This window comes from Mycobacterium shigaense, assembly GCF_002356315.1.
GTDB classification, from domain to species: Bacteria; Actinomycetota; Actinomycetes; order Mycobacteriales; family Mycobacteriaceae; genus Mycobacterium; species Mycobacterium shigaense.
The window spans coordinates 2,985,155-3,215,840 of record NZ_AP018164.1; the positions used below are offsets into that span (position 1 = coordinate 2,985,155).

Below are 230,686 nucleotides of genomic sequence, written 5' to 3' on the forward strand. Positions count from 1 at the left end.
CGCTCTACCCGGGCGGGGTCGGCACCGTCGCCACCATACAGCTGATGACGGACTACGTGACGCGGCTGATGCGCTACGTCGAGTTCATGAAGAAGGTCGTCCCCATGCATGACGACCTGTTCGACTTCTTCTGCGAGGCGCTACCCGGTTACGACAAGGTCGGCCTGCGCCGCACGCTGCTGGGCTGCTGGGGCTCCTTCCAGGACCCCGAGGTGTGCAATTTCGAGTACGAGGACATGGAGCGCTGGGGCAACGCCATGTTCGTCACCCCCGGCGTGGTGATGGACGGCAAGCTGGTCACCCATTCACTGGTCGACATCAACCTCGGCATCCGAATCCTCTTAGGCAGTTCGTACTACGACGACTGGACCGAGCAGGAGATGTTCGTCAAGACCGACCCACTGGGCAACGCCGTGGACCGGCGCCATCCGTGGAATCAGCACACCAACCCGCACCCGCAGAAGCGCGACATGGACGGCGGCAAGTACAGCTGGGTGATGTCACCGCGCTGGTTCGACGGAAAGGACCACCTGGCGCTCGACACCGGCGGCGGGCCGCTGGCCCGGCTGTGGTCGACCGCACTGGCAGGTCTTGTCGATATCGGCTACGTCAAGGCGACCGGAAACAGTGTCAAGATCAACCTGCCTAAGACGGCCCTGAAGGGGCCCGTCGAGTTCGAGTGGCAGATCCCAAAATACGGTAGCAACACGATCGAACGCGACCGGGCACGCACCTACTTCCAAGCCTACGCCGCCGCCTGCGCGCTGCACTTCGCGGAGAAGGCGCTGGAAGAGCTCCGCGCCGGGCGCACCAAGACGTGGGAGAAGTTCGAGGTGCCCGACGAGAGCATCGGATGCGGGTTCACCGAAGCGGTGCGCGGTGTGCTCAGTCACCATTTGGTGATCCGGGACGGCAAGATCGCCAACTACCACCCTTACCCGCCCACTCCGTGGAACGCCAACCCTCGGGACAGCTTTGGCACGCCCGGACCGTACGAGGACGCAGTGCAGGGGCAGCCGATCTTCGAGGAGAACAGCCGGGAGAACTTCAAGGGCATCGACGTGATGCGCACCGTGCGCAGCTTCGATCCGTGTCTGCCGTGCGGGGTGCACATGTATCTGGGGAACGGCAAAACCCTGCAGCGACTGCACACCCCGACGCAATCGCCAGCCGGGGAGTGACACGTGGATCGCCCGGAGACCCAGAACAGTGACACGCAATGGCGCACCGCGGGCGATCGGATCCAGACGCTGCTCGACTCGTGCGCGGCAAGTGGGCCGGCCGCGCATGACCGAGCACAGCAGTTGGTTCGGGAGATAGTCGGGCTGTACGGTGCTGGGCTGCAACGGATCCTCGCACTCTCCGACTCCCCCGGCCTGGCCGAGCGGCTGGCCACCGACGACCTGGTGGCCAGCCTGCTGTTGGTGCACGGGCTGCATCCTCACGACACGCGGCGTCGGGTGGCCGACGCGCTGAACCGGGTCCGGCCCTACCTGGGGTCGCATGGCGGCGATGTCGAGCTGTTGGACGTTGTCTTCCAGGAAGGGGGAGCCACGGTGCGGCTCGCATTCCAGGGAAGTTGCAAGAGCTGCCCGTCCTCGGCCGCGACCCTGGAGCTGGCGGTCGAGGACGCGGTGCGCGCCGCCGCGCCCGAGATCTCCGCCATCGAGGCAGTGGCGGTGCAGGCGGCCGCCGATGTGATACCTGCCGAATCGCTTCTGGCGCACGTGCGTTCGGATGGCCACGGTCGTGCGGACGGCTCAGCCTGGCATCCAATGCCCGAAGTGGCCGAGTTGGAGCCGGGACAGGTCGCGGGCTTCCTGATTTCGGGCGCGGCCCTGCTGGTGTGCCGGGTCGGCGACTTGCCACTGGCCTACCGCGACCACTGTCCGGTGTGTGACGGCTCGCTGGCGGGCGCCCAGCTCCACGAGACATTGTTGGGATGTCCGCGCTGCGGCGCACAGTTCGACATCGTGCACGCCGGCGCGGGCCCGGACGGAGCCCATCTCGATCCCCTCCCCCTGCTGCCGCGCGACGGCGTGCCGTCGATTGCGCTCCCAGAACCGATGGGGGCGAACACATGACGCGCGCCGGCGACGATGCAGAGCGAAGCGATGAGGAGGAGCGGCGCCAATGAACAGCGCCGGCGACGATGCAGAGCGAAGCGATGAGGAGGAGCGGCGCCAATGAATAGCGCTTACGACGTGCTGACCCGCATCACCACCAACCGGGCTCCTGCCCAACCGGCCGGTGAGCGCTGCGAAATGTGCGCCGAGCCGATCGGCGACGAGCATCAGCACGTCGTGAATGTCGCCGGCCGGCAGCTGATGTGTGTGTGCCGCGCGTGCTACCTGCTGTTCACCGACGGCGTCGCCGAGCTGCGTTATCGCGCTGTGCCCGACCGTTACCTGGCGTTCCCTGACTTCGCGCTGGACCGTCGCGCGTGGGAAGCACTGCAAATCCCGGTGGGCGTGGCTTTCTTCTTCACCAATTCCGCGCTGGGCTGCACCGTTGCCTTCTATCCCGGCCCGGCCGGGGCATGCCAATCCGAGCTCGACCTGGACTCCTGGACCGCCATCAGCGGCAATGACCCACGGGTTGCGCTGCTGGCCGACGATGTGGAGGCGCTGCTCGTGCGAGTCCCCGACGACAGTGTCTACGCCGACCCGCTCAGCTACCTCGTGCCGATCGACGCCTGTTATGAGTTCGTCGGACGACTGCGCTTGCTGTGGCGTGGTTTCGACGGGGGCCACGAGGCTCGCCAATTCATCGACAGCTTCTTCGCGCGAATCGCCGCCCGAACCCGGGAAGTGGCCCGATGAACGAGCGCCCGATGCAGCTGACCTTCACCGTTGTCGACCTCGCGCCCGAGCCGTACAGCGTCACTCCGGTGCTGACCGCCCGCGTCAGCGTCGACGTCAACACCGATGACCCGGTGCACGCCATGGCTTTGCGGTGCCAGGTCCGGATCGAGCCGCTGCGCCGCTCCTACTCCGACGACGAGGCGGCCGGGCTGCTCGACCTGTTTGGGCCGCGCGAGCGCTGGGCTACGACCCAGCGCACATTTATCTGGCAGCATTGCACCGCGCTGGTGCCCGGATTCACGGGCACCACGACGGTCCCGCTCGCGCTGGACTGCAGCTACGACTTCGAAGTCGCCGCCGCCAAGTTTCTGCACGCACTGCGCGACGGGACACTGCCGCTTCAATTCCTCTTCAGCGGAACGATATTCGTCAAGTCCGATCGCGGCTTCTCGGTCCAGCAGGTGTCCTGGGACTGCGAGCACCGCTACGACATGCCGGTCGCGGCGTGGCGCGACCTGATCGCGCAGCACTATCCGAACACCGGGTGGGTGCGACTGCGTCATGAAACCATCGGCGCGCTGGCCGGCTACAAATCGGCGCGGGGGCTGCTCGATCTCGACCACGCAATCACCTCACTGCTGGATCCCGAGCGGGAGGTGGCACGATGACGTCGAGCTGGGATCGGGCCCGCCTTGTGGCCGAGGCGGTGCTCTATGAGGGTTACCTGCTGTACCCCTATCGCGCGACGTCGAGCAAGAACCAGTCACGTTGGCAGTTCGGAGTTCTCGGACCGCCAGGTGCGCTCGGTGCGGGATTGGGCGAAGACGACACGCTTGCGACGGACTTCCTGGTCGACGGCGCCGAGGCGATCACCTTGTTCGTGCGGTTTCTGCAATTGCAGCATCGCAGCGCACAACGCGAGGTGGCCGACGGCGAGTTCGTCTCGGTCGCCGAGCTGAGGGCGCCGGAAGGCACCTGGCTGACGTGGGACGAGGCGGTCGATTTCGAGAGGTCCTTCGGCCCAATTCCTCTCGACGGCAAACAGCGCACGCTTGGCTTCGTGGCAAACGCGGCCCTCGACATCAAGTCAATCGACGGCGGCCGTTTGGTCCGCGAACGTCAACCAGTGAACGGCGAAATGACTATCAGCTCCCAACCGGACGGCGGGCTGCGCCGCGTCTCGATACGGATCAGCAACGTCGGCGGCGCGGCGTCCGACAAGGATGACGCGATCGCGCGATCGATGATCGGGACTCACCTTCTTGCCGAAGTCGCTGGCGGCCAGTTCGTCTCGCTGCTCGAACCGCCCCCCGCCGCGGCTGCCGCGGCGTCGAGATGCCGGCACCATCGCTGCTTCCCCGTGCTGGCCGGTCCGCCGGGCAGCGCTGACATGTTGTTGGTGTCGCCGATCATTCTCTACGACCATCCGGAGGTAGCCGAACAGAGCCATGCGGCACTCTACGACTGCACCGAGATCGACGAGATCCTGACCCTGCGCGTGATGACCATGACGGACGAGGAAAAGGCAAAGGCGCGGGCCACCGATCCCCGGGCCGCCCAGATCATCGACCACTGCGATGCCATGTCGCCGGACACGATGGCCCGCCTGCACGGCGTCCTGCGCGATCCGCATGCAGCAGCGGGACTGGTCCCGGAGATCCCTGAGTGCGTCGACTGGTGGGACCCGTTGGCCGACAATGCCGTTCGCCCCGAAAGCGACGCGATATTGGTGAACGGGACGCGCATCGCGCGCGGGAGCCGCGTGCGGTTGCGGCCCGCTCGCAACGCCGACGCGCAGGACATCTTCGTTGCCGGCAAGACCGCTCGGGTCGCGTCGGTGCACGAGGATGTCGAGGGAAACAAACATGTCGGCGTAGTTGTCGACGATGACCCGGCCGCCGATCTGCACCAGTGGTACGGACGTTACCTGTACTTCTCCCCCGACGAGATCGAGCCGCTGCCGGCGGCACAGCCCACGCGTAACGTCTGAAAGGAGTCCGACATGGAAATCATGGGTTGGATATTCATCGCCCTCATCGCGCTGGTGGTCGCGATCGGACTGGTGCTGGGAGTGGGGTCGTTGCCTGACGCCCGCCGGTACCTGAGATTGAGGCGCATGTAGCCGATTCGGACACACCGATGACTGCACGCATTCTGGTGGCCGGGATCGGCAACATCTTCCTCGGCGACGACGGGTTCGGCTCCGAGGTGATTCGAAACGCCGCGATCCCGCCTCACGATTCGAACGTCCGTGTCACCGACTACGGAATCAGCGGCATGCACCTGGCCTACGATCTGCTCGACGAATGGGACGGTCTCGTCCTCGTCGACGCGGTGCCCAGTCGCGGCAGGCCGGGCACGTTGCATGTGTTTCAGGCCGACCACGAGACGAATGAATCAGATTCGGCCGCATGGGTTCTGGATAGCCACAGCATGGACCCCGCCGCGGTGTTCGCCAGCCTGCGCGCGCTGGGGGGCACGCCGCCCTACACCGTGGTCGTCGGATGTGAGGCGGGCTGTGTCGAGGAAGGTATCGGCCTCACCGAGCCGGTGGCACAGGCAGTTCCGAGGGCCGCCCGGGCAGTCGAGGAGATCGTCGCGGCATTACAAACGTCCTGCGCGGCCATGCGCGAGGAGTGCTGACCAATGTGCCTGGGGATACCCGGTCAGGTGGTACGGGTGCTGGATGGTTATGAAGGGCAGCTCGCGCTGGTCGACGTCACCGGCGAGCGGCGCCAAGTCAATATCGGGATGCTGCCCGAAGAGACGTTCGCGCCCGGGGATTGGGTGATCATCCATATGGGCTTCGTCGTCGAGAAGACGGACCGGACCGGGGCCGAGGAGGCCATGGCAGGCCTGCAGCTGATGGGGCGGGGCACCACCGATCCGGCAATCAGTCCGGAGGGCGGCTGACATGACGAAGGCGCCCCAGACGCTCGCCCGGTTTTCGGGGTCGGACTCTCGCTCCGCACAGGTCCGCCAGCGCTGCACCGCGACCGGCACCTGCATGGTGCCCCCCGAGAGGGCCTGCGCCGCGTACTACAACTTTGGCCGCCTGCACCACGACGCCGTCAAGCTGGTGGCGCGCAGTTGACCCACAACGCGGACATCCGCGGGGTCGACATGTTCGCGCGTTACGCGTACGCGCCCAACGCGCTGGGCTACTGCGGTCCGCCGCTGGGTGCCACGCTGCGCGACGGCTCCGTCGAGGAGGTGCGCCACGCGGCCACCAAGTTTTCCGGGGCCTGGCCGTATCTGCGGGTGTTGTCTGCGCTCACCGGCATCGCCGACCCACTGGATCATCGACTAGTCGAATCATATTGGCTGGGCGGCGGTATCGCCGCCGGCATCGATCCGCACGCTTTCTTCGATGCGTTGCTGCAGATCATCGGCCCGCAAGCGGGCCGGTACTGGTCACACCTCACCGCGGACCTGGCCCATGAGGCGGCCGGCAATCACTGCTTTCATGTGTTCGGCGTGTACCCGTGGACGAGGCTTCTGGGCCGGGGCATGGACCAACACCCGCTCGAGGTGCTCGACAATTGCCGGATCGCTTGGGGCACAGTCATTTCCCGAACCGAAGACGGCGTGAAAATCAGGTGCCGTCGGCTGGCGTGGAACGGCCGGGCACTGACGTTGTCGGAGGATTCGGAGCGGCGGCTGCAGGTATGGGCCGACGGCTACAGTGCGGTGCCCGATGTGGCCATCGGTGACCAGGTCGCGGTCCATTGGGGCCGGCTGTGTGGCCGGCTGAGCCCAGACCAGCTTGGCGCGCTTGCCGATAGTACGGACCGCCAACTTCGCGTGACGAGCCGACGCCTGGCCGGCGGCTGATCGCGGCAGACCGTCAAACCGTCCCGCGCACAACCAGCACCGAGCATTCGGGGTGGTGGAACAGCGGATGACCCGAAGGTCCGACAAGCCGCGCGAGCTGGCCGGCCTCGCCGCCACTGATGACCGCAAGCTGTACCCGCGCATCGTTGTCGTTGAGGAAGGTGGCAATCTCACGCTTGGTGGTTATCGGATACACCCGCACCTCGGGATGTCGCTTCCGCCAATCCTCTACGCGGCGCGCGAACATACCGTCTGCTTGTTCGGTGAGTTCCTCCGGCCGGCCTCCCAAGACCAGCATGGGTGCCCTGCGTAACGCCGCTTCCCGTGCAGCGTATTTGATGACGGCGTCGTTATCCGGTGTATCGGTCAGGCGAACCACGATCCAATTGATGTCCGGCGGCGGCCGATCGGATCCGGTGCGGATGACCGCCACCGGACAATACGCCTTTTCGGCTAGTTCGGATGCCGAAGAACCCAGGATCGAGCGTGCATACCGCCCGATCCCGACCGACCCTACGCAGACGATCATGGCATCGCGAGAAGCCTCGACCAGCACCGCGCCGGGCCGCCCGCGGGGAATGTCGGTTTCGATGACGACGGATTTTCGGGTGGCTTCGACCGCCAATTGCGCTTCATGGAGTGACTTCTCGGCATGCGCGAGGTCGCGGGCGTAATCATCGGTGGACGGATGCGTTTGCTTGATGACCGCGATGAGGCGCAGCGGGACCGCGTGGGCCATAGCCTCGTCGGCGCCCCAGAGCGCTGCCGCGATCGCCGCGGGCGAACCGTCGATGCCCACACTGACCGGTTTCATTGTCCGCACCTCTCTCGATTCGAGGTCTACCCAGCAGGGGAATAACTGCCCGCGTCTTGACGTGGTGCGGGCAGGCCCGGTGTTTGCTGGGCAAGCCGGTACACATCAATCAGCCGCACCAGATCGCTCGGCGTGACGATCCCGACCACTCTGCCCTCGTCCATGACGAGGGCGCGGCTGCGGGCGCCGATGGGTGCCATCCGCTGCAGCAGGTCACTCAGTGGTTCCTGCGGTGTCGCGGTCGGCACGCGGTCCAGCGGTAGCGCAATCTCGCGCACGCTGGTCGTGGCGCGCCGCCCAGGTGCAAGATCGCGAAGCTGGCGCAGTGTCACCAGTCCCACGATCGAACCGTCCCGCTCGGCGACGGGGTACGCCGAGTGCCGGTCTCCCAAGACATACTGCTGAATGAAGTCCTCCACGGTGATCCATCCGGGGGCGGTGTGGGGTTGAGCCGTCATCGCGTCCGCAACGTGTACGCCGGTGAAAATTTGCCGATTCGTGGCCTGAGCCTCCTCCTCCCGTGCGGCCGCGAAGATGAACCAGCCGATGAATGCCAACCAGACGCCTCCGACGAGGCCTCCCGCGAGAAACTCGGCGAGTCCCAACGTGATCAAGATGATGGCGACGACCCGCCCGGCATGCGCTGCCCCGACCGCGGCCCGCACGCTGTCGCCGTGTCGGCGCCACAGATAGGCACGCATCACGCGGCCGCCGTCCAACGGAGCACCGGGTAGCAGGTTGAACAGGCCCAGCACCAAATTGATGGTAGCCAACCACCAAGCCACGCTCACGACGATGGCGGCGACCCTCATCTCGGCGAGCGTTATCGCCGCGACGGCGAAGACGGCGGACAGGACAAGGCTGGTGGCCGGTCCGGCAAATGCGATGCGAAAAGCGGCTTTTGGTGTCTTCGCTTCTCCGTCGAGAGTCGTCACACCGCCGAACAACCACAGCGTGACATCCCCCACGTCCACTCCCGTCCGGCGGGCAACGACCGCGTGAGCGAGCTCGTGGGCCAACAGTGACGCCAACAGCACCACGGCGCCGCACGCACCAGCGAGCCAATAGACCGATCGCGAATAACCAGCGACGGCGTGCGGCAATGTAGTCGCCAGGCTCCACGTGAACAACCACAAGATCACTATCACGCTCCAGTGAACTTTCACGACGAACCCGGCAATTCTTCCGAGCGGTATGGCCTCGGGCACCTCACTACCTCCGAATGCTATTCAAGGACAGCGCTTCCGACGCAGTCGATGTCCGGTCTGTCCCCTGACTAGTGACCGAGTGGCGGGGTTCGAGTACCAGACCACGATCCACGGCGTCGCGTGCGGTACCCATTGAGCCCTCCTGAGATACGGTTCGACCTGCACCCAAAAGTAGGGAACGCGCCCCACCCGGTACTAGGGCCGTTAGGCCTTCGCCCCGCAGCCAATGGACCTGTCTGCAGGTGCGCCGGATTTTGCGGCGCTTACCGACCCGGATCGCCAAGCGATTGCGCCACGGGACGTAACGGTGTCGGGCTCGCGTAGTGTGGCCGCTCGGCGTGCCGCTTGATCCCCAGTAACAGTGCTCGCGTCCCCAATGCAATCAGCGGCCTGAGCAGCTCCACCACGAATACTTCACCCGGGTGACGTAGGCCGATTCGAGCACGGACGAGCAGTCGAACCCGGTCCTCCCAATGCGGCTGAAGATGGAATGACCATACGGCGTCGCGGCTCAGATCTGGCCGTGTCGCCGTGAGCACAAGGTACTTTTCGGGCACGATCTCAACGACGTTGAACGTCATGCCGTCGGGTAAACCCATCCAGTCGGCAGCGGCCAGGCTGACGCGATCCCCGACTTCCAGCCGCGTTACCGGCACCGCACCGGAATTGTGGCCGCCGACAGCGGCACGGCCCTCGGCACCCCCATCGCCGTTGACCGCGCCTTTCCTGCGCAAGACTTTCAGCAGTAGCGGCCAGACCTCGGACAGCGTGGCATCGATGTAAACCGCCTCGGTTGACTGAATCGCCGGATCGCCGGCCAAGCTGTCGCCGGGCAGCGCCATCTGACTCTCGGACTTGGTCGAGCCCCAATTTCGGTAGTAGCGCCGCGCGCCAAACAACAGCGCGAGCATTGCCGCTGTCTCACCGACGGTTCGTGTCACGTTCGCCATGCCGCCAGTCTGGGCAAAAGCTGCGGCACCCCACCAGGGTCTATGGTCCTCAGGAGCAACGAATGTCGCAGCCGCGTCAGACGATCACCAAAAGTTCCAACCACCGTCACGGGGCGCGTGCGCTTTGGATATCAGCATCCACAGGCATTCGCGAAACGCCTTGTCATCGAGACGCATCTGATCAGCGATCTGGCCGCCGCCGCTGCCCGTAGCGAGCAGGCGCAAGAGATCGCCTTCCTGTTCGGTCAATGTCAGACCAGTGCCCCAGTACTCCTCATGTACGCGGCCGCCCAGCCACGCAGTGGCAATCCCGGTGTCGAGGAGGAACTCACCAGCGGCCGCACCCTTGATGGCGGCAAGCATCTCAACGCCCTTGGCGTTCCGGACGATCCAACCGCAAGCGCCTGCTTGGACCGCGCTGACCATGAGCTCGGGCGAGCCGAAAGAGGTAAAGATCACGCATCGCAACATCGGCACCTGGGGACGCAGTTGCCAACACAAATCGAACCCATTGCCGTCGGGCAGCCGATCGTCGAGCAGCGCCACGTCGGGCGTGCAGCGCGGTATCTGCGCCATTGCCTGGTTGACCCCCGCGGCCTGCCCGACCAGTTCCAATTCGGCGTCGCTTTCCACCAACTCACGGAGCGAGCGGCGGACGATGTTGTCCTGGACCACGAGAAAGACGCAGAGTCTCCGTGTCACGAACAGGACCTCCCCAACTTTCCGCCAGGCTGAACCGGTGCGCGACGATACAACCAGCTAACCGGGTCCTGGCGTGGTTTCGGTCCTGTCGTATCTATACCGCAAACGTCACCGTAGGTCCGACGAGACACTCCAGATAGGGCCGTTCGGCCCCAACTAAACCGGCTGCGCGCGCCCGCCGGGAGCAAACGGTCACGGTCCCGGTTGCGCCGTCTTTGCTCACCCGCGAGCCTCAAGGTTCGCCGAGCCGGTGGCAAACGCCGCATCCGCAGCTCGCGGTTCGAGCATATCGTCAGGCCACCGTCGTTACGGTTATCCGTAACGATTCACGGCTCGGGAGACCGGATTTTTGATCTAAACCTTAACGGTCGCAACGGAGTAGCATTCGCACTGCGCGGGTTGAATACCCAGCCTGCGGACATCGCTAACGCCGGAATGTCATGCACGGAAACGAGGCGATAGCGGCGCACGAGAGGTGCCGACCGGTGGCCGGTGAGGATAGGGAATCGGCGTTTGCTGATCTAGGCAAACCCGAGCTGGTGGGCCGCCTGCATCGACAACTCGATGAACTGCTGGCCGCCCGTGACCAGATGGAACAGCTACTGCAGGCCATCATCGAGATCGGTTCTCATGTCGATCTGGACGCGACGCTGCGCCGGATCGTCGCAGCGGCGATAGATCTGACCGGGGCAAACTACGGAGCGCTGGCCACCCGCGACGATGATGGCCGGATCGTTACGTTTGTGCACGCCGGAATGGCAGCGGACACCGTGCGAGAGATCGGGCGCCTGCCGGTCGGTAAAGGCGTTCTGGGCCTTGCGCTTCGGCCCGCCGAGGTGCTGCGCCTCGACGATATGAATATGCATCCGGCGGCGGTCGGCTTTCCCGAGCATCATCCCCCCATGCGCGCCTTCCTCGGGGTCCCCATCGCCATCCGCGGGGCAGTCTTCGGCACCTTGTATGTCACCGACGATCGCCCCGGACGAGTCTTCACCGACTCCCATGAGACGGCCGTGAACGCGCTGGCATCAGCGGCGGCCGTGGCAATCGATAACGCGCAACTGTTTGATCGGCTGCGGGCGTCGGCAGCTTGGATTCAGGCCAGCCGAGAGATCACCACCGCGTTGCTGTCGGGCGCCGACCCGGACTCGGGCATACTGCGGTTGATCGCCGAGCGCGCGATGGAGCTGACCGAGGCCGAGCAAGCGATTCTGCTTGTTCCTGCCTTGACGGACGGCGACCCGGACGACACCGACGCGTTGGTGGTGGCCACTGCGGTCGGCGTGCACGCCGACGACGTGATCGGTCAACAGGTACCCATCAGCGATTCCACTAGCGGGACTGTCTTCCGCACTGGAACGCCGGTGATCACGGATTCCTTGCGGCACCCCATCCCGGCGTTCACCGACGTGGGACAGCGCCCAGCGATTGTATTTCCCTTACGCACACGTGACGGCATCACCGGCGTGATCGCGGTCGCGCGCAACATAGATTCGGCTCCCTTCGACCCGAGCTATCTGGACTCGGTCGGCGATTTCGCAGCGCACGCGGCAGTGGCACTGCAGCTGGCCACCAACCGTGACCGCGAACGGGAACTAGGCATCCTGGCGGACCGTGAACGCATTGCGCATGAGCTGCATGACCACGTCATCCAGCGGTTATTCGCCGCGGGTCTGGACCTGCAGGGTGCGCTCGCGCGGTCGCGGTCACCTGAGATGACTGATCGCCTCACCGCCGCGGTCGACAATTTGCAAAGCACCATCGGAGACATCCGCGCGGCCGGCTTCAGGCTCGGCGCCCGCTCCGGACCCAGCAAGACCTTAGCCCATCGCATGCGGCAGCTGGTCGCCGAGCTGACCGCAGGCCAGGATGTCGCCGTCACCGTACAGACAAGCGGGACGCTGGCCTCGGTCGGCAGCGAACTCGCCGAGCACGCCGCAGCAGTCACCGCCCAGGCGATCAGCAATGCAATGCGCGATCCGAGCGCCTCCCGCCTTACCGTAGCGGTCACCGCCGGCGACATGTTCGTCCTCGAGATCATTGACGACGGCGACGGCCAGCGACACGGCGACCTGACCGACCTGCACCACCGCGCTGAACAACTTGGTGGCACCTGCCGAATCGCTGCGCCGCCCGACGGCGGAACCCACGTGACTTGGGCGACGCCGCTCACCAGTTAGGGGTGCCGGCCGTCGGTTGACGGCGGCCAATCATGGCCTATTGAAATGACGCCGCGTGGACAACGGGACCACCCGGAATACCCTGGGGCTCATCGGGTGTCGCCGCCTTGGACTCGCGGGTCAAAAACGTGGTCAACTCTCCGATCGCGTTCATCAATGGAGCCGGAAAGACGATCGTGGTGTTTTTCTCCACCCCGAGTTCCAGCAGCGTCAGCAGGTTTCTCAGCTGCAGGGCCAGCGGGTGCCGCATCATGATGTCCGACGCGTCGCCGAGCGCGGCTGCAGCGCGCGCTTCGCCTTCCGCGGCAATGATTTTGGCGCGCTTTTCGCGCTCGGCCTCGGCTTCGCGTGCCATTGCGCGCTTCATGCTGTCCGGAAGCTGGATGTCCTTGAGCTCGACCAAGGTCACCTCCACGCCCCATTCCACCGTGGTGGTATCGAGGATTTGGCGGATGCTGCCATTGATCTTTTCCGTCTGTGCCAGCACCTCGTCGAGGGAATGTTGCCCGACAACGTTACGCAGGGTGGTCTGCGCGATCTGGTTGATGGCGGTGTTGACGTTTTCGATGACGACGACGGATTTGCGCGCATCGACGACACGGAAGTAAGCAACCGCGGCTATGTCGACGCTCACGTTGTCGCGAGTGATGATGCCCTGCGACTGGATCGGCATGGTCACGATGCGTAGCGAAACCCGCCACAGGCGATCGATAATCGGGATGATCAGTCGCAGCCCGGGCTCGCGCACCCCGATGACTCGCCCGAGGCGAAAGTGCACACCGCGCTGGTATTGCTGCACCACTCTGATCGAGGCGGCTACCACGACGACGACAAAACCGACAACCAACGCGATTCCAGCAGCCTGGCTCACGATGACCACCTCGATCCAACTCGGCGGGCTGCGTTGCGATGACATCACACCGACAGCCCTAACACTAGATCGCTCAAAGTCGCCAGGCACCGGCCATAGGTCCCTACCTACCCGGTCCAACGACCTTGCGGCGGCGCAGAATAGATCACCGTGCGGCACCGTCAGGAAGCAAACCCAGGGCGGATTCAAGCTCGACCAGAGACAGCTCGGTAAGCGGTATCAAGCGGTCGATGTCGGGCACCGCCTTGCGGTCCGCCGCGTAACCGAATCCGACGCGGTCGGAATAGGAGCAGGTCGTGACGTTGAGGGCCATTCCGTCGTACACCGTCGACACCGGGTAAATCTCCTCGATATGCGCACCGTTCCAATACATTTCGCGCTGCGGCCCGGGAACGTGCGAGATGGGCAGATTGAAGCCGGTACGTACTTTCGGGGTGAACGGCAGCAGCGGGGCTACGACGGTCGCGGCGATGCTTCCCGCATTCGTCAGCAGCGACGCCGCCGAGCCACGTTTGGCGACCCAGCGCTTTCCCTCCGACATCGATCGGTGAATCACATCCAGCCGCGCTAGCGGATCGTCCACGTTGGTTCCCAACGGGCACAGCCAAAGACCGAACATGTTGCCCTGTTGGCCATCTCGCGGATCGGATTCCCGATCGCGCAGGGTGATCGGGCAGACACCGACCACCGACTGGCCGGGCAGTTCACCGCGATCGTCCAGCCATCGGCGCATCACCCCGGCGATCATCGCGGTTATTACGTCGTTGCCGCTGACAGCCGCCGCCTGTCCCACGGCCTGGATGCGATCCTTCGCCCAACTTCCCGCGCACACCGCGCGCTCTGCGCTCAGGCGGCCGTTGACCCGCGTATACGGCGCTGCGAAAGGCAGCACGGTCGTGTGCCCGACCAGGCTGTCGATCAGCGTCGACAGCTCGCCCGTGACGACTCGCTGTATCAGGTCGACGCCCGACGCGGTCGTGTCAATCACAGTTCGTATCGGCGCGAACAGATGGGTGAGTAATCCGGTCGTGGCGCTCGACGGCGCGGATTGCTCGCGGCGGTCGGCATAGAAGGGCGGCATCGACCGACGTTTCGGGTCGCTGCTGAGCGCGTCGGCGATCATCCGGAGACCGGCGACACCGTCGATCAGGGTGTGATGCACCTTGATGTAGAAGGCGAACCGGTCGTCGTCGACGCCATCGATCAGATAAGCCATCCACATCGGCCCGGACCGGTCGAGACGCTCGGCATGCAACTCGCCGATCAACCGCCAGAACCCGTCTCGGCCACCAGAGACCGTGCGGCGCGAGAAATGTCGATTCACATCCACATCGACGCTATCCCGCCACACCCAGATCCCACCGGTATCCAATCCGCGATGCGGATATCTGCGCAGCCGGGGATCTATCGATTGATTTCCGGCCAGCGTCTCGCGATACAGTTCATCGACATAGCGCGGGCCGCTGTGCGCGGGGGGCGACAGGATCAGCACGGCGCCGGCATGCATGGGGCTGGACACCATTTCGGCCGCCATCATCGCGGCGTCCAGCGGGTCCATCGGTTTCATTGAGTCCTCGACAACCTACGCGGGCCGGTCCCGCCACGTGCCAGTTCCGTCCAATAATCCCGACTGCTTGAGCGCATCCCAGACGAAGTTCTGCACGGGTTGCGAGCGGAAGAATCCGGTGTGGCCACCCGGATACCACACGATTTCCGGCTTGCCCCAGTGCTCCCACAGCCGAATCACCTGCTCGCGTGGGTGCACCACGCGGTCGGCGATCCCGGCGTAGATGAAGCGACCCGCCATCGGCACGAGCGGTGTCAGCGACAGCGGCGACATCATTCGCCCGATGGATTCGGCCAATATCATCGTGTCACGGCGCGGATCATCGACACCGAGCCCCGAATGACGTCCCAGCAATTCGACCAGGTCGGCCACCGGGACGCCCAGGATCGCGCAGGTCAGACCCTTGTCGAGGCTGGCGACCAACGCCGCGATGTAGCCGCCGAGCGAAAGGCTGTTCAGTCCCATCGGCGACTGGGGCTCCTGCAGCCGGATCCAGGACAAGAGCCGCCGGATATCCCACACGGCCTGCGCGGTGGCATGCACATCGTCGAGGACATCCTCCCCGGGGAACACCGCGCCCTTTGGCAAGTCATGCGACCGCGGACCGTGCATCGGCAGGACCGGCATGACGACATTCAGGCCGAGTTCGTCATGCAGTTTCCAGGCGCGGAACAAAGCGAGATCTAATGCCGCGCGACCCATCTCGGTCCCATGGATGCAGACGAGCCAAGGACGCGGTTGCGGATGGCGGAGCAGCAATGCGTACTCGCGGTTGTTCGCGGTATAACTCCGCCAGCGCTCCGCGCCCGGTTCGCCCGGACGGGGTGCGTACCCGCTGTCGAAAAAAATCCGGTAGAACGACCGTCTGCGCCCCTTGACCTTTCGGACGGTGACATCATGCAGCACGGGTGGTTTGGCGAAGAAGCCTTTGGGCTTGTCCAGCCAACCCCTGTTCCCGTAGAACTCGACTGCGGCACTCACTTCGCGGGTAATGCGTTCGAAGGCATCCGGACGGCTGACCGGGCGGCGGGTTTTCAGGCCCAGCAAGACGATCTCGTCGCGGAAGGCCTGCGCCGCCAGGGCGATGGTGGGTCGGGCGATCGGAAGTTCGTCCGGCGCCTTGCCCAGGTAGTCGCGCCAGGATCGAGCGTAGTACTGGCCCGTATGCACGAAGGGGGTAATCGCATCGGCCAGGCCACCGCCCGGGGCTCGCCGATCAGGAGCGCCCGGTCCCTGGGGGTCTTCGCTGGCATGCGTCGCCATAACGGCACGCTAACAACTGCGCCGAGCCGGAGCGTAGGGACCAAGGGCCCGCCGGTCGCCACGAAAGTCCTTGACTGACAACACCGAACATTACTTCGATCGGGACATATGACCACGGCCGAAAGGACCTTAGTCACTCGTTCGGATAGCCCGCCCGTCGTACGGTCGATGCATCTGCAAATGCCAACGTCGGCTTTGACACCATGAGCTACTGACCAGGAGTGGAACCATGACGGAGGCACCCGAAAAGACTGAGCCGCGCTGGGCCGAACTTTCTGACGACGTACTTGAATCGGTCGAAACCGCCCGCAAGCAGGCGATCGAGGCGGCACGCAAGTTCGTCGACCAGATCAGTCCCGTGTTGCCGGAACAGTCGCGACGTAAGACCGTGGTCGACGCTGCACTGGACCTGGCCGAGGAGTTGGTCACCGCGCGCATCCAGTTTTTCCGCAGCGTGGTGCACAGCACCAGTGAGGTGGCGACCAAGTAAGCCCGTCTCAATGCTCGACTGATTCACCGATGGCCGGGGCAGATGCCGTCACAAGCGCGCTCCGGCCATCGGCCATTCGGTCGAAAGCATCTGCCGCGCAACACTAAATGGAGTTCGTACTCCCGGTGTGCGGGACTTAAGACTCACATCGAGGGGCTAACGGCCCTCGCGGGCCGGCGCCAGATTTCTTAAGTTCGGGTGAACGCGGTACCTGCAGTCATACGCACGGAAAGGGACGGCATGCGATCGGAACGCCTTCGATGGCTGGCAAAAGCAAAGGGTCCCTTCGCGTCGATCTATTTCGACGACACACATGACACCCCGGACGCGGCCGAGCGACTCGAAGCCACCTGGGGCGATATCCGCCGCAATCTCGAGAACCTGGGTGCCGGACCGGAAGTGATCGGCAAGCTCGAGGAAGCTGTCCTGCACCATCGGCCGGCCGTGGGTCGGCGCGGCCGCGCAGTGATCACGACCGACGATGAGGTGCTGGTCAACGAGGAGCTGAGCAGCCCGCCGCCGTCCGCAGTGGTTCGGTTCTCCGATTACCCGTACATCCTGCCGTTGGTGCGACTCGAGATACGCAGACCGACCTACGTGGTGACCACCGTTCACCGCACCGGAGCCGACGTATCGCTGTATCGGGGCCAGACGATCAACTCCACCTGCATCGACGGCGGCGGATTCCCGGTACACAAGCCGGCCAGCGCGGGCTGGAACGGCTACGGCGACCGCCAGCACACGACCGACGAGGCCCTCCGAATGAACTACCGCGCGGTCGCCGACCACCTCACACGGCTGGTCGATGACGCGGATCCCGAGGTGGTCTTCGTGTGTGGTGAGGCGCGTTCTCGCGCCGGCTTATTGGCCGAATTGCCCGAGCGGGTGCACCAGCGGGTGTCACAGCTCCATGTCGGGGCGCGACCGTCCGGAATCGATCCCGAAGAACTCCGGGAAATGACGGCGGCGGAACTCGACCGGCGACAAGGCAGCGAATTGACCACCATCGCCGGTCGATACGAAGCCGAGACCGGACGGAGATCGGGTTTGGCGGCCGAGGGAATGGCTGCGGTATGCGCAGCGCTTCGCGATGGCGACGTCGATACGTTGATCATCGGTGAGCTGGGCGACGCGACCGTCGTCACCGGCGCGACGCGGACCGTGTTCGCGCCCGATGCGGACGCGCTGTCCGAGCTGGGCGAGCCCGTGGACAGGGTGGCCCGGGCCGACGAGGTGCTGCCCTTCGCAGCAATCGCGATCGGTGCCGCAGTCGTTCTGGCCGACGGCCGGATCGCCCCCGCGGATGGGATCGGTGCGCTGCTGCGCTACGCCGCGCCCGACCGCCTTGCGGGCCAGCAATCATAGTTGGGGATCGATCATGGCCACGCACAACATCTTTGACGGGCTACGTCGGTTCATACGGGGCTCGGGGGCTGCGTCGCCGTACCAGTATCGCTGCATCGAACCCTTCGAGGACCGGGTCGACGCGGGCCGGCAGCTGGCGTCGCACATGGAGTTCTTGCAGGGTCAAGACGTGGTCGTGGTCGGCCTGCCGCGCGGTGGGGTGCCGGTAGCCTTCGAGATCGCCAACGCACTGCAGGCACCGCTTGACGTGCTCCTGGTACGCAAACTGGGCGTTCCGTTCCAGCCCGAATTGGCTTTCGGAGCCATCGGCGAGGACGGCGTGCGAGTGCTGAACGACTCGGTCGTGCGTCAGTCACATCTTGACGGCGACGACATGGACGTAGTCGAACGCAAGCAACGGGTCGAGCTGCGCCGCCTTGCGGATCGCTTCCGGCGCGGGCGGGACCCGATCTCGCTGGCAGGGCGGACCGTCGTCATTGTCGACGACGGCATCGCCACCGGCGCGACGGCCAAGGCGGCCTGCCGGGTGGCTCGGGTGCATGGAGCGAGCCGGGTGGTGCTCGCCGTTCCGATCGGACCGCCGGACGTCGCCGCGAGATTTGGCGGCGTGGCCGACGAGGTGGTCTGTTTGGAAACGCCAACGCCATTCGCTGCCGTGGGCCAGGGATACCGCCACTTCGCCCCGACAACCGACAATGACGTCGTCGAGCTGCTCGATCGGGCGCGGACGAACTTCGCCGAGCGGGCAGAGGTCGACGCTGCCGCCGATCCGCCGTTGCGGGACGAAGAGATCCACATACTCACCGGGCGGGTGCCGATCGCAGGGCACCTGGTCATCCCCGAAAACCCCAAAGGCATTGTCGTTTTCGCCCACGGCAGCGGCAGCAGCCGGCATAGTCCCCGGAATCGCTACGTCGCCGACGTCCTGAACCAGGCCGGTGTCGGCACGCTGCTCATCGACCTGCTCGCTCCCGATGAGGAACGAAACCGCAGCAATGTTTTCGATATCAAGTTGCTGGCTGACCGACTCATCGAAGTGACTGATTGGCTCGCCGGACAGCCCGATCTGGCATCGTTTCCAGTTGGGTATTTCGGCGCGAGCACCGGCGCTGGAGCAGCCCTGGTTGCGGCCGCCGATCCGCGGATCGATGTCAAGGCGGTTGTCTCCCGCGGGGGTCGGCCGGATCTCGCGGGGGCCGCCCTGGTGAACGTGAAGGCACCCACTCTGCTGATTGTCGGTGGCCGCGACGAGGTGGTCCTCGACTTGAACCGGCGAGCGCAGCGCGCAATACCCGGACCATGCGAACTAATCGTCGTTCCGGGTGCGACCCACCTGTTCGAGGAACAGGGCGCACTCGAGGAGGTTGCTCGACTCGCGCGTGACTGGTTTGTGGATTACCTGGTGCCACATCACCAGAAACAGGTAAGCGCGAACGGCTAAACGAGGTCGCTGGTGGGCGTTTACGCGGTAACGGGATCGGCGTCCGGCATGGGACAGCAGGTGGCCCGCAAACTTCGCGAAAACGGTCACACCGTGATCGGGGTGGATATCAAGCAGGCGGACATCGTGGCTGACTTGTCGACTCCCCAGGGACGCCGGGCCGCCGCCGACGGTGTGCTGGCGTCGTCAGGATCGAGACTGGACGGTGCCGTGCTGGCCGCGGGTCTTGGTCCCGGGCCGGCCGCCGGTCGGTGTGTATCGATTGCCCAAGTCAATTTCTTCGGCGTGGTGGATCTTCTCGACGCGTGGCGGCCGGCCCTCGCCGCTACAGTCTTCGCGAAAGTTGTCGTCTTTTCCAGCAATTCCACAACTACGACACCCGCCGTTCCGGCGCGAACAGTCCGGGCATTGCTCGGCGGTAACCCCGATCGGGCGGTGCGTTCGGTGCGAGTGTTCGGTACATATGCACCGACGATCCTTTATGCCGCATCCAAAATTGCGGTGAGTCGCTGGGTGCGGCGTGCGGCCGTGCGACCGGAGTGGGCGGGATCGGGCATCCGCCTCAATGCCCTTGCACCTGGGGCGATCATGACACCCTTACTCGAGGAGCAGCTGTCGATCGCAAGTCAGGCGAAGGCTGTTCGCTCCTTTCCGATTCCGGTCGGCGGCTACGGTGATGCGGGACAGCTTGCCGATTGGGCACTGTTCATGCTTTCGGACGCGGCGACATTCCTTTGCGGGAGCGTGATATTCGTCGACGGCGGATCGGATGCCTACTTCCGCGCCGAGGAATGGCCGCGGCCCGTGCCCATACACCGCATGTTGGGCTACCTCAAGCGGTTTGGCGACTGGCGCGGAACGGACTAATCCTCGTCGTCGATGATGTACACCGCGGCCTCCTCGGCGGATGCCGCTCCCCCGTTGATACCGACGTCCTCAGCGACCAGCTCCGATTCCGCGTGCACGCCAAACCCCATGTCCGGTGCTACGAGTCGGCCGGCTCGCTTTCGTCCAACCTCGTGTCGCTCCGGGAACTCGCTTGCGCGCTCGGCCTGGTCAGACCGCTGCTGCTCTTCGGCGTCAAGTGGATTACCGATGCGCGAGAACGGATCTGGCTCTTCCTCCGCCAACTGTTGGTCAAGTGTTTCCGCCGGTCCGAAGGCGCCTGGCCCGTACGGCCGCTCGGGCGGTGAATATCCCTCGTCGAGTATGTCGTCGACACCGCGATCGATCAACGTGTCGGCTGGCTGAAGCTGGTTCTCGTCCTCCGCACCGTACTGGCCGGCGGCGGGCCCCAGACCGAAATTCCGACTACTCATGACTCAACGACTCCTTCGCGATCAGATGGCCGCACTTTAAAGCACATATGCATATTCAGTTTTCGTCTTTCGCCATGTCGGCGTAATGGCACAAAGTCTCCCGCCAGCTGGACCTTGGTCACCGAGTGCGCCGTCTTGCACGATGCCTAGCCCGCCGGGGTGATGACGCCGTAATGCCCGTCGTAGCGGTGATACAACACGTTGGCACGGCCCTGAGCGGCATCGATATAGAACAGGAACGGCAGATTGAGCAGCGACATCCGGTCGGCGGCTTCTTCTTCGGTCAAACAGGGCACCGCGTGCGGGCTGATCGTCACGGGCACGGCGTGCGGACTGAGCTGATCGGCTCCGTCGGGTGACACCAAGGCAAGGCGGTAGCCGGTTTCACCGGCGCGATACAGCACCGCCGCGGCCGCGCTGCCCTGCTCGGTGAACAGGTGGAAGTCGTAATCGAAGAGCTCCATTTCGCGGGCGGCCTCATCGATCGAACACGGTGCCATGGTGTACGACTTGCGGCGGATGACACGACGCTCGGCTGCGGGGCGCTGAAAATAGTCGCGCCGATGCGTCGGCTCAGAACCGTGCCGCCATTCATGGGCGCCGGCTTCGCGGACCCCACCGCGACGCGGCGCTCGGAGTTCGGCAACACGCTCCAGGCGCCGGCGCAGCCGCGCCACGAGGAGATCGACCGCCTCTCGCGCGGTCGTCGCCTCTACTTGAGCGCGGACGGGCACCCCGTCGACGTCGAGATTCGCCTGCGCAACGACGGGTCGTGCAACCGCCGGATCGCCATGTCTGGCCAGTCTGAGCCTGGCGTTGAGCACCGGCCTGCGGATGTACTGGCTCAGCTCGCCGACCTTGTCGCGCGCATAATCGGCCGCTTCGGAAAGCTGACCGTGCGTTGTCACTTCGACATCGAACGTGTGGGAAAGCGGCGCGTTATTGCCCATGATCGAACGCCCTATTGCTTTGCACCGTGGGCAATGGCGGACTGTATGGCCCCGAAGCGATGGCGCGCCCGCTCGTCGGCTTCCGCCTGCGCGGCGGCCGTGACGACGACCGCGTCGACACCAGGGAAAATGGTGGCCTCGTGGTCGGTGGCAAGCCACCGCACCACGTACGGCGGGGCGCCATCCGGCGAGTGAACCTCCGTGATCAATCCCCGCTGGTCCGGCTTGTCGATCGCGGCGCCCTTGATCACCAGCCAATCACCGACCTTGGCCTTCATGCGCTTCTCCTTAATTCCTCGGAGTTCAATCGTGCCCAGGCGCGACGGATCGGCGGCAGGGGTACACGTCACCGAGTTGCATGGCCAAAGGTCCCTCGCCGCCTCGGGACTTCTGCCCCTTTTTCTCCTCGCGTCTAGCCGATCAGATCAATGCGAGAGATGCGGGTATCCACGCTTGGTGAGATGCGACTTGAACGAGCCCCAGCGACACGCATGTCGAACGAATTCCGGGCCGCCGTCGCCGAGGTCACCGCGAAGCTGAGTGCGGCGATCGCCTCGTTGTTGTCCGACGGTCGTTGATCTCAGCGAGCACCAGGCCGACCACCTCGGGCACGGCGTCGGCGACGGCTGCGGTCAGGCCGACACCATGACCGGTATCCACGACCTCGACGGCGAACACCACCATCGCGGTGGGCGCTTGGGCAAGGATCTGGGCCAGCGCATGGGTGCGAGCCAGATCGATGCTGTGCGAGGTCCACCCCTTGGGCATGTTCGTCAGGTCGGCGACCGTCCACCGACGGACCTCGCCCGGCATCGGCGAAGCCCCCCTGGCGGCGTCGATCACCACCGCGACTTCGGCATCGCGCCACGCATCGAGCAGCAGCGTCGAGTCCGAGATGTCGGTTACCACACGAACATGCGGCGACACGAGTTCTCGGATCGCGGCCGCGGCAATCACACCGACTGCGTCGTCCTTGCGGTAGGCGTTGCCAAGCCCGACCACCACCATGTCTGCCGGTATGGTGGGCGCGTCTTTGCTCATGCGCGCTCGACCGTCAACCGCAGGAAGTGCGTCGAGCACGAGATACACGGGTCGTAGCTGCGAATCAATCTTTCACACAGGCCGGTCAGCGCGGCGTCGTCGAGGGCGAGGTTGTCGGCAACAATACGGGCCAAGTCGGCTTCTATCGCGGCTTGATTCTGTGAGGTCGGCGGAATGATGGTCGCCTCGGCGACCAGCCCGTCGTTGTCGATCTGGTATCGGTGATAGAGCAGGCCGCGAGGCGCCTCGCTGACGCCGTGCCCGATGGCGGCGCGCGCGGGGACCTCGACGTATGGCCGCGACGGGCGTTGATATTCGGAGATGATGCGTAACGCTTCTTCGATCGCGTACACGACTTCGACGGCACGGACAACGATGCTGCGAAATGGATTTCGGCATTGCGCCGACAGCCCGGCGCTCGCCGCGGCCTGCGCGGCCAGCGGCGACAGCGTCGCCGAGTTCAGCGAAAATCGCGCCAGCGGCCCGGTCAGATACCGGACGCCATCGAGGGTCGCATGCATCGCCGTGGAGTGCGGCACCTGAGCCTCGACGACGCGGGTGGTGAAATCGGCTATCGGAAAAGAAGGGCCCGCGCTGCGTGCAATGACGCCGTCCTCGATCGGGTAGCGGTCAGGCGCCGTGAGCGCCAAGAACTCATGCTCCACTTCGATATCAGGGAACTCGAAACCGGAAACCCATTCGACGGTCGCCAACGCGTGATCCTGCGCCATGCGCAGCTGCTCGGCAACCGGCCCGAAATCCAATCGGCTTGGCACCGAATAGAATCCGCCCAATCTCACATTGATCGGGTGTATCGCCCGCCCTCCGACGAAGTCCATCAACTGGTTGCCCGCCTTCTTGAGCGCAAGACCGCGCTCTACCACCTCCCGATGGTCGCGGGCCATCGACACGACGTCGGGATGGCCAAGGAAGTCGGGCGCGTGCAGCAGATATATGTGCAGGGCGTGACTGTTGATCCATTCGCCGCAATACAGCAACCGGCGCAGCGCGAGAAGTTCTTCGTCCACCTCGATCCCGCAGGCCTGTTCGATGGCATTGCAGGCGCTGACCTGGTAGGCAACGGGGCAGATTCCGCACACCCGCGCCGTCAGATCGGGCGGCTCGGTGTGAGATCGGCCGCGCAGGAACGCCTCGAAGAACCGCGGCGGCTCATAGATGTTGAGTTGGACGCTGTCCAGCACGCCATCCTTGAGTGAGACGTGCAGCGCCCCCTCGCCTTCGACGCGAGTCAACGTGCCGACACTCAACTTGCGCGTCGCGTGGGTCATTGCCCGCTCCGCTCTGCGGTGAAACTGGCGACGTTGAATGTCGCGAAAACCCGGTCCACGTCGCCATCGGACATTCCGTCGCGACGCAATAACGGAATCAGTGTGGCGGTTTGCGGTGCGGCCGAGGGACCGAAGCAGCCGAAGCAGCCGCGATGATGCCTCGGGCACAGGGCCCCGCAGCCCGCATGGGTGACCGGACCAAGGCACGGAGTTCCTTCGGAAACCACCACACACGTCACTCCGCGAAGTTTGCATTCGATGCACACCGTCTTGGCGGGCAGGCGCGGCTTGCGCCCGATCAACAGCGCCGCCAGGGTGTCGAGCAATTGCCCACGGTCGATCGGGCAACCGGGCAGCTGGTAGTCGACTTTGACATGAGCCGATGCGGGGGTAGAGGTTGCCAGGGTATCGACGTACTCCGGTTTGGCATACACGAGCGAGGTGAACTCCGAGATGTCGGCAAAGTTGCGCAGGGCCTGCACTCCCCCGGCCGTCGCGCATGCGCCGATGGTGACCAGAAGCTTTGATTGCGAACGGATTTCACGGATGCGTTGCTCATCGCGCCGGGTGGTGATCGACCCCTCCACCAGCGACACGTCGTAGGGCCCGGCGACCATGGCGCTGGACGCCTCCGCGAAGTTCGCGATGTCGACGCGCTCGGCCAGGGTGAGCAACTCGTCCTCGCAATCCAACAAGGTCAGCTGGCAGCCATCGCAGGATGCGAATTTCCACACCGCCAGGGTGGACTTGCTCATCTATAGCTCCTTTACGCGCAGCAGCGGACCCGCAATGTCGAAGCCGACCACCGGGCCGTCGCGGCACAGCAGAAGCGGACCGAGCTGACAATGCCCGCACCACCCGATTCCGCATTGCATGTTGCGCTCCAGCGACACGCGGATATCCTGCGCAGCAACCCCTTTCGCGAGCAGGGCCTCCGCTCCGAAGTGCAGCATCGGCTCCGGCCCGCACAGAAAGGCAGTGGTGCGTGCCGTATCCAACGTCAATCGACTCAGCGGCGCGGTCACCAGCCCGACTTCGCCGTGCCAGCCTGGCGTCGGCGCATCGACAACCAGTTGCAATTCGATGCCCGGTTCTTGGGCCCACTTCTCCAGCTGCGCGGCGAATACGAAGTCGGCGCGGGTGCGGGCACCGGCGATCAGCGTCACCTTCCCGTAACGGGACCGCTCGGCGAGTGCGCCAAGCACCGCGGGACGCAGCGGGCACAACCCGACCCCGCCGGCGACCATCACCAGATCCCGGCCGACGGCATCGGCCAGGCCCCAGGTGGTACCAAACGGGCCCCGCACCCCGACAACAGCACCCGGCTGTGCGTCGTGCAGGGCTCGACTGACCGCGCCGACCGCTCGGATCGTGTGGGTGATCGACCCGTCGGTGACGGCGGGGTCGCCGCTGATCGAGATCGCCGCCTCCCCGACGCCGAACGCGTAGAGCATCATGAATTCGCCGGGTTCCGGACGCCGCAGTACTTCGTCGACGGGCTCAAGACACAGCGTGGCCGAATCCGGGCTCTCGACGACACGGCTGCGTACCCGATACGGAACGGGCGCCATGGGGGCGCGAGTCTGCTCCGCAGCCGCCGCGTTGGTCATCGGGTTAGTCATCCTGGGCCGCTTCGGCCATCTTGTTCATCTCCACGGTGATGTCGATACCAGTGGGACACCACGCAATACAGCGTCCACAGCCGACGCAGCCGGACATCCCGAACTGGTCGTGCCAGGTGCTCAGTTTGTGGGTCAACCAATGCCGGTAGCGGGATGCGCCGGACTGGCGAACGCTCCCGCCGCCGTGGATGAAGGTGAAATCCATCTCGAAACACGAAGCCCAGGAACGCCAGCGCTCGGCGTGCTCACCCATGAGATCACTGACGTCTTCGGTGCTGGTGCAAAAGCAGGTCGGGCACACCATCGTGCAGTTGCCGCAGGTCAGACAACGACTGGCCACGTCGTCCCACTGCGCCGATTCGCGTGATCGCACCAGCAGCCGGCGCAGGTCGGTGTCGGGCATCTGACGTCCCATCCGATCGGCCGCGCTGTCGACCTCTTCTCGCGCACAACGGGTTTCCTCGGCGCTGGCGAATTCGTGCGGGATGGCTTCCAGCACCTCGGCGCCTTCTTGACTACCCACGCCGACGAGATAATAAGGCGCATCGCCGTGCAAGCGCTCGGTCAGGGCAAGGTCATAGCCCGGTCCGACGCCCGGCCCGGTTCCCATCGAAGTGCAGAAACACAACCCGCCCGGCTCCGTGCAATTCACCGCCACGACGAAGATCTGCCGGCGGCGACCGACAAACGAGTTGTCCGGATACGCAGAGGTTCCGAGCACCCGATCGAGGGTCCTGATCGCGGCCAGGTCACACCCACGCACACCGAGGAACGCGTATCGGGGGAACTCGTCGGGTGCGGCGGTGCCGGCCCCGTCCCGAGTACCCGCCCACACGCGCTGCCGCGGAGGATGCAGATACTGCTTCCAGGACTGCGGGCCAGCCGAATGCCCGAATGCCGCGTTGTCATCACGCCGGCGCACCCGATAGTGACCCGGGCCTACGTCGACGCCCCAGCCGTACGGCAACTCGTCCCCTGACTCGAGCTCTGCCAGCTCAATTGCGTTGTCCCGCAAGGTCGGGCCGATGACCCGGTAGCCCCGCTCGAGGAGCACCCGGACAAGTCGGTGCAGTGCAGCCGCATCCAACAGGGCGGTACTCGAGGCCTCGCCGTATCCGCTCATCGCCACATCATCCGCCCGGTTCGCCATTGGTGTACAGGGACGTTCGTCCTTTGCGGTTGTCAGCGCTGATTTCGCCGGCCGCCGTCCCCCTGCATGCAGTTGAGCGCGTGCTCCCACTGCGCGTCACGGCTTCGGTCGAGCCACGAACGCACCCCGACCACGAGAGATGTCACCGTGACCGCCAGGAAGAGGAAGGCCGCGCCGCCGATAGCAAGCGCGTCGCCCAGGGCGGGCCAGCACGGGGTCGACGGGGTCGCGGGATGGGCGTAGAGGTGCGCACGGGAGCCATAGGTCATGGCTCCCACTACCGCGACGATCGGAACGCCGATCAGCGACGCAACCACCGCAAGGATCAACACCATTGCTTCGATGCGGTCGGTGCGCCGAATCAGCGGATTGCGATCAAAAAGAATGCCGATGCGCCAGCTATGCGGATCTAGCGTGAATGTGTCCACCACAACTCCCCAGACGACATATCAATTACTCGCCGGCCGTCCACTTGACGAAATCGGCGAGTTCGCGACGCGGTGTCGCGGGCAGTGGGTCGGCGTTGATCGGCGCCCAACCCACGCGCAACAGCATCTGCGGATGACTACCATCGCCGAAGATCTCGGCTCGCACGGCTTCGCGAGTGTCGGGAATCTCCAGTGGTTCGGTGACCGGGCAGCTTGCCAAGCCCATGGACGTGGCGCTGAGCAGCACGACACTGGTGGCTTCGCCCGCGCGCAACTGGGCCAGCCGGTCGTCATCGCGCGTTCCGAGCGCAAGCAACGCGGCATTGTCTTCGGCGGGTGACGCCCCCGTCGGCATGTCCAATACGGGCCCCGCGAAATACCGCCCTGGAAGTTTCGCCTTCTGGTCCGATTTCGGGGTATTACGGGCCGGGACCCCCGCGGCCGCGGCGTAGCGTCCACTCCACTCGGTGAGTTCGACGAGATAATCGTGGGTCATGTGGTCCCATACCGATTGAGCCACGATCTCACGTAGGTGGTCGGTCTCCTCCACTTGGCAGAGCGTCACCCCGTGCCGTGCGGCTCGCGCGGCCATCAATGCGATGTCGCCGACCGGCACCGGCCACGAGTTGTAGTAGCGACGGTCCGTGCGTCGCCGCGGTATTGCTGCGGCGAGCGCGATGTCGACGGGCTCGGCCGAGTATCGGGAGAGTTGGATCGCGGCAAGGTGGTCGGGGTCGGCCGGGTTCGGCAGCCGGGTCACCTTGGCATGCCAACCCACTGCCGCGAAAGCGACAACACAGTGATTCAGCGCCCCACCACAACTCAGGATCAGGTCTCGACCTTCCGGGTCCGCATTGGGCAGTTGCCGGTCCGTATCGGCGTAGAGGTGAAGGCTTTCCGTGCCAACGAGCCACCGCCAGGGCTGCGTGTTATGGACGGAAGGAGCCCGCGATGCCAGCGTCAAGACGGTGCGGATCGTGGCCGCATCTGGAAAGCCCGGGTTCATGGCTGTGGTCCCTTCAGGAAAATCTGCTAATCCAACGGTCCGGCAATGACGTGGGCGGCACGAGAGGACGACGGCCCAAGTGGGCGGGACTTTGTGCCATGATCGAGGTCACGCGGCGGCCGCAACAGCCACATCGACGGACAATTGGTCGCCGAATGCGGAGGCCGCCGCCCAGTCACCGCCACAGGCTGCGCTTGCGAGGTCGTCGACCAGTGGACTGCAGGCTCCCAGCTCGGCCAGCCAACCGGACACGACCGATGCGATCTCGTGGCCGGGCACCTGGACTACGCGGCTCTGGTGCAAGCGATCGCTCACGCGATACATGGTCAACCTTGCGGCATCCCGCCGTTGCCATCGCTTCATCGTGGCCTCCTCAACGAGCCTTGGTTCGATCTGACCACGCCCGTAACCCAGCCAGTAGAGCCGAACGGAACCGATACGGAGTGCCTTCTACCGTGCCACGAGGCGAGCAGAAGTCCTTGCATCAAGGGCCTTTCGCCCCACGCCCTAGGGCCGATGCCCTCGGCGGGGTTCCTGCGCCCGCGGGCGAGTGCTGCCCGTCTTCGAGACCGCCCAACCGACAAGGCCGAACACCACGACGGCTAACGCCTGGGACAGGATCTGGTAGCCAGCCGCGACGGTCATCCACGACGAAAATGCCACGCACGCAACCGATATTGCGCAGTCACGCCCGAACCGCCAGCCATCGACCCGGCGGCGGTGGGATACGACGTAGACGAGCTGCGCGAGGGCTGAGACAAGGTACGGGATCGCCACCGTCACCGCGCTGAGCCCGACCAGATAGGTAAACACCGTCAATCCCGTGCTTGACGTGAACCGCCACAGCATGAGCAGCGATGGCAGGGCCGCGGCGACGACGATGCCAAACCAGGCGTTGCCGTGGCGGTCGTTCCAGGCGAACGGCCGAGGGAACAACCCGTCCTCGGCCATGGGACGAGAGGCCTCGGTCACTATCAGGGTCCATCCGTTCAGCGCGCCTATCCCCGAAACGACTGCCACCGCGGCGATTACACTGCCGGCCCACGCGTGGCCAGGAAAGATCGCCGCGGTGGCGTCGACGAATGGGGAGCCAGAACGCACCAGTACGTCGTGCGGCACCAAGCCCATCACTGCGGCCGTCACCATCACATAGAGCAACGCGCAGGCGGCAACGCCGATCACCGAAGCGCGCCCGACGTTGCGAGCGGGATCTCGCACACGTTTTGACGTGACAGCGGCGGCCTCAACGCCGATGAAAGAGAACAGCGCCACCCCCGCGGCCAACCCGACCGCGCGGTAGATGCTGCCGCCCGAGGCATTGAACGGCATCAGGCGCTCCGTGTCGATGAAAAACCAACCGGCCAGTGCGAAGAACAGCAGCGGAACGAATTTGAGAATGACCGTGATCGTCTGGAACCAGGACATCAGCCGAACACCAACGAGGTTGACGATCGCCGGGACCCAAAGCCCCACCAGCACGATGCCCCAGTTGATCCACACACTCGGCGAGGTCAGCCCCAATAACGCGTCAACATAGAACACCCAGGATGCCACGATTCCGGCGTTGCCGGCCCACGCCGAAACCCAGTAGCTCCACCCGACGAAATAGCCTGCGAGGTCACCGAATTCGTGCCGGGCATAGGCGTATAGGCCACCATCGCTGTCTACGAGCCGCGTGCTGAGCTGACCGAACAGGACCGCCAGCAGCATGGAGCCGAGACCCGCGGCGGCAACGACGACGATTCCGACCGTACCGGCCATGGCGATGACGGCCGGCATGGTGAAAATGCCCGTACCGACGACACTGCCGGCCACCAGGCCGCTGGCCGCAGTCACCCCTAGATCGCGTGGCATGCCGGCTCACTGTGCCGCTGCTGCGGTCGCCTGCCCGCGGGCGGCCCACGCGCCCGCGATCGAGGCGGAGGCGATGGTCAGCAGTGCGCCCAGCATCAGTGCTGACGACTCGCCGGGAGCCAGCAGGTGTTCCTCGGTACCGATCGTGGCCGCGGCGACCGGGACACCGAGCTGCGCGGCCGACAACACGGCCAGCGTCAGCGGCTGACCGAGCAACTTTCCCACGGAGTGGGCCAGCACCGCACCGAGTCCGAGAGCCGCCCCCAACAAGATGAACACCGGGTGCGAACCGAGCTCGCGCACCTGCAACGACGCACCCAGCCAGATGAAGAACAGCGGGCTGAAAAACCCTTCGGTGATACCGAAAAGCTGGCGTGCCAATCGCCGCGGCTCGCCGACGGCGGCGATCACCAAGCCCAACGCGAAGCCCGCCAACATGATCGATACGTGTGTGCTGACGGCGAGCGCCGACAATCCGAAGAGCACGACGAGGTTGGTGCGCAGTTCCAGTGCCATGCGGCGCTTTTCGGAGTACCTATGGATACGCTGGAGCCAGCCACGACGCGCAATGGCGCGCAGAAGCGCGTAGAGCGCCAACGCACAGCCGGCGATCGTCGCGGCACTCAGCGCAGTCGCCGGCGCACGCTTGAGATCGATCACCAAGGGCAGCAACACGATACATCCGGCATCCGCGATCGCGATCTGCGTCGTCACCGATAGCACTGCCGGGCTCTTCAGCCGGAGCGAGTCGATCACCGGCAACGCCAGCGCCGCCGACGACGAGGTCATCAAGACCGCGTAGAGCGCCGCGTGGCCGGTGCCGAATGCCGAAGCCACCGCGACGCCGAGAGCGACCGCCACACCTCCCGTCAGAATCGCCCGGGAAAAGGCCGCCGGCAGTGCCGAGCGCACCTCGCGGCTGCGGATTGGAACATGAGTGCCCACCACGAACATCACCAGCGCGAAGCCGATGTTCGCGAACAACTGAAACGTTGGGTTGGTCACGTCGAGGACACCGAAACCGGTTTTGCCGAAGACGAGCCCGGCGAGCAGCTCGCCGATGATCAGCGGAACCTGCAGGCGCGGCAGCGATGCCAGCAGCGGACCGGCGAAACCCACCCCGGCCAGCAACGCCAACGTCGCGAACCCGAAACCCGGCACGTCAACTGCCTTTCAGCACAAGCGGGCCGAGCACGTCTCCCAGTTGGGTGTGCATCATCGTCGCTGGATTATACGAAAGTTGCGGCCCCGTATTCGGTAGGCAAGCCCCGGCGTCGAACGTATTCAGACGGCCCGGCGCCTCGCGCGATCGAGTCGACTCCCTGCGGCGGGCCTGAGGCCCTTCTCTTTCCGATTGGGGACCAAGGACTCTGCCCGCGGGGTTGCTCCGTCGAGCAATGTCGATAACTAGTCGGCAGATGATTGGGAGACTTAGGTGACGTCAATGACAACGGTCGCAACAGATGTACTGACCGACGCCGTGGCGTTGGCCTGCCGAGCCCCCTCCTACCACAACAGCCAGCCGTGGCGCTGGATCGCCGACGGCGATGGTCTGCACCTGTATCTGGACTCGAGTCACGTTGTGCAGACCGACCCGCACGACCGCCAAGCCCTGATCAGCTGCGGGGCCGCCCTGGATCACCTACGCGTCGCGATGGCTGCCGCGGGATGGGAGTCCCACATCGACCGGTGCCCCGACCCGCAGCAGGTCGATCACCTCGCGTCTATCAGGTTCACCGAATCGATCACCGTCACCGACGAACAACGAAGGCGCGCGGAGGCCATCGCGGTGCGCCGCACCGACCGGCTGCCTTTCGGTCCGGTCTCCGACTGGGCCGCTTTCGAAAGTGGCCTGCGCGGCCGGCTGGACGACAGAGCTGCGCTGGTCGACGTCATCAGCGAAGCGGATCGCAGCGAACTCGCCTGGGCGACGGATTTGACTGACGCCCTGCGGTTCTACGACTCGGCCTACTTCGCGACCCTGCAGCGCTGGACGGCTCCTTTCGAGGCGAGCGAGGGCATTCCGTACGACTCGTTGCTTTCCGCCGCCGAAGCGGGCCGCGTGGACGTGGGCCGGACGTTTCCGGTCAGCCACCACCCAGATCGGCGCGCGGAGGTCCCGGTCGACGTGTCGACGATCGTGGTGATTTCCGCGCATGACGACACCCGGCGCGATCTGCTCGGCTGCGGAGAGACGCTGTCGACGATATTGCTGGAGGCCACGACCGCCGGCCTGGCCACCTGCACACTCACCCATCTCACGGAACTGTCGACCAGTCGCCACCTTGTCGAAGAGCTGACCGGACACCCACGGCCCCAGGTGCTCGTCCGAATCGGGCAGGCACCCGACCATGAACACCTCCCACCGCCGACGCCGCGTCGGCCCGTGGGCGATGTGTTGACCGTGAACCTCTAGCCGCGCAGGCTACTCCGTGCAAGGACCGCTCATGAACTGCGACATCTCTCGGCAACCCGACATCGTCGACGTCACCGTCACCGTCGACGACCATGGTCGCGGACACCGCGCCAAAGCAGAGCTTCGGTGGCGGGGTCGCACGCTGACCGGCTTCGGACTGTCCTACGTGGAGATCGACAATGCCGGCGAGCAACTCGCTATGGCACAAGCCTTTTCGGACCTGAGTAACCAGTTGTCACGGCTCGGCTGAGGTCGGACGCTAGCCGACGACCGCAAAGATCGGCGCGGCCGAGGTGACGGCCTTGTCCGCGTTTCCCTCGTCGTGCAGCAGCATCCGCACGCCGATGCGTCCCGAACGGCCTCTCGAACGGCCACTCGAACGGACAATGTAGGGGGCACCCTCCACCCGGAACGGGCCGACCTTTTCGCGCGACATGAACATCACGTGCCAGCTGACGACCTGCACTCTCCTGGTCCCCGCGACCTCAGCAGCGAGGTCGGTTGCGGCGGCCTCGAGGACGACGTGCTGCGGCCCGATGTGCAGCGCCGCATCGGGTGAGGCAAGTTCGACACTGAGCGGCGGCAACACCCAATTGCCGTCGGCGCGTTTGGCGGCGCCGAAGGCCTGCCATAGCGGCGGCAGGTCGGCCGAATCTTCGATAACCAGCTCGGTGCCCGAAACATCCATCCTGTCAAGGCCTTCCGGTGGGATGCCGATGATCGCTCCCTGGCCCTCGTTGGATGCGATCACCCGGTCCGGGTTGTCGGCGTCGACGATGGTGCACCGCCCGTAACCCATGGTGCGGCCCTGGTGCACAATGCCGGAGCCGACGATTTCCACCCGTTGCACGTCGTATCCGGGGTCGATGATCCGAATCGACGCGATGACGGGGTTCGGTACCGTAACCATGTCGGTCTGGCAACCCTCCGGTGATGAGATCGCCAGCGGCGCAAGGATGGTTCCGCCGGATTCGTTGCGCATGTCCCGGCGGATCGCGACGGTGTTGTCGACCTCGCCGATGTCCATCGACGAGTGCTTGCGGCCGATGTAGCAGTAACTCAACAGTCCGGTCCAGCGTTTGTAGAGCTCGTCGCGGTACGCGTCGGTGTCATTGGCCAGCTCGCGAATGTCCCGCAATTGGTCACTCATTTCGGCCCTTTCCCCCTGGCTTGCGACGCACGTCAGGACGACCTGTTACGCCGCACTTGGTTGAACGGCACGCCGCGGTCGGCGGCGTGCGCTCGGGGAAAATTCAAGACCTGCTCGCCATTCACGCTGTCCGCGGACTCACCCGTCACCGGCAACCTCCCAGGCTTGTGCTGGGCGACCGTACAGCATCGCTGAATGACTGTACAGACCACCATGGTGGGTGGTTCAGCCGATGGTCAGCGCGATCTTGCCGACATGATCGCCGGCCCGCATGACCGCCACCGCATCGTCGATCTCGTCCCAACCGAAGACATGGCTGATGTGCGGCCTGATCTCGGCCCGGGTGATCAGCGCGCACAGCTCGCGGTGGGCGCGCACGCTGCCGACGGTGATCCCGATGATCCGCAGGTTGTTGAGCATCACCTCGGCGACGGACAGGGGGGCGGCGTCGAATCCACTGAGCACACCGATGACCGCTACGGTGCCGCCGACTCGCGCGGAATGAACCGACTGCCCCAACGTGGCGGAGCCGCCGAGCTCGACGACCAGGTCGGCGCCTCGTCCCGCGGTCAACCGCTTGACCTCGACGTCCCATTGCGGGGTCGTCCGGTAATTGATGAGATGCGTTGCGCCCAATTCGGATCCGATTTTCAGCTTGTCGTCGGATGACGACGTCAGTATCACGGTGGCACCCAGCGCCCCGGCCAATTGGACGGTGAACAGCGACACGCCGCCGGTCCCCAGGGTGACGACGACGTCGCCCCCGCCGATACCGGCCTCCTGCAGCGCACTCCACGCCGTCACGGCCGCGCACGGCAAGGTCGCGGCTTCGACGTCGCTGAGGTGGTCGGGCGTGGTCACCAGGGCGGCCGCATTCGCGACGCGGTATTGCTGCAGTCACCCGTCTTCGCTGTCGCCGGGCAACTGGCGCTTGGCTTCCGGTGTCGGCGGCCCGTCGAGCCAGCTGGGATGAAACGCCCCCATCACGCGGTCGCCGACGTGCAGCCCCGCCACGCCAGGGCCGAGACGCACCACTTCGCCGGCGCCGTCACTCATCGGCACCCGCGGCCAGGGCCCGGGAAGCAAGCCCATCAAATTAACGTTGTCGTGGAAATTGAGACTGGAAGCGTTGACCTTGACCAGCACCTGCCCGGGACCGGGCGGGTCGACAGGTCGCTCCACCTTTTCCAGCGGTGCGCCGGGACCTGGCATCACGATGGCTTTCTGAACGACCTGTTGACGGTCCGGAATACTCACCTTCAACAGTCTGCCGCACCGGCCTGCTCGCGGAACGACTATCCGGCGCACCCGCCCACAGCGATGAAGGATCAGATGACCCACGTATTCGATAACGCCATCCAACTCGACTCGATCGATGCTGATACCAGGCGCGGACGAACTCATCCGGAGTGGGGCAACATGATCGGGCCGTTCGGCGGGATCACCGCCGCGGTGCTGATCCGCGCCATCGAGACGCATTCCGATCACATCGGCGAGCCGCTGGCCCTGACGGTGAACTTCGCCGGGCCCATCGCGGACGGCGACTTCGACATCTCGTTGCGGGCCGCACGCACCAACCGCAGCACTCAGCACTGGAACCTCGAACTCAGCCAGGACGGCGACGTCAAGACCACTGCAACGGCGCTGTTCGGGCTCCGCCGCAACAGCTGGGGCGACACCGAGGCGCAGCCACCGGGCGTGCCGCCGCCGGAGCAGATTGCGCCGAACGGCGGTCAAGGGCGAGTCGTGGTGTGGGCGCGCCTTTACGACATGCGGTTCGCTGAAGGCGCTCTTCCGGGCGAGGACCCGCAACCCAGCCCATCGTCGACGACGACACTGTGGATCCGCGATCGCGCCGAACGCCGCGTCGACTATCCGGCACTGGCCGCATTGTGCGACGTCTTCTACCCGCGGGTGTTCCTGCGCCGCGGCGCCGTCCTGCCCGCCGGGACCGTCTCGTTGACGACGTACTTTCACGCCGACCAAAAGCAGCTCGACGGGGTCGGCACCGACTACGTCCTGGGCACCGCCCACGCCAACCGCTTCTCCAGCGGCTACTTCGACCAGAGCGCGCAGCTGTGGAGTCGCGAGGGCATCCTGCTCGCCACCACACATCAGATCGTGTATTTCAAGGGCTGACTACGCTGAGGTGTCCTCAGAACAGAATCGAGCTGCCCTGTAAATCCCGAGTCTGATCCGCGACACGGCCGCCAGGTTCGCCAATCGGCTGCTAGAGAAATAGGAGACCCGTGACTGTCGACACCATCCTGGTCACCGGCGCGTTCGGGCAGATCGGCAAGCGGTGCTCCGCGATCCTGCTCGAGCGGGGCCGAACCGTCGTCGCCGTCGATCTGCGCAACGACAAAACCGTTGCGGTAGAGCAGGAATTGTCCGGCAATGCCGGTCCGGGAACCCTCGTGGCCGCCTATGTCGATCTCACGGATGCCGGGGCGGTGCGTGAGCTGATCGCGACACATCAGCCGGGAGCCATCGTCCACCTGGCGGCGCTGCTCTCACCGGCGTCCTACCGAAACCCCGCAGTGGCCAGGAAGGTCAACGTCGGAGGTACCGAAAACCTCCTCGCGGCAGCCTCGAAACTACCACGGCCACCGTTGTTTCTACTGGGATCAAGCGCCGCCGTGTACGGGTCCCGTAACCCCTTCCGTCATCCGGAGCGGATAACCCCGGACACCCCGGTGAACCCGGTCGACCAGTACGGCCAGGACAAGGTGCTGGCCGAGGCGGCGGTCCGCGCCAGCGGCCTGCGTTTCGCGCTGTTTCGACTCGGCGGGGTTATTTCACCGGATACGCAGTCGACCATCAGCGGTGACCACCTGGTGCTCATGCGCTCGATGCCCGGCGACGGACGCATGCACGCGGTGGACGCGCGAGACGTGGCGCTGGCCTTCGCCAACGGCGTCGACCGCGAGGCGACGATCGCGGGCAAGGCCCTGCTCATCGGCGGCAACGAGTCATATGTGCTGCCGCACCGCGAATTCGAGGACGGCATCATGACGGCCGTGGGTTTGGGCCGCCTCGGCCCGTCCGCCAGCATGCCGGGCGACCCCGAGGACGATCGCGGCTGGAGTTTCACCGGCTGGTTTGACACCAGCGAATCGCAGGCACTGCTCGAATTCCAACAGCACGACTGGCCGCAGACCGTGGCGTGGCTCGCCGACTCACAGGGTTTGCGACGCACTCTCTTGCTCGCGCTCAGTCCGGTGCTGCGGCCGCTACTCGTGCTTGCGTTGAAGCTGCAGCGCCGGCTCGAGAGACGCGGACCCTACGCGGACCCGTGGACGCTGATCGAAAAGGCTTACGGCCCTGAGGCTCTGGCTCATACCGGCGAGCAGGCGGGCTAAAGGTTCGAAGCGGAAAAAAATGTGCGTTCGCCGGCAGGCGCAAACAGGATGAGCAGTCATGACGAACCCCATTGAACACGCCGTCTCGGTCCTCGGGCTGGCGGGTCACCTCGGGCGCGGTGTCAGGCGGGTGACCGCCGACGCCCTAGTGGGAAACCGGGCGGGACTCCCCCGCTCCGTCGGCGATATCGACGCCGCGGTCCTCTCGACGGTCATGGGTCGCACCGTGCGGTCCGTCCGGGTGCTCTCCAGTGACGCGGGGACGTCGTCGCGGGCGCGATTGGTGCTTACGGGCAACGGCGTGCCCGAGTCGGTATTCGTCAAGGTCGGCGCGCGGACGGCCGCTACCCGGTTGATGGGCGAACTCGGTCGGCTGGGCCACACCGAGGTGCGCTTCTACAGTCAGCTCGCCCCCGAAGTCCCCGGCGTCCCGGAGGCTTACGGAACGGCATTCGACCCGTGGACCGGCCGGTACCTGGTGGTTCTGGAGGACCTTCCCGAGTCGTGCGTCTTCCCCGACACGTTGCACCCGCTGTCCACCGATCAGGCCGGCCTCATCGTCGAGCTGCTGGCCACCGTGCACGGCACCTTCTGGGAACGCGTCCGCCAGCATGGGCGCGGGCCGTTGGCATGGCTCTACACGCCCTCGGGCGACGTCACCTCCCTGTTGACCGGCTCGCTGATGAAGGCCTCGATCAAACGTCTGGCCGAGCGGACCAGCATCCCGGTCGAGCACGGCCGCTTCATCGCGGACAACTACCGCGCTGCCGCCGCGCTGATCGACACCTCACCGAACACCGTGATGCATGGTGATGCGCACCCGGGCAACATGTACTTCCGCGACGGCGAGGCGGGACTGCTGGATTGGCAGGCGGTGCGACGCGGCCACCCGTCCCGCGAACTCGCCTACACCCTGATCACCAGCCTGACCCCGGACGACCGCCGGTCGGCCCAACGCGAGCTGCTGGACGTTTACCGGCGCGCACTGGCGGCCAACGGTGGCCCCGACCTGCCGCGCGACGACCTGTGGTTGCGCTACCGCCAAGCGGCGCTGTATGCCTACGTCGCCCCGCTGATCACCGCGGGGATGGGCGGAATGCAGGTCGAAGACATCGCGATGGAAGGGCTACGCCGCGGCGTGGCCGCATTGGAAGATCTGGAAACCGTTGCCGCCCTTGAGGACGGGTTGTCGGCGGGTTAGCGATCGATCCACGCCATCTGTGCTTCGGCATGATGCCCCCCAACGGCCGGGGTGAGCCGGTCAAGTCGGGCCAACTGGTCAGCGCTGAGCTCCACTGCGTCGGCGCCGACGTTTTCCTCAAGGCGCACGACATGTTTGGTGCCCGGAATCGGAACAATGTCGGGCCCCTTCGCCAGCAGCCAGGCCAACGCGACCTGCGCGGGAGTAGCACCGATCTCCGCGCTGATGTCGCGGAGCTCGTCCGCACTGCGCAGATTGTGCTCGAAATTGCCGTCGAAGAAGCGAGGGTTGGACTTGCGGTAATCGCTGTCGGGGAGCTCCGCATTGGAACGAATGCTGCCGGTGAGGAAGCCACGGCCCAGCGGTGAGTACGCGACGAATCCGATGCCCAATTCGCGTAGTAACGGCAAAATTTCGGCCTCCTGGTCGCGCGTCCACAGCGAGTACTCGGATTGCACCGCGGCGATCGGATGCACGGCGTGCGCGCGACGGATGGTGTCGACGCCGACCTCGGACAGCCCGATGTGCCCGATCTTGCCGGCCGTGATCAGCTCGACCAGCGCGCCGACGGTGTCTTCGATCGGTGTGCCGCGGTCGAGGCGGTGTTGATAGTAGAGGTCGATGTGATCGGTCTCGAGCCTTTTCAGGGAACCGTCCACGGCGGCACGGATGCTGGCCGGGCTGCTGTCCAGCCCGTCGCGGCCGGTGTGGGAGATCAGGCCGAACTTTGTTGCCAACACCACTTGGTCTCGGCGCCCGTCCAGGGCGCGAGCGAGAAGCTCTTCGTTGACGAAAGGACCGTAGACCTCGGCGGTGTCGATCAGCGTGACCCCGAGATCGATGGCGCGATGAACCGTGCGGATGGATTCGGCGTAGTCGAAACCGCCGATCGAATAGGCGGCCGACATGCCCATCGCACCGAGTCCGATTCGCCCCACTTGCAGGTCGCCGAGTTGAGCCTGTTTCATCGCAGATCTCCTGTTCTTCTCGGGCAATCCGTCCTCCCGGGCACATCGGCCGACGGGTCGAGTCTTCGGGTTCCGAACTCGACCTTAGACACGAATTCTCCGGCGCCGGCCGGGAGGGTGGCAGCCTGCTCCGACGGCGCTTGGGGCCAATGCCCCTAGGGTCCGGGGGCGCGGTCTCCGTAACCTCGGGCTGGACAGAGGACAGGACACCATCGGAGTCGGCGCTGCCTTTGACTGGCGACGTCGTAGGCGCACCACGGTTGCGGCCGCTCGAGAGCTGACAGTATTCGCCCCCGCTAGCTGCCGTCGCACGCCAGACGCCGAAGCTCGAATTCTTTAGAGCGCAGGTGCCGAACAAGCAGACCGATTTCACGACCACGGGTAGGCAATTGAGCCTGTTGCGCGACGACGCGGACGATCTCCTGTCCCGACTGGCCAGCGCCGAATCGCTGTGGTACCCAGAACCTGTCCAGTGCCCCACGACGATCCCGCGGGATGGCACCGCATGGCCCAGCATGTCCGGCAGGCAACCGAAGCGACGGGCCGAACGTGCTTGGTCGCCATGGACCTTGCAGGGCCAAAACTGCGGACCGGTCCGCTCGAACCCGGTCCGCGTTGCGTGAAGCTCAGGCCACACCGCAACGCACTCGGGCAGACTACCGCCCCCGCGCGGGCCTGGTTGACCGCGGCGGAGGATCCGGTCGAACCGCCCGAAGCCGGTATGGCCGCACTGCCGGTCCCCGGACAATGGCTCCGCCGCCGCCAGGATGACGACATTGTGCTGCTGCACGACACCCGGGGCGCGAAACGCAGGCTAATGCTGCAGGCCTTCATTCAAAACTCCTCCCCACCAATCGGATTCATCGCCACTGCCGACAAGACCACCTACCTCGCCACCGGAACCCAGCTGCACGTGCACGGCGTCGACGATTCGACACACCTCGGGGAACTACCGCAGACCGAACAGAGCCTTGTTCTACATCGCGGCGACATCCTCGAGTTGACCAGCGATTGTTCGCCGGCATTGCTCGCCGCCGGGCCCGTCCCTCGCATTGGTTGCACGATGCCCGAGATCTTCGACCATGCGCGCATCGGTGAGAAGGTGCACTTCGATGACGGGCGGATCAGCGCCGAGGTCGTCGGCGTCGGTCCCGGCACGCTCAGGTTGCGGATCGACCACGCGGCAGACGCGGGATCCCGCCTCCGTGCCGGCAAGGGAGTCAACGTCCCGGACACCATGCTCCCGATCTCCGCCCTGACCGAGAAAGACCTGGCCGATTTGGCAACGGTGGTCGAGCTGGCCGATCTGGTCGAGATGTCGTTCGTGCGCGCCCCTTCCGACGTCGAACGGTTGCTCGGCGAGTTGCGCCGCCTCGGCGGCGAATCCTTGGGAATCGTGCTGAAAATCGAGACCCGGCAAGCGTTCGAAAACCTGCCCCAGTTGCTGCTCGCGGCGATGCGACACCCGCGCGTCGGAGTGATGATCGCGCGAGGCGACCTTGCCGTCGAATGCGGATACGAGCGCCTGGCCGAGTTGCAGGAGGAGATTCTGTGGCTGTGCGAGGCCGCACATCTGCCCGTGATCTGGGCGACCCAAGTACTCGAACAACTCACCAGGACAGGCAATCCCGCGCGTGCAGAGATCAGCGACGCGGCAATGAGTGAACGGGCCGAATGCGCGATGCTCAACAAGGGGCCGTACATCAACGACGCCGTGACCGTCCTCGATAGCATCCTTCGGCGAATGTCAGATCACCACTACAAAAAGAACGCGCTGCTGGGGTCCCTGCACTCCTGGCAACCCGGCGACCAGCGGTGAGAGAATTGCCGCCCTCAGTTCTTAGCCAAGCGACTTACGGCCTCCGTTGAGGGGCCCTAATGCCCTGCTCGGAGCCGGTATCCGGGTAGTAGCGTCCGTACGATTGGGAGCATTCGGGCGCTCGGGTCAACGGATCCAACATCGGCAGAGGAGTACGCAAATGTCCAGCAGCGTAACGGTCGACAACAACCGAGGCCCGCGGCAGCGCGCGCAGGATGCCGAACTGTTAAAGGAATCGGGTGCACACAAACTCGTCGTAGCAGACCGCGACGGCAACTGCTTAGCGTTCGTATTGGCTTGGGACAGCTTCGACTACGACGCCGAGACGGATACGTATGTGTGCATTGCCGACGGCGACGGCAGAGAACTCATGACCGTCTACACCGCCGGAGAAATCCGGCGGGCGCCTGGAGCGAACACGTATGTCGTCACCGCGCCGGACAGATTCAACGGCTCGAGGGCACTGCATTCGCTGTGAGCTGCGGGATGCCCGAGTGACCGCTCGGGTGCTTCGCCGTGGGCCGGACAGCAGACGGTGGCCGCGCCGGTTCGATCGGTAGGAGGATTCTTCGTCCCTCGGAGTTATGATAGACCGTTCGTACGGTTAGCCGAAGGGTTGAAGATGCCCCGTTCGCCTGGTAGACGTGGCGAGATTCTTGACGCGTTTGTGCGCTACGTCGCCGAACGTGGTTACGACAGAACGAATATGGGTGACATCGCCGACGAACTCGGCATGTCCAAGGGCACCATCGTTCATCACTTCGGGACCAAAGCGCAGATGTTGCGCGAGCTCGAAGAGGCTCACCTGGGCCTGCAGCTCGACGTGCTGCGGATGGTCTGGGATCGGTTGGCCGCCCCGCACGAACGCATCGCGGCGATCATTTACGCCTCCGCGCTGCTGCAGGTGATCGCCCGCGACGCGACGGTGGCAAGCCAGCGCGAGGTGGTCCAATTGTCCGATGACCCTGCGATGGAGCAGGTGCGAGCCTTGCGCCATCGGTTGCAATCGCTCGCGATCGACGAGATCCGCAACGGCATCGACAGCGGTGTGTTCCGAACCGTGGACGCCGAGCTGGCGGCCCTGCAGCTGTGGGGGTCGTTGGAGTGGATGTGGGTTTGGTTCGATCCCACCGAATCCCGGACACCCGAACAGGTCGGCGCGGCTTTCGTCGACGTATTCCTCGGCGGACTCCTACTCGACCGCTTGGGGCTGCACAGGTGGGCGGACCCCTCCGCAGACCTCGTTTCGGTGGTGCGCGAATGCCTCGCTGCGATGACGGGTGTCACAACTTGAGTTCGCGGCCAACAGAATGCGTTGCGCCAGAAGCTAACTAACGTTCCAACGATCCCGTTGGAGTTGCCGTACGCGGGGTCGGCCATTTGCTCGGAACCGACCGTGTTCGGGAGGCATCACGCGTCGCGAGCCGGCCAAGGGATTGCACCTGCCCGGCAAACGGCTCTGCGGACCATAGCCAGCCCGAGACACCCGAGGCCAGAGCGAAGACGCGCGTCCCAACTTCTTGACCGACCGTACGGTCTAATGCGATAGTTGCTGCGTGGAGCGAACGTGGGCGAGCTGGAGCGGTGGGGCCGGGCCCGAGATTGCCGAACGCGTGGCCGGGAAACCGGCCATCGCCGTCGCCTGTGCAAATTCTGAAATACTCTGTGGTGAGGTACTTTTCGCGATACTGCCAATTCGCGAGCACCGATGACGACCTCGCACGTGATCGGCGGCAAGATAATCGACAGGATCCGCCCCGGCACCGAGGTAGCCGGGGGGTTCTTCCGGATGTGCGTACTGACCGGCAAAGCGCTGAGACAGCCGTTCGAGTGGCGCGAGTTCATCTGGAATGGCTGGTTCCTGATGCGGGTGTCGCTGCTGCCGACTATCGCGGTGTCGATCCCGGAAACCGTGCTCCTCATCTTCACGCTCAACCTGCTGCTGGCCGAGATCGGCGCTGCGGACGTCTCGGGAGCTGGTGCCGCGATCGGTGCGGTCACCCAGCTCGGCCCGATCGTGACGGTGCTGGTGGTCGCCGGCGCCGGGGGCACCGCCATCTGTGCCGACCTCGGCGCGCGCACGATCCGCGAGGAAATCGATGCACTCGAGGTGCTCGGCATCGATCCGATCCACCGGCTCGTGGTGCCGCGCGTCGTCGCCTCGACGATCGTCGCGGTACTGCTCAATGGCCTGGTAGTCGCCGTCGGCCTCGGGGGTGGCTACCTCTTCAGCGTGTATCTGCAGAACGTCTCGAGTGGTGCCTACCTGTCCACCTTGACGGCGCTCACCGGCCTGCCCGAAGTGGTGATCGCCTTCATCAAGGCCGCTACGTTCGGGCTGATCGCCGGCCTGGTCGGCTGTTATCGCGGCTTGATCGTCCGCGGTGGGTCCAAGGGCCTGGGCACTGCTGTCAACGAGACGGTGGTGCTGTGCTTCATCGCGCTGTTCGCGGTCAACGCAGCGCTGACCACCATCGGCGTCCGGTTCGGAACGGGGCGCTGACATGACCGTGGCCTCATCGGCTGCCGCCCGGCATACTCACTTTCCGTCGGCCACCCTCGGCCGATTCGGACGTGCCCCGGCTCGACTATTGGTCGAGATCGGGCAGATGGTCTGGTTCGCACTCACCGCGATAGCGCAGATCCCCTTCGCCCTGCACCACTACCGCAGAGAGCTCCTGCGGATGGTTGCCCAGATGGGGATGGGCACCGGCGCGATGGCCGTGGTGGGTGGCACCGCCGCCATCGTCGGCTTCATCACTCTGTCCGCAGGCTCGCTGGTCGCCATCCAGGGCTACGCGACGCTGGGCAACATCGGTGTCGAAGCATTCACTGGCTTTTTGGCCGCACTGGTCAATGTGCGGTTCGTGGCGCCGGTTGCCGCCGGGCAGGCGCTGGCCGCCACAGTCGGCGCCGGCGCCACCGCCGAACTGGGCGCCATGCGCATCAGCGAGGAGATCGACGCGCTGGAGGTGATGAGCATCCGGTCGGTCGCCTTCCTGGCGTCGACCCGGGTGGTGGCGGGTCTCGTGGTGATCATTCCGCTCTACGGGTTCGCGATGACCATGGCCTTCCTGTCGCAGCAGGTCACCACGGTTTTGTTCTACGGGCAGTCCATCGGCACGTACAACCACTACTTTCACACCTTCCTGCGCCTCACCGACGTGGGCTGGTCGTTCGCGGAGGTGATCCTGGTTGCCGTGGTCGTGATGACCACGCATTGCTACTACGGCTACACCGCCACCGGCGGACCGGTCGGTGTCGGTGAAGCGGTCGGCCGATCGATGCGACTGTCGTTGATCACGATCGTCGTGGTGGTCGTACTGACTGCCATGGCGGTTTACGGCAAGAGCCCGAACTTCAACCTCACCGTATAGCCCATGACGACCCCGGTGAAACAGCACCCGCCACGTATCCCGCCCTACAAGACCGCGGCCGTAGTGTTCCTGGTGGTCGCCGCGGCGGTACTGGCACTGGTGTGGTTGCAGTTTCGGGGCGAGCTCACGCCGAAGACGACCTTGACAATGGTGGCTCCCCGGGCGGGTCTGGTGATGGATCCGGGGTCGAAGGTCACTTACAACGGCGCGGAAATCGGCCGGGTGGCCAGCATTTCGGAGATCCAGCGTGACGGAATGCCAGCGGCCAAGTTCGCCTTGGACGTGAACCCGAGGTACATCAAGCTGATTCCAGCCAACGTGGACGCCAATATCGCGGCGACGACAATTTTCGGCAACAAGTATGTGTCGCTGACTTCGCCGAAAATACCTACACCACAACGCATCTCACCACAGCAGGTGATTGATGTGAGGTCGGTGACGACCGAGTTCAACACGCTGTTCGAGACGCTTAACTCGATCGCGGGCAAGGTGGATCCGGTCAAACTGAACCTGACGCTGGCCGCGGCCGCTCAGGCATTCACCGGGTTGGGCGACAAGTTCGGGCAGTCGATCGTCAACGCCAACGCCATCCTCGACGACATCAATCCGCGGATGCCGCAGATCCGGCGCAACATCCAACAGCTGGTGGCACTTGGCGACACCTACACCAACGCTGCACCGGAACTGTTCGACGCGCTGAAAAACGCCGTGATCACGGCGCGCACGCTACACGGGCAGGAAGCCGACCTGGATGCCGCCTTGTTGGCCGCGACCGGACTGGGCAACACGGGCGAAGACATCTTTGCCCGCGGCGGGCCCTACCTGCAGCGCGGCGCCGCCGATCTGATGCCCACCGCCCAGCTGCTCGACACCTACAGCCCCGAATTCTTTTGCACCATCCGCAATTACTACGACGAGGAACCCGCGGCCAATGCGACGACCGGCGGCGGCAACGGCTACGCGTTACGCACCATGACTGAGCTGACATCGGGGTTGGGGGGCATCCTCACTCTCCCCGGGTTGACCGGCACAGTGGCCACGATGGGCCTCCTAGGATTGGCCGGCGTGGCGGGCGGAGCGCCGAATCCCTATGTCTATCCGGACAATCTGCCACGGGTGAACGCGCGCGGCGGTCCCGGCGGCGCGCCGGGATGCTGGCAGTCGATCACCCATGATCTGTGGCCGGCGCCGTCTCTGGTGGTGGACACCGGCGCAAGCCTCGCGCCGTACAACCACCTGGACACCGGGTCACCGTACGCAATCGAGTACGTGTGGGGGCGTCAGGTCGGGGACAACACGATCAACCCATGAACACCACCCGCAACGCCATCAAGCTCGGCACCGTCTCGTCGGTGCTGCTGCTGATTACCGTGTCGATCGTCGTGGTGTTCGGTCAGATGCGCTTCAACAGCACCAACAGCTATTCCGCTGAGTTCAGCAATGCCACCGGGCTGAAGGACGGCCAGTTCGTCCGTGCCTCCGGCGTTGAGGTCGGCAAGGTCGAAAGGGTGCACTTGATCGAGGGCGGCACCCGGGTACGGGTGGATTTCGCTGTCGACCGCTCGATACCGCTTTACGAGTCGACCACCGCGCAGATCCGCTACCTCGACCTGTTCGCCGACCGCTATCTGGAACTCAAACGCGGCCAGGGAGAGGGTGCTGACCGCATCCTGCCGCCGGGTGGATTGATCCCCCTGTCCCGGACGTCGCCGGCGCTGGATCTGGACGCGCTGATCGGTGGTTTCAAGCCGTTGTTTCGGGCGCTCGATCCGGAAAAGGTCAACACCATCGCATCGGCCATCGTCAACGTGTTTCAGGGCCAGGGCGGCACGATCAATGACATCCTCGACCAGACCGCACGGCTGACCGCGCACCTGGCAGAACGCGACCAAGCGATCGGTGAGGTGGTCAAGAACCTGAATATCGTGTTGGACACCACGGTTCGGCATCGCAAGGAATTCGACCAAACCGTCGACAACTTCGAAAAGTTGATCACCGGCCTTGCCAATCACGCCGATCCCCTCGCCGCCAGCACCGCCAACATCAGCAACGCCGCCGGCACGCTGGCCGACCTGCTGGCCGAGGACCGCGCACTGCTGCACAAGGAGATCAATTATCTCGAGGCTCTTCAGCAGCCGCTGGTCGATCAAAAAGATCAACTGGGCGACCTGATCCACAAGACGCCGACCGCCCTCAACCTGATCGGCCGCAGCATCGGCCTCTACGGGGACTGGGTGAACTTCTACCTCTGCGACCTGACGATCAAGTGGAACGGACTTCAGCCCGGCGGCCCAGTCCGCACGGTCAGGATCTGGCAGCAGCCCACAGGTAGGTGCACGCCGCAATGAGGACCCTGACGGAATTCAACCGCGGCCGGGCCGGGCTGATGGGCGCCGGCGTGCTGGTGCTCGTCTTGGCCGTCGGCCAGAGCTTCACCAGTGTCCCAATGCTGTTCGCCAGCCCCAGCTACTACGGGCAGTTCTCCGACACGGGTCAATTGAGCAAGAACGACAAGGTACGCATCTCCGGCGTGAATGTCGGCACCGTGCAGGCGCTCGAAATCGACGGCGACCACGTCGTCATCAAGTTCGACATCGGCGCCAACACCATCGGCACCGAAAGCCGGCTCGCGATCAAGACCGACACCATCCTGGGTAAGAAGGTGCTCGAGATCGAGCCGCGGGGCACCCGGACGCTGCGGCCCGGGGGTGTGCTGCCGCTGGGCCAAAGCACCACCCCCTATCAGCTCTACGACGCGGTCTTCGACGTCAACAAGGCCGCCGAGGGCTGGGACATCGACAGCGTCAAACAGTCGCTGAACGTGTTGACGCAGACCATCGATCAGACCTACCCACACCTCAGCCCGGCGCTCGACGGTCTGGCCAAGTTCTCCGACACGATCGGTAAGCGCGACGAAGAGATCAAACACCTACTCGCTCAGGCCAATCAGGTGGCCGGCGTGCTCGGTGATCGCAGCGAACAAATCAACCGGCTGCTTGTCAACGCCAAGGCCCTTCTTGCCGCGTTCAACGACCGCGGCCGGGCCATCGACGCCCTGCTGCACAACATTTCCGCGTTCTCACAGCAGGTGCAGGGATTCATCGACGACAACCCGAACCTGAATCCGGTATTGGATCAATTGCACGCCTTGTCCGACGTGCTGGTGGCCCGCAAGGACGACCTGGCTCAAACTCTCACGTACGTAAGCCAATTCGCCGCATCATTAGGCGAATCCGTCGCGTCCGGACCGTACTTCAAGATAGTCCTGTCCAATCTGCTGCCGTACTGGGCGTTGCAACCGTTTGTCGACGCCGCGTTCAAGAAGCGTGGTATCGATCCCGAGGACTTCTGGCGCAGCGCCGGCCTGCCCGCGTTCCGCTGGCCCGACCCCAACGGAACCCGATTCCCCAATGGCGCGCCGCCGCCCGCACCCCCCGTGCAGGAAGGCACCCCCGATCATCCGGGACCGGCCTTCCCGCCGGGCACGGCGTGTTCCTACGTGCCGGGGCCCGGCGCTTCCCCGCGACCGTGGAACCCGCTGCCGTGCGCGGGCATGGACGTCGGCCCGTTCGGCGGAAATTTCCCGGCACCGATCGACGTGCAAACGTCGCCGCCCAACCCGAATGGGCTGCCGCCGACAGCGGGGATCCCCATCGCCGGGCGGCCAGGCGAGCCGCCACCGGAGGTCCCGGGCACACCGGTGCCGCTGCCACTCAACGCGCCGCCGGGGGCGCGCACCGAAAACCTGCAACCGGCGGGTCCACCCCCTGCACCGTCGACATTCGCGCCGGGGCCCCCCGCGCCCCCGGGACCCGGGCAGCAGCTGCCGGCACCGTTCATCAACCCCGGCGGCACGGGTGGTAGCGGCATCGCGGGAGGTAGCCAGAATTGAGCAGCATCATCGCTAGCCGAAACCTACGCTCCCGCAACGTGATCGCAGCGCTGGTAGTGGTGCTGGCGCTGGCCGCCGGGTTCGTCGGCTGGCACCTCTACCAGAAGTTGACCACCAACACCGTGGTCGCGTACCTTCCCGCGGCGAACGCGCTCTATTCCGGGGACAAGGTCCAGATCATGGGCGTCCGCGTCGGATCGGTCGACAGGATCGAGCCGGCCGGCGGCAGGATGAAGGTGACGTTCCACTACAGCAATAAATACAAGGTGCCCGCCAACGCGTCCGCCGTGGTCCTGAACCCGACCGTGGTGGCGTCCCGGAGCATTCAACTGGAGCCGCCCTACAAAGGCGGCCCGGTGATGGGTGACCACGCGGTGATCCCCATCGAGCGCACCCAGCTGCCGACCGAGTTCGATCAGCTGCGCGAGAGCGTCGCCAACACCATCAACAAACTCGGCCCGACGCCCGAGCAGCCCAAGGGCCCCTTCGGAGGCCTTGTCGAGTCCTACGCAGACGGGCTGGCCGGCAAGGGCAAGGAGATCAACACCACGCTGAACAGCCTGTCGCGGTCGTTGACTGCGCTGAATCAGGGGCGTGGGGACTTCTTCGCGGTGGTACACAGCCTGGCACAGTTCGTCAATGCCCTGCACAAAGACGACCAGCAGCTCGTCGCCCTGAACAACAACCTGGCCCAATTCACCGACAAACTCGCGGGATCGGGCTCAGACCTCTCCGGCGCGATACAGCAGTTCGACCGACTGATCGCTACACTGCGGCCGTTCTTGTCCAAGAACCGCCAGGTGCTCGCGCGCGACATCGACAACCTCGCCAACCTGACCACCACGCTGGTCCAACCCGAGCCGCTGAATGGGTTGGAGACAGCCCTGCACGTCCTGCCGACGTTGGAGACGAACCTCAGTCAGATTTATCACCCCGCGCACGGCGCGGTCATGTCCATCCCGGCAATACCGAACTTCGCGAACCCAATGCAGTTCTTCTGCAGCATGATTCAGGCTGGCAGCCGGCTGGGCTACCAGGAATCCGCCGAACTGTGCGCGCAGTACCTGGCGCCGATTCTCGATGCAATCAAGTTCAACTACTTGCCGTTCGGGCTGAATCTGTTCAGCACAGCCGAGACGCTACCCAAGGAAGTCGCCTACTCCGAGCCCCGGCTACGGCCACCGAACGGGTACAAGGACACCACGGTGCCGGGGATCTGGGTGCCGGACACCCCGTTGTCGCATCGCAACGCCCAGCCCGGCTGGGTTGTCGCGCCGGGCATGCAGGGTACCCAGGTCGGGCCGGTCACGGCGAGCCTGCTGACCCCTGAATCCCTGGCCGAACTGATGGGCGGCGCCGACAGCGCGCCCCCGCCACCCGGGCCGCAGACCCCGCCCGGACCGCCGAATGCGTACGACGAGAACCCGATCGCACCGGTCATCGGACAGATCCCGCCGCAGGTGCCGATCCCGCCACCGGCACCGGCACCCGGTGTGGTCCCGGGACCGGTCGCACCGACTCCGGCTGGACCACCGCCGCCCGCGCAGGTGGCCGCAGCGACGGGCCCAGGTTCGTGACAGTCTCAACGACGTTGTGCGCGTTTAGGTTTCGCGCTCAGCACCGAGCCTGGCAGGGCCTGGCCCTACTGGCGGCGGCCGTGGCGCTGACGTCGTGTGCGAGGTGGCACGGCATCGCGAATGTCCCGATGCCCGGTGGGCCGGGCAGCGGGCCCGGCTCCTACACCGTCTACGTGCAGATGCCCGACACGCTGGCCCTGAACGACAACAGCCGGGTGCGGGTAGCCGACGTCTTTGTCGGCACGGTGCGCGCGATCCGCCTGAAGGACTGGGTTGCCACGCTGACGCTTCGCCTGGACAAGAGCGTCAAATTACCCAAGAACGCCACCGCCAAGATCGGGCAGACGAGCCTGTTGGGCTCGCAGCACATCGAACTGGCAGCGCCGCCCAACCCGTCGCCGGAGCCGCTGCGGGACGGCGACACCATTGCGCTGAAGAATTCGTCCGCCTACCCCACCACTGAGCAGACGCTGGCCAGTCTCGCGCTGATCTTGCGCGGGGGTGGCATCCCGAACCTCGAAGTGTTGCAGAACGAGGTCTTCAACATCGTGAACGGGCGGTCCGACCAGATCCGAACCTTCGTCGGCAAGCTCGACACCTTCACCGCCCGACTCGACGAACAGCGTGAGGACATCACCCGGGCCATCGATTCCACCAACCGGCTGTTGACCTACGTGAGCTCACGCTCCGACGTCTTGGATCGCGTCCTCACCGAATTCCCGCCGCTGATCAAACATTTCGCCGACAAGCAGCAGCTCTTGATCGACGCGGTCGATGCGACGGGACGGCTCAGCGCGGTCGCCGACAAATACCTGTCCGCGTCGCGCGGCGACCTGCACCATGATTTACTGGCGCTGCAGTGCCCGCTGCGGGAACTCGGCCGCGCCTCGCCGTATCTGATTCGCGCCCTCAAGCTGATTCTCGTCCGGCCGTTCGACGTCGACGCCGTACCGAAGGCGTTTCGCGGCGACTACTTCAACTTGTCGCTGACGCTCGACCTGACCCTCAGCTCCGTCGACAACGCGTTCCTCACCGGGACCGGACTCTCCGGGGCGTTGCGCGCGCTCGAGCAGTCGTGGGGCCGCGACCCGGAAACGATGATCCCCGACGTCCGATACACGCCCAACCCCAACGACGCCCCGGGCGGGCCTTTGGTCGAAAGGGCAGATAGGCAATGCTGACCCGATTCATCTGGCGCCAGCTGATCGTCTTCGGCATCCTGAGCGTCATCACCGCGATCGCCTTGGGGTGGTACTACTTGCAGATTCCCACCGCGGCAGGAATCGGCCAGTACACATTGAAGGCGGACCTGCCCAAGTCGGGCGGTCTGTACAAAACGGCCAACGTGACTTATCGCGGTGCCACCATCGGCACGGTCACCGACGTCGAGCCGACCGAGACGGGCGCGCAAGTGACCTTGAGTATCGCCGACAGCTACAAGATCCCGGTCGACGCGTCGGCGAACGTGCATTCGGTGTCGGCCGTCGGGGAGCAGTACCTGGACCTGGTGTCGGTAGGCAATCCGGGCCAATACTTTTCGCCCGGGCAGACGATCACCAAGGGCACCGTGCCCACCGAGATCGGGCCGGCGTTGGATGCCGCCAATCGCGGGCTGGCCGTGCTGCCGACGGAAAAGATTGCCTCGTTGCTCGACGAAACAGCCAAAGCGGTAGGCGGTTTCGGCCCCGCGCTGCAACGACTGGTCGATGCTACGCAGGCGATCGCGGGCGACTTCAAGGCCAACATCGGCGACGTCAATGACATCATCGAAAATTCAAGCCCGGTCGTCGACAGCCAGGTCAACTCCGGTGATTCGATCCGGCGCTGGTCTCACAACCTGGACATCCTGGCCGCGCAAAGCGCGGAAAACGACCAGCACGTGCAAAGTATTCTGGCCCATGCCGCGCCGACCACCGATCAGGTCAACGAGGTGTTCGGCGACGTTCGCGAGTCACTGCCGCAGACACTGGCGAATCTCGAGATCGTGCTGGAGATGCTGAAGCGCTACCACAAGGGCGTCGAACAGCTGCTGGTGGCTTACCCGCAGGGGGCAACGGAAGGCCAGACGGTGACAACGCCTTTCCCGGGCTACGCCGCTCTCGGCACCTCGCTGACCATCAATCAGCCCCCACCGTGCCTGACCGGCTTTCTGCCGGCAGCGCAGTGGCGGTCTCCGGCGGACACGAGCCTGGCGCCGATGCCGTCCGGAACGTATTGCAAGATCCCGCAAGACTTTCCGGCCAACGCCGTGCGGGGGGCACGTAACCTTCCGTGCGTCGACGTCCCCGGTAAGCGCGCCGCGACGCCGCGGGAGTGCCGCGACCCCAAGCCCTACGTCCCGTCGGGCACCAACCCGTGGTACGGCGACCCGAACCAGATCCTGACCTGCCCGGCGCCCGCGGCGCGCTGCGACCAGCCCGTCAAGCCCGGTCAGGTGATGCCCGCGCCATCGATCGATAACGGCGTCAACCCCGCGCCGTCCGACCGGGTGGCTGGAACCCCCCCGCCCATCAGCGATGTACTGCAGCGACCGCGATCTGGGACCGTCGAGTGCAACGGGCAGCAGCCGAATCCGTGCGTCTACCTCCCCAGCGGTCCTCCGCCGGCTGTTTACACTCCGCAAAGCGGTGAACTGGTCGGGCCCGACGGGGTCAGGTACCGGGTCGAGAATTCGAACAAAACGGGCGACGACGGATGGAAGGACATGCTGGCACCGCCCGATTGAGCCACCACACGTGGGACGTCGACGGCCCCGGGCCGCCTCGGCTACGCGCAATCACCTCGGGCTCCATAGCCCGTGATGCATCAATCCCGGACACTCACAGCACCTTTCACCCCCTGGCCGGTAACCCGGGTGAGCTACGTCGCGGAAGTCTGCGAGGTGCCGCGGACCCGAATGGGCTATACTGACCGCACGTACAGTCATATCCCGGTGCAACCCACGGATCGGAGCGAAATGCGGGAAGTGATCGGCCTGGGCCAGCTCCGGAGCAACGCCTGTCGGTACCTTGAGCGGGTTGCCGCCGGAGAAACCATCGATGTCGTCCGTCGCGGCAAGTTGGTGGCACGAATTGTCTCGGTCGGCGACTGGAGGGTGGCTCCGATCCCGGCGCGGTCCGTCGAAGTCGCGACACCGGAGGCTGGCGGCTGGGTAGGACTGCACGAACTGCGAACACGTGCCGGACGGTGCCTCGATCGGGTTGCGGCCGGCGAGACGGTTTGTGTCGTCCGTGGCGGCAGATTACTGGCGCAGATCGTGCCGGCCGGTGCTTCCAGCACGACCCCGAGCCACGCGGACGGTGGCCGGCGGATCGAGCTTGACGAACTGCGAAAGCGTGCGGGGCGTTATTTCGACAAGGTCGCGGCGGGACAGACGATTGAGGTCAGCCGTGGCGGCGAGCTAGTTGCTCGGATCGTGTCGGCCGCTAAGAAGACAACCGCAGGGGCCTGATCGCGGCGCTGCGTCCCCCGGCATGAAAATCGGCTCGCCGTAACCACGCAATCGACCAGCGCGCCATTGACGCGTGGCTCCCATCGCTTGCGCCATGATGCCGACGTCGGCAGTAGAATCGCGAGTCGTTCGACGGCCAGCGCCCTGGGAGTGCACATATGTGGTCATCATGCCCGGCCGTAGTGAACGGCATCGCCGCCCGGTGATCGCGCACGCCGCCGGAGCCAGAAGCTGGCTGACACGCAATGTGTGGGTATTGTCGGCCGTTTCGTTCCTCCAGGACACCGCCAGCGAATTGCTCTACCCGTTGCTGCCCATCTATCTGACCACTGTCCTTGGCGCGCCGCCCGCCGTCGTGGGAGCCGTGGAAGGCGCGGCCGAGGGAACGGCGTCCCTGACGAAACTGGCCGCCGGACCGCTCGGCGATAGATTCGCCCGGCGACCGCTGATCACCGCGGGCTACGGGATGGCCGCGCTCGGCAAGGTCATCGTCGCAGTCGCCGGAGCGTGGCCCGGAGTCCTGACCGGGCGCGTCGTCGATCGAGTCGGCAAGGGCATCCGAGGCGCGCCGCGAGACGCGCTGCTGGTAGACGGCGTCGAGGAAGCCGGCCGCGGCCGCGTGTTCGGGTTTCACCGCGCGATGGACACGCTGGGCGCGGTATTCGGACCGCTGCTCGGGCTCGCCGGGTACGAGTTGCTCGACCACCAGATTCCGCCGTTGCTGTACATCGCGATTGTTCCCGCCGTGCTCAGTGTCGCCCTGGTGCCGTTGGTGCGGGAGCGTCCGGGGCGGGTGGCGCGGGCTCGGCGGCCGCGTATGGCGGACGCGGTGCGTGACCTGCCGGGCCGGTATTGGCGGGCGGTCGCGCTGCTGACGGCCTTCGGACTGGCCAACTTTCCTGATGCCCTAATCCTATTGCGGCTCAAGGAACTCGGATTCTCCGTAGCCGAAGTGATCCTCGCTTACGTGGGATACAACCTGGTATACGCGGTAGGCAGTTACCCGGCCGGAGCCCTTGCCGATCGGATCCCGAGACGCACGGTGTTCGCAATCGGCATGGTCTTCTTCGCGGCCGGCTACATAGGGCTCGGTCTCACCACCGACAAAGTCTCAGCATGGCTGATCCTCGGGGTGTACGGACTGTTCACCGCATGCACTGACGGCGTCGGGAAAGCATGGATTTCGGGACTGGTCCCCGCCGAGTTGCAGTCCAGCGCGCAAGGTATTTTCCAGGGCGCGACCGGCTTCGCGGTGTTGGCGGCGGGTTTGTGGGCCGGCCTGCTGTGGGGAGCGACAGGCCGCCTCCCGCTCCTGATCTCAGGAATTGCCGGTGGCGTCTTTGCGGCAGTTTTGCTCGTCGTCGCCCTCGGCGCGCGGATTCGTGCCTGATCCGCACTGATGTCGACTCGCTGACCCGAAACAAAAAGTCCCCTCGCACCGGCGGGTACCGTGGGGCTGTGCACCGACTCGAGCTTTTCCCGAGCTGATGGACAACGCAGACGCCGCACAGCCGGACCGCAATCTGGCGGCCGATTTCTACCGGGTGTCGGGCGTCGTGCTGATCGTGCTGGGGCACTGGCTGGCCGGCTCGGTGACCTATCACGATGGCCAGTTCGGACGGCAGAACCCGCTCGTGGACCTGCCGTGGACTCAATGGCTGACCTGGCCATTCCAGGCGGTCCCGACGTTCTTCATGGTGGCCGGCTATGCCGGCGCCGTGTCCTGGACACATCGGCACGACAACGCCGGCATCTCCCGCCAGACCTGGCTTCAGCGTCGCCTGGCCCGGGTCCTCGGGCCGACCGCCGTATACGCCGTGCTGGTGGCCCTGGCGGTCATCGTGCTGGGGGTCCGCGGCACCGCCGGGTCCGTGCTCGAATACGCGGGGTGGGCGGTGGCGATGCACCTGTGGTTCCTCGCGGTGTACCTGGCGGTGGTCTCGTTGACGCCGATTGCCATTGCCGCACAACGCCGTTGGGGTCTTCTGACGCCAGCCACACTCGGGATCGGGGTTGCGGTGGTCGACGTCACCAGGCTCGCCGGTCACGTCCAATACCTCGACTGGATCAACTACCTGCTGGCCTGGGGAATGCTATATCAACTCGGAATCGCTTGGCATGGCGGGCTATTGGCTGGCCGCCGGCCCGCGCTGCTGGCGGGCGCTTCGGCCGCTGCGCTCGCGCTGTTGATTTGGTTGAGGGTCTACCCGATCAGCATGATCGGTGTTCCCGGTCAGACGATCGACAACACGACCCCGCCCACCGTGGCGCTGCTGGCGTTCGGATGCGCGCAAACCGGATTAGCGATGGCGCTCGCGCCGGCCATCAACCGCGCGCTGTGCGCCGGTCACGTCCGGCGCGTATTGGCCATCGGCAACAACAACATCATGGCCTTGTACCTGTGGCACATGGTGCCCGTCGTGCTCGTGGCCATCGTCGGGTATCCGGCGGGTCTGTTGCCGCAGCCACCCGAAGGCACCGCGGACTGGTGGCTGGCCCGGCTGGAATGGGTGGTCATTCTCGGCGCGGTGACGATCGTCGAACTGCTGCTGTTGTGGTGGGGCCGGCGCATTTTCGCGACCCCGCTGCCACTGCTGGGTGTCCCCCTCAAGAAACGCTGGGCCGAACCGGTCATCTTGACCGGTGCCGCAATGGCCGCCTACGCCCTGTCCGTCACCGCCGCGCGGGGTTTCGCCCCCGGCGGGCGCCTTTCGTGGCCCACCGCAATCCTTTTCGCTGCCGGGACGCTCCTGGTGGCACTGCGCCCGGTACGGGTCCCCGCACGGCAGTAGCTAGCCCTGGGCCGGCAAAACGTGGTCGGCGACCTTGTCGGTGGACAGGCACAGGGAACAGATCTGCGCGTCATGCGTCTCACACGCCAGCATGTCGGGCCGCTCGAACTCGTGATGGCACACATGGCAGGTGAGGTGCTCCCCCGAGGGGTTGCCGTGTCCGTCGAACATCGGCAGATCGAGGCCGTCATGCGTGCGCCGCAGGTAGTACTTACCCTTGGTCGCGATCGCCAGAATGGGCGGCATCACCAGGGCGATGACGATGGCCACCAACGGCGAGTACGGCCGAAGTTGCGGGCCCAGGCCGCCGAAGAAGGCGACGATCGACAGGCCCGCCGCCAACAGCATCGAGCCGAACCCGACCGGGTTGATGGCATACAGCATGCCCCTGCGGAACTCGGGGCGCTTCGGGGACAGGCCGAGCAGGTATTTGTTGAACACGATGTCGGACGCGACCGCGACCACCCACGCCATGCCGCAGTTGGAGTAGAACCCGAGGATGGTGTTGAGGAAGTCGAACATGTTGGCTTCCATCAGGATCAGTGCGATGGCGAGGTTCACACCCAGGAACACCACGCGGCCGGGATAATGCCTGGTGACCCGGGTAAAGGAGTTCGTCCACGCCAGCGACCCCGAATACGCGTTGGTCACATTGATTTTGATCTGGCTGAGCACGACCAGGATGACGGCGAGAGTTAACGCAAGCCAGTCCGGCATGAAGTTTTGGTAGATCTCGGCGAATTGGTGGACCGGCTGGTTCGCGACGGACGCGGAGCCGGCCAGGTGGGAAATCAGGTACACCGCCAGGAACAGCCCGACGATCTGTTTGACCGCGCCGAACAACACCCAGCCGGGACCTGCCAGCAGCATCCAGGTCCACCAGCTGCGGGAGTTCTGCGGCGTGCGGGGCGGCATGAACCGCAAGTAGTCGATCTGCTCGGCGATCTGCGCGATCAATGCGAGGCACACGCCCGCGGCCAGCAGGACCGAACTCGGGTCGACGCCGCCGCGTCCTTGCTTGCCGGTGTAGTCGAAGAATTCGTTCACCGACTCCGGATGGCTGATCACCAGATAGGCGAACGGGGCGACCATCATGATCAGCCAAAGTGGAGTGGTCCAAAGTTGCAGCTGGGAAAGGACTTTCATCCCGTAGATCACCAGCGGGAAGATGATCAGCGTCGACAGGGCGTATCCGATCCACAGCGGCACGTGCAGACTCAGGTTGAGCCCCTGGGCCATGATCGAGCCCTCCAGGGCAAAGAAGATGAACGTGAAGGTGGCGAAGATGACGTTGGTGACCACCGAGCCGTAGTAGCCGAAACCACTGCCGCGGGTGATCAGGTCCAGGTCGATGTTGTACCGCGCCGCGTAGTAAGCCAGCGGAAGCCCGGTCGCGAAGATCACCACCGCGAAGATGCCGATCCCCCACAGCGCGTTCGCCGTGCCGAAGCTGATGCCCAGGTTGGCACCGATCGCGAAATCGGCCAGGTACGCGATGCCGCCGAGCGCGGAGATTCCCACCACCGTGGTCGACCAGCGGCGATAGCTGCGGGGCGCGAAGCGCAGGGTGTAGTCCTCGAGCGTCTCGCGGGCAGCCGTCAGCGCGTCCTGCCCGCCCGCGGCCACCAAGGCACGATGAACACCGGGCTCGATGTCTTGCGTCATTCAACCTCCGGCTCGACTAGCTGGCGCCACCGGCACGGTAACCCATGCGCGTTGCCGCTTCATGAACCCGGGTGTCAGTCGTGGCACACCTGTGTTACGAAAATAGCTTTGCCGTAACAGCTTTCGCCACGCCCGTCCGGACGGTGCCACGACGTAGACAGGAAACTATCAGCAAATACACAGGGCGGGCATCCCAACCGAGCCGCGGCTCAGGCTTCCGAGAACACGTCGTCGGGCAGCGGACGCCGGCAGACGGCGTGCGCCTCCTCGGCATCGAGCCCAAAGAGGCCTAGCACCCGTTCGGTCACCTCGTCGGCCGCATTCGCGTCGTCGCGACCCGGGTCATTGCGCAGCAGTTGCCCCAGCCCCAGCAGCGCACCACCGGCCATGGCGAGCGCCAGTTCGGGATCGTCCAGGTGAAACCTGCCGGCCTTGATGCCTGCCTTGATGTCGCGCAACGCCCGTGGCGCCAGCCCGCGGTCGGATGACAACAGCGCCAGACCGTTCGCGAGCAGAATCTCGCTCTCCTGCGGGCGCTGCCGGAAGAGCCGCCCAGTGAGCCGAAAGCTGGTCGCGAAGGTCTCGGCCGGGTCCTCGATCGACGCGGTAAGCCGGTCCAGCACCGCCCCCTGGGCGTCGAGCACGTCGGCGACCGCGGCCTCGAACAGCTGCTCCTTGCTGTCGAAGTGGTTGTAGAAGGACCCCATCCCGACGTCGGCGGCCTTGGTGATCTCCAGGACCGGGACGTTCATCTTGCCCTCGGCGATCAACCGCTGCGCCGCCTTGATCAGCGCGGCCCGGGTTCGTTGCTTGCGCCGTTCCAGGCGGGTGGCCGGGCCGGAGTCGTCGGGCATCGCGCACATGTAGACGAGTATGGATCACTTCTGATGATTTCGTCAGCAGGCTTGACGGGGTGCCGGAGGTATGTGACGATTTCGTCAGTTATCTGGGAGATGGTCATGACGCACACCAAAGACCCTCATGGCGACCTGCACAGCGAGCGCGGGGCCGTTCGCGGAGAACATCCCGGCCGGTCGCGCAATCCGGTGGTCAGGGTCATCGACCTCGCCTGGCTGGAAGTCGAGAAGCCGGACCTGACACGCACCGAGCAGTTCGCGCGAGCCTTCGGGTTTCACACCGAGCGACACGGCGCCGACGGCATCCACCTGCGCGGCACCGATGCGGGCAGCCCATGTGTGCACGTGCGTCGCGGGCATCGAACACGGTTCGCCGCGGCGGCGTTTCGCGCGGGCGACGAGTCCGACGTGCTCCGGCTGGCTGAGCACTTCGGCACCCGGGCCCGCCGGCTCCCCGAGGCCCTGGGCGGGCTGTCGGTCGACGTGGCGGACCCCAACGGCATGACGGTGCGCGTGGTCGCCGGCACGCACGAACTACCGGAGCTGGCAAGCCAGCCGGTACATGCGTTCAACTTCGGAAGCAATGTGCGACGCACGAACGCCGGCCAGCGTCCGCCGCGGGTGCCCGCGCGCGTGCAGCGCCTGGGCCATTTGGTATTGCAGTCGACAACCTATCTGGAGACGCTGAATTGGTACCTGGACAAGCTGGGGATGATCGTCAGCGACTTCCTGTTCTTCCCCGGGCAGCGTGACCGCGGGCCGACCATGAGTTTCATTCGGTGCGACCGGGGTTCGACGCCGGCCGATCACCACACGCTGGCGCTGGCGCTGGGTCCGGCCAACCGGTACGTGCATTCGGCCTATCAGGTCAGCGACCTCGACGCCCTGGCCGCCGGGGGCGAATACCTGGCCGACCACGGCTACACCCGTTCCTGGGGAATCGGCAGGCACATCCAGGGCAGCCAGATCTTCGACTACTGGCGCGATCCCGACGGTCTGCTCGTCGAGCACTTCACCGATGGCGACCTGTTCGACAACACCGTCGAACCGGGATGGGCGCCGTTCACCGCATCCGGCCTCGCACAGTGGGGGCCCCGGGCGACCAGCGATTTCCTCGGGACCAACCTGAAATCTGCTCGTCAGGAACTGTTTTCGATGATCTCCGCGCTTCGCAGAGACAACGAATTCGACACCCACCGACTCGTCGGCCTTCTGAAAGTAGCTGCCAAATGACCACTTCCGTATTGCGCACCGCCGACGCCTGGTGGGTGAAGACCTCCCGCGGCGCCGCCAGGATCGACACGGCCGCGGCCACGACCGGGGACTTGCTGTCCGACCGAGCCGCAATCGAGGCCGCCGCAGGCGGTGCCGAGACCGTCGCGGTGGACACGCTGCGCCTGGTGTCGCCGGTGACCAGACCATGCCGGGTGATCGCGCAGATGACCAACTTCACTTCGCATGTCACCGACGCCGGAATGGACCCGGCGACCGTGCCGCTGACGTTCTTCCGCAAGGCGTCGGCCTCGATAGGTGGCCCCTTCGACGACATCGTCAAACCACCGCATGTCACCCTGCTCGACTACGAGGTGGAGATCGGGCTGGTCGTAGGGCGCGCAACCCCGGTCAACACAACGATTTCCGAGGACAATCTCGGCGACATCATCGCGGGACTGGTGGTCACCAACGACGTCTCCGCCCGAGACATCCAGCTTCCGCAGACCCAGTTCTACGAGGCGAAGTCCTACCCGACCTTCACCCCGGTCGGACCCGAGCTGGTGTTGCTGACAGCCGACGAGCTCAAGCGGTTCGGCGACCTGCGGCTGCGCCTGAGCGTGGGCGGCGTCGAGCGGCAGAACGCAATCGTCGACGGCGACATGCTGTATCGCCCCCTCGAGGCCCTGCAGGCACTCACCCGATTCCAGGATCTTGCCCCCGGCGATCTGATTCTCACCGGCACACCGGTCGGGACCGCATTGAGCGCCCCGCCGAAACCGCTGGCTTTCGTGGGCAACCTGTTGCCGGCGTCGCTGAAGTGGAAGCTGTTCTTCAAGGGTCAGGGCCGCAACCCGCGTTACCTGAAACAGGGTGACGTCGTGGAGGCGTCGGTGGCCACCGACGACGGCGCGATCGACCTCGGAACCCAACGCAGCACAGTGAGATTCGCGTGACCGCTGCCGGCGTCCGGCGCGTTCCAGTCGTCATCGTCGGCGCGGGACCGACCGGCGTCACCGCTGCCACGCTGCTCGCACAGTACGGCGTGCCCTGCCTGGTACTGGACCGCTGGCCCGACGTGTATCCGCAGCCTCGCGCCGTGCATTTGGACGACGAGATCTATCGCGTGCTCGCCCGCCTGGGCATCGCCGACGAGTTCGCCGCCATCTCGCGGCCCACGCTGGGCCTGCGACTGCTGGATCGGCGGCTGCGGACGCTCGCCGAATTCACCCGGGACAGCTCGTGCAGCACCAACGGCTTCCCGCAGGCCAACATGTTCGACCAGCCGGAGTTGGAAACCCTGCTGCGGGCCAACCTGACCCGGTACCCCGACGCCCAGCTGCGCGGGAATGCCGAGGTGACGACGATCACCGAACGAGACGGCCGGGTCCGGGTGGCATTTTCGGACCGGTCGACCGGCGAGACGCATGAGGTGGACGCCGACTACCTGCTCGGCTGCGACGGCGCCAACAGCGTCGTGCGGGCCCAAATCGGCTCGGCGATGCGGGATTTGAATTTCGAGCAGCGCTGGCTGGTCGCCGACGTCACCAGTGATGCCGACCTGGGCCAGTGGGACGGCGTGCACCAGGTCTGCAACCCGGTACGCGCGGGAACCTACATGCGGATCGGACCGACCCGCTACCGCTTCGAATTCCAGCTGCGGGGCGGTGAACGCGCCGAGGACTACACGTCACTGGCCGCCCTGCGGCCGCTGATCGGGCCGTGGACCGCGAACATTCCGGACACCGAGCTGACCGTGCAGCGCGTCACCGGTTACACCTTCCGCGCGCAGATCGCCGACCGCTGGCGGCGGCGAAACACGTTCCTGCTCGGCGACGCCGCCCACCTCACTCCCCCCTTCATCGGACAGGGGATGGGGGCGGGAGTCCGCGATGCGATGAACCTCGCATGGAAGATCGCCGGCGTCTACCACGGCAGTCTTGGCCCAGAAGTGCTGGAAAGCTATGAACAGGAACGTAAGCCGCACACCCGATACATGATCGGGCTGGCGCTGAACGTCGGGCGTGCGATGACGTCCGGCGGTCGGGCCGGCGATCTGCTGCGGCGCCTGGTGCTGCCCCGGCTGCGGTTGATTCCGGGCCTGCGCGCCCGGGTGGTCGACTCCGCCACGCCACCGTTGCGGTCGTCGGTACTGGTCGACAAGGCCTCGCGGCTCGGGGGCACGCTGTGCCCGAATCCCGTACTGGCCGAGGGCCAACGGCTGGACGACGTGCTGGGTAATGGGTTCACGCTGATCACCACCGCCCGCCCAGCAGCGGCGGCCGATGATGCCGGCCTGCACCAGCTCGGCGTCATGGTGCTGATCGCCGGCCCCGGCGGCGCGCTGGAGAGCTGGCTGCACCGGGGCCATGCCGCGGCCGCCTTCGTGCGCCCGGACCGAACTGTCATGTGCGCCGGACGCGACGCCGCGGCGGTGTGCGCGTGGGCCGCCGCCCGGTTACGACGGCCGGGCGATGATGATCGGCATCCGGACCGAGTGCAGCACCGAGTTGCTGACCGAGCCCAGCATCCCCGATAGCCCGCCCCGGCCGTGGCTGCCGACGACGACCAACTGGGCGCCCTCCGATTTCTCCACCAACTGCCGTGCGGGGCGATCGTGCACGATCAGGCGGTGCACCTTCACGTCGGGATAGCGTTCTTGCCAGCCGGCCAGGCTTTCGGCGAGGCTACGCTCCGCCTCACCCTCCAGCCTCGACCAGTCCAATCCCGCGACGTCCAGTACCGCGACGTCACTCCACGCATGCAGGGCCACCAGGTCGACGCCGCGACGCGATGCTTCGTCGAAGGCGATGGCCGTCGCGAGTTCCGACGCCGGCGACCCGTCGGTTCCCAACAGGACGGGGGCGTGCTGGGGATCGGGCATCAAAGGGTCTTCGTCGCGGACGACCGCGACCGGGCAATTGGCGTGTCGCACCACACTCGAACTCACCGAGCCCAGGATGCCCCGGGCCAGAGCGCCGTGTCCGGTATTGCCGACCACGATCAGCTTCGCTGTGTCGGACATCTTGACCAGAGCCAGTGCCGGAGCGGAGTACACCAATTCACCGGAGATGGCGACCTTGCGATCCGCCGGCACCGCCTCCTCGGCGATCTTGGCCGCGTGCGCGACGATCTTGCGGCCCTCGTCTTCGAGCCCGATCACCAGGGAGTCGGGGTAAGGAACCGGGGGCCAGGTCGCCATCGGGGTGACCACCGCGTGCACGAGGACAAGCGGGAGGCCCCGCAGTGCCGCATCCCGCGCCGCCCAGCTGACGGCCGCATGCGATGCGGCCGAGCCATCGACCGCTACGACAATCCCGTGCTCCTTTGCAGGTGCGGACATTTCGTTCTCCCTTCGTCAGGAGCGACGCTATAAGCCGGCGAGGGCATGAGTCGTGAGGCTTTAGTCCCTGCGCCTCGGGACGGAAGGCATTCGCTGCGGATGACGTTCCCCGACGCGCGCGCGGCCGCAACCGTCCGGCTACTCCTCGATCGTCCTGAGAACCCCCACGACGCCGTCCTGGCCGAGTCTGTCGCCGTCGAAGACGTGACTGAGCAGGACCTTGAGGTCGAGCATCTGCTGCAGGTAGACCAGGCAGGGCGGGCATTCCTCGAGGTGCTTGGCCACGATCGCCCCCCACTGTCGGGGATCGGAATCGACCAGATCGTCGACGAGTCGAACGAAGTCGACGCAGTCGATCGCGGGCACCGTGTTGTCATGACTTGTCATCGTCGGTAGACCTCTTCGAGTTCGTTTCGGAGGTTCCCCCGGGCGCGGTAGAGCAGTGCGCGCTGCGCGTCCGGGGACAACTGGAGAATCGCGGCGGCCTCTTCGCCGGAGGCGCCGACGAGGTCGCGAAGGATCACCAGCTGACGCTGCCGCGCCGGCAATCCGTCCAGCGCGGCCCGCACCTGGCCGACGAGTTCGCCCGCCACGGTCTGGTCCTCGGGCAGGAACCGCCGCGACGGCGGCACGCTCCAGTGCCCGGCGTCCGGATGCCCGGCGGGATGCATGCGCCCCGACAGCGGGTCGGCATCCGTGTCATCGCCGGCGGCCAGCACCTCGTGCCGGCGGATCCGCGCCTCGCGGCGCCGGTGGCGCGACGCGGTGTTCTTGACGATGGCGAACAGCCAGGTAGCCACCGACGAACGCCCTTCGAATGACCCGGCTCCTTGCAGCACCTGAACCCAGGCCTCCTGCACCGTCTCTTCGGCCACCGCCGGCGAATCCACCATCGTACGAGCGAATTTCAGCATTGGCCGGTGATAATCCCGGACCAAGTCGCTCAACGGAACACCGCCGACGAGACGCTCTGCCGCGGACTCAGAAGTCCCCCATGTCACCGTCGGCCCGGGCTGTCAGTCACTCGCACCGCTCGAGTTCCCAGCGCAGTTGCGCCTCGGATGGCGACTGGACGGGGATGAACGCCGCCTCCCGGTAGCGCCGGCTGGCCGGCGTCCGGCTCGCGTAGCCCTTGCCCCCCGCGGTCCGGATCTCTAACGCCGCACCGGCGCTGGCGATCTCGGCCGACGCGAGCCGCAGCGTCAGCAAGTCTTTCTTGCTCGGCTGCTGCGGACCACCGACGGCGGAGGCCGCGCTCACCAGCGCCCGTTGCGCCGCGGCGAGGCGCTCCGCGACGGCTTCGACCTCGGCGGTGAAGACCGCGTTGACGCCGGTCAGTCCGAGCTTGCATTGGGCCACGGTCGTTTTCGTCAGTCCCAGGCACATTGCCGATTGCAGGACGAGGAAGGTGGGGCGCACGACGTTGAGGAACCCCGGGAAGTCTGCCGTCAACACCTGCTCGGAGGCGACGAAGACGTCGTCCAGTTTCAGGTACGACGACGCCGTGCTGCCCATTGCCAGCAGCGCGAAGTGCTCGCCGAGCACGACGCCGGGGGCATCCAGTGGCAGCGCGACGATCAGCTTCTCGCCCGCCTCGGTGCGGGCCGCGGTGATCATCAGCGAGTCGTCGTACAGGTTGCTGGCCCATCGGATCGCGCCGCTGAGCCGGTAACCACCGTCAGCAGCAGTGGCCGCGAGGTCGAGGCTGCCGCAGCCGGCGGCTTCCTTGAAGGCCGACGCCATGCCCGTGACGCCGAGCGTCGTGCCGGCCAGCAGCCTCTCTGCGGCCCCGATGCTGAAAGCCGTTGCGGCCGTGAGCAAATACTCGACCGCCATGCGATGCGCCCAGAGCGAAAACCCGGTGCTCATGCATTCCGCGGCGATCCGGCCGATCACGTCGGCCATCTGCGGAAGCCGCCCATCGGCATTGTTCGGTGCGCCGAGGCCGAGCAGGCCCGCCGCCCCGAGCGCCGCGAAGCTGCGACGTGAGGCGCCCTCGTCGCGGTCGAGCGCGTCGGCGTGGGCGGCGATGTCGGGCAGCAGGTCCGACTCGAGCAGGCCGATGCCCGCGTCGGTCGCCGCGGTCACGGTCCGTCCTCGTGTTCGGCGTGTTGCCAGGCATAGTCGAGGAACTTGCCGTCGAAGGTCACGACCACGCGGTCACCCTGGGGGTCCGGGTGGCGCTCCACACTGAGCCGAAAGTTGATAGCGCTCATGATCCCGTCGCCGAACTCCTCGTGGATGAGTTCTTTGATCGCCGGTCCGTACACCGACAGCGCCTCGTGAAACCGGTAGATCGTCGGATCCGACGCCACGGACTCGCCGCTGCCTCGATAGGGCGTCAGCTGCAGGACGGCGACGGCCTCGTCGTCCAGTTCGAGCAACTCGGCGACAATCGAGGCTTCCTGGGCCGACAGCGGGTGCTGTCCGAGCAGGGCGGCCACCGTCCACGCTCGGTCCTTGCCGATCGACTCGGCGATTTTCGTCCAGCTCAAACCGTGTTTCAGCCTCGCGAGCCTGATGGTCTCCGCGAGCTGCGCCTTGGTCAATGTCCTTGCCACTGTTCGATTCCCGACTTCTTCGTCTAGCCGAGGGCCAGGATTGAGTCGACGCTCACCGGATTGCGGAACGTGTTCACCACCGGTGACCAGGCGATCGCATTGTCGTGGATCTGCTTCAGCGTCGCATCATCGGCGTCGCCGGCCAGGGTCACCTTGCAGCGCACCGCGCTGAAGCCCAGTCGCTTGCCCTCGGGGGTGTCGCCGACACCCCACACCGCGGAGATATCGATGTCCCCTTCCATCTCGACCTCGATCTTGGTGAGGGTGACGCCGCGGTGCGTGGCATTGGCCAGCAAGCCCACCGAGACGCAAGATCCCAGCGCCGCCAACGCCGTCTCCGAAGGGTTGGGCGCCGAGTCGTCGCCCAGCAGCGCGGGCGGCTCCCCCACCAGCATCGGCGCCAGGTCCCGCACGTAGGTCATGTTGCGAAAGCCGGTCTCGCACAGGGTCTTGGCTTTCAGGGTCTTCTTGCCGGTTTCCGGATTGGCTTTGGCGTTACAGGAAAGCCGGTCGAGGCCCTCAGCGTCGATGACGAGCGCGTCGGTCATGAACTTCCTCCGTTTGTCGGGTGTGTGTCGATCTTCATGCTGTTAGTGGTCGCCGGGCGCCCGAACGTGACGGCCACCCGCAGTGATCTGCCCGACACCGCGGCGGGCATCGGGTCCGGCCGACGGCGCGGGCGATGGCGCCGCAGCGGGTGGGCGCAGTGTTGCTCAGCTGAACAGACTTTGCGCGATGAAGTGGCCTTCCTCGGGCGCGGGCGGTATCGCGAAGATAGCTGAGCCGATGTGGCGGATGTATTCGTTGAGCAGGTCGTGGGCGCCGAGCCGGTTCTGCAAACGAATAAAATCGCCCGGATCTTTTTGGTAGGAGATGAACAACAGGCCCGCGTTGAGTTGGCCGTTGGCGTCCAGGCCGTCGGTGTAGTTGTACGACCGGCGACGGATCATGATGCCGTCGTTGTTCTCCCTGGCCGCCAGGCCGATGTGGGACTGCGGATCGATGAGCAGGTTGCCGTCGGCACCTCTCGCCGCGAAATCCGGGGTGTCGAATTCGGCCTTGCCGCTCAGCGGGGCACCCTCCTCCTTGCTGCGGCCGAAGATCTTCTGCTGATTGCCGATTCGATCCACGTCCCACGTCTCGAGCAGCATCCGGATCTTGCGGACGACCTGATAGGTGCCCCCGTTCATCCAGGGCTGGTCGCCGTTGTCCACCCAGACGAAGCGGGCGTACTCGGAGTCCGTGCCGATGTTGCGGGTACCGTCCTTGAATCCCAACAGGTTTCGCGGAGTGAGCTGGCCGGGTCCGGCCGAGGCGCGGCCGAAGCCGAGCACGGCCCAGTAGGGGAAGACGATGTTGCGGCCGAGGCGGGCAAGGTTGCGCACGGCGTGGTAACAGACCTGGGGGTCATCGGCGCAGGCTTGCACAGACAGGTCCCCGCCGCGCAGGCGAGGATCCAGGTTGTCGCCGTTGAGCGGGGGCAGCTCGGTGAAGACGGCGGGGCGCCGGCCGGCGAGCCCGAAGCGGTCCCCGAACAGTGACGGACCCAACCCGATCGTGATGGTGAGACTCGCCGGGCTCAGCCCGTAGGCCTCCCCGGTATCGGTGGGAGGCTGCACCTCGACCTGCGGCTGCACCGTGCCCACCGGCTTGCCCTGTTGCAGGACGGCGGCCGCCGCCGACCACCGCGCCAGCAGGGCCTGCAGATCGGCACGGCCGGCGCCGGCGGTCAGCGAGAACGACATGAACACCGCGTAACGCTGTGGGAGCGTGGCGATTCCGCCTTGCCGGCCCTGACCGTAGAACGGGTAGCTGCGGCGCAAGTCGACGTTGTCGTTCTCGTCGGCGCGGCGGGCGGCCGCGGTCGCGTAACCGGCGAAACCGCCGCCGGCCGCGCCGATGGCGGTGCCGGCCAATCCGGCCAGCATCGAGCCGCCGAGCAGCCGGCGCCGCGAGACCGCCGCGCTGTCCGCCGGCGCCTCCGCGTCGTTCCCGGGGTCCGGGGCCGGCCCGGCTGGTTCGTCGCTGGCCATCGTCAATTGGCGGAGACGACTTTTTGGGCCACGCTGGACAGGCTCTGGTGCAGCGGTTGGATGACGGCGGTCAGCTTCGGTGCGTCGCTGGCCCGAAGCGCGGGCGTGTACGTCCGGTAACCGCCCAGCGCCGACGGATCACGGTAGCCATCCAGGACGCCCAGCACCGCCTGGAACTCCTGATCGATCTGCTTGGCCAGATTTTCGTCGATCTTGATCAGCCCCGGCCGCAGGGCGGCGTACGCCTGCTGAGCGCCCTCCACATTGCCCGAGAAGTCGACCAGGTCGATGTGGCTGAAGGCCTCCTCCTCACCGGTGATCTTGGTGTTCTGCACCTCTTCGATCAGGTCACTGGCGCCGTTGGCCAGATCCTCGGGCTTGTATTGCAGGGTGGCCGCGATGCCGTTCAATTTGCCCACATTGCCCGCCAATTCGGTGCTCAGCGCCTTGGTGCCCGGGGTGATCGCGTTAGCCTGCCACAGGTCGCGCTCGATGGCGTGAAAGCCCTTCCATCCGACTTTGGCATCGACCGGGGTGGATGCCCGCATGTCGATCAGGTAGTCGAGGCTGCCCGCGTTGTCGCCGGCGGTGAAGCCCGGCAGCACGAAACCCTCCACCGTGGACTCCGCACGCTCCCAGAACAACCGGGCTTTGGCGTACCCGGTTCTGGCCGCGTCGAGGTTGTCCGACTGGATGGCGGCATCGAGCGACTTGACACCGTCGTTGAGCTGGCCCACCTGGTTGACGATATACGCCGCGTAATCCTTCGTACCTTGGCTGAGGATGCTGGCGACCGTTCCCGTGGGGGTTGCGGGCGCGCTGCCCGTCACGGTCAGGCTCTGATATTCGGCGGACGCGCCGGGGCAATACAGTTGATAAGAACCACCATCCAGCGTGACGGTGAACGAAACCGGATCGAGGCCGGGCGCGAGGTTCTCCTTCTCGCCGATGATCCGCTGATCCCTGAGCAACTCCATTTCGGTGATGCCCGGCGCGCTGATGTTGGCCACCGTGAACGTCACCGGCCCGGCCGGCACGCTGGTGACATCCAGCGCGCAGCCTTCTTTGCCAGCGTTGTTGGCCATCGTCACCTTGACCGCGTTCGTCGCGCCGGCTTTGGGCGGGCTCGATGGGCTGCCGGAGTGGCCGCACGCGGTCGGTGTCAGCACCGTCGCGGCAGCCAGGATCGTTGCCGTCCAGCAGAATTCACGAGACCGCGACCTTGCCCGGGCGGTGCGATTCGCTGTCACCGGATCTCCTCTCGTGTTCGGCCCGCGCGTCACCGCGCAGTGCGACCACTGCCCGCAGTGCACAAGCGAGCGCAAAGCAGGCTAGTACCAACGGAAGCCAGACTCGCCACAGCCGTCTTTCTGTGTGTTGTCGGGCACCGGCGGCAACCTGAGCCGCGACGACCCGGTCTTCGGAAACGGACGTCGACCAGTCCGTGGCCAGTCCGCCGAGGCTCACGGTCTTGGCCCCGGTCAGCCCGCCACCGGTCAACAGCGCCGTGCGGTTGCTCGTCGCTTGCGCACTGACCACGGAATCACCCTGCGCGAGAACGGTATACGCGGTGGTGGTTGACCATTGACCCTGAAACGGTCCCGGGGTGCGGGCGGCCGCGAGACCGACCGGCAGCCGGCCCCCCGCCATGCTGATCAGCTGATCGAGCGTGACCACCGGCGCGCCATCGGCCCCGGCGGCCTCGGTACCCTGCCATACCTGTACCGGCACGCCGCCCACGGTTTGATCGCCCGACTCCGCGAGCGAGATGGTGCGCTCGTCGGCGGTGCCTTCGGAGACGACCAGCGTGCGTCCTCGCGATTCCACGTTCAGCGACACCCGGCCGGTCTGCCCGGCACGATCGGTAACGCTGCGCGTCCGCGCCGCACCGGCGGCGCCGGCGGGCATCGCGATCGCCAGCACCGCCGCGGCAATAACCAGCGCGGCCGAAGTCGCCGCCAGCAACCGGGACCGGGCTCGCGGTGTCGCGGCAAGATGTGCGGGCCAGAGGAAGACGACCAGCACGGGCCCCGCATACAGCAGCCAGCCCAGCACCTCGATAAGGCGTGGGTCGGTCGGGATGCCGAATACGCCGGCGAGCAACGCTCCGAGGACAGACTGGCTCGGTATCCATGCCGACAAGTCAAGGACCTGTCGCTGGCCGATGGTCAACCAGCCGGCCTCGTGTGCGGTGCGCAGCGCACCCAGCACCAGACCGGCGGCGATCAGCACCAGGAACACGCCGGTGACCCTAAAGAAGCGGCCCAGGTTGAGCTTCAGGCCGCCGTAGTACAGGGCGGCTCCGAGCGCGATGGACACCCCGAGACCCACTGCGCCGCCCAGCACCGCCAACCACCGGTTGCCATGCGACGTCTGCGCGGCCGCCAGCAAAAACGCCGAGGTCTCGAAACCCTCCTTGAGCACGGCGAGGAAGGCCATCGCAACCAGGGCCAGCGCGCCGCCGTGGTTGAGCGCCTGCTGGGCTTCGTGCTCGAGCTCGCCCTTGAGCCGGGCGGCGTTGCGATTCATCCAGACGATCATCGAAGTCACGAACACCACGGCGACGGCGTTGATGACGGTTTCCATCATCTCCTGCTGCGCCTGCGGCAGCGTGGCGGAAAACGAATCGAGTCCGACACCGACGGCGACACTGATCAGCACCGCCAGACCCACGCCGACGAACATCGGGCGGGTCGAGTGGTCGTTTCGCTTGAGAAACGCGGCGACAATGCTGACGATGAGCGTCGCCTCCAGGCCTTCACGTAGGCCGATGAGGAACGTGCCGAGGAAGATGCCGAATACGCCCTGCATGCGTCTGATCCCTGTCCCGCGGATCGGGACATCCGGGTTAGCCTAACCTAACCAGCCGCCGTGGTTAAGGCGTTGATTCGGGCCCGGATTCGTCACGGGCCCGGCTGCGTCACGAAGTCGATCAGCTCCTCGACTTTGCTGATCAGCGCCGGTTCCAGATCGTTCCAGTCCCGGACGCGCGACCGGATGTGCCGCCACGCCGCGGCGATATCGGCCTGATTCGCGTGCGGCAAACCGAGCGCCTGACACGCACCGCGCTTCCATTCGATGTGGCGCGGCACGTTCGGCCAGGCCGCCATGCCGAGCCGCCGCGGCTTCACCGCCTGCCAGATGTCGACATAGGGATGGCCGACGACCAGCGTGTCGGGGCCGCCCGGCCCGCGTCGCACCGCCTCGGCGATCCGCGCCTCCTTCGAGCCGGCGACGAGGTGGTCCACCAGCACGCCGAGGCGGCGGTGCGGCTCCGGACGGAACTCCGTCACGATGCCCACCAAGTCGTCCACCCCGCCCAGGTGCTCGACGACGACACCCTCGATGCGCAGGTCCTCGCCCCAAACCTGCGCGATGAGTTCGGCGTCGTGCCGGCCCTCGACGTAAATCCGGCTCGCACGCGCGACCCGGGCGCGGGCACCGGCCACCGCGACCGAGCCGGACGCCGTGCGGCCCGCTCCGGTGGGCGCCACACGCCGGGGCGCGGTCAGGATCACCGGGCGGCCCTCCAGCAGATAACCGGGGCCGAGGGGAAAGCCACGGACGTGGCCATGACGATCCTCGAGCTGGACGCGGCCGTATTCGACTCGGACCACCGCGCCGACGTAGCCGCTCTCGACGTCCTCGACGACCAGGCCCGGGTCGGCAGGATGCTCAGTCGAGCGGGGCTTGCGCCGACCCGCGGCGAGAACATCGGTTCCGTAGCGATCATCCACCGGGCAATACTAGAAAGGCCTGCGCCCAAACGTCGTTAGGGCGCGCCCGACGATTTCACCGGACCGCCGCAGGCCGACAGATAGTCCGGGTAGTTCCACGTCTTCAAGAAGTCTTGGCCCGCTTGCAACCCGCGCTGATAGAGCGCCTCGCGCTGCTCTTCGGTGATGTCGAAGTCGATCGGACTGACCTCGGCGGCGGGCACGAAGATGGTGCGACGCACGGTACACGGATCGTCGATGTACGCGTTGTCCTGATTGCTCACCAAACTTTCAATCGCCGCTATTCCCAACGACACTGGCCCATGCACCGGATGCGTGGGCGGAATGCCGGGGCGGGCCGACAGCCGGATTCCGAAGGTGGGCCACCGCGGTCCCGGGCGGTCGAACAGGTCCACGGGAAAGTCCGAGAGCAGCCCACCGTCCACCCACGTGGCGCCGCCGACCCGGACCGGCTCGAACACGTACGGTATAGCGGCCGAGGCGTGCACGGCGCGCGCCACCGAAAACGTGTCCGGATCGATGCCGTAGGACTGCAGATCCCAGGGAATACGCACCAGCTGGCGGCGCGACAGATCGCTGGCGGTGACCACCAGCGACCAGGCGAACTGGTCGGACTCTTCGCCGGTGCGCAGATCGGCGAAGGTGTGCACCCCGAACTCCGCAAGCCGATCCTCCAACAGCTGTTCGAGATAGGCTCCCCGGTACACACCGTCGGACAGCAGCAGCGACAGTCCGCCACCGACCAACGGAAGGCGGCCAACCAGGTTGCGATCCAGGATTTTTCGGTAGTCGATGCTACGCATGATCTCGGCCAGCCGGGCGAGCGGTGCGCCGGATTTCTGCAGCGCCGCGGCCAGGGCCGCGACGATCGCGCCCGCACTGGTGCCCGCCACGCGGGGAAACTGGTAGCCGGCCGCGGCCAGGGCGTCCACCGCCCCGACCAGGCCGATGCCGCGTACGCCGCCGCCTTCGCAGACCAGATCCACCGAGTCCAAAACGCCCTCCTACCAGGCGAATTCAATCTACTTGCGGCGCAAAAAGACGCTCTCCTGCAGCATACGCCGGCACCAGGCCCGGTAGGCTTCTACGCTCCAGCCGCCGCGGTGAACCAGCCGTAGGTAGATTTCGACGCTGCAGAGCACCGCCGCAGTCTGGACGAGTTCGTCGAACGGCACGTCTTCCCGGAGCCAGCCGCGGTCGCGGAACACCTCCAGGACTCGTCGAAATTGCCCGGTGATGCCGGCAATGAACTCCGTCAGGTACCGATCCAATTCGGGGTCGGAGTCGGCGCCGCCCAACAGTGCTGGCGCCAATTTCGCGGTCCGCGTATGCACGTCGGCCGCCATCGCGGCAGCGAAGTCGACCGCTTCTTCGGGATCGCCGATGGCGATCAGTTTGCGCCCGATGTCCAGGTTGAGAAGATTTTCTTCGTCGCTCACGCCGACTGCGGCGAACTCGGTGGCGGCAATGAGTAGAGCCGCCTTGGGCCCCTGGCCCTGTACCGTCTCGGTCGAAACTCCTGCTGCGGCAGCGATTTTCGCCAGCGTGGTGCGTGTGTACCCATCGGAGGCAAACAGCTCGGCCGCGGCCGCAACCACCCGCGCCCTCGTTTGCTCCGCCTGCCGCTGACGCAACTGGGATCGGTAGGCCCGTGTTCCTGTCGACATTGACTCTGTTGCCATAGTAATGAATACTACCACCACCTAGCTAACTGCGAAGCCCGGGAGCGCGGAATGTCATCGATTGTCATGGCCAGCATCCCCGCGCACGGCCACGTCACACCGCTGCTGACGGTGGCCGAAAACTTTGTCAAGCGCGGTGACGACGTACGCTTCGTGACCGGCTCGCGTTACGCCGACAAGGTCTCGGCCACCGGCGCGGCCTTCTTGCCGCTGCCCGAGGAGGCCGACTTCGACGACCAAAATCTGTTGGCGAGCTTTCCCGAGCGTACACACCTCAAAGGCGTCAAGGCGGCCGCCTTCGATGTCGAAAACGTCTTTGCCCGCCCGGCAATGGCCCAGTACAAGACCCTCATGACGACGCTGGCGGCACAACCCGCGGACATCGTGCTGACCGATCCTCTTTTCATCGGCGCCGTAATCATGCTCGAGCATCGACGGTCAGCGCGCCCCGGGATCATCATGTGCTCGGTGGTCCCGCTGCCCATCGACAGCCTGGACACCGCTCCCTTCGGCATGGGATTGCGGCCAGCCCGCATTCTCAACCGTCAGCGCAATATCGCCTTGGCCGCGATCAGCCGCCGGGTCTTCCGGCGGGCGCACCAGATCATCAACAACGCGCACCGCGAGGTGCACGGCAAAGACATGCCGGGCACCCTGGCCGACTGGGGCCGACGGGCCGACGCGATCGTGCAGTTCAGCGTTCCGTCTTTCGAGTACCCGCGGTCCGACCTACCGACGAACCTGCATTACATCGGAGCCCTACCAGCCATGAATTTGGGTGTCCCGCTGCCGGATTGGTGGGGCGATCTTGACGGGACCCGGCCCGTCATCCATGTCACCCAGGGCACCGTGGCCAACTTCGACCACAGTCAAGTCATCGCCCCCACGCTGCGTGCGCTCGCCGACGAGGATGTTCTGGTCGTGGTTGCCACGGGCGGTCGCCCGCTGGACACGCTGCCCACGCTGCCGGCCAACGCCCGCGCAGCGACCTACCTGCCCTATGATGAATTGCTTCCTTGCACAGCGGTTTTCGTGACAAATGGCGGTTACGGTGGCGTCCAGTGCGCCCTGCGTCACGGCGTGCCGATCGTCGCCACCGGCGGCAAGGAAGACAAACCGGAGGTCGGCGCGCGCGTCGCATGGTCCGGCGTCGGTCGCCGGCTCAGAACCGAACGACCGTCGCCGCGCGCACTGCGCCGAAACATCTTGGCGGTCCTGAATGAACCGAAGTACCGGCAGGCCAGTCAGCGCATCGCTGCCGACCTGGCGGCGACACCCGGCTTCGCTGGATTGGCCGATATCGTCGATGCTCTGGCCCCTGACCCGGCGTCCACCTCACCCGGAGATCCGGCACCCGTCGACGCCGAAAAAGTGTAGGTGCCCGGGTTCGGGATGCAGCCGCACCCGGCTGCCCCTTCTGCGGCGGGTTGCGACCGTCGGCGCGCGCCACGATGTTGTGCGCGATGACCGGCCAGCCGACTAGTAGATAACCAGGGCCCGGCGGAAAGCCACGAACGTGGCCGTGCCGGTCTTCTAAGTCGACACGTCCCTACTCGACCCGTACCACGGCACCGACATAGCCGGTCTCCACGTCCTCAACGACGGTGCCCGACTCTGCCGCGTGCTCTGTCGAGCGAGGCTTGCGCGGGCCGGCGGCGAGAACATCGGATCCGTAGCGATCATCCAACCGGAGATAGTAGGAAGGCCTTTGACCAAAACTCGGGATTGGCGCGCCCAGTAATGCCGCGACACACTGCCCTCAGTGGATGGCATCAAGCGCGTATGGCCGAACCGTTGCTATGCTGCGATCCGGCGTGCGCGACGCTAGTCCCTTGCCACCCGCTGAAACCGGCTCGCGGCCCGCTAGCTGCCGCATACGTCAACGATTCCCGATCATCTGAGTCAGCGTCGAATGGGCGTGCCATTACTACTGACCTGAATCCATACTTCGGGGCACTGCAACTCTTGCAACCGTGGCCAGCAAGCCCACTCGAAGGAGCGAGAGGCAGTCCAGCTGCCGTCGTCGACCCGGGACTAGCCACTGGTGTTTCCCCGAACGCCGCAGCCAAAGGTTGTTGCGCCACTTCCGAAGCGCTAAGCCAGCTTGGCGGCACCGACATCCGACCGAGCCTGGCCGCACTTCCCAACGCCGCCGCACTACCGCCAAGACGTCCCAACCCGCTGAGAGCCGGCACCCCCGACAATGGATTGGCCAATGCCGGAGCAGCCGCGGCTTGCATCACCCCTTGGATGCTGGCGATGCTGCCCATCAGGCCGAAAAAGGGTCCCACCGTGCTCCCTGGCGTATAAGCCGCGGATCCGATCATGGCGTCAACAAAGTTCGTATTCAGCAGCCACCAAATCGGATGCTTTGGGGGATCTGGGTCTTTGGCCTCCTGAAGAGCGCGATCCGCCACGTTGCCGGGGTCACCCGCATGGCGTGGTGCCTCGAAGGGAGTCAGTTGGGTTGTCGCCAGCGAGGTTTGGGCATAGCTGGACATCGCGACGACGTCCTGAGCCCACATCTCTTCGTACTCAATGTTGGTCGTTGCAATCGCCGGCGCATTTTGACCCAGCAAGTTGGTCGCGACCAATGACTCCAGCCGCATCCGGTTAGCCGTAACTAGTTCCAGCGGAACCATTTCTGTCAATGCCGCCTGGTAAGCCGCCGCCGCACCTGCCGCCGCTGTAGCGACTTCCTCGGCACTCGTTGCGGTAGTGTCCATCCAAAGCGCTTGGGACGCCGCCGCGACAGCCATCTCCGTCGACGACGGTCCAAGCCACGCTCTGTCAACGAGGGACCTGATCGTTGCACGGTGCGAAGCCGCCGCGGATCGCAACTGCTCAGCAATCCCCCGCCAGGCCAAGGACGCGGCGAGCATCGGTGCCGCACCGGGGCCCGAAACAATTCTTGCCGAGTTGATCTCCGGTGGTAGCAGATAGAAGTCCATTATTTCCTTTCGGTTTCAGTCGGTGCCGCACGCGCTCGCGCACATAACAATTCGCGAACATCCACGCAGTCACCTCATCCGTAGCCGACTGTCGTAACAACGCTGTACCGACAGCAGTGCAGATCACAATTGGACGAAAAACACTATTTATCAAGGCGTTTAATCACTAGCTTTACGCAACTATTGCTACCAGACTGCTTCTGCACGTTTCGATTACGTAAGCGACATGCAACAACAACCACGGGCGCAACAGCGGCCTCGAGATTGGCTCGACCTGTGGACAATCCAGCCGCCAGCGCGCGCCCCGGCGGACGCCAGTCACGCGACAATTCCTCCCCGAGAACTCCTTTCACACCTCCAGCGAAGCGCTCCGTACCCATACGACGATTGACCTCAGCATCACGCAGAGTCAGCCGGACGCGCCATTACCAGCGAGCTGAATCCATACTTCGGGGCACTGCAATTCTGGCAGTCGTCGCAGTCATCGCAACCTAGTTCACCCAGCGGCGCGGCGGGCAGCCCTGTCACCGCACTCACCCGGGCACCAGCCAATGGTGTTTGCCCGAACGCCGACGCCAAAGGTCGCGTCACTTCCGAAGCGTTAAGCCAATTTGGCGGCACGGATATCCGACCGAGCCTGGCCGCCTGCCCCAAACCGGCCGCCACCCCGCCAAGACGTCCCAAACCACTGAGTGCGGGCACCTCCGCCAAGGGATTAGCCAATGCCGGAACACCTTGGCCCGGCGTCAGCGCGGCAATGCTGACGATGCTCCCCATCAAGATGAAAAATGCCCCCGGCGTTTGCTGCTGCTCGTAGAGCTTAGACCCGAACAAGGAGCGAACAATCTTCGAATTCATCAGCCACCAAATCGGATGCTTTTGGGGATCTGGGCCTTTGGTGTCCTTCAGAGCGCGATCCGCCAACGTGCCGGGGTCACCCGCCTGGCGCGGTGTCTCGAACGGAGTCAGTTGGGTGGTCACCAGCGAGGCTTGCTCATAGGTGGACATCGCGACGATGTCCTGCGCCCACATCTGCGCGTACTCAATCTCCGTCGCCGCAATCGCCGCCGCGTTTTGACCCAGCAAGTTGCCCGCAACTAATAGCTCCAATCGCGTCCGATTCGCCGTAACCAGTTCCGGCGGAACGATTTCCGCCAACGCCGTCTGATACGCCGCCACCGCAGCTCCAGCCGCTGCCGCGGTTTGCTCAGCACCAGTTGCGGTGGCTTCCATCCACAACACCTGACCTGCTGCCGCAGCGGACATCGCGGCCGCCGAAGGCCCCAACCACGCGGAGTCGATGAGCGCACTGATCGTTGCACGATGCGATGCCGCAGCAGAGCGCAACTCCTGCGCAATCCCCTTCCAGGCCACAGCCGCCGAAAGCATCGGCGCCGCCCCAGGGCCCGCATAGATCCTGGCTGAGTTGATCTCTGGCGGTAGCAAATAGAATTCCATCATTTCCTTGTCGATTCAGTTGGTGCCGCACCCGTTCGCGCACATACCCATCCGCAAGTGCCCGACAGCAGTGCAGATCACACTTGAACGAAACGCCCTTTACGTCAAGGGATCTAAACAGTCAATGTAGGCGACTATTGCTACAGGAACTTTTCTGAACGTTTCGATTGCGTAAGCGACGGCAACACCGAAGAACGACTGAAGCGGTGAATATCATTGCGGGCGTGCAGAATTCAAATCTGCCCGACAATAGCCAAAGATAACGGCGAGCCGGTAAGCCGCTTGATGCATGCCCCGGACGATGCCGGCCACGCGAAAGCGCGCTGCGCCGCGTAACGAGCTGCGCAGGAGACGGAGTCCAATAATATATTTCTAGGCCGATCATATCATACAGTCGGGTAGGCGAACTCTCCACGCTTCGATGTGCCGAGCCCGAGGGTGATCAATGATTGCACGGTCAGGGTGGCGGCCGTAACGCCGTCGACGACGGGAACCCCGAGCTCCGCTGCAATTAACGTAGACATGTCCGCCATACCCGCGCACCCGAGGACGATGACATCAGAGTCGTCGGTTCGCAGCGCGTCTCGGCAGGCCTCGGTTACCTTCGTGCGAGCATTAGCTGCGCCATCTAGGTCCAAAACAGGAATCTCGCAGGCGTGGATTCCGCGACAGAACCTTTGCATCCCATAATCTTCTGCAAGATCGACGGACTGTCCGATAGTCCGGGCAAGGGACGTCACGACGCTGAATCCGCGTCCGAGGTGGCTTGCCGTGTGCATGGCAGCTTCAGCAATGCCGATCACCGGACCTCGCGCGATTTCGCGAGCGCCCGCTAGGCCGGGGTCGCCGAAGCAAGCCAGCACGTAGCCGTCGACGCCGTTGCGTTCACCCTCGGCCACTGCGGCCAAGACACCGGCGACGCTCATCGCGCTGTCGCGGTGACTCTGGATCGAAGGCGGCCCCGATTGTGACGTGACGCCCGTTATTTCAGTGTTCGGTCCAACCACTGCCCGTGCGCATGCCTCAATGCGTTGCGTCATTTCTCGGGTGCTGTTGGGATTGATCACCCAGATTCGCCTCAGCCTCATGACAGTGGCGCTACCTTCAAACCGCAACGGGTGGCCAGCACATGGTATGTGCCGAAAGCTAGTCCAGATCCGATGAACCAGCTGTACTCGGCGAGGGCATGTAGCCCGCCATTATTGTTGGCCAGCACCGGAATAAGAGAAACGATAGCCCCAACCGCGGTAGCGACCAGTGCCGCAGGGTTGTAACCCTTGCGATACCAATATTTGGCGTCTGGGTTCATCGAGAACAGGTCTTCGATTACTACCTGCTGCTTGTGCACCAAGTAGTAATGCGCGATGAGCACACCGAACAACGGTCCGATGAACGCCCCCAGCGACTCCAGAGTGTAGTGGATGACATCGGGATTGTTGTAGAGGTTCCAGGGCGTGATCAACACCGAACCGACTGCGGCGATCATGCCGCCCGCACGCCAGCTGATCGACTGGGGGCGGATATTGGAGAAATCGAACGCCGGGCTGATGAAGTTCGCCACGATGTTGATGCCAATGGTAGCGATGGTAAAAGTCAACGCACCCAACACGATTGCGGTGGTGCTGCCAATATGCGCCACGGTCTGCACCGGATCGGTGATCAACTCACCGAAGACCGGAACGGTGGCCGCGGTGGTGAAGAGCACCAGCAACGAGAACACCAGAAAATTCACCGGGAGCCCCAGGAAATTGCCCTTCTTCACCGCGCTGAAACTTCGTCCATAGCGTGAGAAGTCACCGAAATTAAGCATCGGACCAGAGAAGTAGGACACCACCAGCGCGACGGCTCCAGCCATCACGGCAAAAGTGCTGCCATGCTTCGTCCCGCCCAGGTCGAAACCGACGTGCCAATGCGATCGGCAGAGAAGATATCCACACAACAGCAGCATCACGACGTATACGGCAGGTCCACAGAAGTCGATGAATCGTCGGATGGATTCCATACCGCGCCAAAAGACCGCAGCTTGCACACTCCACAACAGCACAAAGCTGATCCAACCCAACAACGGCAGGCCCACAAAGCCGTAGTGGTGCACGTCGTCGATTGCAGCAAGTGCGGGAAAGAGCTTCAGCAGCACAACATTGAGGGCCGACGATGCCAGGTAGGTCTGTATGCCATACCACGCCGTCGCAACCAAGCCGCGGATGATCGCTGGGATATTCGCACCCAAGACCCCAAAAGCACTGCGGCAGATCACCGGGTAGGGCACTGCTGCCTGTTGGCTGGGCTTTGCCACCAGATTGCAGAGGACGTTGACGATAGCGATGCCGGTCACCAAGCACAGCAGTACCTGCCAACTCGACAAACCCAACGTGAATAAGCTACCCGCCGTGACGTAACCGCCTACGCTGTGCACGTCCGACATCCAGAAAGCAAAGATCTGATAGACGCCCCACTTTTGCTCGCGAAGCGGCACCAAGTCCTCGTTGGCTAGGCGCGGGTCTTGGCCTGACCCGACCGGTTTTCGCGCCGATAAGCCTGCTGAGGTGTGCACTAAGTCTCCGGTGTCAGTAACGGTCTCGGGCGATCCGTTCGTGGTGACGGTCTCAGGTATCAGCATCGACCTCAGTCCCCCTTGTCATTTGGCGGTCACACCGCGAAGTCCCGCCGCCTGCCGGATGTACACGGCGCCAATGGTGAGCGATGTCAATACGTTTGGTGATCCATACACCCGAATGCGATTGCACGTGGTCGAGGAAGCGTTCCAACGCGACCGTTCGTGCCGGGCGGCCCACCAGCCTGCAATGCAAGCCAACCGACAGCATCTTGGCGGCGCCTGCCTCTCCTTCTGCGTAGAGACAGTCGAATGCGTGGCGAAGATGGGCAAAAAACTGATTACCGTTGGCGAAGCCCGCCTGCGACGCAAATCGCATGTCATTGGTGTCCAATGTGTATGGGACAACCAGGTGATCGATCCGGTTGCCGCCATCCCACATCGGCACCCAATACGGCAAGTCGTCGGCGTAGGAATCCGAATCGTAGAGAAAGCCGCCGTGCTCGATCAGCAACTGCCGCGTCTGTGGGGAATCGCGGCCGGTGTACCAACCTAGCGGTGCCGCGCCGGTCAATTCCTGCAAAAGCTCGACAGCCTGCGCCATGTGTTCACGCTCGATCTCGGGTGGGACCATTTGGTAGGACTGCCATGCCAACCCGTGACAGGCAATCTCATGACCCAGCTCGCGGAACGCGGCGACGGCTTCGCTATTGCGTTGCATAGCCCGGGCGACCGCGAAGACGGTCAGTGGCAGCTCGCGCCGTTCGAAGACCCGCAATATTCGCCATAACCCGGCTCGCGATCCGTATTCGTAGAGCGATTCCATACTCATGTGCCGGTTCGGAAATGCTTCTGCCGGAACCATTTCGGACAGAAAAGTCTCCGAGGCCACCGACCCGTCGAGCACGTTGTTCTCGGCGCCCTCTTCGTAATTAAGGACGAACTGCACGGCGATGCGGGCATTTCCCGGCCACTGTGGATCGGGGGGCGTCGGACCATAGCCGATCATGTCGCGAGTCGTATCCAGCACAGCGCCCGCCCTATCGCCAGGCACGTTCAACGTGACTACGTGCGGCCGCAGTCAATTCGCCAAACAGCCGCAGCCTGGCTATGCCACCGTCGGGGTAAATATCGAGCCGCGCTTCGGTAACCGGGCAAGAAGCGGTGACTTCGAATCGGTGCCGGGTATCGGGGAGCAGATCCGTACGAGCCAGCAACGGCGCCCAAGCACCGTCTGGCCCACGGCCGGTCAAGGCCGCCTGCGCAGGACTGTTGCCCAGGAAATGCGAGGTATCAATCTCCGCCACCCGGACCAAACCCTCACCTGCGAGCCGGATCTGCACCCACTCGTTGCCGGGCTCGCGGCGCCGTGCCGTCTCCCAGCCCTCGCCCATCACCCGAGCAACCCCGGGAAACAATATGTTCTGCGGCGCGCCGAAGAAGCCATTCGAACAGCCGATGATCAGCCCGCCGTTTTCCACAGCGGCCAGATCAACAGGGCCAAAACCAAGGAACCTCGGATCAGGTCGGCCTTCGCCGTGCACCCGCAACCGGGCTACCCCGCCATCGGGATAGATATTGAGCCGCACGTGGGTCCAGCGCTTGTCCGAACTGACCTTGAAAAAGTTGCGCGCATCGCCGGATACCTTGGCACGAGGCACCAATGTTTCCCAATTATTCTGTGCTGCAACATCTTTAGCTTTCGGATAACCATCAATCACGATCGCTTCCACAGATACTTCCGGCGGGTAGTTGCCCTTGAACCAGGCAGTGTCGACCACGATTCCCCGAACCACACCGGGAATCCCGAGCCGCACTATCGCCTGGTCGTACCCCTGATCACGGCGCCTGCGCGTTTCCCAGCCGTCATAGATTTGTCCCTTGTGGCCAAAGGTGGCTGGTCGATAGACCGCCGGCTCGGCAGCTACCAAGTTCTCCTTTTCGGCGAAAAACTCGTCGTTGGCCCAAATCACTGCGCCACCCAAGGAACGCAGCGCCAGATCGGGCAACGCCGTGAAACCGGGCGACTCAGAATCACAGTGCGCGATCATGAGCGCACCATCCGGCGTTCCAACAAGCGGTGCAAAGTGTCGGAGTCGCAGTTGGGCGCCAGGCTAGTGACCTCGTCTTCACTGAAGGCTCCGCAGCCCATCCCGCGTATCACGCCAGCTGCCAATGCCGCTGCAGTGGCCGGCTCGTCGACCACAGACCCTTTCGTACGATCCAGATATGCCTCCAACCGAGGCACTGCGGCTTCCAAAAGGCTGCGGTAAAACCCAAATGTTGCTAGCCATCGGGTAATCAAGTGACCGGGATGCATGTCCCAACCCTGGTAGTAGCCTCGGGTCAACGACTCGGTCACCAGTTCATAGTGGTTTCGCAGCGCCATCCGCTGGTGCTGATGAGACCCATCAGGCACCACCTGAGTCGAGCCGTCACACACCCATACCCCGGTTTGTGCGGCCGCGACCGACATCACCGACTTTGCGTGATGAGCGATCGGGTGATCCAACGACTGATAAGGCGAGGCAATATTGCAAGCCGTACTATAATCGTACGTGCCGTAATGCAATGCACTGCAACGTGATTCGGATAATCCGATCGCCTTTGCGACGAGCACGGTTCCATCCGCGGCGATGACCGCCTGCGGGCTTTCAATCTGTAGCTCGAAACGCAGGGATCCCTCCGGCAGCCCATGCACCGACTCAAGCTCTTCACAGAGCAATACCGCGGCCCGAACCTGCTGTTCGACGAGAAGTTTAGGGATCGTGAAGACAAAGCCTTTTGGCAGACCCCCGGCACCATCCAGGACAAGCTCCAGTGTTCGCAGGCTGCGTCGAAAGTCTGCGGAGGTAATGCCTTTGATACGAACACCGCACGAGACAGCACCGGCGCCAGCGGTAAACGCCTCCAAGATTGCTCCGGCACCACGCGCGTCACTGTCTTCGACCCTGTCACCACGATCGCCATAGCCATCTTCGAAGTCCAGGCGCAGGTCCTGTATCGGACTGTCCGCCAAAACATGGTACACATTGCGCAGCAGACCATGTTTGTCCAGATCTATTAGCAGATCCACATGAGCGTCAGCCAGGCGCCGCGCCCTATCCCCCCACACCGACGCGAGATCAGCAGGCGCATCGGCCGCGCTCACATAAACGGTGTGGATCGGCTGCAACCCGCACCGAAGGTCGCCCGGGTACCGGGCGTCGAGAGTTGCGTCGACGTCGGCCACTATCGCAGCTATTTCATCGAGTCTTGAAGCTAACTCATGGTGCGTTCGCGTCATTCGGCAATCGTATATTATGGAAATAATCGTATAGCTCAATGGCGATACCGCAACTTGAACCGCAACGTCGCCTCGCGCGTTGGCGCCGCACCGGCATTACACTGCGATTCGGCGGCCGTCGACCCCGAAGAAGTGCAGGTGGCCGGGTTCGGGGTGCAGCCGCACCCGGCTGCCCTTCTGTGGCGGGTTGCGACCGTCGGCGCGCGCCACGATGTTTTGCGCGATGACCGTGCCGGCATCGGCGATTCGGCCGTACAGGTAGGCGTCGGCGCCCAACTCCTCGACCACGTCGACTTCCATTTCGACGCCGAGCCCACCCAGTTCGAAGTGCTCAGGACGGACCCCGACGACGACCTCGCTCGCCCTGGCCGCGATCTTTCGCGGCAACGGGATGGGCCAATCCCCCAGCGCCACGGTCGAATCGACGATGGGAAGGGTGAACAGGTTCATCGCAGGCGACCCGATGAATCCGGCGACGAAAACGTTCGCAGGGTTGCGATACAGCTCACGTGGTGCCGCGAACTGCTGCAGCAGACCGTCGCGCAGCACCGCGACGCGGTCGCCCATGGTCATGGCCTCGACCTGGTCATGGGTGACATACACCATCGTAGTCTTCAGCCTGCGCTGCAGGGCGGCGATCTGGTTGCGGGTTTGCACCCGCAGTTTCGCGTCGAGATTGGACAACGGCTCGTCCATCAAGAACACCTGGGGGCGGCGCACGATCGCGCGGCCCATCGCCACCCGCTGTCGCTGGCCGCCGGAGAGGTCCTTGGGCTTGCGATCCAGATACGGTTGCAGGTCAAGGAGCTTTGCCGCATCCAGAACCCGCTCCCCGATCTCAGCCTTCGGGATCTTCGCGATCTTGAGCGCAAATCCCATGTTCTGCGCCACCGTCATGTGCGGGTACAGGGCATAGTTCTGAAACACCATCGCGACGTCGCGGTCCTTGGGATCGACGTTGGTGACGTCACGGTCGCCGATCCGGACGCAGCCCGAGTCCACCGATTCCAGCCCCGCGACCATCCGCAGCGAGGTCGTCTTGCCGCATCCGGACGGGCCCACTAGAACGACGAACTCGCCGTCGTCGACGAACAGGTCCAGGGCGTCCAGCGCGGGCCGATCGGAGCCCGGATAGCACCGTGTCGCCTGTTCAAAGCTCACCGAAGCCATTGTCAGCCACTCATTCCGGTCACCGCGATGCCACGGACAAACGAACGCTGCGCCACCGCATAGATGAGCACCAGCGGAATCATGATGAGCATCGAGGCAGCCATGATGACCGGCCAACGGGCGACGTATTCTCCCCGCAGCCGGACCAGGCCCAGAGTCAGCGTGGCCAGGCTGTTTCGCTGAATCATCAACAGCGGCCACAAAAATTCGTTCCAGACGTTGACCCAGGTGAGCACTGCGAGCACCATCACTGCCGGCCTGGCATGGGGCAGCAGAATCCGCCAGTAAACCTGCCACGGCGAGCACCCATCGAGAATCGCGGCTTCCTCGAGGTCCCCGGGGAGCGTTTGGAAGAACTGCCGCATCAGATACGTGCCGAACGCGCTGCCGAACAAGCCCGGCACGATCATCGCCGAGGGAGTGTCGACCCAGCCTGCGACGCGCATGATGATGAACTGCGGGATCACGGTGACTGTCAGCGGAACCATCAGGGTGCCGAGATACAGGACGAACAGGGTGTCGCGGCCACGGAATTGCAGGCGCGCGAAAGCATATCCGGCGAGCGAGCAGAAAAAGACCTGCCCGGCCGTGACGCATCCGGCGTAGAGCACCGTGTTTCCGAACATGCGCCAGAACGGCATCACCGCGAACACCTCAGCGTAGTTCGACCAGCGCGGGTGGGCAGGAAGCAGCTTCGGCTCGCTGATCTCGCCCTCTCGCTTCAGCGATCCCGAAATCGCCCAGGCGATCGGGAACAACCAGACCCATGAGATGGCGAGCAGCGCGATGTAGACCGGAACCGCGCGCAGGACGCTGCGCTTGACAATGCGCTCAGCTAAGGCCACGAGACGCCTCCAGGGAACGTCGCCGGGTGATCCGCAGCTGAACCACGGTCAGCACCAACAAGATCGCGAACATCACCCATGCCAGTGCCGAAGCATAGCCGAACTCCAGGAAGGAGAACGCATGCTGGAACAGCATGATGCCGAGCACATAGGTCGAAGTCTCCGGCCCGCCATTGGCGCCGTTGAGGACATAGACCATGTCGAACGCCTGGAAGGCCTGGATGATCGAGATGACGACGACGAACGAGATCGATCCGCGGATCAGCGGAAGCGTGATGAATGCGAACTGCCGCACCTCGCCCGCGCCGTCGATTTTGGCCGCCTCGTAAACAGTCCCGGGAACTCCCTGCATCGCGGCCAGCAGGATGACGGTGGCGAATGGAACGCTGCGCCACACGCTGAGCACACACAGCGATGCCATCGCCCAGTGAGGGTCGACCAACCACGGGATGGGACCGATCCCCACCCAGCCGAGCATGATGTTGAGCAAGCCGTTGTCGGTGTTGAAGACGAATTGCCACACGACCGCCATCACCACCGAAGAGATGGCCAACGGCAGAAAGACGATGGTGCGAAAGATCGTGATGCCCTTCACCTTTCGGTTCAACACGCCGGCCACGATCAGACTGACGACGACGGTGGGCACCACCGTCCCGATAGTGAACACCACGGTGTTGCGGATCGCGATGAGAAACAGCGGATCGGATGTGAACAGCTGCTCGAAGTTGTCCAGTCCGACGAACCTTGGCGGGTTGAACACATCCCACCGCTGAAAGCTCATGTACAGCGAGAACCCGAGCGGGAAGAGCAGGAATACGGCGACCGCGAGCAGGTTCGGAGCCACGAACAGGCGCCCGGCCCATTCGCGCCGGCGCGAAGGAGGCACGCCGGCCGGTCGTGTCGCGCGCGTGGCTCTGGGGGAGGTCTCGGTCGACGTCATGGGCTTTGCAGCACCTCGTCGACGGCGTTGGACAACCCGGTCAGGGAGGTCGCCGGGACTGCCCCGCGTAATACCGGGCCCATGTTGCGATCCATCAGGGCGACGACCTTCTCCCACGCGGGGGTGACCGGTAGGCCTTCGGAGTAGAAAGGCCCTTCGGTGAGCACCGTGAGATTGCGAATTCGCTGATGCGCCTTGGCAAATCCGCTGGAGGCGAGCACCGAGCGCAGGACGGGCACGAAGAGACAGGATTCAGCGATGATCGCCTGCCCGACGGGACCGGAGGCGAATTTGACGAACTCCCATGCCTGCTCCTTGCGCCGGCTGCTCGCCGAGATGGACAGCCCGGTGGTGCCGATATTGGAGCAGGCGATACGCCCCTGGGTTCGTGCCGGTCCAACGGGTAGCGGGGCGACGTCGAAGTCGAGGTCCGGTGGCCGGATGAAGGTCTGGTACCGCCAGTGGCCCCCGAGCGCGAGCGCCGCCTTGCCTGACGCGAACAGATCGGGCGTCGACATCGACTGCACGTCGGACGCGTCGGGCGCGACCTTGTGTGTGTTAGCCAGGTCGGCGTAGAACTGCACCGCCGCCACGAACGCGGGGTGGCCGAAATTCATGTGGGTCGGGTTCTTTTGCGGCGTGGACCACGGCACCCCGTTGTTCAAGGCGAACAACCCCGCCGAGTAGTAGGAGACGAACGTGTTCACGAAGCCCCACTGGCTGACCCGGCCAGATGCCTCCCGCTTGGTCAGCGCCTGCGCCGCGTCCAGGAATTCGGCGAAGGTCCAGGACCGGTTCCAGCTGGTGGGCGGGGCCGGCACTCCGGCGTCGGCGAACAGCCGCTTGTTGTACCACAGGTAATTCCCTGACCACTGCTCGGGGAAGCCGAATTGGCCGCCGTCGTAGGTGAACGTGTCATAGAGCGGGCCGACGCTGTCCGCCGCCAACTGCGCGGCGAACGCGCGGTCACGCGCCAGGAAGTCGTTCAGGTCATGCAGCACTCCGCGGGCGGCCAGCTCGGCGTAAGTCAGCTCCCATGTCTGCAGCACATCCGGGCACTTGCCGCCCGCGCAGAATGTGGACAGCTGCTGCATCACGCCGGGACCGGACCGCACCGCCCGAACCTTGATGTCGGGATACCGGCGCTGGAATTCGTCGACGACGCGCAGGCGGGCGGCGGCCTCGTCTGGATTGGCGGCAAAAAAGAACGTCAGCGCGTCGTCGTCGGACGCGCAGCCGGCGCCCCACGGGATGGACGCGGCCGCGGTGAGCACACCGGCTCCCCGCAGCAGGCCGCGCCGCCCGAACTGCCTATCCAGCATCGTGCTTCCGGTCCTGACTCGTCACGGATCTCCTCGGCGACTGGGTGCTACCTGTCCTTGGTACCCGATGAGGCTGCGCGTTCCCTGTGCTGACCACCCCGGCAGCGCAAGCACCACCCGGCGGGCCCGGCTGGCCAGCTTTTTCGCGGCCGCCGGTGACCGACCGAGCAGGTCGGCGATCGTCTCGAACGGGACGGCGAAGACATCGTGCAGCACGAAGGCCACCCGTTGTGCCCGCGACAGCCAGTCCAGCACGACCAGCGGCGCGTTGCTGACCGAATCCGCCAGCAGCGCGTCTTCGTCCGCAGGCGCGCCCGCCGTCAGCCGATCGAGTTCGGCGGCGTCGGCCAGCGGCTGCTCGGCCCGCCGTTTGCGGACGCGAAGCTGGTCCAACGCCTCGCGCACGGTGATCGTCAGTCACCCAACTAGATCAACAGTCGGCTCTTGACGGCCCCGTCCTGCTTGCGCGCGACGTCGAGCACGAGGTCCTGCGGAACGGGGTCATCGGTCGCGCTGTCGAACTCGATGGTCACAACCGCTTTGCCCTCGGCGAAGACCAGATATGTCACCGCTTTCGACTTGTCCGGCGACTTGCCGACCCCGATCCATCCGTTCGACCCGATTTCGAGGGGCTGCGGAGCGCTCGCGACGTATTTGGGGAAAGCGGCCAAGTAGTCGCTTTCGGACTGCAGGGCCACCGTGGGATCGATGGAGACGAAAACGGTGTCGTTGACGGTGCGAGTGCGATTGGGGTTACCGAAACTCTGGCCCGCTCCCGCGGCATCGCCAGGGTTCTGCACCGGCGCCCCGACCGGGGTGAAATCAGGGCCGACGTCGCTCGCCTGGATCAGCAAGTAGGTGTAATCTCCCAGCGGCGCGGACCCCGCCGCCGTGGTCGTCGGGGTTGCGGCAACCGAACTCGACTGCGCGGCCGGCGACGATGATGTCGACGCGGGGCCAGAGTTTCCGCCGCTGCCACAGGCCGTCGCGACGGACAGCACACCGCCCAACAGCATCGTCAGGCCACGGCTCCGTGCCACGCTCATTGTCGCCTCCATCCGCTGCGCGGTGATGTCTGTTAGCCGGGCAGCCGGCTCTTGATAGCGGCGTCTTGCTTCTGCGCCGCATCGACCACCGCGTCCCGTGGAGCGGGATCGTCGAGGGCACTGTGAAACTCCAAGTCGACGATTGCCCTGCCCTCCGCGAACGTCGCATAGGTCACCGATTTCGATTTGTCCGGCGACAGACCCACACCTATCAAACCGTTCGTTCCGACTTCAAAGGGCTGCGGGGCACCTGTGACGTAATCGCCATAAACGGCTGCGCGATCCTTGGCCGCCCGGGCGGCCGTTGCTGGATCGGCAAAAACGACGACCAGGTCATCGAGGGTCCGCGTGCGATCTGCGTTGGCAAACCCTACCGACGCACCGGGCACGTTGCCCGGATTTTGGATTGGCGGCCCCGTCGTTGTCGCCGCAGTGTCGAGGTCACTCGCCTGAATGAGCAAGCAAGTAGGTGTAATCGGCCATCGGCGCCAGCCCGGGGCTGGTGGGCGAGGCGGTATCGGTGGTCCTGCCGCGAGGTCGGGGCGCGGGCGTGACGCTGTTGCCGGCCGCCGGCGAATCGTGCGTCACAAGAACGATGACGAGGACCGTGACTGCCGCGAGTGCCAAGGCGGAGATACCGACGATGCCCAGGAGCAGCCGCCGAGATTCGCCCGGCGCCTGCGGTGCGGGGAGCGTTGCCGGGGGCGGGCCGGTGGCTGGTGGTGCGGGCGGTGGCGGTGGCGGGGGGTAGGGCGCGGTGCCCGGGGTGGCGGCGTAGTTGGCGCCGGTCAGCGTGGCGCGGGCGGCTTCGGCGAGCTCGATGGCGGTCTGGTAGCGCTGGTCGGGGTCTTTGGCCATGCCCCGGGCGACGACCTCGTCGAGAGCCGGCCACAGGCCCGGGGCCAGCGCCGAGAGCCGCGGCGGCGCGGTGTTCAGGTGCCCGTTGAGCTGCTCTTCGAAGCTATCGCCGGGGTAGGGGCGCCGCCCCGTGAGGCATTCATAGAGCACACAGGCCAGCGAGTACACATCGGCGCGGTGATCGGTGCTGCCCCGGAACCGCTCCGGGGCCATGTAGGCCACCGTGCCCATCGTGTGACCGGTGTGGGTCAGCGCGGTGTCGGCGACCGCGCGCGCGATGCCGAAATCGATCAGGTAGACAAAGTCACGCGCGGTGGTGATCAAAATGTTCGACGGCTTGACGTCGCGGTGGATCAGGCCTTCCTCGCGCGCGCTATCCAGTGCCGCGGCGACCTGCTCGACCACCGCCACGGCACGCTCGGCGCTGAGCCGTCCCCCGTTTTCGGCGATGTAGTGGTCCAAGTCGCGGCCCTCGATCAACCGCATGTCGACATAGAGTCGCCCGTCGATCTCCCCATAACCGTGAATCGGCACCACGTGCGGGTCGTTGAGACTGGCCGCAATCCGGGCCTCCCGGCGGAAGCGCTGTTGAAACTCGTCGTCCTCGACCAGATACGGAGGCAGCACCTTCAGCGCCACGACCCGGTCGGTCGCCGAGTCGTAGGCACGAAACACCTGCCCCATGCCGCCGCGGCCCAACAACTCCCGCAGCTCATAATGCCCGAACGAATCCCCCGCCACGCCAACACCTTAAGCCGCTAGGCAGGAAAGTACCGGACCGCGTTGATCGCGTCGCCACGCCATGCCACGTCGGCGAACAGGATGCCGCGACCGCGATCCGAATCGACCGAGACGGTCACGGTGGCGCCCGAACCGATCGTCTTGGCCGACCTCAGTCCGCGCAGTCGCTCGGCGAGTTCGGCGAGGTCCAGCGGATCGGCATCTCCCAACGTCGTTGTGGCCGCGGGCGATAGCACCGACCCCGCGGCCACCGTGTCCTGCCGCGCCCCGGCGTCGAGGAAAGTCTGCACCAGCTTCTTGTGCCGCGTACCGACGCGGCGAAAGCCGCTCAGGAAGCCTGCGGTCCCGCGTAGCCGTTGGATGGTCAGCAGGTCTCGCGAAAGTTGCAGGGCCGGTGTCACGGCTGCGGCTCCGGAACGCAGGAACTGCAGCATCATCGCTGGCAGCTCCCAGTAGGCCCGCAACTCGGCGAACCGCCACTGACCGTGCGCTTCTCGAAGGTCGTAGCGCAAAAACGCGGGTATGCGCATCGTTATCGCGGATCCCATCGCCACCTCGAGTTCGAGGTCACGCAGGACGACCGTGCCGAAGACGATGTCGAGATCGCGGTGAAACGTGATGTCGCGCGGGCGGATGAAGGTGTCGTAGAAACGACCGATCTCGGACGTACCGACATGTGGCCGCGAACCGACCGGGTCTTCGATGCGGCCGTCGGCCGTGAACAGCCCCACCCATGCGGCGCGGTCATGCGCCGCGGCCGCGTGCGGCGACCGTTCGACTGCCGCAAGCAGATGCTCGCGGTCCAGTGGCACCACCATGAATTAGCCCCCCACCAACTCGACGCCGGCCGCACGCATTTCCGCCATGGCCGCCGCGGCCGAATCCGGTGCGACCGCGGCCGTGAGATCCAGCAGCACTTGGGTGGTCAGGCCCGCCCGCGCCGCATCTTCGGCGGTGCGTCGGACGCAGTGGTCGGTGGCGATGCCGACCAGGTCGACTTCGTCGACGCCCCGCTGCTGTAGCCAGTCGAGTAGCGCGGTCCCGTCCTCGTCGACGCCTTGGAAACCGCTGTATGCCGCCTCGAACGCGCCCTTACGAAACACCGCTTCGATCGGGCCGGTGTCGAGGGAAGGATGAAACTGCGCTCCGTGGCTGCCCGCGATGCAGTGCGGCGGCCACGACGCAGAGAAATCCGGGTGCTCCGAGAAATGGTCGCCCGGGTCGATGTGGAAATCCTGGGTTGCCACCACGTGCTGGTAACCGGGCCGGCCGGCCAAGTAGCGGTTGATCGCGCCGGCCACGGCGTCACCGCCGGCCACCGCCAACGATCCGTTGGCGCAGAAATCGTTTTGCACGTCGACGATGACCAGAGCCCGCATAAGGCCAACCCTAGCGTTGCTGAACCTCGCCAGCTGGGGTGATAACCGCGCGGTTTGTTTGCCGACCGGCCGGGTAACCAGGCAGCCATGGTGATTCGGAGAATCGCGCGGCCCCTGTTGTCGGCCGCATTCATCGGGCAAGGAATCAATTCGCTACTCAATCCCAAGACCGCGGCGGAGGCCGCGGCGCCAACGGTGGATGGGCTGCAATCGCTGCCCGACCCCATCGGCAGCAACATCCCGAGCAACCCCCAGACGGTCGCCCAGATCAATGCGACCGTTCAGATTGGGGGCGGGTTGCTGCTCGCCAGCGGAAGGCTGCCGCGGGTCGCTTCGGCCGCCCTGGCATTCACCGTGCTGCCCGCCAACCTCGGGCCGCACTCCTTCTGGAATGAACCCGACCCGCAACTCAAAGCCGACAAGCGCCAGCAGTTCCTCACCGACCTGAGCCTGGTCGGCGGCCTGTTGATCGCGTCGGCCGACACCGCGGGCAAGCCCTCGCTCGGCTGGCGCGGGCGCCGTGCCGCCGAACGGCTGTCGGAGCGGGTGTCGTCGGCTCTGCCGGGCTCGGACGACGCCGACCTTGCCGAACTCGGCGAGAAACTCACCCACGGCCTGCAGGTAAGCGCCGAGCGTGGCCGTGAACTCGCCAGCACCGCGGCAGAACGGGGTGCCCCATACGCGGAAGCGGCGCTGGAGCGCGGCCGCGAACTCGCCGATGCGGCCGCCGAACGCGGCGCACCGCTGGCCAAGAAGGCGCGCAAGCGTGGTCAAGAACTTGCCAGCACCGCCGCCGAACGCGGCCGCGAACTCGCCGACGTCGCTGCCGAGCGAAGCGCGCCGCTGGCCAAACAGGCCCGCAAGCGCGGCGAAGAGCTGGCCAAGACGGCGCGCGCCCGCGGCGCCGAATTGGCGGAAACGGCCCGTGAGCGCGGTAGCGAGTGGGCCGACATCGCCGCCGAGCAGGGCAGCGGATGGGCCGACACCGCGCGCGAACGAGTTGGCGCCCCAACCAAGCGCCGCAAGCGCCGCCCCTGGTAGTTCGGCACGACTGGCCTGCTCAGGCGTCCGGGTGTGGCCCGGGCGCCGCGCTTGCCAGGAAAGCGCCGACGATCGCGTCGACGTCCTGACCGATATCTACCGTGACGCCGGGTTCGTCGGCGCCGAGCGGCTGCAGATCTTCGAATTGCGACCGCAGCAGCGCGGTCGGCATGAAGTGCCCCGACCTGCTCGCGATGCGGGTGGCGATCAACTCCGGTGAACCGGCGAGAAAGAGAAATTCGGCGTTGGGGCAGTGTGCGCGCAACCGGTCGCGGTATTCGCGCTTGAGTGCCGAACAACTCGCGACGCCTCCGTCGCGGTGCGCAGCCAGCCACTCCCCGACTTTGTCCAGCCACGGATAGCGATCGGTGTCGGTGAGCGGTTCAGCCGCGGCCATCTTGGCGATGTTGGCCCGCGAATGCAACGTGTCCGCATCCACGAACGGCACCCGCAAGCGTTGCGCCAGAAAGGAACCCACCGTCGACTTGCCCGAGCTCGAGACGCCCATCACGACGACGGGCGAGGACGCAACGCGTAGCGACGCGCCTATGCCGGGGGCTCCATGTTGCGGTTCCATTCCATCCAGCCCACGCCGGTGCGCCCGTCGGTCGTCGTAAGACTGACCCACGCGCGAGCGAACTCGCTGACTCGTCCCTGCGCGGAGGTCAGGCGAACGGGAGCGTTGCCTCGCACCTCGACGTCGGCAGTGAGCGCGGCGGGCTCTAGATTCAAGGTTGCATTCAACGGTAAACCGTTGGCGCCGAACGTTTCTCGGCGGTCGACCGCACTCAGTTCGACGAGGCCTCCGGCGTCTTGGACGTAGCCGACACTGAAGGACGGGACACCCGGAATTTTGATGTTGACCCCGTGCAGGTGGGTGCCGTCGTCGAGGTGCAACGCGCTCCACATCCAATCCATGCCCCACCAATCGCGCACTCCCCAAGAGTGGTCGCGCTGTCCGGCCACCGATTCGACGTGGTAGCTCTTGTCGTCGACGCTCACCGTGCCCGAGACGATGCACGGGATTTCGTATCGCGTCGTCATGCGGTAGGTGTACGGCGTCCCGTCGGTGGCCCACACCAAGTTCATCGCCAATTCGACCGGGGTTCCTGGCTCCCCGCGCAGCAGGGCCGACGGATCCGCATAGGACTGACCCCGCCCGCGCAGCTCAACCCGGTAGGCCTGCAACGGAGCATCGACCGCGTGATCGAGCGCGAGTCCGTCGGTGCGCACCGCCCAGGGCCCCGGCGGCAGCGGAACGTCCACGGCGATGGCCACCGTGGGCAGGTCGGGCCCGCACAGCAGGGCCTGCACCCACGCGGTCTGCTGATTGGCGATCAGGCCGATGCGGAACCAGCCGCCCAATCCCTGTGTGGTGTCGACGAAGTCGGAGTACCAGCTCTCGCTCCACAGCGGTTCGCCGGTTGGGGTGTGTGCGAGTTCGTCCTGTTCGGATGGACGCAGTGGCCCCGGGGCCACCGGATCGGGCAACACGGCCAGGGCATCGGTGGCCAACACGTGATCGCAGTTGCGTTGCAGCATAGTCATGAACATCCGGTCGCCGCGCTCGGTGCGCTCCACTAGCATTGACGAGACGATCGCCATCATCACGCCGAAAAAGCTTTGCCGCCGGACATTTTCGGCAACATCGGCCAGGGTGAGGGTCGCTCCCGGGCCCAGCGCGTCGTGGTATGCGCGCAGCAATGCGTCGTAGTGCTCACGGCGAACCTGCGGGGGCAACGCGCAGCCGAGGAAGTACGCGAGATCCGTCTGGGCCGGGCCCCAGGAGACGGTCTGCCAGTCGACGACCGTCAACGCGCGGTCGGCCCCGTCGGCGCCGAACAACATGTTGTCCAGTCGGTAATCGCCGTGGACCAGGCCCTGGATTCGGTCCGGCCCGCCCTCGGCGGCCACGTAATCGTCGAACGCCGCCACCAGCCGCTCGCACACCGTCCGGTGTTCCGGCGCGATCTGCTCGCCGTAGCGGTCGATGAAGCCGGCGTATAGCGGGACGATCATCGCCTGGCTGAGCGGCGACTCCCGGTTGAGCCATGGCGCCTGGGCCAACGACGCGTCGCCCAGCAACGGGCCGTGTAGCCGCCCCAATTCGGTGACCGCGACCGTGGCCTGTTCGATTGTGGCGCCGGTGATCTCGTCGCCAACGGCAGCCGGCCCGGCATCTCCGAGCAGCAGGTCGAACACTCCCGTGGCGGCGTCGGCCGCAGCGTGATAGCACTGCGCTATCGGTCCGCCCAGCCGCGGCGCGATGTCGCCATAGAAACGGACTTCGCGCTCGTAGAGTCCCAGCGCGGATCCGGTCTGCCGGCTCACCGGATCGGCGGCCGCGACCTTCAACACCACCGACTCGGGCCGATCCGGGCCGGCGCCTGCATCGGCGTAGCGGAGTTGGACGCGGTAGCACTCGCTCATCTGACCGGTGCCGATGCGCTCGATCGCGAAATCGGAGATCGCGCCGGCCCCGATCGCGGCGGTCAGCCAGGAGGCGTTGAGGTCGTCGGGGCGCTCGATGAATCGCTCGGTTACGGATTCCATAAAGGCCTCTGTCTTCGTTGACAACTAGGTGCCAGGCCAGCGTGCCAGCTCAAGGCGCTAAAGAGAAGCCGTCCCAGGCCATCCGGCGGTGCGGATGGGGATCGAACTCGACACGGCTCTTGCGGTCGAACACCATGACAGCACGGTCGTCGGGGCCGTAGCGCGGCCAATCGTCGCCCGGGACGCCGGTGCGGCTGAACGACCGCCAGCGCCGTTGCACCTGATTACTGACCCGCAACGCGGCACGCTGGTCGGCCGCGGCGGTCAGCAGCGCGCCGAACCGGGTGCGGTAGACGTCGAAGACCGCGAGCAGCTCGGTGGCATGCGTCGCGCCCAGCCCCGACCAGCGCAGCGTGCGCGGCGCGTAGTCGTACCGGTAGAGGTAGGTGGGCGCATGGTTGCTGTGGGCCTCGGCGATCTGCCAGGCCGCCGAGCTGAACGCGAAGTCGCCGCCCAGCTGAATGCACGCCGACGCCGAGGGGTAGTCCGGGTAGGCGGCCGTAATACGTTCGCGCGCATCCGGTTCCGTATCGGCCAACAGCTCTTCGATCATCGACTGATTCGTCGGCAGCATTTTGAGGAAGCGGGTGAACAACTTGCCTTCTTCGGCGTTGGTGCCCACGATCAGCGGCACCCGATGCGCTCGACCGGTACGCATGGCCTCGGCGGGATCTTCCGGCAGGCAGTCGTCGCCGATGACCGGCCCGATCGGGAAGGCGCCGAGCCTGTTCTCCATGCCCTGATCGATCAGCTGATGCTGCGCGTCCACCAGCTGGGCCGCCGACACCCGCAACAGCGCCTCGGCGGCATCCTCGCCACCGACGCCGAGAATGCGGGTGAACCGCTGCGCGAATTCGGCGGCGATCTCTTTCGGCCGCACCAGACCCGACGCCGGGCTCTCCGCGATCGCCCGCGCGAACAATCCTTGCGCGGCAGGCACCGCCAGCAACGTGGCCGCGATGCACGCGCCCGCGCTCTCGCCGAAAATCGTGACATTGTCCGGGTCGCCGCCGAATTGCGCGATGTTGTCACGCACCCATCGCAGCGCCAGCACCAGGTCGCGCAGGAACAAGTTGCTGTCGATGGTGACATCCCGCGTCGACAGCGACGACAGGTCCACACAACCCAGCGCACCGAGCCGGTAGTTCACCGATACGTACACGCAACCGCGCCGGGCCAATGCGGCGCCGTCGTACAGCGGTGTTGCCGAGCTGCCCATGATGTAGCCGCCGCCGTGAATGAAGACCATGACGGGCAGCGGCTCGTCGGAGGCGGCCTCCGGCGTGACGACGTTGAGGGTGAGGCAGTCCTCGCTCATCTGTTGATACCGGCCCAGGCCCAGCATCGTGTAGCGACGCTGCTGCGGCGCGCAGCCGGTGAAGCCGTGGCAATGCCGCACTCCCGACCACGGCTCGGCCGGCCGCGGCGCGCGGAGTCGGAGCCGCCCCACCGGGGGTCGGGCATACGGGATAGACCGCCAGCGATGCACGCCGTCGCGGGTGAAGCCTTCGACGGTGCCGGAGGCCGTGCGGGCGCGGACAGTGCGCTCATGCATAGGCCGACGGTAGCCGACACTACCCACGAAGGGTGCGCGGAGCGGCCAAATCCGGGGTGTGACGGTTAGCCTGACCGCATGCGGATCGCCGGGCTGGTCACAGTTTCGCTCCTGGTCGCCGGATGCTCGCACACCGTCGCCGGCCAGGCGCGGCAGACGCAGAGCCCGAATACGACCGCCGTGTCCGGCTACTCCCCGACATCCAGTGCCGTCCCGGGGCCGTCGAACGCCCCCGGCCCCGGTGCGCCGATCTCCGACGTCATCCGGTGGATCGAAGCAGGTCATCCCGCGGACCCGGCCAAGTATCACACCGTCACACGCGACGGCGTGACGACTCAGCTGGGTAACGACATCGCCTTCACCGTGGCCGCCGCCCCGCCGGACCGCGCCCTCATGTGCACGACGGATGCCAACCACACCGGCAACGCGCTGATCTGTCTGGTCGACCTCGCCAATCCGCCGCCCCGGCCAGACACGGCCTACGGCGCATGGCAAGGCGGCTGGACCGTCTTCGACGGCACCTCCCTGCAAATCGGGGCGGCCCACGGCGATCCGGGGCCGTTCGTCAATGGCGGCGGAACCGACCTGGCGAATGGGAACACGCTGTCCTACGACGACTATCGTTGCCGCGCCGACCAAGTCGGGTTGTTCTGCGTGAACTACGCCGATCAGTCGGCGGTGCGGTTCAGCAGCGCGGGCATCGAGCAGTTCGGTTGCCTGCGGTCGGTGCCCGCGCCCGACGGTGTGGGCATAGCGTTCAGCTGCTGAGACCCTGCTCATCTCCGGTCGATGTATTTGCTGCGGCGGCAGTTTCGCCGTGCGACCATGTGCCGGTGGGCTACGACGGGCATTCGGAATCGGTCGGCGGACGACCGCACGGCAGACAAAGGCCGGCCGATCTCCTCTTGGTGATCCTCGTGGTCCTCGGCAGCGTGCTGTCGGTCTGCATCGGAGGCGCGGTCGCGCTGATCGCGGTGATACCGAAAAGCGCGCTGTGGATGGGCCCGCTTGTGTGCCCCAGCCCGTATCGACTCGCATACAGCACGTCGGACTACAGCTACAAGCCGGGCCAGTCGGGTACCAGCGTCGACTTTGCCTGCGTCAGCGGCGCAAGTTCCTACGACGCCAACGTTTTCGCGATCGACGGCATCCAGTCGTTGGTCATCGCCCTGGTGCTGTGCGTCGTCGCGGTCGCCGTCAGTCTGGTCAGGCGAAGGTCGCGCCGCGCGAACTGATGCACGGCCTCAGTCGGCCAGCAGTATCGCGAAGAGTTCGCTCATCTCGTCGGCAGGTCCGCCGGGCACGGTGTAGCCGGTTTCGTCACGGATCTCACCGAGGTGATCACGCACCTGCTCGATCGAAAGCTCCGGACTGTAGAAGCCCTTCGTCCGCCCGATGAAGAATCGCGAAACCTGACCGCCGCCAACGGTATAGATCTCACCCGACACCGGGCAATCGCGATGCGTCAGGAATGCCGCGACCGGCGGGACCAACGCGGGATCCAGCTTTTTCAGATACCGGTTCACCAGGTCGTCCAGTACGGCCTGGGCTGCCGCATCGTGCGACTGTTCGGCGCCGTCGATCGAGTGCGCCAGCATCCGGGTGTAGGCGATCGGGGCGATGGCGTTGACCTTGATGTCGTGGGTTGCGCCCTCCGCCGCCAGGACGCGGGTGAAGCCGATCAGCCCGGTCTTGGCCGAGCCGTAATTGCTCATGCCGGCGTTGCCGAGGATGCCGGCCGCCGAGGTGGTGTTGAGTATGCGGCCGTATCCCTGCTCGCGCATGGCCTTCCAGGCGGGCCGCGTCACATGGAAGGCCCCCCGCAGGTGCACGTCCAGCAGCGGTTCGAGCCGGTTGGCGCACATGTCCTCGAACGGCGCATCGCGCACGATGCCGGCGTTGTTGATCAGAATGTCGACCCGACCCCAGGTGTTCAGAGCGGTGTCGATAACCGCTTGTCCCCCTTCGGGACTCGCCACACTGTGGTTGTCGGCCACGGCCGCACCGCCCTGCCGGCGGATCTCGTCGACGACGGCCCCGGCGGCCGCGGCGTCGGATCCGTCCCCGGTCACCGAGCCGCCGATGTCGTTGACCACCAACCGCGCACCGCGCGACGCCAGCAGCAGCGCGTATTCCCTGCCCAGACCGGCGGCCGCGCCGGTAGTTACCGCGACTTGGCCGTCAAACCTCAGTTCGTTTTTCACCAGCTGACCGGAAGTTCTTTCATGCCATAAATGTTGGCGTCTTTGAACCTCAGCTCCTCGGGAGGCACCGCCAGCGTCAACCCGGGCAGGCGCCGTGCCAGCGTCGCGAACGCCACCTGCATCTCGACGCGGGCCAGATTCGCCCCGATGCATTGGTGCACGCCGTAGCCGAAGCCCAAGTGCCCGCGGGTGTTTCGGCCGGGGTCGAAGGATTCAGGGTTGTCGACGAATTCGGCGTCCCAGTTCCCGGCGAGCAGGCTCATCATCACGAACTCCCCGGCACGAATCAGCTGACCGCCGATCATCAGATCTTCGGTCGCCACGCGGTCGACCTGGCTGTGCACGATGGTCAAGTAGCGCATCAGCTCTTCGACGATGTTCGCGACCGCGGCAGCGTCGTCAGTGTTGCCGAGTCGCTCGAATACGTCGGGATGTTCCAGCAGTGCAACCGTTCCCAGCGAAATCATGTTTGCCGTGGTCTCGTGCCCGGCCTGCATCATGACCACACCGTTCATCGCCGTGGTGGCGGGATCGAGCTGGCCCGTCGCCACGTACTCGGTGATCAGGCTGCTGATCAAGTCGTCGCCGGGTTCGCGTGTCTTGCGCTCCACCAACGCCTCGATGTAGGCGTACATCGCCCCGAATGCCTGCCCCTTTTCCGCATCGGTGGATTTCTGGTCGAGCCCCCTCGTGGTATTGCGCTGGAAGAATTCGAGATCTTCGGGCGGCACGCCCAGCAGCAGGGCGATCACCATCGACGGCACCGGCACGGCGAATTCCCGCACCAGATCGGCCGGCGCACCGGTGGCGATCATCTGGGCGAGATAATGATCGACCCATTCCTGGATGTGGGGCCGCATCGCTTCGCAACGCCGGAAGGTGAAGTTGCTGGTCATCATCCGCCGCAAGCGGTGATGCTCGGGATCGTCCGTGCGCGCGAACATCACCGGGATGTTGTTGTCAGCGTCTCTCGGCATGATCGACTCCGGAATGGTCTTCGCGGACAGGCGCGGATCGACCAGCGCCGCCCTGATGTCCTGGTAGCGGCTGACCACCCAGACCTCGTTGCCCTGGAACATCGCCTTGCGCAGCCCGGGTCGCTCCCGCCACTCCCCGAACTCGGGCGGGGGCGCCAGTGGGCAGTGCCCGGGACGCGCGATGGGCAACACCGGGAGCTCGGCGTCGGATCGTACTTCGGAAGTTGTTGACATGGAACCCGTTTCCCACTAAGTGTCAGTTATCTGTCAGTTGTAGACAGTAAAGGCGCCCTAGGCGGCAGTCAACCGTCAGTTAGGCTGTCGAATATGACCGCGGTCGAGGACCGACCGTTGCGGGCGGACGCGGCGCGCAACGTGGAGCGCATTCTGCGCGCAGCGCGAGACGTCTATGGCGAGCTCGGGCCCGACGCGTCGGCCGAAGCCGTCGCACGCCGGGCCGGCGTCGGTGAGCGAACCCTGTACCGCAGGTTTCCGACGAAAGCCGACCTGGTTGCGGCGGCCCTCGACCAAAGCATCGCCGAAGATCTCACGCCGGCGATCGACAAAGCCCGCCGTGCCAAAGACCCGCTACGCGGGCTCACCCAACTGATCGAGGCGGCGATAGCGCTGGGAGCACGCGAACACAACCTGCTCACCGCCGCACGCCGTGCCGGTTCGCTGTCGTCCGATATCTCGGCGTCACTCGATGAGGCGCTCGGCGAACTCATGCGCGAAGGTCAGCGCACCGGTCGGGTCCGCTCCGACCTGGTCGCCGACGACCTACCCCGCCTGATCGTGATGCTCTTCGGCGTGTTGTCCACGATGGACGCGGGCAGCGACGGCTGGCGGCGCTATGTCGCGCTGATGATCGACGCGATCGCGGTCGACGAGCGACTGCCGTTGCCACCGGCCTCGCCGCTGCGTTACGAGGTCGACCCGAACAGCTGGCCGTTGTAGGGCACCAGTTGACGGTCGGGGATCGCTAGCTCGGCAACGCGCCCTACGGGGCAAGCTCCAGTACCTGGATTTCGCCCGTGCTCCCGTCGACCTCGACGAGGGCGCCCGCCGGCAACGACTTGGTGGCGTTCTGCACGTCCACCACACAGGGAAAGCCGAATTCGCGAGCCACCACCGCGGCGTGCGACATCGGGCCACCGAGTTCGGTTACTACCGCTGCGGCGTAACAGAAGGCCGCGGTGTACCCGACGTCGGTGACCTCCGCGACGAGAACCTCACCGGGCAGCAGGTCGTCGATGGTTTCGGGCCGCACGATGCGCACCCGACCGCGCACCCGGCCCCCGCATACGCCGACACCGCGGATGGTGTCCCCGCTGGCGAGCGCCGGCGACGAGTGCACCGTCGGCCGCCAGCTGCCGCTGAACACCGTCGGTGGGACGGTGCTGGCAAGCCGGCGCTGTTCGGCGCGGCGGCGGGCCACCAGCCCCCCGACATCCGCAGGGAGGGAATCGAGTTCGTCGACGAGCAGAAAGAACACATCGTCGGCGGTGCCGACGATCCCGGCCGCGACCAGCCTGCGGCCGTACTCGCGCATCAGATTGCGCAGCACCCAGTTCGCCCGCACCACCTTGTCGCGACGGACTTCGCGGTCGCGAAGCTGGCGGGTTGCCAGGCGGGCAACCAGCTTGGCGTGCAACGGAATCCGCGGGTACTGCGGCTGCGGAGTCGCCAATGCGCTCATGGTCTTGGTGACCATCCGGACGAGCAACTCGGGGTCATCGGCGTAACTGACCGAGAGCATCTCCAGCTCCGCCGGGCCCCGGTGCCCGATCAGATGCAGCTCGGCCAGTATCGCGGCGTGAAACTCCGGTGCCTCGACGGCCAGCTTGTCCAACCGATCCCCGGGTTCGGCCAGCAGCGCCGCCACCTTCGGATCGCGTTGTGCGGCAACCACCAACCGCTGCATCGCCTCGACCGAACGCGCGCTGACCAGCTCCGGTCCCCCCGGCGCGGCGGTCTCGCGCCCACACAGACCACGCAGCAGCACGTTGAACGCCGCACAGAGCATGAACGACGCCGAGGCCAGCACCCAGCCGTGCACCACATCGTCGCGCGCCGCGGTGATCAGGCTGAGTAGCCGGCGATCGTCGATGGCGGTGACGTCACCGCCGGTCAGCCTTTCCAGGCGATCGACGTCAGCGACGAACTCGCGGGTGTCCTTCGACGAGCCGGCGGACAGACCGATCAGGTTGACACCGAACACCCCGATGTTGCGCAGTGTCCGCAGTTGCTTTCCAACGCGGCCGGTTTCCGAGACCGGGCGCTCTTCGCCGAAGATCGGCAGCGAGGCCATGCTGGGGCCGAAGAATCCGCTGTTGCTGACGATGGTCGAGGGCTTGGCGAACGGCACCGTTTCCGCCATGAAATGGGCCGACGTGATGGCGCCATACAGCCGGTTCGCGAACACGGCGACGGTGCGCATGGCGATTTCGCGCTGGATGATGCCGCCGGGCCGCAGCCGCTCCGCGATGGCCACCCCGCCGGCGCGCAGCCCGCGCACGGTCACCGACGCGGACGCCGGGGAGAACGGTCCCGGCAGGGCCTCCGACAAATTGGTCGCCAGGAATGTCGGAAAGCGCGGGTCGATCGGGGTGTCGAATTCGCCGTTATCCCCCGCCGGTCCGGCCCAATCCGGCTTCACCCCGTCTTCACTCGGCGCGTCGACCGAGGGCAAGTCTGCGATGTAGGTCATCCGCCAGGGCAGTGATACCACCCGCTTGCCGATCGTGACCCGACCGCGCACCGCGACTGCGAAATCGTCGAAGCACTCGCCGGCCTGCCACGCCGGCCGAAATCCCCACTCCTCGAACACCTTCGAGGCGTCCATGAGCGGAGCGCGTTGCAGCAGTCGCAGACCCGCGGGCTCGACGCCCAGTCGCACTACGGGGCGCCCGAGCTTGTGGGCGATCTGCCGGAACGTCAGCTCGCCCTGGGCGGCGATATTGACCGGGCCGCTGGGCGTTTCGGTGTCGAGGACCGCGGCGTGGAACAACCGCAGCGCGTCGTCGAGATGGACGACCTGAAAGGGCCGTTCGACCGACCGGGTGGGAAACGCCGGTAATGCGAACAGGCGGCGTACCCAGTTGTCGACGCCGCGGCCGATGATCAGCGCGGAACGAACCGCGACCCAATCCAGGCCCGATTCCGCGAGCAGCCGTTCAACCCCGGCTTGGTGCTGACCGTCGGCACTGACCGGGGCCAGCGCCTCGTGCTCGGTCTTTGCCTCCGCATCCGGTCGGCCGTAGACGTGAGCCGACGACGCGAAAACGACTCGGCCGGCGCCGGTCCGCGCCATCGCGTCCAGGACGTTGCGGGTGCCACCAATGTTGACCTGATCGCTGAACGGATCGTCGGATCCGCGGCTTGGGGCCCACGCGAAGTGCGCGACAACGTCGGCGCCGGCGAGGGCACGCGCCACCGCAGCCGAGTCGCGGATGTCTGCGACCACGAAATCAGCTGCGCTTGGCCAGCTTTCGGGCCGATGACGGGCGATCCCCGCGACATCGTGCCCCTGGTTGAGCAGCCGGGTGGCCAGCCCGCGACCCAGTACGCCGCTGGCCCCCGTGACCGCGATTCTCACTTCATACCTACTCGTCGTCGTCGCGGAGCGCCGCGTTGACGAGGGCGTCGAGGTCCATGTCCGCGATATCCTTTTCGGTGGTCAGCGCGGCGGCCGCCGGCTGCGCGGCACCCTCTGCCTCGTTGGCCAGCGCGAGTAGCAGCTCCAGCACACCGGCTTGGCGCAGCCGCTTGACCGGAATCGATCCCACCACCCGCTGAATCTCGGCCTCCCCCGGCGCGGCCGCCGGCGCCTGCTGGTCCGACGAGCCGACAAGCTCGGAGTACATGTAGCCGGCCAGCGCCGCGGAGTTCGGATAGTCGAAGATCAGCGTCGGCGAAAGGGGCAGCCCGGTCGCGGATTTCAGCCGGTTGCGCATCTCGACCGCAGTCAGCGAGTCGAAGCCCAACTCTTGGAAAGCTCGGTCCGGATCGATGGCCTCGGGGCTCGAGCTGCCCAGCACCGTAGCGATGTTGGAGCGCACCAGGTCCAGCAGCACTGCCTGCTGCTCATCTTCCGGAAGCCCTTCCAGGCGTTGCAGCAGAGCCGATTTCGACTTCGCGGCGGTCAGCGAGTCGTCGACCTGACGCCGGGTCGGGGCGTTGATCAAGTCGACGAACATCGGCGGCAGGGTCCCGTTGTCAAACTTGACCCGCAGCGCGGCAAGGTCGATGTGGGCGGGCAGCATGAAGGGCTCGTCGACGATCAGCGCGGTGTCCATCAGCTCCAGCGCCTCGGCGGAAGACATCGCGACGATGCCGTCGCGGCCGAAGCGGGCCCGGTCGGCGGCGCCGAGCGCACCGGTCATGGCGCTGGCCTGATCCCACAGCCCCCAGGCGAGCGAAACCGCCGGCAGCCCTTGCTGACGCCGATGCACGGCCAGCCCGTCGAGGAACGAGTTCGCGGCCGCGTAGTTGGCCTGGCCAGACGCTCCGGCCAGCCCAGCCATCGACGAGAACATCACGAAGGCCGAGACATCGAGTTCGCGGGTCAGCTCGTGCAGGTTCCACGCCGCATCGACCTTGGCGCGCAACACCGAATCGACGCGCTCCGGTGTCAGGGACGAGATCACCGCATCGTCGAGCACGCCGGCGGCGTGGATCACTCCGGACAGCGGTCGCTGCACCGGGATCTCGGCCAGCACCTTGGCCAGCGCCTCGCGGTCGGCCGCGTCGCAGGCAACCACCTGCACCTGCGCCCCGGCTGCCGACAGCTCGGTCATCAGCTCCGCGGCTCCCGGTGCGTCCAGGCCACGACGGCTGAGCAGCACCAGGTTGCGTGCGCCGTGGCGGGCCACAACGTGGCGCGCCACGGCCGAACCGGCCATCCCCGTCGCGCCGGTGATCAGCACCGTGCCCGCTCCTAGCCCGGCACCGGGCCCAGATGGCAGCGTCATCACGACCTTGCCGACGTGGCGGGCCTGGCTCAGGTAGCGCAACGCCGCCGGCGCGCGGCGCACGTCGAACCTGGTGACCGGCAACGGCTGTAGCACGTCCTCGCCGAACAGGGCCGCCAGTTCCTCGAGCATCTGCTGGATGCGCTCCGGTCCGGCCTCGAAGAGGTCGAAGGCGCGGTAGTGCACACCCGCGTATTCGCGGGCAACCACCTCGGCATCGCGGATATCGGTCTTACCCATCTCCAGGAACACCCCGCCCGGGGCCACCAGTCGCAGCGAAGCGTCGACGAAATCACCCGACAGTGAGTCGAGCACGAGATCGACACCGCGGCCGCCGGTGCTGGTCCGGAACTTCTCTTCGAAGTCCAACGTGCGCGAATCGGCGATGTGGTCGTCATCAAAGCCCATTGCCCGCAACGTGTCCCATTTTCCGCGGCTCGCCGTCGCGAAAACCTCCAGCCCGAAATGCCGGGCCAGCTGCACGGCCGCCATCCCGACGCCGCCGGCCGCGGCGTGCACGAGCACCCGCTGACCGGGCTCCACCGTCGCCAGGTCGGTCAGCGCGTAGCACGCGGTGGCGAAAACCACCGACGCCGTCGCGGCGGCCGTGTGTGACCAGCCGGCCGGCACCTTGACCAGCAGCCGCTGGTCGGTGGTGGCGACCGTCCCGGTCCCCTCGGGATACAGGCCCATTACCCGGTCACCGACCGCGAAACGCCCGGCGCCGGGCCCGGTTTCGAGCACCACGCCCGAGGCCTCGATGCCCATGATCGCGTCGGGATCCGGGTAGAGGCCCAACGCGATCATCACGTCGCGGAAGTTGGCGGCGATGGCGGACAAGGCAACCCGCACCTGATTCGGGCCGAGCGGCGCGTCGGCGTCGGGAATCCGCTCCAGGCGCAGGTTCTCGATGGTGCCGTAGCTGCTCATGCCCAGCCGCCACGGCTCATCATCGGGCGGCACCAACAAACCACCGACGGCGCGGCTACCGTGCACCCGCGCGGTGTGGACAGTTCCATTGCGCAACAACACCTGCGGCTCTGCGGGCGCCAAAGCCGCCGCGATCGCGTCGGCGTCGAGCGGCACGTCGGTGTCGACGAGCACGATGCGCCCGGGATGCTCGGTCTGCGCCGATCGCACCAGCCCCCACACCGCCGCGCCCGCCAGATCGCTGACGTCCTCCCCCGGCAGCGCCATCGCTCCCCGGGTCGACACCACCAACGTGCCCGCGCCGTCGCGGGCCAACCACGATTGCAGCACCGGCAGCACCGCGCGCGTGACCGCGTAAACCTCCGTCACGACGTCGCCGGCCATCGGCGCCGATTCGAACAGCACCACCTTGTTGTCTGATTCCGCGTCGGTATCTTCCACTTCGGTTGCACCCCAAGCGCTTACCGAGATCGGCTGTACCGCCGAGGTCGGCTGGGCGGACCAGACTAGCTCGAAGAGCCGATCCGGTCCCGAGCTCGACACCGCGGCGAGCAGCTGCTGATCGGTCACCGGCCGGGCCACCATCGAGGCCACCGACAGCACCGGCAGCCCCAGTCCGTCGGCCAACTCGATGGACACCGCGGGGCTTCCAGGGGGGCCGACCGGCACGATGCGGGCGCGCACCGCCGCCGCACCCGCGGCGTGCAGTGATACCTGTTGCCAGGAGAACGGGACCAACATCGAGCCCGTCGCGAGCTCGTCGCCGTCGGACGCCAGGATCACCGCGTGCAATGCCGCGTCGAGCATCGCCGGGTGCACCCCGAAGCCGGCTACCGAAACTCCGGCGTCGGCGGGCAGCGTCACCTCGGCGAACACTTCGTCGCCGCGCCGCCACATCGATGTCAGGCCGCGGAACGCAGGTCCATACCCGTACCCGCGCTCGGCCAATCGCTCATATCCCGAGCCGATATCGACCGGGACGGCCCCGACCGGCGGCCACGCCGACAGGTCACTGCTCGGCTGTATCGACCCGGTGCTCAGCACGCCCTCGGCGTGCAACAGCCAGCCGGATCCCGAGTCGGACCGCGAGAAGACCGACACCGAGCGGGTGCCCGCGTCGTCTACACCGCCGACCACGACCTGAACCGCGACCGATACGCCGACCGGAAACACCAGCGGTGCAGCAAGATTCAGCTCGTCGACGACTCCGCAGCCGACCTCGTCGCCGGCGCGGATCGCCAATTCGACGAACCCGGCGCCGGGGAACAGCACGACGCCGCCGACGGTGTGATCGGCCAGCCAGCCCTGCGTGGCCGGCGACAGCCGCCCGGTCAGCACCACCCCGCCGGAGGCGGGCAATTCCACCACCGCTCCCAGCAGGGCGTGCTCGCCGGCGGCCAGGCCCAGGCCGGCGGCATCGGCGGGCGCGCCGTCACCGGCAAGCCAGAAGCGCCGCCGCTCAAAGGCATACGTCGGCAATTCGACGAAATTGGCCACTCCGAGCGCCCCGCGCCAGTCCACGTCCATGCCGGCGACGAATCCCCGTGCGACGGCGTCGGTCAGGGCCGCGGGCTCCGGGCGGTCCTTGCGCAGCGCGGACATCGTGGCCATGGGGGCTGTCGTCGCTTCGGAGGCAAGTACCTCTTCGATGGACGCCGTCAGGCCGCTGGCGGGCCCGACTTCGAGGAACCGGGTACCGCCGGCCGAGTGCGCCAAGCGCACGCTGTCGGCGAATCGGACCGCCTCCCGAACATGGCGTTTCCAATACCCCGCGGTGCCGAAGTCGTCGGCGGCCAGCTGACCGGTCACGTTCGACACGATCGGGATGACAGCCTCACCGACGGTGAGTCCGTTTGCCACCGTGCCGAATTCGTCGATCATCGCGTCCATCAGCGGGGAGTGGAACGCGTGCGAGACCGCGAGCCTGTGCACGCGGCGACTGTCGGCACAGAATCGATCCGCGATCGCGGTCACCGCGTCTTCGGTTCCCGAAATGACCACCGAGGCCGGGCCGTTGACCGCGGCGATGCCCACCTCGGGGGCCAGCAGCGGCCGCACCTCGTCCTCGGTAGCCTGCAGGGCGACCATCGCCCCGCCGGCCGGCAGCGCTTGCATGAAGCGGCCCCGGGCCGCGACCAAGACCGCGGCGTCCTTGAGCGACAGCACACCGGCGACGTGCGCGGCCGACAGCTCCCCGATCGAGTGGCCCAGCACGAAATCCGCTCGGACACCCCACGATTCCAGCAACCGGAACAGCGCCACCTCCACCGCGAACAGGGCAGGCTGCGCGAATTCAGTGGTGTTCAGCAGGTTTTCGTCCTGCCCCCAGATGACGTCGCGCAGGGGCCGCAACAGGTGCTGGTCCAGCTCGGTCAGGACGGTGTCGAAGGCTTCGGCGAACACCGGGTATGCGGCGTGCAATTCGCTTCCCATGCCGAGTGTTTGGGAGCCTTGGCCCGGGAAGACGAAGACGGTCTTGCCGCCGGGGGTTGCCGCGCCGCGGATGATCGACCCGGCCGGGTCGTCTCCGGCCAGCTCGTCCAGCCCGGTCAGCAGGCTATTGCGGTCGCCGCCGACGACGACGGCGCGATACTCGAAGCTCGACCGGGCCGCCAGCGACCAGCCGACATCGGCGAGGGCCAGGTCGTCGTGGGCTCGCAAGTAGACGGCCAGGCGCGCGGCCTGCGCCCGCAACGCTGCCGCCGACTTCGCCGACACCGGCCACGGCACCACCGGCACCACCGGGCCGCCGGTGCTGCGCTCCGGTCCCGCCGGGGGCGCCTCGACGATGACGTGCGCGTTGGTGCCGCTGATCCCGAAGGAGGACACGCCCGCCCGCCGCGGAGCATGCGCGGGCCAGGGCCGCGCCTCGGTCAGCAGCGACACCGAGCCCATCGACCAATCCACGTGCGGGCTGGGCTCATCGACATGCAACGTCGCCGGCAGCATCTCGTGGCGCATCGACAGGACCATCTTGATCACGCCGGCGACACCAGCGGCCGCCTGAGTGTGGCCCATGTTCGATTTGATCGACCCCAGCCACAGCGGCTGCTTCCCGGGCTCGCGGCGCCCCTGCCCGTAGGTCGCCAGCAACGCTTGCGCCTCAATGGGATCGCCCAGGGTGGTCCCGGTCCCGTGGCCTTCGACCACGTCGACGTCGGCTGCGGACAGCCCGGCATTGGCCAGCGCCGCACGCACCACCCGCTGTTGAGACGGGCCGTTGGGCGCGGTCAGCCCGTTGGAGGCGCCGTCCTGGTTGATCGCCGATCCCCGCACGACGGCCAGCACCGGATGGCCGAGCCGCTGAGCGTCCGACAGCCGCTCCACCACGAGCATGCCGCCGCCCTCCGAGAAGCCGGTGCCGTCGGCCGCGCCGGCGTACGCCTTGCACCGCCCGTCAACCGACAGTCCGCGCATGCGGCTGAACTCCACGAAGATGTCCGGTGTGGCGTTGACCGTGACGCCCCCGGCCAAGGCCAGGTCACATTCACCCGAACGCAGCGATTGCGCGGCCATGTGCAGCGCCACCAGCGACGACGAGCACGCGGTGTCCACCGAGACCGCGGGGCCCTCCAGCCCCAGCACATAGGAGATCCGTCCCGACGCCACGCTCGAGGACTGGCCGGTCAGCCGGAAGCCCTCCGCGGCCGCCGGGGCACCGATGCCGTAGCCCTGCGTGCACACCCCGGCGAACACACCGGTGGCGCTGCCGCGCAGGCCGCCGGGCTCAATCCCCGCGCGCTCCAAGGCTTCCCACGACAATTCCAGGAACATGCGCTGCTGCGGGTCCATGGCCAGCGCCTCGCTCGGTGCGATACCGAAGAAGGCGGAGTCGAAGTCGGCGACGCCGTCGACGAAGCCGCCGGTGCGGGTGTAGCACGCGCCCGGAACGTCGGGGTCCGGGTTGTACAGCCCGGTGAGGTTCCAGCCGCGATCGGTCGGGAAGTCGGTGAGTACGTCGCGGCCCGCGGTCAGCATGTCCCACAGGTCCTCCGGCGAATTCACCCCGCCCGGGTAGCGGCACGACATGCCGACGATCACGATGGGGTCGTCGCCGGTGGCACGAACGGCGTTGGCGGCCTTGACTTCCTGCGGGACCCCGGCCAATTCGGTGCGCAGGTAGCTTGCCAGCCCGTTGGGCGTCGGGTAGTCGAAGATCAGCGTGGGCGAAAGAGCAAGCCCCGTCGCGGTTTTGAGCCGGTTGCGCATCTCGACCGCGGTCAGCGAGTCAAAGCCCAGCTCCTGGAACGCCTTGCCCGGGTCGATCGCCTCGGCGCTGGTGTTGCCCAGCACGGTGGCGATGTGCGAGCGCACCAGGTCCAGCAGCACGGCGTGCTGCTCGGCCTCGGACAGGCCGTGCAGCCGATGTGCCAGTGCCGATTTCGATTTCGCGGCCGCCAGCGAGTCGTCGACCCGGCGGCGGGTCGGTGCGTTGACCAAGTCGGCGAACATCGGCGGTATCCCGACCGCGTGGGCGCGCAGCGCGCCCAGGTCGATGCGCGCGGGCGCCAGGAAGGGTGCGTCGACAATCAGTGCGGTGTCGAACAATTCCATTGCCTCGGCCGAGGACAGCGCCAGAATGCCGTCGCGTCCCAGCCGCGCGCGGCCGGCGTCGTCGAGGCCCCCGGTCATGGCACTGGCCTGCTCCCAGAGCCCCCACGCCAACGAGACCGCGGGCAGCCGGTGCGCCCGCCGGTGCGCCGCCAAGGCGTCGAGGAAGGAGTTCGCGGCGCCATAGTTGCCCTGGCCCGACGAGCCCACCAGACCGGCCAGCGACGAAAACATCACGAAGGCGGACAGATCCAGGTCGCGGGTCAGTTCGTGCAAATTCCACGCGGCGTCGACCTTGACACGCAACACCGCGTCGACGCGCTCGGGTGTCAGCGAGGTGACCATCGCGTCGTCGAGCACGCCGGCGGCGTGCACGACGCCGGAGAGCTGCCGCGGCGCCGACGCGATCACCTGGGCCAGCGCTTCGCGGTCGGCGACATCGCACGCCACGACGCGGGCCCGGGCGCCGGCGGCCCCCAGCTCGGCGACGAGTTCGCCGGCGCCGGGCGCGTCCGGCCCGCTCCGGCTGAGCAGCAACAGATCCCGCACGCCGTGCCGGGCGACCAGGTGGCGTGCCAGGGTCGAGCCCGCCATGCCGGTGCCGCCGGTGATCAGCACGGTGCCGGATGCCAGCCCGGACGGCAGGGTCATTACGACCTTGCCGGTGTGGCGGGCCTGGCTGAGGTAGCGCAGCGCCGCGCGTCCGCGTCGCACGTCAAATGTGGTGACCGGCAGCGGCTTCAGCACGCCGGCGTCGAAGAGGCCGGCGAGCTCGGTCATCCACTGATGCATCCGGGGGCGGCCGGGCTCGAAGAGGTCGAAGGCGCGGTAGCGCACGGCAGGATACTCCCGGGCCACGGCATCCGGGTCGCGGATGTCGGTCTTGCCCATCTCCAGGAATATTCCGTCGTCGGCGACCAGCCGCAGCGAGGCGTCGACGAATTCGCCGGCCAGCGAGTCCAGCACCACGTCCATGCCGGCCCCGCCGGTGGCCGTCCGAAACTTGTCTTCGAAGTCCAGGCTGCGCGAATCGGCGATGTGGTCGTCGTCGAAGCCCATGGCCCGTAACGTGTCCCACTTGCCGCGGCTGGCGGTCGCGAACATCTCGAGGCCCAGGTGCCGGCCCAGCTGCACGGCAGCCATGCCAACGCCGCCGGCCGCGGCGTGCACGAGCACCCGCTGCCCCGGCCGGACGTCGGCCAGGTGGATGAAAGCCATGTACGCGGTGGTGAATACCGCGGAGATGCCAGCGGCTTCGGCGTAGGACCAGTCGGCGGGTTTGCGCTGCAGCAGGCGCACGTCGCCGGGCACCAGGGTGCCGCTGCCGTCGGGGAAGAAGCCGTAAACGGAATCGCCGACTGCGAATTCGGTCACGCCCGGCCCAACCTCGACCACCACGCCCGCGCCCTCGCCGCCCAGCAGGGCCTCGTGGGTGAACATGCCCAGGGCGATCATGACGTCGCGGAAGTTCGTCGCGATGGCGCGCAGGGCCACCCGAACCTGGCCGGGCTGCAACGGGGCGCCCGCGTCGGGAACCGGTTCCAGTTGCAGGTTTTCGAAGGTGCCGGCGTTGCCGATGCCCAGCCGCCAGGGCCCGTCAGCCGGCGGCGTCATGATGCCGTCGACCGCGCGGCTACCCAGCACCCGCGCGGTGTAGAGGTTGCCGCCCCGCAGCAACACCTGCGGTTCGCCGGCCGCCAGGACCGCCGCCATCGCGCTATCGTCAACGGCGGCATCGGAATCCACCAGCACGAGGCGGCCGGGATGCTCGGTCTGCGCCGAACGGACCAGACCCCACACCGCCGCGCCGGCCAGGTCGGTGACGTCCTCCCCCGGCAATCCCATCGCGCCGCGGGTCGCCACGACCAGCACGCCGGTGTCATGCTCGGTGAGCCACGCCTGCACGGCGGCCAGCGCCCGGTGGGTGCGCTCGTAGGACCCGGCCACCGGTTCTCGGCCGGCCGCAACGGATTCGAACAGTTCGTGCGCGGCCGTCGGGCCGGCGGTCGCGGTGCTCGCCGGCGCCGGCGCCCATACCAGCTCGAACAACCGGTCGGGCCCCGATGCCGACACGGCGGCCCGCAGCTGTTGCTCGCTGACCGGGCGAGCGACCATCGCCCGCACCGACAGGACGGGTAGCCCCAGCCCGTCGGCGAGTTCGATAGAGAAGCTCGACGGGCCGGCCGGCGCGATGCGCGCGCGCACCGCCGATGCGCCCGCGGCATGCAAGGACACGCCCTGCCACGAGAAGGGCAGCACCACTTCGTCGCTGTGGCTGGGGGCGTGGTGTCCGACCACCAGCGCGTGCATGGCCGCGTCGAGCAAGGCCGGGTGGACGCCGAAACCGTTGACGCCTCCGGCCGCGTCGGGCAGCCGGACCTCGGCGAACACCTCCTCGCCGCGCAGCCAAACCGCGGTCAGGCCCTGAAACGCGGGACCGTAGCCGTACCCGCGCGCCGCCAGCTGGTCGTAGCCATCCGCGACGTCGGCCGCGACAGCTCCCGCCGGCGGCCACGCCGACAGCTCCGCGCCCGGCTCGACCGCGCCAGTGCCCAATACGCCTTCGGCGTGGCACACCCAGCCGGAGTCGGCATCGGCGCGCGAGTAGACCGACACGCTGCGCTGACCGGATTCTTCTGCCGCACCGACCACCACCTGCACGGCGACCGATCCCGCGCCGGAACCCTTGGCCGGCAACATCAATGGCGCTCGCAGCGTCAGTTCTTCGACCGTCGGGCAGCCGACTTCGTCGCCGGCGCGTATCGCCAGTTCGACAAACCCGGCACCGGGGAACACGACCACGCCGGACACGGCGTGGTCGTGTAGCCAGCCTTGCAGTCCGGGTGCCAGCCGGCCCGTCAGCACCATGCCGCCCGATGCCGGCAGCTCCACGACCGCGTTCAGCAGCGGGTGCTCGCTGGTGCCCAGTCCCAGCCCGGTGGCGTCAGCCGCGACGCCTTCCCCGGACAGCCAAAACCGGCGGCGGTCAAAGGCATACGTCGGCAGCTCGACAAACCGGCCGCCGCTCGCCGCGCCACGCCACTTGACGTTCACGCCCGCGACGAACGCGGCGGCGGCCGATGTCAGGAAACGGTCGAGCCCGCCGTCGTCGCGGCCCAGCGTGGGAACGACAATGGCCTCGGTTTCGCCACCGCAATCGCCGGCGGTGTCTTCGATCCCGGCGATCAACGCGGGATGCGGGCTGGATTCGATGAAGGTCCGGTATCCGTGCTCGCACGCGCTGCGTACCGCCTGATCGAATTGCACGGTCTGGCGGATGTTGCGATACCAGTATTCGGCGTCTAATCCTGCTGTGTCCAAACGGTTTCCGGTCACCGTGGAGAAGAACGCGGTGCGCGAAGATTGCGGCTCGATGCCACCGATGGCCGCGGTGAGTTCATCGCGAATCGCCTCGACCTCAACCGAATGCGATGCGTAGTCGACGTCGATGCGACGGGTACGCAGCTCCAGGTCGGCGCAGAAGCCGACGAGTTCGTCGAGCGCGGCGACGTCACCGGACACGACCACGGCCGAGCGGCCGTTGACGGCGGCGATGCTGACGCGATTACCGTACGGCGCCAACAACTCCCGGGCCCGCTCGGTACTGCATGCGATGGACAGCATCCCCCCCGGGCCGGTCAGCGACCGCAGTAGCTTGCTGCGCAACGTCACCACGCGCGCGGCATCCCGCAGCGACAGCGCACCGGCGACGTAGGCGGCGGCGATCTCGCCCTGCGAGTGGCCGATCACCGCGTCTGGGCGCACCCCGAGCGACTTCCACAGTTCGGCGAGCGAAACCATCACCGCGAAGAGCACCGGCTGCACGAAGTCCACGCGGTCCAGACCCGGGGCGTCGGGCGTGCCGCGCAACACATCGAGCAGCGACCAGTCGACGAATTCCGCGAACGCCTGCGCGCACGCCTCGATCTGGTCTGCGAATACCGGTGCGGTGTCGAGCAATTCGATGCCCATACCCAGCCATTGCGAACCCTGGCCGGGGAATACGAAGACGGTCTTGCCGGCCGGCGTCGCGGTGCCCCGGATCACCGAGCCGCTCAGCGCGTCGCCGGCCAAGTCGTCCAGGCCGGCCAGCAGTGCGTCACGATCGCGCCCGACGATGACGGCCCGGTGTTCGAAGTTCGCCCGGCCCGCCAGCGTCCACGCAACGTCGGAGGCCGCCATCTCACCGTGGGCACGCACATGCGCGGCCAGGCGCGCGGCCTGAGACGCCAAGGCGGAGTCCGACTTTGCCGACACCACCCACGGCAGCACCGGCGGCGTCGGGCCGGCCTCCGGGAGCTCGGCCGCAGGGGCGGACTCGACGATCACGTGCGCGTTGGTACCGCTGATCCCGAAGGACGACACCCCCGCGCGGCGCGCCCGCTCGGCCGGCCAGGGCCGCGGCTCGGTCAGCAGCGACACCGACCCCGCCGCCCAGTCCACGTGCGGGCTGGGCGCATCGACATGCAGTGTGGCGGGCAACGTTTCGTGGCGCATCGCCTGCACCATCTTGATGACGCCGGCGACACCGGCCGCGGCCTGGGTGTGTCCCATGTTCGACTTGATCGACCCCAGCCACAGCGGCTCGGGCCGGTCCTGCCCGTACGTCGCCAGCAGCGCCTGGGCCTCGATCGGGTCGCCCAGCGTCGTCCCGGTGCCGTGGCCCTCGACGACATCCACCTCGGCGGCGCTCAGTCCGGCATTGGCCAGCGCCGCACGCACGACCCGCTGCTGAGACGGGCCGTTGGGCGCGGTCAACCCGTTGGAGGCCCCGTCCTGGTTGACCGCGGTGCCACGCACCAGAGCCAGCACCGGGTGGCCGAGGCGTCGCGCATCCGACAACCGCTCCACGACCAGCATGGCCCCGCCCTCGGACCAGCCGACCCCGTCGGCCGCACCGGCGTAGGCCTTGCACCGACCGTCGGGCGCGAGGCCGCGATGCCGGCTGAACTCGATGAAAACCGTCGGTGTGGCGTTGACGGTCGCGCCGCCGGCCAGGGCCAGGTCGCACTCGCCCGACCGCAGCGACTGCACCGCCATGTGCAAGGCCACCAGCGACGACGAGCACGCCGTGTCGACCGACACCGCGGGGCCCTCCAGCCCGAGCACGTAGGAGACGCGGCCCGAGGCGACGCTGGAGGTCATGCCGGTCAGCCGGTAGCCCTCGATCTCCTCGGCGAGCATGCCGTAGCCCTGCACGATGAGCCCGGCGAAGACGCCGGTGGCGCTGCCCCGCAATCCGCTGGGATCGATCCCGCCACGCTCCAGTGCCTCCCACGCCAACTCCAGCAGCATCCGGTGCTGCGGGTCCATCGCCAGCGCCTCACTGGGCGCGATGCCGAAGAACGCGGGGTCGAAGTCGGCGACACCGTCGACGAAGCCGCCGGTGCGGGCGTAGGTCTTGTGGCGGGCGTCGGGGTCGGGGTCGTACAGCGACGCCACGTCCCACCCGCGATCGGCGGGAAAGTCCGTCATCACGTCGCGACCGTCGGCCACCATCTGCCACAGGCCCTCGGGAGTGTCGACGCCTCCGGGGAACCGGCACGACATGCCGACGATGGCGATCGGCTCGCTGGAGCGCTCCACCAGCGCACGGTTGGCGCGCTTCAGGCGTTCAACCTGGACCAGGGCTTTACGCAGCGCTTCGGTCGCGTGCTGGAGTTGATCCACCGTGTGTGCCCCTCGCCTAATATTGGCCGTCGTCAGCCATCGGATGCCGAGTCACGGGAGTTGCCGCGCGATACGACGCCGGCACCTTTTCCACCTGCGCCGCGCAGCTCTGAAACCCAAGAATGTCGCTGGTGAGTATGGCCAACTCCGGCGGGATTTCAAAACGGCTGCGACGTGTACAACGCCGTGTCCCAGGCGGTGCGACGCTGCGCCGCGACCAGCTCGGCGCCGCCGCGGCCGGTCCAACCCGGCCGAATTGTTGGCACGCCATCCATGGCGCGACTGTACCCGGCTGCGCCTCGACGGTGGTCGAGCGCACGACAGCGGGATGCCGGGCGCGGTGCCGCAACCCCGAGCGACGGGGTTCAGACACCCACTCGGCGCCAACCGTCGGCGGCGCGCGCGGCGCTGATCAGCACGTCGCACAGCTCGCGCAGTTCGGCCAGCCCGGCTCCTTCGTCGAGCGCCGTGGCGACGTCCTCCGCCGCGCATCGGACCTGGTAGACGCGGTCCGACAGATCTGTGGCGTCGTCGGCCGACAGCACCACCGCGTCGGCCGGCACGGCCGCCGACTCTCCGCGGCTGATCGATGCCCGCTGCTCGTAGGCCCGCTGGCGGCAGGACTGGCGGCAGTATTGGCGACGCCGGCCCATCCCGACGTCGGTCACGTCCCGTCCACACCAACGGCACGGTTGCGGGCGGGCACGGCGGGTCACGCCTGCCGACTTTAGTCCGCGGGGCTCCGCGATCCCGGTATCATTGACCATCGAGTCGTTGCCGCCGCGTGTCTGCCCAGGAACTACGCAGGCCGCCGTAACGTTTGCCAAGCGAAGAGAATCGCACCACGTCAAACCCGAAGGAGTAGCAGCCATGGCTGATCGCGTACTGAGGGGCAGTCGCCTCGGAGCCGTGAGCTACGAGACCGACCGCAACCACGACCTGGCACCACGTCAGCTGGCGAAGTACCGCACCGAGAACGGTGAGGAATTCGAGGTCCCCTTCGCCGACGATGCCGAAATCCCCGGCACCTGGCTGTGCCGCAACGGCCTGGAAGGCACCCTGATCGAGGGCGACCTGCCCGAGCCGAAGAAAGTCAAGCCGCCGCGCACCCACTGGGACATGCTGCTGGAGCGACGCAGCGTCGAAGAACTCGAAGAGCTGCTCAAGGAGCGCCTCGAGCTGATCAGAACCAAGCGGCGCGGCTGATCCCGCAAAGGGTCAGGAGCGGTTGTCCGCCGACGCGGTTCGCGCGTTGGCCATCCGCCCCTCAATGCCCCATTTGGCGACCTTGACCAGCGCCTCGCGAATGTTGGACCCGCTCATCTTGGACACGCCGAGCTCACGCTCGGTGAACGTGATCGGCACCTCGGCGACGACGAATCCGTTGCCGAGGGTGCGGCGGGTCAGGTCGATCTGGAAGCAGTAGCCCTTGGAATCGACGCCGTCGAGGTCGATCGCCTCGAGCACCTCGCGGCGATACGCACGGTAGCCGGCGGTGATGTCGTGGATGTCGATGCCCAGCGCCAGCCGCGCGTAGGTATTGGCCGTCCAGGACAGAGCCCACCGCCGCCACGGCCAGTTCTTGACGTTTCCGCCGTCGACATAGCGTGACCCGATCGCCAGGTCGGCTCCGGCGTCGATGGCTCCCAGCAGCCGGTTCAGCTGCTCAGGAGCGTGGCTGCCGTCAGCGTCCATCTCGACGAGCACGTCATACTGCCGGCTCAGACCCCAGGCGAAGCCCGCCAGATAGGCGGCGCCGAGGCCGTCCTTGGCGGTGCGATGCAGGACGTGCGTGCGTCCGGCGTCCGCGGCCGCCAGCTCGTCGGCCAGTTCACCGGTGCCATCGGGGCTGCTGTCGTCGACGATGAGCAGGTGCACCCCGGGGCACGCGTCCTTGAGCCGCCGGTGGATCAGCGGTAGGTTCTCCCGCTCGTTGAACGTCGGGATGATCACCAGGACCCGCTGACTGGGCTGGTCGCCCGGTACGCGCGTCGCCTGCTGGCCGGTGGTCATGTAGCTCCTCTGTGTCGCCCGAGATTACGCGGGGGTCGGCCGCTTTTGTGATGAAGCGGAGTGTAGTCACTGCCCTGCTCGGGCGGCACATCGTCGTCGCCCCGGTCAGGCGCGGGCCCGGTGTCGGAGGCCGTTGGCTCCTCCGGCTCATCCGAGGGTTGATCCGGGGGCGCCGGCCTCCGGCGCATCGGACGCAGGAACCACCCATTGTGCCGTATCCCGGCCAAAATGACCGCTCCAGCCGTCGCAACCAACACCCACTGCAGGATCGGCCCCCAGCGGGTCGCGGGCGTCAGCGCCGTCTTCAGGCGCACCTGGATGTCCAGGTAGGCGGGCGTGAAGAAGGAGGTGCGGACCAGTTCGGCCCCGTCGGGCGCGATGATGGCGCTGACTCCGGTAGTGCCGGCCACCAGGGCGTAGCGGTCGTGCTCGACGGCGCGAAGCTTGGCGAACGCCAACTCTTGTTCGCTCATCCTCTGGTTGAAGGTGGCATTGTTCGTCGGCACCGCCAGCAGCTGGGCGCCGTTGCGGACCGCTTTGCGTGGGGCGCGGTCGAAGATGACCTCCCAGCAGGTGGTGACGCCGACGGGCACGCCCGCGATGTGCACCACGCCGGTGCCAGGGCGCGGCACGAAATGCCCGGCCCGATCGGCGTAGCCGGAGAGATGTTTAAGCAGCCCCGCCATCGGCAGGTACTCGCCGAACGGTTGCACGATCTCCTTGTCGTGGCGGTCGGCCGGTCCCGTCACCGGATTCCAGACGATGACGGTGTTGGTGGTGTACTGCGCGGGATCGTTCGCGCGTCCGGGCAGGTCCAGGACTGTGCCGAACATGATCGGCGCGCCGATCGCGTGCGCCGCCTCCGCGATCTGCTGAGCGGCGTCGGGATTGAGCAAGGGATCGATGTCGGAGGAGTTCTCCGGCCACACGACGAATTGCGGTTGCGGCGCGGCTCCCGCGCGCACGTCCTCGGCCAGGCGCAGCGTCTCCCGGACGTGGTTGTCGAGCACCTGCCGCCGCTGCTCGTTGAAGTTGAGGCCCAGGCGCGGCACGTTGCCCTGCACCGCGGCGACCGTGACCGGGGTTTCGCCGCCGGATCCCGCGCCGGCGTGCCGCACGTGCGGCCAGACGACAGCCGCGGCGAACAGCACCAGACAGATGCAGATGCCGGGCAATACCACCGCGGGCGGCGCGGTGTCGGCGGCCGTGGCCCCGCCGGGCTCGGCGGCGCGACCATGGCCGCCGCGCCACCATTGGGCGATCTCCCGCCCGATCGCCGTCGCGCTGAAGCCCACCAACATAACGGCCATCGACAGCAGCGCCACGCCGCCTAGCTGGACCAGCGGCAACAACGGCCCCTCGGTCTGACCGAAAGCCACGGCGCCCCAGGGGAAACCGCCGAACGGAACGACCGATTTCAGCCACTCCTGGGCCGTCCACACCAGCGCGAACCAGATGGGCCAGCCGGGCAGGCCCCGCACCACGACGGCGAACAACCCGAACAGGGCGGGAAACACCGCGCACAACGCCGCGAGCACCAGCCACGGCACGGCGCCGACCAGCAGGCTGATCCAGGGCAGCAGCGGCGCGTAGAACGCGAACCCGAACAGGAAGCCGTAGCCCAGGCCGCCCACCGGTGTGGTGGCGGGATGGGTCAGCACCCATCCCAAGAGTGCGGCGGCGGCGACGGCGGCCCACCACCAGTTGACCGACGGGAAGCTGGCGCACAGCAGCAGTCCCCCGGCGATGCTGACCGCCAGGCGCGCCAGCCGGGGCCGCAACCCGGCCCACACCGCCGGCAGCCGCGCGATCACCACCGCGCCCAGGCTTGCCGGTGCCCGACGCGTCGCGGCACTCAGCCGCTGGATGAAGCCCGGATTGGCGCTCGGGGTTTCGTCGTCGTACTCGGGCGAGGCCGCGGGACCCTCGTCGGGCTCGTCAGGTGCGTCGGGCTCCTCGGGCAACGCGCCGGACGCGTCGTCCCCGGGATCGGGGTCGTCCAAGCCGCCCTCGCCCGTCGGGGGCTCCTCGTCCTCGGCGCGGCGCAGGTGGCGGGCGGACCACTGCCTAGCCATGCAGGACAGCGCCCCGATGCACGGTTTGGCGGCAGCGCGGCAAGGTGTCGGTGGGCTCCAGCCGTGGCAGCGCGGGCACCCGGGACCGCGGATCGGTCGACCAGCGCTGGACCCCGTCCTGCGGCGCGGGCAATTCCAGCGAGCCGGCGTCCCACACGGCGTAGGAGGCGGGCGCGCCCGGGACCAGGGTGCCGATGGCGGCGTCGCCCACGCCGCAGGCCCGCCAGCCGCCGCGGGTGGCGGCGCCGAACGCGGCCCGGGCCGACACCGCGCTGCCGGCGGTGTGGTGGCGGACCGCGGCACGCACGCTGCCCCACGGGTCGAAAGCCGTCACCGGGGCGTCGGAACCGAGCGCGAGGGGCACGCCTTGGGATGCTAACAGCGCGAGCGGGTTGAGCCGCCTGGCTCGTTCGGCGCCCAGCCGGCGGGCATACATTCCGTCGTCACCGCCCCACAGCAGGTCGAAGTTGGGCTGCACGCTGGCGATCACGCCCCACGCGCCCAGCTTGGCGGCCTGCTCGGCGGTCACCATCTCCAGGTGCTCCAGCCGGTGGCCGCACCGGGCCACGGCGGCCACGCCGAGGTCGTCGACGACCCGTTCGAAGGCCCCGACGGCGGCCGAGACCGCCGCATCCCCGATCACGTGAAAGCCGGCCGTCACTGCCGCCTCGGTACAGGCCCGCACGTGGGCCTCGATCACGTCGGGTTCCAGGTAGCAGGTGCCGACGCGGTCTGGAGCGTCAAGGTAGGGCTCGTGCAGCCAGGCCGTGCGCGAGCCGAGGGCGCCGTCGACGAACAGATCACCCGCCAGCCCGCGCGCGCCGGTCTGCTCCATCAGCGTCCGGGCTTGCGCTGCCGTGGTCACCGCCTCACCCCAATAACCGATGATCTCGATGCCGTGGTCCAAGGCGTGCAGCTGCAGCCAGTCGTCGAGCCCGCCGATCTCGGGACCGGCGCATTCGTGCACCGCGACGATGCCAGACGCCGCCGCGGCCCGCAACGCCGCGAGCCGAGCCCCGGCCAGCTGCGCGGGGGTCAGCAGGCCGCGGGCGACGGCGCGGACCAGGTGATGCGCGTCGCCGGCCAAGGGCCGTTCGGCGGCGAAACCGTCGGCCGCCGCAAGGTCGGGAACCAGTTGGCGCAGCCCCGTGGACGCCAGTGCGGAATGCACGTCGACGCGCGCCAGGTAGGCGGGCCGGCCGTCGAGGACCACGTCGAGCTCCGCGGTGGTCGGCGGGCGGTTCTCGGGCCAGGTCGACTCGTCCCAACCGTGGCCCCATACCGGCTCACCGTGGTGGGCGGCCGCATGCTCGGCGACCAGCCGCAGGCAGTGGCCCAGCGACACGGCACCCCGCAGGTCCAGCCCACTGAGTGTCAGGCCAGTCGCGCTCACGTGGATATGACTGTCGACGAATCCCGGCGCGACGAAACCGCCGTCCAGATCCGTCACGGCGGCGTCCGGGAACTGGCTGCGGCCCACCTCGTCGCTGCCCAGCCAGGCAACGACGCCGTCGCGCACCGCCATGGCGGTGGCATCGGGATGGCTAGGGCTGTGCACCCGGCCGTTCACCAGCAGCGTCGTCGGGGTCACAAGCCAAAGCTACGCGCGGGCGCGAATGGGCAATCAGTTCGAGTCGGAGGCGTACCGGGGACCGCCCCAATGGTCGTCCTTGGGCAGCGACGGCTGGTCGAACTCGGTGACATCGATGACCTCGCCGTCGATGTAGTCGGGGCCGTCGGTCGAATAACCGCGCCGAGACTGGGTGAACACCGTCGAGTAGGTCACCAGCGGCACCCGCCGTTGCAGACCGCGCAGCGCCACCGCGCTCACGCCGGGGCCGGCCGAGGCGCGCACCGGCGGCAACAGCAGCAGCGTCCCCAGGAGCGTGGTGACCACCCCGGGAACCAGGACCAGCCCCGTAGCCACGGCGACCAGCGGGCCGTCGCCCAGGCTGCGTGCCTCCGTCGACCCCGACCGCATCAGGCGCAGTTGGTGCAGCAGCTGCGAGCCGGCCAGCGGGGCCAGCAGGCCCCAGCCGAGAACGAACGTGGCGAGCAGGATCAGCAGGGCCCAGCCCCACCCGAGAGCCCACACCAGGGCGAAGATCGCCGCCAGTTCGACGACGGCGTAGACGAGTAAAAGCCGGCTGACCATGTCAGGCCAACGTCTGCGGGTCGCGCCGAAGTTCCCCTGGGCTTCGGTCCGGCGGCTGCAGTTAGATGACGATATGACCACGATTGAGATCGATACCCCCGACGGACCGATCGATGCGCTGCTGAGCACGCCGCCCGGGACGGGCCCCTGGCCGGGCGTGGTGGTGATCCACGATGCCTTCGGGTACGGCCGGGACAAGCAGCAGACCAACGAACGCATCGCCCAGGCCGGCTTCGTGGCGATCACCCCGAACATGTACGCGCGCGGCGGCCGCGTCCGCTGCATCACCCGGGTCATGCGCGAATTGCAGACGCAGCGCGGCCGCGCACTGGACGACATCCTCGCCGCCCGCAACTACCTACAGTCCAGGCCGGACTGTACCGGGCAGGTGGGGATAGCCGGCTTCTGCATGGGTGGCCAGTTTGCACTTCTGATGTCACCCAAGGGTTTTAGCGCCTCCGCTCCGTTTTATGGCGCTCCGCTGCCGCAACACTTGGACAATGCACTGGAGGGGGCGTGCCCGATCGTTGCCAGCTTCGGCGACCGCGACCCGCTCGGCAAGGGCGCGCCTGAGAAGTTGCAGAAAGTGACTGCGGCCAAACACATTACGACCGACATCAAGACCTATCCGGGCGTCGGGCACAGCTTTGCGAACACCCTGCCCGCCCAGCCGCTGCTGCGGATCGCGGGGTTCGGTTACGACCAAGCCGCCACCGAGGACGCGTGGACCCGAGTGTTCGCGTTCTTCGGCGAGCATCTGCGGGCCGGCTAACCCGTCAACTTGTCCGACAGCACTTTCGCGAAGGTGTGGGTATCGCCGGGCCAGCGCGCCGAGATGTAGTCGCCGTCGTCGACGACGAACGCCGGCCGCGCGTCGGTGGCCGTGTCGCGCGCCAGGCCGGAGGACTTGAGCCGCCGGTGCGGCGTGCCGCGTTCGACGTCCCGGAAATCCGCCGGATCTTCGAGCGCCCGGGTGACTTCGGCCTGCACGGACATGTAGCCGCCCGGCTGGCCGGGCTGCTCGGTGTAGGTCCGGTAGTAGTCGGGATCCCAGAATCGGGTGATCCGGGTCAGCCGCCAGGCCAAACTTTCCATCGCCCACGTCAGGGCGGTGGTCTTGCGTCCGTAGAGCACCGATCGACCGGTCGCGGGATCGACACTGCGGGCGGCCAGCAGCACGCCATGGCAGATCGCGGCCACAAACACGTTGCGGGCGAACGCATCCGCGACCAGCCGCTGCAGGATGTCACTGTCGATGTAGCTGCGCATGCCGCGGGCGCGGTGGCCGCCGGGCAGCAGGATGGCGTCGACGCCGTCGAGGGTGGCCCGATCCCAGCTCACCGGGTGCTGGTACTCCCCTGACGCCACCATCTCGGCGTAGGCGGCGCGGCCATCCTTGTTGGCGCGCAGCATCAGCCCGACGAGCGGGATCACGCGCAACACCGGCAGCGCCGACCAGATGTCCAGGCCCCGGCCGGTCACCATGATGTCGTCGGCCGCCGCGAGCGTGCCGCTTTCGGTCGCGAAGAGCACTCGGTGGCCGTCCTGCGTCAGGACGCGCCAGCTGACCGCGACCTCGGTCGGATCGAAGTCGCGGTCCGGGATCGGGATCAGCACCGTGCCCATCGGGGGCGCTACGCCACGCGGAGCTCGAGGCCGACGTTGCTCTCCAGGCCGCCGCGCAGCTTGCTGAAGAAGTTGAACACGGCGCCCAGGAGGCCGTAGCGCTTGCCGACCGCGTCGTAGACGGCGCCCGTTTCGGACTTGTCGAGCACGGTCGCGGTGCCCTCGACGGCCTCGCTCGTCGGGCGGCCGCGCATGGTGCAGGTGGCCAGCGTCACGCGGGGGGTGTTGCGAATCCGCTTGACCTTCCACGAAGTTCCCTGCGTGATGACCAGCAGCCGGTCCCCATCGGCAGCGGCCCAGATGGGCGTCGGCTTGGGCCGGCCGTCCTTGGTGAACGTGGTCAGCAGCAGGTATTGCGACTTGGCGAGATCGGCAAAGGTGGGCGTCACCGTCTCAACGTACTCGCGGGCGCACTGACACGGCGAGCGGGCTCGAGCGTGACAATGCAGTCACGCTGAGGCTCGAAAGTGACTGCAGCGTCACGTTCGCGCCGGCTGGCCTAACCCTCGAGGTCGCCCTCGGTATCCAACAGCGTCTGGCGCAATGCGTCGAGGGTCTCGGGTTGCGGCTCGGCCCACATGCCCCGCCCCGCCGCCTCCAGCAGCCGTTCGGCCATGCCGTGCAACGCCCACGGGTTGGACTCCGTCATGAATTTCCGGTTTTCCGGATCCAGCACGTAACTCTCGGTGAGTTGTTCGTACATCCAGTCCGCCATGACCCCGGCGGTGGCGTCATAGCCGAACAGGTAGTCGACGGTGGCGGCCATCTCGAAGGCGCCCTTGTAACCGTGCCGGCGCATCGCCGCCATCCAGCGGGGATTGACGACGCGGGCGCGAAACACCCGGGCGGTCTCCTCCGACAGCGTGCGCGTGCGGATCGCGTCGGGCCGGGTGTTGTCCCCGATGTACGCGGCCGGCGCCTGACCGGTCAGCGCACGCACCGTGGCTACCATCCCGCCGTGGTACTGGAAATAGTCGTCGGAGTCGGCGATGTCATGCTCGCGGGTGTCGGTGTTCTTGGCGGCCACCGCGATCCGCCGGTACTGGCGGTTCATGTCGTCGACGGCTTCGCGTCCGTCCAGGTCGCGACCGTAGGCGAACCCGCCCCAGGCGGTGTACACCTGCGCCAGGTCAGCGTCGTCGCGCCAGTTGCGGCTGTCGATCAATTGCAGCAGCCCCGCGCCGTATGTGCCCGGTTTCGATCCGAAAATCCTTGTGGTGGAGCGCCGTTGGTCGCCGTGCTGGGCCAGGTCGGCCTGAGCGTGCGCGCGCACGTAGTTGACCTCGGCCGGCTCGTCGAGGTCGGCGACCAACCGCACGGCGTCGTCGAGCATCGTCACGACGTGCGGGAAGGCGTCCCGGAAGAACCCGGAGATCCGCACTGTGACGTCGATGCGCGGCCGGCCCAGCTCGGTCGGCGGGATCGGCGTCAGCCCCACGACGCGACGCGACGCGTCGTCCCATACCGGCCGGACGCCGAGCAGCGCAAGGACTTCGGCGATGTCGTCGCCGGCGGTGCGCATGGCTGAGGTGCCCCACACCGAGAGACCGACCGATTGCGGCCACTGTCCGTGGTCGGCGCGATAGCGGGTCAGCAGCGAATCGGCAAGCGCCACACCGGCTTCCCATGCCAGCCGCGAGGGTATCGCCTTGGGGTCGACGGAGTAGAAGTTGCGCCCGGTCGGCAGCACGTTGACCAGGCCGCGCAGCGGCGACCCCGACGGGCCGGATGGGATGAACCGGCCGTCCAAAGCCCGCAGCACCTGGTCGATTTCGGCGGAGGTGCCGGCAAGCCGGGGCACCACCTCGGTCGCGGCGAACCGCAGGACCGCGCCGACCTCAGGGTTGTCGGTGAGCCCGTCCACGGCGTCGGGATCCCAGCCGGTGGACTGCAGGGCGGCCACCAGCGCGCGCGCGGCAGCCTCGGTCTGGTCGACCGCGGACCGCTCGTCGGTGCCGTCCTCGGCCAGGCCCAGCGCCTGGCGCAGCCCGGGGATGGCCTGTTCGCCGCCGAACAGCTGACGGGCCCGCAGTATCGCCAGCACGAGGTCGAGTTCAGCTTCGCCCGTGGGCTTTTGGCCCAGGATGTGCAGGCCGTCGCGGATCTGCACATCCTTGATCTCGCACAGCCACCCGTCGACGTGCAGCAGCATGTCATCGAACGAGTCGTCCTCCGGGCGTTCGGTCAGGCCGAGATCGTGGTCCATCTTGGCGGCCCGGATCAGCGTCCAGATCTGCTGACGGATGGCGGGCAACTTGCCCGGGTCCAAGGCGGCGACGTTGGCGTGCTCGTCGAGCAACTGCTCCAGCCGCGCGATGTCGCCGTAGCTTTCCGCGCGGGCCATCGGCGGAATGAGATGGTCGACGAGGACCGCGTGAGCCCGCCGCTTGGCCTGCGTGCCCTCGCCGGGATCATTGACTAGGAACGGGTAGATCAGGGGCAGGTTGCCCAGCGCGGCATCGGATCCGCAGGCCGCCGACATCCCCAGCGTCTTGCCGGGCAGCCATTCGAGGTTGCCGTGCTTGCCGAGATGCACCACGACGTCCGAGCCGAATCCGGCGTCCAGCCAGTGGTAGGCGGCCAGGTAGTGGTGGCTGGGCGGCAGGTCCGGGTCGTGGTAGATGGCGACCGGGTTTTCCCCGAAGCCCCGCGGCGGCTGCACCATCAGCACCAGGTTGCCGGCCTGCATGGCAGCGATCACGATTTCGCCGTCCGGGTCATGGCTGCGATCGACGAACAGCTCGCCGGGCGGCGGGCCCCAGTGCCGCCTCACCGCCTCGGTCAATTCGGCGGGCAACGTCTCGAACCAGCTCCGATAGTCCTTGGCGGACAATCGGATTGGGTTTCCGGTCAGCTGCCCCTCGGTCAGCCAGTCCGGGTCTTGGCCGCCGCGTTCGATCAGGGCGTGGATCAGCGCGTCGCCGTCGCCCGCCTCGACCCCGGGCAGATCGCCCACCCGATAGCCGCGCTCACGCATCGCGCGCAGCAGCGCCACGGCACTGGCCGGCGTGTCCAGCCCGACCGCGTTGCCGATGCGGGCGTGCTTGGTGGGATATGCGGAGAACACCAGGGCCACGCGCTTGTCGGCGGGCTCAACGCCGCGCAGCCGCGCGTGCCGGACGGCCAGCCCCGCGACCCGGGCGCAGCGCTCCGGGTCAGCGACATAGGAGATCAGCCCGTCGTCGTCGATTTCCTTGAACGAGAACGGAACCGTGATGATGCGCCCATCGAACTCGGGCACCGCCACCTGAGTGGCCACGTCGAGCGGGGACAGACCGTCGTCGTTGTCGGCCCATTGGCTGCGTGAGCTGGTCAGGCACAATCCCTGTAGGATCGGAATATCAAGGGCGGCAAGGTGTTCGACATTCCAGCTGTCATCGGAACCACCGGCCGCCGCCTCGGCGGGTTTCAATCCCCCGGCGGCCAGCACGGTGACCACCATGGCGTCCGCAGCGCCGAGCCGGTGCAGCAGTTCGGGTTCGGCCGTGCGCAGCGACGCGCAGTAGACCGGTAGCGGGGTGGCGCCGGCGTCCTCGATCGCGCGGCACAGCGCCTCGACGTAGGCGGTGTTACCGGCCAGGTGTTGCGCGCGGTAATACAGCACCGCGATCGTCGGACCGTCCGCGACCGCGGCACCCGAGCGCTCCAGCTCCCCCCAGGTGGGGGTCATCACCGGCTCGGTGAAGCCGAATCCGGTCATCAGCACGGTGTCCGACAGGAACGCGTGCAGCTGCCGCAGGTTGTCCACCCCGCCGTAGGCCAGGTAGATGTGCGTCTGCACGGCAATGCCCGCGGCGAGCGTGGACAAGCCGGTGAGCTCCGCGTCGGCGGCCTGCTCGCCGCTGACCAGCACGGTAGGGACCCCGCTGGCGACCACCGCGTCGATGCCGCTCTGCCAGGCGCGGTAGCCGCCGAGGATCCGCACCACCACGATCGACGCGCCGTCCAGCAACTCGGGCAGTTCTGAGTCGGTCAACGGGTCCGACAGTCGCGCCGGGTTGGCCCATCGATAATTCTTGCCGCTGGAACGGGCGCTGATCAGGTCGGTGTCGGACGTCGACAACAGCAGGACAGTCGGCTCAGCCACCCATCATTCGTACCCCACGCCCGCCGGGAGCTCAGCCGCCCCCACCACCACCGTCCGTGCCGTAGTTGAAGTCATCCGGCGGCTGCTGCCGAAACTCGGCCGGCGCAGGCGGGGCCGGCGACGGTGCCGGCTGCGGCACACTGGTCGTCGGCGCGACGGGGGGCTGCGCCGGGGACAACCGGTAGGAAGCCAGCACAGTCGGCGTGGCGCCGGCATGCACCACGAGACACATGCCGGCCGTGGGGGTCGCGGTCAACGCTGCAACCAGCGCGAGCTTGGTGATGCTTGTGCGGATACGGAACGACGCTGCTCCGGTCATGGACAACTCCTCGAATGGGTTGCAAGCCAGCCCCATCGTGGCACCCAGTCGCGGCAAAGATCATTGCGATACATATCCGTAACAGCAAGTTTTCCGCAGGTAATAAAGGTACAGTCCGCCGGGAATGCGCCCAAGCCGCGATGCTATCCGATAAGTGTTACCGGCCGCGGGTTTCGGATGTCCGGCCTCGCGGCCTATCCCGCGCGGCCGACCGTCGGCCTCGAAGCATCAGTGCGGCGCCAACTTGGGGGCGAACTGCGGGCAGTAGTAGGTGACCGAATCGGTGAGAAACAGGGCGGCATGCTGTCGATCGAGACCGGCGCGCTGATTGAGGTACGTGTAGGCTTGCTCTTGGTAGTCGAGTAGGTCGCAGACTTCCTTGGCGTCTTCGATCAGGGCGCTATCCGGTCGACCGACACCGATCCCTTGCGACCGGGCCAGGGCGAGGAAGTCTGCCGTCGGATCTGCCTGTGCTGCCGGAGTCGCGCCACCCGACGAAACCGCCATAGCCGCCAGGATTCCGATGGCCATGGGCATCTTTATGGCCACCGCAGTGAGGTTCATTCGATTGTTTCCTTTCGGGTCACGCATAAGGATCTGCCGTCACCGCCAAACTCGCAACAAGTCCGTTGCCGCTGGGGTGCGCGCCATAATCTCCGATTCCGCTAAATGCGCCGCAAACAACCGGTAGCTCAAATGTTGCGAAGCAAAAATCCGGCAGAGCCGGTCAGCGCTCGAGTATTGCCGCGATCCGGGCGGCGACCGCACCCGCGACCTCAAGCGGCTCGCCGCCCCGTGCCGCGTGGTAGCGATCCGCGGCGGCCTCGTACTCGGCGCCGGCGATCGACCCATGATCGGCCGCCAGCTCGACCAGTTCCACCGGCCACCCGACCCGCTCGAGGTGGGCGGCGAAGTCCCGGCTGGCCGTCACCGGGACGACGGCGTCGTCGCGGCCATGCAGCAGCGTCAACGGTGGCCCGTCGCGCGCGGCGGTCATCCCCTGACTCGGGTTGCCACCCGTGATCGGGTCGGGGACCAGGAACGCGCCGGCCAGACACACCGTGTGCATCAGCGGGACCTCGCGATCGGCCAGCGTCAGGCCCGCCGCGGCGAGCCCGCCCATCGACCACCCGACGAGCACGAACTCATGGCCGTCGCGGCACTCCTGCATGAAGTCGAGCGATTGCAACAGGGCCTCGCGGCCACGGTCGGCGGCGTGTGAGTCCCAGTCCGGCGCGACGACGGCGACGCCGCGGCCGGCGAGCAGGCCGGCCAGCGGCCGCAGCACGGCACGGGCGTTGGCCTGCATGCCATGCCAGAGCAGCACGGCCGGTTGACTGAGATCGCCGTGAATGTCCGCCAATCGTCCCGGCGTGTACTCGATCGTCTGCACTGCACGAGGGTGCCCGGCCGCGGCAAATCCAATCGACCCCGACAGCGGGCCGTACGGTGGCAGTGTGGATCGAGCGCGCGACACCGACGCCTGTCCGGGTGCGCTGCAGGTGCACCCGGCCGCCGACGGTCCGCTGGTGCGTGTTCGGCTGCCCGGCGGCATGATCGATGCCGCCCAGCTGGCGGCCTTGGCGGACGTGTCGGACCGCATGGGCTCGGGAACGCTGGAGCTCACCGCGCGGGGCAACGTGCAACTGCGCGCCATCAGCGACGTGACCGCGGCTGCCGACGCGATCGCCGCCGCCGGGCTGCTGCCGTCCGCAACCCACGAGCGGGTCCGCAACATCGTCGCGTCGCCGTTGTCCGGCCGCGCCGCCGGGCGCGCCGACGTGCGGGCCTGGGTGGGCGAGTTGGACGCCTCGATCCGCGCCGACCCCCTGCTGGCGGAGCTCGGCGGCCGGTTCTGGTTCAGCCTCGACGACGGCCGCGCCGACGTCTCTGGCCTCGGCGCCGACGCGGGCGTGCACGTCTTCGAGGACGGCTGCGGGCTGCTGCTGGCCGGGCGCGACACCGGGGTCCGGCTGCCGGCCGGCGATGTCGTCGCCGCGCTGGCCGGAATCGCCGAGCGGTTCCTCCGGATCCGCGGAAAGGTTTGGCGCGTCAACGAATTGGATGATGCCGCCGAGCTGTGGCCGGGCGCCGAACTCGGAGCCGGATTCCCGGTTGTCACCCGCCCGCCGGTCGGCTGGATCAATCAGGACGACGGAAACATCGCGCTGGGGGCGGCGGTGCCGTTGGGTGTGCTACCCGCCCGGGTGGCAGAGTATCTCGCCGCGATCGAGGCCCCGTTGGTGATCACGCCGTGGCGCTCGGTGCTGGTGTGCGACCTCAGCGAAGAGGTGGCCGACGTCGCGCTGCGGGTGCTGGCGCCGTTGGGGTTGGTGTTCGACGAGAACTCGCCCTGGCTGGGCGTGAGCGCATGCACCGGCAGCCCCGGCTGCGCGCAGTCGGCCGCCGATGTGCGCGCCGACGCGGCGAGCCTGCTCGACGCGGATGCGGCGGCGCATCGCCACTTCGTCGGCTGCGAACGCGCGTGCGGCAGCCCGTCGACCGGTGCGGTGCTGGTCGCCACCGGCGACGGATACCGGCTGCTCCGCGACAACGGCACCGTAGGGTGAGCAGGTGCTCGACTACATCCGCGATGCGGCGGAGATCTATCGCCAGTCGTTTGCGGCCATCCGCGCCGAAGCCGACCTGACGCGGTTCCCCGCCGACGTCGCCCGGGTCGTGGTCCGGTTGATCCACACCTGTGGTCAGGTCGACGTCGCCGAGCATGTCGCCTACTCCGGCGACGTCGTCGAGCGCGCGTCCGCCGCCCTGCGCGTCGGGGCGCCGATCCTGTGCGACTCGTCGATGGTTGCCGCCGGGATCACCGCCGCGCGGCTGCCCGCCGGCAACGAGGTCGTGTCGCTGGTCGCCGATCCGCGGGCTCCCGAGCTGGCCGCGCGCCGGCACACCACCCGCTCCGCGGCGGGCGTCGAGCTGTGGGCCGACCGGCTGGCCGGCGCGGTGCTGGCGATCGGCAACGCGCCCACGGCCCTGTTTCGGCTGCTCGAACTGATCGACGAGGGGGTTGCGGCCCCGGCCGCGGTGCTCGGCGGCCCGGTGGGCTTCGTCGGTTCGGCGCAATCCAAACAGGAGCTCATCGACCGGCCGCGGGGCATGTCGTATCTGGTGGTGCAGGGCCGCCGCGGCGGCAGTGCGATGGCCGCCGCCGCAGTCAACGCGATCGCGAGCGACGCCGAATGACGGGCCCGTCAAACGTGCGAGGCACGCTGTGGGGCGTCGGGCTGGGGCCCGGCGACCCGGAGTTGGTGACCGTCAAAGCCGCCCGCGTGATCGGCGAGGCCGACGTCGTGGCCTATCACAGCGCCCGGCACGGCCGCAGCATCGCGCGCGGCATCGCCGAGCCCTACCTGCGAGCCGGCCAGATCGAAGAGCATCTCGTCTATCCGGTGACCACCGAGACGACCGATCATCCGGGCGGCTATGCCGGTGCGATCGAGGACTTCTACGTCGAGGCCGCCGCGCGCATCGCGGCGCACCTGGACGCCGGACGCGACGTGGCGCTGCTGGCCGAGGGCGACCCACTGTTCTACAGCTCCTACATGCACCTGCACACCCGGCTGACGCAGCGGTTCGACGCCGTGATCGTGCCGGGCGTGACTTCGGTGAGCGCGGCCTCGGCCGCGGTCGCGACCCCGCTGGTCGCCGGCGACGAGGTGCTCTCGATCCTGCCCGGGACGCTACCGGCCGCCGAGCTCACTCGTCGGCTCGCCGACGCCGACGCCGCCATCGTGCTCAAGTTGGGCAGATCGTATCACACTGTGCGCGAAGCACTTTCGGCTTCCGGACGGCTGGATGACGCGTTCTACGTGGAGCGGGCCAGCACCGCTGCGCAACGCATACTGCCGGCCGCGGAGGTCGACGAAGCCGGCGTGCCGTATTTCTCCCTGGCCATGCTGCCGGGCGGACGGCGGCTCGAGCCGTCAACCGTCGACGCCGGGGCCGTCGTGGTGGTGGGGTTGGGGCCCGGCGACGTCGAATGGATGACGCCGCAGAGCAGGCGCGAGCTGGCCGCGGCGACCGACCTGATCGGCTACGCCGGCTACCTGGATCGCGTCCCGGTCCGCGAGGGTCAGCAGCGTCATCCCAGCGACAACACCGACGAAGCCGCCCGGGCGCGGCTGGCCTGCTCACTGGCCGAACGGGGCCGCGCCGTCGCGGTGGTGTCGTCGGGTGATCCCGGCGTCTTCGCGATGGCCACCGCCGTGCTGGAAGAGGCCAAGCAGTGGCCGGGCGTGCGGGTTCGGGTGATTCCGGGAATGACCGCCGCCCAGGCCGTCGCCAGCAGGGTCGGCGCTCCCCTGGGCCACGACTACGCGGTGATCTCGCTGTCGGATCGGCTCAAGCCGTGGGACGTGATCGCGCAGCGCCTCGACGCCGCGGCCGCGGCCGACCTGGTGCTGGCCATCTACAACCCGGCCTCGAAGTCGCGGACCTGGCAGGTCGGCGCCATGCGCGACGTGCTGCTCGCGCACCGCGAGCCCGGCACGCCGGTGGTGATCGGTCGCAACGTGGCCGGGCCCGGAGAGGACGTGCGCGTGGTGCGGTTGGACGAGCTCGATCCCGCCGCAGTCGACATGCGCTGCCTGCTGATCGTCGGGTCGTCCCAAACCCAATGGCATTCAGACGATTCCGGCGATCGGGTGTTCACCCCCCGGCGTTATCCCGCCTAGTCCCGATTCCAGCTGCTCGGCAGCATCGGCGCGGCCGGACCCTCGCTCAGCCCGTCCCCGGCCAGCGTGGTCAACCCCGCGGCCCGGGCCGCCTCGGATTTGCTTGCCGCACCGGCGAATCCGAGCGGTCCCGCGGGCTGGCCGGATTCCCCGATCGCCGTGACGGGCTCGTCGTCCGGCCCCGCTGCGGTGTCGTCGAGGTCCCGGGCCGCTGCTGAGTAATTTCAGTGCGCCTGAGTAATGTCAGTGCACCTCAGGTTGCATCGCCAGCCAGATCGCGGCGATCATTTCGGCCTTCGGAAAAATAGAGCGAGGATACAGATACCCTTCGGCGGCGGCGGGCTGGGCGGTGATTGTCTCTAGTGGTCGGTTCGCGACGCAGTTTGGTTCCAGGTAACGGTTTTTCGTGAGTTTTTGCGCGCAGCGCGGGCATGCGGAACGATCCGGGGATGCGGTGTGAAGTGACACGAGAGTCGCTGTCTGCGCGATTGGATGGCGAGCGTCCCGACGTGTTGCCCCAACAAATCGATGCGCACCTGGACTCGTGCCGCGCCTGCCGCAACTGGCTGATCGACGCGGCGGTGCAGACGCGCCGCTTGGCCTCGATTCCGCCCGGCGAGGGACCAGATCTGGTCGACAAAATCTTGGCAAGCATCCACGGGGATGCGCCGCCGCGACAGCGTTGGATGCGGGTGCTGCGCTAGCCACTACCATCGGTGGGGGCTCATCGCCGTAGGCCTGGCGATGTCCGGCGAACACCCGATGCGCGAGTCCACCGCACGGTTGCTGGCGTTGGCGTCGGCCATGATCGCGGCCGGCGTCTGGCCCGCCGTCGCGATCGGCGTCCGCGGCTACCGCGGCCGCCTGTTAGCAGCCGCTCATGGCCTACGTGGCCGCCGACGCCCTCACCCGCCAAGTAACTGCCACGCTCGTGGCCAGCCACGTTTGGGTCGCGACGGGCCGTCCGTTCGCGGCGCTGGTGCCCAGCGAACGGACGGGCGGACGCGGGTGACGGCCCTTCGACGATGTCGAATTCCCGGCCCGGCCGGCCGCGACGACTCGGCGGCGCCACGGCCACCTGCTATCGATCGGTCGATCGGCTTGATCACCCCCGCCGTAAACTCTACGACGGCCGGTCGTAGACTGGCTTGGCCCGGGTAACTCGGGTAGCAAAGGGGGGGGTCGTCATGACCGCGTCAATTGACGACGAGACCGTGACGGAACTCGCTTTATCCGCCGCACGCGGCAACGCACGAGCGCTCGAGGCGTTCATCAAAGCCACCCAGCAAGACGTCTGGCGGTTCGTCGCCTACCTCCTGGATGCGAGCAGCGCCGACGACCTGACTCAAGAGACCTTCTTGCGGGCGATCGGCGCAGTCGAGAGATTCTCGGGCCGATCCTCTGCTCGCACTTGGCTATTGGCCATCGCGCGCCGCGTCGTCGCTGACCACATCCGTCACATCCAGTCGCGGCCGCGCACCGCGCCGGGCGCCAATCCCGAGCACGTCCTGCACGGCGACCGCAGCGCGCGCGGATTCGAAGACCTGGTCGAAGTGACGACCATGATCGCCAGCCTCAACCCCGAACAACGCGAAGCGCTGCTGCTCACCCAGCTGCTCGGGCTGCCCTACGCCGATGCCGCGGCCGTCTGCGGCTGCCCCGTGGGGACCATCCGGTCCCGCGTGGCCAGGGCCCGCGATGCGTTGCTGGCCGACGCCGAGCGCGACGACCTCACCGGCTAGCGCAGCCCGGCAACCCAATCGGCGGCCTCGTCGACGGTGCCGACCGAGGTCACCCCGGCCGGCAGCGGTGGCCGGGCCACCATCACCACCGGAATATCAAGCGTGGCCGCGGCATCCAGCTTGTTCCGGGTCATGTCGCCGCCGCTGTTCTTGGTGACGAGCGCGTCGATGCGGTGCCCGATGAGCAGGGCCAGTTCGCCGCCGTACTCGTACGGGCCGCGCGACAGCAGCAGCTGGTGATTGCGCGGCCGTGCGGCGCCGTCCGGCTCGGTGACCGTCCGGATCAAAAACCACGCGTCGCTGTCTTTGAAGGCCGGGACGCCGGAGCGGCCGGTGGTGAGGAAGACCCGTGAATAGCCTTCGTTTGCAACGGCTACCGCGGCTTCGGTATTCGAGCCGACTTCAACGGCGGTCCCAGGATCCCAGGAGGGGCGGGCCAGCACCAGGTGCGGCAGTCGTAGTTGGGCACAGGCCGCGGCCGCGTGCGCGGTCATCGTTGCCGCGAAGGGATGGGTGGCGTCGACGACGGCGTCGATACCGTTTTCTTGCAGCCAACCTTTCAGTCCTTCGACCCCGCCGAATCCGCCGATGCGCGTCGGGCCCACTGGCAGCGCCGGATCGGGCACCCGGCCGGCTAGCGAGCTGATGATGTCGACCCGCGGGTGCAGCGCCTTCGCCAGGGCACGGGCCTCGCCGGTGCCGCCCAGCAACAGCACCCGCATCAGTGCGCACCCCGGGCACGGCGCGCGGTGGAATACAGGTAGCTGTCGGTGAATCCCTCGGTGGCCAGCACGTCACCGACGATGATCACCGCCGTCTTCGTGACGTTGGCGTCGTGCATCTGAGCGGCGATGGTTTCCAAGGTACCGCGTAGCACGGTCTCCTGCGGCCAGCTGGCGAAAGCGACCGTCGCGGCTGGTGTTTCGGGCCTGTAGCCGTCGGCGAGCAGCTGCGGCACGATGGCGTCGATCTGGGCGGCGGCCAGGTGCAGCACCAGGGTGCCGCCGGAGCGGGCGAGGGTGGGCAGATCCTCGCCCGGCGGCATCGGCGTGGACAGCGTCGACACCCGGGTCAGCGTGAGCGTTTGCGCCACTCCGGGGACGGTGAGCTCGCGTTTGAGCGCGGCCGCGGCGGCGGCGAAAGCCGGCACTCCGGGGACGATTTCGTAGTCGATGCGCATGGCGTCGAGCCGGCGGCACTGCTCGGCCAGCGCGCTGTACAGCGACGGGTCACCGGAGTGCAGCCGCGCCACGTCGTGGCCCGTCGCGTGCGCGTCGGCCAGTTCCGCCATGATCTGCTCGAGCGTCAACGGGCCGGTATCAACGACTTTCGCGCCCGACGGGCACAGGGCGAGCAGATCCTTGGGCATGATCGACCCCGCGTACAAGCAGACGGTGCATCGTTGCAGCAGGCGCTGGCCGCGGACGGTGATCAGGTCGGCGGCCCCGGGGCCCGCGCCGATGAAGTAGACGGTCACGTGGTCACCGCCCATTGGGTGATTGGATACTGCGGTCGCCAGCCCGTGAACGCGCCGAGCGGTTCGGCGTGATAGTGCTGAAAGCGGTGCAGCTGGCCGCCGAGCCGCGAATAGGCCTGCGTTAACAGCGCTTCCGATTCGGTGGTGACGGCGTTGGCGACCAGGCGTCCGCCGTGTGGCAGCTGCCCGAGGCAGGCGTCGAGCAGCCCCGGCTCGGTCAGGCCGCCGCCGATGAAGATCGCGGATGGTGCCGCGGCGCGGTCGAATGCCTTCGGGGCTTCTTCCCGTACCTCGATGCTGACGCCGTGGGCGGAGGCGTTGAAGGCGATGTTGCGGCGGCGCGATTCGTCCTGCTCGAAAGCTATTGCGGTGCACCCTAGTTGACGGAGGCACCATTCCACCGCGACGCTGCCCGACCCCGCGCCGACATCCCACAGCCGCTCCCCCGGGCGCGGCGCAAGGGCCGCGAGGGTGACTGCCCGGATGCCGTGTTTGGTGATCTGACCGTCGTGCACGAACGCCTCGTCGGGCAGCGGTGAGAGGCGCTCGTCGGGCAGGTAGCGCACCGCGATCACGTTGAGATCGTCGACCTCGGCAGCACTGGTCCAGTCGCGTGCGGTGCCGTCGCGGCGGCGTTCAGCCGGGCCGCCGAGCTGTTCGAGGACGCTGAATTCCGAGTCACCGCGGCCGGTTTGGGTGAGCAGTTCCGCCAGTGCTTGTGGTGTGGACCGGCTTTGGGACAGCACGATCGCCTGCCCACCGCGGCGCACCGCCGTCGCGGGCGGGGCGGTCACCAGGCTGATCACCTCGGTGTCGTGGACGTTCCAGCCCATCCGCGCGCACGCCAGCGTCACCGACGACACGTGCGGCAGCACTCTCACTTTGTCCGCCCCGTACAGGCGGATCAGGGTGCCGCCGATGCCGTGCAGCAGCGGGTCGCCGCTGGCCACGATGTGGATCTCGTCGTCGACCGGAAGTGCTTGCAGGGCAGGTAACATCGGCGACCGCCACTCCTTGCGGGGCGCGGCCACGGTGTCGTCGAGCAGGTCGAGTTGCCGCCTGGACCCGTAAATTGCAGTGGCTCTTTGCAATTCGCAACGGGAAGCTGCCGAAAGCCCGGCCATGCCGTCGGCGCCGATGCCCACCACGACGATCATGAGCGCCGCTCCTCCGCATCGCTTCGCTCTGCATCGTCACCGGCGCGGATCATCGCGGCATCCTGCGCCAGACGAATTGCGGCAGCAACCGAAACACAAACGCCACGGGACCTAACGCGCATGGGATCCATACCGTGCGCCGGCCCTTGGCCAGAGCCCGCGCCGTGCCCGCAGCCACTTGCTCGGGCGTGACCGATAGCGGCGCCGGTTCCATGCCCAGTGTCATGCGCCCGATGACGAAGCCGGGCCGCGCGAGCAGCAGCCGGACCCCGGTGCCGTGCAGCGCGTCGGCCAAGCCGCTGGCGAAGCCGTCCAGGCCGGCCTTGGCGGAGCCGTAGACGTAGTTGGCACGCCGCACTCGCGCGCCGGCGATTGAGGAGAACACCACGAGTTGACCCGTGTCGGCTGCGCGCATGGCCGTGGTGAGGTGGGTGAGCATGCTGACTTGGGCGACGTAGTCGGTGTGCACGACGGCGACCGCGTGCTCGGGGTCAAGCTCCGCGCGCGCTTGGTCGCCGAGGATGCCGAAGGCCAGCACCGCGGTTTTGATGGGGCCGTGCTCGGCGATGATCGAGGTGACCAGCGGGCCGTGTGAGGCCAGGTCGTCGGCGTCGAATTCCTTGGTCCGGACGGCCGCGGCGCCGGCATTCTTGAGCGTGGCGACCTCGTCGTCGAGCTGATCGGCCCTGCGTGCGGCCAGCACGATCGTCGCCCCGGGTGCCAGGAGTCGCGCGAGCTCGATGCCGATCTCGCTGCGTCCGCCCAGGATCAGAACCGGACCCGTGCCCGTGTCGTCCACGGCTGCGATTATTACCTGCGCTAGCGTGGGCGGTGATGGCCAACACCACTACGCGGCTCACTGACGACGCTTTGGCGTTCCTGTCCGAACGTCATCTGGCGATGCTGACCACGCTTCGGGCGGACAACTCGCCACATGTGGTGGCTGTCGGTTTCACCTTCGATCCCAAGACGCATATCGCACGGGTGATCACCACCGGCGGGTCGCAGAAGGCCGTCAATGCCGACCGGGCCGGGCTTGCGGTGCTGAGCCAAGTCGATGGCGCGCGCTGGCTGTCGCTAGAGGGCCGGTCCAAGGTCAACAACGACGCTGACGCTGTGCGCGATGCCGAGCTGCGTTACGCACAGCGCTACCGGACCCCGCGCCCGAACCCGCGACGGGTGGTCATCGAGGTGCAGATCGAGCGCGTGCTGGGCTCGTCGGATCTGCTCGACCGGGGCGAGTAGTGGGGGGTTAGTCGCTTTCGTCGGCTTTCAGTCGAGGGTCGAACTCCGTACCTGAGGTGTCGTCCCAGAACTTCGGCGACACTTCTTTCACTCGATCTTCTGGCGCGACGGCGTCTATTAGCTGTTGAAATTCGTCGAACAGCTGGCGCGCGCGTGCGAGCTCCGCCTCTGTCGGCGGAGTACGCCCAGATTCTTCTGGCGTGGAAAAAACCTTTCCACAAATTTTTCTACTCATGACGACTCCTACGGCCAGCAATCACGCACGATCTAGTACTCGATCATTTTAATGAGGGTCTTACCCGTTAAAGGATCTAAAACTTTGTCTACCACGTAAAACGTTGTGCCTGAAGGGAATAGGACCTCCTGCTCTCCGGGATACATCGATACGGAGGAAACATCTCGCCCAGAGCGAGAAAGAATCTGAAATTCAACATTCCCTGTAAACGACGGCGATCGTGCTACCGCGGGGTCCGTCGTCGTGCTCAAGAACCCAAGCTCTGTGATCTCTTCTCCCGGCCTATATTGTTCCAGCACCTCCGGCGGGATGTCCGATCCCCGAAGGACCAGGCCTTCATACGCTGGAAGTTTTTGCAAGGCCGCATTCACTGCGTCGACACGAGCAGATAGCGATGCGTCCAACGTCCCGTTCCTCAACGCGTCGTTCAAGTCCCCATAACCAGGTCCAGTGTAATCGGCGAGTGCACCTAGATCGTCCGAGCTCAGGGGCTCAAGCCCGTCGGAGTGGGCACTGCCGTCGACGACTTCGCTGTGGTCTGCACTCCCACCGCCGGGCCCGTTCAGCGACGGTTCGGACGGTTGACTGCCGTGCGGTCCACCTGGCATGGGAATCTGCGGCCCACTGTCGTGCGGAACGGGCACTTCGCCACTCGGTCCACTCACGGACGGGGGCGGGTCGTGCAGGCCACCACCCCCGGGAACAGGCGCCGGCTCGGATGGTATTAGGCCGTGCGGTGGCAGCGGTTCTGCAGGGGACGACGGCACCGCGACAGGGCCATGCCCAACCGCAGGCGCAGAGGGAGCTTCGTGCGGGCCGGCAGGTGTCCCTGGACGCCCGGGGACCGGTCCGCTCGGTGCCGTCGGAGAGTGAGGTGCAGGTGTCCCCGGCGGCGCGGCCTCCACCGGACGCGCAGCTGGCCCACCCGGAGCTTCGGCCGGCGGCGCTGCCACCGGGCGTCCCCCGAGGGGAACATCCGACTTCGGCACATACAATTTGAGGTTCTCGAGATCTTTGGTCAGATTGGTGCCGACTTTGCCGATATCGCCCAACGCGCGGGAAGTCGTCGCAAACTCGCCTACGCGGCCGACCGCGCCGGTGCCCTCAGCCAATTCGCTCGCGTCTTCGGCGCCCCGCACTGCCGCAGACCCAGCCTCAGCCCCGACTCCCGCTTCACCGATGCCGGGAAGCAAGAACGTCAATGCATCAGCGGCGTTCTCGCCGAGCCCCAGCCCCGGTCGGGCGGTGCTCCAATCATCAAGGTGCAGAAGCGATTTCCACATCTGAATGTTGGCTTGCACACCCTCGCGCGGGTGCATGATCTGGTTGACCGCGCTCGCCTTGAACTGGCTCTCCAAAGTGCCCTTCCAGGTGGCCTCCGCGCCCTTGGGATCGAGAAAGATCCACCCCGGGCCGAGGTCAACCAGGCCCAGTGCTGCCTGAACGCCCCCCTTGCCGAGTCCCTCGATCACGTTGGCCGCAAAGTCGAAATCGGTTGCGACCTTATTGCCGACCACGTCCCCGAGGAAACTCCTAAGCTCACCGCGCACGAATTTCTCCATGTCGACGACCAAACCGTCGCCGAGGTTCATCAGTAGCTTGATGCCCTGCTCGAGCGCCCTTGCTTCCCGGCCCAACTCGTGTAACACCGCGTCGATGTCCTGGGCGATCTTCTTGATCTCGTCGAGCGCATCGCCATCGAGGACCAATTCCACGTCATGCCAGAGGTCGGTAAGAGAGCCCAAGCGCCGCAACAGATCTCGAATTTTGTTTTGGGCCTGGTCCACCTGCCTGGCGAAACTGTCGAGCAGGGTTGCCATCTTTCCGCATTGCTCGCTCAACTTGCCGATGGCGTCGCCCATCGTCGACAAGACGTAGATGATGTTGCCGCCCTCGGGAATACGCTGCGCGCCGATCAGCGCTTTGGACGCGTTGAGGGCAGCCTGCATTCCGGTAGCCGCTGAACCGAAAGTCCGCCAACACCCCGCAGCCGCATGCAGACCCGCCACATCGCCGTCGGGCCATACGCTGTCAACCAATGGCTGTACGGCCGCCCACAGCGAGGGCGGGGGCTCGCCTGGACCTAACGTGCCCGGCGGCCCGGGAGTCGCCACCTTGGCCGGAGCGGCCGGAGGCTGCAGCACATTGGCGCCGCCACCAAGATTCGAGGCCGCCTCGGCGACCGAATAGTTCGAGGCGCCTTGCTGAATCAGGGCGCCATCCTGCTGGCAGGCGTTGACCGCTGCCGTCGCCAGCTTCAGCAGCGACTCCGCCGCCGACTGGTAGGCCAGCCCGAACACCTCGCCGGCGATGTCTGATCCAGTGTGGGCGCTGAATCCGGCGGCCAGCACAGTCATCGCCGCGCCAAGGCCCTCGCCCGCCGCGACCACCGCGGCGCCCGCGGCGAACAGCTCCTCTGGGTCGACGGCGAGGATCGGCACGGGCGAAATTTTCGCCCACACCGCACGCCGACGCTATTCACCCATGGGCCGCGGCATGCGGCCACTCACACCGGCCTGTCGCGAGAACTCGTCGAGCCACGATGTTTGGCACCGCCGTGGTGAATTGACCGGAATTCATCGCGTGGTTAGCCTCGCCATTAAGGCGCACGGGGGTGCATTGTGTGGTTTGGACCTGCAGCATTTACGAAGACGGGGCTGGTTGGCACGCGCTGCGATAACGGGGGCGTGATGGCGGGGAAGGGTGAAACGTTGGGCGAGCCTGACGGGGGAAGGTCATGAGCACCGACCTCCAAATACTTCTCGACGAGCTCGCGCAGCTGACCAAGCAGCCGCCGCCTCCGGGAATCACGCCCGATCAGCTGGCTACCGGGCAGTCGCTGATGAGTCAATTGCTGAGGATCTTCGGGATTGCTGCCAACACCGGCGATCCGGCCGACATGACGGCCGCCGAAAGCGGATACGCCCAACGCGATGCCAAGACCGGAGACGCCCTCACCAAATTCCCCGCCAACGAGGCGGAGTCGGCGCAGAAGGCGGCTCAGCCGAGCGAGATGGCCCAGATGGTGCAGCAGATCCCGCAGATGCTCTCGGGAATGTTGGGTGGACTCTCTGGGGCCATGAGCGGTTTGACGCAGCCGTTGAGTCAGCTTCCGCAGCAGGCGATGCAGGCGATGCAGGCCGGAATGGGCGCGATGCAGCACGGCGCGGGCGGCGCCGCCGCGGCCGGGGCCATCCCGGCTGAATTGGCTAACTCAACTAGGGGTGCTGCCGGACTCGGGGGCGGTGGCGGCCTCGGCGGCGGGCTGGGTGCGACCACGCCCACCGCGATGCTTGGGCCGCTTCCCGCGCCGTCGGCCGGTACCGAGCCGGCTTCGGCTCACGGTGTTGCGGGAGGATCGCCCAGTAGCGCAGCGCCGCAGGCAGGGCCACGGGGCGCGATGGGCGGAATGCCGATGATGCCGCCGGGCGCGATGCATGGGGGTGCCGGGTCCAACAAGGACGAAAAACCAGAAACTAAGCGCATTGTCGCGCCGACCGTGAAGAACGGCGCGCCGGTACAGGGGCGTATCACCACGCCCCCGCCTACACCGGAGGTCGTGAAACGTGTTGAGGGCAAGCCGATTGCGAGCCGGCGCATCCTCTTGCCCGAACAGAAGCGGGATCAAGATGAGCCAGATTCAAACCGATAGACGGCAATATCAGCTGTAAGCCAGACCGCTTGTGCAAGAAGGTATTTCACTTGATATCGACTAATAGGCGATAGGATCACACAGTGTCGGACTTTTCCCCACCTGCAGCTGCTCCGCATGTGCCACCACCCTGGCCGCCAGCATTGCCGCCTCGCCCTAGGCGGCAATGGCCGATGTTCGCAGTTTTAGTCGTCGGCCTCCTACTCACCCTCGCCGTCGCGATCATCGGCTGGTTCCGGCCCGTGGCACCCAAACTTCCAGCAGCGCCGACCTACTCCGCCCAGCAGGTTGCGGACGCAAAGAAGAAGGTGTGTTCGACTTTTACCAAAGTAGATAATGCAGTCAGGGCGGCGTCGGCCCGCAACAAAGGAGATGACTACGCCACACAATTTGCGACTGCAATAAACGTACGACAAGCACTCGTCGTCGGCAGCCAATACCTCTCAACTACACTCAACCAAGAGCCAGCAACCTCCACCGAGCTCGCATCGAGTGTTCGAGACCTGGTGAATTCCTATCAGTTGCTCACAATTGAGCTCCTCTCGGATGCGCCCGAATTGGAGAAAGATCCGACGGTTCATGCAGGCGATGAGGCGAATTCAAAAATCGAAAACCAGTGCAAATGATTGTCCTCCGCAAATGAATTTACCGGAAGGTGAATATTCGTTTCTGATCGTCGGTGAACAATGGCCGTACGATGGAGATCTAGCAGCATTATCGCAAGGTAAACTCAACCGGCGTCAAATCAAGTCGGCATATGCCCACTTTTCAGAGATGTTGTATAACGCCCAGGCTGGGCCGCTTGCACCGCAGCAGGGCCACACAGCTGATGATCTCCGAAAAATATTTCAGGATGGAGAAAAACACGCTCGAGAAGTTTCCGATAAAAACGGCACTAAAGAAACCGCATACAGCACCGCCTACGACAGCATGGCAAGCCTTCAGCACGCCCTAGCGAATGTGGCCAATGAGGCCAACCAGCAGATAAAAGAGATTCAAAACTCGAAAGTGCCAGCCGAAGCCAAGGCAACGGAGATTGTAACTGTAATACACCGTTATCGCGCACAAGCAAATCTACTCGCCGCGAAATATGCCGGCAATGTCTGTGACGCAATGCAAACAGTTCTCAATGCAGACAATCCCGGGCAATCAGCCCGCCAATTCGCGCAGGCTCACGGTCTCGACATGAGCCAAATGTTTAGACAACCCGATGACAGAAAAGATCTAACCGCGCAGGTTCAGAGCATGCCCAACAAATCTGGCGGCCCATTGGCTTCCGCGGCTGATCCCGCGAGCAATCCGCGATCAGCGCCACCATTGGCGCCGCCAGATAACCCCCACATGGTTGCCGCCGTCAACGAAACCGGCACGAATGCCAGGGCGCCGGGCTGGCCGCAACCAACCCAAACAACTCGTTCAGCCCACGCCGCCCGGCAAGCCGGCTACAACCCTGAGCAGCCCGCGGTCCCGCCACCCCCCACCGCCCCAGCACCGCCCGCCGCGCCGGTGCAATCCCCTGCCGCGCCGTCAATGCCGCACGGCGGCGGCTCAATGCCGGGATCGCCGTTGGGCGGAGGGATCGGCGGCGGTGCCCCTACCGCCCCAACCTCGGGCTTGATGGGCGCGCCAACATCGCCCACGGCGGCCGCGCCTCAAGGCGCTACGCCAGGCGAACTGATGCGCAGCTTCGACAAGGGCCTTCAGGCCGGGTCGGCCGGAGCTGGCGCCATCCCGCCCGCCCCGATGGCACACGCGGACCCGCAAGTTCCGCCATCGCCCGCTACGACGCCAATGGCGGGAGCGGGCGTCCCCACGGTCGCGCAAGCGTACGACGCGCCGCCGCCGATTACCCACACCTCCGCCCCGGAGACAGCGGCCCCGCAAATGGTGACCGGGCCAACCGCCGCGGCCGGCCCGGCGACAGCTGCGTCCGCTCCGTCCAGCGCACTGCCTGCGTACGCCTCCGACATACGGCCCGCGGCCGGGGCACCCACCGCCCCAGCCGCGCCTCCGAGCTTGCCTCCGTCGATGACCCCGGGCTCGGCGCCGGTGCACCCTTCCGCGGGCCAAGGCGGCACAGGTACGCCGACGGTGGTGCGCCACGCACCGACGCCTCCGCCGCCGTCGTCGCCGTCGAGCCTGGGAACCGAATCGGTCGCGGCCACCGCCACGGGTGCCGTCGCCGGAGCGGCATCGGCCGATGCCACCGCCCGAGCCCGCCTGCAGCGGCTGGTGTCCGCCGTTGCCCGCCAACAACCCCGGTTGGCGTGGGCCGCTGGCGACCGTCCTGACAACACCACCGTGCTGGCAACGGATCTGGCCAGCGGCTGGATACCGCCGGGAATCGAAATCCCCGCCGCAGTAACACTCTTAAACCCGGAGCGGCGTCGGGGCGATCTGGAGACGCTGCTCGGTGAAGTCAGCGTCGCGGCTGGCTACACCCCGATACACCACATTCCCGAAGCGGACGACGAACCTATTCCGACCTCGAAACGACCCCGACATGTGCCCGAGATCGACGAACTCGGTTGGGAGCTAAGCCAAGCCACGCAGTGGCGCGACGGCCTCCCCCGGCTAGCCCATACTCTCGCCAAAGCGACATCCGGCGGAACGGGTGTACTGGACAAAGAAGTTGAGCTGTTACACGATCATCTCGCCGCCGTCAGCTCCCGCGTCCTCGGCAGCTACCCCGACAATGTCGACGCCCACGACGTCGGCAACTGGCAACTGCTCGCCGCCATCGACGCGCTGGTGGCTGGCGATAAGTCAACTGCCACTTACCATCTCGCCTGGTTTAAAGCTTGTAACAGCACAATCACTCCGGCGCCTTAGCCAGAGGGATGGAGCATGGCGCCGCAACTTCAGAATCTCGACATCAACCAAGTCATCGCCACCGCAGGCGGCGACCCGTGGGCGGTCGACACGAGTCTGCAACGCGGCCGCCCCAACCAAATTTCCGACTTAGCGCTTGCTTTTCACAATGCGGGCCGCTGTACCACGGAGTCCGACAGAGCATTCGAAGAGGCGCGCAATCGCTTTGAGACGTCGTGGAACCGGGAAGACGGCGATCACCCGATCAATGACTCCGCCGAGGTGCAGCGCGCGACGCAGTCACTCGGTGTACAGTCCGAAAAACTGCCCAAGATCGGCACCGACCTGGAAAGCATCGCCGCCATGCTGGCTGAGACGCAACGCATCTCGACGACACAGATCGCTGCATTGGATGGCCAACTCAAAGATATCGATGGGGCACTGAGCCACCTCCTGCATGACCCCCACGATCCTGCAAACACGTCTGCGATTCAGTAGCGCATCAACGACCTGATAGACCGCGCCGACGCCGGCACCAAATCGACGTTGGGCACGCTTGAATCACTGCGCGACGGGTACACCGATCACCTCGAAAGGGTGGTGACCAACCTGCGGGTGGATGACGGCTACGACCCATCGCCTATTGAGGGAATCGATGACGACGGCAAGCTCAGCCATGACGAGCACGACCAAAATGCCGTCAAAAACTACGAAGTTCAGTAGCGCCAACGCGACGAGGCGCTGGTTAACAGTCTCGGCGGCATGACGCCCGAAAAGGCTGATGCCGCAGCACGTTTACGAGACTTCGCCACGACCACGAATCCGAGTGCCAACCCGGACGACCGGAAGCTAGCCAGCGAACGTCTCGACGATTTCGCGATGGCAAATTTCACTGGCCCGCTGCCGACTGATCGGGTGCTAGGCGGCGATGCACGCACCCGAGCGCAGATGCGCTTGGAATGGCAGAAAAAGTTTGAGCAAGGGTTTGCCGGCACCCAGCCGATGACCCCCGACCAGGCCACACAATTGCTCGACAATGGCGAGCAGCAGGCCCGCGCCTTTGTGATGCAGCAGGCGGTTAAAGACCTGGAGTCGCAAGGAATGTCACACAATGCCGCCACAGCGGTTGCAGGCAACGTTGCGCGCGGCATTCCGTGGGCGGAGATGATTAAGCAAGACGGCCAGATTGTGACCCTCACCGGGGCAGGCGCTGACGGCATGCGAGCTGCACGGGGCGGCCGTCACGCCGTTGACGCGTTCACCCCACAGGATGTCAAGGTCTTCGAAAGAGTTGGCAAAGTATTGGGCGGAGCGGGCGCGGCGATCGACGTAGGACTGGCGTTAAACGACTGGTCGAACGGCGCGGGCTTTGGCCAATCGATGGGTAAAGCCGGTGGGAGCATTGGCGGTGGCTGGGTCGGCGGAATGCTTGGTGGCATGGCTGCTGGCAGTATCGTCGGGCCGGAAGGTGCTTTCTTCGGGGCGGTACTTGGGGCTGCCGGTGGCGCATGGCTAGGCGAGAAGGGTGGTGGGTTCGTCGGCGGGCAACTGGACAAATGACGCGAACTGTCTTTTAGCTGCGTCCGGCCACGCCCCGTTACATTCCCGGTTTGGGCCACACACTGTTTATTGCCGGGTTTTGCGCGGGGCTTGGCGGCGCGGTCACCAGCGCGTTGATCGATGACCGCAGACGCGCACGCAAGATCTACTGGCTGGGCTGGTTGGTCAACGCAGTGTGCTTCTCTGTGGGTGCGCTAACGCAGGGATGGCAACCGAGCCTCGGGTTCGGTCTCCTGTGTGTGTTTGTCGCAGTGTTCTACGCGTACATGCGTACGCCATATGTGAAAATTCGCGGTCGGATCTACGCCATATCGAATATCGACAGCCAACCGGATCCGCCTCTTGGCGAGACTGCCAACACAGAGCCGATGAGAACCGATAGCGATCCAACTGATTTCGGGTCAGTCTCCGCACCCAAGGTGTGGTGGACTTTGGTGGCGCTCACAATTCTGGTGGCCGCTAACGTGTATTTCTTCGGATGGCCTGCGCAAGCAATATTAGGAACGGCGTTTTTAACGCTTGTCTGCGCAGCTGCTGGCGTCGACGACGCCACCCGAAAACTACCAATCGCGCGGGGTCAGTACGTGCAAGCCGGCATCGCAGCGGTCGTATCCTTCCTGCTGTGGCTCGCCCCTTGTATCGCGTACCTCTTCGGCTATGCGATTGGGCAGCGCTGGCCAATGGGGCGGGGCAAACAGGCAACGCCTCCCGAAAAGTGAGGTGAATTGCCAAGCAGCCGTGCACTAGTAGCGTTGGCTCGCGACCACAATAGGGGGCAACCATGTTCGTCAACCCGCAGTTGCTGCACTCGGGGGGCCACCAGACGCACCGCGCGGCTGACCACGCTCAAGACGCGGCCAACCACCTATCGCGGGCAGCGCTACCGTCGGGGATGTTCGGCGACTTCCCGGCCGCCGACGACTTCCACAACATCGTCAGCGCCGCCCACGCACACCACGCGAAAACCCTGCAGGCTCATCACGAAACGCTGAATGGCATCGGCCGCAAGGCCCACCGGGCCGCCACCGAATTCGTCGACATGGACGAGCGCAACGCCGCGGAATTACAAGCGATCCGTCCCCAGTAGCACCCGTCTACGCCACCGGCACCACGATCAACTCGTGCGGGCGGTTGTTGACCGGGAGCGCGCCATCGTCGGTCACCACGACGATGTCCTCGATCCGCGCGCCCCAGCGGCCCGGAAAGTAGATACCCGGCTCGATCGAAAAGGCCATTCCCGCAGCCAAAGGCACGTCATTGCCGGCCACGATGTAGGGCTCCTCATGCACCGACAGCCCGATGCCGTGGCCGGTGCGGTGCACGAAATACTCCCCCAGCCCCGCCTTGGTGAGCACGTCGCGCGCGGTCGCATCGACCTGCGCGGCGGTCACGCCCGGACGAACCGCCTCGACGGCCACGCGCTGCGCTCGCTGCAGTATCGAGTATTGCTCAGCCACTTCGGCATTGGGCTCGCCAATGCTGTACGTCCGTGTCGAGTCGGAATTGTATCCGGGCTCGTAGGTGCCCCCGATATCGACGACGACGATGTCACCGACCTGCAGCTCGCGGTCCGAATACCGGTGATGCGGATCGGCGCCATGCGGACCGGACCCGACGATGATGAACGCGACCTCCGAATGCCCCTCGGCGACAATGGCTTCGGCGATATCAGCCGCGACGTCGGCCTCGGTGCGGCCCGGGACGAGAAACTCGGGCACTCGCGCGTGCACGCGGTCGATAGCTGAACCGGCCTTGCGCAGCGCGTCGATCTCGCACTCCTCCTTGACCATCCGCAGCTCGCGCAGCACATCGGTCGCCAGCACCGGCAATACGCCGAGCACCCCGGCCAACGGCAGCACGTGCAACGCCGGCATGGAATCGGTGACGGCCGTCGCGGCCGGTCCCCCGCCGAGCGCATCGCGAACCAACGCATACGGGTCGTCGCCGTCGACCCAATCGCGCACCGCCACTCCCAGTTCCGAAAGAAACGGCCCGCGAAATGAGGCGAGCTCCAGGCGCGGCACCACGACGGTAGGCTCGCCCACGGCCGGCAATACCAGCGCGGTCAGCCGCTCGAAGGTGTCGGCGCGCGACCCGATGAGGTAGCGCAGGTCGTACCCCGGGCTGATCACCAGGCCGGCAAGACCAGCCCCGGCGGTCGCGGCGGCGGCCGCGGCCAGGCGCCGGGCATACACGGCGGCGTCGAATCGATGAGATTCCATGGCAGCCAGGCTAACCGCGCGGGCGTTCTCACGAACGCCGATGCCATTGAGTGCTCGACAACAAAGTCGACGTTCGGCGACGTGAGCCCCGCGTGAGACCATAGCCGGCATGCCCGCGCCCCTGCTTCTGCTCGACGGGGCCAGCATGTGGTTCCGCTCGTACTTCGGCGTGCCGTCGTCGATCACCTCCCCCGACGGCCGGCCCGTCAACGCCGTGCGCGGATTCATCGACTCGATGGCCGTCGTCATCGCCCAGCAGCGACCCAAACGTCTGGCGGTCTGCCTCGACCTCGATTGGCGCCCGCAATTCCGGGTCGACCTGATCTCGTCGTACAAGGCGCATCGGGTCGCCGAGCCGGAGCCGGAGGGCACCCCCGATATCGAGGAGGTCCCCGACGACCTGTCGCCGCAGGTCGACATGATCATGGACCTGCTCGACGCGTTCGGCATCGCGACCGCGGGCGCGGCGGGGTTCGAGGCCGACGACGTGCTGGGCACGCTGGCCGCGCAGGAACGCGACAACCCCGTCGTCGTGGTCAGCGGCGACCGCGACCTGCTGCAGGTGGTCTCCGACGACCCCGTTGCCGTCCGGGTGCTCTACCTGGGCCGAGGCCTGTCCAAGGCCACCCTGTTCGGCCCCAAAGAAGTCGCCGATCAGTACGGGGTGCCGGCCAACCGGGCCGGAGCCGCCTACGCCGAACTCGCGCTGCTGCGCGGCGACCCGTCCGACGGGCTGCCGGGCGTGCCGGGCGTCGGGGAGAAAACCGCGGCGACCCTGCTGGCCCAGCACGGTTCGCTGGCACAGATCCTGGCCGCCGCCCACGACCCGAAGTCCAAGATGGCCAAGGGGCTGCGGGCGAAGCTGCTGGCTGCGACGGACTACATCGACGCCGCCGCTCAGGTAGTACGGGTCGCCACCGACGCGCCGGTCATGCTGTCGGCGCCCACCGACGACCTGCCGTTGGTCGCCGCGGACGCGCACCGCACCGCCGAACTGGCGACCCGACTGGGCGTGGGATCCTCGATCGCCCGCCTGCAGAAGGCGCTCGACGCGCTGCCGTCGTGACGGCTACTGGGGCCGGCCGACCTCGTAGGTGCCCTTGTCGTCCTGGAAGGTCACGGTCACCTTCTTCTGGGCGCCGTCGATGCTGACGCTGCAGTCGAACGAGCTGCCCTTCTTAACGACGGGGTCGGTGCCGTTGTTGCACTTGACGTTCTGGACGTTCTTGGCGCCGTAGCCGTTGGTCTCGTCGGACAGAACCTGCTGCACCCCGGACTGCGCCTTGTTGATGTCCAGCTTGGTGGTGACGAAGAATCCGGGCTCCCAAAAGCCCAGCACCAGCACGGCCGCGATGATCAGGAACGCGATCACGCCGCCGATTCCACCGATCAGCGCGATCGAGTGCTTGTTCTTCGGCTGCGGCTCGTACCCCGGGTACTGCTGCGGGTACTGGCCGGGCTGGCCGTATTGACCGGGCTGGCCGTACTGCCCGTATTGCCCCGGCTGGCCGTACTGGCCCGGCAGCGGGTACTGCCCCGGCTGACCGTACTGGCCCGGCTGGGCGTACTGGGTCGGCTGCTGGGACGCGCCGTACTGCTCGTGCTGCTGCGGGTATCCGGGCTGCTGGCCGTACTGCTGGGGGTAGGCCTGCTCAACCGGCTGCTGATAAGGCGGCGGATAGCCGGTGGGCGGCGTGTAGGCCGGGGCCTGCCACGTCGGCTCCTGACCCGCCGGCTGCTGCTGCCAGGGCGAGGCCGCTTGAGTCGGTTCCGACGACCGATCGCCGCCCTCGCCGGGCGGCTGCCATTGCTGGCCCGGGTCCGATCCGTGCGGTCCGCTCATCGTTTCTCCTCAGCTCCCTTGTGATTTGGCACCGACGTAACGGTAGCCGCGGCCCAGCCTACCCGGCGTCAACTGCGACGACGCCGCGCCGAACGTCATTGATAGCGCGTTTGGCGGTGGCTCGCAGTTCAGGATCGGGCGCGGCGTTGCGCACCTGGTCGAGCAGGTCGAGCACCTGGCGGCACCACCGCACGAAATCGCCCGCCAGCAACGGGGAGCCGGTGCCGGTGGCATCCGCGGCGGCCAGCGCCGCGGTCAGATCGCCGCTGCGGGCCCAGCGGTAAATCACGCCAACGAAGCCGTCGTCGGGTTCGCGGCTCGGGGTGATCCGGTGCGTCTGCTCGTCGGCGCGCAACGCCGTGGACAGCCGCGACGTCTGATGCAGCGCCTGCCGCAGCGCCGGCGTCGGCGCGTCCGCGGCGAACGGGCCGCCGGGCCCATCGCCGCCGCGGCTCTCGTAGAGCACCGCGGAGACCACTGCCGCCAGCTCCGCCGACTTCAGCCCCGCCCACGCGCCGCTGCGCAGGCATTCGGCGACCAGCAGATCGCTCTCGCTGTAGATGCGGGCCAACAGCCGCCCGTCATCGGTGACCCGCGGATCGTCGGCGGGCCCCTGGATGAACTCGCGCTCGGTGAGCAGCCCGACGATCCGGTCGAACGTGCGGGCCAGCGAGTTCGTCGCAGCCGCGACCTTCTTCTTCAACTGGGCGTTGTCGCGTTCGATGCGCAGATAGCGCTCGGCCTGGCGGATCCGCTCCTCGAGGCCCGGGCCGTTGTGGGCGGGATGCTGGCGCAGCTGGGTCCGCAGCGACGCCAGCTCCGGGTCGTGAAACCCGTCGTCCTCGCCACCCCCGCGCCGGCGCCTCGGCGGCAGCACCAGCCCCTCAGCGGCCGATCGCAGCGCCGACGCCAGGTCGCGCCGCACCCGCGGCTGCCGGTGTTCGACCCGCTTGGGCAGCGACATCGACCCGACCGGCTCCGTCGCGCCCGAATAGTCGGCCGACGAAATGCGGCCCGCCCACCGGTGTTCGGTCAGCACCAACGGCCGCGGATCGTCTCCGTCGCGGGCCGACTCCAGCACCACCGCCAGCCCGCCGTGGCGCCCCTGCGTGATCGTGATGATGTCGCCGCGGCGCAGACCGGCCAACGCCTCGCTGGCCGCCTGCCGGCGATGCAGCCGCGACGCCCGCGACTGCGCCTTCTCCATCTCGGAGATCCGCGCGCGCATCCGGGCGTAGTCGAGAATCTGCGCGTCGGGCCCGCCCAGTTCGGCGGCGATCTCGTCGAGCAGGTGGACACCGCGCTCGATGCCGCGGACCAGCCCGACGACGGATCGGTCGGCCTGATACTGCGCGAATGACTGCTCGAGCAGCTGATGGGCCTGCTCCGGGCCCATCTGCTGCACCAGGTTGATGGTCATGTTGTAGGACGGCGCGAACGAGCTGCGCAGCGGAAAGGTCCGGGTGGACGCCAGCCCGGCCACCGCCGACGGTTCACTGGTCTCCTCGCCGGGATGCCACAGCACCACGGCGTGGCCCTCGACGTCGATGCCGCGCCGCCCGGCGCGCCCGGTGAGCTGGGTGTACTCCCCCGGCGTCAGCGGCACGTGCTGCTCGCCGTTGAACTTCACCAGCCGCTCAAGCACCACCGTGCGGGCCGGCATGTTGATGCCCAGCGCCAGCGTCTCGGTCGCGAAAACGGCCCGCACCAGGCCGGCGGTGAACAGCTCCTCGACGGTATGCCGGAACGCCGGCAACATCCCCGCATGATGGGCCGCCAGCCCGCGCAACAGCCCCTCGCGCCACTCGTAGTAGCCCAGCACCCCCAGATCGGCGTCGTCCAGGTCGCCGCACCGGTGCTCGATCACCTCCGCGATCTGCGCGCGCTCCTCGTCGCTGGTCAGCCGCAGCGGCGAGCGCAGGCACTGCTGGACGGCCGCGTCGCAGCCGGCCCGGGAGAACACGAAGGTGATCGCCGGCAGCAACCCGGCCGAATCCAGCGTCGCGATGACGTCCGGGCGCGGCGGGGGGCGGTAGAACCGCGGTCGGCTCGGACGCCCGCGCCCGCGGTGCCGCGGCTGCCAGTCCGACATCCGGTCGGCCTCGCGGCGCTGGGCGATGTAGCGCAGCAGGTCCGGGTCCACGCGCGGCTTGTGTGTGTCGCCGGCTTCGTCGTGGCCGTAGTCGAACAGGTCGAACAGCCGCTTGCCCACCAGGACGTGTTGCCACAGCGGCACCGGCCGGTGCTCGTCGACCACCACCGTCGTGTCGCCGCGCACGGTCTGGATCCAGCCGCCGAACTCCTCGGCGTTGCTCACTGTCGCCGACAGGCTGACCAACCGCACCTCGTCGGGCAGGTGCAGGATGACCTCTTCCCACACCGGGCCCCGCATCCGGTCGGCAAGGAAATGCACCTCATCCATCACGACATACGAAAGGCCTTGCAACGCAGGCGAATCCGCGTAGAGCATGTTGCGCAGCACCTCGGTGGTCATCACCACCACCGGCGCGTCGGCGTTGACGGACATGTCGCCGGTCAGCAAACCAATCCGCTCACGGCCGTAGCGCGCGGTCAGGTCGGTGTGCTTCTGGTTGCTCAGCGCCTTGAGTGGCGTGGTGTAGAAGCACTTGCCCCCGGCCGCCAACGCCAGGTGCACGGCGAATTCACCGACGACCGTCTTGCCGGCGCCCGTCGGGGCGCACACCAGCACGCCGTGCCCGCGTTCGAGGGCCTCGCAGGCCCGCCGCTGAAAGCCGTCGAGCGCGAACGGCAACTCCGCGGCGAAGCGATCCAGCTCGGGCAGTTCCGTCACGCCGCCGCCGGGTGCCGCGCGGGTCTAGGTGACGTCGTCATGCTGCCCGGCGGACAGGGACGGCTCGGGGATGGACTCCGAGATCGGTGAAGGCGCCTCGATCACCGACGCCTGGTCGTCGGGAATCGCCGTCTGCGCTTCGCGTTTGGCTTTGCGCCGATCGTGCAGCCTGGAGATCTGGATGGCGAACTCGAGCAGCACCGACAGCGCGATGCCCAGCGCCGTCATCGAAAACGGGTCGGACCCCGGCGTGAACACGGCCGCGAACACGAACACCGCGAAGATCAGCCCCCGCCGCCACGACTTGAGCTTCTCGTAGGTCACGATGCCCGCCATGTTCAGCATCACGATCAGCAACGGGAATTCGAAGCTGACGCCGAACACGACGAGGAGATTGATCAGGAAGCCGAAATAGCGGTCCCCCGACAGCGCGGTCACCTGCACGTCGCTGCCGACCGTCAGCAGGAAACCCAGCGCCTTGGACAACACGAAGTAGGCCAGCACGGCGCCGCCGACGAATAGCACCGCGGCCGGGACCACGAATGCGATCGCGAAGCGGCGCTCCTTTTTGTAGAGCCCGGGGGTGATGAATGCCCACAGCTCGTAGAACCAGACCGGGCAGGCCAGCACGATGCCGGCCGTCATCCCTACCTTGAGCCGCAACATGAATTGGTCGAACGGCGCCGTGGCCAGCAGCCGGCACTGCCCGTCGGCGCTGATGTCCGCGCGCGCCGACTGCGGCAGCGAACAGTAGGGGTGCCGCAGCCACTCGCCCAGGCTTTCCAGCCCGAACATCGAATGCCCGTACCAAAGAAACCCGAAGATCGTCGTCACCAGGATCGCGGCCAGCGAGATCAGCAGCCGGGTGCGCAGCTCGGTCAGGTGATCCACCAGCGACATGGTCGCGTCGGGGTTGATACGGCTGCGCCGGTTGCGGGGGTTGAGCCGCTTCAGGACGGCAGCCGCGCGCGCTGAAGTTTTGGATACGTTCACGACGCTCGGTCAGTGCGCTCGGGCACCGCGACTGGGACGCCGGGCTAAGCCGGGCGCGCCTCGGTGTGACCGTGCTCGGTCGCCGCCGGCGGGTCGACCCGCTCCGACTGCACGGGCTGAGGAGCGACCGCGGGTGTCGAGATGGACGGCGCCTCCGGCTTGCTCTCGGTCTGCATCTCGCGCAGCTCGGACTTGAAGATACGCATCGACTTGCCCAACGAACGCGCCGCGTCGGGGAGCTTCTTGGCACCGAAGAGCAGGATCACCACGACCGCGAGGATCGCCCAGTGCCACGGACTAAGACTGCCCACTTTGATTACCTCCAGACGTCCACCCGATGCTACCGCAGCGCGGCCAACAGCCGGTGGCTCCGCGCCGCGGCTCAGGCGGTGACGGCCTGGTAGGACTCCAGGGCCGCCGCCGCGGCATCGCGGACACGCTGCGCCAACGGCTGCGGTTCAACAACCTGCACGGCCGCGCCGAATCCCAACACCAGGCGCGTCAGCCACGCCTCCGAGGCGTAGGTCATGACCGCCTCGCACGAGCCGTCCGGCAGCTCGTTGACGTCGCGCATCGGGTAGTACTCGAACACCCACGACGCCGACGGCGCCACCCGCAGCTTGGCCGATGGCAGAGCCGGATCGCCGTCGAACAGCGAGGTATCCGGCCGTGCCTGCAGCGCCGGTTCGGGCGGGGCGGCCGGCTCCCCCAGCTCGGTGGCATCCACGATCCGGTCGAAGCGGAACAGCCGCACCCCTTCGGCCTCCCGTGACCAGGCCTCCAGGTAGCTGTGGCCGCCGATCAGCAGGACCCGGATGGGATCGACGACCCGGCTGGTCAGGGTGTCGTGCGAGGCGGAGTAGTAGTCGATCGACAGCGCGTGCTTGTACTGCACCGCGGTGCGCACCGCTGCCGCGGCCCGGTTCTCGATGGGCGCGGGCTCGTCGACGGCCGCCGTGGCGTCATGTCCGACGGTCCCGGCCGCGGCCGCGATCTTCGCGATCGCGCTGCGCGCGGCCTCCGGATCGACGACGCCCGGAATGTCGGCCAGGGCACGCAACGCCACCAGCAGGCCGGTGGCTTCGGGCGAGGTGAGCTTCAACGGCCGGTCGATGCCGGCCGAAAACGTCACCTCGATGGTGTCGCCGGAGAACTCGAAGTCGATGAGGTCGCCCGGGAAATAGCCGGGCAGCCCGCACATCCACAGCTGATTGAGGTCCTCCTCCAGCTGCTTGGCGGACACGCCGAGCTCGGCGGCCGCCTCGGCGCGGGTGATCCGCGGGTTGGCCTGGAAATACGGCACCATGTTCAGCAGCCGCACCAGGCGGGTCGAGACGGGAGTCATTGGCGCCACTCCTCCTCATCGCTCCGCTCTGCATCGCCGCTGCCGCAGGTCATGCCGACAGTCCTGCCTGTGCGCGCAGCCGGTCCAGTACGTCGTCGCGCAGCGATTGCGGCTCCAAGACGACGGCGTCGGCCCCGTAGCCGGCGATGTCGCGTGCCAGCCGATCGGTGTGTCCGATCTCGAGTTCGATCACTTCCCCGCCGCGGCCGGCCAGCTCCCGGGCGCCGATGGACGTCCCGGCGCGGCGCAGCGCGGTGGCACGGCCGTCGGCGACCCACACCCGGGCCCGCACGCCGGTCGGTGCCCCTGAAATTTCCGTCACGGACTGCGCGACGATCTTACGCAGGTCGACTCCGTCCGGGATGTTGACGGCGCCGGCCGGGCCGATCGCGGTGACCTCGTCGCCGATGCGCGAGAGCCGGAAGGTACGGGTGTCGTCGCGGTCACGGTCGTGGCCGACCAGATACCAGCGGCCCTTTTCGGTGATCACGCCCCACGGCTCGACGGTTCGCGTGGTGTACGGCTCGGCCCGCGACGGCCGGTGTTCGAACTGCACCGCCTGGCGAGAATCGATGGCCGACAACAAGATTCCGAGAACGTCCTCCGACCCGCGTAGGCCCGGCACCCCGGCCGGCGAGGCGATGGCGAACCGCGCCCCTTCGTCCAGGGGATCGACGTCCACCCCCGCGGCGCGCAGCTTGAGCAATGCGCCCTGGGTCGCGGTAATCAGTTCGGGCGACTCCCACAGCTGGGTGGCTACGGCGACCGCGGCCGCCTCGTCCGCGGTCAGCTCGACCGGCGGCAGCGAGTAGGCGTCGCGGTTGATGCGGTAACCCTCGGTGGGATCCAGGGTCGACACCCGGCCCACCTCCAGGGGCACGCCCAGGTCGCGCAGTTCGTTCTTGTCCCGCTCGAACATTCGCGAGAAGGCCTCGACGCTGGGGCTGTCCGAATAGCCCGCCACGCTGGTTCTGATCTTTTCGGCGGTGATGTAGCCGCGGGTGGACAGCAGAGCGATGACGAGGTTGACCAGTCGTTCGACTTTCGAGGTCGCCATTTGCTCCAGATTAGATGGCCCGCACCGCGCGCGTGCACCGACGTGCCGACGACACCGTGGCGCATCGGCCACTGCCGACGCGGCAGGTCACATGCTGGCGATGAGCCGCTTGACCCGCTCGTCGACCGCGCGGAACGGGTCCTTGCACAGCACGGTGCGCTGCGCCTGATCGTTGAGCTTGAGGTGAACCCAGTCGACGGTGAAGTCGCGACCGGCCGCCTGGGCGGCGCTGATGAATTCGCCGCGCAGCCGCGCGCGGGTGGTCTGCGGGGGGTTTTCGACCGCCTCGGCGATCTCCTCGTCGGTGGTGACCCGCGCCGCCAACCCCTTACGCTGCAACAGGTCGAAGACGCCGCGGCCGCGCTTGATGTCGTGGTAGGCCAGGTCCAGCTGGGCAATCTTCGGATCGGACAGCTCCATGTTGTAGCGGTCCTGGTAGCGCTGGAACAGCTTGCGCTTGATCACCCAGTCGATCTCGGTGTCCACCTTGGCGAAGTCCTGGCTCTCGACGGCGTCGAGCTGACGGCCCCACAGGTCGACGATCTGCTCGATCTGCGCGTCGGGCTCGCGGGTCTGCAGATGCTCGACGGCGCGGGTGTAGTACTCGCGCTGGATGTCCAGCGCACTGGCCTGACGCCCACCGGCCAGCCGCACCGGCCGACGGCCGGTGACGTCGTGGCTCACCTCGCGGATCGCGCGGATCGGATTGTCCAGCGAGAAGTCACGGAACGGCACGCCGGCCTCGATCATCTCCAGCACCAACGCCGCGGTCCCCACCTTGAGCATGGTGGTGGTCTCGCACATGTTCGAGTCGCCGACGATGACGTGCAGGCGCCGGTACTTCTCGGCGTCGGCGTGCGGCTCGTCGCGGGTGTTGATGATCGGGCGGCTGCGGGTGGTCGCCGAGGAGACGCCCTCCCAGATGTGCTCGGCACGCTGCGACAGGCAGAACGTCGCCGCCTTCGGGGTCTGCAGTACCTTGCCGGCGCCGCAGATGAGCTGGCGGGTGACCAGGAACGGCAGCAGCACGTCGGAAATCCGGGAGAACTCGCCGGCCCGCACGATCAGGTAATTCTCGTGGCAGCCGTAGGAGTTGCCCGCGGAATCGGTGTTGTTCTTGAACAGGTAGATGTCACCGCCGATCCCCTCGTCGGCGAGCCGTTGTTCGGCGTCCACCAGCAGGTCTTCCAGCACCCATTCGCCGGCGCGGTCGTGGGTGACCAGCTGCACCAGGCTGTCGCATTCGGCAGTGGCGTATTCGGGGTGACTGCCCACGTCGAGGTAGAGGCGGGCGCCGTTGCGAAGGAAAACATTGGAGCTGCGGCCCCAGGACACCACGCGGCGGAAAAGGTAGCGAGCAACCTCATCCGGGCTCAGCCGGCGGTGGCCATGGAACGTGCAGGTGACACCGAACTCGGTCTCGATGCCCATAATTCGCCGCTGCACATATTCGAGGGTACTTGTTGTGCGAACGTGGATGTGAGCTGCCGCGCCCACGAATGAAATTGGGGACGATCGGCCGCGCCCGGGACGCCGCGGCGGTCACGCATTCGGCAGCCGCAGCCCACGCCGATCCATGTGGCTGGCGATGCCCGTGTGGTTGGTGGTGATGCTGCCCCGGCCGGGTCAGCCGGCCGGTTTGCCGTCGGAGTCCGGCGCTTCGCCGTCGGAGTCCGAGCCGTTGGATTCCGAGCCGTTGGCCTGCACCTCGCGCACCAAGTTTTCCAGGGCGGAGCGACCGATTCGCCGAAACGCGCGACGGGGCCGCCCCGCGTCGAGGATCGCCACCTCGAGGCTGGCGACGTCGAGCGAGGGCTGGTCGCCGCCCGAGGTTTCCGCGCTCCCCGCCCGCAGCGCCTCCAGTGCGATCCCCAAGGCGTCGTGCAGGTCGGCGTTTTCGGCGTAAGACTCCTTGAGCGCGTTGGTGATCGGCTCGGTGGTGCCGCCCATCACCACGAAGTGCGGCTCGTCGGCGATGGACCCGTCGTAGGTGATGCGGTACAGCTCGGGTGGTTTCGTCTCCCCGTAGTGCGCCACCTCGGCGACGCACAGCTCGACCTCGTAGGGCTTGGCCTGCTCGGTGAAGATGGTGCCCAGCGTCTGTGCGTAGACGTTGGCCAGTTGCCGTCCCGTGACGTCGCGGCGGTCGTACGCGTAGCCACGGGTGTCGGCGAACTGGATGCCCCCGCGGCGCAGGTTGTCGAATTCGTTGAACTTGCCCGCGGCGGCAAACCCCACGCGGTCATAGAGCTCGCTGATCTTCTGCAGCGACCGCGACGGGTTTTCCGCGACGAACAGCACGCCGGCCGAGTAGGCCAGCGCCACCACGCTGCGGCCCCGCGCGATCCCCTTGCGCGCGAGCTCGCTGCGCTCGCGCATCGCCTGCTCGGGCGAGATGAAGTACGGGAAGCTCACCGCTCACCCCGCGGTTCGCCATCGGGGCCGAAAGTATCGGCGCGGGAACGACTTTCGATGACGCTGCGGGCCAGCTCGGCAATGCGGCTCTCGGCGACGTCCGCCGCGCCCTCGGCGCCGATGGTGACGGCCGTCGGGTAGATGCCGCGGACCAGGTCCGGTCCGCCGGTCGCCGAATCGTCGTCGGCGGCGTCGTACAGCGCTTCGACGGCCACCCGCAACGCCGAATCGGCGTCGGTGACCCGTGAGTACAGCTTCTTGATCGACGACTTGGCAAAGATCGATCCTGACCCCACCGACTGGTAACCCTCTTCCTCGATGTTCCACCCGCCGGCGGCGTCGAAGGAGACGATGCGCCCGGCGCTCTGCGGGTCGGCGGCGTGAATGTCGTAGCCGGCCAACAACGGCAGGGCCACCAGCCCCTGCATCGCGGCCGCCAGGTTGCCGCGCACCATGATCGCGAGCCGGTTGACCTTGCCGGCGAACGTCAGCGGCACGCCTTCGAGCTTTTCGTAGTGCTCGAGCTCGACGGCGTAGAGCCGGGCGAATTCGACGGCGATCGCTGCCGTACCGGCGATGCCGGTGGCCGTGTAGTCGTCGGTGATGTACACCTTCTTGACGTCGCGGCCGGCGATCATGTTGCCCTGCGTCGAACGCCGGTCACCGGCGATGAGGACCCCGCCCGGGTATTTCAGCGCGACGATGGTCGTCCCGTGCGGCAGTTGGCTTCCGGAGGTGCCGGGCTGCGCGTTGCCGCTCAGGACCGCCGGCAGCAACTCGGGGGCCTGGCGCCGCAGGTAATCAGCGAACGAAGTCGGGTTTACAGCAGGAATTCCGGAGAATGCGGACCCGGAAAGTGGGGAGTGTGACAGACGATCAGAAAACGACCAGGTCACTGTCCGCCCTTTTGGACATACGCCCGGACGAAGTCCTCAGCGTTTTCCTCAAGGACATCGTCGATCTCGTCGAGTAGGTCGTCGGTCTCGTCGGTCAGCTTTTCGCGACGCTCTTGACCCGCGGCCGTGCTATCGACGACTTCATCGTCGTCACCGCCACCACCGCCACGCTTGGTCTGCTCCTGCGCCATCGCCGCCTCCTGCTTCGTCTGGGCTCGTTAGCAGCTACACAACGCGCCCGCTGGTATTTCTCTACCCTACCGGTCCACCCGGACGTTTCCCGGCCTAACAACACTTAGCTCGTAAGCTGTGCTACCAGCTCGACGGCGCTGTCCACCGAATCCAGGAGCGCACCGACGTGCGCTTTGCTGCCCCGCAGCGGCTCCAAGGTGGGGATGCGGACCAGCGAATCACCACCGAGATCGAAAATCACCGAGTCCCAGCTGGCCGCGGCGATATCGGCCCCGAACCGGCGCAGGCATTCGCCCCGGAAGTAGGCGCGGGTGTCGGTCGGGGGGTTATTCACGGCCTCGATCACCTGATGCTCGCTGACCAGCCGTTTCATCGAGCCCCGCGCGACCAGCCGGTTGTACAGGCCCTTGTCCAATCGGACATCGGAATACTGCAGGTCGACGAGGTGCAGCCGCGGCGCCGACCAGCTGAGGTTCTCGCGCTGCCGGAAGCCCTCGAGCAGGCGCAGCTTGGCCGGCCAGTCCAGCAGCTCGGCGCAGTCCATGGGGTCGCGTTCGAGCAGGTCGAGCACGTGCGCCCAGGTTTCGACGACGTCGGCCGCCCGCGGGTCTGGATCGCGGCTGTCCACCAGCTTCGCCACCCGATCGAGGTAGATCCGTTGCAGCGCAAGGCCGGTCAATTCGCGCCCGTCGACCAGGGCCACGGCGGTGCGCAGCGACGGGTCGCGGCTGATCGCGTGGACGGCATGCACCGGCCGAGCCAGCGCCAGATCGCTGAGGTCGATGCCGTGCAGCGGGCCCTCCTCGATCAGGTCGAGCACCAGCGCCGTGGTACCGAGCTTCAGATACGTCGAGGTCTCGGCGAGGTTGGCGTCACCGATGATGACGTGCAGCCGGCGGTAGCGATCGGCATCGGCGTGCGGCTCGTCGCGGGTGTTGATGATGCCGCGCTTGAGCGTGGTTTCCAGCCCGACCTCGACCTCGATGTAGTCGGAACGCTGAGACAGCTGGAAGCCCGGTTCGTCGCCCGAGGGGCCGATGCCGACCCGGCCGGAGCCGGTCACCACCTGCCGCGACACCAGGAATGGGGTCAACCCGGCGATGATGGCCGAAAACGGCGTCTGGCGGCTCATCAGGTAGTTCTCGTGCGACCCGTAGGAGGCGCCCTTGCCGTCGACGTTGTTCTTGTACAGCTGCAGCTTGGCGGCGCCGGGGACGCTGGCGACATGCCGGGCCGCGGCCTCCATCACCCGCTCGCCCGCCTTGTCCCAGATCACCGCGTCCAGCGGGTCGGTGCACTCGGGCGCGGAGTATTCGGGGTGGGCGTGATCGACATAGAGCCGCGCGCCGTTGGTCAAGATCATGTTGGCCGCGCCGACCTCGTCGGCGTCGACGATCGGCGGCGGCCCCGCCGAGCGGCTCAGGTCGAAACCGCGGGCGTCACGCAGCGGTGACTCGACCTCGTAGTCCCAACGGGTGCGCTTGGCGCGCTGGATGCCGGCGGCGGCGGCGTAGGCCAACACCGCCTGAGTCGAGGTGAGGATCGGGTTGGCGGTCGGGTCGGACGGCGACGAAATGCCGTACTCGACCTCCGTCCCGATAATTCGTTGCATCCCACAAGCGTAGGCCGCGACACTCCAAGCCTCCGGGCGGCCCGCGCTTGGCGAACCACCCGGCCGTGCCGCGCCGGCCGGCGCACGGCGCCACCCGCGCGGGCCATCCGCCCTCGGCACACGCAAATTCGTGGTGCCCATCCGGCCGATGGTTGAAATGAGTTCTCGTGCAACGCCTGGAGCTCGGCAGCGATCTTCAAACGCCCAGCGCACCGGTTGTTGCACCACTAGGGTGACCCGTTGTGGACCTCTCTCTGCGCCGCGCGGCGGGCCACCCGAAAACGGTCACCGTCGCGGCCGAAAGCTGGTTCCTGGAACGCGGCCTGCCCTCGGTCCTGACCCGGCGGGGACGCTGGCGGCGGCTGTGGACGCGGTCGTCTCCCATGCTGACCGCGTGGGCGACCGTCGAGGCCTGCCTGCTGAGCGTGTTCTTCACCAGCGACGGCCACGAAGTGTTCATCGACGGAACGCCCACGACGAGGCAATGGGTCATTCTGGGCATGCTGGCGGCCGCCCTGCCGCTGGCCGCCCTATTCGGCTGGCTGGTGTCGCGGATATCGAACGCGCGCACCCGCACGGCGGTCGCATCGTTGGCGGTGGTTTTCACGATCGCCTGCGGAGTCTTCGAAAGCGGCCCGGTCCAGCTGACGCGCGACGCGGTGATCCTGGCCCTGGTGTTGCTGCTGACCGGTTCCGGTGTGGGGTCGGTGCTTGCGTGGGCGGTGCGCATGACGTTCGAACACCTGGCGACGGTGGGCACGCTCGCGATCCGGGCCCTGCCGATCGTGCTGCTGACCGCCTTGGTGTTCTTCAACACCTACGTGTGGCTGATGGCCGCCACCATCAACGGGCAGCGGTTGTCGCTGGCAATCGTTTTCCTGGTGGGCATCGCCGCGGCGTTCGTCGTGTCCAAGACCGCGGAACGGGTGCGACCGCTGCTCAGGTCTACGGCCTCGCTGCCCGGGGGCGACGAGGGCCTCGCCGGGACGCCCTTCGCCGCGATGGCCGACCCGTCGCCCGGTTCGGCCCTGACGAGGGCGGAGCGCCTCAATGCGGTCTTCCTGCTGGCCGCCTCGCAGCTGGTCGAGATCCTGGTGGTCGCCCTCGTCGGGGCCACGATGTATCTCATTCTCGGCCTGATCATCCTGACGCCGTCGCTGCTCAACGAATGGACCCACACCTCGGTCAGCACCGCGACGGTACTGGGATGGACGCTGCCCGTACCGGATTCGCTGATTCACATGTGCCTGTTCCTGGGCGCGTTGACGTTCATGTACATCAGCGCCCGGGCAGTCGACGACGCCGAGTACCGCGCCATGTTCCTCGACCCGCTGATCGACGACCTGCACGTTGCCCTGGCCGCCCGCAATCGCTACCGCGGCGGCGTCCCCTCAACAGAAAGCGAGTAAACAAGTGGCCGACCTGTCCGGAAAGCGTTATGGCGAAGTGCTTCTCGTGGAGATCACCGACTCTGGCCCACGAGCCAGCGTCTACAACAGCTTCCCGCTCAACGAATGCCCCGCCGAACTGTGGTCCGCGCTGGACCCGCAGGCCATCGCCGCCGAAAACGGTGCCGCTGCAGCGTTACTCAACGGCCCGCGCTACTGGCTGATGAACGACATCGAGAAAGTCGCCCAGGGCCCGCAGGAGACCAAGACCTTCGGCGGCATCGAGATGATCAAGCAGGCCACCGTGGATCTGACGTCGATGAACCCGGCGCCGTATCTCGCCAACGAGGTCAGCCGTAACACCGTCTTCGTCTTCAACGCCGGCGAGGAGATCTACGAACTCGTCGACGCGCAAGGACGGCGCTGGGTCATGCAGACCTTCAGCCAGGTCGCCGACCCCAACCTGTCGCGATCGGACCTGCCGGGCCTGGCCGACCGCCTCGACCTACCGGAAGGCTGGACGTATGCGCCGCGGGTGCTGACCGAGACGCTGCGCGTGGACACGACGACCCGGCCCGCCCAGGTGCTGCAGGACAACCTGACCAACAGCTACTCGCTCGAATTCGATTGAGCCGCTGCGGGTTTGAGTACCTTTCGAGCACCTTTCGAGCGCCTAGAGGTACTGGCCCAGGTTCGATTCGGTGTCGATGGCCCGCGACGCGCTCGAGCTCTTGCCGGTGACCAGCGTGCGGATGTAGACGATCCGCTCGCCCTTCTTGCCCGAGATCCGCGCCCAGTCGTCGGGGTTGGTGGTGTTGGGCAGGTCCTCGTTCTCGGCGAACTCGTCGACGATCGAGTCGAGCAGATGCTGAATACGCAGACCCGGTTGGCCGGTCTCCAGCACCGACTTGATCGCGTTCTTCTTCGCCCGGTCGACCACGTTCTGGATCATGGCCCCGGAGTTGAAGTCCTTGAAGTACATGACTTCCTTGTCACCGTTGGCGTAGGTGACCTCCAGGAACCGGTTGTCGTCGATCTCGGCGTACATCCGCTCGACGACCTTTTCGATCATCGCTTGGATGCAGGCGCCGCGGTCGCCCGCGAACTCCGCGAGGTCGTCGGCGTGCACCGGCAACGTCTCGACGAGGTACTTCGAGAAGATGTCTTGTGCCGCTTCGGCATCCGGCCGCTCGATCTTGATCTTGACGTCGAGACGCCCGGGCCGCAGGATCGCGGGGTCGATCATGTCCTCGCGGTTCGAGGCGCCGATCACGATGACGTTCTCGAGCCCCTCCACGCCGTCGATCTCGCTGAGTAGCTGCGGGACCACCGTGGTCTCGACGTCGGAGGAGACGCCGGTGCCACGGGTGCGGAAGATGGAGTCCATCTCGTCGAAGAACACGATCACCGGCGTGCCCTCGGAGGCCTTCTCCCGCGCCCGCTGGAAGATCAGCCGGATGTGGCGCTCGGTCTCGCCGACGAACTTGTTCAGCAGCTCGGGGCCCTTGATGTTCAGGAAGTAGGACTTGGCCTCGCGAGCATCGTCACCGCGCACCTCGGCCATCTTCTTGGCCAGCGAATTGGCAACCGCCTTGGCGATCAGCGTCTTACCGCAGCCGGGCGGGCCGTAGAGCAGCACGCCCTTGGGCGGGCGCAGCGCGTATTCGCGGTAGAGCTCCTTGTGCAGGAACGGCAGCTCGACGGCGTCGCGGATCTGCTCGATCTGGCGGGTCAAGCCACCGATGTCCTGGTAGCTGACGTCGGGCACCTCTTCGAGCACCAGGTCCTCGACCTCGGCCTTGGGGATGCGTTCGAAGGCGTAGCCCGCCTTGGTGTCGACCAGCAACGAGTCGCCCGGGCGCAGCTTGCGCGGGCGGCTGTCGTCGTTGAGCGCGTCGGGGTGGCCCTCCGGCAGGTCCTCCGCCACCAGCGGCTCGGCCAGCCAAACGATGCGTTCTTCGTCGGCGTGGCCGACGACGAGCGCCCGGTGACCGTCGTTGAGGACCTCCCGCAAAGTCGAGATCTCGCCGACGGATTCGAACGTGCCGGCCTCGACGACGGTGAGCGCCTCGTTGAGGCGGACGGTCTGACCTTTGCGCAAAGCCGACACTTCGATATTCGGCGAGCACGTGAGTCGCATCTTGCGGCCCGACGTGAACACGTCGACCGTCTCGTCGTCGTGAGCACCGAGCAGCACTCCATAACCGCTCGGCGGCTGCCCCAGCCGGTCCACTTCTTCTCGAAGCGCCAACAGTTGTTGGCGGGCTTCTTTAAGAGTTTCCATTAATTTGGAATTGCGGGCCGCCAGCGAGTCGATACGGGCCTCAAGTTGATGGACATCGCGCGCGGAGCGCGTGCCACCCTGCGCCCCGGCCGCCTGCTCGAGTTGCTCGCGCAACGCGGCGGCCTCTCGGCGCAGCTCTTCCAGTTCGGCGGCATCGCCGCTGGACAAGCCTGTTTCAGGATTGATGCCGAATGCTTCAGAACGCTCTGAGTCACCCATGTCGCGCTCCTTTCCCGCCCCGAAGTGATGCGGTGGATGCTTCAACGCTACCGGCGATTGGCCGTTCATGCGTGAACTCAAAAGCCATCAAAAGTCGCGTCTTTGCTCCCACTGGTAACCTCGGCGTCGATTTGAGACCACCGGAAGGACACCCCGTGCCCGCAAAAGCCCTCGCCACAGGCGTAGCAGCCGTCGCGGTCATCAACACTATGTTTCCGGATGTGACTTCCATTGCACCCGTTGGCCCCCCGGCCGCTAGGAATCACCACGAGCCGGAAGCCGTGACCGCCGCGCCGGCCGGCTGACCGAGCGGATGCACCGACACCTGCGCCCAGCACTGATCGTCGCCACCGCGGTGGGGGCCGTCGGGCTCGTGGGATGCTCGCACAGCGAACCTCGTGTCCCGGCTTCAGCTAGCTCGTCCGTGGTGCCGCCCGCGCCGAGTCCGATTGTGGCCACCGCCGTGCCGACGGCGCCGCTGCCGGTGCCCCAGGCCCTGACCGACATCCTCAGCCGGCTTGCCGACCCGGGCATCCCCGGCGCCAACAAGGTTGCCCTCGTGGAGGGCGCCACCCCGGAGAGTGCGGGCACCCTGGACAAGTTCATCAGCGCGCTGCGTGACAACGGGTACCTGCCGATGACCTTCGCGGCCGACAACATCGCGTGGTCGGACAAGAACCCCTCAAACGTGGTGGCCACGATCCGGGTGGGCACCGCCCAGCCGAACAACCGCTCGTTCGCATTCCCCATGGAGTTCACGCCGTTTCAGGGCGGTTGGCAGTTATCCCGCCGGACCGCGGAAATGCTCCTAGCCCTCAGCAACTCGCCGGCGCCGGCCAATCCGCCCGGGCCGCCGCCACCCCCGGTGCCACCGCCGCCGGCTGCCGCGCCCCCCACGACCGCCGCCCCGCCGCCGTAGATGTGGATCGGCTGGCTGGAATGCGATGTCCTGCTGGGCGACGTGCGATCGCTCAAACAGAAGCGCTCGGTGATCCGGCCCGTCATCGCCGAGCTACGGCGCAAGTTGAGCGTCTCGGCCGCCGAGACCGGCGCACAGGATCTGTATCGGCGCGCGGGCATCGGCGTGGCGGTGGTCTCCGGTGATCGCGCCCCTGCGGTCGATGTCCTCGACGCCGCCGAAAGGTTGGTCGCCGCGCATCCGGAGTTCGAACTGCTGTCGGTGCGGCGCTAGCTGATCCGCAGCGACGACTAGCGGGGCGTCATCCGTCCCTGCCCGGTCGCTTGCGACCCAACGGCATCGGGGCGACGACGCCCGGCGCGAGTCGGCGCGTCGCGATCAAGAACGCGGTGTGCCCCCGCATCGAGTGCTGCGGTCGCACCGCCAGGCCGACGACGTTCCACCCGCGCTGGATCGTCTCCCACGACCGCGGCTCGGTCCAGCACTGCTGCGCGCGCAGGGCCTCCACGGCTTTCGACAGCTGGGGGACGGTCGCGACATAGATGATCAGCACCCCGCCGGGCGTCAGCAGTCGGGCGACGGCCTCGAGCACGTCCCAGGGGGCGAGCATGTCCAGGATCGCCCGGTCGAACGACCCGTCGGGCAGCTCGGAATCCCCGACGTCGCCGATGATCAGCCGCCAGTTGTCGGGCGCCTGGCCGAAGAACACCGACACATTGCGCTGAGCGTGCACGGCGTGGTCGTCGCGCAGCTCGTAGGAGACGACCTTGCCCTGCGGCCCGACGGCGCGCAGCAGCGAGCAAGTCAACGCGCCCGATCCGGCTCCGGCCTCCAGCACCCGGGCGCCGGGGAAGATGTCGCCCTCGTGCACAATCTGGGCGGCGTCCTTCGGGTAGATCACCTGCGGGCCCCGCGGCATCGACATGATGTAGTCCACCAGCAGCGGGCGCAGCACCAGGAACGGCGATCCGCTGCTGGATTTGATCACGCTGCCCTCGTCCAGCCCGATCACGTCGTCGTGGGCGACCGCGCCGCGATGGGTGTGGAACTCGGCTCCGGGCGTCAACTCGAACGTGTAGTGGCGGCCCTTGGCGTCGGTGAACTGGACGCGTTCGCCAACAGTGAAGGGGCCGGTTGCGGGCACGGCGTCTAGCGTGCCAGCCGACTCGCCGGGGCGGGTGTTCGGGGTTGTCGGTACCCGGTCATAGGCTGCGAGAATGACCGACCAGCCGCAGGAACGCGCACGGCCTGCGCTGTCTCCGTCGCGGGCGGCGGACTTCAAGCAGTGCCCGTTGCTGTACCGCTTCCGGGCGATCGATCGGCTGCCCGAACCGCCGTCGACCGCGCAGCTGCGCGGATCGGTGGTGCACGCGGCGTTGGAGCGGTTGTACGGCCTGCCCGCCGCGTCGCGGGGGCCCGAGACGGCCAACTTGCTGGTGGAGCCCGCGTGGGAACAGGTGCTCACCGCCGAACCCGGCCTGGCCGCGGAGCTCGAGGCGGAGGTGCGGGTCCAGCTGCTCGACGAGGCCCGCGCGCTGCTGGCCGGCTACTACCGCCTGGAAGACCCCACCCGATTCGACCCGCAGTGCTGCGAACAGCGGGTCGAGGTCGAGCTTGCCGACGGCACGCTGCTGCGCGGCTTCATCGACCGCATCGACGTCGCCACGACCGGCGAGCTGCGGGTGGTCGACTACAAGACCGGCAAGGCCCCGCCGGAAGCCCGGGCGCAGGCCGAGTTCAAGGCGATGTTCCAGATGAAGTTCTACGCGGTGGCGCTGCTGCGGTCCCGCGGCGTGCTGCCGACCCGGCTGCGGCTCATCTACCTGGCCGACGGCCAGGTCCTGGACTACTCACCCGAGCACGACGAGCTGCTGCGCTTCGAGCGCACTCTGATGGCGATCTGGCGCGCCATCCAATCTGCCGGTGCGACAGGCGATTTCCGCCCGCATCCGTCGCGCTTGTGCGACTGGTGCCCGCACCAGAGCCTGTGCCCGAGTTTCGGCGGGACGCCGCCGCCCTACCCCGGCTGGCCGGATCGTCCACGCGCAGAAGCTGTTTCGCACCCGACCGAGCCGGCCGCGTAATCCCCCGACTACTGCAGCGGCGACATCTCCTGCAGCATGGTGGGAATCAATTCGCTGACGGTGGGATGAATGTGCATCGTGCGCGACAGCGTCGTGTAGGGCGCCTTGGCCGACATAACGTCAAGAATGCAATGGATCGCCTCGTCGCCACCAACTCCGAGGATGGCCGCCCCCAGGATCTCGTGGGTGTCGGCGTCGACCACGACCTGCATGAAGCCTTGCGTCTCACCCTTTTCCACCGCTCGGCCGACCCTGGTCATCGGCCGCTTGCCCACCAGCGCCTTGCGACCCGACTTGCGAACCTCGCCGACGGTCATTCCGGCGCGTCCGAGCGGCGGATCGATGTAGAGGGCGTAGGTGGTGATGCGGTCGCTGACCCGGCGCGGGTCGTCATCGAGCAGATTGGCGGCCACGATCTCGAAGTCGTTGTAGGAGGTGTGGGTGAACGCGCCTTTGCCGTTGCAATCGCCCATCGCCCAGATGTGGTCCACGCTGGTCTTGAGCTGATCGTCGACCACGATGTAGCCGCGCGGGTCGGTCTGCACCCCGGCGGCCTCGAGACCCAGGTCGTCGGTGTTGGGGCGCCGTCCCACCGCCAGCAGCAGCCGATCCCCCTCGACAGGTACGGCACCGACGGCAGGGGTGAGGTTGAATCCCTTGTCGCTCTTGCTGATTCGGACATCGTCCGCGCCGACGACGATGTCGATCCCCTCGCCCTCCAGGATCTGCCTGATCGCGGCCGAAACATCCTCGTCCTCGCGGGGCGCGAGCCGCGGGCCCCGTTCGACCACGGTCACCTGGGCACCGAAGCGCCGGTACATCTGGGCGAACTCCAGCGCGATGTAGCTGCCGCCGACGATGACCAGATGGTGCGGCAGGGTGTCGAGTTCGAGGATGGACACGTTGGTGAGGTAGTCAACCTCGGATAGCCCCGGGATGTCGGGGACGACGGCACGGCCGCCGACGTTGAGGAAGATCCGATCGGCGTGCAGGATGTCTTCTCCTGCTTGAGAGGCGACCCGCACGGTATGCGGATCCTCGAGACGGGCGTGGCCGCGAAAGACAGTGCAGCCGTTCATACCCTGTAGCCAGTTCTCGACGCCCTCGCGGTCGGCGAGCATGATGCCGTCTTTGCGCGCCTTGACTTTCCCCAGGTTCACGGTGATAGAGCCGGTCGCGACGCCGTATTCGGTGCCGCGCCGGGCCAGGTGCGCGGCGTGCGCGCTGGCCACCAGCGTCTTGGTCGGAATACAGCCGTTGTTGACGCAGGTGCCGCCGATCAGTTTGCGCTCGACTACCGCGACGCTCTGCCCGGCCGCCGCCAACCGCCCCGCAAGTGGGGGCCCGGCCTGGCCCGCTCCAATGATGATCGCGTCGAAATGCCTTGTCACTTAACGCCCGACACGACGTAGTCCAAAAGGACGTGGTGCGTGACGGCGAGAATTGCGAACCCGCCCAGAATCGCGACGGCGTCCTCCAACAGCGCGATCGGCAGGTCCTGCCCCCCGCGAGCGGCGACCAGCCGCTTGCGGGCGTGATACCCGCCGAGGGTGCCGAGCGCCGCGCCGATCACGCCGGCACCCAGCGCGGTGAAGGTCCAGTGCGGCCAGGCGCCGAGGGCCGCGCCGGCTAACCCACCCATCAGCAGCCGAGCGCCGAACGCGGGCGGCGACGTACGCGGCGGCGTCTTGGGCAGCTTGTCGGTGACGAGTTCGGCGATGGCCAGAACCGTCAAGATCACGACCGTGATCGTGTTGCCCAACCAGGACGCCCAGGTGTGACTGAGATCGATCCAGCCGAGAACCGCGGGGGTGGCCGCCCACGCCACCACGGCGGGAGCCGTCAGGGAACGCAACCCGGCGACAACACCAATAAGCAATGCCAGCAGCACGATGAGTACGTGTGTCACGGAAACCTCCTGGGGACGAATAGCCCGTCGACGGTCGGGGGACAGCCCTCCCGTCACGCAGGCAGTCCCGCTACGGCGGACGCTAACACAGGCGTGACGTCAAAACACGATCAGAATCGACAAAATCTGATGTCAGAAGCCAGGATTGCTTTCGCCCCGATGGCGGCCAGCTCGTCCATGACTTCGTTGACGCCCCGGCGCGGCACCAACGCGCGGATCGCGACCCAGTCCGGGTCGGCGAGCGGGGCGATGGTCGGTGATTCCAGCCCCGGCGTGATCGACGTGGCCTTGTCGAGCACCGAGCGCGGGCAGTCGTAGTCCAGCATCAGGTACTGCTGCCCGAACACCACCCCCTGAATCCGGGCGACCAGCTGATCGCGGGCCGCCTGCGCCGCGCCGTGGCCGGCCGCGTCGACGCGCTCGATCAGCACGGCTTCCGAATCGCACAGCGGGTCACCGAATGCTTCCAGGTCATGCAGGCTCAGCGTGCGTCCCGACCCCACCACGTCGGCGATGGCATCGGCCACCCCGAGCTGGATCGAGATCTCCACCGCACCGTCGAGTCTGATGACGGTGGCTTCAATTCCCCTGTCTGCCAGATCTTTTCGAACCAGATTCGGGTAGGCGGTGGCAATCCGCTTGCCGGCCAGATCCGCCGTCGTCCACTCCCGGCCGGCGGGACCGGCATACCGGAAGCTGGACGATCCGAAACCCAGCGCCAGGCATTCGCGCACCGGCGCATCGGAATCGAGCACCAGATCCCGTCCGGTGATCCCGAAATCTAGCTCGCCGGAACCGACGTAGATGGCAATGTCTTTGGGCCGCAGGAAAAAGAACTCGACATGGTTGACACGGTCGATGACGGTGAGGTCCTTGGAATCGGTGCGTCGCCGGTAGCCGGCCTCCGAAAGGATTTCGGAGGCCGGCTCGCTCAGCGTCCCCTTGTTGGGAACCGCGACCCGCAACATGCTCACAGCTTCCGATAGACGTCGTCGAGGGACAGGCCGCGCGCAACCATCAGCACCTGCGTCCAGTAGAGCAGCTGGCTGATCTCCTCGGCCAGCGCCTCGTCGGGTTCGTGCTCGGCGGCCAGCCACACCTCGCCGGCCTCCTCGAGGATCTTCTTGCCCAGCCCGTGGATACCGCCGTCGAGCGCGGCGACGGTCGCACTGCCTGCCGGTCGGGTGCGGGCACGCTCGCCGAGCTCGGCGAACAGCTCCTCAAAGGTCTTCACGGCCAGCGATTGTTCCATGCGCCGACCGGCGAAGTCACGGCGGTTTCGGCTCACCTACTGGTCAATCACCAGATTGCTTCGCTCTCAGTCAAATCCGGCGAGCGCGATGCGCAGCGCATCTTCCAACTCGACGTGAAAGGGCGGGCTCGCGCTGACATCGGAGGCCAGCCAGCGATCGAGCACGAATTTGACCGTGGCCACGCTGGTATGAACCAGCAGCGCCGGCCGGATGTCAACCTCTGCATCGACACCCATGCGAGCGGCCACCTGCTCGATGAACTCAAGCAGATCGGATTCGCTGACCAGCATCGATTGACTCAACAAGTGAGGCGCAGCAGCGACCGCCTGACGCCACGTATCCAAGTCCTCGACCTCACTGATTTCTTGGGCACGGGCGACGGCGAGCTGTATCAACGCCTCGACCGCCGATTCGTCAGACGGTCTCGCGCCGTACAAGCCAACAGACTCGGCACTCGCCTCGCGCACGGGAGCGATCAGAAGACCTTCTTTGGTGGGCGCGTACCGGAAATATGTGCTGATCGATATGCCGGCAGCCGCGGCAATGTCCTCGGTCGTCACCGCCTCGAAACCGCGTTCGGCAAAAAGCTGGTGCGCGGTCCTATGGATCTGCGAAAGCAATTCTGCGCGGCGTCGGTCCCGCAACGAACCGGTGTTTGCTGAGGGCATGCCTTCGCCTCCGTCAATCCGAACGTTACGATCCCACGATGCCGTCCAAAGACGAACCTAGATGAGTGACTCTACACTATTGAAAGTCCCTATCAGGTAGGCTACCCTGACGGAGAACTAAGCGATGAGCAGCAATTTTCCGACAGCGAACCATCAAATAATTTCGAAAATGCACTGACAGACCCCGGAGTCCGCCTCTCGACTGCCTGATGGTGAGGTAGGGAAAAGCTTCGATGCAGACGATAGTCCATCGTGATGACTGATAACTTCAGTTTGCTCTGCGAAGCGCTAGTCGCGCCAGAATGACGAATGAAGTTGACGGCGTCATCGCCATCCGGGACTGGTCCACCGGGTACCTCAAGCGTCACCCGCTCGCGTCCCTGACCACGGTCGGCGAGCAATTCGTTCTCGGCGTACGGACCATCCAGTATTTCTTCATCGACCTCGTCACCGGCCGATTTCAATGGCAGGAGTTCGTCCGCCAAGGCGCATTCATGGCCGGGACCGCGGTATTGCCGACCATTCTGGTGTCGCTGCCGATCAGCGTGACGCTGTCCATCCAGTTCGCGTTGCTCGCCGGTCAGGTGGGTGCCACCTCGCTGGCCGGCGCGGCCAGCGGACTCGCCGTCATCCGGCAAGGAGCGTCGCTGGTGGCCGCGGTGCTGATGGCGTCGGCCGTCGGGTCGGCCATCACCGCCGACCTGGGCTCGCGAACCATGCGCGAAGAGACCGCTGCGATGGAGGTGATGGGGGTATCGGTGATCCGTCGCCTGGTCGTCCCGCGCCTGGCCGCGGCGGTGATGATCGGCGTGGCCCTCACCGGCGTCGTGTGCTTCGTCGGCTTCTTCGCCAGCTACATGTTCAACGTGTATTTCCAGGACGGGACGCCCGGCAGTTTCGTGTCGACGTTCGCGTCGTTCGCGACTACGGGTGACATGATCCTGGCGCTGCTGAAGGCGGTCGTGTTCGGCGCCATCGTGGCCATCGTGTCGAGCCAGAAGGGATTGTCCACCAAGGGCGGCCCGACTGGAGTCGCTAATTCGGTCAACGCCGCCGTCGTCGAGGCGATCCTGCTGTTGATGATCGTCAACGTCGCCATCAGCCAGCTGTACGTCATGCTCTCGCCCCGAACGGGGCTTTGACATGGCGACGATCACCAACCGTCCACCCACGCCGCTGTCGAATCGGGTCGGCCTGCTCTACCGCAGGGGCACCGCGCCGATCATCCGGCTGGGGCACCTGCTGGTGTTCTTCATCCGGGCGCTGGCCGCGGTACCGCTCACCCTGCGCCAGTACCGCGGGGAGTTCCTGCGACTGCTGTCGAACATCACCTGGGGCAACGGCTCGATCGTCGTGGGTGGGGGCACCGCCGGCGTGGCGGTCGTGCTCGGGATGACCGTCGGTGCGCTGGTCGGCATCGAGGGCTACAACTTCCTGGACCTGCTCGGGCTCGGCCCGGCGACCGGCTTCGTCTCGTCGTTGGTCAATACTCGCGAGCTGGCACCGCTGATGGCGTCGCTGTCCTTTGCGATGCAGGGCGGCTGTCGGTTCACCGCTCAGCTGGGGTCGATGCGTATCGCCGAGGAGATCGACGCGCTGGAATCCATTGCGATCCGCCCGATTCCGTACCTGGTGACCACCCGGCTGATCGCCTCGGTGGCCGCGATCGTCCCGCTGTATGCCGCGTGCCTGGCGATCGGCTACCTGACCACCCAGGTCGTCGTCGGGATCAGCAGCGGCGGCTCGACCGGCTCCTACCTGCACTACTTCACGCTGATGCTGGCCGGCCAGGACATCGTCTATTCGTTGATCAAAGCCGTCATCTTTGTGTGGATCGCGTCGACGATCCAGTGCTATTACGGCTATTACGCGACCGGCGGACCCGAGGGCGTCGGCGTGGCCGCCGGACACGGAATGCGCGCGAGCATCACCGTCGTGATCATCGTGAACATGCTGCTGACCATGGCGCTGTGGGGCGTCGGCGCCGGCGCGAGGTTCGGCGGTTAGATGCCGAATTCCTTTGAGCTGGACGGACGCGGCCCATCGGACCGGCAACTGCTGGCCACCGGGATGGCGGTCCTGGTCGTCGCGTCCCTGCTCACCGTCGCGATGCTGCTCAAGTCCACCGGCCGGCTCAACGACTACGTTCGGGTGGTCGCCGATCTGGTCAATGTCGGCGACGGGCTCCCGCAGAAATCCGACGTCAAGTACCACGGCGTGCTCGTCGGGATGGTCAACGACGTGATTCCGGCGGCCGACGGCAAGCCCAATTATGTCTATATCGACCTCAAACCCGAATTCGCCCAGTCGATTCCGGCTGCAGTGACCGCAAGAGTGGTGCCCAGCAACGTCTTCGCCGTGTCGTCGGTGCAGCTGGTCGGCGGTGGCCCCCAGGGCCCCGGGTCCATGATCCGGCCGGGCGCCCACATTCCCGAGGACAACCGGCTGCCGACGGTGCTGTTTCAAACCACCGTCAGCAAGTTGCGCGACCTGCTGGCCGCCGCCGGCCGCGGCCGCGACGACCGGTCGGTGGGCATCCTGGCCGCGCTCGGCGCCGCCACCGCTCACCGCCGCGTCACCCTGCTGAACGCCGGGGCGCAGTTGAATCGCCTCCTCGACCAGCTCAATTCGATTGTCAGCACGGATGCCGGCCCGTCGACGGTATCCGCGCTCATCGATGCGGCCCAAGGGTTGCAGCAGACCGCACCGGACCTGCTCGATGCCCTGCACCAGGCCGTCGAGCCGATGCAGACGTTCGCCGAGACACGCGGACAGTTGGTCTCGCTGCTCTCCGGCGCCGACTACACCCTCGGCACGACGCAGACATCGTTCAACAATCACATCGATCAGCTCATCAAGATCACCAGTGACTTCACGCCGGTGCTGGGCATCCTGGCGATGAAGTCCAACAACTTCGTGCCCGCGGTCACCAAACTGGACAACCTGGCCGACAAGTTCATGGAGGAAGTCTGGGTGCCGGGCAACGACGTCGGCAACATGCGCGCGATGCTCACCTTCACCCCGTCGTCCACCTACACCCGCGCGGACTGCCCGCATTACGGAGACCTGAAGGGCCCCAGCTGTTTTACCGCCCCGCTGATCCCGGTGCGTCCCGATCTGCCGCAAGTGCTGCTGCCGCAGAACTACCACCCGCCGAAGGACCTCGCCCCGCCGCCGGGCACGGTCATCGGCCCCGACGGAAACCTCGTCGCGGTCGGACCGCCGCTGATCAACGGGCCACCCAATCTGACCGATCCCAATCCCCCGCTCGCCCCGGGAATCACGCCGTCGCCGCCGGTGCCGGGCAGCGCCACCCCCGACAACCCCTCGCCCGGCGCGCCCGCGACGCCGTCGCCGAATGCCCCATGGATCGCGCCGGTCGCGCCGAAGGCGCCGTGGATACCGCAGTCCTCGTACCGGGGCTCTTTCGGGGGCAACGTCGGACCGGTCGGCAGCCAGTACGAGCGAAACATGCTCAGCGTGATCACCGGCGAGCCCGCCACGCCGGCGACCGAGCTGCTGCTGGGCCCGGTGGCCCGGGGCACCACGGTGTCGCTGAAACCCGGAGGGCCGCACTGACATGCAGATGAGATTCCGCGGACCACTGATCGGCCTCACCCTGTTCATGGTCGCCGCCGTGACGGTCACCTGGTTGGTGTATGCGAGCCTGCGCCGCGACGTCGCCGGTGACACGGCCGGCTATTCTGCGTTGTTCACCGACGTCTACGGGCTGCGCGAAGGCGACGATGTCCGGATGGCCGGGGTGCGGGTGGGCCGGGTGGAAAAGGTCGAACTCGACGGGACAGTGGCCCGGGTCGCCTTCGTGTTGCAGACCGACCAGCACCTGTACGGAAACACCGTCGCGTCCGTGACCTACCAAAACATCGTCGGGCAGCGATACCTCGGGCTGTCGCCGGGTAAGGAGGGCGCGCAGAGTCTGTTGCCGCCCGGCAGCGTCATCCCGTTGGAGCGCACCGAACCGTCGTTCGACGTCACCGCCCTACTCAACGGCTACGAACCGTTGTTCAGCCTGCTGAACCCGAGAGACGCGGACAACCTCACCAAGGGCATCATCGCCTCGCTGCAGGGTGACACGTCGTCGCTGACCACGCTGATCAGCCAGACATCCACGCTCACTGAGACATTCGCCGGACGGGACCAGGCACTCGGCGACGTGATCACCAACCTCAACAACGTGGTCGGCATCCTCGCCCGGCAGAACGACAATTTCGACGGGGTCATCACCCAGACCCGCGACGTCGTAGCGCAGCTGGACCGGCGGCGCCCGGAACTCGTCGCCGCGGCGGGTTCCCTGTCGCGGGTGCTGGGCCGACTTTCGACCTCGGCCAGCGACGTCTATCCGGCGCTGCGCGAACTCGTCGATCGCAAGCCCGGCGTGGCCCGGCACCTGATGGACGTCGAACCGCAGGTCGCGTTCTTCGGCGACAACATCCCGCTGTTGCTGAAAGGACTTGCCCGGGTGGGCAATCAGGGCGCCTACGGCAACGCCTACGTCTGCGACGTGAACTTCATGGGATTCTTCCCTGGCCTCAACGACGTGGTGCCGATCATCGTCGCCGCCGCCACGCCGGGAAACAAGACGTGGCACAGCCCCCGATGCAGGAGCACCGCCGGTGGCTGATAACTCGTTCCGGCGTCGACTCTCGTGGTTCAAACACCGCCCGCTGGAGAGCTACAACATGACGTGGCTCGGGTTCATCGCGGTCGCGGTGGTCGCGGTGGTGATCGGAGCCATGCTGGCGGTGCATGCGCTCGGTGCCGGGTACCGGCACTACACCGCGGAGTTTCTGCAGGCGGCCTCGCTGCGGCCCGGCAATCCGATCGTGGTCGCGGGAATTCCCGTCGGCAACGTGACGAGCATGGAACTCGACGGCGATCACGTCGAGGCGGGCCTGAAGATCCGTGACGATATCGCGCTGGGCAAGGACTCTCGTGCCCAGATCCGGGTCGCCACCATCCTGGGCTCGCGCTATCTCGCGCTGCAGCCCAGCGGCTTAGGCACCCTGCCTCGCAACACCTTTGACCTGTCCCACACCGAGGTGCCCTACGATCTGCAGGCCGCGCTGCAGGATGCCACCACGACCTTCGAGCAGGTCGACTCCGACCGGTTCGCGCAATCGCTGGCGGTGCTCGGCAAGCAACTCGAGGGCCTGCCCGCAGTGGTGCCGCAGGCCATCACGAACATTCACTCGCTGTCGTCGATCATCGCGGTGCGCCGCGACCAACTTGGCCAGCTGCTGCGCGGCACCGAACAGGTGACCAACACCCTGCGGCGCCAGCAGGCCGGCATCGGCAAACTGATCAATCAGGGCCAGGACCTGCTGGGCCAATTCGTCTCGCGCCGAGCCGTTTTCCACGCCATGATGCAATCCCTGACGAACTTGGTGAACACCATGAGCCAGCTCGTGGTCAACGACCGGTCCGGCCTGCAATCGCTCATCGCGGACATGCGCGACTTCACCGGCATGATGGCAAAGCACGACGACCTGCTGAGCAACATGTTGCAGATCAGCCCGATCTTCTTCCGGGAGGCGGCTAACCTCACCGGCGAGGGCAACGCCATCAACTTCAACGCGAACAACGTCCCGCTCATCGACTCGTGGATGTGCGCGATCAGCGGGCGCGCCGAGCAGTTCGGCATGAGCCAGTACTTCAAGGACTGCAAGTGATCGGGGCCGGCCTGCTGAGGTCCAAGGCGATGGCCGTCGGCGCCGCCGTGGTGGTGCTGGCCGCCGCGGTCGGCGTCGGGTGGTGGTCCCTGGGTTCCGACGATGACACGATTTCCGTGACGGCCCAATTCGACAGCGCCTCGGGCCTTTACGAGGGCAACGTGGTGGCGGTGCTGGGAATGCCGGTCGGCAAGATCACCAGGATCAACGCCAGGGGCCCCTACGTCGAGGTCGAGTTCACCGTCGACCGCCGCGTCAAGGTTCCCGCGGCCGTGCAAGCCGTCACCGTGTCGACCTCGATCCTGACCGATCGGCAGATCGAGCTCACGCCGCCGTACCGCGGCGGCCCGGTGCTGGAGAATCACGACACCATCGGCCTGACCCGCACCAAGACCCCGGTCGAATTCAGCCGCGTGCTCAGCGTTCTAGATCGCGTCACCAAGTCGCTCGAGGGAGACGGCCACGGTGGCGGCCCGATTGCCGACGTGATCAACAACGGCAGCAAGGTCGTCGACGGCAACGGCGGGCAGATCAAGTCCGCGCTCGACGCATTGTCCAGGGCGCTGCGCCTGTCCAGCGACGGAGGTGCTGCGACCCGCGAACAGATCACCGCGATCATCAAGAACATCAGCGCGCTGTTCGACGCGGCGGCCGCCAACGACGCCAAGCTGCGCGAATTCGCCTCCACCATCCATCAGGTCAGCCAGATCATGGCCGAGGAGGACATCGGCAGCGGCGACACCGGGAAGCGGTTCGACCAACTGGTCCAGCGGGCCGGCGACCTGCTCGACGCCAACCGCGACACCATCAAGCAGGCCCTGATCAACGGCAACGGCACGGCGAAGGCGGTGACCGATCACCGGCGCGACCTCGCCGAAATGCTCGATGTGGCGCCGATGCTGGCCGATAACGCCTACAACATGATCGACCGCGCCAACGGCGCCGTGCGGGCCCGCTTTCTCACCGACCGGTTGCTCTTCGACAGCCAATACACCAAAGAGATCTGCAACCTGATGGGCCTTCGGCAACTCGGCTGCAGCACCGGGACGATTCAGGATTTCGGCCCGGACTTCGGATTGACCTATGTGCTCGACGGCATGGCCGCGATGGGGCAGAAATGATCACCGCCCGCGGGCGACGCGCGCCGGCTGTCCTGGCCACGGTGCTGGCCACGGTGTTCCTCACCGCGGGTTGCGGCACGAACGGCCTTGCCAGCCTGCCGCTTCCGGCGCCCGGGCTCGGTGCGGGGGGGTACACCCTGACCGCGGTGTTCTCCAACGCACTCAACCTTCCGATGAACGCCAAGGTCAAGCTCGCCGGCGCCGACGTCGGGCAGGTCGAATCGATGACCGCCCGGAATTACACCGCGGTGACCACGCTGCGCATCCGCGACGGCGTGTTACTCCCACGGGGCAGCACTGCCGAATTGCGCACCGCCACACCACTCGGCGACGTCTTCGTCGCGCTCAAGCCACCCGCCGGCGATCTCGTGGAGATGCCGATACTGAAGAACGGCGACACCATCGGCCTGGATTCGACGGCCGCGGCCGCGACCGTCGAATCGGTGCTCAGCTCGGCGGCGATACTGGTGAACGGCGGAGCGGTGCGCAACTTCACCAACATCATCAACGGTTTCGGCAAGGCCACCGGTGACCAGGGCCAGGCCTTCGGCGACCTGATCCGCAAGTCCAACCAGCTGGTGGGAACCCTCGATGCCCGGTCCGGCCAGATGTCCGCCGCCCTGACCCAATTGTCGCTTCTGGCAGACCAACTCGACGCCAAGGACCACGCCATCACCGATCTGATGACGGCGGCCCGGCCCGCCACCTCCGCCCTGGCGGACAACACCGCCGAGCTTTCCGACCTCACGGTGCGGGCGGGCAACACCGCGCGGTTGCTGGCCAGGTTCCCGTCGATCGGCGGAACCGACACCAGCTGCCGCAGCCTGATTCGCGACCTCAACACGATCGCCGGGGCCGCCAACGACGTCGCGGTGAGCCCGGACACCAGCTTCTACGCGATCAACCGGTTGATCCCCCCGCTGGTCAAATCCACCGCAGGAAGCGCATTTTCGGTGCATGTCGGGGTTGACAAGCTGATCCTCGGATCCCTCCCCGACATCGGCTACCCGGGCGACATCGGGCTGCACGGACCGCATCACTACAACATGAATTTGCTCGTCGGCACGCTGAAGTACACGCTGTGGCGGTTGCAGGAACGGGTGGTGGGCCGCGGACCGAATTCGCCGCAGGTGTCAGTCATTCCGGACCCGAGAGTCCCGGGCCAGATCGATGTCGCGCCCGGGCCGCTACCGGGGCCGCCGTCGGCTCCCGGTGCCCCGCCGCCGGGCCCCCTGTCTCCGGGACCCCAGCCGTGATCCCCGCCGTCGCGGACGCCGCGACTGTGATGGTACGAGTGGTGCGGGCCGGCCACCGTCAGCAGGTCTGGCTGTCGGTTGCCGGGCTCGTGCTCACCCTGATCGTGGCGACCGCGTATCTGCTCATCGGTGCGCTGCGGGTGACCCCATTCGCGTCCTCCTACCGCGTCATCGTGCAGTTGCCGGAATCCGGTGGCCTCCTTCCCAATCAGGACGTCGCGCTGCGCGGCGTGCGAATCGGGCGCGTCGAGTCGCTGCAGATCACCGACACCGGTGTCAACGCCATCGCCAACATCGCCGCCAAAGTCAAAATCCCGGCCGACAGCCTCGTGCAAGTGTCGGCGCTGTCGCCCGCCGGCGAGCAGTACATCAACTTCGAAGCCCAATCCGATGCCGGGCCGTATCTGCACGACGGCAGCCTCATCGCCCTGGATCACGCAACCGTTCCGGTCAGCCTGGCGCGCTTGCTCAGCGACGCCGACGGCGTGCTGGCACAGGTCGATCCGCGCAAGATCGAGCTGATCAAAAAAGAACTCAGCATGAGCAAGGAGGGCCCAGCGAAACTGGCCGCCATCGTCGACGGCGGTACCTTCCTGCTATCGACGCTCGATGCGGTGCTCCCGCAGACCACCAGCATCATCAAGACCAGCCGCGTGGTGCTGAACCTGGCCAGCGACAAGAACGCCGGCCTGGCGGCCACCGCCACCGAGCTGCGGCACACGCTGTCCGGCGTGGCCCGCATGCAGGCCGGCTACCGGCGATTGACCGGACAGACACCGCGGACGCTGTCGGCCGTCGACAACCTGTTCTCCGACAACTCCGACACGATGGTGCAGCTGCTGGGCAGCATGGCCACCCTGTCGCAGCTGCTGTATCTGCGGGTGCCGGCGCTAAACGCGCTGTTCCCCGACTACCGGGGCTCGGTGCTGGACGCGGTGACGAGCGCCTTCCACGACAACGGCGTCTGGGCGATCGCCGACCTGTACCCCCGCTACTTGTGCGACTACGGGACGCCGGCGCACGCACCGTCGGCCGCGGACTACTACGAGCCGTTCATGTACACCTACTGCCGCGACGACGACCCCGCCGTCTCGATCCGGGGCGCCAAGAACGCGCCGCGACCGGGCGGCGACGACACCGCCGGCCCGCCGCCCGGAGCGGATCTGGGTCGCCGAACCGACCCAACACCGAAGGGCCGCTTCACCATTCCCACCCCCTACGGCGGACCGCCGCTGCCGATAGAACCGCCGCACTAGAGCCCGACACTTCCCGAAGGAGATGATGGTGGTCGCGACAATCAAAAAGGACCCGAAGGTGCAAGACAAGACGCCCGACACCACGGCTGACGAGACCCCGGCCGACGAGACCCGAGATGCCGACGCCCCCAGCGACGCGGACGCCGACGCCTCCCCCGACGACGACGAGGACGCGGCCGGCACCGGGCTGCTCGAACGCAAGCGCCCCGAGGCGGTGCGCAGCAAGCGGTCCTGGCGCAAGTACCTGCAGCGGCAGTACCTGCGGCGCGCCGTGCTGCCGCTGCTACTCGTTGCCTCCCTTTCGGTTTCCGGTCTGCTCGGCTGGAAACTGTGGCAAGAGCACGAGGTCGAGGCGGCCGGCCGGCAGGCCCAGCAGGCGGCCATCGCCTACGCGCAAGTGCTGACGAGCATCGACTCGAACAAGGTGGACGAGAACTTCCGGCAGGTGCTCGACGGCGCCACCGGCGAGTTCAAGGACATGTACACCCAATCCAGCGTGCAGCTGCGCCAGTTGCTGATCGACAACAAGGCCAGCGCACACGGGGTGGTCGTGGACTCTGCGATCCAGTCCGCCGCCACGAACAAGGTGGTGGTGCTGGTGTTCATCGACCAGACCGTCGCGAACTCGACGGCACCCGACCCACGCATCGACCGCAGCAGGATCAAGATGACGATGGAGAAGGTCGATGGCCGCTGGCGCGCCAGCAAGGTCCAGCTACTGTGATGTGGCGGCTCGTCGCTACGCTCGTATTAGCATGCGCCGCAACGATTTTCGATGACGGCAACGCACACGCATCGGCGCCGTCGTTGTGCGGCGAACTCGGCGGCAGCTGGGACGGGCAGTATTGCCACGCCTCGGTGACCTCCGAACGCAATGCCGTGCGGGACATCAAGGTCGCCGTCCCCGACGACCTCGTCGACAACCCGACCACGGGGCCGGCGATCCGCGACTACCTGCGCACGCTGGTCAACAACTGGACGACCGCCAACGCGCACATGGCGGCCGACAGCTACGGCGAGGAGAATTTCGAGATCTTCCGGCATGCCAATCTGCTCAGCGCGGTATTCCACGAGAGCTACCACGCCGACGGGCCCCAACCCAACAACGCCTATCGCACGTTTACGTTCGACATGGCCAGCGGGCGGCGCGTGCAGCTCGCCGACCTGACGACGTCGAACCCGCTGACCGCGATCCCGCCGGTGGCCGCCCCGTTCATCCAGACCGCGCTGGATCAGGCTCCGCCACAACATGATCCGGGCAGCTACCCGTTCCGACTCGACCGCTGGACTCCCGACAAGGTCTACTCGGGCGCATACAAGGCGTGGGCGCTGACACCCGACGAATTGATCCTGTATATGCCCGACTATCCCGTCGGGCACGACGAACCGATCGACTTCACACCCGGCGTCATGCAGTGGTACATGGACGGCGGCACCGTTCAGGCCCGCATCCCACTGTCGGCGCTGGCCTCCGTAATGCGAGCCTAGTAATACTTATTACCGCTCAGGCGGCCCGGTAGACCGTCCGGCCCTCTTTGAGCGTTTCAACGACGTTGATGTCCAGCAACGCATCCGTCTCGACGGCGAGGGGATTGGCATCGAGAATGACCAGATCGGCCAGCTTGCCCGGTTCGATCGTGCCCTTGAGATCCTCTTCGAAGATCTGCCAGGCCGCCTCGACCGTGAGCGATCGCAACGCCTGCCAGACATCGATCCGTTCGGCGGGACCGATCGGGGTGCCCTTCTTCGACGTCCTCACGATCGATGACCACATCACCCGCATCGGCTCCATCGGCGTCACCGAGAAGTCCGTGTGGTTGGAGCAATGCAGGCCCTTGGCGATCGCCGACGCCATCGGACTGAGGAAGCTCGCGCGTCGCGCACCGAGGTTGGCGAGGTGCTCGTCGCCCCAGTAGAACGTGTGCGCGGTGAAGAAGCTCGGGTCGACGCCGAGTTCGACGTAGGCGTCGAGCTGCTCGGGCCGCATGCATTGGGAGTGGATCACCACCGGGCGGTGGCCGTCCCCGGCGCGCGCGCCCGCACCGCGCAGGCCCTCGATGGCCAGATCGATGGCCGCATCGCCGTTGGCATGCATAAAGACCTGAATGCCCTTGCCATATATCTCGGCAATCGCCGCCTTGGCGACGTCGGGCGGAAGTGTGGGTGCGCCCCGCCAGTTCTGCTCACCGCCGGGTCCGGCGGTGAGCAGGGGCTCGGTCCAAAAGGCCGTCTTGCCCTGGGGAGAGCCGTCCAGCACAAGCTTGATGCCCTGAAGCTTCAGGTGCTCGCGGTAAGTCCCGAAGGCCGTGCGGGCATCCTCGGGCAGTTCCATCGGACCGCCCCGGAACTCAGGTGCCCACTGCTTGAGGATTTCGGGTATTTCGAAGATGAACGGCAGCGACACGATGTCGAGGTAGAGCAGGCCCTCGCCGGCGGCCTTGCGCAGGAATAGCAGGTCGGCGGCGTTCGTCGCGCCTTCCTGGCATGTTGTGACCCCGACCCGGGCGTAGATCTGCTGCGCGGCATCCAGGGTGTCGAGACGCTCCCGCTCGCTCGCCTTGGGCATGTTGGCGAATATAGGCAGGAAAGCCGTCTCCATGACCAGGCCGGCCGGCACATTCGTGCCGGTCTTGCGCAGGATCACCCCGCCGGCCGGGGTTTCGGTGTTCTCGTCGTAACCCACCTTGCGGAACGCCGCGGTGTTCAGCACCGCGCCGTGGTTGGAGCTGTGAATCAGCAGCACCGGGTTGTCGGGGAAAAAAGGGTCCAGATCGTCGACGGTGAGCTCGCGCTGCTCGGCCAGGTTCGAGCGGTCGTAGCCGTAACCGATGACCCAGTCGCCCGGGCTGAGCCCGAGCCTGCGCACATGCTCCTGCAAGACGGCGATCACGTCGGCCACCGTGCTGACCGGGCCGGCCGGGACACCCTGGACGTTAGCCCACTTGACCACCTGCGGGGCGTTCATGAAATGGCCGTGCGCGTCGATGAAGGACGGCATCAGTGTGTTGCCGGCGAGGTCGACGACGCGGGTCGCGTCGCTTCTGGTTGCCATCACGTCGGGTTCGGAACCGGCCGCCAGAATCCGACCGGACGCGACGGCGACTGCCTCGACCTGTCGACGGCCGTCGACCATCGTCACGATGGGCCCGTTCCGGTAGATCGTGTCCGCGCCGGTGCTGACCATCAACGTCCCTTCAGGTCCACTGTGTTGCGCAGCGGCGTGTCCCGGTACAGAGATTGGTTGCGCGCCACCTCAGTCCTCCGGGTTGTAGCCGAGGTTGGGGGCGAGCCAGCGCTCGGCTTCTGCCAGCGTCCAGCCCTTGCGCTTCGCGTAGTCGGCGACCTGGTCCTGGGCTATCCGACCGACCACGAAGTACTGCGACTGCGGGTGTGAGAAGTACCAGCCGCTGACGGCCGCACCGGGCCACATCGCCATCGACTCTGTCAGCTCGATGCCGGTCCGCTCCTTGACGTCCATCAACTTCCAGAGCGTCTCCTTCTCGGTGTGCTCCGGGCAGGCCGGGTAACCCGGGGCAGGGCGGATTCCCACGTACTTCTCGTCGATGAGCGCGTCGTTGTCCAACTGCTCGTCCGGCTGGAATCCCCAGAACTCCTTGCGGACCCGCTGGTGCATCCGCTCGGCGAACGCCTCTGCCAGCCGGTCGGCGATCGACTCCAGCAGGATCGCGCTGTAGTCGTCGACGGCCGCCTTGAACTCCGCGATCTTGTCCTGGCTGCCGAGCCCCGCGGTGACGGCGAAGGCGCCGATGTAGTCCGCCAGGCCGGTGTCCCTGGGCGCGATGAAGTCGCCCAGCGAACGGTTCGGGATGCCGTCCCGGTGCTCGCCCTGCTGGCGCAGGTTGTGCAGTGTGGTCAGCACCTCAGTGCGGGTGTCGTCGGTGTAGACCTCGATGTCCTCAAAGCCCGGGCCGACCGCGTTCGCCGGGAAGAACCCGATCACCCCGTTGGCGGTCAGCCACTTCTCCTTGATCAGGGTGTCGAGCATCTCCTGGGCGTCGTCGTACAGCTTGCGGGCGGCCTCGCCCGACGCCGGGTTGTTGAGGATGTCGGGGAACCGGCCCTTCATCTCCCAGGCGTTGAAGAACGGTTGCCAGTCGATGTACTCGCGCAACTCGGCCAGGTCGTAGTCGTGAAACTCCCGCACACCGACACCCTGGGCGGGCACCGGGGGCGTGTAGCCGTCCCACTCGACGGGCGTCCGGTTCGCGCGGGCCTTCTGAAGCGTCAGCATCGGCCGCTCGTTCTTCTGGGCATGCCGTTCGCGCAGCGACGCGTAGTCCTTCTCGGTGGCCTCTAGCAGGGCCGGACGCTGCTTGTCGTCCAGCAGCGCGGCGGCAACCGGCACCGAGCGGGACGCGTCCTTGACCCAGACCACCGGACCGGTGCGACGCGGCGACACCTTCACGGCCGTGTGGGCGCGCGAGGTGGTCGCCCCGCCGATCAGCAGCGGAATCTCCAGCCCCTCGCGTTCCATCTCGACGGCGAAGTTGACCATCTCGTCCAACGACGGGGTGATCAGCCCGGACAGCCCGATGATGTCGGCGTCGTGCTCCTTCGCCGCGGCCAGGATCTTGTCGGCGGGCACCATCACGCCGAGGTCGATCACTTCGAAGTTGTTGCACTGCAGGACAACCCCGACGATGTTCTTGCCGATGTCGTGGACGTCGCCTTTCACGGTCGCCATCACGATCGTGCCGTTGGTGTCCTTGGCGGCCTTTCCATTTTGACCGGCGGCGGACTCTTCCTTCTCCGCCTCGATGAACGGCAGCAGGTACGCGACGGCCTTCTTCATCACCCGGGCCGACTTCACCACCTGAGGCAGGAACATCTTGCCCGAGCCGAAGAGGTCACCGACGACGTTCATGCCGTCCATCAGCGGGCCCTCGATCACCTCGATCGGGCGACCACCCGCCGCGGCGATCTGGGCGCGCAACTCCTCGGTGTCCTCGTCGACGTGGCCGTCGATCCCCTTCACCAAGGCGTGCGTGATCCGTTCGCGAACCGGCAGGCTGCGCCACTCGGCAGCGGCCCTGTCGTCGGTCTTCTCGGACTTGTTGTACCGCTCGGCGATCTCCAGCAACCGCTCGGCGGCGTCCTCGCGGCGGTTCAGGACGACGTCCTCGATGCGGTCCCGCAACTCGGGATCGATCGAGTCGTAGGGCACCAGCGCACCGGCATTGACGATGCCCATGTCGAGGCCGGCCTTGATGGCGTGGAACAGGAACACCGAGTGAATCGCCTCGCGGACGGGGTTGTTGCCCCGGAACGAGAACGACACATTGGAGATACCGCCGGAGATGTGCACCCCGGGCAGGTTCTCCTTGATCCACGCGCAGGCCTCGATGAAGTCGATCCCGTAGGTCGCGTGCTCCTCGATACCAGTCGCCAGCGCGAAACAGTTCGGGTCGAAGATGATGTCCTCGGCCGGGAAGCCGACCTCTTCGGTCAGGATCCGGTAGGCGCGCCCGCAGATCTCCTTGCGGCGCTCCAGGTTGTCGGCCTGCCCCTGCTCGTCGAACGCCATCACGACGACGGCGGCGCCGTACTTACGGCACAGCCGGGCCTCGCGGATGAACTTCTCCTCGCCCTCCTTCATGGAGATCGAGTTGACGATCGGCTTGCCCTGCACGTTCTTCAGGCCGGCCTCGATGACCTCCCACTTGGAGGAGTCGATCATCACTGGGACGCGGCTGATGTCCGGCTCGGCCGCGATCAGCTTGGTGAACCGGTCCATCGCGGCGACGCCGTCGATCATGCCCTCGTCCATGTTGATGTCGATCACCTGCGCACCGACCTCGACCTGCTGCAGGGCGACCGACAGGGCGGTGTCGTAGTCCTGCGCCTTGATCAGGTTCCGGAACCTGGCGGAGCCGGTGATGTTGGTGCGCTCGCCGATGTTCACGAACAGGGAATCGTCGGTGATGTTGAGCGGCTCCAGGCCCGAGAGCCGAGTGGCCACCTCGATCTCCGGTAGCTCGCGCGGCGGTTTGCCCTCGACGACCTTGGCGATCTCGGCGATGTGCGGCGGCGCCGTCCCACAGCAACCACCGACCAGGTTGACCAGGCCGGCCTCGGCGAACTCGGCGATGTAGCCGGCCTGACGCTCCGGGTCCTCGTCGTACTCGCCAAAAGCGTTCGGCAGGCCGGCATTCGGGTAGCAGGACACGAACGTGTCCGCGATCCGCGACATCTCGGCGATGTAGGGCCGCATCTCGGGCGCGCCCAGGGCGCAGTTCAGGCCCACCGCGATCGGCTTGGCGTGCCGGATCGCGTTCCAGAACGCTTCGGTGACCTGACCCGACAGCGTCCGCCCGGACGCGTCGGTGATGGTGCCCGAGATGATCAACGGCCAACGGCGTCCGCGCTCCTCGAACAGGGTCTCGACGGCGAACACCGCGGCCTTGGCGTTGAGCGAGTCGAAGATCGTCTCGATGATGAGCAGGTCGGCACCGCCGTCGACCAGCCCATTGGCGGCCTCGAGGTAGGCGGTGACCAGCTGGTCGTACGAGACGTTACGGGCCCCGGGGTCGTTGACGTCCGGCGAGATCGACGCGGTCCGCGTGGTCGGCCCGATCGCGCCGGCGACATAACGAGGCTTCTCCGGGGTGCTGTACTCGTCGGCGGCCGCCCGCGCCAGGGCGGCACCGGCGTAGTTCAGTTCGTAGCTCAGGTCCGCCATGTCGTAGTCGGAGAGCGAAATCGCGTTCGCGTTGAACGTGTTGGTTTCCAGGATGTCGGCGCCCGCGTCGAGGTACTCGCGGTGGATCCCCTCGATGATCTGCGGCTGGGTCAGGTTAAGCAGGTCGTTGTTGCCCTGCAGAGCGGTCGGCCACTCCGTGAACCGATCGCCGCGGTAGCCGGCCTCGTCCGGCCGGTCGCGCTGGATCGCCGTGCCCATCGCGCCGTCGATCACCATGATCCGCTGGCGAAGCGCGACCGTCAGCTCGTCGGTGCAGTCGGGTCGGATGTTCGGCACGAAGGTGTCGGCTTCAGAGGTGTTCGACGCGATGGCGTTCACACGCACGTTCCTTCCATGACGGAAGGCGTCCTTGACTCTGCCGAGCGTGGCGGCTGCCGGAAGTGACCGGACAACCGTTGCAACGCCTCTCGACCGGAAAAGTCTACGTCGTCATCCGACGTCTGGACGCCCAGCTCGATCCGACCCGCTTGGTTCGCGGACCGCGTTGGCGATGTCTTTGGCGATGTCTTAATTACCCAAGTTAACCAATTTGCAGCCGAAGGTATTTCGCGGCGACCCTGCAAGCATAGGCGGGCTATGCAAAAGCCCCGGTCTTGACGGTTCATGCCTGCGACCACACAGCCGGTGGGTCCCAGGCCGTACCCTAATTCTGTGAACCCGCCCGAAGGCAGCCCGCTGCCCGAATTGCACAACACCGTCGTCGTGGCGGCGTTCGAGGGCTGGAATGACGCCGGCGACGCCGCTAGCGACGCGTTAGAGCACCTCGACGCCATCTGGGAAGCCGATCCGATCATCGAGATCGATGACGAGGCGTACTACGACTATCAGGTGAATCGCCCCGTCATCCGCCAGGTCGACGGAGTGACCCGCGAGCTGGTGTGGCCGGCGATGCGGATTTCGCACTGCCGGCCACCGGGCAGCGACCGCGATGTCGTGCTCATGCACGGGGTGGAGCCGAACATGCGCTGGCGCACCTTCTGCGCCGAGCTGGTGGCCATCGCCGACAAGCTCAACGTCGACACCGTCGTGATCCTGGGGGCGCTGCTGGCCGACACCCCGCACACCCGTCCGGTGCCGGTCTCGGGTGCGGCCTACTCCCCCGAATCCGCGAAGCGCTTCGGGCTGGAGGAAACCCGCTACGAGGGGCCGACCGGGATCGCCGGGGTGTTCCAGGACGCCTGCGTGGCCGCCGGAATCCCCGCGGTGACGTTCTGGGCGGCGGTTCCGCACTACGTGTCGCAGCCGCCGAACCCGAAGGCGACTGTGGCGCTGCTGCGCCGCGTCGAAGACGTCCTGGACATCGAGGTCCCGCTGGCCGACCTGCCGACGCAGGCCGAGGAGTGGGAACAGGCGGTCAGCGAGATGGCCGCCGAGGACGACGACCTCGCCGAATACGTGACGGCGCTGGAGCAGCGCGGCGACGCCGAGGTCGACGTGAACGAAGCCCTGGGCAAGATCGACGGGGACGCGCTGGCCGCCGAGTTCGAACGCTATCTGCGCCGCCGCCGCCCGGGCCGCGGCCGGTAGGTAGCAGCGCGCCCCTGTTGCCGTCGTCGGCCGACTGCGAAAAGATCCCTAGCAAACCAACCGGATCACCGCCACAGCGCGGGTTGGGCAAACGACGACGATTGGACCCGCATGGCCGCGCTGCCCGACAGCCCCGAATCCAGTCCGAGCGTCCCGGCCGCCGACCGCCTGAACGAGGACGCCGGGTATCACAAGGGACTCAAGCGCCGGCAACTTCAGATGATCGCGATCGGCGGCGCGATCGGCACGGGACTTTTCCTCGGCGCCAGCGGGCGACTCGCCAAGGCCGGCCCGGGTCTGTTCCTGGTGTATGCGGTGTGCGGCATCTTCGTGTTCCTGATGCTGCGGGCATTGGGCGAGCTGGTGCTGCACCGCCCGTCCTCTGGGTCGTTCGTGTCGTACGCCCGCGAGTTCTTCGGCGAGAAGGCCGCGTACGTCGTGGGCTGGATGTACTTCCTCAACTGGGCGATGACGTCGATCGTCGACACCACCGCGATCGCCACCTACCTACGCCACTGGACGGCATTCGGGGCGATCCCGCAATGGGTTCTCGCGCTGATCGCGTTGGTGGCGGTGCTGTCGATGAACCTGATCTCCGTCGAGTGGTTCGGCGAGCTCGAATTCTGGGCGGCGCTGATCAAGGTGTTCGCGCTCGTCGCATTTTTGATCGTGGGAATCTTATTCTTGGCCGGGCGATTTCACATCCAGGGGCACGCGACCGGGCCCGGCATCTGGGCCGAGCACGGCGGGCTGTTCCCCACCGGGGTACTACCACTGCTGGTGACGACCTCTGGCGTGGTATTCGCTTATGCCGCAGTCGAATTGGTGGGCATCGCGGCCGGCGAGACGGCCGAGCCGGAGAAGATCATGCCGCAGGCCATCAACTCCGTCATTGCCCGCGTCGCGGTGTTCTACGTCGGTTCCGTCGCCCTGCTGGGGCTGCTGTTGCCCTACACCGCCTTTCACGCCGGCGAGAGTCCGTTCGTCACCTTCTTCTCCAACATCGGCTTCCACGGCGCGGGGGACCTGATGAACATCGTGGTGCTCACCGCCGCGCTGTCGAGCCTGAACGCGGGCCTGTATTCGACGGGCCGCGTCATGCATTCGCTGGCGGTCAGCGGCAGCGGCCCCAAGTTCGCCAAGCGGATGACCAGCCGCGGGGTGCCCTTCGGCGGAATCGCGATGACGGCCGTCATCTGCCTTTTCGGCATCGCGCTCAACGCCTTCAATCCCGGCCAAGCCTTCGAAATCGTGCTGCACAGCGCCGCACTCGGCATCGTCGCGTCCTGGGCCATGATCGTGGCCTGCCAGCTCCGCTTTCATCAGCTGACCAACGCGGGAATCTTGCAGCGCCCGACATTCCGCATGCCGCTCAGCCCGTACAGCGGCTTTCTCACGCTGATCTTCCTGGTGGGCGTCGTAGTGCTGATGGCATTCGATCGACCCGTCGGCACCTGGTCCGTCGGTTCGCTGCTGGTGATCGTCCCGGCCCTGTTCATCGGGTGGTTCGTGGTGCGCAAGCGGGTGTCGGCCGCCGCGCAGTGGTGACTGCGGCCGGCGCCGGGGTGCCCGATACCCGCGGGTTCGTAACCGAACGCCCACCGGTGCGTCATCCAGCTGCGCGCGACAAGTTGTGCCGCATCGGGACGCTTCAACAACTTGGATGCCGTTGTAGCTCAATACAGTTGGGATTTGCCACAGAGCGGTGTCTGCGTCGGATGGCTCCGTCTCCAGGTCAGTAGCCCTCGACACGGCAGACGGCCACCTTCGAAACGTTGGCCGATCTCGATAGCGCAGACAACAGCCCCTCGAACCCTCGCCGCCCGCCTCATTGGCTGAGAACAATCTTGGCGGCGCTCTCGATCAGGTTGTTGGTGCTGTTGACGACCGGTCAAGTTTCGAACCGTCGTCAACGGCAGCCGAACTCGATATGGGAATCGTGTGTTCGTGGACTCGATGCGCCCGCGGACGGTTGACGGATCCACATGCCTACCAATGGGATTCGATCGAAAACGGCGGGCAGACCGGTGTGAACGCGACGGCCTGTGCATTGAACTGGTAGCCGCGAGGGCGCGGTGATAAAGGGAAGAAATGCCCCAGTATCTTCCACGTCCCGTCGATTCGTTGGGCGGGTACCCGCACCGCTCTGCCCAGATGATTGAAACAAACCCAGCCGCATCCGCGAACTCCAACCAAACCTTTGGGTCCACGCTTCTCAGATAAGGGTGAATTGGGAAGTTCCATACCGCAACAGTATCGGGGGAAGCCCCGGGACGTTAGTGACAATCATGTGTTGATTAGGCCACCAGTCGCTTTATTTGGGCGCGGACCGCCAGCTGGAGATAAAGAGCAGCATCGAGACCACCAGAACGACTATCACCATGAGGGTGACGGTGACGTCAATCCATGACCCTGCCGGCGGCGCGTCGGGCAACGAATTGCGTAGCGGCATCACCGCAAACAACATCGCCGCGTACCACGTGCACATCGCCGGCTGAAACGTGCGTCGATTTCGCTTGACCTGAATCGCGATGAACAGGCCGACCCCGGCCAGCGCGAGCAAAACAGCAACCAATACCGCGGCGAAGGCCTTCGTGCTGGCCGAGCGGTGCAACTGCACTCGGTATGGTGCGGGTGATCCGCTTTTGGCGACAGCAACAACCCGAATCTTCCACCCGGGAACGTGATCGACGAATGTCACCGAAGTCCGTTCCGGCACTTGCGAGGAGCCCCGATACAGATCGACGGTAATCGGCCCCGACTCATAGGTATCGAAGGGCCACCCGTCCACGTCGCCACTCACGGTGAGTGGGACAGGAAATACGCCCGGTTCCATGCCTTTTGTCCAGCTGCGCTTGATCGGCGTGGCGGTAGAGTGCACTGCGATACTGAGGTCCTCGGTGAGACCAGTTGCCGCATCAAGTAAGTGAGGGCCGGGGGACAGTGTCAAGTTCGCGTTGAGCACTTCTTTGACGGATTGCATCTCATTGAGGTCGATAGTCACGGTCGTCCCGTCAATTGCGGGCTCGCCCTCAGTCAGATGTTTTCCACAGCCACAGCCGATTTTACTCGCGAGGACGATGATGTACGCCCCTACAAAAAACGACACCAAACCGATGAGAGAGAACCGAGTGAAGCGATTCGTGAGACCCGTAGGCGGCAAGAGCACCTCCTCCTACCGGATGCGCTGGAATGCGTTTTCGTCGGAATTATAGAGCCCAACGCATCGGGATCCCCCGAGCAATGTCATGCCGAAGGCCAGGGCACCCGGACAACTCGCGTCAAACAGGTCGCGTTCGAGCCGCGAGCAAGAAGATGCGAAAACGCTCAAACGCCCACATCGATGTCGCCGCCGCAGCGCGACCGCGCCAACTTGCTTCACACCACAAACGTCGGTAGTTTCTGCCGTCCGCAGCCTTGTGTGGCAAACCTGTGGGAGCTAGGCGACGAACATCCCGCAGCTGACGCTCGCTACCGGACCCACACGCTGCGGCGACCGCCGCGCAGTGGTGAGTGGGGCCGCCCGCTGTCAGGGCTTGCCCAGGTCCTCGTTGTAGGCGCTGGTCGAGCGGCCGAGCGCGGCGACCTCGGCATCCATTTGGGGCATCAGCTGCGCGGCGGCGTTGCGCAGCGGGAATTCGCCGAGCGGGGTGGACAGCACCGGCTTGAGCCACCGGAACACCGACACCCAGCCCGGGCAGTACACCCGCTCCTTGCGGGCCTCGATGCCCTTGACGAAGGCCGCCGCGCACTTGTCCACCGAGGTGGTCTTGTTCAGCGGCCAAGGCAGCGAGGCGAGCTGTTTGGCGAAGGTGGGCAGATCGGCCTTGGTGTCGCGGACCAGCGCGGTGTCGATCCAGGCCATGTGCGCCGAGCCGACGCGGACGCCGTAGTGGGCGACCTCGAGCCGCAGCGCATGGGCCAGGTGCTCGTTGCCGGCCTTGGACATGTCGTACGGAGCCATCCCGGGAGCCGCGGTGAATGCCGCCAGCGACGAGACGATCAGCGCATAGCCGCGCCGTTCGATCAGCGCGGGCAAGGTGGCGCGCACGGTGTGGAAGACACCGAGCAAGTTGACGTCGAGCACCCGTTTGACCGCCTCGGGATCGACCTGCAGCACCGAGCCGTAGCTGGCGATGCCGGCGTTGGCCACGACCACGTCGATGCCGCCGAACCGCTCGACGGCCTCGGCGGCCGCGGCCTCCATGGCGGGCAGGTCGCGCACGTCGGCGACGACCGTGAGCACATGCTCGCTGCCGCCGAGCCGGGCGGCCGACTCGGCCAGCACCGACCCGTCGAGATCGGTCAGTACGAGTTTGGCCCCCTTGTCGCGCAGCCGCTGAGCGACGGCGGCGCCGATGCCCCGGGCGCCACCGGTGATGAAGACGACTTGGTCCTGCAGCGATGTCATCGAGGATGCTCCTTTTCGGCGATCACAGCTCCACCCCGAGCAGCGCATCGACCGCGGCCGCCACCAGCCGCGGCGCGTCCGCGTCATGCCCACCGTATTCGAGCGCGTCGGTGGTCCATCCATCGAGTGCGGCAATCGCTTTGGGGGTGTCCAGGTCGTCGGCCAGGTACTGGCGCACCCGGGCGATCACGTCGGCGGCGTCCGGGCCGGCGGGCAGCGTGGTGGCGGTACGCCAACGACGCAGCCGGACGGCAGCCTCGTCGAGCACCTGCTGACTCCACGATCGGTCGGCCCGGTAATGCCCGGCAAGCAGGCCCAACCGGATGCTGGCCGACTCAACGCCTTCGTTGCGCAACCGCGACACCAGCACCAGGTTGCCGCGGCTCTTCGACATCTTGTGCCCGTCCCAGCCGATCATCCCGGCGTGCACGTAATGGCGCGCGAATCGTCTTATGCCCCTGACACATTCGGCATGCGCCGCGGTGAATTCATGATGCGGGAAGATCAGGTCGCTGCCGCCGCCCTGAATGTCGAGCCCGCTGCCGATCCGGCTGAGCGCGATCGCCGCGCATTCCACATGCCAGCCGGGCCGGCCGCCGCCGAACGGTGCCGGCCAACTGGGCTCACCGGGCCGCGCCGCGCGCCACAGCACCGCGTCGAGTTCGTCGGTCTTGCCGGGACGGTCCGGGTCGCCGCCGCGCTCGGCGAACAACCGCAGCATGGTGTCGCGGTCGTAGCCGGATTCGTAGCCGAACTGCGAGGTGGCGTCCGCCCGGTAGTAGACGTCCGGGTACTCGCCGTCCAGCACGTAGGCCGCGCCGGAGGCCAGCATCTTCTCGACCAGCTCGACCACCTCGGGGATCGCCTCGGTGGCCCCGACGTACTCGGTCGGCGGCAGCACCCGCAGCGCGGCCATATCCTCGCGGAACAGCGCGACCTCGCGATCGCCCAGCTCGCGCCAGTCGACGCCGTCGCGGGCGGCCCGCTCGAACAGCGGGTCGTCGACGTCGGTGACGTTCTGCACGTAGTGCACGCCATGCCCCAGATCCAGCCACAGGCGGTGGACGAGGTCGAACGCCAGATAGGTCGCGGCGTGGCCCAGGTGGGTGGCGTCGTAGGGGGTGATGCCGCACACGTACATGGACGCGGTCGGACCGGGCGCCACCGGGCGGACCTGACGGTCGGAGGTGTCGTACAGCCGTAGGTCGGGGCCACGTCCCGGAATCACCGGCACCGGTGCGGAAGACCACGACTGCATGCCTTGAACTTTAGGCCCGGTGACGATGCAGCCCGCACAGCGGGCTGAGGTGGGGGTACCGCCCAGCCGCGCGCCGGCGAGGGGGCGAGGCGGGCAACCAGGCTAGGCCCCGACTGGTTCCGATCGGCTAACGGACCGCGTCACGGATGGCACCGAGCAGGATCGGGGCCAGCTCGGCGCGGCACATCACGAAGTCGGGCAGATACGGGTCGGGCTGGTTGTAGCGCATCGGGGAACCATCCAACCGCGACGCGTGCATGCCGGCCGCGAGCACCACCCCGGCCGGAGCCGCCGAATCCCATTCCCACTGCCCGCCCGCGTGCAGGTAGGCGTCGACTTCGCCGTCGATGATGGCCATCGCCTTGGCGCCGGCCGACCCGATGCCCACTGGCTGGATAGCCAGGCTCTGCCGCAGGTAATACAGCACCGCCGGCGGCCGGGTGGCACTCACCGCGATCCGGAGGGTGTGCGGAATGCCCACCCGCGCGTTCACGTCGGTCACCGTGTCGGTGCGGTACACGATGTTGTCGCGAGCGGGCAAAGCCACTGCGGCGTCGGTGATTTCGCCGTCTCCGGCGGTATCTCCGTTGGACGAACGCTGCCACAGCGCGACGTGCACGGCCCAGTCGTCGCGCCCCGGCGTGGAGAACTCGCGGGTGCCGTCCACCGGGTCGATGATCCATACCCGGTCGGACTTCAGCCGGACCAGATCGTCGTAGGCCTCCTCGCTGAGTACCGCGTCGCCGGGCCGCTCGGCCCGAAGCCGCCGCAGGATGAGTTCGTTGGCCAGGCTGTCGCCGGCGTCGCCGAGGGCCCAGGGGTGACCGAAGCCGATCTCCTCGCGCACCTTGAGCAGCAACTCCCCCGCGTCGGCGGCGAGATCGGCGGCCAAGGCAGCATCGGTCAAGTCCCCACTGTTGTCACGGGCGGCCGGCGTCACCAACTCAGTATCGCCGACCCCGCGGCCTGCCCTAGAACGCCGGCCAGGGAATGGGCCGGTGCCGGTTCGGCCCGGGCATCACCGGGTCGTCGAGCAACCGACGGGCGCGCATGCGCAGCGCCGCGATCTCCGCCGAGGTGAGGTGCTCGGCGAGTTCGTCGCCGAACTGGTCGCCCAGCGCGTCGGCCAAGCGAGCGACCGCCTGCAGCGTCTGGTGGTCGATGGGCTTGCCGGCCCAGCCCCACAGCACCGTGCGGAGCTTGTTCTCGACGTGCAGGCACACGCCGTGGTCCACCCCATAGATGTGGCCATCGAGGTCGCGCAGGACGTGGCCGCCCTTGCGGTCGGCGTTGTTGACCAGCACGTCGAACACCGCCATCCGCCACAGACGAATATCGTCGGCGTGCATGAGGATGACCTCATCGCCGGCGTAGTCATGGGCGCGGATCACCGGCAGGTAACCCAGCTGCTGCTTGCCGACGGGAAAAAGGGCGACCAGGTCGGGACCCGGCCGCGGCTCGCTGTCCGCGTCGTCACCGGGCTGGTTCACCCACTGCTGCAACATGCCCGGACCGGCGGGCCCGTGCCGAATGATCGTGTAGGGCACGATGTTCCAGCCCAATTGGGCCGACACCAGATATGCGGAGCGTTCGCGACCGGCTAGTGTGCCGTCCGGGAAATCCCACAGCGGCGCTTCGCCGGCGATCGGCTTGTAGACGCAGTGCACGCTGGCGTCGTCGTGTGTGGCCTCACACAGAAAGGTGGCGTTGCTGGCCGAGCGGATCCGTCCGAGAACCGTCAGCTCGCCGTTTCGCAGGACCTCGCGTTCGTCATTCTTGTTATTCAAGGGGGTCATCGTTAGACCCGAGCAGCGCGCTGCGCCGGTAGCCATTGGCGCGCGCGCAGATGTGGCCCTCGGGGTCCAGCGGTTCGTCGCACAGCGGGCACGGCGGGCGTCCGGCCGAGATGACGCGGTTGGACCGGGTGGCGAACTGACGTGCCGACTCCGGCGTCAGGAACACCCGCACCGCGTCGGGTCCCTCTTCGGTGTCATCCAGCACCACCGAGGCGTCGAATTCGGCGTCGGTGACCGCAAGCAATTCGACCACCACGGTCTGCGCCTCCGAGTCCCAGCCCAGGCCCATCGTCCCGACCCGAAACTCCGCGTCGACCGGAGTGATGAGCGGGTCGAGGTCGTCGAGCTCGGCGGGCTCGGGCGGCACCGGGGTGCCGAACCGGCGGTTGACCTCGAGCAGCAACGCCCCAATGCGTTCGGCGAGCACCGCCACCTGTTGCTTCTCCAGCACCACCGACACGACGCGGGCATCGTGGACGGCCTGAACGTAGAAGGTCCGGTTGCCGGGCTGACCAACCGTCCCGGCCACGAAGCGGTCGGGCGTGCGGAAGACGTGGATTGCGCGGGGCATGGCACTTTCCAAAATACCGGCAGTTGGCTTCGCAGTGCGATTCGGATCGAGGTGCCCGCCGACAGATCCGGCGGGATTAATCCGTGGAGCCGCCGACCACCGCATCACTCGACGGCACCGCCCCGTCCGTGTGGGTCTGCGTTTCACCGCGTGTGTCATGGGGTTTGTCGCCCGCGGCGTCATCCGCGCCGTCCTTCTTGGCGGGCGGCGGCCCGGCGCGCAGCGCGGACGCCAATCGGGCGCCGGTGTGGTTGACGTGCAACACAAACGGGCGCAGTTCCGTGTAGCGGATCACACTCACCGACGCCGGGTCGGCGGTGACGCGCTGGAAGCCGTCCAGATGAATGCCGTAGGCGTCGGCGATCAGCGCCTTGATCACGTCACCGTGAGTACAAGCCACCCACAGCGCGTCGCCGCCATGCTCTCCCCCGTATTCCAGGGCCAGTCGGCGGTCGTGCTCGCGGACGGCGGCCACCGCGCGCGCCTGCACCTGAGCCAGGCCCTCACCGCCCGGGAACACCGCCGCGCTGGGATGGGCCTGCACCACCCGCCACAGCGGCTCCTTGGCCAGCTCGCCGATCTTGCGTCCCGTCCACTCCCCGTAGTCCACCTCGGCAAGGCGATCGTCAATCAGCGGCTCGAGGCACAGCGCTTCGGCCAGCGGCTCGACCGTGCGGCGACACCGCAGCAGCGGCGAGCTGACCACCGCCCGGATCCGCAGGTCGCCGATCCGATCGATCAGCCCGACGGCCTGCTCGCGGCCCTTGTCGTCCAGGTCGACGCCCTCGGAACGACCGGCCAGCACACCCGCGGTGTTCGAGGTGGATCGACCGTGGCGCAACAGGATGACGGTCACGACGACGACCGTACCGAATAAGGGTGGCGGGACCGGTTAGCGCGCGACCGGGGCCGCGCGTGCGACCGAGTCGCGGACCGCGGCGGTCAGGCTGCGCTCGTCGGTGAGATCGATATCGACCAGGCTGCGGACCGCCTTCGCGACCACGTCCTCAGCCTGCGGCACCAGGCCGGAAATACGCGGTCGGTAAACTTCGACGACGAGCGACCGATGCTCAATGTGGAAGGAAAAACTGCGCCCATCACCGACTTGTCCGTACCCGCTGGCAAAGATGCCTGTCGAAATGTCTTCGACAGCAAACTCTCCGTCGGAGGTATGCCGGTCAACGGTGACGGTCATAGTCCGACCATACCTCTCCAGTACGGTCCGATGTGGTCGACATGACCATATTGGATGCGAAGGCGTTCCTTAAAATCGTGAAGTTCACGTCCGGCGATCGAAGGCCAATTGTTGCTGTCACAGCGTAGAAACACGAACCGCGCGGCTCTGCCTGCCGTTTTGTATCCCGGAGCTGTGTTGTTTCTGTTGCTAACGCTGACCGCCGGTTGCTCGTCGAATCCGCTCACAACCGCTCCGCCGACGATCGAACCGGCCCGGGCCGCCGAGTCGCCACCGGTGTCGCAAAATCCGGCCGGCTCGGTGCGGCCGCTCGCGGGTCACGCCGCGGCGGCGGTGTTCGACGACGCCACACATCAGTTGGCGGTGCTGACTCCCGGCACCGATCCGGCTGTGGCGCCCGCCGGCCTCACCGTGTTCGGTCAGGGGCGGGTCGCGCCGCGGGTCATCGCCTTGTCCGAGCCGACGACCGCGCTGACCGGCGACGGCCACGGCACGGTCTACCTGTCCGACCACGGCGGCTATGTCGTGGTTGATCTCGCCACCGGTCGCGCCGAGCAGGTCGCCGTCGACGGGGCCCGGCAGGCCGATTTCACCGCCATCGCGCGTCGCACCGACGGCAAGCTGGTGATGGGCAGCGCCGACGGCACCGTCTATGCCCTCACCGCGCGGACCCCAGACGGCGGCAGCGTTGCCGTCGAGAACCGGAACAAAATCTTCGCACGTGTCGATTACCTTGTGACTCAAGGGAATACAACAGTCGTACTGGACCGGGGGCAGACGTCGGTGACCACGATCGGCGCCGACGGCCGCGCCGAGCAGGCGCTGCGGGCCGGCGAGGGCGCGACCACCATGGCCGTCGACCCGCTGGGCCGGGTGCTGGTCGCCGACACCCGCGGCGGCGAGCTGCTGGTGTATGGCGTCGACCCACTGATCCTGCGGCAGGCCTACCCGGTGCGCGGCGCCCCCTACGGGCTGGCCGGCTCCCGGCAGTTGGCCTGGGTGTCCCAAACCGCATCCAACACCGTCATTGGTTACGATCTTTCAACCGGAATTCCCGTCGAGAAGGTGCGTTACCCAACTGTGCAGCAACCCAACTCGTTGGCTTTTGACGAAGCCTCGGACACCCTGTACGTGGTGTCGGGATCCGGTGCGGGGGTTCAGGTCATCGAGCATGCGGCGGGTACCCGATGACCGCGTCGCCGCGCCGTGGCGCGCTGCCTGCGGGCTGGGACACCGATATGTCCGACGACTACGAGCGGGTGCTGTTGCGCCTGCCGCCGGAGGTGACCAGACTCAGCGCCTCGGTCCGGCTGTCCATCGAGGCTGAATACCGTGGTTGGGAGCTGGCCCGGGTGCGGCTTTACACCGACGGCAGCCGACGAGTTTTATTGCGCCGCAAGAAGTCCCGTCTGGCCAATCAGCGACTCGACCAACCGGAACTGTGACCGTCAGCCATGCCGGCCCGCGCGGTCACCTGCTGTACGGGCTGCTGCGCCGGGTGTTCTTCTTGGTCCCTCCCGAACGCATCCACACGCTGGTGTTCGCCGTGCTGCGCGCCGTCACCGCCATCGGCCTGTCGCGACGATTGCTGCACCGGCTGCTGGGCCCGAGCGATCCAGCGTTGGCCAGCACCGTGTTCGGGGTCCGCTTCCCCGGGCCACTGGGGCTGGCAGCCGGCTTCGACAAGGACGGCGTGGGGCTAGCCGCCTGGGGCGCGTTGGGTTTCGGTTACGCCGAGGTCGGCACGGTCACCGCGCACCCGCAGCCCGGCAACCCCGCTCCCCGGATGTTCCGGCTGCCCGCCGACCGCGCCCTGCTCAACCGGATGGGCTTCAACAATCACGGCGCCGGGGAGCTGGCCCTGCGCCTGGCGCGGCGCACCCGGTCGACCGGGGCCAACGTCCCGATCGGGGTGAACATCGGCAAGACCAAGGCGACCCCGGCCGCCGAGGCGGTCGAAGACTACCGGGCAAGCGCGCGGCTGGTCGGGCCGCTGGCGGCGTATCTGGTGGTCAACGTGAGTTCGCCGAATACACCTGGGCTGCGAGACCTGCAGGCCGTCGAATCGCTGCGACCCATTCTCGAAGCCGTGCTCGCCGAGACGTCCACACCCGTGCTGGTCAAGATCGCGCCCGACCTCACCGATTCCGATGTCGACGACATTGCGGACCTGGCCGTCGAGCTGGGCCTGGCCGGCATCGTGGCGACCAATACCACCGTGTCGCGCGAGGGCCTCGCCACGCCGGGCGTCGAAGAGCTTGGCGCAGGCGGCATCTCGGGGCCACCGGTGGCACGCCGCGCCACCGAGATACTGCACCGGCTCTACAACCGCGTCGGCGACCGCTTGGTGCTCATCAGCGTCGGCGGCATCGAGACCGCCGACGACGCCTGGGAGCGCATCACCGCGGGCGCCTCGCTGCTGCAGGCCTATACCGGCTGGGTCTACGGAGGGGGCTGGTGGCCCAAGCACATTCACGACGGCATCGCGCTGCGCCTGCGCGAGGGCGGGTTCGCCTCGCTGCGCGAAGCTGTGGGGTCGGCCGCGGACAAACCCGACACCCCGTCGCGCTAGCTCAGGCCGCTCCTTCCTCGCAGTCTTCGCCGTTTTGGCCGTCGTCCTCGCGCAGTAGTTCCTCCGGGTGGTGGAAGCTGTTGGTGCGTGGTTGGCCGCGGTCCAGGTGCGGCGGTGGGATCCACTCGGTGTCACCGTGGGCGTTTTTGCGGGTGATCCAGCCCTTTTCGGCGAGCGGGTGATGGCCGCCGCACGCGAAGGTCAGGTCGTCGACGTCGGTCGTGCGGCACGTCGCATAGCTGGTGGCGTGATGGGCTTCGCAGTAGTAGCCGGATAGGTCGCAGCCCGGATGCGAACAGCCGCGGTCCTTGGCGTACAAGATAATTCGCTGCCCCGGTGAGGCCAGGCGCTTGGTGTGGCAGAGGGCCGGGGCCTTGCCCTTGTCGAAGATCGCCAAGTAGTGATGGGCTTGGCGGGCCAGGCGGATCACGTCGCCCATGGACAGGATGGTGCCTTCGCCGGTCAAGCCCTTGCCCGCGGCCGCTTCGAGATCCGCAAGCGTCGTGGTGACGACAATGCTCGCCGGCAGCCCGTTGTGTCGGCCCAGCTCGCCGCTGGCCAGGACGGCACGAAGGGCCGCGTTGCGGCCGTCATGATTGCGCTGGCTCGCAGACCGGGTGTCGCGCTGCACCGCTTCCTCCGAGGGAGAGCCGTCCACGACCGGCGCGTCGTCGTCGGGATTGGCCATCCCGGGCGCGGTCAGCTTGGCGAGCACGGCCTCCCAGCCGGCGCGCGCCTCGGGCATCAACGATCCGCTCAGCCGCGACATGCCGTCGGCCTGCTGGTTGCCCAGCACCAGCCCGCGCGCCCGCGCCCTGTCCTCGTCGGTGTAATTGCCGTCCGGATTGAGGCAAGTCATCAGATGGTCCGCCAGCTTGGCGAGCTGATCCGGGCGAAACTGGCTGGCATGGGCGGCGAGATGCTTCTGGGCCTGCTCCCGGGTCCCGATGTCGACGCACTCGGGCAGCTGGTGGAAAAACCGCCGAATCACGCCGGCGTGCTCGGCCCCGATCGACCCGTCGCGCTGGGCCGCCGCGGTCGCGGGCAACCCCGGCGCCAGGGACTCGCCGGTCATTGCACGTCGCGGGCCGAGATCGGCCGCCTCGGCGACTCGGCGGCCGGCTTCGGCGCGCGAGATATGCAGCCGATCTGCCAGCGCCCAGGCCAGCTTGCCACCCAGTTCGGTCGAATCCGACTCCGCGGCAACCTGATTGATCAGTTGATGGCGGGGCGCTTGCAGCCGGCGCATCTCCTGTTCGAGGACCTCCAGCAAGCGCAGCCGCTCGGGGTTGGTCAGCGCGTCATACGAATGCCCGAGGAATCGAGACACCACGGCGCGCAACGCGTCGCAATCGCCCTGGATGTCGTCGCGGCTGATCACCGTCATGGCCGTCACCCTCGACCGGGGGCCTCGAAAGGGCTGGCCAGCTCATACCTAAGCGCATCCAGGCGACTCCTAAGCAACGCGTAACGCTCCAACAGCGCGAGCAGCTCCGGAACCGTCAGCCCATCCAACGATAGGGAGAGCAAACGGTCTTGAGCGATCTCGAACACGTCCAGCAGGGATTCCAGTCGCCGAGCCTTAATCGAACATATGTATGTTCGAATGCTAACGGCGCCCACCGACACGTTTTCAGCGCGCGCCGAGATGTTCGGCGACGAAGTTCGTGGTGTGGCGGTGCCACTCATGACGCCGGCCCAGCATGGAATGGCCCACCCCGTCGATGCCCACCCATTGCGCATCGATGCCCCGCTGCTGGGCCCGCAGCGTCTGGATGCGCGAGCTCTCCGGGTCGGTTCGGGCATCGGCGGTGCCGTGCACGACCAGCAGCCGGGTAGACGCCGGAATCAGGTCACCGTCGTCGCGCGGCCAATACGGCGCCAGCGCGACCACCGCGCCGATCTGCCCACCGGCGGCCAATCGGGCAGCTACCCGGCCGCCCATCGAATGCCCAACCAGCACAATGCTTTTCAGCTCGAACCGATGACGGACAGCGTCAAGGGCCACGGTGGCGTCGACCACCGCGTCGTAACGCGGGCTGTTCCACCCGCGCAGGAGGTACTAAACCCGTCGCACCTCGACGTGGCGGCCGAGCCGGCGCCGCAACGCGCCGGCCACCAACATCATTCGCAGGTTAGGCGGATGCCACCAGTGATAACGCTCGTCGCTGCGCACCTTGCCGCCCGGCAGCACCAGCACGCACGCGCGAGGCGCCACCTACTTCTGCTCGTAGACGCCGTGGATGTAGGCTCGCGCGATCGCGTGCTGGAACAGGTTGAACCCGAGGAAGGCCGGGCTGGCATCCTCGGGAAGATCCAGTTTGTCCACGTCCACCGCGTGCACGGCGACGTAGTAGCGATGCGGGCCGTGGCCGGCGGGCGGCGCGGCGCCGATGTAGCGACGCACGCCGGCGTCGTTCACCAACGTCAGTGCGCCACCAGGTAATTCGTTTCCACTGCCGGCGTCTGCCGGCAGTTCGGTGACGTCGGCCGGCAGGTTGGCCACCGCCCAGTGCCAGAAGCCGGACAGCGTCGGGGCATCGGGGTCGTAGACGGTGACCGCGAAGCTGCGGGTCTCCTGGGGGAAACCAGACCAGCTCATCTGCGGACTGACATCTTCGCCACCGGCACCCATGATGCCGCTCACCTGCGCAGTGGGCAACGACTGGCCATCGGCGAACGATTCCGAGGTCAAGCCGAACGTCGGCAGCTTGGGCAGCGCGTCATATGGGTCGGACGGCACACTCATGAACGATCCTTTCGGGTAGGCGAAGCCAATTCTTCACTAGCAATGCGTCAGGAAGTGGGCCAGCACCTCGGTGCCGAACCGCAACGCGTCGATGGGTACCCGCTCGTCGACGCCATGGAACAACGAAGAGAAATCCAGGTCCGGCGGCAGACGCAGCGGGCTGAAGCCGAAGCAGCGAATACCCAAGCGCGCGAACGCTTTTGCGTCGGTCCCGCCCGAGAGCATGTAGGGGACGGTCCGCGCGTCGGGGTCCAGGGCCAGCACCGCGTCGTTCATCGCCTCGACCAGGTCGCCGTCGAAGCCGGTCTCATACGAGTCGAGATCGCGGATCCACTCCCGGGAAACGTCCGGCCCGATCAGTTCGTCGACCTCGGCCTCGAAGGCCGCCTTGCGGCCCGGCAGGATGCGGCAGTCGACCACCGCCTCGGCCGTCGCGGGGATGACGTTGGCCTTATAGCCGGCCTTGAGCATCGTCGGGTTGGCGGTGTCGTGCAGCACCGCCTTGAGCATGCGGGCCATGGGCCCGAGCTTTTCGATCGTGCCCTCCAGGTCGGCCGACTCGGGATCGAAGGACAGGCCCGTCTCCTCGGCGAGGGCGGCAAGGAACTGCACCACGGTGTCGGTCAGCACCAGCGGAAACTTGTGCCGGCCCAGCCGGGCGACCGCCTCGGCGACGGCGGTGACGGCGTTCTGATCGTGCGCCATCGAGCCATGTCCGGCGATCCCCCGCGCGCTCAACCGCATCCACGACAGACCCTTCTCGGCGGTCTCGATCAAATAGAGGCGGCGTTCGCCGCCGTCAGCCCGCGGCACCGTCAGCGAAAAACCACCCACCTCTCCGATCGCCTCGGTCACTCCCTCGAACAGGTCCGGCCGATTGTCAACCAGCCAGTGGGCGCCGTAGCGGCCGCCGTGCTCCTCGTCGGCCAGGAACGCGAACACCAGATCGCGCGGCGGCACGCTGCCCGCCTGCTTAAGCCGGCGGGCAACCACGATCATCATCCCGACCATGTCCTTCATGTCGACCGCGCCGCGGCCCCAGACGTAGCCGTCTTCGACCGCGCCGGAAAACGGGTGGACGCTCCATTCGGCCGGTTCGGCCGGGACCACGTCGAGATGCCCGTGGATGAGCAGCGCGCCCCGCGAACTGTCCGCGCCCTGGAGGCGGGCGAACACGTTCCCGCGGCCGGGTGCGCCGGACTCGAGGTACTCGGGCTCGTAGCCCACCTCTGCGAGCTGGGCGGCGACCCAGTGCGCACACTCGGCCTCGCCCTGGGTGGTCTCGGGTTCGCCGGTGTTGGTGGTGTCGAACCGGATCAGCCTGCTGACCACCTCGACCACGTCATCGCTGGAGTGATTCAGATCCTCGGTCTCAGCCGTCACAACCCCCTTTCCTACCATCGCCCGGCCGCCGCGGCTCTCCCCCGCCCGCACGGCCGGCCGCTGAACTGCAACGACTTCGGCATTCACGATTTCGGTGTGGGGACGCCTTGGGCGTTGTAAGGTCTGCGGCCATGTCTGGTCCAACCAAAAAGGTAGGCGTCGCCTTGGCCCTGGCCTGCATCGCCCTCGGCGCGAGCGGATGCGCTCTCGCTACCGTCGTTCCCTCGTCGTCATCGCCCGCCCACGTGCTCGATCTCTCCGGCCCGAGTCGCTGATCCCTGCCGCCGGCACGCTGGATTGGGTCCGCGCGGGCCGATCCGATAGCCTTAGCTGCCAACTTCTCGTTGGCCTTTGTCCGAGTGGCGGAATGGCAGACGCGCTAGCTTGAGGTGCTAGTGCCCTACTAATGGGCGTGGGGGTTCAAGTCCCCCCTCGGACACATCCGGCGACACGACTCAGATCGGCCGTCGCCTTGACCCGTCGCAGGTAAGGGTCGTAGTCAAGACGCAACCCCAGGCTTGCATACACCTCTGCGCGTTCCGCCCCGGTTGCCTCACCAAGCACCGCTGCCAGCCCGCCCAACTCCTCGACCAATTCGCTGATCTGCGCAGCGGACATGGTGAGGGGTCTTTCGGCTCGTTCAAGGCGGGCCTTCAGCTCGTCGCGCTCCGCGGTGCGGCGACGCAATGCGGCGGTCAAGTCCTCAACGGCCACGCCAGACTCCACTGCGGTAACCAACGCAGCGACCTTCCTATTCGCCTCGCTGAGCTGGCGCTGCAAGGCGGCATAGCCAGTTCCTGCTGCCGCGTCCGCGTCCTGTCCGCGTACAAGGTCATCCGGATCGGCCAGGGTGGCGATCCATTCGTCGAGTCGCACTGTCACCTCGTCTTCACGGAGGTAAACGGTGCGCGGGTGATCGCTGAGATCTGCAGGTACAGAACGCGACTTACCTAGCTCACAGCGGTACAGGATGCGGGTGGTTTGTTTCCCGACGCGCGCCGCACCCTGCATCCGTCGTCCACATGCGGCGCAGAACAACAGCCCACGCAGCGCGTACGGCACTATCGATTCTCTGCTGCAGACGAGACCGGGACCACGCCGCGCGAGTGTGCGAAGACGAACAGCCTGAGCCAAATCATCATCGATCAGCGCTTCGTGGGTGCGGCGGTCCGGTGCGATCCAGTCGGCCTGATCACGCCAGCGCATTCGCGTCTCGTACCCAGCGGCGACGTCGTCAGGGTCGACCAGGACCTCGTATTTCTCCTGCTTGCCCCAAACGCGGACACCCAGATATGTCGGGTTGTCGAGAATGGCGCGGATCGCCGAATGCGACCAACCGCGCGGGTCACGGTGACGATTCCGCGCCGGGTCATACTGGCTCGGTGACGGCACGCCATCGTCGGTGAGCTGTTGCGCGATGTAGCGGAGGCCCGCGCCGTCGGCATACATGCGGTAGATCCGCTCGACTACCGAAGATGTCGCAGGGTCAGGTTCGAGTCGGTGAAGTCGCTGCCCAAAATTTGCCTTGGCAGGGTTTGGGTGCGGGCCGGCATCGACGAGCCGGTAACCGTAGGGTGGTCGACCACCGAGGTATCTCGACGTGTCTTGCGCGAGTGCTGACATCGCCGTACGGACGCGGATCTGGATTCGCGCGCGCTCTCCCTTGCTCATGCCGCCGAACAGAGTCATCACCAGGTCGTGTGCCTCGGAGCCGGGATCGACTGCTCCGCCGACCTCAGGTACCCACAGTCCGACGCCGTAGTGCGTGAGGACAGGGAAGGTGAGCGCGAATTGCGGCCCGTAGAACGCACGGGCGGGTTCCCCGATCACTACGGCATCAAAGCTACGGTCCCGACAAGCGACATCGGCAAGGAGACGTGATGCCTCTGGCATGCGCTTCCACGGCAGCGAACGGCTCTGTCCCACATCGAAGTAGTCCGCGGCGAGGACTCCGCCGTGCGGGGCGATCAGGTCCATGGCACGCCGCTTCTGCCAGCTGCGGCTCGCCTCCGGGTCTTGAGCGTCCTCCGTGCTTACTCGGCCATAGAAGGCGAACCTCAGGCTCACGCCACTCCCCTCCCTGATCCCAGCATCCGGTCCCGCACAGCCATTATCACGTGTACCAGCGCGCTGTTGGCTTCGCGTGGAAGTCGATAGTGGTCGGGCACGACAATTTCAACACCCCCTCTGACATCGTCGGCGCGTCGATTCGGGCGTCACGCTCGGACTGAGCATGTGCTGTTCGGGATCTGTCAGCCATCGCTGTCCCCTGGCGAATCCCATCGTTGGTTGCGGACTTGGCCACGGACTTCCATCAGTCCGATCCGGCGGGTTTCCATGCGTCGAAGAGCCGCGGAGTTCACGAGTGTGCGGTCGCCGAGGCTGGTGACGCCGCCACGGTCAAAATCCCAGACCACCAGATCATTGCCATCGGTGGAGTTGAAGCCGGATCCATGTTGGTGTGCAGTGCTTTTCAGATGTTGTTCAAGTGTCCAGGTGGCGCGATGTTCGCGTAGCGCGGTCATAGTCGTGGAGTAGCGGCGGGATTTGCTGGTGATGTGGCCCCGGTAACCCAGGGTGTGCAGCCACCGGCCGATACCGACCAGTCCCCTATCGGCGAGCTGGCTGATGGTGGTCAGGATCGCCCGGACGTGATCTGACACATCCAGGTCGGCGATGGCCTCGGTGGAGATGCGCCGCGCGCTGATCCCGACTTCAGCCAGGGATTTGGTGACATATTTCGCGAGGTACCGAGCTACGCTGCGGGCCGGCAGCACCCGGCCGTGTGCTGAATCCTCCTGCACAGCATGGCTATCCGTGCCAGCGTGCCGGTTCTCGATGGGTTGGGTGTCGACTTGTGTGTCGAACCTGATCACCCGTGTCGCGGTATCTGAGGATGAATCGGTGACCGTCACGGCCACGGTTCGAGCGGCCTGTTGGATGATGGTGGCCATTTGGGTCTGCTGCACGAATAGGTGGCACCTGAGATGGCTTGCCCAGCGTGGGCAGGCTGGAAGGATGTCACCATGGCACGGCCCTATCCCCGCGAGTTCCGCGACGACGTGGTGCGCGTGGCCCGCAACCGCGACGACGGTGTGACGCTTGAGCAGATCGCCGCCGATTTCGGGGTGCATCCGATCACGTTGTCGAAGTGGCTGCGCCAGGCCGATGTGGACGATGGCTCCAAGCCCGGCAGGACCACCACCGATTCGGTAGAGCTACGAGAGGCGCGTCGGCGGATCAAGCTGCTCGAGCAGGAGAACGAGGTACTACGCCGGGCCGCGGCGTATCTGTCGCAGTCCAACCTGCCGGGAAAAGGCTCTACCCGCTCGTGAAAGAGCTCGCCGCCAACGGGATTCCCGTGGCGGTGACGTGCCGGGTCCTCAAGCTCGCCCGCCAGCCCTATTACCGCTGGCTGGCTGATCCGGTCACCGACGCCGAATACGTTGCGGCGCATCGGGCCAACGCCTTATTCGACGCCCACCACGATGACCCGGAGTTCGGCTACCGTTTCCTGGTCGAAGAGGCCCGAGATGCCGGCCAACCGATGGCCGAGCGCACCGCGTGGCGGATCTGCGCCGACAACGGCTGGTGGAGTGCGTTCGGCAAGCGCAGGCGGGGCAAGAACGGAAAGGTCGGGCCGCCAGTACACGATGATCTGGTCGGCCGAGACTTCACCGCTGAGGCACCAAATCAATTGTGGCTGGCGGATATTACTGAACATCGCACCGCCGAAGGCAAACTCTACCTGTGTGCGATCAAGGACGTGTTCTCCAACCGCATTGTCGGCTACAGCATCGACTCGCGAATGAAATCACGACTGGCCACCCAAGCCCTGGCCAGCGCCATAGCCCGTCGCGGTGACGTCGCCGGCTGCGTGGTCCACAGCGACCGCGGCAGTCAATTTCGCAGCCGACGATTCGTCCACGCCCTGGGCCGCTGCGACATGGTCGGTTCCATGGGCCGCGTCGGCGCGGCCGGCGACAACGCCGCCATGGAGAGCTTCTTCAGCCTGTTGCAGAAGAACGTTTTGGACCGCCGCCGCTGGGACACCCGAGAACAGCTCCGCATCGCCATCGTCACCTGGATCGAACGCACCTACCACCGGCGACGGCGACAACTCGCTCTCGGCCGGTTGACCCCCGTCGAGTTCGAAGCAATCATGACCACACCGGCCAATCAGGCCGCGTGACCGAAACTGTCACCTATCGGTGCAGCAGACCCCTCGGCCCAGGCGGATAGAAATGCTTTAGCAACTTGTTACTAACTCAACTCTGACCAGTCACCACCGCACCCGTTCGACGAGTGTCGACGCGGACTTTCGACGCTGAAATTCACGAAATCCAAGGCCCGACAGTCCGCTGCTCGCGTTGTTCATCGGCCCTTGCCTCATGCGCAAACCGATCAGATCGCTCTGCTATCGCTGCACAGCGATGCGATTTCAGACGTCTATGGAGGCACGATCAGGCTCGTAGGACTCGGCGAAATACAGCACGCGCGGGGCCAGGGGCGTTGTCGGCGGGGCCAAACGACGGCGGGTGAAGCCGGGGCCGGTCTGCAGGAAGTACATGCCCTGTCTGCCCTCAAACCGCGCGATCAGCTCTCGTACCGTCGCAGCATCGTTGGCAACGGTAGGGTACAACACCTTATCTAGCTCTTCCTGCAGCGGACCCATGAGCGGCTGGACAGCCTGGATCATGTCCAGCACGCTCGGATCGTCATCCAACTCCTGAAGTTCGCGAGGCTTCAGCCACGGCTTGTTTCGGTTCTCACGACCGATGAATTCCAGCATGAACCCTCGGTCCAGGTTGATCGTGACCTCGGGCTCAGCGTGCATACTCACGTGGAAGCTCCACTTGAACGCGTTGATATCGCCATGCTGCAGGGCATCACGCAGGGCCTCCAACCAACGGTAGCCAAACGAAGTCCTCTTCAGGTCATCGAACAACGCCTTGACTTCAGCCACCTGTTCACGACCCAATCCATGTGTTTGCCGCACGCTGCGGATCGTCTGGTACTCATGGATCTGCAACGCAGCGGTGAACGAGATTAAGGCCGAGCGAATCCTGCGCCGACGCTCGTCCATGGCGTCCTGATCCCCTAGCGACACACGTTGGCTCTGAAGGTCGCGCATCACAGCGGTCAGTACGTCCAACAATCGGTCGCTTTCATCGGAGATGTGTTGCAGTAGTTCACTGTCGACCATGCGCCGAATCCGTTCGTGCGCATCTACGTAACGCTGGTGCTCATCTTCCGTGAAAGAACACAGCTTTGTGAAGACGGGAGCGTCGGAGACCGCGGGGTCGCGATACAGCAGAACCGCACCGTAAGGATCAGCCTCAGCTTCGGCGTCGTCGGCGTCCATCTCTGCGTTCCTAGACTCGTGGTACTGCAGGGATTCACTTACGACCGCACGAACTGACGCATTGCGGTTACTGATTTCGTCGGCCGAAGGCAGGCCCTCTGCCAGCCACTGCCGCGCCTCGTCGAGAATACTTGCCAAGCCATCTCGCACAAGCCGCTCAACGTCACTGCGCGTCAGGCGGTCCCGAACATCAGGCGTGTCAGCCCAGTCCGTGGACACCTTGGTCATCACTCTGGTCAGTACGGCGAACGACTCCGTAATAACCAGCACAGCCGGAGTTGTCGGCGGAGGGCTATCTGTCATGGCGACGTTCTTCCAAGCGTCACAGGCGCTTTCGCAGAAGTCGCTTGGCGACTCACCTTCCAAGTCTTCTAGCGCTCGGCTGAACGCCTCCAGCCGGCCGATCCACTCTCGCAGCCGCTCTATGTCTTCCTGCTCATCGTTCTCCATGTTCGTTCCTTTCCCTATATGGTCACGGCAGTTGTGGCCCCCTTCTGTTGGGTAGCCGAACAGGATCGCACATAGGTCCCCTGGAGTCGCGTAGCGCCACGCGGCGAGCCGCGCAGCGTTGAGTCGTCTCTTCCCTGCAGGGAACCTGCGGCGTCGTACCGTGCCGAGGCAGTTCGCGTCGGCGAGGTCGAGCTGCATCCGCCGGACCCGATACGACTCCTCGGTCACCTCGTGAGCGCAGCGGTCATCGATCTCGGCCGCGATGTATGCGCTGCGGGACCGTGACCGCAGTGTCTTCCCGCGTGGACTCCGGGAATGACGCTGTCAGGACACCAGCGGAAGTGCAGCTTCAATGATCGCCTTGCCGAGGTCCGAGCCGGCCGTGGTGGCGATCGAGGTGGCTAGCGAAGTCATCGCTTTCGTGGCCAACTCCTTGAACCGGCCTGGCTTCGACGCCTCCGGATCCGACGCTGCACGGATTTCCAACGCCAACTGCTCCGCGTCCGTCCGGACCCGGTCGTCGGTAATGGCCGGCAGCGCCCGCTCGATGGCGTCGACGAGGGCCTGGGCCTGCTCGACCTTCTGCTGGACGTTCACGGTCTGCGTGACATTGTTGCTCTCGAACGCGACGGCGACGCCGCTGCTGCCCTCAATGTGGAGGTAGGGGCTGTTCACCTCGATGACGCCGGGAAGGTCGCGCACCGACCTGCCGGACGCGGCGTACTTCTCGCCATAGGGAGTCAGGTGCGGTCGGACAACGACCCCCTGCATAGTGCCGATTCCGTCGACATAGCCTTCGTCCTTAAGCCACTCGAGCGCCGCGTTCAACTCCACGCGGGTGACCTCGGCGTCGGGCCAGGAAGTCGCGGCCATGAAGGGCGCGGGCAGGGCCTCAGCGATGGCGGCCCCGTCGACCCGCAGACCGTACAGCCACGCCAGCACGCCGTCCCGCAAATTCCACAGGCGCTCGGCTTTGTTCATGGCCGGTTCCTCCTCAAGCTCGGTCATGCCAGCGTAGGACGGGGGTCCGACATCCGCCCGCGCCGGTACGCCCGATCAAAAGGAGTCGCCCGCGTGCGCCATATGGCAGTCGGGACACACCTGCGGTCCCCGGACTTGCCCACGCCTGCCTTCGACGGGGCGCCCGCGGCGTACGAGCACTGCTTTGATTCCACCTTGAGGAGGTGCGCGGACTGAAATCGACTGAGCATCAGACGATATGGCACCGCCGCCGGCACAGGCAGCGTCCAACGCTCACGGTCAAGGCGGGAAACCCAAATCGTCGCGAACACGACCGAGCAGATCCTGCGCCAAAGCTGCGAAGCTGGGCGCTGTGGTGGGATTGCCGCCGTCGACTGCTCTGGCAGCCTGCGGCAGGGCCGAATACGCTGACGTGCCTTCTTTTTCGAGAAAACCCAATGCGCGGATGCTGACATCTCGTGCGTGCGAGTCAGCGATATGCAGGCGAAAACCGACAGTCAGGTCATCGGTGTCGACAGCTTGAAGCAGGCGCAGCATATCCAACGCGTCTTTCTGCTTGACCCGCTTGCCCTCGGCCTTAACGTCGTTGAGCCGTTCCTCGAATTTGATTATCTTGGCGACCAAGAGTGCGGCCGGTCCTGCGACATTGACCTGGACACAGCGATGATCGTCGGGGTCTAGTGCGTACAGGGTGTGCGGGTCGTTGTCGACGAGGGCGGGTTCCAGACCGGCTGTGGGTCTGGCGGCCCATTTTTCGTGCCCGACCAGCCGCGCTGAGCGTGCATCTTTGGCCGTGCGGCCGGACTGAAACGGCGCAACCATAATGTCGACTGCCACTTCGCCGCGGCCCGTCCATCGACCAGGGTTTGCGCCCTGGTTGAAGCCCGCAGCGGCCATGGCCGCTGTGATCTCAGGGCTAGTTTTCAGCGACTCCGCATTGAGGGCCAGGTCGCCGTCGGTGGTCATCGGTGGTTCAACAAAGTGGCCAGCACCAGTGTGTAGATACACGGCTTGGGCGCCGACGACGATGATCGACGGCAGGTGCCCATCGAGCGCATCAAGGGCGTCGAGCAGTACGGCTCGCGCCGCGACATACTCTGGTGCGTAAACGAACTCATTCTCTCCAGGCATCGTCGGTCCTTGCCAATACGTCGATGAGCTGCTCGGCCTCTTGGGCGAGGCGCCCTTTGGGAAGGGTCAGCAGGTCCGCGAGCACCTGCGAGATAGGTGCGACCCGCAATCCCGTCGCGGTGATGTCCGCACTGCTGAGCAATGTGCGATCTCGCGGGGTCGTGATCATGACGTTACTGGTGGCACGGTCGCTACGGACGAGCCCGAAATTGCTGGCGGTACTGGTGATGTCGTCGACGTAGAGAGTGAGCACAGTCAGAGGAACAACTGAGGTGATCTCCGTGGGAAGGTACTCGCGGGCAGCAGCCGAGCCGGTGGCGATTATGTCATCGCGCCCCCGGATTCGGTCGAGGGTGCGTGCGACACCCCGTGGCGCAATGTAGTCCAGGACAACACCATTGCCGTTGGTGAAGCTGTAGTCGGTAACCCAGCGATCGAGGAGGGTGCGTTTCCGTACGCGGGTGATGGTGCCGTCCTCGGATCGCTCGATCGCTCCGGCATCGACCAGAGTTGGCATCATTTTGGAGACCGCTGCGGCGCTGCTCGACGACAGATCCGCAAGTTCGCGAATCCCCCACGGTGGTTGTCGATCGAGGAGGGTGCGAATGGTACGCGCTGTGGCGGGGCCGGTGAGGCGGACGGTTGCCGTCGACTCTCGGGGCCGCGGCGGTTTGGACGCACCCTCTAGGCGGATCAGCACCGGCGGATCGGAGGAGGTCAGGCTGACCCAGCCGGTGGTGTCCAGGTAGCTGATGTTGGCCTCGTCCAGTTCACGCCGGAGCGGCGGGCTGACGTACTCGCTGACGTACAGCAGAGGAGCGTCGCTGAAGGCGGCGGCCATGGTGCGCAACTGCCTTGTGATGTCCTGCACCGGGCGGCGATTCGTCGACAGTTTCACTTCGGCCATGAAGTCGACGGCGGCGCCCTCGTCGGTGGTCAACGTCATCCGGAAATCGACGGCGCGGTCCGGTTCGATGGCGGTCTCAACACGCCAGGATGGCGGCAGTCGCGAGCGCAGCGTCTCGACCGCTGCGTTACACAGATGCGTTTCTCGAATTGGCGCGTTTCGCATCATGAGAAACATAGTACTTTACGAAACAGACCAGGAAAACAGGGGGAACGACCACCGAGCCTAGGTTTCCTGGGGACGGACGCCGAGGACACCTACGCGGCCGAGACGCCCGACCTTGCCGGCGCAGCCGCAGTCATCACCAGCCGCAAGAAAGCTGCTGGTCAACAAGTCAGGTCAAAGACCTCAACCCGTGTCGCAGGCGGCCAAGTCCCCCCTCGGACACATTTGTGATGAGTCGCGTCACAGCTGACAGATGAGTCGCGTCATGGGTTACAGATTCCCCGGCCAGCGGCCGGGGTTTTTGTATTGGTTGCGCCAGTAGTTTGTGTCGGGCTCGATGTGGTGGCTGCCCACCTGGGCGAAATCGCCTCAGCCATAGCCCTTTTGGCCGGTTGTCAAAGCAGCCGCGGAATCCACTTCCCCGTCAGGGGTGGATTCACCGCCGTGCGGCGGAGACTGAGGGTTCGCCCCGGTTCTTTGCAGTTCGCCGTCGTATATTGCGCGATTCGCGAGTACGTCGTCCATGTGCATCTCAGCCCAGGACTTGAGGCCGCGCAACGTTTGACGCAGCGAGAGACCCAGCTCGGTCAGCTCGTAGGAGACGGTGACGGGCACCGTCGGCATTGCCGTCCGGGTGACCAGACCATCACGCTCCAGGGAGCGCAGCGTTTGTGTGAGCATCTTGTGGCTGACGCCGGCCATCAGACGGGACAATTCCGAGTAGCGCATCGACCGGGTCTGTCCACCACAGCGCTCGCCACGCTGAGGAGAACCGTCGGCGCCCAACGCCGCCAAGATGAGCGTGACCCACTTGCCAGAGATACGGTCGAGCAGCTTGTGACTGGGACATGCCGCCAGGAAGGCGTCGTATTGGGCCTTGCGCTCTGCCTTCTTTTGGGCGGCCGTCATGGTTGCCATCCAACCCGCTCCCTTCACCTGCGGTGCCTAAAGCACTTTGAAGTGCCTACTACCTATTCGGAAGTTGCCTATCAATAGTGATGTAAGCACCTTTTCGATACCAACGACCAGCTGAGTATGAAAGGCAGAAGTTTGAACGCGTTGCCTACGTCACTTCCCGGCGGTACCTGGACCCTGGGCGGGCTGACCGTCTCCCGATTCGGCTACGGCGCCATGCAGCTTGCCGGTCCCGGGGTCATGGGCCCGCCTACCGACCACAAAGGCGCACTCGCCGTCCTTCGCGACGTTGTCGACCACGGGATTACCCATATCGACACCTCCAACGCCTACGGACCACGCATCACCAACCAGCTGATCCATGAAGCGCTGCACCCTTACCCCGAATCGCTGCACATCGTGACCAAGGTCGGCGCGATCCGCGACCACCAGGGCGGTTGGATCCCGGCCCGACGGCCCGATGAGCTGCGCCGATCCGTCCACGAGAACCTCGACACCCTCGGCCTCGAGACGCTCGACGTGGTGAACCTTCGGCTGGGTAACGCGTTGGGACCCCAGCCCGGCTCACTCGCCGAGCCATTTGAAGCGCTCGTCGAACTCCAGCAGCAAGGGCTGATCCGGCACCTCGGCGTGAGCAATGCGACGACCGAACAGGTCACTGAGGCACAGGCAATCGCGCCAATCGTGTGCGTACAGAACGCCTACAACCTCGCCTATCGCCAAGACGACGATCTGATCGACAAGCTCGCCAAAAGCGGCATTGCCTACGTGCCCTTCTTCCCCCTCGGCGGCTACAGTCCTCTGCAGTCCGCGCAGCTCTCATCCGTCGCCGCCCGGTTACACGCGACGCCCATTTCGGTCGCCCTCGCATGGCTGCTGAGACGATCGCTGAACATCCTGCTGATCGCCGGCACCTCTTCGACGGCGCACCTGCGCGAAAACGTCTGCGGCGCAGGACTCTCGCTGTCCAACGAGGATCTCGCCGAGCTAGATGAGATCGGGCGGGGCGCCGAACAAATCGACCGAACGCGGCGGTGAGGGGCCAGCTGACTGCTCTAATCGCAGCGCTGCCCGGCGCGCTGCGCATCGAGCCCGCGCTAACGGCATCGTCGCTCAGGAGTCAGCGATGCGGACAAACAACGCAGCGGCGCGGGCGATTATTGCCCGCTCTTCGGCACTGAGGGCCTGCAGTTGTCCGTCGAGCCAGGCGTTGCGCTGCGCGCGGGCAGCGCCGGCAACCTTGTGCCCTTCAGCGGTGGCGCTGAACAGTACTTTGCGGCCATCGCGCGGGTCGGGACTACGCACGGCATAACCGGCTGACGTCAGACGATTCACCGTCTGGCTCATGGATGCAGGCGATACCCGGTCGTTTTCGCTGAGTTCGGTGAGGGTCTGCGGGCCACGCTTGTGGATGCTGGTGAGTACGGCGAGCGCCGCGTCTCCGAGCCCGCCTTCGGGGCGCTCACTGCGGAAGCGACGGTAAAGGCGGCCGACCGCAGACCGTACTTGACCGCCCAGGTCAGCATCCACGGCTTCGGCGTCCCGTCGTTCGATTGCCTTGTTCGCCACAGTTCATTATTTTAACTAAAGAAGATAATTCTTATACCTAAAGGAATGGGTTACGGTCTGTGCTGGCAAATCCGATCGGCATCGCACTGCGTCACCGCCGCGCAGGCGAGCACACCCTGGCCTGGGCGCGGCCCGATCTAGAAGCGCCAGAGAACTTCACCGTGACCAGCCCTGCTTTTGAACACAGGGCGGCGCTACCAGAAAAGACACCGCGGCAAGCTGTTCGGTGCCAACATCTCACCCGCCCTGAGCTGGACGCCGCCGCCGGCGGGCACTGTTGAGCTCGTCTTGCTCGTGCAAGACGCCGACGCTCCTGGCCGCCGCCCGGCCACCCACGCGCTCACCCTGGGCATCAACCCTTCGCTCAGCGGGCTGCCAGACAACGCCCTGACCGACCCCAGCCCGATTCCGGGAATCCGGCACGGGAAAGGTGCGCTCGGCCGGTGTGGCTGGGCCGGGCCCTTGCCAGTCCGATCCCACGGTCCGCACACCTACGCGTTCCAACTCTTCGCCCTGGCCCACCCCTGCGGGCTACCCGCCAAGTGCGCCGTTGACGAGGTTCTTGATGCCATCTCGGGTCGCGTAATCGGCCGCGCCCGACTCGACGGGATTTACGAACGCCGTTAGCAGACAACCGAACTCAAGGAGTGCACATGACGTCCAGCAGACACGACGGCGATGCCTGGGATCTGGCATCCAGCGTCGGCACGACTGCCACCATGGTCGCGGCGGCACGGGCGATAGCAACCCGAGCGGAACAACCGATCATCAACGACCCGTTCGCCGAACCACTCGTCCGCGCGGTGGGTATTGGCCTGCTCACCCGCTTGGCGAGCGGCGACATCACCGCGAGCGACTTGAACAGCGCAGTGCCGGGATCTTCCACTCTCGCCGACAACCTTGACCAGGTACTGATAGACGCAGCCGCCGTGCGCACCAAGTTCCACGACGACTATTTCCTCGACGCCACCACAGCCGGCATCAAGCAAGTCGTGATCCTGGCTTCAGGCCTCGATTCTCGCGCGTACCGACTGCCCTGGCCAACCGGGACCGTGATTTATGAAGTCGACCAGCCAGAAGTCATCGACTTCAAAACCCGCACCTTGACCGATCTCGGTGCCCCGCCCACCGCCGAACGGCGAGCAGTCTCAGTCGACCTCCGCGATGACTGGCCCGCCGCGCTGCGCTCCGCAGGGTTCGACCCTGCACAGAAGACGGCATGGAGCGCCGAGGGTCTACTCGGCTATCTGCCGCCAGAAGCCCAAGACCGCCTGCTTGACACCATTACCGAACTCAGCTCATCGGGAAGCCGGCTGGCTACAGAGAGCACCCCAAACCCGTGGCCAGGCCGCGACGAGAAAACCAGGCAGCACCTGCACGAGCTGTCCCGGCGTTGGAGCACACACGGTTTCGATCCGCAGATGTCAGGCCTGGCATATCTTGGTGAGCGCAACGAGGCAGCTCCTTACCTCATCAAACGCGGTTGGACACTGAGTGGAAGCAGCATTGCAGACCTGCTCGCGATCCATGGATTTCCACCGATCGAGAACGACGACGTACGGTTCGGCGACACACTCTTCGTTCACGGCATGCTCACCAAAACCCGATAAACCCAGTAAACAAAAGTGGTGAGTGGGTGACAACCTGATCTGACCTCACCTATCCGTGGAGCAGCCCCGTGACTGCCGGCGACCTCATGGACCGACTGTCACGATTCGAGCCCCCGCAGCCGGCGGTCACGGTCAGCGCGCACTCGCCCGTAGTAAGAACCAGCAACCGCGGTGACTACCGACACCCCTTGCCTGGCAAGGCATCTCAGCGATAGCAGGATGTTTTCGTTTTCACAGTAGAGGTCTCAGCTTCGAGCGCAACCAGATCGGCACGACCACCAGCACGGCCTGCGAGTCAACGACAGCGACCGTGCCTATCCAATCCATACCTCCTACTAAAGCCCGATCGGCCAGACCGCCGAACCCCGAGGCACACATAACACCGAACTCTGCCTGGGCATAGGGCCTGTCGCTGACCGGGCCCGACGGTCCCCGGAAGCAATAGACATCTGAGCTAAGGATCCGGCGACACGACTCCAGTCGGCCGTTGCCTCGGCGCAGATGCGGATCGTCATCACGCGCCGCGACGACGCCGCTCGATCACGAGGGTGGCTACTCCACGATCAGAGGTTTGTCCTTGCGCAGTGCCGCGAGGGTCTTGCGGTCCAGGTTGAGCGTCGCACCGACCACTTCCGCAGGTGTCAGGCCCAGCCACTGGTTAAGAGAGACGTCGGAGAAGTGATCGCTCTTGAAGAGCTCGAGCATGCGGGCGGGTTCGTCCCCCAGATTCTCGAAGTAGTGGCCCATCGCGCGTGGGACATATCCGACGTCCCCGGCGCGGTAGTCGAACGTCCTTGCGGTGCCGCTGGATCCGAACACTGTCATACGGACGTGCCCGGAGATCCAATACTGCCATTCGTCGTTGTTGGGGTGCCAGTGCATCTCCCGCATCGCGCCCGGCTGTAGTTCGACGTAGGCCGCCGCAATCGTGGAGGCGGCGGGGAAGTTCGTCGAATCGACTACTCGTACCGTTCCGCCGCGAAGTTCGACGGGATCCTGCGCGAGCAGCCGGTGGCTCATCCGTTCGGCGGCACCCGCGGGTGAGCGGGCCGCTTCGATGTCGGCGACCAAGGCGCCGGGAACCTCTCCGGGGAAAATGTAGCGGGTGTGCTCGATGTCCGTAGGCAAGTTATCGAACGCCGACTCGGCCACTCCAAAATTCTTGGCCAGTACGTGCTTCGGGGTGTGGGTGAACCAGTCGCTCACCAGGAATGTCTCGTTCTCCGAAAAGCTGCCGTTGTCGAAGACGAGCAGGAACTCACAATCCTCCAGGGCCTGGATCGAGTGCGGAAATCCCGCCTTGAAGTTCCACAGGTCGCCGGGCCCGATGTCGTCAACGAAGTTGCGGCCCTGCGGGTCGATCGCGGCGATTCGCGCCGATCCGGCCAGCATGAACGCCCATTCCGCTTCGCGATGCCAGTGCAGTTCTCGGTACGCTCCGCGCTTCAATCGCATATTTACGCCGGCCAACGTGGTCGCCACCGGAAGTTCGCGAACCGTGACCTCACGCGCCCAGCCACCGTCGAGCAAGCGGTTATGAGCCGCCCCGAACGAAAACTTCAGGTTCGGCAAGCTGCCCGAATCTGTCGGCGGCGCGCCAGGGTTCTGTCGGCCGATCGGCTCATTGTCGGGTCCTAAGACGGTGGCACCGCGGTCACCGCGGATCGTCGGTGCTGCATCCGCGGAATCGTTCGTCATCACGATCTCCCTTTCTAGGCGCGCAGGCACGACGAGGTGCCGAGGCAGAATATAGGCGGGGATCACGTTCTGCGTTCGAAAAACTTCCGTCGCTCATCAACAATTCGCCCGTCGGTGGGTGCAGCAGCGCCGCACCTCCGACCCGTTGCGCCAGTCGCCGCCATGTCGGGTCCATCGCGGGAGCCGACGGAGCGCGTTGAGCGAGACGAGCAGTGGATGCTCCGCGCGGCATCACACGTGGTGAACTAATCACGTTCCAGCACAACGCTTTTTATTCAAATCCGGCGCTTCGCCATGCGCGCTCTCGGCCGGGCTCTCGACCGCCCGTACGCTAAGTGCAGGCCCGCAGCCGGGAGTGCAAACCCATGAATCCACCCAGCCGCTTTCTCCGACGCAGCGTGATGCGAACTTTCGTCGACCGTCACGAGGCCGGTCGAGTGCTGGCCCAGGAACTCAAGTCCTACCGCGGCAAGGACAACCTGATGGTGCTCGGGCTGGCGCGCGGCGGCGTTCCCGTGGCCTGGGAGATCGCCTCGGCGCTGCGGGCCCCGGTGGACGTGTTTCTGGTGCGCAAGCTGGGGGTGCCGCGCTGGTCCGAGCTCGCGATGGGTGCGCTGGCCAGCGGCGGCGGGGTGGTCATCAACGACAGCGTGGTGTCCAGGCTGCACATCACCGACGAGCAGGTGCGGGACGTGATCGACAGCGAGACGGCCGAACTCGCCCGCCGCGACCAGGCCTATCGGGGCGGACGGCCTGCTGCGAACGCCGTGGGAAAGATCGTGATCCTGGTTGACGACGGCATCGCCACCGGCGCCAGCATGCTCGCCGCCGTGCGGGCGGTGCGGGCCGGCGGGCCGCAGTCGATCGTCGTCACGGTCCCGGTCGGGCCGCCGCCGGTCTGCCAGGCACTCGCGCGGGTCGCCGACGATGTGGTGTGCGTGACCACGCCACCCGGATTCGAGGCGGTCGGGCAGGTCTACGGCGACTTCCACCAGGTCAGCGACGACGAGGTGGGCAAGCTGCTCGGCACGCCGACGAACTGAGCGGGCGGGCGCCGGCCTATTTGGCGGGTTTGTCGTCGGCGGATACGGACGATTGCTCGGTCGCGTCGCTGCCGTCGCCCGCCTCCGACTCACCGATCGCGGCGGATTGTTCGGCCTCGTCCGAGACCTCTTCGGGGTAGTCGTAGGCCTCCGCGTCGGCCGCTTCGGCGGCGTCGACGCCCGCATCGCGCCGCTGCCGCTCGCGCAACGCGTCGATGATGAGCAGCACGACGCCCAGCACACTGGCGCCGATGCACACCCAGGCCACCAGCTCGTTGCTGGTGACAACCGCGAACACCAGGGCAACGAGCCCGATGAGAGCCAGTACCAGCGCAATGATCAGCATCGGTCATCCTCCAGCCGACGGGCGGGCCTGCCAGGTCCAGTGCAGGCTTCCGGTGCCGGCCTCGCAGTGACGAGTTCCGGGCACCACACCGAGGCTAGTTACTGCCCCGGTTGAATTGTTCGAACCCCCCCGCATCGGCGCTGGAGTCGACGGGTGCCGCCGACCCGCGCTGGCCGAGCTCCTCGAGCTGCGATTCGAGGTACGTCTTGAGCCGGGTCCGGTATTCGCGTTCGAACGTCCGCAGCTGCTCGAGACGGCCTTCCAGGACCGTGCGCTGCTGATTGATGGTGCCCATGATCTCGGAGTGCTTGCGCTCGGCGTCGGCCTGCAGGGCGTCGGCCTTCTCTTGCGCCTGGCGCAGCTGCGTCTCGGAGCGGCTTTGCGCGTCGGCCAGCATTGCGTCGGCACGCTGCCGCGCCTCGATGACCGCGCTTTCGGCGGTGTTGCGGGCCTCGGCGAGAATCTGGTCTGCGTTCGCGCGCGCGTCGGACAGCAACTTCTCGGACTCGGCCTGGGCGGTGCTGGTCAGGCGGTCGGCGGTGTCTTGCGCCAGGCTCAGCACCCGGGCGGCCTTGATGGCCTGGTCCTCGTTGATGGGCGCCGCCACCGGGGCGGCCTTGACCGGCTCGGGCTCGGGTTCGAAGACAGGAGCAACGGGGGCGGGCTGAGCAGCGGCGGGGGCGGCAGCGGCGCCGCCACCGGCGGCCAGCTCGCGGTCGAGTTCCTCGATCCGCTGGCGCAGATCCGAGTTCTCTTCGATGAGCCGCGTCAGCTCGTTCTCGACGAGGTCAAGGAATGCGTCAACCTCGTCTTCGTTGTATCCGCGCTTGCCGATAGGCGGCTTACTGAACGCCACATTGTGGACGTCGGCTGGTGTAAGCGGCATTGTTCGTCCCCTCAAGTTCCTGTCAAACGTTCTGGAAAGTGTAGAACGGAGTAGCAGCCCTTGTGCAACTGCCGCCCATCCTGTCACACCAGACTCGGCGGTCGCCGATTAGGCCAATAAATAAGAACCAATTTCAAACACTAAGAGCAATAAAATCCGATTCCTTAGAAAATGGAAATCGCCAGCATCGAACCGAAGCCAAACCGTGGCCGAACTGTCGCCCGGGCTCTTCCGCTGCGGCCCGCTCACTCATGCCGCGGCGCCGAACGCCAGCTGCATACCGATGAATGCGACCAACAGGAGCACCATGATGGACAGGTCGAAGCGGACCGCCCCGATGGTGAGCTGCGGGATCAACCGCCGCAGCAGTTTCACGGGCGGATCGGTAATCGACATGATGATTTCCAAGATCACCACGGTGATGCCGGTCGGATGCCAATCACGGCTGAACGAGCGGATGAACTCGACGACCACCCGAGCGATGAGCAGCAGCCAGAAGATGAACAGCGCAAATCCAAGGATCTGGAAGAAGAGCACCAACGAAAGTCCCGACCTTACGATGAGATGGTCATTCGACGCGCGCGAGCGCGGCAACAGCCAGCGTACCGACTCGCTAGCCAATCAGACATCTCACCTGCGCCGGACGGCGCAGCTCCAAGGCCACGACCCCGCCGGGCCCGCGGGCCGGGCTCGCTACTGGTAAGCGTAGAAGCCGGTTTCGGCGATCCGGCGACGCTCCTCCGGCGATACGTCGACGTCGGCGGGCGACAGCAGGAACACCTTGGTCGCGACCTTGTCGAACGAGCCGCGCAGGGCGAAGGCCAGGCCGGCGGCGAAGTCGACCAACCGCTTGGCGTCGGCGTTATCCATCGACACCAGGTCCATGATGACCGGGGTTCCGTCGCGGAATCGCTCGCCGATGGTGCGGGCTTCGCTGTAGTCCTTGGGCCGCAACGTGGTGATCTTCGACAGCGGGTGGCCCTCCTCGAACATCATCGCCATCCGGCGCGGGTCCATGGCCAGCGCGCCACGGGTGCCGCCGCCGCGGAGGAACGAGCCAAGGCGCGGCCTGCTCATTTCGGGCCGGTCGAAGTCGCGGCCGCGGAACGGGGGCTCGTCGGCGTAGCCGCCGCGGTAGCCGGCCGGCGCATAGTCGGGCTCGCCGCGCGGGTCGTCGTAGTCCCGTCCGTCGTAGCGGCCATCCAGACGGCCATCCAGACGGCCATAGCCGTCGTCGAACCGGGGCCGCGGGAAACCCCGGGAGGGCGCGCGGTCGTCGTAGTACTCGTCTTCGTAGTCGTCCATCGGGGCCATACCGAAGTACGCCTTGACCTTGTGCAGTGTGCTCATCGCGTTAGACCCTTCTAGCCCCTGGGATTATTGATGTCTGTGATGAAGGTGTGACTACAGTGACTACTCACGGTGACGGTAGCTGTCGAGGGCCCAACAGCGCGGTACCGACACGCACACACGTCGAACCGTGTTTTACGGCGATTTCGAGATCGTTCGACATCCCGGCGGACAAACCGAGCGCATTCGGATGTGACTCGAGCACCCGGCGGTGCTCGGTTTGCAGCCGCTCGAACGCCGCCTCCGGATCGCCGCCCAGCGGCGGAATACCCATCAGTCCGATCAGCTCGAGACTGTCCGCCGCGTCGACCTGCGCGCACACCTCGTCGACGGCGCCGGGGACGGTCATGTCGACGCCGCCGCGGGACACGTCGCCGTCCAGACTGATCTGGACGTAGACCCGCAGGCGGTCCTTCCGCAAGCCGTCGGCCAGCGCCGCGGCTATCGCCCGGTCGAGGGCGGTGACCAGCGGCGAGCTGTCGACCGAGTGCGCCGTATGCGCCCAGCGGGCCAGTGATTTGGCCTTTTTTCGCTGAATCCGGCCGACCATGTGCCAGTGCACTTCCCGGGAATCCGGCCGCCCGGAAGCGGCGGAAGCCGCAACCAACCGCGTGAGTTCGGCCACCTTTGCCGAAGCTTCTTGTTCGCGGGATTCGCCCACTGATCGGCAACCCAATCGAGACAAAATCGCGACATCGGTTACCGGAAAGAATTTCGTAATTGGGAGAAGTTCAATTTCGCCGACATTGCGGCCCGCGCGCTGCGCGGCCAATGCAAGTCGTGAACGAACCGCCGCCAACGCGTGCGTCAATTCCGATTCGCGATTTCCTTGCGCGTCCGGAGCCGGCACGTCCCCCGCCATGACAGTCATTCCATCCACACCAACGACGCCAGCCGCCCGGTTGGCGCACCCCGGCGATGACTGAACAAGGCAGCGTCAGCCACCGTGCACCGCGGATCGATGTCGATCGAGGTGACACCCAAATCCTTTAGCTGGCAGGCGATTCCGGCCCGAAGGTCGAGACCGGGCGTTCCTTTGGCGGTGGTGGTGCGGCTGCCCGGCAGGGCCGTCTCGACCTCGTCGGCCATGGCGGCGGGCACCTCGTAATTGCAGCCGCTGACCGCCGGCCCGAGCAATGCCGAGATGTCGCCGGTACGCGCACCGAGCTTCTCCATCGCCTCGACGGCGCGGGGGACAACTCCCTTCGCCGCCCCGACGCGGCCGGCGTGAATTGCCGCGGCCACACCGGCGCGGGCGTCGGCCAATAAGACCGGGACGCAATCGGCGGTCACCACCGCCAATGCCAGTCGCGGCGTGCGCGTGACCAACGCGTCGGTGTCGTCGATGACGGCGTTCGGCGGCTCGTCGACCAGGACGACCCGATCGCCGTGCACCTGGTTCATCCACACCACCCGGTCGGCACCCAGGCCGACGGCCGCGGCGAGCCGGGCGCGGTTGGCGGTCACCGCCGCCGGATCGTCGCCCACGTGGTCGCCGAGGTTGAAGGTGTCGAACGGCGGCTTGGATACGCCGCCCGCACGGGTGGTGGTCACGCGCCGGATACGAACGCTCACCTCACCAGTATCCGGCGCGCGCCGAATGCTCAAGGGCTCAGCGGCGCATGAAGGGCGGCACATCGACGTCGTCGTCATCTCCGCCGATACTCAGCGTCGCGCCGTTGGTGTGCACCGGAACACTGACGGCGTCGACCGGTTCGAACAGCGTCGACGTGAGCTTTCCGGCCTTGGCCGACTCGATCCGGTGCGCGCCGCCGGCCTTCTCCACGCCGGCGGCACCTCCGACGCCTACGACGGGCTTGCGGCCGGCGCCGGCAGCGTCGAAGCCCGCCGCGATGACGGTGACGCGCACCTCGTCGCCCAGCGAGTCGTCGATGACGGTTCCGAAGATGATGTTGGCGTCCTGATGGGCCGCGTCCTGCACCAGCGAGGCCGCCTCGTTGATCTCGAACAGACCCAGGTCACTGCCACCGGCGATCGACATCAGCACGCCGTGGGCACCTTCCATCGACGCTTCCAGCAGCGGCGAGTTGATCGCGATCTCGGCGGCCTTGAGCGAACGGCCTTCGCCGCGGGCCGAACCGATACCCATCAGCGCCGTACCCGCGCCGGACATGATGCCCTTGACGTCGGCAAAGTCGACGTTGATCAGGCCGGGCGTGGTGATCAGGTCGGTGATGCCCTGCACGCCGTTGAGCAGCACCTCGTCGGCGCTGCGGAACGCGTCCATCAGCGATACCGCGGCGTCGCCCATCTGCAGCAGCCGGTCGTTGGGAATCACGATCAGGGTGTCGCAACTCTCCCGCAGCGCGGCGATGCCGGTCTCGGCCTGGTTGCCGCGCCGCTTGCCCTCGAAGGAGAACGGCCGAGTGACCACGCCGACGGTCAGCGCGCCCAGCTTGCGCGCGATGCTGGCGACGACGGGCGCGCCGCCGGTCCCGGTTCCACCGCCCTCCCCGGCGGTGACGAACACCATGTCCGCCCCGCGCAGCAGCTCTTCGATCTCGTCCTTGGCGTCCTCGGCGGCCTTGCGCCCGACCTCCGGGTCGGCGCCGGCGCCCAATCCCCGGGTGGACTCCCGGCCCACGTCCAGCTTGACGTCGGCATCGCTCATCAACAGCGCCTGAGCGTCGGTGTTGATCGCGATGAACTCCACGCCCTTGAGGCCCTGTTCGATCATCCGGTTGACGGCGTTGACGCCGCCGCCGCCGATACCTACGACCTTGATGACGGCCAGGTAGTTATGCGGGGGGGTCATCATTCGTCTTCCTCCCTGGTGGCTCTGGTTCTCCCCGATGGGGTTCTCGCGTACTCCGTGGCGGCTTACCCGGCAAACCCTCAACCTCAACCATAGAGTTAGAGTTATGTCAAGTACTTCCGCGCAACCAGAACGGTATGGGCATGGCGCGCGCTAACCCCGCAGGCGCGCCGACGCGCGGCGCGCAAATTTTTCGGCCCCGCGTCAGGGCCGCTACTTGACCGTGGGCAGATCCGGACTGGAGACGTCGTAGGTCTTGCCCGGTTGGGTCAGCAGCGCGGCCAGCTTCTCGGCCTTTTCCTCGGTGCGGTCCGTGGTCCCCCAGATCACCACTCGACCGTCGCCGAGCGTGAGCGTGATAGACGCGACCGACGGTGCCGCGACCCGGCCCACCTGACCGGCGACCTCGGGACGGAGCGCCAGGAGCACCTGGAGGGCGGCCTTGGTGGTCGGGTCGGTCGGTCCGGGATCGGCGACGTCGAGGTAGGGCAGCGCGGGCGGCGGCGGCCCGGTCGCGAAATCGACGCCGTCGCGGTCGAACAGATGCGGACCGTCCGCAAAGTCCTTGACCGCCACCGGCACTCGTTCCACGATCGTGATCCGCAGCGCCGACGGGTATTGCCGCTGGACGCGGGCGCTGGCTACCCGCCGGATCGCGGCCACCCGGTCGGCGACCTGGTTGGTGTTGATCTGCAGCAGCGGGGTCCCGATGCGCACCTGCGCGGCGTCGAGAACCTCCTCGCGGGTCACCGTTCCCGTGCCGGTGACGACGATGTTGCGCGCCGACATCGCGGGCGTGAAATAGAGGGCCAGCGCGAGCCCCACCCCGACGATGACCAGCAACACCGTCGCGAGCAGCATCTTGAGGCCGCGAACCACGCCTCGCGCAACAGGTTTGGGCTCGTTGGCGAGGCGCCCGCTGGCTCGGCGTTTGGCCTCTCGGCGGGCTTCCTCGATGGCGGTGGCGCGAGCCTGCGCGGCGCGGCGCTCTGCCCGCTCGCGCCGGGCCCGACGGCGCGGGCCCTCGAAATCGTCCTCGCCGGCCTGGGTTTCGGCGTCCTGCGGTTGGCCCTTGTCGACCAGAATCGGTTCGGTGATGGCGGCCTCGGCCTCGGGTGCGGGCGACTCGGCGGCCGTGGCGTCCGGCGGCTCGGTCATGGCGACTCCCCCGGCCGGCCGGGAGCGCTGCGATTGGCCCGCATCCGCAGCGCGGACACGATCTCGGGGCCCAGCATGGTCACGTCGCCGGCACCCATCGTGACGATGACGTCGCCGGGTCCGGCCGCGGCGGCCACCTGCTCGGCCGCCGCCGAGAAGTCCGGCAGGTAACGAGCGGGCACGCTGACGTGCGCGGCGACGCTCGCCCCGCTGACGCCGGCCAGTGGTTGTTCGCGAGCGCCGTAGACGTCGAGGACGAACACCTCGTCGGCAGCGCTCAGCGCCTTGCCGAAGTCGGCAGCGAAAGCCTTTGTCCGCGAATACAAATGGGGCTGGAACACCACCAGTGCGCGACCCTCGCCGTGTTGCTCGAGCAGCCCGCGGACCGCCCCCAGCGTCACACTGATCTCGGTCGGGTGGTGGGCATAGTCGTCGAACACCCGCACCGACCCCGGGCCGACCACTGCGGTGCCGACGAACTCGAACCGGCGGCGCACACCCTCGAAGCCGGCCAGGCCGTCGAGCACCTCGTCGACGGGCGCGCCGACCTCGGTCGCCGCCAGCAGCGCGCCCAAGGCGTTGAGCGCCATATGCCGCCCGGGGACCGCCAGCCGCATCGCCCGCACGGGTATCCGATCTCGTTCCGAGGCGAGCTGGATGTGTGCGACCGCCTCGGTGCCGTGCTGCTCCCAGGACAGCAACGTGCCGGCGAGCTCGCCGTACGATGCGCCTGCAGAGCCGCCCTGCGATCCGTACCGCAGCACCCGGATTCCCAGCTCGGCACTGCGCCGGGCCAGTTCGGCCGCACCCGGATCGTCGATGCACGCCACCAGGACGCCGCCCGGGGCAAGACGCTCGACGAAGGAATCGAACACCCCGACGTAGGCGTCGGCGCTGCCGTAGAAGTCCAGGTGGTCGAGCTCGATGTTGGTGACCACCGCGACGTCGGGCGCGTACTCCAGCAGCGAGCCGTCGCTCTCGTCGGCCTCGGCAACGAAGCAGTCCCCGCTGCCGTGGTGCGCGTTGGTACCGGCCTCGCCGAGGTCGCCGCCCACGGCGAACGACGGGTCGCGGCCGCAGTGCTGCAGCGCGACGATCAGCATCGACGTCGTCGTCGTCTTCCCGTGGGTACCGGTCACCATCAGGGCGGTGCGCCCGGCCATCAGCTTGGCCAGCACGGTCGGTCGCAGCACCACCGGTATGCCGCGGCGCCGGGCCTCGACGAGCTCGGGGTTGGTCTTCGGGATGGCCGCGTGCGTGGTGATCACCGCCGTCGCGCCGCCGGGCAGCAGATCCAGGGACGAGGCGTCGTGCCCGATGCGGATCAGCGCGCCCCGCGCCCGCAGCGCGTGCACGCCGCGCGACTCCTTGGCGTCCGAACCCGACACCATGCCGCCGCGATCGAGCAGGATGCGGGCGATGCCCGACATCCCGGCTCCCCCGATGCCCACCATGTGCACCCGCTGCAATTCGGGCGGCAATTGCTCGGCGGTCACGGCGTTTTCCCGGTCCTCTTGGCAGACCCGGGCCCCCCACGCCCCCCATCACGCGCTCGTCGCGCAATGTCCAGCGCCGCCTCGGCGACCTGGCGCGCTGCCTCCGGATGCCCCACCTGCGCGGCGGCCGC

211 protein-coding genes, 1 tRNA gene and 5 pseudogenes (2 of these 217 cut by a window edge) are annotated in these 230,686 nt (G+C 66.5%); 84 read left to right on the forward strand and 133 right to left on the reverse strand.

Going from position 1 to position 230,686, the window contains the following annotated elements:
* The 9 genes from MSG_RS14010 to MSG_RS14055 form a co-directional block, all read left to right on the forward strand.
* Positions 1-1,181 carry the 3' portion of a nickel-dependent hydrogenase large subunit gene (locus MSG_RS14010; RefSeq protein WP_096440471.1) on the forward strand. 619 nt of this gene lie to the left of the window's left edge, so only the last 1,181 of its 1,800 coding nucleotides appear in the window; the start codon falls outside the window, past its left edge; its stop codon occupies positions 1,179-1,181.
* 3 nt (positions 1,182-1,184) lie between these two features.
* Entirely contained in the window at positions 1,185-2,084 is a 900-nt protein-coding gene (locus MSG_RS14015) for a NifU family protein (RefSeq protein WP_096440473.1), read from the forward strand.
* 102 nt (positions 2,085-2,186) lie between these two features.
* Positions 2,187-2,822, forward strand: coding sequence for a DUF5947 family protein (locus MSG_RS14020; protein WP_096440475.1), 636 nt, complete (start codon positions 2,187-2,189; stop codon positions 2,820-2,822).
* A complete protein-coding gene (locus MSG_RS14025; protein ID WP_096440476.1) occupies positions 2,819-3,472 on the forward strand; it encodes a DUF6084 family protein in 654 nt (217 codons plus the stop codon). The genes MSG_RS14020 and MSG_RS14025 overlap by 4 nt, the downstream gene beginning before the upstream one ends.
* A complete protein-coding gene (locus MSG_RS14030) occupies positions 3,469-4,794 on the forward strand; it encodes a hypothetical protein (protein ID WP_096440478.1) in 1,326 nt (441 codons plus the stop codon). The genes MSG_RS14025 and MSG_RS14030 overlap by 4 nt, the downstream gene beginning before the upstream one ends.
* 12 nt (positions 4,795-4,806) lie before the next feature.
* Positions 4,807-4,926, forward strand: a complete 120-nt coding sequence (locus MSG_RS26175) for a DUF6893 family small protein (RefSeq protein ID WP_096440480.1) — start codon at positions 4,807-4,809, stop codon at positions 4,924-4,926.
* Positions 4,927-4,943: 17 nt separating this feature from the next.
* Positions 4,944-5,447: a hydrogenase maturation protease gene (locus MSG_RS14040; protein WP_096440482.1), complete on the forward strand. Its 504-nt coding sequence runs from the start codon at positions 4,944-4,946 to the stop codon at positions 5,445-5,447.
* Between the two features lie 3 nt (positions 5,448-5,450).
* The gene (locus tag MSG_RS14045; protein WP_096440483.1) at positions 5,451-5,717 is read left to right on the forward strand and encodes a HypC/HybG/HupF family hydrogenase formation chaperone; all 267 of its coding nucleotides are present in this window, start codon (positions 5,451-5,453) and stop codon (positions 5,715-5,717) included.
* A 177-nt stretch (positions 5,718-5,894) separates the two neighbouring features.
* Entirely contained in the window at positions 5,895-6,638 is a 744-nt protein-coding gene (locus MSG_RS14055; protein ID WP_258173976.1) for a DUF6390 family protein, read from the forward strand.
* Positions 6,639-6,651: 13 nt separating this feature from the next.
* Here MSG_RS14055 and MSG_RS14060 read toward each other — a convergent pair whose 3' ends face one another.
* The 4 genes from MSG_RS14060 to MSG_RS14075 form a co-directional block, all read right to left on the reverse strand.
* Complete coding sequence (locus MSG_RS14060; protein ID WP_096440488.1) at positions 6,652-7,452, reverse strand: universal stress protein; 801 nt, start codon at positions 7,450-7,452, stop codon at positions 6,652-6,654.
* A gap of 26 nt (positions 7,453-7,478) precedes the next feature.
* The gene (locus tag MSG_RS14065) at positions 7,479-8,660 is read right to left on the reverse strand and encodes a site-2 protease family protein (protein WP_096440490.1); all 1,182 of its coding nucleotides are present in this window, start codon (positions 8,658-8,660) and stop codon (positions 7,479-7,481) included.
* 263 nt (positions 8,661-8,923) lie between these two features.
* Complete coding sequence (locus MSG_RS14070) at positions 8,924-9,571, reverse strand: SRPBCC family protein (protein ID WP_232011028.1); 648 nt, start codon at positions 9,569-9,571, stop codon at positions 8,924-8,926.
* A 123-nt stretch (positions 9,572-9,694) separates the two neighbouring features.
* Positions 9,695-10,285 (reverse strand): response regulator, encoded by a 591-nt coding sequence (locus MSG_RS14075; RefSeq protein ID WP_162899212.1) that lies wholly within the window; start codon positions 10,283-10,285, stop codon positions 9,695-9,697.
* A 617-nt stretch (positions 10,286-10,902) separates the two neighbouring features.
* Between MSG_RS14075 and MSG_RS14080 the strand changes: the two genes are divergently transcribed.
* Positions 10,903-12,492 (forward strand): GAF domain-containing sensor histidine kinase, encoded by a 1,590-nt coding sequence (locus tag MSG_RS14080; RefSeq protein WP_232011290.1) that lies wholly within the window; start codon positions 10,903-10,905, stop codon positions 12,490-12,492.
* 37 nt (positions 12,493-12,529) lie between these two features.
* On the opposite strand, the gene MSG_RS14085 is transcribed toward MSG_RS14080, so the two are convergent.
* The 3 genes from MSG_RS14085 to MSG_RS14095 form a co-directional block, all read right to left on the reverse strand.
* Complete coding sequence (locus MSG_RS14085) at positions 12,530-13,366, reverse strand: SPFH domain-containing protein (RefSeq protein WP_408632026.1); 837 nt, start codon at positions 13,364-13,366, stop codon at positions 12,530-12,532.
* 142 nt (positions 13,367-13,508) lie between these two features.
* Positions 13,509-14,930: a wax ester/triacylglycerol synthase family O-acyltransferase gene (locus MSG_RS14090; RefSeq protein WP_096440499.1), complete on the reverse strand. Its 1,422-nt coding sequence runs from the start codon at positions 14,928-14,930 to the stop codon at positions 13,509-13,511.
* 15 nt (positions 14,931-14,945) lie between these two features.
* Entirely contained in the window at positions 14,946-16,193 is a 1,248-nt protein-coding gene (locus MSG_RS14095; protein ID WP_232011029.1) for an alpha/beta hydrolase family protein, read from the reverse strand.
* A gap of 229 nt (positions 16,194-16,422) precedes the next feature.
* Here MSG_RS14095 and MSG_RS14100 point away from each other — a divergent pair, with 229 nt between their 5' ends.
* The 4 genes from MSG_RS14100 to MSG_RS14115 all read left to right on the forward strand — a co-directional run bounded on the left by MSG_RS14100 (position 16,423) and on the right by MSG_RS14115 (position 20,356).
* Positions 16,423-16,683 carry a hypothetical protein gene (locus tag MSG_RS14100; protein WP_096440503.1) on the forward strand — a complete coding sequence of 87 codons (261 nt, stop codon included), beginning with the start codon at positions 16,423-16,425 and terminating at the stop codon, positions 16,681-16,683.
* A 240-nt stretch (positions 16,684-16,923) separates the two neighbouring features.
* A complete protein-coding gene (locus MSG_RS14105; protein ID WP_096440505.1) occupies positions 16,924-18,048 on the forward strand; it encodes an Rv2629 family ribosome hibernation factor in 1,125 nt (374 codons plus the stop codon).
* Between the two features lie 94 nt (positions 18,049-18,142).
* Complete coding sequence (locus MSG_RS14110; protein ID WP_096444496.1) at positions 18,143-19,489, forward strand: phosphoribosyltransferase family protein; 1,347 nt, start codon at positions 18,143-18,145, stop codon at positions 19,487-19,489.
* A gap of 12 nt (positions 19,490-19,501) precedes the next feature.
* Positions 19,502-20,356: an SDR family oxidoreductase gene (locus MSG_RS14115; RefSeq protein ID WP_096440507.1), complete on the forward strand. Its 855-nt coding sequence runs from the start codon at positions 19,502-19,504 to the stop codon at positions 20,354-20,356.
* On the opposite strand, the gene MSG_RS14120 is transcribed toward MSG_RS14115, so the two are convergent.
* From MSG_RS14120 to MSG_RS14180, 13 genes are all read right to left on the reverse strand, one after another.
* Positions 20,353-20,808 (reverse strand): DUF5709 domain-containing protein, encoded by a 456-nt coding sequence (locus tag MSG_RS14120; protein WP_096440509.1) that lies wholly within the window; start codon positions 20,806-20,808, stop codon positions 20,353-20,355. The two genes, MSG_RS14115 and MSG_RS14120, sit on opposite strands and share 4 nt — an antisense overlap.
* 146 nt (positions 20,809-20,954) lie before the next feature.
* Positions 20,955-21,758: a sigma 54 modulation/S30EA ribosomal C-terminal domain-containing protein gene (locus MSG_RS14125; protein WP_096440511.1), complete on the reverse strand. Its 804-nt coding sequence runs from the start codon at positions 21,756-21,758 to the stop codon at positions 20,955-20,957.
* An 11-nt stretch (positions 21,759-21,769) separates the two neighbouring features.
* On the reverse strand, positions 21,770-22,036 hold the full coding sequence (locus MSG_RS14130; RefSeq protein ID WP_096440513.1) for a DUF1918 domain-containing protein: 267 nt from the start codon (positions 22,034-22,036) through the stop codon (positions 21,770-21,772).
* Positions 22,037-22,283: 247 nt separating this feature from the next.
* Positions 22,284-22,799: a hydrogenase maturation protease gene (locus tag MSG_RS14135; RefSeq protein WP_232011030.1), complete on the reverse strand. Its 516-nt coding sequence runs from the start codon at positions 22,797-22,799 to the stop codon at positions 22,284-22,286.
* A complete protein-coding gene (locus MSG_RS14140) occupies positions 22,796-24,088 on the reverse strand; it encodes a Ni/Fe hydrogenase subunit alpha (RefSeq protein WP_096440515.1) in 1,293 nt (430 codons plus the stop codon). The genes MSG_RS14135 and MSG_RS14140 overlap by 4 nt, the downstream gene beginning before the upstream one ends.
* Positions 24,085-24,843, reverse strand: a complete 759-nt coding sequence (locus tag MSG_RS14145) for an NADH-quinone oxidoreductase subunit B family protein (protein ID WP_096440518.1) — start codon at positions 24,841-24,843, stop codon at positions 24,085-24,087. Before MSG_RS14145 ends, MSG_RS14140 begins: the two co-directional genes overlap by 4 nt.
* Entirely contained in the window at positions 24,844-25,698 is an 855-nt protein-coding gene (locus MSG_RS14150) for an FAD/NAD(P)-binding protein (RefSeq protein ID WP_096440520.1), read from the reverse strand. It abuts the gene before it with no gap.
* Between the two features lie 4 nt (positions 25,699-25,702).
* Positions 25,703-26,833, reverse strand: coding sequence for a 4Fe-4S dicluster domain-containing protein (locus tag MSG_RS14155; protein ID WP_096444500.1), 1,131 nt, complete (start codon positions 26,831-26,833; stop codon positions 25,703-25,705).
* A 59-nt stretch (positions 26,834-26,892) separates the two neighbouring features.
* Positions 26,893-27,288, reverse strand: coding sequence for a hypothetical protein (locus MSG_RS14160; protein WP_142404523.1), 396 nt, complete (start codon positions 27,286-27,288; stop codon positions 26,893-26,895).
* A 25-nt stretch (positions 27,289-27,313) separates the two neighbouring features.
* Positions 27,314-28,294: an Acg family FMN-binding oxidoreductase gene (locus MSG_RS14165; RefSeq protein WP_096440524.1), complete on the reverse strand. Its 981-nt coding sequence runs from the start codon at positions 28,292-28,294 to the stop codon at positions 27,314-27,316.
* A 108-nt stretch (positions 28,295-28,402) separates the two neighbouring features.
* Entirely contained in the window at positions 28,403-28,618 is a 216-nt protein-coding gene (locus tag MSG_RS14170) for a hypothetical protein (protein WP_373421198.1), read from the reverse strand.
* 183 nt (positions 28,619-28,801) lie between these two features.
* Positions 28,802-30,148, reverse strand: a complete 1,347-nt coding sequence (locus MSG_RS14175; protein ID WP_096440528.1) for an amino acid permease — start codon at positions 30,146-30,148, stop codon at positions 28,802-28,804.
* A gap of 6 nt (positions 30,149-30,154) precedes the next feature.
* Complete coding sequence (locus MSG_RS14180; protein WP_096440530.1) at positions 30,155-31,309, reverse strand: cation:proton antiporter; 1,155 nt, start codon at positions 31,307-31,309, stop codon at positions 30,155-30,157.
* 283 nt (positions 31,310-31,592) lie between these two features.
* On the opposite strand from MSG_RS14180, the gene MSG_RS14185 reads away from it, so the two are divergent.
* Both MSG_RS14185 and MSG_RS14190 read left to right on the forward strand, forming a co-directional pair.
* Positions 31,593-32,564 (forward strand): Acg family FMN-binding oxidoreductase, encoded by a 972-nt coding sequence (locus tag MSG_RS14185; RefSeq protein WP_096440532.1) that lies wholly within the window; start codon positions 31,593-31,595, stop codon positions 32,562-32,564.
* A gap of 31 nt (positions 32,565-32,595) precedes the next feature.
* The gene (locus MSG_RS14190; RefSeq protein ID WP_096440534.1) at positions 32,596-32,814 is read left to right on the forward strand and encodes a dsRBD fold-containing protein; all 219 of its coding nucleotides are present in this window, start codon (positions 32,596-32,598) and stop codon (positions 32,812-32,814) included.
* A 9-nt stretch (positions 32,815-32,823) separates the two neighbouring features.
* On the opposite strand, the gene MSG_RS14195 is transcribed toward MSG_RS14190, so the two are convergent.
* From MSG_RS14195 to MSG_RS14205, 3 genes are all read right to left on the reverse strand, one after another.
* Positions 32,824-33,714 (reverse strand): hypothetical protein, encoded by an 891-nt coding sequence (locus MSG_RS14195; RefSeq protein WP_096440536.1) that lies wholly within the window; start codon positions 33,712-33,714, stop codon positions 32,824-32,826.
* Positions 33,715-33,939: 225 nt separating this feature from the next.
* Positions 33,940-34,575, reverse strand: a complete 636-nt coding sequence (locus MSG_RS14200) for a zinc-dependent alcohol dehydrogenase family protein (RefSeq protein WP_162899214.1) — start codon at positions 34,573-34,575, stop codon at positions 33,940-33,942.
* Between the two features lie 36 nt (positions 34,576-34,611).
* Positions 34,612-34,971 (reverse strand): alcohol dehydrogenase catalytic domain-containing protein, encoded by a 360-nt coding sequence (locus MSG_RS14205; protein WP_162899215.1) that lies wholly within the window; start codon positions 34,969-34,971, stop codon positions 34,612-34,614.
* Between the two features lie 75 nt (positions 34,972-35,046).
* Here MSG_RS14205 and MSG_RS14210 point away from each other — a divergent pair, with 75 nt between their 5' ends.
* The 3 genes from MSG_RS14210 to MSG_RS14220 all read left to right on the forward strand — a co-directional run bounded on the left by MSG_RS14210 (position 35,047) and on the right by MSG_RS14220 (position 38,277).
* On the forward strand, positions 35,047-35,853 hold the full coding sequence (locus MSG_RS14210) for an acyl-CoA thioesterase (RefSeq protein WP_373421196.1): 807 nt from the start codon (positions 35,047-35,049) through the stop codon (positions 35,851-35,853).
* 110 nt (positions 35,854-35,963) lie between these two features.
* Positions 35,964-37,076, forward strand: coding sequence for an NAD-dependent epimerase/dehydratase family protein (locus MSG_RS14215; RefSeq protein ID WP_096440542.1), 1,113 nt, complete (start codon positions 35,964-35,966; stop codon positions 37,074-37,076).
* Between the two features lie 58 nt (positions 37,077-37,134).
* Positions 37,135-38,277, forward strand: coding sequence for a phosphotransferase (locus MSG_RS14220; protein WP_096440544.1), 1,143 nt, complete (start codon positions 37,135-37,137; stop codon positions 38,275-38,277).
* Here MSG_RS14220 and MSG_RS14225 read toward each other — a convergent pair.
* A complete protein-coding gene (locus MSG_RS14225) occupies positions 38,274-39,245 on the reverse strand; it encodes an aldo/keto reductase (RefSeq protein WP_096440546.1) in 972 nt (323 codons plus the stop codon). The two genes, MSG_RS14220 and MSG_RS14225, sit on opposite strands and share 4 nt — an antisense overlap.
* A 619-nt stretch (positions 39,246-39,864) precedes the next feature.
* Here MSG_RS14225 and MSG_RS14230 point away from each other — a divergent pair.
* The 14 genes from MSG_RS14230 (at position 39,865) to MSG_RS14295 (ending at position 56,153) form a co-directional block, all read left to right on the forward strand.
* Positions 39,865-41,064, forward strand: coding sequence for a pyruvate kinase (locus MSG_RS14230; RefSeq protein WP_232011031.1), 1,200 nt, complete (start codon positions 39,865-39,867; stop codon positions 41,062-41,064).
* A gap of 160 nt (positions 41,065-41,224) precedes the next feature.
* The gene (locus tag MSG_RS14235) at positions 41,225-41,542 is read left to right on the forward strand and encodes a hypothetical protein (protein WP_096440548.1); all 318 of its coding nucleotides are present in this window, start codon (positions 41,225-41,227) and stop codon (positions 41,540-41,542) included.
* A 144-nt stretch (positions 41,543-41,686) separates the two neighbouring features.
* Positions 41,687-42,358: a TetR/AcrR family transcriptional regulator gene (locus tag MSG_RS14240; RefSeq protein ID WP_096440550.1), complete on the forward strand. Its 672-nt coding sequence runs from the start codon at positions 41,687-41,689 to the stop codon at positions 42,356-42,358.
* Positions 42,359-42,772: 414 nt separating this feature from the next.
* Entirely contained in the window at positions 42,773-43,567 is a 795-nt protein-coding gene (locus tag MSG_RS14245) for an MlaE family ABC transporter permease (RefSeq protein ID WP_096440552.1), read from the forward strand.
* Between the two features lies 1 nt (position 43,568).
* On the forward strand, positions 43,569-44,441 hold the full coding sequence (locus MSG_RS14250) for an MlaE family ABC transporter permease (protein WP_096440554.1): 873 nt from the start codon (positions 43,569-43,571) through the stop codon (positions 44,439-44,441).
* 3 nt (positions 44,442-44,444) lie between these two features.
* A complete protein-coding gene (locus MSG_RS14255; RefSeq protein ID WP_096440556.1) occupies positions 44,445-45,752 on the forward strand; it encodes an MCE family protein in 1,308 nt (435 codons plus the stop codon).
* A complete protein-coding gene (locus tag MSG_RS14260; protein ID WP_096440558.1) occupies positions 45,749-46,789 on the forward strand; it encodes a virulence factor Mce family protein in 1,041 nt (346 codons plus the stop codon). Before MSG_RS14255 ends, MSG_RS14260 begins: the two co-directional genes overlap by 4 nt.
* Entirely contained in the window at positions 46,786-48,333 is a 1,548-nt protein-coding gene (locus tag MSG_RS14265) for a virulence factor Mce family protein (RefSeq protein ID WP_096440560.1), read from the forward strand. Before MSG_RS14260 ends, MSG_RS14265 begins: the two co-directional genes overlap by 4 nt.
* Complete coding sequence (locus tag MSG_RS14270) at positions 48,330-49,910, forward strand: virulence factor Mce family protein (protein ID WP_096440562.1); 1,581 nt, start codon at positions 48,330-48,332, stop codon at positions 49,908-49,910. The genes MSG_RS14265 and MSG_RS14270 overlap by 4 nt, the downstream gene beginning before the upstream one ends.
* A 14-nt stretch (positions 49,911-49,924) precedes the next feature.
* Positions 49,925-51,091, forward strand: a complete 1,167-nt coding sequence (locus MSG_RS14275; RefSeq protein ID WP_096440564.1) for a virulence factor Mce family protein — start codon at positions 49,925-49,927, stop codon at positions 51,089-51,091.
* Positions 51,085-52,635 (forward strand): virulence factor Mce family protein, encoded by a 1,551-nt coding sequence (locus MSG_RS14280; protein ID WP_096440566.1) that lies wholly within the window; start codon positions 51,085-51,087, stop codon positions 52,633-52,635. Before MSG_RS14275 ends, MSG_RS14280 begins: the two co-directional genes overlap by 7 nt.
* A 129-nt stretch (positions 52,636-52,764) precedes the next feature.
* Positions 52,765-53,361: a type II toxin-antitoxin system Phd/YefM family antitoxin gene (locus MSG_RS25185; RefSeq protein ID WP_170063160.1), complete on the forward strand. Its 597-nt coding sequence runs from the start codon at positions 52,765-52,767 to the stop codon at positions 53,359-53,361.
* Positions 53,362-53,530: 169 nt separating this feature from the next.
* On the forward strand, positions 53,531-54,751 hold the full coding sequence (locus MSG_RS14290) for an MFS transporter (RefSeq protein WP_096444505.1): 1,221 nt from the start codon (positions 53,531-53,533) through the stop codon (positions 54,749-54,751).
* A gap of 97 nt (positions 54,752-54,848) precedes the next feature.
* Entirely contained in the window at positions 54,849-56,153 is a 1,305-nt protein-coding gene (locus tag MSG_RS14295) for an acyltransferase family protein (protein ID WP_096440570.1), read from the forward strand.
* On the opposite strand, the gene MSG_RS14300 is transcribed toward MSG_RS14295, so the two are convergent.
* Together MSG_RS14300 and MSG_RS14305 are read right to left on the reverse strand one after the other, a co-directional pair.
* Entirely contained in the window at positions 56,154-57,818 is a 1,665-nt protein-coding gene (locus MSG_RS14300; protein WP_232011033.1) for a purine-cytosine permease family protein, read from the reverse strand.
* 209 nt (positions 57,819-58,027) lie between these two features.
* Entirely contained in the window at positions 58,028-58,672 is a 645-nt protein-coding gene (locus MSG_RS14305; RefSeq protein ID WP_373421199.1) for a TetR/AcrR family transcriptional regulator, read from the reverse strand.
* A 105-nt stretch (positions 58,673-58,777) separates the two neighbouring features.
* Between MSG_RS14305 and MSG_RS14310 the strand changes: the two genes are divergently transcribed.
* From MSG_RS14310 to mhpA, 3 genes are read left to right on the forward strand one after another with little or no spacing between them, the layout of a single operon-like run.
* Positions 58,778-59,908 carry a VOC family protein gene (locus MSG_RS14310; RefSeq protein WP_096444509.1) on the forward strand — a complete coding sequence of 377 codons (1,131 nt, stop codon included), beginning with the start codon at positions 58,778-58,780 and terminating at the stop codon, positions 59,906-59,908.
* A complete protein-coding gene (locus MSG_RS14315) occupies positions 59,905-60,843 on the forward strand; it encodes a fumarylacetoacetate hydrolase family protein (RefSeq protein WP_096440574.1) in 939 nt (312 codons plus the stop codon). Before MSG_RS14310 ends, MSG_RS14315 begins: the two co-directional genes overlap by 4 nt.
* A complete protein-coding gene (mhpA, locus tag MSG_RS14320; protein WP_232011034.1) occupies positions 60,840-62,426 on the forward strand; it encodes a bifunctional 3-(3-hydroxy-phenyl)propionate/3-hydroxycinnamic acid hydroxylase MhpA in 1,587 nt (528 codons plus the stop codon). The genes MSG_RS14315 and mhpA overlap by 4 nt, the downstream gene beginning before the upstream one ends.
* Here the strand turns inward: mhpA and MSG_RS14325 are convergent.
* The 12 genes from MSG_RS14325 to MSG_RS14380 form a co-directional block, all read right to left on the reverse strand.
* Complete coding sequence (locus MSG_RS14325) at positions 62,346-63,230, reverse strand: universal stress protein (protein WP_096440578.1); 885 nt, start codon at positions 63,228-63,230, stop codon at positions 62,346-62,348. The genes mhpA and MSG_RS14325 overlap by 81 nt on opposite strands.
* 138 nt (positions 63,231-63,368) lie before the next feature.
* On the reverse strand, positions 63,369-63,617 hold the full coding sequence (locus MSG_RS14330) for a hypothetical protein (RefSeq protein ID WP_096440580.1): 249 nt from the start codon (positions 63,615-63,617) through the stop codon (positions 63,369-63,371).
* Positions 63,614-64,231, reverse strand: coding sequence for an RNA polymerase sigma factor (locus MSG_RS14335; RefSeq protein ID WP_232011035.1), 618 nt, complete (start codon positions 64,229-64,231; stop codon positions 63,614-63,616). The genes MSG_RS14330 and MSG_RS14335 overlap by 4 nt, the downstream gene beginning before the upstream one ends.
* A gap of 19 nt (positions 64,232-64,250) precedes the next feature.
* The gene (locus MSG_RS14340) at positions 64,251-65,318 is read right to left on the reverse strand and encodes an acyl-CoA dehydrogenase family protein (protein ID WP_096440584.1); all 1,068 of its coding nucleotides are present in this window, start codon (positions 65,316-65,318) and stop codon (positions 64,251-64,253) included.
* Positions 65,315-65,791, reverse strand: a complete 477-nt coding sequence (gene cynS / locus MSG_RS14345; protein ID WP_096440586.1) for a cyanase — start codon at positions 65,789-65,791, stop codon at positions 65,315-65,317. The genes MSG_RS14340 and cynS overlap by 4 nt, the downstream gene beginning before the upstream one ends.
* A 23-nt stretch (positions 65,792-65,814) precedes the next feature.
* Positions 65,815-66,339 carry an OsmC family protein gene (locus tag MSG_RS14350; RefSeq protein ID WP_096440588.1) on the reverse strand — a complete coding sequence of 175 codons (525 nt, stop codon included), beginning with the start codon at positions 66,337-66,339 and terminating at the stop codon, positions 65,815-65,817.
* Between the two features lie 165 nt (positions 66,340-66,504).
* Positions 66,505-67,824, reverse strand: coding sequence for an iron uptake transporter deferrochelatase/peroxidase subunit (gene efeB / locus MSG_RS14355; protein ID WP_096440590.1), 1,320 nt, complete (start codon positions 67,822-67,824; stop codon positions 66,505-66,507).
* A 2-nt stretch (positions 67,825-67,826) separates the two neighbouring features.
* Positions 67,827-68,993: an iron uptake system protein EfeO gene (efeO, locus tag MSG_RS14360; RefSeq protein ID WP_181159232.1), complete on the reverse strand. Its 1,167-nt coding sequence runs from the start codon at positions 68,991-68,993 to the stop codon at positions 67,827-67,829.
* A gap of 37 nt (positions 68,994-69,030) precedes the next feature.
* Entirely contained in the window at positions 69,031-70,635 is a 1,605-nt protein-coding gene (gene efeU / locus MSG_RS14365) for an iron uptake transporter permease EfeU (protein ID WP_096440603.1), read from the reverse strand.
* A 92-nt stretch (positions 70,636-70,727) separates the two neighbouring features.
* Entirely contained in the window at positions 70,728-71,561 is an 834-nt protein-coding gene (locus MSG_RS14370; RefSeq protein WP_096440605.1) for a DUF3097 domain-containing protein, read from the reverse strand.
* 35 nt (positions 71,562-71,596) lie between these two features.
* On the reverse strand, positions 71,597-72,556 hold the full coding sequence (locus MSG_RS14375) for a patatin-like phospholipase family protein (RefSeq protein WP_096440607.1): 960 nt from the start codon (positions 72,554-72,556) through the stop codon (positions 71,597-71,599).
* A 27-nt stretch (positions 72,557-72,583) separates the two neighbouring features.
* On the reverse strand, positions 72,584-73,159 hold the full coding sequence (locus MSG_RS14380; RefSeq protein WP_162899217.1) for a TetR/AcrR family transcriptional regulator: 576 nt from the start codon (positions 73,157-73,159) through the stop codon (positions 72,584-72,586).
* A gap of 414 nt (positions 73,160-73,573) precedes the next feature.
* Between MSG_RS14380 and MSG_RS14385 the strand changes: the two genes are divergently transcribed.
* On the forward strand, positions 73,574-74,620 hold the full coding sequence (locus MSG_RS14385) for a glycosyltransferase (RefSeq protein WP_373421200.1): 1,047 nt from the start codon (positions 73,574-73,576) through the stop codon (positions 74,618-74,620).
* On the opposite strand, the pseudogene MSG_RS14395 reads toward MSG_RS14385, so the two are convergent.
* The 18 genes and pseudogenes from MSG_RS14395 to pncA all read right to left on the reverse strand — a co-directional run.
* Positions 74,610-74,930: pseudogene (locus MSG_RS14395) on the reverse strand (DUF3097 family protein); the annotation flags it as partial. The gene MSG_RS14385 and the pseudogene MSG_RS14395 sit on opposite strands and share 11 nt — an antisense overlap.
* An 85-nt stretch (positions 74,931-75,015) precedes the next feature.
* On the reverse strand, positions 75,016-76,194 hold the full coding sequence (locus MSG_RS26180) for a PPE family protein (RefSeq protein WP_096440611.1): 1,179 nt from the start codon (positions 76,192-76,194) through the stop codon (positions 75,016-75,018).
* A gap of 399 nt (positions 76,195-76,593) precedes the next feature.
* Positions 76,594-77,652: a PPE family protein gene (locus MSG_RS14405; RefSeq protein ID WP_162899218.1), complete on the reverse strand. Its 1,059-nt coding sequence runs from the start codon at positions 77,650-77,652 to the stop codon at positions 76,594-76,596.
* Between the two features lie 386 nt (positions 77,653-78,038).
* The gene (locus MSG_RS14410; RefSeq protein WP_269458620.1) at positions 78,039-78,734 is read right to left on the reverse strand and encodes an aspartate/glutamate racemase family protein; all 696 of its coding nucleotides are present in this window, start codon (positions 78,732-78,734) and stop codon (positions 78,039-78,041) included.
* A 2-nt stretch (positions 78,735-78,736) separates the two neighbouring features.
* Entirely contained in the window at positions 78,737-80,272 is a 1,536-nt protein-coding gene (locus MSG_RS14415; protein WP_096440617.1) for an NCS1 family nucleobase:cation symporter-1, read from the reverse strand.
* The gene (puuE, locus tag MSG_RS14420) at positions 80,259-81,215 is read right to left on the reverse strand and encodes an allantoinase PuuE (RefSeq protein ID WP_096444513.1); all 957 of its coding nucleotides are present in this window, start codon (positions 81,213-81,215) and stop codon (positions 80,259-80,261) included. The genes MSG_RS14415 and puuE overlap by 14 nt, the downstream gene beginning before the upstream one ends.
* A gap of 31 nt (positions 81,216-81,246) precedes the next feature.
* Positions 81,247-82,257 carry an allantoicase gene (gene alc / locus MSG_RS14425; protein ID WP_096440619.1) on the reverse strand — a complete coding sequence of 337 codons (1,011 nt, stop codon included), beginning with the start codon at positions 82,255-82,257 and terminating at the stop codon, positions 81,247-81,249.
* Entirely contained in the window at positions 82,254-83,492 is a 1,239-nt protein-coding gene (locus MSG_RS14430) for a DUF6986 family protein (protein ID WP_096440621.1), read from the reverse strand. The genes alc and MSG_RS14430 overlap by 4 nt, the downstream gene beginning before the upstream one ends.
* Positions 83,493-83,588: 96 nt before the next feature.
* Positions 83,589-84,662: an ABC transporter ATP-binding protein gene (locus MSG_RS14435; RefSeq protein ID WP_096440623.1), complete on the reverse strand. Its 1,074-nt coding sequence runs from the start codon at positions 84,660-84,662 to the stop codon at positions 83,589-83,591.
* A 2-nt stretch (positions 84,663-84,664) separates the two neighbouring features.
* Positions 84,665-85,507: a carbohydrate ABC transporter permease gene (locus MSG_RS14440; protein WP_096440625.1), complete on the reverse strand. Its 843-nt coding sequence runs from the start codon at positions 85,505-85,507 to the stop codon at positions 84,665-84,667.
* Entirely contained in the window at positions 85,494-86,447 is a 954-nt protein-coding gene (locus MSG_RS14445) for a carbohydrate ABC transporter permease (protein ID WP_096440626.1), read from the reverse strand. The genes MSG_RS14440 and MSG_RS14445 overlap by 14 nt, the downstream gene beginning before the upstream one ends.
* Positions 86,444-87,769: an ABC transporter substrate-binding protein gene (locus MSG_RS14450; protein ID WP_096440628.1), complete on the reverse strand. Its 1,326-nt coding sequence runs from the start codon at positions 87,767-87,769 to the stop codon at positions 86,444-86,446. Before MSG_RS14450 ends, MSG_RS14445 begins: the two co-directional genes overlap by 4 nt.
* Before the next feature lie 113 nt (positions 87,770-87,882).
* A pseudogene (locus MSG_RS25900) lies at positions 87,883-88,183 on the reverse strand (sigma factor-like helix-turn-helix DNA-binding protein); the annotation flags it as partial.
* A gap of 11 nt (positions 88,184-88,194) precedes the next feature.
* Positions 88,195-88,815, reverse strand: coding sequence for a hypothetical protein (locus MSG_RS14460; protein ID WP_142404525.1), 621 nt, complete (start codon positions 88,813-88,815; stop codon positions 88,195-88,197).
* Positions 88,816-88,847: 32 nt separating this feature from the next.
* Complete coding sequence (locus tag MSG_RS14465; RefSeq protein ID WP_142404526.1) at positions 88,848-89,276, reverse strand: hypothetical protein; 429 nt, start codon at positions 89,274-89,276, stop codon at positions 88,848-88,850.
* Positions 89,277-89,298: 22 nt separating this feature from the next.
* Positions 89,299-90,357: pseudogene (locus MSG_RS14470) on the reverse strand (serine/threonine-protein kinase); the annotation flags it as partial.
* 74 nt (positions 90,358-90,431) lie between these two features.
* Positions 90,432-91,232, reverse strand: coding sequence for a nuclear transport factor 2 family protein (locus MSG_RS14475; protein WP_096440633.1), 801 nt, complete (start codon positions 91,230-91,232; stop codon positions 90,432-90,434).
* Positions 91,233-91,235: 3 nt separating this feature from the next.
* Positions 91,236-91,793: a pyrazinamidase PncA gene (pncA, locus tag MSG_RS14480; RefSeq protein ID WP_096440635.1), complete on the reverse strand. Its 558-nt coding sequence runs from the start codon at positions 91,791-91,793 to the stop codon at positions 91,236-91,238.
* Positions 91,794-91,880: 87 nt separating this feature from the next.
* Here pncA and MSG_RS14485 point away from each other — a divergent pair, with 87 nt between their 5' ends.
* Positions 91,881-92,834: a DoxX family protein gene (locus tag MSG_RS14485; RefSeq protein WP_096440637.1), complete on the forward strand. Its 954-nt coding sequence runs from the start codon at positions 91,881-91,883 to the stop codon at positions 92,832-92,834.
* Positions 92,835-92,853: 19 nt separating this feature from the next.
* Here MSG_RS14485 and MSG_RS14490 read toward each other — a convergent pair whose 3' ends face one another.
* The 3 genes from MSG_RS14490 to MSG_RS14500 are packed head-to-tail and all read right to left on the reverse strand — an operon-like array spanning position 92,854 to position 96,942.
* Positions 92,854-93,342, reverse strand: coding sequence for a gluconokinase (locus MSG_RS14490; protein WP_096440639.1), 489 nt, complete (start codon positions 93,340-93,342; stop codon positions 92,854-92,856).
* Between the two features lie 38 nt (positions 93,343-93,380).
* Positions 93,381-95,387 carry a DUF7064 domain-containing protein gene (locus tag MSG_RS14495; protein ID WP_096440641.1) on the reverse strand — a complete coding sequence of 669 codons (2,007 nt, stop codon included), beginning with the start codon at positions 95,385-95,387 and terminating at the stop codon, positions 93,381-93,383.
* A 49-nt stretch (positions 95,388-95,436) separates the two neighbouring features.
* Complete coding sequence (locus MSG_RS14500) at positions 95,437-96,942, reverse strand: carboxylesterase/lipase family protein (protein ID WP_096440643.1); 1,506 nt, start codon at positions 96,940-96,942, stop codon at positions 95,437-95,439.
* A gap of 78 nt (positions 96,943-97,020) precedes the next feature.
* Here MSG_RS14500 and MSG_RS14505 point away from each other — a divergent pair, with 78 nt between their 5' ends.
* On the forward strand, positions 97,021-97,710 hold the full coding sequence (locus MSG_RS14505) for a hypothetical protein (protein ID WP_096440645.1): 690 nt from the start codon (positions 97,021-97,023) through the stop codon (positions 97,708-97,710).
* Between the two features lie 140 nt (positions 97,711-97,850).
* Complete coding sequence (locus MSG_RS14510; RefSeq protein WP_142404535.1) at positions 97,851-98,177, forward strand: hypothetical protein; 327 nt, start codon at positions 97,851-97,853, stop codon at positions 98,175-98,177.
* Positions 98,178-98,186: 9 nt separating this feature from the next.
* Here MSG_RS14510 and MSG_RS14515 read toward each other — a convergent pair whose 3' ends face one another.
* Together MSG_RS14515 and MSG_RS14520 are read right to left on the reverse strand one after the other, a co-directional pair.
* Positions 98,187-99,146 carry an SDR family NAD(P)-dependent oxidoreductase gene (locus tag MSG_RS14515; protein WP_096440649.1) on the reverse strand — a complete coding sequence of 320 codons (960 nt, stop codon included), beginning with the start codon at positions 99,144-99,146 and terminating at the stop codon, positions 98,187-98,189.
* The gene (locus MSG_RS14520) at positions 99,143-100,357 is read right to left on the reverse strand and encodes a cytochrome P450 (RefSeq protein WP_096440651.1); all 1,215 of its coding nucleotides are present in this window, start codon (positions 100,355-100,357) and stop codon (positions 99,143-99,145) included. The genes MSG_RS14515 and MSG_RS14520 overlap by 4 nt, the downstream gene beginning before the upstream one ends.
* Before the next feature lie 93 nt (positions 100,358-100,450).
* On the opposite strand from MSG_RS14520, the gene MSG_RS14525 reads away from it, so the two are divergent.
* On the forward strand, positions 100,451-101,080 hold the full coding sequence (locus tag MSG_RS14525; protein WP_096440653.1) for a TetR/AcrR family transcriptional regulator: 630 nt from the start codon (positions 100,451-100,453) through the stop codon (positions 101,078-101,080).
* Positions 101,081-101,123: 43 nt separating this feature from the next.
* Here MSG_RS14525 and MSG_RS14530 read toward each other — a convergent pair whose 3' ends face one another.
* The 3 genes from MSG_RS14530 to MSG_RS25355 all read right to left on the reverse strand — a co-directional run bounded on the left by MSG_RS14530 (position 101,124) and on the right by MSG_RS25355 (position 116,963).
* The gene (locus MSG_RS14530; protein ID WP_096440655.1) at positions 101,124-103,721 is read right to left on the reverse strand and encodes a sugar epimerase family protein; all 2,598 of its coding nucleotides are present in this window, start codon (positions 103,719-103,721) and stop codon (positions 101,124-101,126) included.
* A gap of 7 nt (positions 103,722-103,728) precedes the next feature.
* Positions 103,729-116,247, reverse strand: coding sequence for a type I polyketide synthase (locus MSG_RS14535; RefSeq protein ID WP_096440657.1), 12,519 nt, complete (start codon positions 116,245-116,247; stop codon positions 103,729-103,731).
* A gap of 365 nt (positions 116,248-116,612) precedes the next feature.
* Positions 116,613-116,963, reverse strand: a complete 351-nt coding sequence (locus tag MSG_RS25355; RefSeq protein WP_181159245.1) for a hypothetical protein — start codon at positions 116,961-116,963, stop codon at positions 116,613-116,615.
* A 154-nt stretch (positions 116,964-117,117) separates the two neighbouring features.
* Between MSG_RS25355 and MSG_RS14545 the strand changes: the two genes are divergently transcribed.
* Entirely contained in the window at positions 117,118-117,453 is a 336-nt protein-coding gene (locus tag MSG_RS14545) for an RNA polymerase-binding protein RbpA (RefSeq protein WP_096440661.1), read from the forward strand.
* A 12-nt stretch (positions 117,454-117,465) separates the two neighbouring features.
* Here MSG_RS14545 and lnt read toward each other — a convergent pair.
* The 3 genes and pseudogenes from lnt to MSG_RS14565 form a co-directional block, all read right to left on the reverse strand.
* Positions 117,466-120,335 (reverse strand): annotated as a pseudogene (gene lnt, locus MSG_RS14555) (apolipoprotein N-acyltransferase).
* Positions 120,328-121,860: an amidohydrolase gene (locus MSG_RS14560; RefSeq protein ID WP_096444517.1), complete on the reverse strand. Its 1,533-nt coding sequence runs from the start codon at positions 121,858-121,860 to the stop codon at positions 120,328-120,330. The pseudogene lnt and the gene MSG_RS14560 overlap by 8 nt, the downstream one beginning before the upstream one ends.
* Positions 121,861-121,959: 99 nt before the next feature.
* Positions 121,960-122,490, reverse strand: a complete 531-nt coding sequence (locus tag MSG_RS14565; protein ID WP_096440667.1) for an FxsA family protein — start codon at positions 122,488-122,490, stop codon at positions 121,960-121,962.
* Positions 122,491-122,563: 73 nt separating this feature from the next.
* Between MSG_RS14565 and MSG_RS14570 the strand changes: the two genes are divergently transcribed.
* On the forward strand, positions 122,564-123,262 hold the full coding sequence (locus tag MSG_RS14570; protein ID WP_096444519.1) for a dienelactone hydrolase family protein: 699 nt from the start codon (positions 122,564-122,566) through the stop codon (positions 123,260-123,262).
* Here MSG_RS14570 and MSG_RS14575 read toward each other — a convergent pair.
* From MSG_RS14575 to MSG_RS14600, 6 genes are all read right to left on the reverse strand, one after another.
* Positions 123,259-124,116, reverse strand: a complete 858-nt coding sequence (locus MSG_RS14575) for a type 1 glutamine amidotransferase domain-containing protein (RefSeq protein WP_096440670.1) — start codon at positions 124,114-124,116, stop codon at positions 123,259-123,261. The two genes, MSG_RS14570 and MSG_RS14575, sit on opposite strands and share 4 nt — an antisense overlap.
* 8 nt (positions 124,117-124,124) lie before the next feature.
* Positions 124,125-124,505: a PPOX class F420-dependent oxidoreductase gene (locus MSG_RS14580; RefSeq protein ID WP_096440672.1), complete on the reverse strand. Its 381-nt coding sequence runs from the start codon at positions 124,503-124,505 to the stop codon at positions 124,125-124,127.
* A 110-nt stretch (positions 124,506-124,615) separates the two neighbouring features.
* Complete coding sequence (cobN, locus tag MSG_RS14585; protein ID WP_096440674.1) at positions 124,616-128,203, reverse strand: cobaltochelatase subunit CobN; 3,588 nt, start codon at positions 128,201-128,203, stop codon at positions 124,616-124,618.
* A 31-nt stretch (positions 128,204-128,234) separates the two neighbouring features.
* The gene (locus MSG_RS14590; protein WP_142404536.1) at positions 128,235-128,522 is read right to left on the reverse strand and encodes a hypothetical protein; all 288 of its coding nucleotides are present in this window, start codon (positions 128,520-128,522) and stop codon (positions 128,235-128,237) included.
* A gap of 228 nt (positions 128,523-128,750) precedes the next feature.
* Complete coding sequence (locus tag MSG_RS14595) at positions 128,751-129,053, reverse strand: DUF732 domain-containing protein (protein WP_162899221.1); 303 nt, start codon at positions 129,051-129,053, stop codon at positions 128,751-128,753.
* 196 nt (positions 129,054-129,249) lie between these two features.
* Positions 129,250-129,915, reverse strand: a complete 666-nt coding sequence (locus MSG_RS14600; protein WP_096440680.1) for an alpha/beta hydrolase — start codon at positions 129,913-129,915, stop codon at positions 129,250-129,252.
* A 64-nt stretch (positions 129,916-129,979) separates the two neighbouring features.
* On the opposite strand from MSG_RS14600, the gene cobG reads away from it, so the two are divergent.
* The 3 genes from cobG to MSG_RS14615 are packed head-to-tail and all read left to right on the forward strand — an operon-like array spanning position 129,980 to position 133,213.
* Positions 129,980-131,092 (forward strand): precorrin-3B synthase, encoded by a 1,113-nt coding sequence (gene cobG, locus MSG_RS14605; RefSeq protein ID WP_096440682.1) that lies wholly within the window; start codon positions 129,980-129,982, stop codon positions 131,090-131,092.
* 4 nt (positions 131,093-131,096) lie between these two features.
* Positions 131,097-131,723, forward strand: coding sequence for a precorrin-8X methylmutase (locus MSG_RS14610; protein ID WP_096440684.1), 627 nt, complete (start codon positions 131,097-131,099; stop codon positions 131,721-131,723).
* Complete coding sequence (locus MSG_RS14615) at positions 131,720-133,213, forward strand: precorrin-2 C(20)-methyltransferase (RefSeq protein ID WP_096440686.1); 1,494 nt, start codon at positions 131,720-131,722, stop codon at positions 133,211-133,213. The genes MSG_RS14610 and MSG_RS14615 overlap by 4 nt, the downstream gene beginning before the upstream one ends.
* Here the strand turns inward: MSG_RS14615 and MSG_RS25620 are convergent.
* On the reverse strand, positions 133,210-133,368 hold the full coding sequence (locus MSG_RS25620) for a PPW family C-terminal domain-containing PPE protein (RefSeq protein ID WP_219845614.1): 159 nt from the start codon (positions 133,366-133,368) through the stop codon (positions 133,210-133,212). The two genes, MSG_RS14615 and MSG_RS25620, sit on opposite strands and share 4 nt — an antisense overlap.
* A 294-nt stretch (positions 133,369-133,662) precedes the next feature.
* Between MSG_RS25620 and MSG_RS14620 the strand changes: the two genes are divergently transcribed.
* Both MSG_RS14620 and sigC read left to right on the forward strand, forming a co-directional pair.
* The gene (locus MSG_RS14620; RefSeq protein ID WP_162899222.1) at positions 133,663-133,917 is read left to right on the forward strand and encodes a zf-HC2 domain-containing protein; all 255 of its coding nucleotides are present in this window, start codon (positions 133,663-133,665) and stop codon (positions 133,915-133,917) included.
* A 483-nt stretch (positions 133,918-134,400) separates the two neighbouring features.
* Positions 134,401-134,955 carry an RNA polymerase sigma factor SigC gene (gene sigC / locus MSG_RS14625; protein ID WP_096440690.1) on the forward strand — a complete coding sequence of 185 codons (555 nt, stop codon included), beginning with the start codon at positions 134,401-134,403 and terminating at the stop codon, positions 134,953-134,955.
* Here the strand turns inward: sigC and MSG_RS14630 are convergent.
* The 4 genes from MSG_RS14630 to MSG_RS14645 are packed head-to-tail and all read right to left on the reverse strand — an operon-like array spanning position 134,952 to position 138,388.
* Complete coding sequence (locus MSG_RS14630; RefSeq protein WP_096440692.1) at positions 134,952-135,677, reverse strand: cobalt-precorrin-6A reductase; 726 nt, start codon at positions 135,675-135,677, stop codon at positions 134,952-134,954. The genes sigC and MSG_RS14630 overlap by 4 nt on opposite strands.
* A complete protein-coding gene (gene cobM / locus MSG_RS14635) occupies positions 135,677-136,432 on the reverse strand; it encodes a precorrin-4 C(11)-methyltransferase (RefSeq protein ID WP_096444521.1) in 756 nt (251 codons plus the stop codon). Before cobM ends, MSG_RS14630 begins: the two co-directional genes overlap by 1 nt.
* Complete coding sequence (gene cbiE / locus MSG_RS14640) at positions 136,429-137,589, reverse strand: precorrin-6y C5,15-methyltransferase (decarboxylating) subunit CbiE (RefSeq protein ID WP_096440694.1); 1,161 nt, start codon at positions 137,587-137,589, stop codon at positions 136,429-136,431. The genes cobM and cbiE overlap by 4 nt, the downstream gene beginning before the upstream one ends.
* 49 nt (positions 137,590-137,638) lie before the next feature.
* Entirely contained in the window at positions 137,639-138,388 is a 750-nt protein-coding gene (locus MSG_RS14645) for an SDR family NAD(P)-dependent oxidoreductase (RefSeq protein WP_096440696.1), read from the reverse strand.
* A 35-nt stretch (positions 138,389-138,423) separates the two neighbouring features.
* Here MSG_RS14645 and MSG_RS14650 point away from each other — a divergent pair, with 35 nt between their 5' ends.
* Positions 138,424-138,834: a F420-dependent biliverdin reductase gene (locus tag MSG_RS14650; RefSeq protein ID WP_096440697.1), complete on the forward strand. Its 411-nt coding sequence runs from the start codon at positions 138,424-138,426 to the stop codon at positions 138,832-138,834.
* A gap of 7 nt (positions 138,835-138,841) precedes the next feature.
* Here the strand turns inward: MSG_RS14650 and MSG_RS14655 are convergent, their stop codons facing one another.
* Together MSG_RS14655 and MSG_RS14660 are read right to left on the reverse strand one after the other, a co-directional pair.
* Positions 138,842-139,069, reverse strand: coding sequence for a hypothetical protein (locus MSG_RS14655; RefSeq protein WP_096440699.1), 228 nt, complete (start codon positions 139,067-139,069; stop codon positions 138,842-138,844).
* Between the two features lie 32 nt (positions 139,070-139,101).
* A complete protein-coding gene (locus tag MSG_RS14660; protein ID WP_096440701.1) occupies positions 139,102-141,510 on the reverse strand; it encodes an ADP-ribosyltransferase in 2,409 nt (802 codons plus the stop codon).
* Between the two features lie 296 nt (positions 141,511-141,806).
* Here MSG_RS14660 and MSG_RS14665 point away from each other — a divergent pair, with 296 nt between their 5' ends.
* The 8 genes from MSG_RS14665 to MSG_RS14695 all read left to right on the forward strand — a co-directional run bounded on the left by MSG_RS14665 (position 141,807) and on the right by MSG_RS14695 (position 148,179).
* Positions 141,807-142,721 carry a hypothetical protein gene (locus MSG_RS14665; protein WP_096440703.1) on the forward strand — a complete coding sequence of 305 codons (915 nt, stop codon included), beginning with the start codon at positions 141,807-141,809 and terminating at the stop codon, positions 142,719-142,721.
* Between the two features lie 173 nt (positions 142,722-142,894).
* A complete protein-coding gene (locus MSG_RS24915) occupies positions 142,895-143,347 on the forward strand; it encodes a hypothetical protein (RefSeq protein ID WP_142404537.1) in 453 nt (150 codons plus the stop codon).
* Positions 143,348-143,360: 13 nt separating this feature from the next.
* Positions 143,361-145,553, forward strand: a complete 2,193-nt coding sequence (locus MSG_RS24920) for a DUF5631 domain-containing protein (RefSeq protein WP_142404538.1) — start codon at positions 143,361-143,363, stop codon at positions 145,551-145,553.
* A 15-nt stretch (positions 145,554-145,568) separates the two neighbouring features.
* Positions 145,569-146,030: a putative alpha/beta hydrolase gene (locus MSG_RS14680; RefSeq protein WP_096440709.1), complete on the forward strand. Its 462-nt coding sequence runs from the start codon at positions 145,569-145,571 to the stop codon at positions 146,028-146,030.
* Positions 146,031-146,078: 48 nt separating this feature from the next.
* On the forward strand, positions 146,079-146,255 hold the full coding sequence (locus tag MSG_RS25195) for a hypothetical protein (RefSeq protein ID WP_162899225.1): 177 nt from the start codon (positions 146,079-146,081) through the stop codon (positions 146,253-146,255).
* Positions 146,256-146,294: 39 nt separating this feature from the next.
* Positions 146,295-147,092 carry a hypothetical protein gene (locus tag MSG_RS25200; RefSeq protein ID WP_162899226.1) on the forward strand — a complete coding sequence of 266 codons (798 nt, stop codon included), beginning with the start codon at positions 146,295-146,297 and terminating at the stop codon, positions 147,090-147,092.
* A gap of 50 nt (positions 147,093-147,142) precedes the next feature.
* Positions 147,143-147,811, forward strand: coding sequence for a hypothetical protein (locus MSG_RS14690; RefSeq protein ID WP_096440713.1), 669 nt, complete (start codon positions 147,143-147,145; stop codon positions 147,809-147,811).
* 62 nt (positions 147,812-147,873) lie between these two features.
* On the forward strand, positions 147,874-148,179 hold the full coding sequence (locus MSG_RS14695) for a DUF2563 family protein (RefSeq protein ID WP_096440715.1): 306 nt from the start codon (positions 147,874-147,876) through the stop codon (positions 148,177-148,179).
* A gap of 7 nt (positions 148,180-148,186) precedes the next feature.
* On the opposite strand, the gene MSG_RS14700 is transcribed toward MSG_RS14695, so the two are convergent.
* Positions 148,187-149,314: a M24 family metallopeptidase gene (locus tag MSG_RS14700; protein WP_096440717.1), complete on the reverse strand. Its 1,128-nt coding sequence runs from the start codon at positions 149,312-149,314 to the stop codon at positions 148,187-148,189.
* Positions 149,315-149,423: 109 nt separating this feature from the next.
* Here MSG_RS14700 and MSG_RS14705 point away from each other — a divergent pair, with 109 nt between their 5' ends.
* A complete protein-coding gene (locus tag MSG_RS14705) occupies positions 149,424-150,380 on the forward strand; it encodes a 5'-3' exonuclease (RefSeq protein ID WP_096440719.1) in 957 nt (318 codons plus the stop codon).
* Positions 150,381-150,383: 3 nt separating this feature from the next.
* On the opposite strand, the gene MSG_RS14710 is transcribed toward MSG_RS14705, so the two are convergent.
* The 11 genes from MSG_RS14710 to dop all read right to left on the reverse strand — a co-directional run bounded on the left by MSG_RS14710 (position 150,384) and on the right by dop (position 162,479).
* Positions 150,384-151,157: a DUF4333 domain-containing protein gene (locus MSG_RS14710; protein ID WP_096440721.1), complete on the reverse strand. Its 774-nt coding sequence runs from the start codon at positions 151,155-151,157 to the stop codon at positions 150,384-150,386.
* 58 nt (positions 151,158-151,215) lie between these two features.
* Positions 151,216-153,969, reverse strand: a complete 2,754-nt coding sequence (locus MSG_RS14715) for a DEAD/DEAH box helicase (protein WP_096440722.1) — start codon at positions 153,967-153,969, stop codon at positions 151,216-151,218.
* 24 nt (positions 153,970-153,993) lie between these two features.
* Positions 153,994-154,869 carry a twin-arginine translocase subunit TatC gene (gene tatC / locus MSG_RS14720; protein WP_232011292.1) on the reverse strand — a complete coding sequence of 292 codons (876 nt, stop codon included), beginning with the start codon at positions 154,867-154,869 and terminating at the stop codon, positions 153,994-153,996.
* Between the two features lie 137 nt (positions 154,870-155,006).
* Positions 155,007-155,273 carry a Sec-independent protein translocase subunit TatA gene (gene tatA / locus MSG_RS14725; RefSeq protein WP_096440725.1) on the reverse strand — a complete coding sequence of 89 codons (267 nt, stop codon included), beginning with the start codon at positions 155,271-155,273 and terminating at the stop codon, positions 155,007-155,009.
* Between the two features lie 71 nt (positions 155,274-155,344).
* Positions 155,345-156,307 (reverse strand): helix-turn-helix transcriptional regulator, encoded by a 963-nt coding sequence (locus MSG_RS14730; protein WP_096440727.1) that lies wholly within the window; start codon positions 156,305-156,307, stop codon positions 155,345-155,347.
* Positions 156,308-156,356: 49 nt separating this feature from the next.
* Positions 156,357-157,364: a helix-turn-helix transcriptional regulator gene (locus MSG_RS14735; protein WP_096440729.1), complete on the reverse strand. Its 1,008-nt coding sequence runs from the start codon at positions 157,362-157,364 to the stop codon at positions 156,357-156,359.
* Between the two features lie 87 nt (positions 157,365-157,451).
* Positions 157,452-158,810, reverse strand: coding sequence for a Pup--protein ligase (gene pafA / locus MSG_RS14740; RefSeq protein WP_096440730.1), 1,359 nt, complete (start codon positions 158,808-158,810; stop codon positions 157,452-157,454).
* A gap of 180 nt (positions 158,811-158,990) precedes the next feature.
* A complete protein-coding gene (gene prcA, locus MSG_RS14745) occupies positions 158,991-159,779 on the reverse strand; it encodes a proteasome subunit alpha (protein WP_096440732.1) in 789 nt (262 codons plus the stop codon).
* Positions 159,776-160,675, reverse strand: coding sequence for a proteasome subunit beta (gene prcB / locus MSG_RS14750; RefSeq protein ID WP_096440734.1), 900 nt, complete (start codon positions 160,673-160,675; stop codon positions 159,776-159,778). The genes prcA and prcB overlap by 4 nt, the downstream gene beginning before the upstream one ends.
* Positions 160,672-160,866 (reverse strand): ubiquitin-like protein Pup, encoded by a 195-nt coding sequence (locus MSG_RS14755; RefSeq protein WP_096440736.1) that lies wholly within the window; start codon positions 160,864-160,866, stop codon positions 160,672-160,674. The genes prcB and MSG_RS14755 overlap by 4 nt, the downstream gene beginning before the upstream one ends.
* 104 nt (positions 160,867-160,970) lie before the next feature.
* Positions 160,971-162,479: a pup deamidase/depupylase gene (gene dop / locus MSG_RS14760; RefSeq protein ID WP_162899227.1), complete on the reverse strand. Its 1,509-nt coding sequence runs from the start codon at positions 162,477-162,479 to the stop codon at positions 160,971-160,973.
* A 242-nt stretch (positions 162,480-162,721) separates the two neighbouring features.
* On the opposite strand from dop, the gene MSG_RS14765 reads away from it, so the two are divergent.
* Both MSG_RS14765 and MSG_RS14770 read left to right on the forward strand, forming a co-directional pair.
* On the forward strand, positions 162,722-163,888 hold the full coding sequence (locus tag MSG_RS14765; RefSeq protein WP_096440738.1) for a hypothetical protein: 1,167 nt from the start codon (positions 162,722-162,724) through the stop codon (positions 163,886-163,888).
* Between the two features lie 4 nt (positions 163,889-163,892).
* Entirely contained in the window at positions 163,893-164,498 is a 606-nt protein-coding gene (locus MSG_RS14770) for a hypothetical protein (RefSeq protein ID WP_096440740.1), read from the forward strand.
* A 42-nt stretch (positions 164,499-164,540) separates the two neighbouring features.
* On the opposite strand, the gene arc is transcribed toward MSG_RS14770, so the two are convergent.
* Positions 164,541-166,370: a proteasome ATPase gene (arc, locus tag MSG_RS14775; protein WP_096444523.1), complete on the reverse strand. Its 1,830-nt coding sequence runs from the start codon at positions 166,368-166,370 to the stop codon at positions 164,541-164,543.
* Between the two features lie 313 nt (positions 166,371-166,683).
* On the opposite strand from arc, the gene MSG_RS14780 reads away from it, so the two are divergent.
* On the forward strand, positions 166,684-167,289 hold the full coding sequence (locus MSG_RS14780; RefSeq protein WP_096440742.1) for a hypothetical protein: 606 nt from the start codon (positions 166,684-166,686) through the stop codon (positions 167,287-167,289).
* Positions 167,290-167,562, forward strand: a complete 273-nt coding sequence (locus MSG_RS14785) for a DUF503 domain-containing protein (RefSeq protein ID WP_096440744.1) — start codon at positions 167,290-167,292, stop codon at positions 167,560-167,562.
* Between the two features lie 28 nt (positions 167,563-167,590).
* On the opposite strand, the gene trmI is transcribed toward MSG_RS14785, so the two are convergent.
* Positions 167,591-168,433 carry a tRNA (adenine(58)-N(1))-methyltransferase TrmI gene (gene trmI / locus MSG_RS14790; RefSeq protein ID WP_096440746.1) on the reverse strand — a complete coding sequence of 281 codons (843 nt, stop codon included), beginning with the start codon at positions 168,431-168,433 and terminating at the stop codon, positions 167,591-167,593.
* Between the two features lie 73 nt (positions 168,434-168,506).
* Here trmI and MSG_RS14795 point away from each other — a divergent pair, with 73 nt between their 5' ends.
* Positions 168,507-169,373 carry a RecB family exonuclease gene (locus tag MSG_RS14795; RefSeq protein WP_096440747.1) on the forward strand — a complete coding sequence of 289 codons (867 nt, stop codon included), beginning with the start codon at positions 168,507-168,509 and terminating at the stop codon, positions 169,371-169,373.
* 8 nt (positions 169,374-169,381) lie between these two features.
* Here MSG_RS14795 and MSG_RS14800 read toward each other — a convergent pair whose 3' ends face one another.
* From MSG_RS14800 to MSG_RS14820, 5 genes are all read right to left on the reverse strand, one after another.
* Positions 169,382-170,764, reverse strand: coding sequence for an FAD-containing oxidoreductase (locus tag MSG_RS14800; RefSeq protein ID WP_096440749.1), 1,383 nt, complete (start codon positions 170,762-170,764; stop codon positions 169,382-169,384).
* On the reverse strand, positions 170,761-171,282 hold the full coding sequence (locus tag MSG_RS14805) for a DUF4126 domain-containing protein (RefSeq protein WP_181159246.1): 522 nt from the start codon (positions 171,280-171,282) through the stop codon (positions 170,761-170,763). Before MSG_RS14805 ends, MSG_RS14800 begins: the two co-directional genes overlap by 4 nt.
* 110 nt (positions 171,283-171,392) lie before the next feature.
* A complete protein-coding gene (gene hisG, locus MSG_RS14810; RefSeq protein ID WP_096440751.1) occupies positions 171,393-172,250 on the reverse strand; it encodes an ATP phosphoribosyltransferase in 858 nt (285 codons plus the stop codon).
* A 2-nt stretch (positions 172,251-172,252) separates the two neighbouring features.
* Positions 172,253-172,534, reverse strand: coding sequence for a phosphoribosyl-ATP diphosphatase (locus MSG_RS14815; RefSeq protein ID WP_096444527.1), 282 nt, complete (start codon positions 172,532-172,534; stop codon positions 172,253-172,255).
* 66 nt (positions 172,535-172,600) lie between these two features.
* Complete coding sequence (locus MSG_RS14820; RefSeq protein WP_096440753.1) at positions 172,601-173,203, reverse strand: TetR family transcriptional regulator; 603 nt, start codon at positions 173,201-173,203, stop codon at positions 172,601-172,603.
* Between the two features lie 302 nt (positions 173,204-173,505).
* Between MSG_RS14820 and MSG_RS14825 the strand changes: the two genes are divergently transcribed.
* Genes MSG_RS14825 through MSG_RS14870 form a run of 10 tightly spaced genes read left to right on the forward strand, consistent with a single transcriptional unit; the run spans position 173,506 to position 184,014 of the window.
* Complete coding sequence (locus tag MSG_RS14825) at positions 173,506-174,345, forward strand: MlaE family ABC transporter permease (RefSeq protein ID WP_096440755.1); 840 nt, start codon at positions 173,506-173,508, stop codon at positions 174,343-174,345.
* Position 174,346: 1 nt separating this feature from the next.
* Positions 174,347-175,210 (forward strand): MlaE family ABC transporter permease, encoded by an 864-nt coding sequence (locus tag MSG_RS14830; protein ID WP_096440757.1) that lies wholly within the window; start codon positions 174,347-174,349, stop codon positions 175,208-175,210.
* Positions 175,211-176,782, forward strand: a complete 1,572-nt coding sequence (locus MSG_RS14835; protein WP_096440759.1) for an MlaD family protein — start codon at positions 175,211-175,213, stop codon at positions 176,780-176,782.
* Positions 176,783-176,789: 7 nt separating this feature from the next.
* Positions 176,790-177,845, forward strand: coding sequence for an MCE family protein (locus MSG_RS14840; RefSeq protein ID WP_096444529.1), 1,056 nt, complete (start codon positions 176,790-176,792; stop codon positions 177,843-177,845).
* Between the two features lie 58 nt (positions 177,846-177,903).
* Positions 177,904-178,893: an MCE family protein gene (locus MSG_RS14845; RefSeq protein WP_181159247.1), complete on the forward strand. Its 990-nt coding sequence runs from the start codon at positions 177,904-177,906 to the stop codon at positions 178,891-178,893.
* Positions 178,894-178,922: 29 nt separating this feature from the next.
* Positions 178,923-180,014: an MCE family protein gene (locus MSG_RS14850; protein WP_096444531.1), complete on the forward strand. Its 1,092-nt coding sequence runs from the start codon at positions 178,923-178,925 to the stop codon at positions 180,012-180,014.
* Positions 180,011-181,270, forward strand: a complete 1,260-nt coding sequence (locus tag MSG_RS14855; protein WP_096440763.1) for an MlaD family protein — start codon at positions 180,011-180,013, stop codon at positions 181,268-181,270. Before MSG_RS14850 ends, MSG_RS14855 begins: the two co-directional genes overlap by 4 nt.
* Complete coding sequence (locus MSG_RS14860; protein ID WP_096440765.1) at positions 181,267-182,526, forward strand: MlaD family protein; 1,260 nt, start codon at positions 181,267-181,269, stop codon at positions 182,524-182,526. Before MSG_RS14855 ends, MSG_RS14860 begins: the two co-directional genes overlap by 4 nt.
* A gap of 22 nt (positions 182,527-182,548) precedes the next feature.
* Positions 182,549-183,250 carry a hypothetical protein gene (locus MSG_RS14865; RefSeq protein ID WP_096440767.1) on the forward strand — a complete coding sequence of 234 codons (702 nt, stop codon included), beginning with the start codon at positions 182,549-182,551 and terminating at the stop codon, positions 183,248-183,250.
* Positions 183,250-184,014, forward strand: coding sequence for a mannan-binding family protein (locus MSG_RS14870; protein ID WP_162899229.1), 765 nt, complete (start codon positions 183,250-183,252; stop codon positions 184,012-184,014). Before MSG_RS14865 ends, MSG_RS14870 begins: the two co-directional genes overlap by 1 nt.
* 16 nt (positions 184,015-184,030) lie before the next feature.
* Here MSG_RS14870 and MSG_RS14875 read toward each other — a convergent pair whose 3' ends face one another.
* Both MSG_RS14875 and metH read right to left on the reverse strand, forming a co-directional pair.
* The gene (locus MSG_RS14875; RefSeq protein WP_096440771.1) at positions 184,031-185,710 is read right to left on the reverse strand and encodes an amidohydrolase; all 1,680 of its coding nucleotides are present in this window, start codon (positions 185,708-185,710) and stop codon (positions 184,031-184,033) included.
* A 69-nt stretch (positions 185,711-185,779) separates the two neighbouring features.
* On the reverse strand, positions 185,780-189,571 hold the full coding sequence (gene metH, locus MSG_RS14880) for a methionine synthase (protein WP_096440773.1): 3,792 nt from the start codon (positions 189,569-189,571) through the stop codon (positions 185,780-185,782).
* A gap of 327 nt (positions 189,572-189,898) precedes the next feature.
* Between metH and MSG_RS14885 the strand changes: the two genes are divergently transcribed.
* Positions 189,899-190,774, forward strand: coding sequence for a PAC2 family protein (locus tag MSG_RS14885; protein ID WP_162899230.1), 876 nt, complete (start codon positions 189,899-189,901; stop codon positions 190,772-190,774).
* A 111-nt stretch (positions 190,775-190,885) separates the two neighbouring features.
* On the forward strand, positions 190,886-192,322 hold the full coding sequence (locus MSG_RS14890) for an amino acid permease (protein WP_096440775.1): 1,437 nt from the start codon (positions 190,886-190,888) through the stop codon (positions 192,320-192,322).
* Between the two features lie 766 nt (positions 192,323-193,088).
* Here the strand turns inward: MSG_RS14890 and MSG_RS14895 are convergent.
* From MSG_RS14895 to MSG_RS14930, 8 genes are all read right to left on the reverse strand, one after another.
* Positions 193,089-193,943 (reverse strand): DUF4436 domain-containing protein, encoded by an 855-nt coding sequence (locus MSG_RS14895; RefSeq protein ID WP_258173993.1) that lies wholly within the window; start codon positions 193,941-193,943, stop codon positions 193,089-193,091.
* A 360-nt stretch (positions 193,944-194,303) separates the two neighbouring features.
* Positions 194,304-195,185 (reverse strand): SDR family oxidoreductase, encoded by an 882-nt coding sequence (locus tag MSG_RS14900; RefSeq protein ID WP_096440777.1) that lies wholly within the window; start codon positions 195,183-195,185, stop codon positions 194,304-194,306.
* A gap of 22 nt (positions 195,186-195,207) precedes the next feature.
* Positions 195,208-196,443, reverse strand: coding sequence for a cysteine--1-D-myo-inosityl 2-amino-2-deoxy-alpha-D-glucopyranoside ligase (gene mshC, locus MSG_RS14905; RefSeq protein WP_096440779.1), 1,236 nt, complete (start codon positions 196,441-196,443; stop codon positions 195,208-195,210).
* 127 nt (positions 196,444-196,570) lie between these two features.
* A complete protein-coding gene (locus MSG_RS14910; RefSeq protein ID WP_096440781.1) occupies positions 196,571-197,386 on the reverse strand; it encodes a 3'(2'),5'-bisphosphate nucleotidase CysQ in 816 nt (271 codons plus the stop codon).
* Positions 197,387-197,414: 28 nt separating this feature from the next.
* Positions 197,415-198,239: an SCO1664 family protein gene (locus tag MSG_RS14915; RefSeq protein ID WP_096440783.1), complete on the reverse strand. Its 825-nt coding sequence runs from the start codon at positions 198,237-198,239 to the stop codon at positions 197,415-197,417.
* A complete protein-coding gene (locus tag MSG_RS14920) occupies positions 198,223-198,810 on the reverse strand; it encodes a DUF3090 domain-containing protein (protein WP_096440785.1) in 588 nt (195 codons plus the stop codon). The genes MSG_RS14915 and MSG_RS14920 overlap by 17 nt, the downstream gene beginning before the upstream one ends.
* Positions 198,811-198,886: 76 nt before the next feature.
* The gene (locus MSG_RS14925) at positions 198,887-199,666 is read right to left on the reverse strand and encodes a histidine phosphatase family protein (RefSeq protein ID WP_096440787.1); all 780 of its coding nucleotides are present in this window, start codon (positions 199,664-199,666) and stop codon (positions 198,887-198,889) included.
* Between the two features lie 36 nt (positions 199,667-199,702).
* The gene (locus MSG_RS14930) at positions 199,703-200,005 is read right to left on the reverse strand and encodes a hypothetical protein (RefSeq protein ID WP_170063161.1); all 303 of its coding nucleotides are present in this window, start codon (positions 200,003-200,005) and stop codon (positions 199,703-199,705) included.
* A gap of 183 nt (positions 200,006-200,188) precedes the next feature.
* Here MSG_RS14930 and MSG_RS14935 point away from each other — a divergent pair, with 183 nt between their 5' ends.
* Genes MSG_RS14935 through MSG_RS14945 form a run of 3 tightly spaced genes read left to right on the forward strand, consistent with a single transcriptional unit; the run spans position 200,189 to position 202,577 of the window.
* A complete protein-coding gene (locus tag MSG_RS14935; protein WP_181159248.1) occupies positions 200,189-201,196 on the forward strand; it encodes an SMP-30/gluconolactonase/LRE family protein in 1,008 nt (335 codons plus the stop codon).
* Positions 201,193-201,450: a DUF5703 family protein gene (locus MSG_RS14940; RefSeq protein ID WP_096440791.1), complete on the forward strand. Its 258-nt coding sequence runs from the start codon at positions 201,193-201,195 to the stop codon at positions 201,448-201,450. The genes MSG_RS14935 and MSG_RS14940 overlap by 4 nt, the downstream gene beginning before the upstream one ends.
* A gap of 32 nt (positions 201,451-201,482) precedes the next feature.
* Entirely contained in the window at positions 201,483-202,577 is a 1,095-nt protein-coding gene (locus tag MSG_RS14945; RefSeq protein WP_170063196.1) for a quinone-dependent dihydroorotate dehydrogenase, read from the forward strand.
* Position 202,578: 1 nt separating this feature from the next.
* Here the strand turns inward: MSG_RS14945 and MSG_RS14950 are convergent, their stop codons facing one another.
* The 5 genes from MSG_RS14950 to MSG_RS14965 all read right to left on the reverse strand — a co-directional run bounded on the left by MSG_RS14950 (position 202,579) and on the right by MSG_RS14965 (position 206,727).
* Positions 202,579-203,964, reverse strand: coding sequence for an HNH endonuclease signature motif containing protein (locus tag MSG_RS14950; RefSeq protein WP_096444541.1), 1,386 nt, complete (start codon positions 203,962-203,964; stop codon positions 202,579-202,581).
* Positions 203,965-204,210: 246 nt separating this feature from the next.
* The gene (locus MSG_RS14955) at positions 204,211-204,633 is read right to left on the reverse strand and encodes an alpha/beta hydrolase family protein (RefSeq protein WP_096440793.1); all 423 of its coding nucleotides are present in this window, start codon (positions 204,631-204,633) and stop codon (positions 204,211-204,213) included.
* A gap of 6 nt (positions 204,634-204,639) precedes the next feature.
* Positions 204,640-204,795 carry a hypothetical protein gene (locus MSG_RS25205; protein ID WP_162899233.1) on the reverse strand — a complete coding sequence of 52 codons (156 nt, stop codon included), beginning with the start codon at positions 204,793-204,795 and terminating at the stop codon, positions 204,640-204,642.
* Positions 204,796-205,326 (reverse strand): YbhB/YbcL family Raf kinase inhibitor-like protein, encoded by a 531-nt coding sequence (locus MSG_RS14960; protein ID WP_096440795.1) that lies wholly within the window; start codon positions 205,324-205,326, stop codon positions 204,796-204,798. It abuts the gene before it with no gap.
* A 36-nt stretch (positions 205,327-205,362) separates the two neighbouring features.
* Positions 205,363-206,727, reverse strand: a complete 1,365-nt coding sequence (locus MSG_RS14965) for a M20/M25/M40 family metallo-hydrolase (RefSeq protein ID WP_096444543.1) — start codon at positions 206,725-206,727, stop codon at positions 205,363-205,365.
* 335 nt (positions 206,728-207,062) lie between these two features.
* Between MSG_RS14965 and MSG_RS14970 the strand changes: the two genes are divergently transcribed.
* A tRNA-Leu gene (locus MSG_RS14970) sits at positions 207,063-207,148 on the forward strand.
* Here the strand turns inward: MSG_RS14970 and MSG_RS14975 are convergent.
* Positions 207,130-208,776, reverse strand: a complete 1,647-nt coding sequence (locus MSG_RS14975) for a recombinase family protein (RefSeq protein WP_096440797.1) — start codon at positions 208,774-208,776, stop codon at positions 207,130-207,132. The two genes, MSG_RS14970 and MSG_RS14975, sit on opposite strands and share 19 nt — an antisense overlap.
* A gap of 185 nt (positions 208,777-208,961) precedes the next feature.
* Positions 208,962-209,843, reverse strand: coding sequence for a replication initiator (locus MSG_RS14980; RefSeq protein ID WP_308737796.1), 882 nt, complete (start codon positions 209,841-209,843; stop codon positions 208,962-208,964).
* Here MSG_RS14980 and MSG_RS14985 point away from each other — a divergent pair.
* A protein-coding gene (locus MSG_RS14985; RefSeq protein ID WP_096440799.1) for an IS3 family transposase occupies positions 209,736-210,901 on the forward strand; the annotation gives its coding sequence in 2 pieces (ribosomal slippage) (positions 209,736-210,020 and positions 210,023-210,901; 1,164 coding nt in all). The genes MSG_RS14980 and MSG_RS14985 overlap by 108 nt on opposite strands.
* Positions 210,902-211,150: 249 nt before the next feature.
* On the opposite strand, the gene MSG_RS14990 is transcribed toward MSG_RS14985, so the two are convergent.
* The 5 genes and pseudogenes from MSG_RS14990 to MSG_RS15010 form a co-directional block, all read right to left on the reverse strand.
* Entirely contained in the window at positions 211,151-212,524 is a 1,374-nt protein-coding gene (locus MSG_RS14990; RefSeq protein ID WP_096444545.1) for a hypothetical protein, read from the reverse strand.
* 324 nt (positions 212,525-212,848) lie between these two features.
* A complete protein-coding gene (locus MSG_RS14995) occupies positions 212,849-213,532 on the reverse strand; it encodes a hypothetical protein (protein WP_232011037.1) in 684 nt (227 codons plus the stop codon).
* Positions 213,533-213,784: 252 nt separating this feature from the next.
* On the reverse strand, positions 213,785-214,636 hold the full coding sequence (locus MSG_RS15000; protein WP_096440801.1) for a hypothetical protein: 852 nt from the start codon (positions 214,634-214,636) through the stop codon (positions 213,785-213,787).
* The gene (locus MSG_RS15005; protein WP_232011038.1) at positions 214,620-215,711 is read right to left on the reverse strand and encodes a hypothetical protein; all 1,092 of its coding nucleotides are present in this window, start codon (positions 215,709-215,711) and stop codon (positions 214,620-214,622) included. The genes MSG_RS15000 and MSG_RS15005 overlap by 17 nt, the downstream gene beginning before the upstream one ends.
* Before the next feature lie 486 nt (positions 215,712-216,197).
* Positions 216,198-216,626: pseudogene (locus MSG_RS15010) on the reverse strand (winged helix-turn-helix transcriptional regulator); the annotation flags it as partial.
* 132 nt (positions 216,627-216,758) lie between these two features.
* Between MSG_RS15010 and MSG_RS15015 the strand changes: the two are divergent.
* Positions 216,759-217,661, forward strand: a complete 903-nt coding sequence (locus tag MSG_RS15015; RefSeq protein WP_269458600.1) for an aldo/keto reductase family oxidoreductase — start codon at positions 216,759-216,761, stop codon at positions 217,659-217,661.
* A 75-nt stretch (positions 217,662-217,736) separates the two neighbouring features.
* Here MSG_RS15015 and MSG_RS15020 read toward each other — a convergent pair whose 3' ends face one another.
* The gene (locus MSG_RS15020; RefSeq protein ID WP_096440807.1) at positions 217,737-218,192 is read right to left on the reverse strand and encodes a MarR family winged helix-turn-helix transcriptional regulator; all 456 of its coding nucleotides are present in this window, start codon (positions 218,190-218,192) and stop codon (positions 217,737-217,739) included.
* 177 nt (positions 218,193-218,369) lie between these two features.
* Here MSG_RS15020 and MSG_RS15025 point away from each other — a divergent pair, with 177 nt between their 5' ends.
* Positions 218,370-218,819 (forward strand): YbhB/YbcL family Raf kinase inhibitor-like protein, encoded by a 450-nt coding sequence (locus MSG_RS15025; RefSeq protein WP_162899234.1) that lies wholly within the window; start codon positions 218,370-218,372, stop codon positions 218,817-218,819.
* 26 nt (positions 218,820-218,845) lie between these two features.
* Positions 218,846-219,802 carry a class I SAM-dependent methyltransferase gene (locus MSG_RS15030; protein ID WP_096440811.1) on the forward strand — a complete coding sequence of 319 codons (957 nt, stop codon included), beginning with the start codon at positions 218,846-218,848 and terminating at the stop codon, positions 219,800-219,802.
* A gap of 552 nt (positions 219,803-220,354) precedes the next feature.
* On the opposite strand, the gene MSG_RS15035 is transcribed toward MSG_RS15030, so the two are convergent.
* The gene (locus tag MSG_RS15035) at positions 220,355-221,500 is read right to left on the reverse strand and encodes a cupin domain-containing protein (RefSeq protein ID WP_096444551.1); all 1,146 of its coding nucleotides are present in this window, start codon (positions 221,498-221,500) and stop codon (positions 220,355-220,357) included.
* Between the two features lie 365 nt (positions 221,501-221,865).
* Here MSG_RS15035 and MSG_RS15040 point away from each other — a divergent pair, with 365 nt between their 5' ends.
* Positions 221,866-222,543, forward strand: a complete 678-nt coding sequence (locus MSG_RS15040; RefSeq protein ID WP_096440813.1) for a phosphoribosyltransferase — start codon at positions 221,866-221,868, stop codon at positions 222,541-222,543.
* 16 nt (positions 222,544-222,559) lie between these two features.
* Here the strand turns inward: MSG_RS15040 and MSG_RS15045 are convergent, their stop codons facing one another.
* From MSG_RS15045 to murG, 10 genes are all read right to left on the reverse strand, one after another.
* Positions 222,560-222,889, reverse strand: a complete 330-nt coding sequence (locus tag MSG_RS15045; protein WP_096440815.1) for a hypothetical protein — start codon at positions 222,887-222,889, stop codon at positions 222,560-222,562.
* Between the two features lie 94 nt (positions 222,890-222,983).
* Positions 222,984-223,775: a DivIVA-like cell division protein Wag31 gene (wag31, locus tag MSG_RS15050; protein WP_096440816.1), complete on the reverse strand. Its 792-nt coding sequence runs from the start codon at positions 223,773-223,775 to the stop codon at positions 222,984-222,986.
* Between the two features lie 249 nt (positions 223,776-224,024).
* The gene (locus MSG_RS15055) at positions 224,025-224,315 is read right to left on the reverse strand and encodes a YggT family protein (protein WP_007170773.1); all 291 of its coding nucleotides are present in this window, start codon (positions 224,313-224,315) and stop codon (positions 224,025-224,027) included.
* 153 nt (positions 224,316-224,468) lie between these two features.
* Positions 224,469-225,125, reverse strand: a complete 657-nt coding sequence (locus MSG_RS15060; protein WP_096440818.1) for a cell division protein SepF — start codon at positions 225,123-225,125, stop codon at positions 224,469-224,471.
* Positions 225,126-225,192: 67 nt separating this feature from the next.
* Positions 225,193-225,987, reverse strand: coding sequence for a YggS family pyridoxal phosphate enzyme (locus tag MSG_RS15065; RefSeq protein ID WP_096440820.1), 795 nt, complete (start codon positions 225,985-225,987; stop codon positions 225,193-225,195).
* Between the two features lie 5 nt (positions 225,988-225,992).
* A complete protein-coding gene (pgeF, locus tag MSG_RS15070; RefSeq protein ID WP_181159169.1) occupies positions 225,993-226,700 on the reverse strand; it encodes a peptidoglycan editing factor PgeF in 708 nt (235 codons plus the stop codon).
* Between the two features lie 37 nt (positions 226,701-226,737).
* Positions 226,738-227,901 carry a cell division protein FtsZ gene (gene ftsZ, locus MSG_RS15075; RefSeq protein WP_096444553.1) on the reverse strand — a complete coding sequence of 388 codons (1,164 nt, stop codon included), beginning with the start codon at positions 227,899-227,901 and terminating at the stop codon, positions 226,738-226,740.
* A 213-nt stretch (positions 227,902-228,114) separates the two neighbouring features.
* On the reverse strand, positions 228,115-229,059 hold the full coding sequence (locus MSG_RS15080; RefSeq protein ID WP_096440824.1) for a cell division protein FtsQ/DivIB: 945 nt from the start codon (positions 229,057-229,059) through the stop codon (positions 228,115-228,117).
* A complete protein-coding gene (murC, locus tag MSG_RS15085) occupies positions 229,056-230,555 on the reverse strand; it encodes a UDP-N-acetylmuramate--L-alanine ligase (protein WP_096440826.1) in 1,500 nt (499 codons plus the stop codon). Before murC ends, MSG_RS15080 begins: the two co-directional genes overlap by 4 nt.
* A protein-coding gene (murG, locus tag MSG_RS15090) for an undecaprenyldiphospho-muramoylpentapeptide beta-N-acetylglucosaminyltransferase (RefSeq protein WP_373421148.1) crosses the window boundary here: on the reverse strand, positions 230,552-230,686 show its 3' end. 1,095 nt of this gene lie beyond the right edge of the window; the window shows 135 of its 1,230 coding nt (coding positions 1,096-1,230); its start codon lies beyond the right edge, outside the window; its stop codon occupies positions 230,552-230,554. The genes murC and murG overlap by 4 nt, the downstream gene beginning before the upstream one ends.

What these genes read in the sequence shown, in the direction of transcription:
- MSG_RS14295 (WP_096440570.1), top strand. Translation starts at nt 54,849, where the DNA reads ATGGACAACGCAGACGCCGCACAGCCGGACCGCAATCTGGCGGCCGAT.
- arc (WP_096444523.1), bottom strand. Translation starts at nt 166,370, where the DNA reads ATGGGTGACTCAGAGCGTTCTGAAGCATTCGGCATCAATCCTGAAACA.
- MSG_RS14965 (WP_096444543.1), bottom strand. Translation starts at nt 206,727, where the DNA reads ATGGTAGGAAAGGGGGTTGTGACGGCTGAGACCGAGGATCTGAATCAC.
- MSG_RS14430 (WP_096440621.1), bottom strand. Translation starts at nt 83,492, where the DNA reads ATGACGCGAACGCACCATGAGTTAGCTTCAAGACTCGATGAAATAGCT.
- MSG_RS14825 (WP_096440755.1), top strand. Translation starts at nt 173,506, where the DNA reads ATGACGAATGAAGTTGACGGCGTCATCGCCATCCGGGACTGGTCCACC.
- MSG_RS14325 (WP_096440578.1), bottom strand. Translation starts at nt 63,230, where the DNA reads ATGTCCGCACCTGCAAAGGAGCACGGGATTGTCGTAGCGGTCGATGGC.
- MSG_RS14545 (WP_096440661.1), top strand. Translation starts at nt 117,118, where the DNA reads ATGGCTGATCGCGTACTGAGGGGCAGTCGCCTCGGAGCCGTGAGCTAC.
- MSG_RS14045 (WP_096440483.1), top strand. Translation starts at nt 5,451, where the DNA reads ATGTGCCTGGGGATACCCGGTCAGGTGGTACGGGTGCTGGATGGTTAT.
- MSG_RS14265 (WP_096440560.1), top strand. Translation starts at nt 46,786, where the DNA reads ATGAGGACCCTGACGGAATTCAACCGCGGCCGGGCCGGGCTGATGGGC.
- MSG_RS14820 (WP_096440753.1), bottom strand. Translation starts at nt 173,203, where the DNA reads ATGCCCTCAGCAAACACCGGTTCGTTGCGGGACCGACGCCGCGCAGAA.
- MSG_RS15005 (WP_232011038.1), bottom strand. Translation starts at nt 215,711, where the DNA reads ATGATGCGAAACGCGCCAATTCGAGAAACGCATCTGTGTAACGCAGCG.
- MSG_RS25200 (WP_162899226.1), top strand. Translation starts at nt 146,295, where the DNA reads ATGACGCCCGAAAAGGCTGATGCCGCAGCACGTTTACGAGACTTCGCC.
- MSG_RS14415 (WP_096440617.1), bottom strand. Translation starts at nt 80,272, where the DNA reads ATGCTGATACCTGAGACCGTCACCACGAACGGATCGCCCGAGACCGTT.
- MSG_RS14650 (WP_096440697.1), top strand. Translation starts at nt 138,424, where the DNA reads ATGGCCAACACCACTACGCGGCTCACTGACGACGCTTTGGCGTTCCTG.
- MSG_RS14960 (WP_096440795.1), bottom strand. Translation starts at nt 205,326, where the DNA reads ATGAGTGTGCCGTCCGACCCATATGACGCGCTGCCCAAGCTGCCGACG.
- MSG_RS14505 (WP_096440645.1), top strand. Translation starts at nt 97,021, where the DNA reads ATGCGGATCGCCGGGCTGGTCACAGTTTCGCTCCTGGTCGCCGGATGC.
- MSG_RS14155 (WP_096444500.1), bottom strand. Translation starts at nt 26,833, where the DNA reads ATGAGCGGATACGGCGAGGCCTCGAGTACCGCCCTGTTGGATGCGGCT.
- MSG_RS14040 (WP_096440482.1), top strand. Translation starts at nt 4,944, where the DNA reads ATGACTGCACGCATTCTGGTGGCCGGGATCGGCAACATCTTCCTCGGC.
- MSG_RS14310 (WP_096444509.1), top strand. Translation starts at nt 58,778, where the DNA reads ATGACGCACACCAAAGACCCTCATGGCGACCTGCACAGCGAGCGCGGG.
- MSG_RS14100 (WP_096440503.1), top strand. Translation starts at nt 16,423, where the DNA reads ATGACGGAGGCACCCGAAAAGACTGAGCCGCGCTGGGCCGAACTTTCT.
- MSG_RS14175 (WP_096440528.1), bottom strand. Translation starts at nt 30,148, where the DNA reads ATGCCACGCGATCTAGGGGTGACTGCGGCCAGCGGCCTGGTGGCCGGC.
- alc (WP_096440619.1), bottom strand. Translation starts at nt 82,257, where the DNA reads ATGATCGCGCACTGTGATTCTGAGTCGCCCGGTTTCACGGCGTTGCCC.
- MSG_RS14250 (WP_096440554.1), top strand. Translation starts at nt 43,569, where the DNA reads ATGACCGTGGCCTCATCGGCTGCCGCCCGGCATACTCACTTTCCGTCG.
- MSG_RS26180 (WP_096440611.1), bottom strand. Translation starts at nt 76,194, where the DNA reads ATGGACTTCTATCTGCTACCACCGGAGATCAACTCGGCAAGAATTGTT.
- MSG_RS14195 (WP_096440536.1), bottom strand. Translation starts at nt 33,714, where the DNA reads ATGAGTGACCAATTGCGGGACATTCGCGAGCTGGCCAATGACACCGAC.
- MSG_RS14150 (WP_096440520.1), bottom strand. Translation starts at nt 25,698, where the DNA reads ATGACCAACGCGGCGGCTGCGGAGCAGACTCGCGCCCCCATGGCGCCC.
- hisG (WP_096440751.1), bottom strand. Translation starts at nt 172,250, where the DNA reads ATGTTGCGGGTCGCGGTTCCCAACAAGGGGACGCTGAGCGAGCCGGCC.
- MSG_RS14655 (WP_096440699.1), bottom strand. Translation starts at nt 139,069, where the DNA reads ATGAGTAGAAAAATTTGTGGAAAGGTTTTTTCCACGCCAGAAGAATCT.
- MSG_RS14920 (WP_096440785.1), bottom strand. Translation starts at nt 198,810, where the DNA reads ATGCCCCGCGCAATCCACGTCTTCCGCACGCCCGACCGCTTCGTGGCC.
- MSG_RS15030 (WP_096440811.1), top strand. Translation starts at nt 218,846, where the DNA reads ATGACGTCCAGCAGACACGACGGCGATGCCTGGGATCTGGCATCCAGC.
- MSG_RS14485 (WP_096440637.1), top strand. Translation starts at nt 91,881, where the DNA reads ATGGTGATTCGGAGAATCGCGCGGCCCCTGTTGTCGGCCGCATTCATC.
- cbiE (WP_096440694.1), bottom strand. Translation starts at nt 137,589, where the DNA reads ATGATCGTCGTGGTGGGCATCGGCGCCGACGGCATGGCCGGGCTTTCG.
- MSG_RS14305 (WP_373421199.1), bottom strand. Translation starts at nt 58,672, where the DNA reads ATGCCCGACGACTCCGGCCCGGCCACCCGCCTGGAACGGCGCAAGCAA.
- MSG_RS14700 (WP_096440717.1), bottom strand. Translation starts at nt 149,314, where the DNA reads ATGGAATCTCATCGATTCGACGCCGCCGTGTATGCCCGGCGCCTGGCC.
- MSG_RS14140 (WP_096440515.1), bottom strand. Translation starts at nt 24,088, where the DNA reads ATGACCCACGCGACGCGCAAGTTGAGTGTCGGCACGTTGACTCGCGTC.
- tatC (WP_232011292.1), bottom strand. Translation starts at nt 154,869, where the DNA reads ATGTCGCTGGTGGATCACCTGACCGAGCTGCGCACCCGGCTGCTGATC.
- MSG_RS14225 (WP_096440546.1), bottom strand. Translation starts at nt 39,245, where the DNA reads ATGAAACAGGCTCAACTCGGCGACCTGCAAGTGGGGCGAATCGGACTC.
- MSG_RS14870 (WP_162899229.1), top strand. Translation starts at nt 183,250, where the DNA reads ATGTGGCGGCTCGTCGCTACGCTCGTATTAGCATGCGCCGCAACGATT.
- MSG_RS14980 (WP_308737796.1), bottom strand. Translation starts at nt 209,843, where the DNA reads ATGCACCCCGAAATCGGCGGCGATCTGCTCAAGCGTCACACCGTCGTC.
- MSG_RS15080 (WP_096440824.1), bottom strand. Translation starts at nt 229,059, where the DNA reads ATGACCGAGCCGCCGGACGCCACGGCCGCCGAGTCGCCCGCACCCGAG.
- MSG_RS14330 (WP_096440580.1), bottom strand. Translation starts at nt 63,617, where the DNA reads ATGACAAGTCATGACAACACGGTGCCCGCGATCGACTGCGTCGACTTC.
- MSG_RS14990 (WP_096444545.1), bottom strand. Translation starts at nt 212,524, where the DNA reads ATGGAGAACGATGAGCAGGAAGACATAGAGCGGCTGCGAGAGTGGATC.
- MSG_RS14525 (WP_096440653.1), top strand. Translation starts at nt 100,451, where the DNA reads ATGACCGCGGTCGAGGACCGACCGTTGCGGGCGGACGCGGCGCGCAAC.
- MSG_RS14560 (WP_096444517.1), bottom strand. Translation starts at nt 121,860, where the DNA reads ATGGCGGTGCGCGACGGCGTCGTTGCCTGGCTGGGCAGCGACGAGGTG.
- MSG_RS14900 (WP_096440777.1), bottom strand. Translation starts at nt 195,185, where the DNA reads ATGACATCGCTGCAGGACCAAGTCGTCTTCATCACCGGTGGCGCCCGG.
- efeU (WP_096440603.1), bottom strand. Translation starts at nt 70,635, where the DNA reads ATGCAGGGCGTATTCGGCATCTTCCTCGGCACGTTCCTCATCGGCCTA.
- MSG_RS15065 (WP_096440820.1), bottom strand. Translation starts at nt 225,987, where the DNA reads ATGGCGGGGGACGTGCCGGCTCCGGACGCGCAAGGAAATCGCGAATCG.
- MSG_RS14595 (WP_162899221.1), bottom strand. Translation starts at nt 129,053, where the DNA reads ATGGCCATCGGAATCCTGGCGGCTATGGCGGTTTCGTCGGGTGGCGCG.
- efeB (WP_096440590.1), bottom strand. Translation starts at nt 67,824, where the DNA reads ATGGCCAGCGACGAACCAGCCGGGCCGGCCCCGGACCCCGGGAACGAC.
- MSG_RS14475 (WP_096440633.1), bottom strand. Translation starts at nt 91,232, where the DNA reads ATGGTGGTGCCACTGGACCGCGAGCATCTGCTTGCGGCAGTCGAACGG.
- MSG_RS14850 (WP_096444531.1), top strand. Translation starts at nt 178,923, where the DNA reads ATGGCCGTCGGCGCCGCCGTGGTGGTGCTGGCCGCCGCGGTCGGCGTC.
- MSG_RS14730 (WP_096440727.1), bottom strand. Translation starts at nt 156,307, where the DNA reads ATGACTCCCGTCTCGACCCGCCTGGTGCGGCTGCTGAACATGGTGCCG.
- MSG_RS14630 (WP_096440692.1), bottom strand. Translation starts at nt 135,677, where the DNA reads ATGCGGGTGCTGTTGCTGGGCGGCACCGGCGAGGCCCGTGCCCTGGCG.
- MSG_RS14840 (WP_096444529.1), top strand. Translation starts at nt 176,790, where the DNA reads ATGAGATTCCGCGGACCACTGATCGGCCTCACCCTGTTCATGGTCGCC.
- MSG_RS14235 (WP_096440548.1), top strand. Translation starts at nt 41,225, where the DNA reads ATGTCCAGCAGCGTAACGGTCGACAACAACCGAGGCCCGCGGCAGCGC.
- MSG_RS14280 (WP_096440566.1), top strand. Translation starts at nt 51,085, where the DNA reads ATGCTGACCCGATTCATCTGGCGCCAGCTGATCGTCTTCGGCATCCTG.
- MSG_RS14995 (WP_232011037.1), bottom strand. Translation starts at nt 213,532, where the DNA reads ATGACCGAGCTTGAGGAGGAACCGGCCATGAACAAAGCCGAGCGCCTG.
- MSG_RS14095 (WP_232011029.1), bottom strand. Translation starts at nt 16,193, where the DNA reads ATGGCGACGCATGCCAGCGAAGACCCCCAGGGACCGGGCGCTCCTGAT.
- MSG_RS14030 (WP_096440478.1), top strand. Translation starts at nt 3,469, where the DNA reads ATGACGTCGAGCTGGGATCGGGCCCGCCTTGTGGCCGAGGCGGTGCTC.
- MSG_RS14520 (WP_096440651.1), bottom strand. Translation starts at nt 100,357, where the DNA reads ATGTCAACAACTTCCGAAGTACGATCCGACGCCGAGCTCCCGGTGTTG.
- MSG_RS14105 (WP_096440505.1), top strand. Translation starts at nt 16,924, where the DNA reads ATGCGATCGGAACGCCTTCGATGGCTGGCAAAAGCAAAGGGTCCCTTC.
- MSG_RS14260 (WP_096440558.1), top strand. Translation starts at nt 45,749, where the DNA reads ATGAACACCACCCGCAACGCCATCAAGCTCGGCACCGTCTCGTCGGTG.
- MSG_RS14405 (WP_162899218.1), bottom strand. Translation starts at nt 77,652, where the DNA reads ATGGAATTCTATTTGCTACCGCCAGAGATCAACTCAGCCAGGATCTAT.
- MSG_RS14575 (WP_096440670.1), bottom strand. Translation starts at nt 124,116, where the DNA reads ATGGGCACGGTGCTGATCCCGATCCCGGACCGCGACTTCGATCCGACC.
- MSG_RS14220 (WP_096440544.1), top strand. Translation starts at nt 37,135, where the DNA reads ATGACGAACCCCATTGAACACGCCGTCTCGGTCCTCGGGCTGGCGGGT.
- MSG_RS14450 (WP_096440628.1), bottom strand. Translation starts at nt 87,769, where the DNA reads ATGCTGGATAGGCAGTTCGGGCGGCGCGGCCTGCTGCGGGGAGCCGGT.
- MSG_RS14060 (WP_096440488.1), bottom strand. Translation starts at nt 7,452, where the DNA reads ATGAAACCGGTCAGTGTGGGCATCGACGGTTCGCCCGCGGCGATCGCG.
- MSG_RS14890 (WP_096440775.1), top strand. Translation starts at nt 190,886, where the DNA reads ATGGCCGCGCTGCCCGACAGCCCCGAATCCAGTCCGAGCGTCCCGGCC.
- MSG_RS14120 (WP_096440509.1), bottom strand. Translation starts at nt 20,808, where the DNA reads ATGAGTAGTCGGAATTTCGGTCTGGGGCCCGCCGCCGGCCAGTACGGT.
- MSG_RS14865 (WP_096440767.1), top strand. Translation starts at nt 182,549, where the DNA reads ATGATGGTGGTCGCGACAATCAAAAAGGACCCGAAGGTGCAAGACAAG.
- MSG_RS14385 (WP_373421200.1), top strand. Translation starts at nt 73,574, where the DNA reads ATGGCCCAGTACAAGACCCTCATGACGACGCTGGCGGCACAACCCGCG.
- MSG_RS14845 (WP_181159247.1), top strand. Translation starts at nt 177,904, where the DNA reads ATGACGTGGCTCGGGTTCATCGCGGTCGCGGTGGTCGCGGTGGTGATC.
- MSG_RS14620 (WP_162899222.1), top strand. Translation starts at nt 133,663, where the DNA reads ATGCGGTGTGAAGTGACACGAGAGTCGCTGTCTGCGCGATTGGATGGC.
- MSG_RS14255 (WP_096440556.1), top strand. Translation starts at nt 44,445, where the DNA reads ATGACGACCCCGGTGAAACAGCACCCGCCACGTATCCCGCCCTACAAG.
- MSG_RS14125 (WP_096440511.1), bottom strand. Translation starts at nt 21,758, where the DNA reads ATGGGCAATAACGCGCCGCTTTCCCACACGTTCGATGTCGAAGTGACA.
- MSG_RS14695 (WP_096440715.1), top strand. Translation starts at nt 147,874, where the DNA reads ATGTTCGTCAACCCGCAGTTGCTGCACTCGGGGGGCCACCAGACGCAC.
- MSG_RS15000 (WP_096440801.1), bottom strand. Translation starts at nt 214,636, where the DNA reads ATGCCTGGAGAGAATGAGTTCGTTTACGCACCAGAGTATGTCGCGGCG.
- MSG_RS14090 (WP_096440499.1), bottom strand. Translation starts at nt 14,930, where the DNA reads ATGAAACCGATGGACCCGCTGGACGCCGCGATGATGGCGGCCGAAATG.
- MSG_RS14815 (WP_096444527.1), bottom strand. Translation starts at nt 172,534, where the DNA reads ATGGAACAATCGCTGGCCGTGAAGACCTTTGAGGAGCTGTTCGCCGAG.
- MSG_RS26175 (WP_096440480.1), top strand. Translation starts at nt 4,807, where the DNA reads ATGGAAATCATGGGTTGGATATTCATCGCCCTCATCGCGCTGGTGGTC.
- wag31 (WP_096440816.1), bottom strand. Translation starts at nt 223,775, where the DNA reads ATGCCGCTTACACCAGCCGACGTCCACAATGTGGCGTTCAGTAAGCCG.
- MSG_RS14135 (WP_232011030.1), bottom strand. Translation starts at nt 22,799, where the DNA reads ATGAGCAAAGACGCGCCCACCATACCGGCAGACATGGTGGTGGTCGGG.
- MSG_RS14615 (WP_096440686.1), top strand. Translation starts at nt 131,720, where the DNA reads ATGACGGGCCCGTCAAACGTGCGAGGCACGCTGTGGGGCGTCGGGCTG.
- MSG_RS14950 (WP_096444541.1), bottom strand. Translation starts at nt 203,964, where the DNA reads ATGACGGTGATCAGCCGCGACGACATCCAGGGCGATTGCGACGCGTTG.
- MSG_RS14855 (WP_096440763.1), top strand. Translation starts at nt 180,011, where the DNA reads ATGATCACCGCCCGCGGGCGACGCGCGCCGGCTGTCCTGGCCACGGTG.
- MSG_RS14875 (WP_096440771.1), bottom strand. Translation starts at nt 185,710, where the DNA reads ATGGTCAGCACCGGCGCGGACACGATCTACCGGAACGGGCCCATCGTG.
- MSG_RS14930 (WP_170063161.1), bottom strand. Translation starts at nt 200,005, where the DNA reads ATGACCGTCACCGTTGACCGGCATACCTCCGACGGAGAGTTTGCTGTC.
- MSG_RS14130 (WP_096440513.1), bottom strand. Translation starts at nt 22,036, where the DNA reads ATGAAGGCCAAGGTCGGTGATTGGCTGGTGATCAAGGGCGCCGCGATC.
- MSG_RS14145 (WP_096440518.1), bottom strand. Translation starts at nt 24,843, where the DNA reads ATGAGCAAGTCCACCCTGGCGGTGTGGAAATTCGCATCCTGCGATGGC.
- MSG_RS14830 (WP_096440757.1), top strand. Translation starts at nt 174,347, where the DNA reads ATGGCGACGATCACCAACCGTCCACCCACGCCGCTGTCGAATCGGGTC.
- MSG_RS14705 (WP_096440719.1), top strand. Translation starts at nt 149,424, where the DNA reads ATGCCCGCGCCCCTGCTTCTGCTCGACGGGGCCAGCATGTGGTTCCGC.
- MSG_RS14190 (WP_096440534.1), top strand. Translation starts at nt 32,596, where the DNA reads ATGAACTGCGACATCTCTCGGCAACCCGACATCGTCGACGTCACCGTC.
- MSG_RS14435 (WP_096440623.1), bottom strand. Translation starts at nt 84,662, where the DNA reads ATGGCTTCGGTGAGCTTTGAACAGGCGACACGGTGCTATCCGGGCTCC.
- MSG_RS14445 (WP_096440626.1), bottom strand. Translation starts at nt 86,447, where the DNA reads ATGACGTCGACCGAGACCTCCCCCAGAGCCACGCGCGCGACACGACCG.
- sigC (WP_096440690.1), top strand. Translation starts at nt 134,401, where the DNA reads ATGACCGCGTCAATTGACGACGAGACCGTGACGGAACTCGCTTTATCC.
- mshC (WP_096440779.1), bottom strand. Translation starts at nt 196,443, where the DNA reads ATGCAGTCGTGGTCTTCCGCACCGGTGCCGGTGATTCCGGGACGTGGC.
- pncA (WP_096440635.1), bottom strand. Translation starts at nt 91,793, where the DNA reads ATGCGGGCTCTGGTCATCGTCGACGTGCAAAACGATTTCTGCGCCAAC.
- MSG_RS14940 (WP_096440791.1), top strand. Translation starts at nt 201,193, where the DNA reads ATGACCGCGTCGCCGCGCCGTGGCGCGCTGCCTGCGGGCTGGGACACC.
- MSG_RS15060 (WP_096440818.1), bottom strand. Translation starts at nt 225,125, where the DNA reads ATGAGCACACTGCACAAGGTCAAGGCGTACTTCGGTATGGCCCCGATG.
- MSG_RS14315 (WP_096440574.1), top strand. Translation starts at nt 59,905, where the DNA reads ATGACCACTTCCGTATTGCGCACCGCCGACGCCTGGTGGGTGAAGACC.
- MSG_RS14755 (WP_096440736.1), bottom strand. Translation starts at nt 160,866, where the DNA reads ATGGCGCAGGAGCAGACCAAGCGTGGCGGTGGTGGCGGTGACGACGAT.
- MSG_RS15040 (WP_096440813.1), top strand. Translation starts at nt 221,866, where the DNA reads ATGAATCCACCCAGCCGCTTTCTCCGACGCAGCGTGATGCGAACTTTC.
- MSG_RS14780 (WP_096440742.1), top strand. Translation starts at nt 166,684, where the DNA reads ATGCACCGACACCTGCGCCCAGCACTGATCGTCGCCACCGCGGTGGGG.
- MSG_RS14170 (WP_373421198.1), bottom strand. Translation starts at nt 28,618, where the DNA reads ATGTATCGCGTGAGCGATCGCTTGCACCAGAGCCGCGTAGTCCAGGTG.
- MSG_RS14590 (WP_142404536.1), bottom strand. Translation starts at nt 128,522, where the DNA reads ATGACCGGAGCAGCGTCGTTCCGTATCCGCACAAGCATCACCAAGCTC.
- ftsZ (WP_096444553.1), bottom strand. Translation starts at nt 227,901, where the DNA reads ATGACCCCCCCGCATAACTACCTGGCCGTCATCAAGGTCGTAGGTATC.
- MSG_RS14185 (WP_096440532.1), top strand. Translation starts at nt 31,593, where the DNA reads ATGACAACGGTCGCAACAGATGTACTGACCGACGCCGTGGCGTTGGCC.
- MSG_RS15045 (WP_096440815.1), bottom strand. Translation starts at nt 222,889, where the DNA reads ATGCTGATCATTGCGCTGGTACTGGCTCTCATCGGGCTCGTTGCCCTG.
- MSG_RS14665 (WP_096440703.1), top strand. Translation starts at nt 141,807, where the DNA reads ATGAGCACCGACCTCCAAATACTTCTCGACGAGCTCGCGCAGCTGACC.
- MSG_RS14290 (WP_096444505.1), top strand. Translation starts at nt 53,531, where the DNA reads ATGCCCGGCCGTAGTGAACGGCATCGCCGCCCGGTGATCGCGCACGCC.
- MSG_RS24920 (WP_142404538.1), top strand. Translation starts at nt 143,361, where the DNA reads ATGAATTTACCGGAAGGTGAATATTCGTTTCTGATCGTCGGTGAACAA.
- MSG_RS14300 (WP_232011033.1), bottom strand. Translation starts at nt 57,818, where the DNA reads ATGACGCAAGACATCGAGCCCGGTGTTCATCGTGCCTTGGTGGCCGCG.
- MSG_RS14025 (WP_096440476.1), top strand. Translation starts at nt 2,819, where the DNA reads ATGAACGAGCGCCCGATGCAGCTGACCTTCACCGTTGTCGACCTCGCG.
- MSG_RS14070 (WP_232011028.1), bottom strand. Translation starts at nt 9,571, where the DNA reads ATGCTCGCGCTGTTGTTTGGCGCGCGGCGCTACTACCGAAATTGGGGC.
- MSG_RS14490 (WP_096440639.1), bottom strand. Translation starts at nt 93,342, where the DNA reads ATGGGCGTCTCGAGCTCGGGCAAGTCGACGGTGGGTTCCTTTCTGGCG.
- MSG_RS14680 (WP_096440709.1), top strand. Translation starts at nt 145,569, where the DNA reads ATGGCGCCGCAACTTCAGAATCTCGACATCAACCAAGTCATCGCCACC.
- MSG_RS14020 (WP_096440475.1), top strand. Translation starts at nt 2,187, where the DNA reads ATGAATAGCGCTTACGACGTGCTGACCCGCATCACCACCAACCGGGCT.
- MSG_RS14835 (WP_096440759.1), top strand. Translation starts at nt 175,211, where the DNA reads ATGCCGAATTCCTTTGAGCTGGACGGACGCGGCCCATCGGACCGGCAA.
- MSG_RS14735 (WP_096440729.1), bottom strand. Translation starts at nt 157,364, where the DNA reads ATGGCGACCTCGAAAGTCGAACGACTGGTCAACCTCGTCATCGCTCTG.
- MSG_RS14165 (WP_096440524.1), bottom strand. Translation starts at nt 28,294, where the DNA reads ATGAACCCGGGCTTTCCAGATGCGGCCACGATCCGCACCGTCTTGACG.
- MSG_RS14785 (WP_096440744.1), top strand. Translation starts at nt 167,290, where the DNA reads ATGTGGATCGGCTGGCTGGAATGCGATGTCCTGCTGGGCGACGTGCGA.
- MSG_RS24915 (WP_142404537.1), top strand. Translation starts at nt 142,895, where the DNA reads ATGTTCGCAGTTTTAGTCGTCGGCCTCCTACTCACCCTCGCCGTCGCG.
- MSG_RS14570 (WP_096444519.1), top strand. Translation starts at nt 122,564, where the DNA reads ATGACCACGATTGAGATCGATACCCCCGACGGACCGATCGATGCGCTG.
- MSG_RS14795 (WP_096440747.1), top strand. Translation starts at nt 168,507, where the DNA reads ATGACCGACCAGCCGCAGGAACGCGCACGGCCTGCGCTGTCTCCGTCG.
- MSG_RS14710 (WP_096440721.1), bottom strand. Translation starts at nt 151,157, where the DNA reads ATGAGCGGACCGCACGGATCGGACCCGGGCCAGCAATGGCAGCCGCCC.
- MSG_RS14210 (WP_373421196.1), top strand. Translation starts at nt 35,047, where the DNA reads ATGACCCACGTATTCGATAACGCCATCCAACTCGACTCGATCGATGCT.
- MSG_RS14350 (WP_096440588.1), bottom strand. Translation starts at nt 66,339, where the DNA reads ATGACCGACGCGCTCGTCATCGACGCTGAGGGCCTCGACCGGCTTTCC.
- MSG_RS15035 (WP_096444551.1), bottom strand. Translation starts at nt 221,500, where the DNA reads ATGACGAACGATTCCGCGGATGCAGCACCGACGATCCGCGGTGACCGC.
- MSG_RS14080 (WP_232011290.1), top strand. Translation starts at nt 10,903, where the DNA reads ATGGAACAGCTACTGCAGGCCATCATCGAGATCGGTTCTCATGTCGAT.
- puuE (WP_096444513.1), bottom strand. Translation starts at nt 81,215, where the DNA reads ATGATCGGCTATGGTCCGACGCCCCCCGATCCACAGTGGCCGGGAAAT.
- MSG_RS14500 (WP_096440643.1), bottom strand. Translation starts at nt 96,942, where the DNA reads ATGCATGAGCGCACTGTCCGCGCCCGCACGGCCTCCGGCACCGTCGAA.
- MSG_RS14245 (WP_096440552.1), top strand. Translation starts at nt 42,773, where the DNA reads ATGACGACCTCGCACGTGATCGGCGGCAAGATAATCGACAGGATCCGC.
- MSG_RS14915 (WP_096440783.1), bottom strand. Translation starts at nt 198,239, where the DNA reads ATGACCCCCTTGAATAACAAGAATGACGAACGCGAGGTCCTGCGAAAC.
- MSG_RS14460 (WP_142404525.1), bottom strand. Translation starts at nt 88,815, where the DNA reads ATGAGCGTGGCACGGAGCCGTGGCCTGACGATGCTGTTGGGCGGTGTG.
- MSG_RS14565 (WP_096440667.1), bottom strand. Translation starts at nt 122,490, where the DNA reads ATGGTCAGCCGGCTTTTACTCGTCTACGCCGTCGTCGAACTGGCGGCG.
- dop (WP_162899227.1), bottom strand. Translation starts at nt 162,479, where the DNA reads ATGCAACGAATTATCGGGACGGAGGTCGAGTACGGCATTTCGTCGCCG.
- MSG_RS14495 (WP_096440641.1), bottom strand. Translation starts at nt 95,387, where the DNA reads ATGGAATCCGTAACCGAGCGATTCATCGAGCGCCCCGACGACCTCAAC.
- MSG_RS14240 (WP_096440550.1), top strand. Translation starts at nt 41,687, where the DNA reads ATGCCCCGTTCGCCTGGTAGACGTGGCGAGATTCTTGACGCGTTTGTG.